This window comes from Nocardia sp. NPDC003269 (genome assembly GCF_042888005.1).
GTDB lineage: Bacteria > Actinomycetota > Actinomycetes > Mycobacteriales > Mycobacteriaceae > Nocardia.
Genome location: NZ_JBIAPA010000003.1, coordinates 1,107,232 through 1,333,301, shown reverse-complemented (window position 1 = coordinate 1,333,301; position 226,070 = coordinate 1,107,232). Strand labels below are relative to the sequence as shown.

The 226,070-nt window shown below is 70.1% G+C and carries 205 protein-coding genes (2 of these 205 only partly in view); 97 read left to right on the top strand and 108 right to left on the bottom strand.

Annotated features, from left to right (window positions below):
• A protein-coding gene (locus ACFYWJ_RS26160) for an MFS transporter (protein ID WP_355279442.1) crosses the window boundary here: on the bottom strand, positions 1–1,062 show its 5' portion. 270 nt of this gene lie to the left of the window's left edge; 1,062 of the gene's 1,332 nt are visible here — the first part of the coding sequence; its start codon is at positions 1,060–1,062; its stop codon lies off the left edge, out of view.
• Positions 1,063–1,220: 158 nt separating this feature from the next.
• Here ACFYWJ_RS26160 and ACFYWJ_RS26155 point away from each other — a divergent pair, with 158 nt between their 5' ends.
• Complete coding sequence (locus ACFYWJ_RS26155; RefSeq protein ID WP_355279439.1) at positions 1,221–2,408, top strand: helix-turn-helix domain-containing protein; 1,188 nt, start codon at positions 1,221–1,223, stop codon at positions 2,406–2,408.
• A gap of 36 nt (positions 2,409–2,444) precedes the next feature.
• Here the strand turns inward: ACFYWJ_RS26155 and ACFYWJ_RS26150 are convergent, their stop codons facing one another.
• Positions 2,445–3,605 carry a zinc-binding dehydrogenase gene (locus ACFYWJ_RS26150; RefSeq protein WP_355279437.1) on the bottom strand — a complete coding sequence of 387 codons (1,161 nt, stop codon included), beginning with the start codon at positions 3,603–3,605 and terminating at the stop codon, positions 2,445–2,447.
• A gap of 138 nt (positions 3,606–3,743) precedes the next feature.
• The gene (locus tag ACFYWJ_RS26145; protein WP_355279434.1) at positions 3,744–5,291 is read right to left on the bottom strand and encodes a long-chain-fatty-acid--CoA ligase; all 1,548 of its coding nucleotides are present in this window, start codon (positions 5,289–5,291) and stop codon (positions 3,744–3,746) included.
• Between the two features lie 124 nt (positions 5,292–5,415).
• On the opposite strand from ACFYWJ_RS26145, the gene ACFYWJ_RS26140 reads away from it, so the two are divergent.
• The 7 genes from ACFYWJ_RS26140 (at position 5,416) to ACFYWJ_RS26110 (ending at position 11,178) form a co-directional block, all read left to right on the top strand.
• On the top strand, positions 5,416–6,594 hold the full coding sequence (locus ACFYWJ_RS26140) for a lipid-transfer protein (protein ID WP_355279431.1): 1,179 nt from the start codon (positions 5,416–5,418) through the stop codon (positions 6,592–6,594).
• Complete coding sequence (locus tag ACFYWJ_RS26135; protein ID WP_355279429.1) at positions 6,594–7,052, top strand: MaoC family dehydratase N-terminal domain-containing protein; 459 nt, start codon at positions 6,594–6,596, stop codon at positions 7,050–7,052. The genes ACFYWJ_RS26140 and ACFYWJ_RS26135 overlap by 1 nt, the downstream gene beginning before the upstream one ends.
• Positions 7,049–7,456, top strand: coding sequence for a MaoC/PaaZ C-terminal domain-containing protein (locus ACFYWJ_RS26130; RefSeq protein WP_355279426.1), 408 nt, complete (start codon positions 7,049–7,051; stop codon positions 7,454–7,456). Before ACFYWJ_RS26135 ends, ACFYWJ_RS26130 begins: the two co-directional genes overlap by 4 nt.
• Positions 7,457–7,473: 17 nt before the next feature.
• On the top strand, positions 7,474–8,304 hold the full coding sequence (locus ACFYWJ_RS26125; RefSeq protein WP_355279423.1) for an SDR family oxidoreductase: 831 nt from the start codon (positions 7,474–7,476) through the stop codon (positions 8,302–8,304).
• Between the two features lie 14 nt (positions 8,305–8,318).
• Entirely contained in the window at positions 8,319–9,464 is a 1,146-nt protein-coding gene (locus tag ACFYWJ_RS26120) for an acyl-CoA dehydrogenase family protein (protein ID WP_355279420.1), read from the top strand.
• 17 nt (positions 9,465–9,481) lie between these two features.
• Entirely contained in the window at positions 9,482–10,642 is a 1,161-nt protein-coding gene (locus ACFYWJ_RS26115) for a TetR/AcrR family transcriptional regulator (protein WP_355279417.1), read from the top strand.
• Between the two features lie 149 nt (positions 10,643–10,791).
• Positions 10,792–11,178, top strand: coding sequence for a hypothetical protein (locus tag ACFYWJ_RS26110; RefSeq protein ID WP_355279415.1), 387 nt, complete (start codon positions 10,792–10,794; stop codon positions 11,176–11,178).
• A gap of 29 nt (positions 11,179–11,207) precedes the next feature.
• Here ACFYWJ_RS26110 and ACFYWJ_RS26105 read toward each other — a convergent pair whose 3' ends face one another.
• The gene (locus ACFYWJ_RS26105) at positions 11,208–11,921 is read right to left on the bottom strand and encodes a cutinase family protein (protein WP_355279412.1); all 714 of its coding nucleotides are present in this window, start codon (positions 11,919–11,921) and stop codon (positions 11,208–11,210) included.
• 210 nt (positions 11,922–12,131) lie between these two features.
• Between ACFYWJ_RS26105 and ACFYWJ_RS26100 the strand changes: the two genes are divergently transcribed.
• Together ACFYWJ_RS26100 and ACFYWJ_RS26095 are read left to right on the top strand one after the other, a co-directional pair.
• Entirely contained in the window at positions 12,132–12,362 is a 231-nt protein-coding gene (locus ACFYWJ_RS26100; protein WP_357349044.1) for a hypothetical protein, read from the top strand.
• A gap of 39 nt (positions 12,363–12,401) precedes the next feature.
• Entirely contained in the window at positions 12,402–12,665 is a 264-nt protein-coding gene (locus ACFYWJ_RS26095; protein ID WP_355279407.1) for a hypothetical protein, read from the top strand.
• Between the two features lie 73 nt (positions 12,666–12,738).
• On the opposite strand, the gene ACFYWJ_RS26090 is transcribed toward ACFYWJ_RS26095, so the two are convergent.
• Complete coding sequence (locus ACFYWJ_RS26090) at positions 12,739–13,446, bottom strand: TetR/AcrR family transcriptional regulator (protein WP_355279405.1); 708 nt, start codon at positions 13,444–13,446, stop codon at positions 12,739–12,741.
• Between the two features lie 129 nt (positions 13,447–13,575).
• Here ACFYWJ_RS26090 and ACFYWJ_RS26085 point away from each other — a divergent pair, with 129 nt between their 5' ends.
• The 7 genes from ACFYWJ_RS26085 to ACFYWJ_RS26055 all read left to right on the top strand — a co-directional run bounded on the left by ACFYWJ_RS26085 (position 13,576) and on the right by ACFYWJ_RS26055 (position 20,692).
• Positions 13,576–14,358, top strand: a complete 783-nt coding sequence (locus ACFYWJ_RS26085; protein WP_355279402.1) for a crotonase/enoyl-CoA hydratase family protein — start codon at positions 13,576–13,578, stop codon at positions 14,356–14,358.
• Position 14,359: 1 nt separating this feature from the next.
• On the top strand, positions 14,360–15,253 hold the full coding sequence (locus tag ACFYWJ_RS26080; protein WP_355279399.1) for an SDR family oxidoreductase: 894 nt from the start codon (positions 14,360–14,362) through the stop codon (positions 15,251–15,253).
• 39 nt (positions 15,254–15,292) lie between these two features.
• The gene (locus tag ACFYWJ_RS26075) at positions 15,293–16,846 is read left to right on the top strand and encodes an AMP-binding protein (protein WP_355279398.1); all 1,554 of its coding nucleotides are present in this window, start codon (positions 15,293–15,295) and stop codon (positions 16,844–16,846) included.
• Positions 16,843–17,250: an OB-fold domain-containing protein gene (locus ACFYWJ_RS26070; protein ID WP_355279395.1), complete on the top strand. Its 408-nt coding sequence runs from the start codon at positions 16,843–16,845 to the stop codon at positions 17,248–17,250. The genes ACFYWJ_RS26075 and ACFYWJ_RS26070 overlap by 4 nt, the downstream gene beginning before the upstream one ends.
• Positions 17,247–18,395, top strand: coding sequence for a thiolase family protein (locus tag ACFYWJ_RS26065; protein WP_355279393.1), 1,149 nt, complete (start codon positions 17,247–17,249; stop codon positions 18,393–18,395). The genes ACFYWJ_RS26070 and ACFYWJ_RS26065 overlap by 4 nt, the downstream gene beginning before the upstream one ends.
• A gap of 68 nt (positions 18,396–18,463) precedes the next feature.
• On the top strand, positions 18,464–19,333 hold the full coding sequence (locus ACFYWJ_RS26060) for an alpha/beta hydrolase (protein ID WP_355279390.1): 870 nt from the start codon (positions 18,464–18,466) through the stop codon (positions 19,331–19,333).
• 48 nt (positions 19,334–19,381) lie between these two features.
• Complete coding sequence (locus ACFYWJ_RS26055; protein WP_355279387.1) at positions 19,382–20,692, top strand: oxygenase MpaB family protein; 1,311 nt, start codon at positions 19,382–19,384, stop codon at positions 20,690–20,692.
• Between the two features lie 102 nt (positions 20,693–20,794).
• On the opposite strand, the gene ACFYWJ_RS26050 is transcribed toward ACFYWJ_RS26055, so the two are convergent.
• Positions 20,795–22,303, bottom strand: a complete 1,509-nt coding sequence (locus ACFYWJ_RS26050) for an FAD-dependent oxidoreductase (RefSeq protein WP_355279385.1) — start codon at positions 22,301–22,303, stop codon at positions 20,795–20,797.
• 225 nt (positions 22,304–22,528) lie between these two features.
• On the opposite strand from ACFYWJ_RS26050, the gene ACFYWJ_RS26045 reads away from it, so the two are divergent.
• The 3 genes from ACFYWJ_RS26045 to ACFYWJ_RS26035 all read left to right on the top strand — a co-directional run bounded on the left by ACFYWJ_RS26045 (position 22,529) and on the right by ACFYWJ_RS26035 (position 26,869).
• Entirely contained in the window at positions 22,529–24,766 is a 2,238-nt protein-coding gene (locus tag ACFYWJ_RS26045; RefSeq protein ID WP_355279382.1) for an MMPL family transporter, read from the top strand.
• 28 nt (positions 24,767–24,794) lie between these two features.
• The gene (locus ACFYWJ_RS26040; RefSeq protein ID WP_355279380.1) at positions 24,795–25,409 is read left to right on the top strand and encodes a TetR family transcriptional regulator; all 615 of its coding nucleotides are present in this window, start codon (positions 24,795–24,797) and stop codon (positions 25,407–25,409) included.
• Positions 25,410–25,480: 71 nt separating this feature from the next.
• A complete protein-coding gene (locus tag ACFYWJ_RS26035; RefSeq protein WP_355279377.1) occupies positions 25,481–26,869 on the top strand; it encodes a wax ester/triacylglycerol synthase family O-acyltransferase in 1,389 nt (462 codons plus the stop codon).
• A gap of 55 nt (positions 26,870–26,924) precedes the next feature.
• Here the strand turns inward: ACFYWJ_RS26035 and ACFYWJ_RS26030 are convergent, their stop codons facing one another.
• On the bottom strand, positions 26,925–27,809 hold the full coding sequence (locus ACFYWJ_RS26030) for an alpha/beta hydrolase (RefSeq protein WP_355279374.1): 885 nt from the start codon (positions 27,807–27,809) through the stop codon (positions 26,925–26,927).
• Between the two features lie 71 nt (positions 27,810–27,880).
• Positions 27,881–28,324 (bottom strand): hypothetical protein, encoded by a 444-nt coding sequence (locus tag ACFYWJ_RS26025; RefSeq protein WP_355279373.1) that lies wholly within the window; start codon positions 28,322–28,324, stop codon positions 27,881–27,883.
• 137 nt (positions 28,325–28,461) lie between these two features.
• Between ACFYWJ_RS26025 and ACFYWJ_RS26020 the strand changes: the two genes are divergently transcribed.
• Both ACFYWJ_RS26020 and ACFYWJ_RS26015 read left to right on the top strand, forming a co-directional pair.
• Positions 28,462–29,859 carry a sensor domain-containing protein gene (locus tag ACFYWJ_RS26020; protein WP_355279371.1) on the top strand — a complete coding sequence of 466 codons (1,398 nt, stop codon included), beginning with the start codon at positions 28,462–28,464 and terminating at the stop codon, positions 29,857–29,859.
• A 14-nt stretch (positions 29,860–29,873) separates the two neighbouring features.
• Positions 29,874–30,515: a response regulator transcription factor gene (locus ACFYWJ_RS26015; protein WP_355279778.1), complete on the top strand. Its 642-nt coding sequence runs from the start codon at positions 29,874–29,876 to the stop codon at positions 30,513–30,515.
• A gap of 4 nt (positions 30,516–30,519) precedes the next feature.
• Here ACFYWJ_RS26015 and ACFYWJ_RS26010 read toward each other — a convergent pair whose 3' ends face one another.
• The 7 genes from ACFYWJ_RS26010 to ACFYWJ_RS25980 all read right to left on the bottom strand — a co-directional run bounded on the left by ACFYWJ_RS26010 (position 30,520) and on the right by ACFYWJ_RS25980 (position 36,086).
• Positions 30,520–30,747, bottom strand: coding sequence for a hypothetical protein (locus ACFYWJ_RS26010; RefSeq protein ID WP_355279368.1), 228 nt, complete (start codon positions 30,745–30,747; stop codon positions 30,520–30,522).
• Positions 30,748–30,765: 18 nt separating this feature from the next.
• Positions 30,766–31,707 (bottom strand): alpha/beta fold hydrolase, encoded by a 942-nt coding sequence (locus tag ACFYWJ_RS26005; RefSeq protein WP_355279366.1) that lies wholly within the window; start codon positions 31,705–31,707, stop codon positions 30,766–30,768.
• Positions 31,708–31,738: 31 nt separating this feature from the next.
• Positions 31,739–33,535 (bottom strand): long-chain fatty acid--CoA ligase, encoded by a 1,797-nt coding sequence (locus ACFYWJ_RS26000; protein ID WP_355279364.1) that lies wholly within the window; start codon positions 33,533–33,535, stop codon positions 31,739–31,741.
• Complete coding sequence (locus ACFYWJ_RS25995) at positions 33,528–33,854, bottom strand: hypothetical protein (RefSeq protein WP_355279362.1); 327 nt, start codon at positions 33,852–33,854, stop codon at positions 33,528–33,530. Before ACFYWJ_RS25995 ends, ACFYWJ_RS26000 begins: the two co-directional genes overlap by 8 nt.
• 21 nt (positions 33,855–33,875) lie before the next feature.
• The gene (locus ACFYWJ_RS25990; protein WP_355279360.1) at positions 33,876–35,267 is read right to left on the bottom strand and encodes an AarF/ABC1/UbiB kinase family protein; all 1,392 of its coding nucleotides are present in this window, start codon (positions 35,265–35,267) and stop codon (positions 33,876–33,878) included.
• A gap of 68 nt (positions 35,268–35,335) precedes the next feature.
• Positions 35,336–35,770: an SRPBCC family protein gene (locus ACFYWJ_RS25985; RefSeq protein ID WP_355279359.1), complete on the bottom strand. Its 435-nt coding sequence runs from the start codon at positions 35,768–35,770 to the stop codon at positions 35,336–35,338.
• A complete protein-coding gene (locus ACFYWJ_RS25980; protein ID WP_355279356.1) occupies positions 35,760–36,086 on the bottom strand; it encodes a hypothetical protein in 327 nt (108 codons plus the stop codon). The genes ACFYWJ_RS25985 and ACFYWJ_RS25980 overlap by 11 nt, the downstream gene beginning before the upstream one ends.
• 151 nt (positions 36,087–36,237) lie before the next feature.
• Between ACFYWJ_RS25980 and ACFYWJ_RS25975 the strand changes: the two genes are divergently transcribed.
• On the top strand, positions 36,238–37,644 hold the full coding sequence (locus ACFYWJ_RS25975; RefSeq protein WP_355279354.1) for an acyl-CoA synthetase: 1,407 nt from the start codon (positions 36,238–36,240) through the stop codon (positions 37,642–37,644).
• 28 nt (positions 37,645–37,672) lie between these two features.
• On the opposite strand, the gene ACFYWJ_RS25970 is transcribed toward ACFYWJ_RS25975, so the two are convergent.
• The 15 genes from ACFYWJ_RS25970 to ACFYWJ_RS25900 form a co-directional block, all read right to left on the bottom strand.
• Positions 37,673–38,665 (bottom strand): AraC family transcriptional regulator, encoded by a 993-nt coding sequence (locus tag ACFYWJ_RS25970; protein ID WP_355279352.1) that lies wholly within the window; start codon positions 38,663–38,665, stop codon positions 37,673–37,675.
• 100 nt (positions 38,666–38,765) lie between these two features.
• Positions 38,766–39,734 (bottom strand): alpha/beta fold hydrolase, encoded by a 969-nt coding sequence (locus tag ACFYWJ_RS25965; RefSeq protein ID WP_355279349.1) that lies wholly within the window; start codon positions 39,732–39,734, stop codon positions 38,766–38,768.
• A 155-nt stretch (positions 39,735–39,889) separates the two neighbouring features.
• Positions 39,890–40,846, bottom strand: a complete 957-nt coding sequence (locus tag ACFYWJ_RS25960; RefSeq protein ID WP_355279348.1) for a 2-dehydropantoate 2-reductase N-terminal domain-containing protein — start codon at positions 40,844–40,846, stop codon at positions 39,890–39,892.
• The gene (locus tag ACFYWJ_RS25955; protein ID WP_355279346.1) at positions 40,843–41,862 is read right to left on the bottom strand and encodes a virginiamycin B lyase; all 1,020 of its coding nucleotides are present in this window, start codon (positions 41,860–41,862) and stop codon (positions 40,843–40,845) included. Before ACFYWJ_RS25955 ends, ACFYWJ_RS25960 begins: the two co-directional genes overlap by 4 nt.
• A 28-nt stretch (positions 41,863–41,890) precedes the next feature.
• Positions 41,891–42,775, bottom strand: a complete 885-nt coding sequence (locus ACFYWJ_RS25950; protein ID WP_355279343.1) for an SDR family NAD(P)-dependent oxidoreductase — start codon at positions 42,773–42,775, stop codon at positions 41,891–41,893.
• Between the two features lie 35 nt (positions 42,776–42,810).
• Positions 42,811–43,395: a hypothetical protein gene (locus ACFYWJ_RS25945; protein ID WP_355279341.1), complete on the bottom strand. Its 585-nt coding sequence runs from the start codon at positions 43,393–43,395 to the stop codon at positions 42,811–42,813.
• Positions 43,396–43,408: 13 nt separating this feature from the next.
• Positions 43,409–44,365 (bottom strand): MlaD family protein, encoded by a 957-nt coding sequence (locus ACFYWJ_RS25940; RefSeq protein ID WP_355279340.1) that lies wholly within the window; start codon positions 44,363–44,365, stop codon positions 43,409–43,411.
• On the bottom strand, positions 44,362–45,420 hold the full coding sequence (locus tag ACFYWJ_RS25935) for an MlaD family protein (protein ID WP_355279337.1): 1,059 nt from the start codon (positions 45,418–45,420) through the stop codon (positions 44,362–44,364). The genes ACFYWJ_RS25940 and ACFYWJ_RS25935 overlap by 4 nt, the downstream gene beginning before the upstream one ends.
• On the bottom strand, positions 45,417–46,523 hold the full coding sequence (locus ACFYWJ_RS25930; RefSeq protein WP_355279334.1) for an MlaD family protein: 1,107 nt from the start codon (positions 46,521–46,523) through the stop codon (positions 45,417–45,419). The genes ACFYWJ_RS25935 and ACFYWJ_RS25930 overlap by 4 nt, the downstream gene beginning before the upstream one ends.
• Positions 46,523–47,569, bottom strand: a complete 1,047-nt coding sequence (locus tag ACFYWJ_RS25925) for an MlaD family protein (RefSeq protein ID WP_355279332.1) — start codon at positions 47,567–47,569, stop codon at positions 46,523–46,525. The genes ACFYWJ_RS25930 and ACFYWJ_RS25925 overlap by 1 nt, the downstream gene beginning before the upstream one ends.
• A complete protein-coding gene (locus tag ACFYWJ_RS25920; RefSeq protein ID WP_355279329.1) occupies positions 47,566–48,570 on the bottom strand; it encodes an MlaD family protein in 1,005 nt (334 codons plus the stop codon). Before ACFYWJ_RS25920 ends, ACFYWJ_RS25925 begins: the two co-directional genes overlap by 4 nt.
• Positions 48,567–49,577: a mammalian cell entry protein gene (locus tag ACFYWJ_RS25915; RefSeq protein ID WP_355279776.1), complete on the bottom strand. Its 1,011-nt coding sequence runs from the start codon at positions 49,575–49,577 to the stop codon at positions 48,567–48,569. The genes ACFYWJ_RS25920 and ACFYWJ_RS25915 overlap by 4 nt, the downstream gene beginning before the upstream one ends.
• Positions 49,578–49,597: 20 nt before the next feature.
• Complete coding sequence (locus tag ACFYWJ_RS25910; protein WP_355279327.1) at positions 49,598–50,452, bottom strand: ABC transporter permease; 855 nt, start codon at positions 50,450–50,452, stop codon at positions 49,598–49,600.
• A 1-nt stretch (position 50,453) separates the two neighbouring features.
• Positions 50,454–51,311 carry an ABC transporter permease gene (locus ACFYWJ_RS25905; RefSeq protein WP_355279325.1) on the bottom strand — a complete coding sequence of 286 codons (858 nt, stop codon included), beginning with the start codon at positions 51,309–51,311 and terminating at the stop codon, positions 50,454–50,456.
• A gap of 205 nt (positions 51,312–51,516) precedes the next feature.
• Positions 51,517–52,176, bottom strand: a complete 660-nt coding sequence (locus ACFYWJ_RS25900; RefSeq protein WP_355279322.1) for a TetR/AcrR family transcriptional regulator — start codon at positions 52,174–52,176, stop codon at positions 51,517–51,519.
• 188 nt (positions 52,177–52,364) lie between these two features.
• Between ACFYWJ_RS25900 and ACFYWJ_RS25895 the strand changes: the two genes are divergently transcribed.
• Both ACFYWJ_RS25895 and ACFYWJ_RS25890 read left to right on the top strand, forming a co-directional pair.
• Positions 52,365–53,204, top strand: a complete 840-nt coding sequence (locus ACFYWJ_RS25895; RefSeq protein WP_355279319.1) for an alpha/beta fold hydrolase — start codon at positions 52,365–52,367, stop codon at positions 53,202–53,204.
• Position 53,205: 1 nt separating this feature from the next.
• Positions 53,206–54,795, top strand: a complete 1,590-nt coding sequence (locus tag ACFYWJ_RS25890) for a bifunctional 3-(3-hydroxy-phenyl)propionate/3-hydroxycinnamic acid hydroxylase (protein ID WP_355279317.1) — start codon at positions 53,206–53,208, stop codon at positions 54,793–54,795.
• A gap of 11 nt (positions 54,796–54,806) precedes the next feature.
• Here ACFYWJ_RS25890 and ACFYWJ_RS25885 read toward each other — a convergent pair whose 3' ends face one another.
• Positions 54,807–55,781 (bottom strand): IclR family transcriptional regulator, encoded by a 975-nt coding sequence (locus tag ACFYWJ_RS25885; RefSeq protein ID WP_355279314.1) that lies wholly within the window; start codon positions 55,779–55,781, stop codon positions 54,807–54,809.
• A gap of 21 nt (positions 55,782–55,802) precedes the next feature.
• Between ACFYWJ_RS25885 and ACFYWJ_RS25880 the strand changes: the two genes are divergently transcribed.
• From ACFYWJ_RS25880 to ACFYWJ_RS25865, 4 genes are read left to right on the top strand one after another with little or no spacing between them, the layout of a single operon-like run.
• Positions 55,803–56,378, top strand: coding sequence for a fumarylacetoacetate hydrolase family protein (locus ACFYWJ_RS25880; RefSeq protein ID WP_355279312.1), 576 nt, complete (start codon positions 55,803–55,805; stop codon positions 56,376–56,378).
• A 15-nt stretch (positions 56,379–56,393) separates the two neighbouring features.
• On the top strand, positions 56,394–57,557 hold the full coding sequence (locus tag ACFYWJ_RS25875; protein ID WP_355279309.1) for a DUF3500 domain-containing protein: 1,164 nt from the start codon (positions 56,394–56,396) through the stop codon (positions 57,555–57,557).
• A 32-nt stretch (positions 57,558–57,589) separates the two neighbouring features.
• A complete protein-coding gene (locus ACFYWJ_RS25870) occupies positions 57,590–58,225 on the top strand; it encodes a helix-turn-helix domain-containing protein (RefSeq protein ID WP_355279306.1) in 636 nt (211 codons plus the stop codon).
• On the top strand, positions 58,222–58,869 hold the full coding sequence (locus ACFYWJ_RS25865) for a hypothetical protein (RefSeq protein ID WP_355279303.1): 648 nt from the start codon (positions 58,222–58,224) through the stop codon (positions 58,867–58,869). The genes ACFYWJ_RS25870 and ACFYWJ_RS25865 overlap by 4 nt, the downstream gene beginning before the upstream one ends.
• Positions 58,870–58,914: 45 nt before the next feature.
• Here ACFYWJ_RS25865 and ACFYWJ_RS25860 read toward each other — a convergent pair whose 3' ends face one another.
• Positions 58,915–60,543 (bottom strand): NAD(P)/FAD-dependent oxidoreductase, encoded by a 1,629-nt coding sequence (locus ACFYWJ_RS25860; RefSeq protein WP_355279300.1) that lies wholly within the window; start codon positions 60,541–60,543, stop codon positions 58,915–58,917.
• Between the two features lie 176 nt (positions 60,544–60,719).
• On the opposite strand from ACFYWJ_RS25860, the gene ACFYWJ_RS25855 reads away from it, so the two are divergent.
• Positions 60,720–61,637: a hypothetical protein gene (locus tag ACFYWJ_RS25855; protein ID WP_355279298.1), complete on the top strand. Its 918-nt coding sequence runs from the start codon at positions 60,720–60,722 to the stop codon at positions 61,635–61,637.
• A gap of 6 nt (positions 61,638–61,643) precedes the next feature.
• Positions 61,644–62,951: a VCBS repeat-containing protein gene (locus ACFYWJ_RS25850; protein ID WP_355279296.1), complete on the top strand. Its 1,308-nt coding sequence runs from the start codon at positions 61,644–61,646 to the stop codon at positions 62,949–62,951.
• Between the two features lie 66 nt (positions 62,952–63,017).
• On the opposite strand, the gene ACFYWJ_RS25845 is transcribed toward ACFYWJ_RS25850, so the two are convergent.
• The 8 genes from ACFYWJ_RS25845 to ACFYWJ_RS25810 form a co-directional block, all read right to left on the bottom strand.
• On the bottom strand, positions 63,018–64,001 hold the full coding sequence (locus ACFYWJ_RS25845; RefSeq protein ID WP_355279295.1) for an alpha/beta hydrolase: 984 nt from the start codon (positions 63,999–64,001) through the stop codon (positions 63,018–63,020).
• Positions 64,002–64,025: 24 nt separating this feature from the next.
• Entirely contained in the window at positions 64,026–64,616 is a 591-nt protein-coding gene (locus ACFYWJ_RS25840) for a TetR/AcrR family transcriptional regulator (RefSeq protein ID WP_355279292.1), read from the bottom strand.
• A gap of 50 nt (positions 64,617–64,666) precedes the next feature.
• Positions 64,667–66,463 (bottom strand): acyl-CoA dehydrogenase, encoded by a 1,797-nt coding sequence (locus ACFYWJ_RS25835; RefSeq protein ID WP_355279290.1) that lies wholly within the window; start codon positions 66,461–66,463, stop codon positions 64,667–64,669.
• Positions 66,464–66,613: 150 nt separating this feature from the next.
• Positions 66,614–68,443 (bottom strand): acyl-CoA dehydrogenase, encoded by a 1,830-nt coding sequence (locus tag ACFYWJ_RS25830; protein ID WP_355284881.1) that lies wholly within the window; start codon positions 68,441–68,443, stop codon positions 66,614–66,616.
• 213 nt (positions 68,444–68,656) lie between these two features.
• The gene (locus ACFYWJ_RS25825; RefSeq protein ID WP_355284883.1) at positions 68,657–69,880 is read right to left on the bottom strand and encodes a helix-turn-helix domain-containing protein; all 1,224 of its coding nucleotides are present in this window, start codon (positions 69,878–69,880) and stop codon (positions 68,657–68,659) included.
• A gap of 25 nt (positions 69,881–69,905) precedes the next feature.
• Complete coding sequence (locus ACFYWJ_RS25820) at positions 69,906–71,000, bottom strand: saccharopine dehydrogenase NADP-binding domain-containing protein (protein WP_355284886.1); 1,095 nt, start codon at positions 70,998–71,000, stop codon at positions 69,906–69,908.
• The gene (locus tag ACFYWJ_RS25815) at positions 70,997–71,914 is read right to left on the bottom strand and encodes an alpha/beta fold hydrolase (protein ID WP_355284889.1); all 918 of its coding nucleotides are present in this window, start codon (positions 71,912–71,914) and stop codon (positions 70,997–70,999) included. The genes ACFYWJ_RS25820 and ACFYWJ_RS25815 overlap by 4 nt, the downstream gene beginning before the upstream one ends.
• Entirely contained in the window at positions 71,911–73,305 is a 1,395-nt protein-coding gene (locus tag ACFYWJ_RS25810) for an FAD-dependent oxidoreductase (protein ID WP_355284892.1), read from the bottom strand. Before ACFYWJ_RS25810 ends, ACFYWJ_RS25815 begins: the two co-directional genes overlap by 4 nt.
• 99 nt (positions 73,306–73,404) lie before the next feature.
• On the opposite strand from ACFYWJ_RS25810, the gene ACFYWJ_RS25805 reads away from it, so the two are divergent.
• Positions 73,405–74,061, top strand: coding sequence for a TetR/AcrR family transcriptional regulator (locus tag ACFYWJ_RS25805; RefSeq protein ID WP_355284895.1), 657 nt, complete (start codon positions 73,405–73,407; stop codon positions 74,059–74,061).
• Between the two features lie 11 nt (positions 74,062–74,072).
• Here the strand turns inward: ACFYWJ_RS25805 and ACFYWJ_RS25800 are convergent, their stop codons facing one another.
• Together ACFYWJ_RS25800 and ACFYWJ_RS25795 are read right to left on the bottom strand one after the other, a co-directional pair.
• The gene (locus tag ACFYWJ_RS25800) at positions 74,073–74,240 is read right to left on the bottom strand and encodes a hypothetical protein (protein WP_355284898.1); all 168 of its coding nucleotides are present in this window, start codon (positions 74,238–74,240) and stop codon (positions 74,073–74,075) included.
• A gap of 466 nt (positions 74,241–74,706) precedes the next feature.
• Positions 74,707–75,924, bottom strand: coding sequence for a helix-turn-helix transcriptional regulator (locus ACFYWJ_RS25795; RefSeq protein WP_355284901.1), 1,218 nt, complete (start codon positions 75,922–75,924; stop codon positions 74,707–74,709).
• Positions 75,925–76,310: 386 nt separating this feature from the next.
• Here ACFYWJ_RS25795 and ACFYWJ_RS25790 point away from each other — a divergent pair, with 386 nt between their 5' ends.
• Complete coding sequence (locus tag ACFYWJ_RS25790; RefSeq protein WP_355284904.1) at positions 76,311–76,637, top strand: hypothetical protein; 327 nt, start codon at positions 76,311–76,313, stop codon at positions 76,635–76,637.
• Between the two features lie 100 nt (positions 76,638–76,737).
• On the opposite strand, the gene ACFYWJ_RS25785 is transcribed toward ACFYWJ_RS25790, so the two are convergent.
• Together ACFYWJ_RS25785 and ACFYWJ_RS25780 are read right to left on the bottom strand one after the other, a co-directional pair.
• Complete coding sequence (locus ACFYWJ_RS25785; protein WP_355284906.1) at positions 76,738–77,502, bottom strand: SDR family oxidoreductase; 765 nt, start codon at positions 77,500–77,502, stop codon at positions 76,738–76,740.
• 183 nt (positions 77,503–77,685) lie between these two features.
• Positions 77,686–78,117, bottom strand: coding sequence for an MspA family porin (locus ACFYWJ_RS25780; protein ID WP_355284924.1), 432 nt, complete (start codon positions 78,115–78,117; stop codon positions 77,686–77,688).
• A 435-nt stretch (positions 78,118–78,552) separates the two neighbouring features.
• Here ACFYWJ_RS25780 and ACFYWJ_RS25775 point away from each other — a divergent pair, with 435 nt between their 5' ends.
• Positions 78,553–79,410 (top strand): SDR family NAD(P)-dependent oxidoreductase, encoded by an 858-nt coding sequence (locus ACFYWJ_RS25775; protein WP_355284909.1) that lies wholly within the window; start codon positions 78,553–78,555, stop codon positions 79,408–79,410.
• A gap of 97 nt (positions 79,411–79,507) precedes the next feature.
• Here the strand turns inward: ACFYWJ_RS25775 and ACFYWJ_RS25770 are convergent, their stop codons facing one another.
• Together ACFYWJ_RS25770 and ACFYWJ_RS25765 are read right to left on the bottom strand one after the other, a co-directional pair.
• Positions 79,508–79,990, bottom strand: coding sequence for a nuclear transport factor 2 family protein (locus ACFYWJ_RS25770; protein WP_355284912.1), 483 nt, complete (start codon positions 79,988–79,990; stop codon positions 79,508–79,510).
• Between the two features lie 141 nt (positions 79,991–80,131).
• Positions 80,132–80,788, bottom strand: coding sequence for a TetR/AcrR family transcriptional regulator (locus ACFYWJ_RS25765; protein WP_355284915.1), 657 nt, complete (start codon positions 80,786–80,788; stop codon positions 80,132–80,134).
• A gap of 137 nt (positions 80,789–80,925) precedes the next feature.
• Between ACFYWJ_RS25765 and ACFYWJ_RS25760 the strand changes: the two genes are divergently transcribed.
• The 4 genes from ACFYWJ_RS25760 (at position 80,926) to ACFYWJ_RS25745 (ending at position 85,519) form a co-directional block, all read left to right on the top strand.
• Complete coding sequence (locus ACFYWJ_RS25760; RefSeq protein ID WP_355284918.1) at positions 80,926–82,368, top strand: DHA2 family efflux MFS transporter permease subunit; 1,443 nt, start codon at positions 80,926–80,928, stop codon at positions 82,366–82,368.
• Between the two features lie 3 nt (positions 82,369–82,371).
• Positions 82,372–82,731, top strand: a complete 360-nt coding sequence (locus tag ACFYWJ_RS25755) for a helix-turn-helix domain-containing protein (RefSeq protein WP_355284921.1) — start codon at positions 82,372–82,374, stop codon at positions 82,729–82,731.
• A 173-nt stretch (positions 82,732–82,904) separates the two neighbouring features.
• Complete coding sequence (locus ACFYWJ_RS25750; RefSeq protein WP_387161682.1) at positions 82,905–83,495, top strand: hypothetical protein; 591 nt, start codon at positions 82,905–82,907, stop codon at positions 83,493–83,495.
• Positions 83,496–83,518: 23 nt separating this feature from the next.
• Entirely contained in the window at positions 83,519–85,519 is a 2,001-nt protein-coding gene (locus tag ACFYWJ_RS25745; protein WP_355283951.1) for a glycosyltransferase family 39 protein, read from the top strand.
• Between the two features lie 61 nt (positions 85,520–85,580).
• Here the strand turns inward: ACFYWJ_RS25745 and ACFYWJ_RS25740 are convergent, their stop codons facing one another.
• The 4 genes from ACFYWJ_RS25740 to ACFYWJ_RS25725 all read right to left on the bottom strand — a co-directional run bounded on the left by ACFYWJ_RS25740 (position 85,581) and on the right by ACFYWJ_RS25725 (position 88,920).
• On the bottom strand, positions 85,581–85,982 hold the full coding sequence (locus ACFYWJ_RS25740) for a hypothetical protein (protein ID WP_355283948.1): 402 nt from the start codon (positions 85,980–85,982) through the stop codon (positions 85,581–85,583).
• 139 nt (positions 85,983–86,121) lie between these two features.
• On the bottom strand, positions 86,122–87,195 hold the full coding sequence (locus ACFYWJ_RS25735; protein ID WP_387161685.1) for a magnesium and cobalt transport protein CorA: 1,074 nt from the start codon (positions 87,193–87,195) through the stop codon (positions 86,122–86,124).
• 29 nt (positions 87,196–87,224) lie between these two features.
• A complete protein-coding gene (locus tag ACFYWJ_RS25730; RefSeq protein WP_355283945.1) occupies positions 87,225–87,506 on the bottom strand; it encodes a hypothetical protein in 282 nt (93 codons plus the stop codon).
• A gap of 85 nt (positions 87,507–87,591) precedes the next feature.
• Positions 87,592–88,920: a cytochrome P450 gene (locus ACFYWJ_RS25725; RefSeq protein ID WP_355283942.1), complete on the bottom strand. Its 1,329-nt coding sequence runs from the start codon at positions 88,918–88,920 to the stop codon at positions 87,592–87,594.
• A gap of 173 nt (positions 88,921–89,093) precedes the next feature.
• Between ACFYWJ_RS25725 and ACFYWJ_RS25720 the strand changes: the two genes are divergently transcribed.
• From ACFYWJ_RS25720 to ACFYWJ_RS25710, 3 genes are all read left to right on the top strand, one after another.
• Positions 89,094–99,173, top strand: a complete 10,080-nt coding sequence (locus ACFYWJ_RS25720) for an HAD-IIIC family phosphatase (RefSeq protein ID WP_355283940.1) — start codon at positions 89,094–89,096, stop codon at positions 99,171–99,173.
• Positions 99,174–99,745: 572 nt separating this feature from the next.
• On the top strand, positions 99,746–101,845 hold the full coding sequence (locus ACFYWJ_RS25715; RefSeq protein ID WP_355283938.1) for a thioester reductase domain-containing protein: 2,100 nt from the start codon (positions 99,746–99,748) through the stop codon (positions 101,843–101,845).
• Positions 101,842–102,909 carry an alpha/beta fold hydrolase gene (locus ACFYWJ_RS25710; protein WP_355283935.1) on the top strand — a complete coding sequence of 356 codons (1,068 nt, stop codon included), beginning with the start codon at positions 101,842–101,844 and terminating at the stop codon, positions 102,907–102,909. Before ACFYWJ_RS25715 ends, ACFYWJ_RS25710 begins: the two co-directional genes overlap by 4 nt.
• On the opposite strand, the gene ACFYWJ_RS25705 is transcribed toward ACFYWJ_RS25710, so the two are convergent.
• Positions 102,892–103,896, bottom strand: coding sequence for a Gfo/Idh/MocA family oxidoreductase (locus ACFYWJ_RS25705; protein ID WP_355283933.1), 1,005 nt, complete (start codon positions 103,894–103,896; stop codon positions 102,892–102,894). The two genes, ACFYWJ_RS25710 and ACFYWJ_RS25705, sit on opposite strands and share 18 nt — an antisense overlap.
• 41 nt (positions 103,897–103,937) lie before the next feature.
• Between ACFYWJ_RS25705 and ACFYWJ_RS25700 the strand changes: the two genes are divergently transcribed.
• Both ACFYWJ_RS25700 and ACFYWJ_RS25695 read left to right on the top strand, forming a co-directional pair.
• Positions 103,938–105,227: a glycosyltransferase gene (locus ACFYWJ_RS25700; protein ID WP_355283931.1), complete on the top strand. Its 1,290-nt coding sequence runs from the start codon at positions 103,938–103,940 to the stop codon at positions 105,225–105,227.
• Between the two features lie 13 nt (positions 105,228–105,240).
• Positions 105,241–106,473, top strand: a complete 1,233-nt coding sequence (locus ACFYWJ_RS25695; protein WP_355283929.1) for a glycosyltransferase — start codon at positions 105,241–105,243, stop codon at positions 106,471–106,473.
• Here ACFYWJ_RS25695 and ACFYWJ_RS25690 read toward each other — a convergent pair.
• A complete protein-coding gene (locus ACFYWJ_RS25690) occupies positions 106,451–108,913 on the bottom strand; it encodes an FAD-dependent monooxygenase (RefSeq protein WP_355283927.1) in 2,463 nt (820 codons plus the stop codon). The two genes, ACFYWJ_RS25695 and ACFYWJ_RS25690, sit on opposite strands and share 23 nt — an antisense overlap.
• A gap of 120 nt (positions 108,914–109,033) precedes the next feature.
• Here ACFYWJ_RS25690 and ACFYWJ_RS25685 point away from each other — a divergent pair, with 120 nt between their 5' ends.
• The gene (locus ACFYWJ_RS25685; RefSeq protein WP_355283924.1) at positions 109,034–109,603 is read left to right on the top strand and encodes a helix-turn-helix domain-containing protein; all 570 of its coding nucleotides are present in this window, start codon (positions 109,034–109,036) and stop codon (positions 109,601–109,603) included.
• 45 nt (positions 109,604–109,648) lie between these two features.
• Here the strand turns inward: ACFYWJ_RS25685 and ACFYWJ_RS25680 are convergent, their stop codons facing one another.
• Positions 109,649–110,293 (bottom strand): dihydrofolate reductase family protein, encoded by a 645-nt coding sequence (locus ACFYWJ_RS25680; protein ID WP_355283921.1) that lies wholly within the window; start codon positions 110,291–110,293, stop codon positions 109,649–109,651.
• Between the two features lie 78 nt (positions 110,294–110,371).
• Here ACFYWJ_RS25680 and ACFYWJ_RS25675 point away from each other — a divergent pair, with 78 nt between their 5' ends.
• Positions 110,372–111,232 carry a haloalkane dehalogenase gene (locus ACFYWJ_RS25675; RefSeq protein WP_355283918.1) on the top strand — a complete coding sequence of 287 codons (861 nt, stop codon included), beginning with the start codon at positions 110,372–110,374 and terminating at the stop codon, positions 111,230–111,232.
• Here the strand turns inward: ACFYWJ_RS25675 and ACFYWJ_RS25670 are convergent.
• Together ACFYWJ_RS25670 and ACFYWJ_RS25665 are read right to left on the bottom strand one after the other, a co-directional pair.
• Positions 111,201–112,511, bottom strand: coding sequence for a HAMP domain-containing sensor histidine kinase (locus ACFYWJ_RS25670; protein WP_355283916.1), 1,311 nt, complete (start codon positions 112,509–112,511; stop codon positions 111,201–111,203). The two genes, ACFYWJ_RS25675 and ACFYWJ_RS25670, sit on opposite strands and share 32 nt — an antisense overlap.
• Positions 112,499–113,173: a response regulator transcription factor gene (locus ACFYWJ_RS25665; protein WP_355283913.1), complete on the bottom strand. Its 675-nt coding sequence runs from the start codon at positions 113,171–113,173 to the stop codon at positions 112,499–112,501. The genes ACFYWJ_RS25670 and ACFYWJ_RS25665 overlap by 13 nt, the downstream gene beginning before the upstream one ends.
• A 149-nt stretch (positions 113,174–113,322) precedes the next feature.
• On the opposite strand from ACFYWJ_RS25665, the gene ACFYWJ_RS25660 reads away from it, so the two are divergent.
• A complete protein-coding gene (locus tag ACFYWJ_RS25660) occupies positions 113,323–113,541 on the top strand; it encodes a hypothetical protein (protein ID WP_355283910.1) in 219 nt (72 codons plus the stop codon).
• Between the two features lie 78 nt (positions 113,542–113,619).
• On the opposite strand, the gene ACFYWJ_RS25655 is transcribed toward ACFYWJ_RS25660, so the two are convergent.
• Positions 113,620–114,537 (bottom strand): aminoglycoside phosphotransferase family protein, encoded by a 918-nt coding sequence (locus ACFYWJ_RS25655; protein WP_355283908.1) that lies wholly within the window; start codon positions 114,535–114,537, stop codon positions 113,620–113,622.
• 381 nt (positions 114,538–114,918) lie between these two features.
• Here ACFYWJ_RS25655 and ACFYWJ_RS25650 point away from each other — a divergent pair, with 381 nt between their 5' ends.
• The 7 genes from ACFYWJ_RS25650 to ACFYWJ_RS25620 all read left to right on the top strand — a co-directional run bounded on the left by ACFYWJ_RS25650 (position 114,919) and on the right by ACFYWJ_RS25620 (position 121,847).
• Positions 114,919–115,695 carry an MHYT domain-containing protein gene (locus tag ACFYWJ_RS25650; RefSeq protein WP_355283905.1) on the top strand — a complete coding sequence of 259 codons (777 nt, stop codon included), beginning with the start codon at positions 114,919–114,921 and terminating at the stop codon, positions 115,693–115,695.
• A 99-nt stretch (positions 115,696–115,794) separates the two neighbouring features.
• Complete coding sequence (locus tag ACFYWJ_RS25645) at positions 115,795–115,983, top strand: hypothetical protein (RefSeq protein ID WP_355283903.1); 189 nt, start codon at positions 115,795–115,797, stop codon at positions 115,981–115,983.
• A 225-nt stretch (positions 115,984–116,208) separates the two neighbouring features.
• Positions 116,209–117,399: a lipid-transfer protein gene (locus ACFYWJ_RS25640; RefSeq protein ID WP_355283901.1), complete on the top strand. Its 1,191-nt coding sequence runs from the start codon at positions 116,209–116,211 to the stop codon at positions 117,397–117,399.
• A gap of 35 nt (positions 117,400–117,434) precedes the next feature.
• Positions 117,435–117,875, top strand: a complete 441-nt coding sequence (locus ACFYWJ_RS25635; protein WP_355283898.1) for an SRPBCC family protein — start codon at positions 117,435–117,437, stop codon at positions 117,873–117,875.
• The gene (locus ACFYWJ_RS25630; RefSeq protein WP_355283895.1) at positions 117,872–118,741 is read left to right on the top strand and encodes a MaoC/PaaZ C-terminal domain-containing protein; all 870 of its coding nucleotides are present in this window, start codon (positions 117,872–117,874) and stop codon (positions 118,739–118,741) included. The genes ACFYWJ_RS25635 and ACFYWJ_RS25630 overlap by 4 nt, the downstream gene beginning before the upstream one ends.
• 11 nt (positions 118,742–118,752) lie before the next feature.
• Entirely contained in the window at positions 118,753–119,631 is an 879-nt protein-coding gene (locus ACFYWJ_RS25625) for an SDR family oxidoreductase (protein WP_355283892.1), read from the top strand.
• A 2-nt stretch (positions 119,632–119,633) separates the two neighbouring features.
• Complete coding sequence (locus ACFYWJ_RS25620) at positions 119,634–121,847, top strand: acyl-CoA dehydrogenase (RefSeq protein WP_355283889.1); 2,214 nt, start codon at positions 119,634–119,636, stop codon at positions 121,845–121,847.
• A 6-nt stretch (positions 121,848–121,853) separates the two neighbouring features.
• On the opposite strand, the gene ACFYWJ_RS25615 is transcribed toward ACFYWJ_RS25620, so the two are convergent.
• Positions 121,854–123,296 (bottom strand): amidase, encoded by a 1,443-nt coding sequence (locus tag ACFYWJ_RS25615; protein WP_355283887.1) that lies wholly within the window; start codon positions 123,294–123,296, stop codon positions 121,854–121,856.
• 54 nt (positions 123,297–123,350) lie between these two features.
• Positions 123,351–123,785: a hypothetical protein gene (locus ACFYWJ_RS25610; protein ID WP_355283884.1), complete on the bottom strand. Its 435-nt coding sequence runs from the start codon at positions 123,783–123,785 to the stop codon at positions 123,351–123,353.
• 155 nt (positions 123,786–123,940) lie between these two features.
• Here ACFYWJ_RS25610 and ACFYWJ_RS25605 point away from each other — a divergent pair, with 155 nt between their 5' ends.
• The gene (locus ACFYWJ_RS25605) at positions 123,941–124,633 is read left to right on the top strand and encodes a TetR/AcrR family transcriptional regulator (protein ID WP_355283883.1); all 693 of its coding nucleotides are present in this window, start codon (positions 123,941–123,943) and stop codon (positions 124,631–124,633) included.
• Between the two features lies 1 nt (position 124,634).
• On the opposite strand, the gene ACFYWJ_RS25600 is transcribed toward ACFYWJ_RS25605, so the two are convergent.
• The 16 genes from ACFYWJ_RS25600 to ACFYWJ_RS25525 all read right to left on the bottom strand — a co-directional run bounded on the left by ACFYWJ_RS25600 (position 124,635) and on the right by ACFYWJ_RS25525 (position 140,689).
• Positions 124,635–125,234: a TetR/AcrR family transcriptional regulator gene (locus ACFYWJ_RS25600; protein WP_355283880.1), complete on the bottom strand. Its 600-nt coding sequence runs from the start codon at positions 125,232–125,234 to the stop codon at positions 124,635–124,637.
• Complete coding sequence (locus ACFYWJ_RS25595) at positions 125,234–126,694, bottom strand: alpha-L-fucosidase (RefSeq protein WP_355283878.1); 1,461 nt, start codon at positions 126,692–126,694, stop codon at positions 125,234–125,236. The genes ACFYWJ_RS25600 and ACFYWJ_RS25595 overlap by 1 nt, the downstream gene beginning before the upstream one ends.
• Before the next feature lie 122 nt (positions 126,695–126,816).
• Positions 126,817–127,875, bottom strand: a complete 1,059-nt coding sequence (locus ACFYWJ_RS25590) for a lytic murein transglycosylase (protein ID WP_355283875.1) — start codon at positions 127,873–127,875, stop codon at positions 126,817–126,819.
• Between the two features lie 89 nt (positions 127,876–127,964).
• Positions 127,965–129,317 (bottom strand): FAD-dependent oxidoreductase, encoded by a 1,353-nt coding sequence (locus ACFYWJ_RS25585; RefSeq protein WP_355283873.1) that lies wholly within the window; start codon positions 129,315–129,317, stop codon positions 127,965–127,967.
• 378 nt (positions 129,318–129,695) lie between these two features.
• Complete coding sequence (locus tag ACFYWJ_RS25580; RefSeq protein WP_355283870.1) at positions 129,696–130,997, bottom strand: TetR family transcriptional regulator; 1,302 nt, start codon at positions 130,995–130,997, stop codon at positions 129,696–129,698.
• Positions 130,994–131,629 carry a hypothetical protein gene (locus ACFYWJ_RS25575; RefSeq protein ID WP_355283868.1) on the bottom strand — a complete coding sequence of 212 codons (636 nt, stop codon included), beginning with the start codon at positions 131,627–131,629 and terminating at the stop codon, positions 130,994–130,996. The genes ACFYWJ_RS25580 and ACFYWJ_RS25575 overlap by 4 nt, the downstream gene beginning before the upstream one ends.
• A 12-nt stretch (positions 131,630–131,641) precedes the next feature.
• Complete coding sequence (locus ACFYWJ_RS25570) at positions 131,642–132,826, bottom strand: MCE family protein (protein WP_355283866.1); 1,185 nt, start codon at positions 132,824–132,826, stop codon at positions 131,642–131,644.
• A complete protein-coding gene (locus ACFYWJ_RS25565; RefSeq protein ID WP_355283864.1) occupies positions 132,823–133,941 on the bottom strand; it encodes an MCE family protein in 1,119 nt (372 codons plus the stop codon). Before ACFYWJ_RS25565 ends, ACFYWJ_RS25570 begins: the two co-directional genes overlap by 4 nt.
• Positions 133,938–135,038 (bottom strand): MCE family protein, encoded by a 1,101-nt coding sequence (locus tag ACFYWJ_RS25560; protein WP_355283862.1) that lies wholly within the window; start codon positions 135,036–135,038, stop codon positions 133,938–133,940. The genes ACFYWJ_RS25565 and ACFYWJ_RS25560 overlap by 4 nt, the downstream gene beginning before the upstream one ends.
• The gene (locus ACFYWJ_RS25555; protein WP_355283859.1) at positions 135,038–136,051 is read right to left on the bottom strand and encodes an MCE family protein; all 1,014 of its coding nucleotides are present in this window, start codon (positions 136,049–136,051) and stop codon (positions 135,038–135,040) included. Before ACFYWJ_RS25555 ends, ACFYWJ_RS25560 begins: the two co-directional genes overlap by 1 nt.
• Entirely contained in the window at positions 136,048–137,070 is a 1,023-nt protein-coding gene (locus ACFYWJ_RS25550; protein WP_355283857.1) for an MlaD family protein, read from the bottom strand. The genes ACFYWJ_RS25555 and ACFYWJ_RS25550 overlap by 4 nt, the downstream gene beginning before the upstream one ends.
• The gene (locus ACFYWJ_RS25545) at positions 137,067–138,491 is read right to left on the bottom strand and encodes an MCE family protein (RefSeq protein ID WP_355283856.1); all 1,425 of its coding nucleotides are present in this window, start codon (positions 138,489–138,491) and stop codon (positions 137,067–137,069) included. Before ACFYWJ_RS25545 ends, ACFYWJ_RS25550 begins: the two co-directional genes overlap by 4 nt.
• 9 nt (positions 138,492–138,500) lie before the next feature.
• Complete coding sequence (locus ACFYWJ_RS25540) at positions 138,501–139,364, bottom strand: ABC transporter permease (RefSeq protein WP_355283853.1); 864 nt, start codon at positions 139,362–139,364, stop codon at positions 138,501–138,503.
• 1 nt (position 139,365) lies between these two features.
• Positions 139,366–140,238: an MlaE family ABC transporter permease gene (locus ACFYWJ_RS25535; RefSeq protein WP_387161703.1), complete on the bottom strand. Its 873-nt coding sequence runs from the start codon at positions 140,236–140,238 to the stop codon at positions 139,366–139,368.
• A 41-nt stretch (positions 140,239–140,279) separates the two neighbouring features.
• On the bottom strand, positions 140,280–140,465 hold the full coding sequence (locus ACFYWJ_RS25530; RefSeq protein WP_355283851.1) for a hypothetical protein: 186 nt from the start codon (positions 140,463–140,465) through the stop codon (positions 140,280–140,282).
• A complete protein-coding gene (locus ACFYWJ_RS25525) occupies positions 140,465–140,689 on the bottom strand; it encodes a hypothetical protein (protein ID WP_355283848.1) in 225 nt (74 codons plus the stop codon). Before ACFYWJ_RS25525 ends, ACFYWJ_RS25530 begins: the two co-directional genes overlap by 1 nt.
• A gap of 472 nt (positions 140,690–141,161) precedes the next feature.
• On the opposite strand from ACFYWJ_RS25525, the gene ACFYWJ_RS25520 reads away from it, so the two are divergent.
• Both ACFYWJ_RS25520 and ACFYWJ_RS25515 read left to right on the top strand, forming a co-directional pair.
• The gene (locus ACFYWJ_RS25520; RefSeq protein WP_355283846.1) at positions 141,162–142,328 is read left to right on the top strand and encodes a thiolase family protein; all 1,167 of its coding nucleotides are present in this window, start codon (positions 141,162–141,164) and stop codon (positions 142,326–142,328) included.
• Between the two features lie 5 nt (positions 142,329–142,333).
• Complete coding sequence (locus ACFYWJ_RS25515) at positions 142,334–143,335, top strand: oxygenase MpaB family protein (RefSeq protein ID WP_378826685.1); 1,002 nt, start codon at positions 142,334–142,336, stop codon at positions 143,333–143,335.
• A gap of 48 nt (positions 143,336–143,383) precedes the next feature.
• Here ACFYWJ_RS25515 and ACFYWJ_RS25510 read toward each other — a convergent pair whose 3' ends face one another.
• A complete protein-coding gene (locus ACFYWJ_RS25510; protein ID WP_355283843.1) occupies positions 143,384–144,121 on the bottom strand; it encodes an oxygenase MpaB family protein in 738 nt (245 codons plus the stop codon).
• A 179-nt stretch (positions 144,122–144,300) separates the two neighbouring features.
• Here ACFYWJ_RS25510 and ACFYWJ_RS25505 point away from each other — a divergent pair, with 179 nt between their 5' ends.
• The 4 genes from ACFYWJ_RS25505 to ACFYWJ_RS25490 all read left to right on the top strand — a co-directional run bounded on the left by ACFYWJ_RS25505 (position 144,301) and on the right by ACFYWJ_RS25490 (position 148,771).
• Positions 144,301–145,161: an oxygenase MpaB family protein gene (locus tag ACFYWJ_RS25505; protein WP_355283841.1), complete on the top strand. Its 861-nt coding sequence runs from the start codon at positions 144,301–144,303 to the stop codon at positions 145,159–145,161.
• A gap of 98 nt (positions 145,162–145,259) precedes the next feature.
• Positions 145,260–146,246, top strand: a complete 987-nt coding sequence (locus ACFYWJ_RS25500; protein WP_378826679.1) for a diiron oxygenase — start codon at positions 145,260–145,262, stop codon at positions 146,244–146,246.
• A gap of 73 nt (positions 146,247–146,319) precedes the next feature.
• Positions 146,320–147,669 carry a lipase family protein gene (locus ACFYWJ_RS25495; protein WP_355281858.1) on the top strand — a complete coding sequence of 450 codons (1,350 nt, stop codon included), beginning with the start codon at positions 146,320–146,322 and terminating at the stop codon, positions 147,667–147,669.
• A gap of 43 nt (positions 147,670–147,712) precedes the next feature.
• Positions 147,713–148,771, top strand: coding sequence for an alpha/beta fold hydrolase (locus ACFYWJ_RS25490; protein ID WP_355281860.1), 1,059 nt, complete (start codon positions 147,713–147,715; stop codon positions 148,769–148,771).
• A 63-nt stretch (positions 148,772–148,834) separates the two neighbouring features.
• On the opposite strand, the gene fadD5 is transcribed toward ACFYWJ_RS25490, so the two are convergent.
• The 3 genes from fadD5 to ACFYWJ_RS25475 are packed head-to-tail and all read right to left on the bottom strand — an operon-like array spanning position 148,835 to position 152,215.
• Positions 148,835–150,406, bottom strand: a complete 1,572-nt coding sequence (gene fadD5 / locus ACFYWJ_RS25485; protein ID WP_355281863.1) for a fatty-acid--CoA ligase FadD5 — start codon at positions 150,404–150,406, stop codon at positions 148,835–148,837.
• A gap of 19 nt (positions 150,407–150,425) precedes the next feature.
• The gene (locus ACFYWJ_RS25480; RefSeq protein WP_355281865.1) at positions 150,426–151,232 is read right to left on the bottom strand and encodes an enoyl-CoA hydratase-related protein; all 807 of its coding nucleotides are present in this window, start codon (positions 151,230–151,232) and stop codon (positions 150,426–150,428) included.
• Positions 151,229–152,215, bottom strand: a complete 987-nt coding sequence (locus tag ACFYWJ_RS25475; RefSeq protein WP_355281868.1) for a nitronate monooxygenase family protein — start codon at positions 152,213–152,215, stop codon at positions 151,229–151,231. The genes ACFYWJ_RS25480 and ACFYWJ_RS25475 overlap by 4 nt, the downstream gene beginning before the upstream one ends.
• A 221-nt stretch (positions 152,216–152,436) precedes the next feature.
• On the opposite strand from ACFYWJ_RS25475, the gene ACFYWJ_RS25470 reads away from it, so the two are divergent.
• Both ACFYWJ_RS25470 and ACFYWJ_RS25465 read left to right on the top strand, forming a co-directional pair.
• Entirely contained in the window at positions 152,437–153,945 is a 1,509-nt protein-coding gene (locus ACFYWJ_RS25470) for an aldehyde dehydrogenase family protein (protein WP_355281870.1), read from the top strand.
• A 38-nt stretch (positions 153,946–153,983) separates the two neighbouring features.
• A complete protein-coding gene (locus tag ACFYWJ_RS25465) occupies positions 153,984–155,129 on the top strand; it encodes an acyl-CoA dehydrogenase family protein (protein WP_355281872.1) in 1,146 nt (381 codons plus the stop codon).
• Between the two features lie 50 nt (positions 155,130–155,179).
• Here the strand turns inward: ACFYWJ_RS25465 and ACFYWJ_RS25460 are convergent, their stop codons facing one another.
• The 4 genes from ACFYWJ_RS25460 to ACFYWJ_RS25445 form a co-directional block, all read right to left on the bottom strand.
• Complete coding sequence (locus tag ACFYWJ_RS25460; protein ID WP_355281875.1) at positions 155,180–156,436, bottom strand: TetR/AcrR family transcriptional regulator; 1,257 nt, start codon at positions 156,434–156,436, stop codon at positions 155,180–155,182.
• Between the two features lie 58 nt (positions 156,437–156,494).
• Positions 156,495–157,634, bottom strand: coding sequence for a low temperature requirement protein A (locus tag ACFYWJ_RS25455; protein ID WP_355281878.1), 1,140 nt, complete (start codon positions 157,632–157,634; stop codon positions 156,495–156,497).
• A gap of 98 nt (positions 157,635–157,732) precedes the next feature.
• Positions 157,733–158,884 (bottom strand): hypothetical protein, encoded by a 1,152-nt coding sequence (locus ACFYWJ_RS25450; protein WP_355281880.1) that lies wholly within the window; start codon positions 158,882–158,884, stop codon positions 157,733–157,735.
• Positions 158,885–158,894: 10 nt separating this feature from the next.
• Complete coding sequence (locus ACFYWJ_RS25445; protein WP_355281883.1) at positions 158,895–159,821, bottom strand: metal-dependent hydrolase; 927 nt, start codon at positions 159,819–159,821, stop codon at positions 158,895–158,897.
• Between the two features lie 135 nt (positions 159,822–159,956).
• Between ACFYWJ_RS25445 and ACFYWJ_RS25440 the strand changes: the two genes are divergently transcribed.
• A complete protein-coding gene (locus ACFYWJ_RS25440; RefSeq protein ID WP_355281886.1) occupies positions 159,957–160,577 on the top strand; it encodes a TetR/AcrR family transcriptional regulator in 621 nt (206 codons plus the stop codon).
• On the opposite strand, the gene ACFYWJ_RS25435 is transcribed toward ACFYWJ_RS25440, so the two are convergent.
• Complete coding sequence (locus ACFYWJ_RS25435; protein ID WP_355281888.1) at positions 160,543–161,379, bottom strand: SDR family oxidoreductase; 837 nt, start codon at positions 161,377–161,379, stop codon at positions 160,543–160,545. The genes ACFYWJ_RS25440 and ACFYWJ_RS25435 overlap by 35 nt on opposite strands.
• Positions 161,380–161,384: 5 nt before the next feature.
• Positions 161,385–162,164: a crotonase/enoyl-CoA hydratase family protein gene (locus ACFYWJ_RS25430; protein WP_355281891.1), complete on the bottom strand. Its 780-nt coding sequence runs from the start codon at positions 162,162–162,164 to the stop codon at positions 161,385–161,387.
• A gap of 242 nt (positions 162,165–162,406) precedes the next feature.
• Here ACFYWJ_RS25430 and ACFYWJ_RS25425 point away from each other — a divergent pair, with 242 nt between their 5' ends.
• From ACFYWJ_RS25425 to ACFYWJ_RS25415, 3 genes are all read left to right on the top strand, one after another.
• Positions 162,407–162,826 (top strand): YciI family protein, encoded by a 420-nt coding sequence (locus ACFYWJ_RS25425; protein ID WP_355281893.1) that lies wholly within the window; start codon positions 162,407–162,409, stop codon positions 162,824–162,826.
• 12 nt (positions 162,827–162,838) lie between these two features.
• Positions 162,839–164,125, top strand: coding sequence for a DUF6596 domain-containing protein (locus ACFYWJ_RS25420; protein WP_355281895.1), 1,287 nt, complete (start codon positions 162,839–162,841; stop codon positions 164,123–164,125).
• A gap of 111 nt (positions 164,126–164,236) precedes the next feature.
• The gene (locus ACFYWJ_RS25415) at positions 164,237–165,592 is read left to right on the top strand and encodes an MFS transporter (protein WP_355281898.1); all 1,356 of its coding nucleotides are present in this window, start codon (positions 164,237–164,239) and stop codon (positions 165,590–165,592) included.
• Between the two features lie 39 nt (positions 165,593–165,631).
• On the opposite strand, the gene ACFYWJ_RS25410 is transcribed toward ACFYWJ_RS25415, so the two are convergent.
• From ACFYWJ_RS25410 to ACFYWJ_RS25385, 6 genes are read right to left on the bottom strand one after another with little or no spacing between them, the layout of a single operon-like run.
• Complete coding sequence (locus ACFYWJ_RS25410; RefSeq protein WP_355281900.1) at positions 165,632–166,108, bottom strand: nucleoside deaminase; 477 nt, start codon at positions 166,106–166,108, stop codon at positions 165,632–165,634.
• Positions 166,105–167,085 (bottom strand): ornithine cyclodeaminase family protein, encoded by a 981-nt coding sequence (locus ACFYWJ_RS25405; protein ID WP_355281902.1) that lies wholly within the window; start codon positions 167,083–167,085, stop codon positions 166,105–166,107. The genes ACFYWJ_RS25410 and ACFYWJ_RS25405 overlap by 4 nt, the downstream gene beginning before the upstream one ends.
• 29 nt (positions 167,086–167,114) lie before the next feature.
• On the bottom strand, positions 167,115–168,041 hold the full coding sequence (locus ACFYWJ_RS25400) for an ABC transporter permease (RefSeq protein WP_355281905.1): 927 nt from the start codon (positions 168,039–168,041) through the stop codon (positions 167,115–167,117).
• A complete protein-coding gene (locus tag ACFYWJ_RS25395; RefSeq protein ID WP_355281907.1) occupies positions 168,038–169,183 on the bottom strand; it encodes an ABC transporter permease in 1,146 nt (381 codons plus the stop codon). The genes ACFYWJ_RS25400 and ACFYWJ_RS25395 overlap by 4 nt, the downstream gene beginning before the upstream one ends.
• Entirely contained in the window at positions 169,180–170,739 is a 1,560-nt protein-coding gene (locus tag ACFYWJ_RS25390) for an ABC transporter ATP-binding protein (protein WP_355281909.1), read from the bottom strand. The genes ACFYWJ_RS25395 and ACFYWJ_RS25390 overlap by 4 nt, the downstream gene beginning before the upstream one ends.
• 7 nt (positions 170,740–170,746) lie before the next feature.
• Positions 170,747–171,739 carry a BMP family protein gene (locus tag ACFYWJ_RS25385; RefSeq protein ID WP_355281912.1) on the bottom strand — a complete coding sequence of 331 codons (993 nt, stop codon included), beginning with the start codon at positions 171,737–171,739 and terminating at the stop codon, positions 170,747–170,749.
• 160 nt (positions 171,740–171,899) lie between these two features.
• On the opposite strand from ACFYWJ_RS25385, the gene ACFYWJ_RS25380 reads away from it, so the two are divergent.
• From ACFYWJ_RS25380 to ACFYWJ_RS25365, 4 genes are all read left to right on the top strand, one after another.
• Positions 171,900–172,622 (top strand): GntR family transcriptional regulator, encoded by a 723-nt coding sequence (locus ACFYWJ_RS25380; protein ID WP_355281914.1) that lies wholly within the window; start codon positions 171,900–171,902, stop codon positions 172,620–172,622.
• Entirely contained in the window at positions 172,622–173,233 is a 612-nt protein-coding gene (locus ACFYWJ_RS25375) for a GntR family transcriptional regulator (RefSeq protein WP_355281917.1), read from the top strand. The genes ACFYWJ_RS25380 and ACFYWJ_RS25375 overlap by 1 nt, the downstream gene beginning before the upstream one ends.
• A 180-nt stretch (positions 173,234–173,413) precedes the next feature.
• Complete coding sequence (locus ACFYWJ_RS25370; RefSeq protein ID WP_355281919.1) at positions 173,414–174,853, top strand: MFS transporter; 1,440 nt, start codon at positions 173,414–173,416, stop codon at positions 174,851–174,853.
• A gap of 31 nt (positions 174,854–174,884) precedes the next feature.
• Entirely contained in the window at positions 174,885–175,802 is a 918-nt protein-coding gene (locus ACFYWJ_RS25365; RefSeq protein WP_355281922.1) for an ABC transporter substrate-binding protein, read from the top strand.
• 63 nt (positions 175,803–175,865) lie between these two features.
• Here the strand turns inward: ACFYWJ_RS25365 and ACFYWJ_RS25360 are convergent, their stop codons facing one another.
• The gene (locus tag ACFYWJ_RS25360) at positions 175,866–176,759 is read right to left on the bottom strand and encodes a LysR family transcriptional regulator (RefSeq protein WP_355281924.1); all 894 of its coding nucleotides are present in this window, start codon (positions 176,757–176,759) and stop codon (positions 175,866–175,868) included.
• Between the two features lie 70 nt (positions 176,760–176,829).
• Between ACFYWJ_RS25360 and dapA the strand changes: the two genes are divergently transcribed.
• Together dapA and ACFYWJ_RS25350 are read left to right on the top strand one after the other, a co-directional pair.
• Positions 176,830–177,723, top strand: coding sequence for a 4-hydroxy-tetrahydrodipicolinate synthase (gene dapA / locus ACFYWJ_RS25355; RefSeq protein WP_355281927.1), 894 nt, complete (start codon positions 176,830–176,832; stop codon positions 177,721–177,723).
• A 62-nt stretch (positions 177,724–177,785) separates the two neighbouring features.
• Entirely contained in the window at positions 177,786–179,312 is a 1,527-nt protein-coding gene (locus ACFYWJ_RS25350) for a DHA2 family efflux MFS transporter permease subunit (RefSeq protein ID WP_355281930.1), read from the top strand.
• A 57-nt stretch (positions 179,313–179,369) separates the two neighbouring features.
• Here the strand turns inward: ACFYWJ_RS25350 and ACFYWJ_RS25345 are convergent, their stop codons facing one another.
• The 3 genes from ACFYWJ_RS25345 to ACFYWJ_RS25335 all read right to left on the bottom strand — a co-directional run bounded on the left by ACFYWJ_RS25345 (position 179,370) and on the right by ACFYWJ_RS25335 (position 182,525).
• The gene (locus ACFYWJ_RS25345) at positions 179,370–181,067 is read right to left on the bottom strand and encodes a family 2A encapsulin nanocompartment cargo protein cysteine desulfurase (protein ID WP_355281933.1); all 1,698 of its coding nucleotides are present in this window, start codon (positions 181,065–181,067) and stop codon (positions 179,370–179,372) included.
• On the bottom strand, positions 181,039–181,971 hold the full coding sequence (locus ACFYWJ_RS25340; RefSeq protein WP_355281936.1) for a family 2A encapsulin nanocompartment shell protein: 933 nt from the start codon (positions 181,969–181,971) through the stop codon (positions 181,039–181,041). Before ACFYWJ_RS25340 ends, ACFYWJ_RS25345 begins: the two co-directional genes overlap by 29 nt.
• 122 nt (positions 181,972–182,093) lie before the next feature.
• A complete protein-coding gene (locus ACFYWJ_RS25335; RefSeq protein ID WP_355281939.1) occupies positions 182,094–182,525 on the bottom strand; it encodes an SRPBCC family protein in 432 nt (143 codons plus the stop codon).
• A 283-nt stretch (positions 182,526–182,808) separates the two neighbouring features.
• On the opposite strand from ACFYWJ_RS25335, the gene ACFYWJ_RS25330 reads away from it, so the two are divergent.
• The 5 genes from ACFYWJ_RS25330 to ACFYWJ_RS25310 are packed head-to-tail and all read left to right on the top strand — an operon-like array spanning position 182,809 to position 186,717.
• Positions 182,809–184,200 carry a sensor histidine kinase gene (locus ACFYWJ_RS25330; protein WP_355281941.1) on the top strand — a complete coding sequence of 464 codons (1,392 nt, stop codon included), beginning with the start codon at positions 182,809–182,811 and terminating at the stop codon, positions 184,198–184,200.
• Positions 184,178–184,588 (top strand): roadblock/LC7 domain-containing protein, encoded by a 411-nt coding sequence (locus ACFYWJ_RS25325; protein WP_355281944.1) that lies wholly within the window; start codon positions 184,178–184,180, stop codon positions 184,586–184,588. Before ACFYWJ_RS25330 ends, ACFYWJ_RS25325 begins: the two co-directional genes overlap by 23 nt.
• Positions 184,588–184,938, top strand: a complete 351-nt coding sequence (locus ACFYWJ_RS25320) for a DUF742 domain-containing protein (protein ID WP_218717406.1) — start codon at positions 184,588–184,590, stop codon at positions 184,936–184,938. The genes ACFYWJ_RS25325 and ACFYWJ_RS25320 overlap by 1 nt, the downstream gene beginning before the upstream one ends.
• Positions 184,913–185,515 carry an ATP/GTP-binding protein gene (locus ACFYWJ_RS25315; protein WP_355281946.1) on the top strand — a complete coding sequence of 201 codons (603 nt, stop codon included), beginning with the start codon at positions 184,913–184,915 and terminating at the stop codon, positions 185,513–185,515. Before ACFYWJ_RS25320 ends, ACFYWJ_RS25315 begins: the two co-directional genes overlap by 26 nt.
• Positions 185,512–186,717: a cytochrome P450 gene (locus ACFYWJ_RS25310; RefSeq protein ID WP_355281948.1), complete on the top strand. Its 1,206-nt coding sequence runs from the start codon at positions 185,512–185,514 to the stop codon at positions 186,715–186,717. Before ACFYWJ_RS25315 ends, ACFYWJ_RS25310 begins: the two co-directional genes overlap by 4 nt.
• 7 nt (positions 186,718–186,724) lie before the next feature.
• Here the strand turns inward: ACFYWJ_RS25310 and ACFYWJ_RS25305 are convergent, their stop codons facing one another.
• On the bottom strand, positions 186,725–187,273 hold the full coding sequence (locus ACFYWJ_RS25305) for a helix-turn-helix domain-containing protein (RefSeq protein WP_355281951.1): 549 nt from the start codon (positions 187,271–187,273) through the stop codon (positions 186,725–186,727).
• A 200-nt stretch (positions 187,274–187,473) separates the two neighbouring features.
• Here ACFYWJ_RS25305 and ACFYWJ_RS25300 point away from each other — a divergent pair, with 200 nt between their 5' ends.
• From ACFYWJ_RS25300 to ACFYWJ_RS25285, 4 genes are all read left to right on the top strand, one after another.
• Positions 187,474–188,712 (top strand): cytochrome P450, encoded by a 1,239-nt coding sequence (locus ACFYWJ_RS25300; RefSeq protein WP_355281953.1) that lies wholly within the window; start codon positions 187,474–187,476, stop codon positions 188,710–188,712.
• A 179-nt stretch (positions 188,713–188,891) separates the two neighbouring features.
• Positions 188,892–189,617: an N-acetylmuramoyl-L-alanine amidase gene (locus tag ACFYWJ_RS25295; RefSeq protein ID WP_355282114.1), complete on the top strand. Its 726-nt coding sequence runs from the start codon at positions 188,892–188,894 to the stop codon at positions 189,615–189,617.
• A gap of 279 nt (positions 189,618–189,896) precedes the next feature.
• Positions 189,897–190,835, top strand: coding sequence for a carbohydrate-binding protein (locus ACFYWJ_RS25290; protein WP_387208235.1), 939 nt, complete (start codon positions 189,897–189,899; stop codon positions 190,833–190,835).
• Positions 190,836–190,955: 120 nt separating this feature from the next.
• Positions 190,956–191,348 carry a hypothetical protein gene (locus ACFYWJ_RS25285; protein WP_355281958.1) on the top strand — a complete coding sequence of 131 codons (393 nt, stop codon included), beginning with the start codon at positions 190,956–190,958 and terminating at the stop codon, positions 191,346–191,348.
• 54 nt (positions 191,349–191,402) lie between these two features.
• Here the strand turns inward: ACFYWJ_RS25285 and ACFYWJ_RS25280 are convergent, their stop codons facing one another.
• Positions 191,403–193,985: an ATP-dependent Clp protease ATP-binding subunit gene (locus ACFYWJ_RS25280; protein WP_355281961.1), complete on the bottom strand. Its 2,583-nt coding sequence runs from the start codon at positions 193,983–193,985 to the stop codon at positions 191,403–191,405.
• A 312-nt stretch (positions 193,986–194,297) separates the two neighbouring features.
• Here ACFYWJ_RS25280 and ACFYWJ_RS25275 point away from each other — a divergent pair, with 312 nt between their 5' ends.
• Positions 194,298–196,364, top strand: coding sequence for an AMP-binding protein (locus ACFYWJ_RS25275; protein ID WP_355281963.1), 2,067 nt, complete (start codon positions 194,298–194,300; stop codon positions 196,362–196,364).
• On the opposite strand, the gene ACFYWJ_RS25270 is transcribed toward ACFYWJ_RS25275, so the two are convergent.
• From ACFYWJ_RS25270 to pruA, 4 genes are all read right to left on the bottom strand, one after another.
• Positions 196,347–196,958, bottom strand: a complete 612-nt coding sequence (locus tag ACFYWJ_RS25270) for a helix-turn-helix domain-containing protein (RefSeq protein WP_355281965.1) — start codon at positions 196,956–196,958, stop codon at positions 196,347–196,349. The genes ACFYWJ_RS25275 and ACFYWJ_RS25270 overlap by 18 nt on opposite strands.
• A gap of 34 nt (positions 196,959–196,992) precedes the next feature.
• Entirely contained in the window at positions 196,993–198,420 is a 1,428-nt protein-coding gene (locus ACFYWJ_RS25265) for an amino acid permease (protein WP_355281967.1), read from the bottom strand.
• A gap of 72 nt (positions 198,421–198,492) precedes the next feature.
• Positions 198,493–199,452, bottom strand: coding sequence for a proline dehydrogenase family protein (locus ACFYWJ_RS25260; protein ID WP_355281970.1), 960 nt, complete (start codon positions 199,450–199,452; stop codon positions 198,493–198,495).
• Positions 199,452–201,104, bottom strand: coding sequence for an L-glutamate gamma-semialdehyde dehydrogenase (gene pruA / locus ACFYWJ_RS25255; protein WP_355281972.1), 1,653 nt, complete (start codon positions 201,102–201,104; stop codon positions 199,452–199,454). The genes ACFYWJ_RS25260 and pruA overlap by 1 nt, the downstream gene beginning before the upstream one ends.
• A 132-nt stretch (positions 201,105–201,236) precedes the next feature.
• Here pruA and ACFYWJ_RS25250 point away from each other — a divergent pair, with 132 nt between their 5' ends.
• Together ACFYWJ_RS25250 and ACFYWJ_RS25245 are read left to right on the top strand one after the other, a co-directional pair.
• Positions 201,237–202,859, top strand: coding sequence for a helix-turn-helix domain-containing protein (locus ACFYWJ_RS25250; protein ID WP_355281975.1), 1,623 nt, complete (start codon positions 201,237–201,239; stop codon positions 202,857–202,859).
• A gap of 225 nt (positions 202,860–203,084) precedes the next feature.
• Positions 203,085–204,986, top strand: a complete 1,902-nt coding sequence (locus ACFYWJ_RS25245; RefSeq protein ID WP_355282117.1) for an alkyl sulfatase dimerization domain-containing protein — start codon at positions 203,085–203,087, stop codon at positions 204,984–204,986.
• A 3-nt stretch (positions 204,987–204,989) separates the two neighbouring features.
• Here ACFYWJ_RS25245 and ACFYWJ_RS25240 read toward each other — a convergent pair whose 3' ends face one another.
• A complete protein-coding gene (locus ACFYWJ_RS25240) occupies positions 204,990–205,352 on the bottom strand; it encodes a cupin domain-containing protein (RefSeq protein ID WP_355281977.1) in 363 nt (120 codons plus the stop codon).
• Positions 205,353–205,568: 216 nt separating this feature from the next.
• Here ACFYWJ_RS25240 and ACFYWJ_RS25235 point away from each other — a divergent pair, with 216 nt between their 5' ends.
• The gene (locus ACFYWJ_RS25235; protein WP_355281980.1) at positions 205,569–206,987 is read left to right on the top strand and encodes an O-antigen ligase family protein; all 1,419 of its coding nucleotides are present in this window, start codon (positions 205,569–205,571) and stop codon (positions 206,985–206,987) included.
• A gap of 33 nt (positions 206,988–207,020) precedes the next feature.
• Here ACFYWJ_RS25235 and ACFYWJ_RS25230 read toward each other — a convergent pair whose 3' ends face one another.
• A complete protein-coding gene (locus ACFYWJ_RS25230) occupies positions 207,021–207,821 on the bottom strand; it encodes a VOC family protein (protein WP_355281983.1) in 801 nt (266 codons plus the stop codon).
• Between the two features lie 254 nt (positions 207,822–208,075).
• Between ACFYWJ_RS25230 and ACFYWJ_RS25225 the strand changes: the two genes are divergently transcribed.
• Both ACFYWJ_RS25225 and ACFYWJ_RS25220 read left to right on the top strand, forming a co-directional pair.
• Complete coding sequence (locus ACFYWJ_RS25225; protein ID WP_355281985.1) at positions 208,076–210,115, top strand: CocE/NonD family hydrolase; 2,040 nt, start codon at positions 208,076–208,078, stop codon at positions 210,113–210,115.
• A gap of 122 nt (positions 210,116–210,237) precedes the next feature.
• On the top strand, positions 210,238–210,720 hold the full coding sequence (locus tag ACFYWJ_RS25220) for a gluconokinase (RefSeq protein ID WP_355282119.1): 483 nt from the start codon (positions 210,238–210,240) through the stop codon (positions 210,718–210,720).
• Here ACFYWJ_RS25220 and ACFYWJ_RS25215 read toward each other — a convergent pair.
• Complete coding sequence (locus ACFYWJ_RS25215; RefSeq protein WP_355281988.1) at positions 210,711–211,457, bottom strand: M50 family metallopeptidase; 747 nt, start codon at positions 211,455–211,457, stop codon at positions 210,711–210,713. The two genes, ACFYWJ_RS25220 and ACFYWJ_RS25215, sit on opposite strands and share 10 nt — an antisense overlap.
• 9 nt (positions 211,458–211,466) lie before the next feature.
• Complete coding sequence (locus tag ACFYWJ_RS25210; protein WP_355281991.1) at positions 211,467–212,072, bottom strand: pyridoxamine 5'-phosphate oxidase family protein; 606 nt, start codon at positions 212,070–212,072, stop codon at positions 211,467–211,469.
• Between the two features lie 133 nt (positions 212,073–212,205).
• Between ACFYWJ_RS25210 and ACFYWJ_RS25205 the strand changes: the two genes are divergently transcribed.
• A complete protein-coding gene (locus tag ACFYWJ_RS25205) occupies positions 212,206–213,033 on the top strand; it encodes an NADPH-dependent oxidoreductase (protein ID WP_355281994.1) in 828 nt (275 codons plus the stop codon).
• A gap of 12 nt (positions 213,034–213,045) precedes the next feature.
• Here ACFYWJ_RS25205 and ACFYWJ_RS25200 read toward each other — a convergent pair whose 3' ends face one another.
• Positions 213,046–214,038, bottom strand: a complete 993-nt coding sequence (locus ACFYWJ_RS25200; RefSeq protein ID WP_355281997.1) for an LLM class flavin-dependent oxidoreductase — start codon at positions 214,036–214,038, stop codon at positions 213,046–213,048.
• Positions 214,039–214,184: 146 nt separating this feature from the next.
• On the opposite strand from ACFYWJ_RS25200, the gene ACFYWJ_RS25195 reads away from it, so the two are divergent.
• The gene (locus ACFYWJ_RS25195; protein WP_355282000.1) at positions 214,185–215,600 is read left to right on the top strand and encodes an amino acid permease; all 1,416 of its coding nucleotides are present in this window, start codon (positions 214,185–214,187) and stop codon (positions 215,598–215,600) included.
• A gap of 133 nt (positions 215,601–215,733) precedes the next feature.
• Positions 215,734–216,741, top strand: coding sequence for a hypothetical protein (locus ACFYWJ_RS25190; protein ID WP_355282003.1), 1,008 nt, complete (start codon positions 215,734–215,736; stop codon positions 216,739–216,741).
• A gap of 4 nt (positions 216,742–216,745) precedes the next feature.
• Here the strand turns inward: ACFYWJ_RS25190 and ACFYWJ_RS25185 are convergent, their stop codons facing one another.
• The 3 genes from ACFYWJ_RS25185 to ACFYWJ_RS25175 all read right to left on the bottom strand — a co-directional run bounded on the left by ACFYWJ_RS25185 (position 216,746) and on the right by ACFYWJ_RS25175 (position 219,891).
• Positions 216,746–217,537: a class I SAM-dependent methyltransferase gene (locus ACFYWJ_RS25185; RefSeq protein ID WP_355282006.1), complete on the bottom strand. Its 792-nt coding sequence runs from the start codon at positions 217,535–217,537 to the stop codon at positions 216,746–216,748.
• Positions 217,538–217,594: 57 nt separating this feature from the next.
• On the bottom strand, positions 217,595–219,028 hold the full coding sequence (locus ACFYWJ_RS25180; protein ID WP_355282122.1) for an MDR family MFS transporter: 1,434 nt from the start codon (positions 219,026–219,028) through the stop codon (positions 217,595–217,597).
• A 113-nt stretch (positions 219,029–219,141) separates the two neighbouring features.
• A complete protein-coding gene (locus ACFYWJ_RS25175; protein ID WP_355282009.1) occupies positions 219,142–219,891 on the bottom strand; it encodes an IclR family transcriptional regulator in 750 nt (249 codons plus the stop codon).
• Positions 219,892–220,106: 215 nt separating this feature from the next.
• Here ACFYWJ_RS25175 and ACFYWJ_RS25170 point away from each other — a divergent pair, with 215 nt between their 5' ends.
• The 7 genes in view from ACFYWJ_RS25170 to ACFYWJ_RS25140 are tightly spaced (at most 15 nt apart) and all read left to right on the top strand, a layout consistent with a single transcriptional unit that may run on beyond the window.
• Complete coding sequence (locus ACFYWJ_RS25170; RefSeq protein WP_355282012.1) at positions 220,107–221,144, top strand: NrtA/SsuA/CpmA family ABC transporter substrate-binding protein; 1,038 nt, start codon at positions 220,107–220,109, stop codon at positions 221,142–221,144.
• A 1-nt stretch (position 221,145) separates the two neighbouring features.
• Positions 221,146–221,961: an ABC transporter permease gene (locus ACFYWJ_RS25165; RefSeq protein ID WP_355282015.1), complete on the top strand. Its 816-nt coding sequence runs from the start codon at positions 221,146–221,148 to the stop codon at positions 221,959–221,961.
• A complete protein-coding gene (locus tag ACFYWJ_RS25160) occupies positions 221,958–222,722 on the top strand; it encodes an ATP-binding cassette domain-containing protein (protein WP_355282018.1) in 765 nt (254 codons plus the stop codon). The genes ACFYWJ_RS25165 and ACFYWJ_RS25160 overlap by 4 nt, the downstream gene beginning before the upstream one ends.
• Positions 222,719–223,744, top strand: a complete 1,026-nt coding sequence (locus ACFYWJ_RS25155; protein WP_355282021.1) for an ABC transporter substrate-binding protein — start codon at positions 222,719–222,721, stop codon at positions 223,742–223,744. The genes ACFYWJ_RS25160 and ACFYWJ_RS25155 overlap by 4 nt, the downstream gene beginning before the upstream one ends.
• On the top strand, positions 223,741–224,841 hold the full coding sequence (locus ACFYWJ_RS25150) for an LLM class flavin-dependent oxidoreductase (RefSeq protein ID WP_355282024.1): 1,101 nt from the start codon (positions 223,741–223,743) through the stop codon (positions 224,839–224,841). Before ACFYWJ_RS25155 ends, ACFYWJ_RS25150 begins: the two co-directional genes overlap by 4 nt.
• Positions 224,838–226,007, top strand: a complete 1,170-nt coding sequence (locus tag ACFYWJ_RS25145) for an LLM class flavin-dependent oxidoreductase (RefSeq protein ID WP_355282027.1) — start codon at positions 224,838–224,840, stop codon at positions 226,005–226,007. Before ACFYWJ_RS25150 ends, ACFYWJ_RS25145 begins: the two co-directional genes overlap by 4 nt.
• A 15-nt stretch (positions 226,008–226,022) precedes the next feature.
• Positions 226,023–226,070, top strand: the start of a protein-coding gene (locus ACFYWJ_RS25140; protein ID WP_355282030.1) for a class II aldolase/adducin family protein. Its footprint extends 672 nt past the window's final position; 48 of the gene's 720 nt are visible here — the first part of the coding sequence; its start codon is at positions 226,023–226,025; its stop codon lies beyond the right edge, outside the window.

The window sequence follows — 226,070 nt, the reverse complement described above, 5'->3', positions numbered from 1 at the left end:
GCCGACGGCGAGCCCGGCCGTCAGCCCCAGGAAGGTCTTCGTGTCCACCAGGGTGAAGAAGGGGAAGGCCCACAGCGCGGTGAGCAGCGCGCCCGCGGTGTACAGCGGCCTGCGGCCGACGCGGTCGGACAGCGCCGCGAACAGCGGCATGCAGACGAGCAGCAATGTGGTCGCCAGGCTGAGCGGCAGCAGGACGTCGGCCATCTTCAGTTTCAGGGTGCGGGTCCCGTAGTCGAGCATGAACGTGATGTAGAGGTAGAAAGTCGCGTTCACGACGATGAAGGCGCCGCCCGCCAGCGCCACCCGTCCCCAGTGTTCGCGCAGTACGTCGAGCACCGGCGACTTGCTGATCGACTGCGCCGACGACGCCTGCTCCGCCGATGCCCGCTGCAGGTTCTGGAAGGCGGGCGTTTCCTCGAGCCGGTGATGCACGTAGAGGACGACACCGACGAACAGAATGCTGATCAGGAACGGGATGCGCCAGCCGTAGCTGCGAAAGGCCTCGGCGCCCAAGGACACCGAGAGCAGGAAGTAGGCCGACACCCCGAGCAGCACGCCGATGGGCACCCCGAGCTGGGCGAAGCTGCCGTAGAACCCGCGCTTGTGCGCCGGTGCGGATTCGGTCGCCATCAGGGCGGCGCCGCCCCACTGGCCACCGACCGCGAGACCCTGGGCGAAGCGCAGCAGGGTCAGCGCGACCGGGGCCGCGATGCCGATGGTGGCGTAGGTGGGCAGCAGCCCGATGAGCGCGCTCGCCACCGCCATCAGGGTCAGGGCGGCGATGAAGGCCTTCTTGCGGCCCACCCGGTCGCCGAAGTGGCCCCACACGACGCCGCCGACCGGTCGCGCGATGAAGCCGATGCCGAAGACGCCGAAGGAGGCCAGCACGCCGGTGACCGGGTCGGTGCTGGGGAAGAACAGCTTGGGGAACACCAGCGCCGCCGCGGTGCCGAAGAGGAAGAAGTCGAACCACTCGACACTGGCGCCGACGAGGCTGACCAAGGCCACTTTGCGGACATCGGCCTCGTTGACTGTGGGCGGGCGCCCTGAGCTCGTCGTCATCGCCGGTCTCCTTCGATTGTGCGCATCCACCAGGGCGGATGCCGTTCCACTGGTACCGCTCGAACGCTAGGTTCCGAGCCCGCGCAGGTCAGTGGTCGTGCGAACACCGAACGGCGGCACACAGTGTCGGCCGTCACACTCGACAAAGGGATTCATCAATGCTCGATTCGGTCGGTTCCGCGGATACCGCGCTGGTGCACGAAGTGGTCGGCCGGGTCCGGCGGGAGTTGCCGGCGATGGTCGACCACATCACCGGCCGGATGTTCGCCGAGATCCCGTTCTATCGCGGCGGCGGGGCGGGCACCGTGGCGGAGGTGCGGGCCCGATTGCGGGTGAACCTCGAGGCCGGACTGTCCAGCCTGCTCGGCGTCGGGCACGCGCCGGGGCCACCCGCCGAGACCGGCAGGCTCCGGGCCGGACAGGACGCGCCGCTGGCCGACGTGCTGTGCGCCTATCGCCTCGGCTATCTGGTGCTGTCGAACGCCGTCGTCCGCGCCGGTGCGCAGGCGCCGGCGGTCCCCGCGGAGATCGTCATCGAGCTGCTGCAGGCGTTGTTCCGCAACCACGGCCTCGACGCCGACGCGATGGTCGACGCCTACCGCGAGGAGGCGCACTACCTGATGTCGCAGCGCGAGCGTGAACGCGCGGCCTACATCGACGTCCTGGTCTCCGAGGATCCCGGGCTGGCCACCCTGCTCGAAGTCGCTCGCGCGCTACGCCTTCCCGTCGACGGGGCGTTTCTGGCGATCGCCACGGTGAGTGACCGCGGCCAGGATCCGATGCCGCGGGTCGTGTCGGCCCTGGCGGCGATCGACGTGACGATGGTGTGGCGGATCCGCTACGACACCGCGGTCGGGGTCCTGTCGGTGCGCAACCCGGCCCGTGCCGACCAGGCGATGGCGGTGCTGCGGAGACACACGACCGGTCCGGTGGGCGTCAGCCCGGTCTTCGGGTCACTGCGGCAGACCGCCTGGGCGCTCGGCCTCGCCGAACTGGTGCGCGACGGAATGCCGGGCGCGCCGACGGTCGAACAATTCGAGAACACCCCGCTGAACGTGCTCGTGGCCGGCGGCCGCGACGCCGCCCGCACGACCGCGCGGACGGTGCTCGGCGGCCTGCTGGACGCGCCCGGCGAGACCCAGCGGACCCTGCTCGCCACGCTGCGGGAGTGGGTCGCGGCCGCGGGCTCGGCGGACCGCACCGCGCAGCGGTTGCACTGCCATCCGAACACCGTGCGCAAGCGCCTGCGCCGGCTCGAGGAACTCACCGGGCGCAGCCTGGCCGAACCCGGCGGCATCGCGGAGCTGGTCACCGCCTGCCACGCCTGGACCCAACTCCGCCGCTGACCTCGCCCCGCTGTGGCGGTCGATTCCTCGCCGGGCTCAGGGCGTGACGTTGTCGCTGCGCGGATCGATGAGGATCTTGGCGTGGTGGTCCGGGGATCCCAGGGCGGTGAAGGCCGCGTCGACGCCGTCGAGGCCGACGGTGCCGGTGATCAGCGGGCTGGGGTCGACGGTGCCGTCGGCGATCATGTGCAGGGTGTCGCGGAATTCGCCGGGGTCGTAGCCGAGGACGAACCGCAGTTCGATCTCCTTGTTGATGGCGTTGGCGGGATGGAACGTGTCCTGCTGCATGCACACACCCACGACCACGACGCGGGTCGACGGCGGTGCGTCGGTGAGGATCTGGTCGATGATGCCGGGCACGCCGACGCATTCGAAGACGACGGGACCCGCCGGGCCGCGATCGAGAGTGTGTGCCGCGCGGAACAGGTACCACCACGGCACCTTCGGTACCCGGCGCACCCGTTCCATGACGTCGAAGGCGAGGTTCAGCAGATCCGGGGCGCCGGCGATGCGCGGCGGCTTCGGCGCTGCCGCCCAGGCGGATTCGGTGGTCGGATCGACCACCACATCGGCGCCGCAGGCACGGGCCAGCTCCCGGCGGCGCGCCGAGAAGTCGCTGGCGACCACGGTGCGCACGCCCGCCGCCTTGAGCATGGTGACGACGGCAAGTCCGATCGGTCCGCAGCCGATGACGAACGCGGTCTGGCTCTTGGTGATCCGGCTCTTGCGCACGGCATGCCAGCCCACCGCCATCGGCTCGGTGAGCGCGGCGAGGTCGGGCGAGAGGCCGTTGGGCACCTCGAAGGTCACCGACTCCTGCGTCAGCACCTGTTCGGCGTACCCGCCGGGTGCGTTCACGGACAACCCGGTGAGCTGCGGTTCGCGCTCGCTGCGCAGGATGGGCATCGCGACCACCGGCGTGCCCGGCTTCCAGCGCCGGTGGGTGCGCGGGCCGTATTCGGCGATCTCGCCGGTGAACTCGTGTCCGAGGACGATCCGCTGGTCCGAGCGCATGAAGCCGCTGTAGCCGGTGGCGACGGCCAGGTCGGCGAGCTCGTCGCAGTGTGTCCGGGCGTGCAGGTCCGAGCCGCAGATACCGCAGCGGGTCACGGTGACGAGGATCTGGCCCGGCCCTGGTTGCGGGGTCGGCATGTCCTCGACACTGAATTCGCCCTTGCTGACCACCGACGCACGCATGAGTTCCTCCTAGGCTGGTGCCGGGGCGTCCCCGGGCCCGGGTGGCTCGCGGCACTACCGAGCCGTCTCGGTCGCCATCGTAGCGCCGGCGGTCGGCCGGGGCGGATGATCGCCCCGGCCGATTCCGGGCGCCGATCCCTAGTGGACCGCGCGGTCGGCGTCCGCCCAGTGCAGCTTGCGCAGATCGCGCTTGAGCACCTTGCCCGCCCCGGAAACCGGTAGCGCGTCAAGGAATTCCACGCTGCGCGGCAGCTTGTAGTTGGCGATGTGCTCGCGACAGAACTCCCGGATGTCGGCCTCGGCCGCGGTCTGCCCCGGCGCCAGGACGATCACCGCGTGCACGCGCTCACCCCAGTCCTGATCGGGCACGCCGATGACCGCGACCTGGGCGACGGCCGGGTGCTTGGCCACCGCGTTCTCGACCTCGACCGAATAGACGTTCTCGCCGCCGGTGACGATCATGTCCTTGAGCCGGTCGACGACGAAGACGTAGCCGCGCGCGTCCATGTACCCGGCGTCGCCGGTGTGCATCCAGCCCCCGCGCAGCGCCGCCGCGGTCTCCTCGGGCCGGTTCCAGTAGCCGGACATCACGTGATCGCCCCGGACGACGATCTCGCCGATCTCACCCCGTGCCAGTTCGACGTCGTCCTCACCGACGACGCGGACCTCGGCGTGGACCGCCGCGCGCCCACACGACCTGGTCAGCGCGGGATCGTCGTGGTCCTGCGCGGTGAGCAGGGTCGCGACCGGCGCGAGTTCGGTCATCCCGTAGGCCTGGGTGAAGCGCGCGTTCGCGAGCACGGCCCGCGCCTTGGCCATCACCGTCTCGGAGATCGGTGAGGCGCCGTAGAGCACGCGGGTGAGGCTGGACAGATCCGCGTCGGCCGCGGCGGGGGAGTCGACGAGCAGCTGGATCATCGTCGGTACCAGCAGCGCGTCGGTCACCCGGTGGGTGACGATGGCGTCGACGGTGGCCGACGGGGTGAACGACGGAACGATCACGTGGGTGGCACCGGTCAGATTGCCGACGTTCCACGCCGCGATGTCGGCCAGGTGGAACATCGGCGCGACGTGCAGCAACATGCCGCCGCGGGTGAGCATGTCGGTGGTGACCAGACTGCCCATCGCCGAGGTGAGGCAGGCCCGATGCGACAGCATCACGCCCTTGGGGAAGCCCGTGGTACCGCCGGTGTAGAAGACGCCGTAGAGCGCGTCGCCGCCGCGCCGGGCGTCGGGGATCGGCGCCGTGGCGGCGAGGAGGTCTTCGTAGGCGAGCATGCCCTCGGGCGTCGGACCGTCGCCGGCGAAGACGACCGTGCGCAGGTTCGGCGCCGCGGCGCGCAGCGCGTCGACGGCGCCGGCGAAGGCGTCGTCGACCACGAGGACATCGGTGCCGCAATCGACGAGCGAGTAGGCGACCTCGGCCGCGCTCCAGCGGATGTTGACCGGGTTGACCACCGCGTCCGCCCACGGCACCGCCAGCAGCAGTTCGTGGTAGCGGTCGCTGTTGAGGGCGTAGATCCCGACGCGATCACCGGACCCGACACCGAGCGCGCGCAGTGCCCCGGCCAGCCGTGCGATGCGATCGACCGATTCGGCGACCGTGCGGCGGCGGGTGCCGTAAATCGTGGCGATCCGGTCGGGATCGCGTTGCAGCGCCGCGTGCAGTGATTGCGTGATGTGCACGGCCAACTCCTCTGTTGTGAATACCGATCTGTGTGATCTACATGACATTGTTGCGGTACTTGAGGGAAAGTCAAGGGTCGTGCAACCATGAAGTGAATATTGATTCGCCAAGATAGGTGGTGGTGTGATGCAACGGGTGCAGGTCGCCGGAGTCGGGATGGTGCCGTTCTCGACGCCGAGCAGGAGCGAGCCCTACGACGTGCTGGCCGCGGACGCGGTCCGCAACGCCCTGCGCGACGCCGGAATCGGCATCGACCAGGTGCAGCAGGCCTACGCGGGCTACGTCTACGGCGACTCGACGAGTGGTCAGCGCGCGCTCTACAGCGTTGGCATGACCGGTATCCCCGTGGTCAATGTCAACAACAACTGTTCGACCGGATCGTCGGCGCTGTGGCTGGCGCGCCAGGCCGTCGCCAGCGGCGCCGCCGACTGCGTGCTTGCCTTCGGCTTCGAGCAGATGGAACGCGGCGCCCTCGCCATGAAATGGCAGGACCGGCCCAGCCCGTTCGTCGACTTCATGGCGGCGGCGCACCAGCACCAGGATCCGAGCGACGCGCCGTTCGCCGCGCAGTTGTTCGGTGGCGCGGGCGCCGCGTACGCCGAGAAGTACGGCATCGACCCGGCGACCTTCGCGATGATCTCGGTCAAGGCGCGCGCTCACGCGAAGAACAATCCGTTCGCCGTGTTCCGCGACGCGGTGACCGTCGAGCAGGTGCTCGAATCGCCGCAGATCTTCGGTCCGCTGACCCGGTTGCAGTGCTGCCCGCCCACCTGTGGCGCGGCCGCCGCGATCATCACCAGCGAGGACTTCGCCCGGCGCCACGGCCTGCGCACCGACGTGGCGATCACCGCGCAGGCGATGACGACCGACACCCCCGACACCTTCGACGACCTGCCCAAGCTCGTCGGCTACGACATGGCCCGGCGCGCGGCCGACCAGGTCTACGAGGCCGCGGGCGTCGATCCCGCCGACATCCGGGTGGTCGAACTGCACGACTGCTTCACCGCGAACGAACTGCTCAGCTACGAAGCGCTCCGGTTGACCCCCGAGGGCACCGCGGAGAAGTTCATCCGCGACGGCGACAACACCTACGGCGGCCGCGTGGTCACCAACCCCTCGGGCGGACTGCTGTCGAAGGGCCATCCGCTCGGCGCGACCGGTCTGGCCCAATGTGCCGAGCTCACCTGGCAATTGCGCGGCCAGGCCGACGCGCGGCAGGTCGACGGTGTGACCGTGGCGCTCCAGCACAACATCGGCCTCGGCGGCGCCGCCGTGGTCACCCTGTACGAGAAGGTCGGCTGATGGCCGTCGATATCGAGCGCGCGCTGGCGCTCACCCTGCCCACCTTCACCGTCGACGTCGAGCGCGGCCGGTTGCGCCTGTTCGCGCGCGTCATCGGCGAGACCGACCCGATCTACACCGACGTCGAGGCCGCGCGGGCGGCGGGCCATCCGGATCTGCCCGTCCCGCCGACGTTCTTCTTCAGCCTGATCCTCGAAGCGCCGTCGCCCTTCGGCTATTTCGACGAGCTCGGCATCGACCTGCGCCGGGTCCTGCACGGCGAGCAGGCCTTCGAGTACGTCGCCATGGCCTACGCCGGGGACACCGTCGAGATCAGCGAGCGCGTCGTGGACGTGACCGTCAAACGCGGTGGCGCCCTCGAGTTCGTCACCAAGGAGACCGAATTCCGCCGTGGCACCGAGCTTCTCGCCAAGGCCACCAATGTGGCCGTCGTCCGCAACCCGGAGGTGACCGCGTGAGCACCGAGCTGCTGACCGTCGGCACCGAGCTGCCGCCCCTGGCCCTGCCGCCCATCTCCCGCACCACGCTGGCGTTGTTCGCCGGTGCCAGCGGCGACCACAATCCGATCCACATCGACCTCGACAACGCGCACTCCGCGGGCTTCGACGACGTCTTCGCCCACGGCATGCTCTCCATGGCCTACCTCGGCCGCCTGCTGACCGGCTGGGTGCCCCAGCGCGACATCCGGTCCTTCGCGGTGCGCTTCACCGCGATCACCCCGATCCACGCGGAGCCGACCTGCACCGCGACGGTCACCGCCGTCGCGGACGGACTCGCCACCCTCAGCCTCGCCGTCACCCTCGCCGACGGCACCTCCACCCTGCTCGGCACCGCGGTCGTCGCGGTGCCGGGAACCTACTGATCAGGAGTCACACCAGCATGGGAACACTCGACGGCAAGGTTGCCATCGTCACCGGATCCGGTCGCGGCATCGGGCGCGAGATCGCGCTGAAGTTCGCCGCCGACGGCGCGTCCGTGGTCGTCAACGACCTCGACAAGGACCCGGCCGAGCAGACCGTCGCCGATATCCGCGCCGCGGGCGGCTCGGCGGTAGCGTGCGCGGGCAGCGTCACCGACGACGACTTCGCGGACCGATTCGTGCAGACCGCGGTCGACGAGTTCGGCGGCATCGACATCATCGTCAACAACGCGGGCTACACCTGGGACACCGTCATCCAGAAGATGACCGACGAGCAGTGGGACGCCATCCTCGACGTCCACCTCAAGGCACCGTTCCGGATCCTGCGCGCGGCCCAGCCGATCATCTCCACCGAGGTCAAGCGGGCCAGGGCCGCCGGGGAGACCGTGCCGTGCCGCAAGGTCGTCAACATCTCCTCGATCGCCGGGCTCGGCGGCAACGCCGGTCAGGCCAACTACGCCGCGGCCAAGGCGGGCATCACGGGGCTGACCAAGACCCTGGCCAAGGAATGGGGCAGGCTCAACGTCACCGTCAACACGGTCGCCTTCGGCCTGATCACCACGCGCCTCACCGAAGCGCCCGCCGACGGCAGCGCCACCATCGACGTGGGCGGCCGGGAACTCGCCGTCGGCGTGAACCCGGCGCTGCTCGACGCGATGTCGCAGCAGATCCCGCTCGGCCGCGCGGGCACCCCGGCCGAGGCGGCGGGGGCCGTCTATCTGCTGTGCCGCCCCGAATCCGATTACATCAGCGCCCAGACCCTGGTCTGCGGCGGCGGATACACCATCTGAGAGGGGACGCCACGATGGACCGGGAGATCTTCGAACCCGAGCACGACGCCTACCGCGACAGCGTGCGGCAATTCCTGGCCAAGCACGTCGTGCCGGGCTATCCGGAATGGGAGAAGGCGGGCATCGTCCCACGCTCGCTGTTCACCGACATCGCCGAACTCGGCGCGTTCATGGCGGTGCCCGAGCGGTTCGGCGGCGCGGGGGTACGGGACTTCCGGTTCAACGCGATTCTGATCGAGGAGGCCGCGGCGGTCGATGTCGCCCCCGCGGTCCTCGGTCCGACACTGCAAGCCGACGTCTGCATGCCGTATCTGCTCGAGCTGACCGACGACGAGCAGAAGGCGCGCTGGCTGCCCGGCGTCGCCACCGGCGAGACGATCGTCGCGATCGCCATGACCGAGCCGGGGACCGGGTCCGACCTCTCCGGTATCCGCACCAAGGCGGTCCGCGAGGGCGAGCACTATGTGCTCGACGGCGCGAAGACCTTCATCACCAACGGCATCAACGCCGATCTGGTGATCACCGCGGTGCGCACCGGCGAGCACCCGCACCGCGGTATCAGCCTGATCGTGGTCGAGCGCGACACCGAGGGATTCACCCGCGGGCGCAACCTGGAGAAGGTCGGCCTGCACGCCCAGGACACCGCGGAGCTGTCCTTCGCCGGCGCGCGGGTTCCGGCGGCCAACCTGCTCGGCGAGGAGGGCACGGGGTTCTTCGGGCTCAGCAACAACCTGCCCCAGGAGCGGTTGTCGATCGCGGTCGCGGCCATGGCCGGTGCGACCACCGCGCTGCGCGAGACGATCGACTACGTGCGCGAGCGCCGCGCGTTCGGGCGCGCGATCGGCGATTTCCAGGCGACCCGGTTCCGGCTCGCGGACCTGGTCACCGAGGTCGAGATCACCCAGACCTACGTCGACCGCGGCATCACCGCATTGAACGCGGGCCGGTTGAGCGCGGTCGACGCGGCCAAGGCCAAGCTCTGGGCGACCGAACTCCAGAGCCGGGTGATCGACGCCTGCGTGCAATTGCACGGCGGCTACGGGTACATGCTCGAATACCCGATCGCCAGGGCCTATCTCGATTCGCGGATCGCCCGCATCTACGGCGGCACGAGCGAGATCATGCAGGAGATCATCGGCCGATCACTGCGGTTGGGCTGAGCGGTAGCATCCCCGTGGTGTCCTCACCGTCCGCCGCCGTGCGCCGCAAACGTCCGGCCAACCGTCGCGAACTGATCGTCGACGCGGCCGCGTCGCTGTTCGCCGACAGCGGTTTCGAGAACGTCGCGATGAGTGATGTCGCGGCCGCGGTCGGTGTCGGTCCCTCGGCGCTCTACCGGCACTTCACCGGCAAGGACGACCTGCTGCGCGCCGCCATCGAGCAGACGCTCGACCGGTTCGCGAGCACGCTCGACGGCCCCGACGTCCTGGACGCGGTCGCCGATTTCGCGGTCGGCAGGCGCACCGCGCCACTGCTGTGGGTGCGCGAGGCACGCCACCTCCCGCGCCCGCAGCGGCTGGACCTGGTCGCCCGGCTCGACCGGCTGTGCGAGGCGTTCGCGGTGGCGACGACCGGCGACGCTCCCGGCCTCGGCGCGCGATTGCGCGCGCGCATGGCGCTGGCCGCCCTGCTCAGCCCGGCCTTCCACGGCACCACGCTGCCCGTCGAGGAATTCCGGTCGACCCTGGTCGGCATCGCCGCGGCGGTGCTGGCCACCGAGGTGGACGTGCCTGCGCCACCGCTGGTTCCACCACCGGCGGGGTTGGCCCGCGGCAGCAAGCGCGAACAGATCCTGCGCGCGGCCCTGCGGATCTTCGCCGATCAGACCTACGCGAGCACCGGGATGGAGGAGATCGGCGAGGCCGTCGGCCTGTCCACCTCGAGTGTCTACAACCACTTCACCAGCAAGCTGGAGATCCTCGACGTCGCCCTGCACCGGGCCAACGGCTATCTCCAGGTCACCCTGGACGACACGCTGCTGGCCGCGCCCGACGAGGGCGCCGCGCTGCGCGCGCTGGCCGGGGTCTACGCCGACTTCACCCTGCGGCACCCGGCCCTGGTCGACATCCTGGTCACCGAGGTCCGCAGCCTCGGCGCCCAGGCGGAACCGCTGCTGCAGGCCCAGCGTGACTACGTCAGCGAATGGGTCACGCTCTGCCGTGCGGCGCGCCCCGCCCTGACCCGAGAGCAAGCCCTGGTCACCGTGCAGGCCACGCTCATGGCGATGAACGACATCGCCAGGGACAGCACGTTTTCCGATGTTCGCCTGCTGAGCGGTCCCTTGGCCGCGATCGCCGTCGCCGCCCTCGGCCTTCCGGAGCAGACGTCCGGGCGATGACCGCGGCGCGTTCGGCCCACGCGGCGGGCGTCCGCGATGAGCTGAATCGATCGACCGGTGGAGGACGGTCGAAAGGTGTTGCGGTCGGCTATCTTCGAGGGGGAGGAGTCCGGGACCGTCGTCCGGGCTCGGGCAACAGGGGGTAGGACATGAATCCGAGAATCGTCGCCGCCGCGGTGGCCTTGGCCACGGGCGCCGTCATCGCGACCGGGTGTTCGAGCGATGCCGATGTGGTGTCGAAGAATCTGTCCAAGGACTCGGACCAGTTCAAGATCGACCGTCGGGTGGTGTTCTTCAACGGGATCACCGACAAGTACCTGCTGTCCATCGAGGGCAAGTGCTCGATCAAGGACGAGAACAACCAGCTCGAGGTCACCTGTAAGACCGGCGACGACGAGTACAAGAAGCACTTCCTCGGACTCTCCGACAATGTGAGCTACTTCGTGGAACAGCTCGAATCCGCCGAGGTGAGCCGCTATCACTACAAGGTGATCTTCAAGCCCGAGACCATTCTTGCCGACGTCGACCGGCCCTGAGCCGAGCGGCCCGGCGCTCGACCGACAGGTCAGGCGCCGAGCCGCTCGTGCACGAAGGCCGCGGCCTGGTCGCGGTTGTCGTTGACGAAGTATGCGAAATGGCCGTAGCTCAGCGCGTTTCCGAAGCCGGCGGCCGGGTTACCGCCCTGGCAGACCCGGTCGCCCGCGTTGCAGTAGTCGCGCAGGCGGTCGGCGAATTCGGCGAGGGCGCCCACGGGGAGCGACCCGGTGCCGGACAGGGCGGGATCGTAGCTGCCGCGATCGTAGGGTTCGGCGCCGTTGAACAGCGGGCTGCCGAACAGGGCGATGGCGTCGATCCGCGCGGCGGCCTGGTCGGTCACCGCAGCGCGGGCGGCGAGGGTGTTGCCGATGACGCGGGCGCCCTGCGAGTAGCCGAGCAGGACGAGCTGCTGGTCCGGGCAGGCGGCGGCGGTCGTGTTCAGCAGCGCGGTCAGGTTCTCGACGCCGCGCACGGAGCTGTCCGGCGCCATCGAGGCCGGGTACTCCAGCTCGGTCACGGTGGTCGTGCGCCCGGATTCCTGGGCGATCCGCTTGCCGAGCGGGGTCAGGAGCAGGCTGCCGATCTGCGGTTCGAGGGTGCCCCGGACCGTGACGACGCGCACCTCCGCGCAGCCGGTGGGGCCGGTGGACGGCTCGGCCGCCGCGGTCGGGAGGGCCGTGAGCGCCAGTGTCGCCGTGACTGTCGCCGCCGAACGCAGCAGGATTCGGGATCGTCCACGCATGCCGCCCACTGTATTGCGCCGAGGGGCGATGTGGGGCCGGACAGACCGGGTTCGCGCACGTTCTCACGGCCCGCCCCGCAGTGACAGACAGTAAAATTGGGGTATTTCACAATATTGGGACTCGACTAGTGTCGGCGAGCACATTCATAGGAGGTAGCCATGACTCATCTACTGACCAGAACACTTGCCGCCACTGCTCTTTCGGGCGCCATGCTAGGCGCATCCCTGGGTCCGGCGCACGCGGCCCCGGCCCCCGTCGCTCCGATCGCGGAATCCGGATCCGCGTCGGGTTCCGGCGATTCCGGCTCCTCGCTGGCGCCACTGATCACCATCCCGCTCGGCGCGCTCTACATCCTGCTCTGCGACGCCGAACCGAACGGACCGGTCTGCGCCCTGATCTACGAGATCGGCCACGGCAGTTCCGAATCCGACCCGGCCTGATCCCCGGAACATCCCCTACCTGATCCGAGGTATTCCTTCATGGGCCGACTACTCACCACATCCCTTGTCGCGGTGGCACTCTCCGCCGGAGTGGCGCTGGCACCGGCGCAGGCCGCGCCGGCGGTGATCACGCCGGTCGCGGACTCGCCGACCGGATCGGCGTCGGGATCCGCGCGAATCCTGCTGGCCTGGCCACTGGGCTTCGTACTGTTCGGCGCCTGCTTCGCCGACGGCGACAGCCCGACGCACAACCCCCTGTGCCAGGCGCTGCTCGACCTCACCGCGGGCAGCACCGACTTCTGACCCGCCCGACCCACGGCGCCGTCGTTCCCGCACTGCGGGGCGGCGGCGTCGTTCTGTTGCGGCGAGGGCGAATTCACTTCGCGCGGGAAGGTTTTCGCTGCGTCGTGGGGGACAGGCTCTGCCGGACGAAGCGCTGACCGGCCTCGATCGCGGCCGTCAACGCGACGGCGTCCGGCGCGATGAGGTACTGCGCGCCGACGCCGCGCAGCATGCCGACGAGGGTCACCGCGGTCGCGGCCGGGTCGAGCTCGCTGTCCACGGTCGCTTCGGCCTGTCCCGCGCGCACCACGGTCTCCACGCCCAGCCGGAACAGTGCGTCGTCGGCGGCGAAGATCGACCGCAGGGTCGCCTCGTCCGGGATTGCGGAGGACCACATGACGAAGAAGGCCCGACCCGCGTCGGGTTCGGAGACCAGCGCCGACAGGTAGTCCTGGACCAGGCCGACCAGGGTCTCGACGGCGTCGTCGCCTGATTCGGTCATCTTGGTGACGACCCCGGCGACGAACCGCGCCTGGATGTCGTGGGCCAGCCGATCGATGAGCGCGGCCTTGCTGCCGAAGTGGTGGTTGACCAGACCGCGGCTGTAGCCCGCCTCCAGTCCCACATCGGCGAGCGAAGTCCGGTCGACACCGCGCCGCGCGAACAGTGCCGCCGCCGCGTCGAGCAGTGCCTGTTCGGCTTGCGCGGTCCGTTCCTGTTGGGTGCGGCGGGTCGCGGCGGTCGTCGTCGTTCCGGAGCTCGCGGGTGGCTTCTTGCTGGTCTTCCCCTGATTTCCGGTCATGCGGAGAACGGTAGCAGTCAACTTGCTGACCGTTCGACACCGAAGAAACTTGCTTGACGGTCAGTAAGTATCTATGGTTGGTTCGACTGTGACGCCGACCACGGCGCCCGACCACCGAAGGAACGACACATGACCGATGGCTCCGACAGCGTCATCCGCACCGAGCGACGATCCGACGATCAGGTGCTGCTGATCACGATCGACCGGGTACAGCGCCGCAATGCCTTCGACGGCGCGACCGCGCGAGCCATGGAAGCCGTCATCGACGACTACGAGGCCGACGACACACTCCGGGTCGCGGTCGTCACCGGCGCGGGTCCGACGTTCTCGGCCGGACAGGACCTCGTGGCCGCCGCGGTCGGCGACATGGGAGTGTCCGCGCGCCGCGGCGGGTTCGGTGTGCTGGCGAAGCCGCCGGCCAAACCGCTCATCGCCGCGGTGGAGGGCGACGCGCTCGCCGGTGGCTTCGAGCTGTGCCTGGCGTGCGACCTGATCGTCGCCACCGAGGCGACCCAGATGGGCCTGCCCGAGGCGGCCAGGGCGCTGGTCGCGGTCGGCGGCGGGCTGTTCCGGCTGCCGCGCAAGATCCCGTTCAACGTCGCCATGGAACTGGCCCTGACCGGAAGGCCGTTGCCCGCCGCGGAATTCCACCGGATGGGGCTGGTGAATCGGCTGGTGCCGGTGGGCCAGGCCGTGGCGACCGCGGTGGAGCTGGCCGAGCAGATCGTGGCGGCGGGACCGCTGGCCGTCGTGGCGAGCAAGGCGATCGTCGAGCACAGCTACGAGTGGTCCGACGACGAGGCCTGGCAGCGGCAGTGGGAGTTCGCCGGACCCGCGATTCAGTCGGAAGACACCCGAGAAGGAATTCGCGCGTTCATCGACAAGCGCGCGCCGCAATGGAAAGGCCGCTGACATGCTGACCACCCCGACTCTCACCAGCACGTTGCTCGCGGGCAGAACCGCGATCGTCACCGGCGCGGGCAACGGCATCGGCCGCGCGACCGCCGAGGCGCTGGCCGCCAGCGGCGCCCGCGTCGTCGTCGCCGACCTCGACGCCGATCTCGCGAGCGAGGTCGCCGGCGAACTCGGCAACGACGCGGTGCCGTTCGCCGGTGACCTCACCGACCCGTCGGTCCCGGACAAGCTCGTCGCCGCCGCGGCCGCCCTCGGCCAGGGCATCGACATCATCGTCAACAGCGCGGGCTACTTCTGGGACGCCCCCGTGCACCGGATGACCGACGAGCAGTTCCAGGCGATGCTCGACATCCACCTGCTGGCACCGTTCCGGATCTGCCGGGCCGCCGCGCCTTACTTCCGCGACGCCGGTCGCGCGGAGGCTGGCGGCGGCGCCGTCCGGCACCGCAAGATCGTCAATGTCACCTCCCTGGCCGCCAGTTTCGGCACGGCCGGAGCCGCCAACTACGCGGCGGCGAAGGCGGGCCTGATCGGCCTGACCAAGACGCTCGCCACCGAATGGGGCTCGGCCAACGTCAATGTCAACGCCGTCGCGTTCGGCGTGATCCAGACCCGGTTCGGCGCACCGCGATCCGCCGGACAGACCATCACCGTCGACGGGCGCGAGGTGGCACTCGGGGTGCCCGACAAGACGCTCGCGGCGATGGGTTTCGACCCCACCGAGGAGCGTGACCTGTTCGCGCCCCGCCCGATGTTCGGCGCCGCGCTGGGCCGCACCGGAACCATCCGGGAGGCCGCCGACGCCATCTTCTGGCTCGCCTCGCCCCTGTCCGATTTCGTGACCGGTCAGGTCATCCCCGTCAGCGGCGGCGCCCGCGGCGGACTGTCCTGACCTCGCTCGACCGCTCGCATCGCTCGAAGAGGAGCCATCATGTCCACACACTCGCTGACCCCGTCACCCGCGTACGCGCCCGCTGATCTCGATGCCGTCTGCGCCACCGAGGGCGACCGCACACTCACCTGGCGCGACTGGAATTCGCGCGCCGACCGGCTCGCGGACTCGCTGGCCCGGCGCGGCGTGTCCGAGGGCGACCGCGTCGCGGTGCGGATGCACACCCGCCTGGAATGGCTGATCGTCTCGCTGGCGCTGGCCAAGCTGAAAGCGGTCATCGTCGCGGTGAACTACCGGCTCTCGCCACCGGAAACGCTGTACATCGCCACCGATTGCGCGGTGACGGCCGCCGTCGTCGACGACGCGGATCCCACCACCGTCGTCGAGGCGTGGGCACCGCTGGAGCTGAAGGTCATCGTGTCGATCGACGTCGCGGCCGACGGCACCGAGCTGCTGGCCGAGCTGATCGCCGAGGGCACGGAGCGCGACCGGGTGGCGGCGTCGCTGGCGCCGCTGATCATCTATTCCTCCGGCACGACCGGCGCGCCCAAAGGCGCACCGCTGGCCAGCTTTCAGACCGATGTCGACGAGGCCGTTCTCCGGGACTACCGGACCTCGGTGCAGTTCGACTTCGCCGCGGGCGGTCCGGGCAACCGGACCCTGATCAACCTGCCGATGCATCACGGCGCCGGTCCGTCCTACACCGAGTTCGCCCTCGCGACCGGCGGCACCGTGGTCTTCCAGCGGCGCTTCGACGCCGAAGAGGTACTGGCACTGATCGCCGGACACGGGGTGACCCATTGGATCTCGGTTCCGACCATGCTGCATCGCGTCCTCAAACTGCCGACCGAGGTCCGCGCCCGCTACGACACCTCGACGCTGCGATTCCTCGGCGGCGGCGCTGCGCCGTTCAGCGCTCAGCTCAAGCGGCAGGCCATCGAGGCCTTCGGCGATGTCGTCTACGAGGTCTACGGTGCGACCGAGGCGGGCATGATCGCGGGCGCGACCCCGGAACTGTTGCGGCGCAAGCCCGCCGCGACCGGTTTCCCGTTCCGGCAGGTCCAGGTGCGCATCGTCGACGAGTCGCGGCGCCCCGTGCCCGCGGGCACCGCCGGGGAGATCATCGTGAAGACTCCCGCCGTCATCAGCGGCTACCTCGGCCGCGGACCACTGACCGAGGACGAGATCGACGCGGACGGCTTCTACTACACCGGCGACGTCGGCTATCTCGACGACGAGGGTGTGCTCTTCCTGTCCGACCGGATCACCGACATGATCATCGCCGGCGGGGTGAACATCTATCCCGCCGAGAGCGAAGCCGTGATCGTGACACACCCGCAGGTGGTCGATGTCGCGGTCATCGGGGCGCCCGACGACGACCACGGCGAACAACCGATCGCTTTCGTGCAGACCGTTCCCGGCGCGAGCCTGACCGCCGCGGAGATCCTGGCCTACTGCGACGGCAAGCTCGCCAAATACAAGTGGCCAAGGGAGATCGAGTTCATCGACGAGATTCCGGTCAACTCGATGGGCAAGAAACTCAAACGCGTCTTGCGCGCCCACTACGCGGCGAACAAGGGAGCGACGGCATGACCACCGTGTCGGCGGAGCCCGCCCTCTACGACGTCGATGCCGACGGAGTGCCCCGGCTGTTCGGCCTGCGTGACTCCAGCGGGTTCGTGTCCTACCCCTTCCAGGCGTACGGCTCCGAGAACAACGGCGACCACGGCGAACTCGTCCGGCGAGTGGCCCTGGCGGGCACCGGCACGATCACGGCCGTCACCACGGTCCATCTCGCGCCGCGTCCTTCCGCCGACGCTCCCTACACGCTGGCATCGATCGTGCTCGACGAGGGACCGATGGTGCGCGCGGTGCTGATCGATGCCGACGACGCCGGAATCGGCACGCGCGTGCGGGCGGTCACCGTGCCGATCGAACGCGGGGGCGAGCAGGTCGCCGAGGTGCGGTTCCTGCCGATCATCCAGGGGGACAGGTGAAGATCACGCTCGCCCAGCAGCGACCGGTCTACGTCGCCGGTGTCGGCAGGCATCGCTACCAGAAGCCCGGCGACACACCCTATGTCCAGCTGGGGCTGACCGCGGTCCGGGCGGCGCTCGGTGACGCGGGCGTCGCGTGGCCCGCCGTCGACAGCGTGTACACCGCGACCGCGCTGCTCGGGATGGCGGTGTCGCGGCCCTTGTTCAAACACCTCGGCGTCACCGGGGTACCGATGACGCAGGTGGAGAACGCGTCGGCGTCCGGGTCCACCGCCTTCCGGCTGGCCTGCCACGACGTGGCCGCGGGGACGAGCGATATCTCGCTGGTCCTCGGGGTCGACAAGCTCCCGGCCGCCGGTGTGGTACCCGCCCCGACCGGTGTTCCGACTCCGGCGGCCGCCTCTGTGCCGCCGATGGCGCACTTCGCGCTGCTGGCCTCGGAGTACCTCGACCGCTACGGCGCGACGCCCGATCAGCTGGCCGCGGTCGCGGTGAAGAACTACGCCAACGCGGCGCTGAACCCGGACGCGCAGCGGCCGAAGGCGCGCACCATCGAGGAGGTGCTCGCCGGTCCGCTGCTGGCCGGTCCGCTGACCCGTCTGCAATGCTGTCCGCTCGGCGAAGGCGCGGCAGCGGCGATCGTCGTCTCCGACGACGCCATCGATGCGCTCGGCCTGGACCGCTCGCGCTGTGTGCGGGTGCTGGCCTCGGTCCTGCGCAGCGAAGAACTGTACGGCGCACGGAGTTTCGATGCCGAACTCACCCGGGCGACGGTGTGCTCCGCCTACGACCAGGCGGGGATCGAGCCGGACGATCTGGACGTGGTCGAACTCCACGACGCGTTCACGATCGAAGAACTGCAGTACGTCGAAGCGATGGGGCTGGTCGAGGAAGGCAAAGCCGCGGCTGCCCTGGCACGGGGCGAGTTCGACCTCGGCGGCCGGGTGGCGGTCAGCCCGTCCGGCGGACTGCTGGGAGCGGGGCATCCGATCGGTCCCACCGGGGTCGGTCAGATCGGTGAGATCACCACCCAGCTCCGCGGCGAGGCCGGACCCCGCCAGCACCGTGGCGCGCGCACCGGGCTGGCGCACATGGTCGGCCTCGGCGCGGTCTGCGCCGTCCACATCCTGCGGGCGGGGGAGTAGCGGATGAACCGCGATTCGGCAGCTCACCACGCAACGCGCGTCTCGACTCGAGTGATCGGAGCCGCGCGATGAGCGCGACGAGGGACGCCGACACCACCGGGGTCGCCTTCACCGGTGGCGCGGGCCGCCTCGCCGGCGACCTGTGGGGCGGGTCGGGCCGCGCGGCGGTCGTGCTGGCGCACGGCGGCGGCCAGACCCGGCACTCGTGGCGGCGCACGGCCGCCGACCTGCATCGCCAAGGCCATACCGTCGCGACCTTCGACGCCAGGGGCCACGGCGACAGCGACTGGTCCACCGCCGCGGAGTACTCGTTCGACGATCTCACCGGCGACCTCGCCGATGTCGTCGCGCAGGTGCGCTGGCGCACCGGGGTGGGCCGACCGGTGCTGGTCGGTGCGTCGATGGGTGGGATCGCCGCCCTGCTGGCCCTGGCCGCCGATCCGGGACTGGCGGCGGCGCTGGTGCTGGTCGATGTCACACCGAAGGTCGAGCCGGACGGGGTCAGCCGGGTCCATCGCTTCGTGACCGGTGCGCCGAACGGATTCGGCGATCTCGACGAGGTGGCCCGTGCCGTCTCGGCCTACAACCCGCACCGTCGCACGCCCGCCACCCCGGACGGCCTGCGAAAGAACGTGCGCCGCGGCGCGGACGGCCGGTGGTACTGGCACTGGGATCCGGCGTTCTTCCAGGTCCGGAGTGATGTGACCCCCATCGAGCTGCAAGTACGGCTGGAACGGGCGGCGCGCCGTATTGCGGTGCCCACCCTGCTGATCCGCGGCACCGCCTCCGACATCGCCACCGACAGCGGTGTCGCGCTGCTGCACCGGCTGATCCCGCATGCCGTGGTCGCCGATGTCAGCGGCGCCGGGCACATGGTCGCCGGCGACGACAACGACGTCTTCGCGGTCGCGCTGCGGACATTCCTCGACGAGCTGTAGCGAGGAATGCCCGTGACGTCCACCGCCCCTTCGAAAGGCTCACTCCCAATGACCGCTCCGGCCGAGATCCGTGCACGGATCGCCCAGCAGAAACTCCTGCTGCCCGGCATGTACGGCGCCATCGATTTCACCCGGCGCCCGGAACGATTCACCGACGCACCGGACGCCGAGACCGCGATCCGCGCCGAGTTGGCGTCTCTGCGGCCACGACTGCTCGCCGACAGCGACCGCGTCGCCACCATCGAGGCGTACACGATGCTCGGCGATCTCGCCGCCGATGCCTACGCGGCGCTCATGCCCGAGTACGGCTTCCGGCGCCTGGTCGAGATGCTCGACCAGGCGTGCGCCGACGGGATCGACAGCATCGAGCATCCGCCCGCCGAGCTGATCGCGCTCCTCGCGGAGATGGAGCGGATCCCTGCCTGGCTCGACATGGCACTGGTCGAAGAGGGCGCCCGGATCGAACGGAACACGACCGCGCATCTCATGCCGTTCCTGATCCGCGGGTCGTTCGTCGGCACCTTCATGAATTCTTATGCGGCGCTGCCGATGGCGATCACCGGGTCGCTCGGCACCAGGACCGCCGGACGGCGGATGACGGAGACCGCGTCGTTCTTCGCCTGCACCACCCTGCCCGGGGCCTTGGCCCGGCACGGTGTCGGGTTCCGGGCGGCGGCCAAGGTCCGGCTCATGCATTCGATGGTCCGGTTCAATATCCTGCGTCGCGACTGGGACGCCGCGGTGTACGGAATCCCGATCCCGCAATCGGATCAGATGCCCGCCGGACTCATTCCGACCATGCTGCTGGCCCTGCGGGTCCTCGACCGGGGCCGCGACCACTTCAGCCCCGCCGAACAGGCCCAGGTCGAATTCGCCCGCTACCGTTGCTATCTGCTCGGCCTGCCCGAGGATCTGCTCCCGGCCACGCCCCGCGAGATCGTCGACGTTCTGGCGACCCGTCAGGCCACCTTGCGTAAGGCCTACGACGACACGACCTGCGGTGCGCTCGTCCGCGCAACCATGGCGGCCTACACCGAGCCGGATCGCGGTCTCGCCAGCCGGCTGCACGACCGCGTGGAACGCAGTGCCGCCAAGGTCTTCTTCGTGCAGGCGGTGCTGTCCGGCAGCACCGAACGAGCCGCTGCCATGGGGATCCAGGTGACGTCCGCCGACAGACTCCGCGCGGCGGTCGCCTTCGGCTACGCGGGCTGCCGCCTGGTCATCTATCGTCTGCTGCTGCGCATCCCCGCGACGAGGTCGATCGCGGACGCTCGCCTTGTGCGCAAGATCGATCGGTACCTGGCGCGGCTCGGCCACGCCGAATTCACCACCGACGCTTCGACCTACCGGGCACCCTAGGGGCTCGCGGCAGTCCGGGGTGGTGACCCGGACTTCTCCGCCGACCACACGCGGGTCCGGCCGCTTCGGTCCGCACCGGCGACCGCACGCGTGGCCGTTGCCTCACGCGACGCCGGTGTGCTCGTGAACGTGATCCAGTGGCCCGCACCGGACGTCGAATCGGGTGCGGATGGTGTCCAGGGACCGGCGCAAGTGCTCGCGTTCGCGGTGGTGGGTGAGTGCGAACCGGGCCATGGCCGCCATGCGACGGGGGAGGGGATACCAGCGATCGAGGTCGAGTCCGCAGTCGCGGAAGATCGCGGTCGGGACGCTGTCGTAGATGCGGCTCACGTTGTACTGGGTGAGGGTGAACAGGGCGTACGGGACAACGGTTTTGGACTTGCCGAGGAGGTCCTGCACGTCGAGTTCGTAGAGCGGGGTGTCGGTGATGCGGTCCAGGAACATCAGGTGGGTCAGGAAATACGCGATCATCGTCGTCAGGTAGAGCGTGGCCGAGCGCGGCTGGATGGACAGGACGGCACCGTCGCTCGACAGGTAGGGCTCGTAGGGATGCTCGTGGCGCATGACGTAGCCGGTACAGTTCACCACCCAGCTGCCGGGCCGGAGGGGCGCGGACGTGCCGCCGCGGAAGACGAGGCGGGTGTCGTCGCCGTCGTCGACGGCGTCCACGAGATAGTCCATGACCACCGTGCGCAATCCCGAGGCTATCGTCGCCGCTTCCGCTTCCGACAGGATGCCCAGCAGGAAGTTTCCGGCCTCGGGTGTCACCGCGGTGCCGAACGTCGTGCGATGCCAGTCCCAGACGGCGGCCTCGTTGCTGCCGTCGAATCGCCGGTTGACCTCGCGGAGCAGACCGCTGGGCAGCTCACCGCCCCACCATCGCCGGGTGCCTCCGGGGAAGAACTTCTCGCGGCTGTGGAAGAAGGTGCCCCTGCCGGCGACCAGATTCACCTCGCGACCGGGCTGTGCGGTGACCAGTTCGTAGGCGGTGTCCATGGCGGTCTTGCCGCCGCCGATGATCCAGACGGGATCGGCACTGGCGCGCAGGCCGTCGCCGCGCAGGTCGCAGTCATCGGGTGACACCGACCTGACCCGCGTGCTGGACAGGGTGAGCGGTGTGTTCGGGGCGATGCGGAAGCCGTAGGCCTTGATCAGCCGCCGCGTTTCGATCACGACCGAGCGGCCGTCCGCGGACTCGCAGGTGATCCGGACGGTGCCCGCGGTCTCGTCCTGCGCGGTCATCGTCCAGCCGAAGAGCTCGTCGACGTGCACGCGCTGCTCGATCTCGGCCAGGCAGTGTTCGAGGTGGTCGAGCACCTCGTCCTTGGTCGCCAGGTAGGAACGGTCCTGACCGAGGGTCCACGGGATGTCGCCCGCGGTGAACATGCCGTGCGGCTGATGCAAGCGCACGTACGGATAGGTGTCGGTCCACATACCGCCCACCCGTTTCCGGCTGTCGACCAGCACGACGCGGTGGTCGCGGTTCAGATAGCGACTCGCGACATACAGCGCGTTGAGCCCGGCGGCGCCCGCGCCGACGACGCACACATCGCACGTCATCGTCGCGGCGCCCGCCGTCGAATCGCCGGAGTGTTCGCTTCGGGGAGACATGCGCTGCTCCCTCCTTCGAGGTGGACGCGATTTCGTCCGATGGAGCAATTGTCCGGCAATCCGGCGCGGCCGAACAGAGTAGTGCGTTACCCGGCCGCGGGTGACAGCCGTCATAGCCGCCCCCTACCGCGGAAGCGCTATCGTGTTAGTGACTAACAAGTGGTAGTCACTAACAGATTCGTGCATGCGGTGGTCGGCGGACGGCCCGGGAGTGGAGGAAGTGCGATGGCGTCATGGTTGTACCGGCTCGGCCGGTACTCGTTCCGGCACAAATGGCAGGTGATCGCCGCCTGGCTGATCGCCGCGACGGCGGTGGCCGGGCTGGTCGGTGCGCTGAACCCGAAGTTCGCCAAGGACTTCGACCTGCCCGGAACGGACTCCGGCACGGCGACGAGCCAGGTGGAGAAGTACTTCCCCGAGGTCATGCAGCAGCAGATGAAAGCCTCGACGAGCGTCCTCGTCGCGGCCGAGGACGGGATCGCGAACCACACGGCGCAGATCGACGCGCTGGTGGCGGATCTACGGACCTTGCCCGAGCTGACCGATCCGGCCACCGTCGTCGACCCGGTCCTGGTCGCCCAGGTCGAGCCCGCGCTGGCGGCGTCGGTGGTGGGCGACAACGGCAAGGTCGGCCTCATCCAGGTCCGCCAGAACATCGACGTCATGGACCTGAAGTCGGACCAGAAACACGAACTCCAGGACATCCTCGACCGGCACAACGGTGACGGCCTGCAGGTGGAGGCCACCGGCTCGCTGATGCAGATCATGGAGGAGCCGGGCAAGGCCGAGCTGATCGGTTTCGCGCTCGCCTTCGTGGTGATGATCGTGGCCTTCGGCGCGCTGGTCGCCGCGTTCATCCCGCTGGTCACCGGCGTGGTCGGGGTGCTGATCACGATCCTGCTGGTCACCCTGAGCTCGGAGTTCATCAGCGTCAACCAGAGCGCGACCGGCATCGTCACGATGCTGGGCATCGCGGTGTCCATCGACTACGCGCTGTTCATCGTGTCGCGGTATCGCAGTGAGGTGGCGCGGGGCGGCGAACGCGCCGAGGCCGCGGGTCGCGCGGTCGGCACCGCCGGCTCTGCGGTGGTGTTCGCCGGGCTGACCGTGATCATCGCCGTCGTCGCGCTGACGGTGATCGGCATCCCGCTGATCACCCAGATGGGGATCGGCGCCGCGGTCGCGGTGGCCATCGCGGTCCTGGCCGCGTTGACGCTGATCCCAGCGATTCTCGGCGCGGTCGGGCGCTTCGCGTTCACGCCGCGGATCCCGTGGATCAAGCACGCCGAGCAGTCGGAGACCGCGGAGACCGCCGGGGTGAAGTTCGGGCGCATGGTGGTGCGCAAGCCGCTGCCGTTCATCTTCGCGGGCCTGGCCGTCCTGGTGCTGGCGGCGCTGCCGATGAGCAAGCTCGAACTGGCCATGACGATGAACACTCCCGACGAAGCGCGCGCGATGACATTGCTGCAGCGCGGTTTCGGCCAGGGCATCAACGGCCCGCTGCTCGTCGTGGTCCATCACGACGACGGCGACGTGAGCGCGGCGGCCGACGCGAGCGTGGCCTACATCAAGACATTGCCCGACGTCGCCAACGTGGACACCCTGGCGTGGACCGGCAACGGCGCCGCCCAGCCGAACCTCGACGCGGACACCGCGCTGATCATGGTCACACCGACCAGCGCGCCCTCGGACGAGGCCACCCACGCGCTGATGGAACGCATCCGCGACTACGCACCCGCCGCCGAGCGGGTGGGCGCGGAACTGCACGTCGGCGGACAGACCGCGATCATGTCGGACCTGTCGGCCAAGCTCGACCGTGCGCTGCTGCCGTATCTGGTGGTCGTCGTCGGGCTGGCATTCCTGATCATGATCGGGGTGTTCCGGTCGATCTGGGTGCCGCTGATCGGCACGCTCGGCTTCGTCTTCTCGGTCCTGGCGACCTTCGGCGCGACGGTGGCCATCTTCCAGGAGGGCGCCCTCGGCCTGATCGACAACACCCAGCCGATCGTGTCGTTCCTGCCGATCTTCCTCATCGGTGTCGTCTTCGGCCTGGCCATGGACTATCAGGTGTTCCTGATGACCCGCATGCGCGAGGAATACATCCACGGGATGACCGCGAAGGACGCCATCATCGCCGGGTATCGGCACGGGGCGCGGGTGGTGACCTCGGCGGCGATCATCATGGTCAGCGTCTTCGCGGCCTTCATGCTCGCCCCCGACACCACGATGAAGATGCTGGGCTTCGCCCTCGGTATCGCGGTGTTCTTCGACGCCTTCATCATTCGCATGATGGTGGTGCCCGCCGTCATCGCGATGCTCGGTGACCGGGCCTGGGGCCTGCCGACGTGGCTCGATAGGCTCGTGCCGAACTTCGACATCGAAGGCGGCGCCGTCCGCAACCGCGGCATTCCCGCGGACGCGGACAGCCCGGCCCCGGCCGAACTGGTCGAAGTGAGGAGCTGACCCGGGCACCGCCGATGAAGGAGCCGAGATGACGAACGCGACGACCCCGGGCGCGAGCCCGGGGCGTCGGGTCGGGCTGCGTGAGAAGCACAAGATGCGCACGCGAACCGCGATCCGCGAGGCCGCGATGCGCCTGTTCGAGCAGCAGGGCTACGCGAACACGACGGTCGAGCAGATCGCCAAGGCGGCCGACGTCTCCCACACCACCTTCTTCCGCTACTTCGCGTCCAAGGAGCAGGTGGTCATCAACGACGACCTCGCCGACCAGCGGGAAGCCGCGATCGCCGCGCTGCCCCGCGGGCTGGGTCACTTCGATCTGCTCCGCGCGATCCTGCACGAGCTCAATAGGCTCGCTCTCGAGAATCCGTGGACGGCCAATCCCGAGCGGATGAAGCTGATCCACGCCGAGCCGGCCCTGCGCACGGCGTATCAGATCGAATCCGACCGGGCCATCTCCGAGGCACTCGAGTTCTTCGCCGACTACCTCGGCGTCGAACCGGACAATCAGCGGCTGCGCGTGTTCATCGCCGCCGCGGGCGGGGTGATGTTCCACATCGCCAACAGCACCTACGAACCCGGCGACGATGTCTACCGGCTGGTACTGGAGGCGGTCGATCTGCTCGAGCAGGGGCTGCCGCTGTAATCGGTGTGAGAGTCGTCTATTTCGGCCGCGCGAGCCAGCAAAATTAGAACGTGTTCTAGTAGGGTTCGGCTATGGAACGACTTACTGGATTGGATGCCAGTTTCCTCTATCTGGAGACCGATACCCAGCATCTACACGTGTGTGCCCTGTTGATTCTCGATCCGGCCGACGGGCCGTACTCGTTCGACCACCTGCGCGATGAGCTCCGCAGGCGCCTGCCCCTCATCCCGCATATGCGCCGCCGGGTCCACCCGGTGCCGTTCAACCTCGACCATCCGCTCTGGGTCGACGACCCCGACTTCGACATCGACAACCACATCCGGCGCGTCGAGCTGCCGGAGCCGGGCGGGCAGGCGGGTCTGGCCGCGCTCATCGGCGAGGTCGCGAGTACGCCGATGGACCAGAACCGGCCGCTGTGGGAGATGTCGGTGGTGGAGGGGCTCGACGACGGCAAGGTCGCGGTGGTCTGCAAGTACCACCATTCGGCGGTCGACGGCATCACCGGCACCAACATGATGATGCACCTGTGCGATCTGGAGCCGGGGCTCAGCAGGCCGGAACCCGAACCGTGGCACCCGGAACCGGTGCCCGGCGATCTCGAGCTCATCGCGCGCGCCGCGGTCCGCTTTCCCGCCAGGGCCGGGATGCTCGGCATGGTGCCCAAGACGCTCGGCATGGTCGCGGGTTTCGCGCAACGCAGGCGGAACAACGAGGCGGGGATGGCGCTGCCGTTCTCCGCGCCGCGCACGCCGTTCAACCAGGCCGTCACCGCGACCAGGGCGGTCTCGTTCACCAAGACCGATCTCGGCGTGATCAAGGAGATCAAGGCCGCGTTCGGGGTGAAGGTGAACGATGTCGTGCTGACCGTGGTCGGTGGTGTGCTGCGCCGCTACCTGGCCGATCACGACGAGCTGCCCGATCGCTCGCTGGTCGCCTCGGTGCCGGTGTCGGTGCACGAATCCACCCGGCACACCGAGGGAATCAACAAGGTCTCGACCCTGTTCTGCCGGCTCGGCACCGATATCGCCGATCCGGTCGAGCGGCTGGAGATGCTGGCCGTCGCCAACCGGGACGCCAAAGCCGAGCACGATCTGATCGGTGCCGACTTCCTCCAGGACTGGTCGAAGTACGCCCCGCCCAACACCTTCCGCCTCGCCTCGCGCGTCTACTCGTCGCTGAAGCTGGCCGAACGGCATCCGGTGGTGCACAACCTGGTGGTCTCGAATGTGCCCGGTCCGCCGATGCCGCTGTACTTCCTCGGTGTCCGGGTCGACGGCATGTATCCGTTCGGGCCGGTCTTCCACGGCGCCGGGCTCACCGTCACCGTGCTGTCGAACTGTGGTGACCTCGATTTCGGCTTCATCGCCTGTCGTGACCTGGTGCCCGATGTCGACGCGCTGGCCGACGCGGTGCCCGCCGTGATCGACGAACTGCTGGCCGCGGCCCGCGCCAGGGGCTGATCGCCCACTCCGCATGTCCGCCCTGTTCGCCACCGGCGTCGAACAGGGTCGTCGACTACCGCCGCGCGGTCACCGCCCGGCACGCGTCGGCCAGCACCGGCACGAACCGGTCCGGCGCGACAGCGCACGCCGCATGACCCGCCGCGACCGGATGCACACTCGACCCGGGAATCGCGGCGGCGAGTTCGATCTGCCGATACACCGGGATCGCCCGGTCCTTGGTCGTGATGACCACCGCGGTCGGCACCCGCAAGTCCGGCAGCCACGGGGTGGCGTCGAAGGTTCCGATCTCGGCCAGCACCGGCGCCAGCGCCCATCCGCTCGTACTGCGGAATTCGCCCATCGCCCACTGTCGTAGGTGCCCCGGCACCAGCGCGTCCGGCAGTTCCGGCAGCGCGCGCAGGAGCCGCCGGGCCCGGCGATACGGATAGTCACCCAGCGCCTCGGCGACGCCGGCGAAGCCGCGATGGAACGCCCGCTCACGCCACTTCTCCTGGAAGCGATACGGCGTCGCGCAGAGCACCAGCCCGGCCACCCGATCCGGATGGCGGTGGGCGGTGAGCAGGGAGACGATGCCGCCCAGGGAGTAGCCGACGCAGACGAAGCGGTCCAGCCCGAGCGCGTCGGCGACCGCGACCACGTCGTCGGCGCAGTCGTCGAGCCGGAATCGGGCCGACTGGATCCCGCGTCCGTGCCAGCGCTGATCGAACAGCACCACGCGATACCGCGCGCTCAAGGTCTCCAGTGCCGGAAACCAATTCAGGGCCGCTGTGCAGGCGGTGCCATGCAGCAGGATCAGGACGGGCGCATCGGCCGGTCCCGGGATGTCCACGACGTAGGTCCGGCCGCGCCCCGGCAGGTCGAGCATCCGTCCGCCGGGGATCTCGTCGACGGCGGGGACGACGAACGGCCCCGTCCGCACTGATCGCGCAGTTCCCACGTCGACCTCCTCGGCATTTCTAGAACTCGTTCTAGTTCATGATGCCACAGCGGCGCGTGGGTGCCGGGGTCTCACCCGGCCACCCGCTCGATCGCTCGCAGCCACGCCGCGGTGTCCTCGACGAAGAAGCCGATCTCGCCCGCTCGGGTGTCGACGACCAGGTGGGTGCGGCCGCCGGTCACCGCGCCCTGGAAGACCTTCGCCTCGTGCGCGGACACGATCTCGGCCACCGGCACGTCGAAAGCCGTTCCGACGTACGGCCGGAACCGCAGCGAGGTGGCGGTGAGCGCGACGACGCCGTTGCCCTTCACGGTCGGGAATCCCGGCGCGGTCGCGCCCCGGTAGAGGGCCTTCTCCGGTCCGCGCACGACGGTGTCGTGGCGCAGCTCGCAGGTCAGCTCCTCGGTGACGCGCGCGCCGCGTCGCCGCAGCCACACGACGACCGGGATCGAGACGATCGCGAGGAGGGCGAGAATCCCGGCGACCAGGACGACGACGAACCACAGGGTGCTCATGCGGTGATCATCGTTCGCGTCGGCCGCAGCGTGAACAGACGCGCCGCCGGGCGGGTGGAAAGGTGGTGCCAGCTACACCACCGACCCGGTGGGCAGCTCCATCGAGATCGAGGCCCGCCACGACGACCATGGGAATCATGACTCACACGCCAACCGAGCCGACCCTGGTCATCGAGGATTCCGGCGAGCCGACCGCGGTCCTCGACGGCCGCCACGTGCCCGCGCGCCCCCGTGGCGGGGTGCTCGCCGCCATCGCCCGGGCGCCCTTCCAGCTCCGGACCTGGAAGGAGCTCGGCTTTCTGATCCTGTCGTTCGTGCTCGGCTGTGTGGCCGCGTGCTACCTGTTCTTCGGTTTCGGCGGCGGGCTGTACGCGTCGATCTTCCTCGTCGGCATCCCGCTGCTGGCGCTGATCCTGCTCGGCGGCCGGGTGTGGGGGCGGATCTACCGGGGACTGGGCAGTCGGCTGCTCGGTGTCCGGGTCGAGGCGCCACCGGCGTTCGTCCGCGGGCCGGGCCTGATCGGCTTCCTGAAGAGCGCGTTCACCGACCGGCTGAGCTGGCGGGCCACGCTGTTCCTGCTCGCGCAGTCCGTGCTGGGTGTGGTGGTCGGCTACGTGGTGCTCGTCGTGACCGCGATGGTGGCCTTCACCGCGATCTCGCCGATCCCGTGGCTGCTGGTCGACCCGGTCCAGGTGGACGAGAGCGGCATCGAGCGGCACAGCCTGGTGCAGTTCGGTTCCTTCTATGTCGACACCTGGCCCCGGGCACTGGCCGTGTCCGGCCTCGGCATCGCCCTGTGTTTCGCGCTGCCGTGGCTGATCCGTGGTGTCTGCTGGGTGCACGGGATGCTGATCACGCACCTGCTGGCGGCGACATCGCGAGACCGGCAGCTGGCCGAGCTGCGCGCGAGCAGGCGGGCCGCGGTCGACGACGCCGCCGCGACGCTGCGCCGGGTCGAGCGCGACCTGCACGACGGCACCCAGGCGCGGCTGGTCACCATCGCGATGGCCCTGGGCCGGGCCGAGGAACGCCTGGCCGCAGGCGGGGACCCCGGCGATCTCATCGCCGAGGCTCGCGCCGGCGCGAAGGAGGCGCTGATCGAGCTGCGCGAACTGGTCCGTGGCATCCACCCGCCCGCACTCGAACTCGGCCTCGGGCCCGCCCTGGAGACGCTCACCGCCCGCTGCGCGGTGCCGGTCGAGCTGCGCGTCCACCTGCCGCGACGGCCGAGCCCCGCCATCGAGGCCATCGCCTATTTCTCGGTCGCCGAACTGCTCACCAATGTGGTCAAACACGCCCGGGCGACGGAGGTCACCGTCACGGTGCTCCCCGGCAGTCTGCGTTCGGTCGCGATCACCGTGCGCGACAACGGGATCGGTGGCGCGCACCCGTCCGGTGCCGACGCGGCGGCAGGTAGCGGGCTGGCCGGTCTCGCGGCCCGCGCCCACGCTGTCGACGGCACACTCACCGTCGACAGTCCCGCCGGTGGGCCTACCGTGGTGACCATGGTGTTGCCGACGACGGGTCCGCGGTGAGCGCGCCGCGGCCGCTGCGGGTGGTGATCGCCGAGGACAGCGCGATCCTGCGCGACGGCCTGGCCGGCCTGCTCACCGAACGCGGCCACGAGGTGGTGGCGATGGTCGGCGACGCCACGTCGCTGTCCGAGGTGGTCGGCGCGCACCGGCCCGACGTCACGGTGGTGGACGTGCGGATGCCGCCCACCTTCACCGACGAGGGACTGCTGGCGGCGATCGACCTGCGCCGGACCCACCCGGACAGCGGTGTGCTCGTCTTCTCCCAGTGGATCGAAACCCGGTACGCGACAGAACTTCTCGCCGCGGGCGCGGGCGGTGTCGGCTACCTGCTCAAGGACCGGGTCGCCGACGTCGCTGATTTCGTCGACGCGCTGCACCGGGTCGCGACCGGCGGCACCGCGCTCGACCCGGAGGTGGTGAAACAGCTGATGGGCGCCTCCCGGCAGCAGGACAGCCTGACCCGGCTCACGCCCCGCGAGCGCGAGGTACTCGAACTGATGGCCCAGGGCCTGACCAACAACGCGATCGCCGCCGCCCTCACCGTCACCGAACGCGCGGTCGAGAAGCACATCGGCAACATCTTCACCAAACTCGACCTGCCACCCTCGGACACCCACCACCGCCGAGTCCTCGCGGTCCTGCGCCTGCGCGGGTGACGCCCTACCGCGCCGGTCGGTCCGCGATCAGATAGGAACGCAGGATCGCGCGCACGGATCGGCGGAGGGGCTCGTCGACGCTGGTGCCCCGGGTGGCCAGGATGCGGTGCACCCGGTGGCGGAAGGTGGGCTCGGTGATCCCGAAGGTGGCGAGGATCTCGTCGCTGGGCGGGCCGCCGAACGGCTGCCAGACCAGCGCGAAATCGATCAATTGTTGTTCGTCGCTGTTCATGCGTGCCGTCGGTGGCTGCTAGCCGGCCCGGGGCGCGAGCTCGCGGACCAGGAAGTCGACCTGGGCGGTCAGGGCCTGGGAGATGTAGGGCTCGGCGTAGATCTCGAAATGGCCGGCCGGGTAGGTGTGCAGTTCGGCGCGGTCGCCCAGCCTGGCCGCGGCGTCCAGCGTCGGCTGCACCGGGGTGAGATCGTCGCGGGTGCACCCGAACAGCTGCACCCGGCACGGCAGGTCCTCGAGGTATGTCAGGGCACGGAACATGGGGACGGTGGCGAAGTCACGCAGCCCGACCCGGTTCACCCAGGTGGGACCGGCGATCGGGGCCACGAAGGTCCACGATTCGTCGGAGACGTACGCCGCGGGCGCGTCATCGGGTCCGACCGCCTGGACGTAGTACGGGTCGCGACCGCGCGCCTTGCGCCAGACGTCGCGAGCGATGCAGGAGACCAGCCAGGCGGTGCGGCGCACCGGGGTGTTGCGGATGAGGAACCGCAGGGTCGCCATGTTGTCCAGGTTCGGCACCTGCGACACCACGGCGGCGACCCGGCCGTCGGTGGCGGCCGCGGCGATGGCGAGCCCGCCGGAATACGACGTGCCCCAGACGGCGACCCGGTCCGGATCCACGCCGGGCAGGCCGCGGGCGAATTCGATCGCCGCGGCGTAGTCGGCCAGCTGCGACCGCACCGACACCACCTCGCGCGGGCCGCCGCCACTGGGCCCGAACCCGGTGTAGTCGAAGACCACCACGTTCAATCCGGCCGCGGCGAAATGCTCGCCGTAGGTTTCCAGCCCGCAGTCGCGGGTCAGCCCGAAGCCGTGCGCCAGGACGATCGCGGGCGCGCCCGCCGGACCGTGCAGCTGATCGGAGGCGGGCGGAAAGTGCCAGGCGCTGAGGGTGTTTCCCGCGCGCTGGAACGTGACGTCCCTGCGGTCGACCGGCGTGGGCTTGTCGGATGTCATGCGGTGTCTCCTGTGTCTCGGAAGGGGTGGTCTAGCGGTAGATCGCGTGGATCTCGGGTGCGTGCCGGTGCAGTACCGCCGGGCGTTTGAGCGACAGCTTGGGCGTGAGTTCGCCGGTCTCCTGCGACCATTCGACGTCGAGGATCCGGATCTTCTTGATCTGCTCGGTCTTGGATACCGACGCGTTCACCCCGGCCACCGCGGCATCGAGCTCGGCGACCAGGTCCGGATGCGAGATCAGCTGCGCTGTCGCGGTATCGGCGGGCAGGCCGCGCCGTTCGCACCAGCCGGGCAGGGCGTCGCGATCGAGCGTGACGAGCGCGGCGACGAAGGGCATCGCGTCACCGACGACCATGCACTGGCTGATCAACGGGTGCGCGCGCAGCGCGTCCTCGAGCGGTGCGGGGGAGATGTTCTTGCCGCCCGCGGTGACGATGATCTCCTTCTTGCGGCCGGTGATGGTCACGTAGCCGTCGCGATCGATCGATGCGAGGTCACCCGTGCGGAACCACCCGTCCACGAAGCTGTCGGCGGTGGCTTCGCCGTTGCGCCAGTAGCCGTCGAAGACGACCGGTCCGCGCACCAGCAGTTCGTTGTCGTCGGCGAGCTGGATCTCGTGTCCGGGCAACGGCGTTCCGACGCTGCCGAGTCGCTGGTCTGCCGGACGGTGGCCGTTGAGCGTGATCGCGGCGGTGGTCTCGGTGAGGCCGTAGCCTTCGGCGATGACGATCCCGGCGCCGCGGAAGAAGTGCGCCAAGCGCTCGCCCAGCGGTGCCCCGCCGGAGAGCGCGTGCCGGCACGCGCCACCGAGCGCTTCGCGCAGACGGCTGTAGACCAAGCGGTCGTAGAGCCGGTGCTCGAGGCGCAGTGCCGCGCCGGGCCCGCCGGTGTCGACGGCCCGGCTGTAGGCGATGGCGATGCGGGCGGCGCGGTCGAACAGCCGTCCGCGTCCGGCACCGTGGGCGCGCTGCTCGGCCGTGTTGTACAGCTTCTCGAACACGCGCGGCACCGCGAAGACCCCGGTCGGCTCGATCTCGGCGAACAGCGTGGGCAGCCGGGTCCAGTCGCTGGTGTGGGCCACCACGACGCGATGTTCGAACGCCACCAGCGACACCGACAGCGCGAGGATGTGCGCCAGCGGCAGGAACAGCAGCGTGCGCGAACCCGGTTCGGTGAGCGCGGACACCCGATGCGAGGCGGCGGCCACCATGGCGGCGAGGTTGCCGTGCGTCAGCGGGACACCCTTGGGTTTGCCGGTGGTGCCGGAGGTGTAGATCAGCAGTGCGGCGGAATCGGCGCCGATCGCGCGGCGGCGCGTGTCCAGGTCGGCATCGGACACCCGCTTGCCCAGCGTGGTGAGGGTCGCGACCGCGCCCGCGTCGATCTGCAGCATCGTCGGCGCCGAATCGAGATGGGCGAAGGCCTTTTCGGCCACGGTCCGGTGCTGACCGGTCTCCACGATCAGCAGGGCCGCCGACGAATCGTGCAGGATCCACTGCACCTGGTCGGCGGAGGAGGTGGCGTACACCGAGACGGTGACCGCGCCGGCGAACCAGATCGCGAAGTCGAGCAGCATCCACTCGTAGCGGGTGGCCGACATCAGGGCCACCCGGTCACCGGGTTCGACGCCGGTGGCGATCAGGCCTTTCGCGACGGCGCGCACCTGGTCGGCGAACGCCGCGGTGGTCACCTCGGACCAGGCGCCGTCGGGGGTGGGGGTCAGGTAGCACACGGCGGCCGGGTGCTCGGCCGCGTTGCGGGTCACCATGTCGGTCATGGCGACGTCGTCGGGAACGGTGTAGGTGGCGGGAACGCCGAACTCACGCATGGGGCAGGTCTTTCGAGGTCTCGGAGCGAGTGGGGGTCTCGTGCACGGTCGCCCACAGGGAGCGCACCCGTACGGTGAGTTCGTCGAGTCGTTCTTCGGCGTCGTCGAGGCGCTGGGTGGTGGCCCTGACCCGGCCCTGCAGCACGCTGTGCTCGGCGGCGGTGGGCAGGTTCAAGCCGGTCAGGACCTGGTCCTCGACCTCGAGCACCTTCATTCGCGCGTCGTTCGCGCGCTGCGCGAGCTCGGTGGTGATCGGTGCGGCGAGCACCGTGTTGAGTGCGCCGAGCAGAGCCGACTGGATTCGGTCGAGTGGATTCACGCGGTGTCTCACTTGCCGGGGTCAGAGGGAGGGGAGGGCGTCGGCGCGGAAATCGCGGTCGAGTTCGCCGAGGGGCGTGGCAGGCGCGTCGTCGTGCAGCCATTCGCGCAGAATCGCGTGCCAGTCGGCGCGGGCGCGCAGGTGCCCGGCCGTGGCCATGACGAGCAGCATCATCCGGAGGATGACGGCCTGTTCGGCCGGCAGCGACTGGTGCCGGGTGAGCTCGAAATACTGCGAACCCGGGCTGATCGTGGCGACGAGTGCGGCGTTGATCGCGTCCGGCGCGAGCTCGTTCGGGCCCGCCTCGGCCGCCCACCAGAACAGGTCGCGGATGTAGGCGTGGGTGACCTCCGGGCTGACCAGCCCGGGGTCGGTGATCATGCCGGCGCGCTGCATCTCGGCGAAGATCTGCTCGGGTGAGTCGGTCAGGATGGCGCGCAGCAGCGCCCGCTGGGTGTCGGTGGCGCTGCGATCGAGGTGCTTGTAGAGACCGAAGTCGAGGAAGGCCACCGTGCCGTCGGCGCCGACGAGGAAGTTGCCCGGGTGCGGGTCGGGGGAGAACTGGCGGTGGACCAGCAGACCGCCGAAGTAGAACCGGAAGATGGTCTCGGCCACCCGATGTCGTTGCTCGGCGGGCCATGCGCAGACCTGCTCGAAGCGGCTGCCTTCGAAGAACTCGGTGACCAGCACCCGCTGCCCGGAGTGCTCGGCGATCACCTCGGGGACCGTGATGAACGGGTGACCCCGATAGATGCGGGCGACCGCACGCTGGTTCTGCGCCTCGAGGGTGTAGTCGAGCTCGTCTTCCAGACGCTCGCGAATCTCCTGCGACAGCGCCGACCAGTCGGTGTTGGGCGCGACGATCCGGCCCGCCCGCAGCACCATCGTCAGGTTGCGCAGGTCGGCGCGAATCGCCTTGTCGATGCCGGGGTACTGCACCTTCACCGCGACAGCCCGCCCGTCCTTCAGCCGGGCCCGGTACACCTGCCCGATCGACGCGGCGGCGAGTGGTTGTTCGTCGAACTCGGCGAACACCTCGGTGAGCCGCGCGCCCACCTCGGCTTCGATCACCGCCCGCATCTCGGCGAACGGCACCGTCGGCGCCGAGTGCAGCAGCTTGGCCATCGCCTTCTGCATGTCCTCGCGCACTTCCTCGGGGAAGATGCCCATGTCGACGACGGCCAGCATCTGACCGATCTTCATCGCGGCACCACGCATCGTGCCCAAGCCGGTCACGATCGCCCTGGCCGCTTCGGCCTGGCGCTTCTCGAGCCGGGCGGCGCGGTACTGGTCACCGCGCCCGGCGGTGGCGATCCGGGTGCCGACCTGGCGGGCGGCCTGGCCCGCGACGACCCGGCCCAGCATGGCGGTCCGGGCCGCGCGTGACGTCGGTAGTCGTTTTTCCTCAGGCAACGCGATACTCCTGCGAGGTGGGGGCGTGCGGGCATCGTGTACCGCACGCCGGCCGGAATTCGTAGTGATCAGGACCGATGGCGGCGTTCGGCCGTGCGGCGCGCGCCCTGCACCATCGTGGTGGTCATCCGCTGCAGGATCGCCCGCACCAGTCCGCCGGGAACCGGCAGCGACGGAACGGATTCCATGGTGTAGCGGACCTTGGTGCCGCGCGGATCCTCCTGGAACTCGATGGTCCCCACGTGCGACCGGACGGGCAGGCCGGAGACGACGCGGTACACCATCCGCTCACCGGGAACGAGCTCGATGATCTGCTCGCGGATACCGAGTGGGCCCAGCCGCAGGAGATGGACGGCGCCGACCCCTTGACGCTCGCGGGTGCCCGGCTGGTCCAGCGTGACGCGCAGCGGCAGGTACTCGCCGCTGCGCTCACGGTCGGCGAACACCTCGAAGACGAGCGCGCGCGGTGCCTCGACAACGGCCTCGACGGTGTTACTCGGCATCGTCGTTCCCCCGACGGAAAGCGACGAAGCTGCGGACCAGGAAGACCACCTGCGCGAGCACGGCCACGATGCCGAACGGGCGGGTGCGCTTGCGCAGGAACAGGATTCCCATCGCGGTCTCGGTGACGCCGAATCCGATCGTCCACCGGCGCAGCGGCTCGGGGAAGGCGATCGCCGTCATCCGGTCCCACCGGCTGGGAAAGATCAGGTGAGAGATCCCGATGACGGTGAGATACCAGCCGAAATAGCGCAGGGGCGACCGGTCCGCCGGTGACGCGTCGGGGGAGGTCAGTGGGTCTGGGGCTGCCGTAGCCATACGAGTCCTGTCCGTAGGGAGACCGGCGCGGTTCTGCGTCGGCCGGGCAAGTGTACATAGATGTAGGTACTAAAGTGTAGTCTCAGTTTCACGGTCGGCGGCAGCACGTTTCGCCGACCCGGACATGTGCCTCGACGACCGAAGGAATCCCGTGACCGATACCCGGATCCCGTTGCTCACCGCGCTCTGTGGCGCAGGCGCCGATCGTGCCGCGCAGGTCACCGTGGGGGACCGGTGTCTGTCGCGCGCCGAGCTGTCCGACGCGGCCCGGGCCGTCGCCGGGGCCGTCGCCGGCGCCGAGCGCGCCGCGTTCACCGCCACCGCCGACCTGGACACCGTGATCACGGTGGTCGGCTGCCTGCTGGCCGGCGTCACCGCGGTGCCGGTGCCCGCCGACGCGGGGCCGCGCGAACGACGGCACATTCTCGACGACGCCGCACCCGATCTGTGGCTGGGCGAACGGCCCGAGGACGTCGACGTGCCCGGAGCCCGCCCGGACGGCCGGGCCGGATCGACGACCGATCTCCCGGAGCCGGATCCCGCGAGCACGGCCCTGATCCTCTACACGTCAGGGACGACGGGGTCGCCGAAAGGCGTCCCGATCACCCGGGCCGCGATAGCCGCCTGCATCGACGGCCTCGCGCAGGCGTGGGAATGGACCGCCGAGGACACCCTGGTACACGGCCTGCCGCTGTTCCATGTGCACGGTCTGGTGCTGGGTGTGCTCGGCGCCCTGCGGATCGGGTCGCCGCTGGTACACACCGTGCGGCCCACCCCGGAGGCCTACGCGGCGGCCGGGGGGACGCTGTACTTCGGGGTGCCGACCGTCTGGTCCCGACTGTGCGAACAGCCGGCGTCGGCTCGCGCGCTCGCGACCGCGCGGCTGCTGGTCTCGGGCAGCGCCCCGCTGCCGACCTCGGTGCACGACCGCCTCACCGGCTTCACCGGATCGGCGCCCGTGGAGCGCTACGGCATGACCGAAACACTGATCACCGTGAGCACCCGATTCCGGGGCGAACGCAGGCCGGGGTGGGTGGGACTCCCGCTGCCCGGTGTCGGCGCTCGCCTGGTCGACAGCGCGGGTGCGGCTGTCGCCGCGGACGGGGTCACCCTCGGTGCGCTCGAGATCGCCGCCGACACCGTGTTCGGCGGCTACCTGCACCGGCCCGAGGCCACCGCCGCGTCGTTCACCGCGGACGGCTGGTTCCGCACCGGTGACATCGCGGTCGTCGACGATGCCGGCTTCCTGCGGATCGTCGGCCGCGAATCGGTGGACCTGATCAAATCCGGAGGCTATCGGATCGGCGCGCAGGAGGTGGAGCAGGCCCTGCTCGACTTCCCCGGGATCCGTGAGGCCGCGGTGGTGGGCAGTCCCGATGCCGATCTGGGGCAGTGCGTGGTCGCCTTCGTCGTCGGCTCGGTGCCGGACCGGCGTGCCGTGATCGACCATGTCGCACGCACGTTGTCGGTGCACAAGCGTCCGCGCCGGATCCATGTCGTCGACGAACTGCCGCGCAACGCGATGGGCAAGGTGGAGAAGAAGCGGTTGATCGAATAGTGGTGGCATGTGCTGCCCGCCCTGTTCGCTAGGTCGGTTGGAGCTGCCGGAAAGCGCGGGGGCCCATGCCTTTCCAGCGGCGGAAGGCTTGCGAGAAGCTCGACACCTCGAGATAGCCGAGGCGGTGGGCGATCTCGGCGACCGGCAGGCCGTGCGAGACCAGGAGCTCTTCGGCCAGCCGTTCGCGGATCTCGTCGAGCAGGGCGCGGTAGGACGTGCCCTCCTGCGCGAGATGATGCCGCAGCGTGCGTTCGCTCATGTTCAGCGTGGCCGCGATCGCGGCGGCATCCGGGAGGTCGGTGAGGTTGTCGAGCAGCGCGTCGCGGACCTGGCCGGAGATCCCGGTGCGCGCCCGCCGCCGGTCGAGCAGGTCGCGGCAGTGCTGGAGCGCGATCGCCGCGGTCTGCTCGTTCGCCTGGGGCAGCGGCTCGTCGGCGAGGCCGCCGTCGAACGCGATGATGTTCTCCGCGGCGTCGAATTCGGGTCGCAGACCGAAGATGTCCTCGTAGACCGGGAGCACCTCGGCCGGGGGCGCCGGGAACGCGAGGCTCACCCTGGCCAGGGTGGTCGGGGCCGCCAGCAGATCGCGGTGCAGGGTCTGGATGCCGGCCAGGTCGCGTTCGATGGTGAAACGCTGCAGGTGCGGCGGAATCCCGAGCGGTTCGAGGACCAGCTGGAGTTCGGTGTCGGTCTCCCTGGTGCTGGTCTCGCTGAGGGAGAAACTCAGCTCGGCGAACTGGAAGCCGACCCGGATCGCCGACCGCAGGGTGGGGCTGCTGATGAGCGCGAAGCCCCACAATCCGTACGAGGTGAGCCGGAAGCGCCGTCCCGCCGTGATCCCGAGCCCGGGCGGGCTGCCGAGTTCCCGGACGATGTTCGACACCACGGCCAGTTCCTCGGCGGCCCGCACCTCACCGGCCGGGTCGGCGAGCTGGGTCTCGCTGATCCCGCTGTCGCGCAGGCAGGCGTCCACCGAGAGGCCGTGCTCCTGACCGAGCCGCGTCATGAGCAACGCGCCCATCGGCGAACGTGCGATGTTCCAGTGAACCACGGAGCTCCCCAGCGAGTCGGGCGGATTTCGTCCGATTCTAGTAACTCCGTGGTTGCGGACACCGGCATCGCTACTGCGTGTACTTGGTGACGAACTCGGCGATCGCGTCCTCCATCTGCTGGAGGCCGGGCTCCTCGATCGGGTAGTGCCCCGCGTTGTCGAGGATCACGGTGCTGACCGGGACCTTCGTGATCGGCGACAGCACCGGGTGGCTCAGGTGCAACGGCGACCAGCGGTCCTCGGCGGGCTGGGTGAGCAGCACCGGGGCGGCGTCGAAATCCGCGGGCTCCACGGCGGGCGCGTAGCTGCCGTAGCTGGCCAGGAACTTGGCCGACACGGTGTTGCCCGCCGACGTCTTGTCCTTGAGCATCACCCGCAGCGCGGCCTTGTCGTTGACCAGTGCCGACATCTTCGACGCCAGGCTCATGGGGTACTTGAGCCCGGCGGCGGGCGTCTTGGCGATCGCCTGCATGGCGGGCACGCCGAGCCGGGAGGTCACGATGTCGTGTGCCGTCTCGTCGCGGACCTGCTGCACCCGCTGGTCGAGGAAGGTCATGCCGACGATCCCGCGCAGCGTGCCCTTCGGGGCCTTGGCCGCCACGTGGTAGGTGAGCATGCCGCCCGCGCTCAGCCCGTAGAGCACGATCGGGCGGTCGTCGCGGGACTGCTCGAAGGCGAGGAAGTCCACGACCAGATCGACCCAGTCGTCGTAGGAGGGGATCGTGCCGGGGGCGACGCGGGTCAGGCCGTAGCCGAGGTTGTCGAGCGCGACCGTTTCGAAGCCGCGCCGGGCCAGCGGCGCGCCCAGGATCATGCTCATCTGGCGGCCGTTGGTGCCGACGCCGTGGTGCAGTACGACCTTCGCGTTCGCGTTCGGATTGCGGTAGCGATCCAGGTGGACGGTGTTACCCCGCCACTCCCACAGATCCTCTTCCGGCGCGCTGTCGTCGTCGAGATGCAGGCGCTGGGGGAGGAACTGCTGGAGTTCGCGCCAGGCTTGCTGGTCGCGGTAGAACTGGGGCTTGGCCGAGCTGGTCATGGATGTGTCCTCTCGTTGAAATCCCTCCACTACCGGGGGAAATCCGGGTCGGTTCCGCTGGTCCGGCGGGAAGGTGATGACAACGACTTTATGGATTGCGGAGTATTCGCCACAGGTGGTGAGCGGCGGATGAGTTACTAGTTTCGGCAGGGTGGTCAGGCATCGGTCGGCACCTGGACCGCCAGCGCCCGCAGCGGCGTGGGATCCACGCCGGCACCCAGGGCCAGGAACTCCAGCTCGGCCAGCAGCATCGCGACCTCGCCGGGGGCCGCGCCGGAGTGGGAACTCAAGGACCGCTTGGCCATCGGTGACCAGAACACCGTCCACAGCAGCCCGGTCAGCGCGGCGGCGGGCAGCCGGTCGAGGAACCGCATGTTTCCCGGGGTCAGCCCGACTCCGGTGGCCCGGATCGCCGCGAAGGCCGTCCGCATCGCGGCGGCCAGGGCCCGGGCATCCGACCAGCGCAGCCGGGGGCCGAACCGGCCCGGCGGCGGGACGTAGCCCATGGCCATGATCGGGGCCATGTAGGCGGCGTGGGTCTTGAGCCAGGCGTCGATATCGGCGTCGACGGTGGTGGGAATTCCGGCGCCGCCGAACGCTTCTCGCACCGCGGTGAGCGTGGGTGTCTCCCGGCCGTCGAGCGTGCCGATCGTGGTGATCTGGACGAAGCGCAGTGCCGCGGGGACCACGGCGTACTCCAGGACCTGGTCCTGGAGGTCGGCCAGTACCGCGGGGAAACCCCACAGCAGCCGGTCCGCACCGAGGTCACCGGCCCACTGATCGGCGCCCGAGGCGCAGTTGAACATGAGCATGATGGCGCGGGAGTCGTTGGCGGCCAACGTCGGCACGAGCGCGTCGATGTGCGGGCGCTGCACCGCGACGAGCACCAGGTCGTAGGTGTGCCGCAGCGCGGGCTCCAGCCCGACCCGCACCGTGTCGACGCGGCCGGTGAGCCGGGATCGGGTGACGAGACCGTGCTCGCGCAGGTAGGCGCGCCTGGCTTCGTTGCGCACGATCATCGTGACATCGTGGCCCGCGCCGGCGAGCTTGGCGGCGAACAGGCTGCCGATGGATCCGGCCCCGAGGACGGCGATGGACAGGGGAGCGTTCATAGGGAGAGCCTTCCGATTCGAGAAGCGCCGGCCTGGACGAACCACAGGTGGCCGTCCGGTCCGGTGACGATGCCGTCGGGTACCGTCGCGAAGCCGACGTCGTGTACCTCGGTGATGTGTCCGTCGGTCGACACCGTGCCGATGCGACCACCGGTGTATTCGGTGAACCACAACTTGCCGTCGGGGCCCGTCGTGATGTTGACCGGCGCCGAGCCGGGAGACAGCCCCGCGCCGAATTCGTCGACGGTGCCGTCCGGGGTGATCCGGCCGATGCGCCCGCCGAAAGTCTCGGTGAACCAGATGTTTCCGTCCGGCCCGGCGGTGATGCTCACCGATCCGGCGAACGGCGTGATCCCCTCGGTGAAGACGGTGACCTGCCCCTGCGGCGTGATCCGCCCGATGCCGCCGAAGCGCTGGGTGAACCACAGGTTCCCGTCGGACCCGGTGACGATGTCGGTCGGGGCGGCCAGTGGGTCCGGGCCCGCGTCGAATTCGGTGACCACACCCTCGGGGGTGATCCGCCCGATCTTGTTCGTCGCGGATTCGGTGAACCACAGATTGCCGTCGGGCCCGGCGGTGATGCCGAAAACACTGCTGTTCGGGGTGATCCCGTGGGAGAACTCGGTGATCACGCCCGCGGGCGTGATCCGCCCGACCCGGCCACCGAACCATTCGGTGAACCAGATGTTGCCGTCGGGACCCGCGGTGATCCGGTCGGGGCCGCTCAGCGGCGTCATCCCGGTACGGAATTCGGTGATCTCGCCCTCTGGGGTGATGCGCCCGATCGCGTTACCGGTGAGTTCGGTGAACCAGAGATTGCGGTCGGCGCCGACGGTGATCGTCGCGGGCGAGGACAACGGAGCGAGGGGGTACAGCACCAGGCCCGAATCCTGTTGCGCGTGCGCGACAGTGGTTCCGGACTGGAGCAGGGCCGCCGTGGTGGCGACGGCGACGGCGAGCGCCGCGAGCGGGCGCGTCAGCGACAGCGCGCGCCGGGATGGCTGAACAGGTGGCATCGTCGGCTCCATGTTCTCGGTGGTGTGGTCACAGGCCGACGAGTTCGGCGCTGCGCTGCCAGATCTGCTGGTGCAGACGGTGATCGGCGAGGGCGGCGACCGGCGGCAGCAGCCGCAGGCCGGGGGTGGAGGTGAAGAACTGCCCGGTCACGCCGTCGAGGTCCGGATCGAGGACGAGCCGGAGCCCGGCCGCGGCACCGGCGGCCGGGCGGCGCAGGATCCGGGCTCGCGCCCCGGTCGACCAGACCCGGCTGATCCGCGAGCTGTCGCGGACCAGCCCGGTGGACACCGCGCCGGGGCAGAAGCAGTTGGCTGTCACCCGGGTGCCGTGCAGGCGACGGGCGAGTTCCTTGGTGAACAGGATGTTGAGCAGTTTGGACTCGCCGTAGACGAGTTGCCCACCGGCGAGGCCGTATTCGCGCGGCTGCCCCAGGGTGGCCGGGTCGGGGCGATGGGCGTGCCGGTGTGCCTCGGAGGCGGTGTGCACGATCCGCGCCGACGGCGCGGCCGTGAGCAGCTCGAGGATTTCGTTGGTCAGCAGGAACGGCGCCAGATGGTTGGTCGCGATCATGCGGTCGTAACCGTCGACGGTGGGTGCTTCGCTGCGGAACAGGGTGATCCCGGCGTTGTTGATCAGGACGTCGATGTGTTCCAGTCGGCGCTGCAACCGGACCGAGGCCGCGCGGACCGAGTTCAGATCGGCCAGGTCCGCCTCGACGATGTCGACGTGCGCGGCGCCGAGCCCGAGCAGTTCGTCGGCGGTGTCCTGCGCCTTGTGCGGGTTGCGGGCCACGAGCGTCAGGCGGGCGTGGCGGCCGGCCAGGTCACGTGCGATTTCCTTGCCGATGCCGTTGGTGGCGCCGGTGATCACGATCTCCGCGTTGTCGACAGCGCGGGTGCTGGATGCGGGCATGGTTTCCTTCTTCGCGGATCGGGGGGAGTGGCACATCATTTGAGGGGCAGGGCGCCGTCCATGCCGCCGACGTCGGTGATCTTCCAGTCGGCGTTGCTGTCGATCGTCACGGTGTAGGTGACGGTCATCAGGCCGCCCTCGGGTGTCTGGCTACTGGTGGAGTTCACGCTCACGAACGCGTTGACCCGGTAGACACCGGCGTTCTCGTCGGCGACCTTGGCCGTGATCGGCTTCGCCGAGGACGTCCATTTCAGCGGGACGAGGATCTGTTCGAGCTTCGGCGCGGTCGCGTCGAACTTGGTGGCCAGCTGCGGCGCGGTATTGGCTTTGAGCCGTCCGACCCAGGCGGTGAAGTCGCCGTTGTCGATGGTCGACGCGCCGACGGCGTAGTCCATCGCCACCTGTTCGGCGCGCTGGGTGTTCGCGGCGGCGGTGCGCTGGTCGGCACTGTCGGAGCGCGCGGTCAGCCACAGGGTGGTGGTGACACACAGCGCGGCCGTGAGCACGGCGAAAGCCGCACCGCGGACCACGGTGGCGACCGGAACCGACACGGTGCGCCCAGATGATGTCGAGATGTCCTCTGCGACAATCTCTTCGGTGTTCTCGATCGTGCTCGGCATGGTTTCTCCGTGGTCAGTTGACATGGATCCGCAGCCGGAGGGCGTCGTCTCCGACACCTTCCAGGGCGGCGCTGATGAGGGCGCTCAGGTCGACCCCGGGACCCTGCGCGACGGTGTGCTCGACGAGCGGGCGCAGGGCGGGCAGCAGGGTCTCGACTTCCGGTCCGGCGGTGTCCACCCACGCCGTCAGCCGGGTGAGGAACGGCACGAGACCGTTGTCGTCGAGATACATCTGGGGGCCGCTGCCACTGCGGAACAGCCGCCCCAGTGCCTGGGCGATCTCGTCGACGCGGGCGCTGAACTCCACGAACGGCGGCGCGGCGGCCGGTGCGGCGGCGGCGACCCAGCCGACGTCGCCCGCGATGGTCTGACCGTGGGTGAACGCGGTGGCGAGCTGGGGCATACGCGTGGTCAGTGCGGCGGCGAGGAGTTCGGTCGAGCGGGCCAGATCGGCCATCTCCGCCTCGTTTCCGTCGAGCGCGGTGTCGAAGGTGTCCACGATCTCGCCCATCGTGGCCGGGTCGAGTTGCCCGAGCACCTGGGTCATCAATCGCGAGATCTCCGGGATCGAGCGGGGTGCGGCGATCCGGTCCGCCGCCACCGTCTGCCCGTCGGCCAGGTACGGCCCGGCATTGGTCCGGGGAGCGAAGTTCACATAGGGCTCGCCGAGGGCGGACAGGTTCTCGATCCGTACGTCGCTGTCGAGCGGAACGCGATAGCTGTCGACGATCCGGAATCCGATCTCGACGCCGGAGCCGGCTGCGGTGACCGCGGTGATGTCACCGACCTCCACCCCGCTGAGCAGGACCGGTGACCCGACCGCGAGACTGCCGGAATCGGGCAGCCGCATGGTCGCGGTGACGTAGTCGGTGAGCGGGCGGACCCCGACCACGCCGAAGGTCAGATAGCCGGAGCCGGCGATCAGGATGGTGGCGATGCCGCCCAGTGAAACCAGGGATCCGATTTTCATCGCACCATTCCGATCATGCGCAGTGTCTCGACGATGCGGTCGACCTGGTCCTCGGTGGTGACCGGGTCGTCGAGTCCCACGCGCACGACATCGACCTTCGGGCCGTGCTCGGCGAACGGAATGACCTTGTCCCGCAGCAGCGATACCAGGGCATTGAGGTTCGACGGCGCGTCCAGATCGAGTGGCCGGGCGGTGAACGCCAGCGGCACCAGTGCCCGCGCCGCGGCGTCACCCGCGCTGACCAAGGGGGCGAGCCAGACCAGCGCGTGGGCGACGGGGCCGAGCGCGCCGATCACGCCGATCGCGCCGACGAACGAGGTGATCGCCGCCGTCACCTGGGCGACGGCGGGCGGGGTGAGCAGCTCACCGAACGGTTCGTCGCGCCGGTGGACGACGGCGGCGTCGGTGGCCAGCCCGTTCAGGAACACGTCGACCTGGTCGAGATTCGCGGCCAGGTCACGGATATCGGCGCCGATCACGCCGGAGATGCGGGCGGTGTCGCGCGGATCGTCGGGCAGGACGGCATTGAGCCGATTCACCATGTCCTGCAGCTTGTTCACCGCCCCGCCCTGGACGAAGGTGGCCATCCCGGCCATCGCGTCCTCGATCGGCACCGCGGGGCGGGTCCGGGCGAGCGGGATGGTGCCGCCGTCGGCGAGCAGCGCACCGAATCCGTCGGGCGGGGTGCGCAGGGCGACGTGGATGTCGCCCAGGACGGTGTTCTGCCGCAGTTCGGCGGCGGTGCTCGTGGGCAGCGGGACCGATTGCTGGATCTCGGCATTCACCCGGACGTGCCCGGGCCTGCCCGGCGCGGGATCGACCAGCGTCGTCGCGGTGACCGTGCCCACCTGGATTCCGTTGGCCACCACCTTCGCTCGCCGGGGCAGGTTCAGCGCGTCGGTGAACTCGATATCGATCGAATAGGTCGGACCTGGCACCCCCGTGCCGGGGACCGGGACGGCGGCCGGATCGAATCCGCAGCCCGCGGTGGTCAGTACGGCGGTCAGCACCACCGTCAGCGGGGCCCATCGAAGTGATCGTGCAGTGTGCGTCATCGCGCGCCCGCCATTCCCAGTACGAGGTGAACCAGTTGGACCTGTGCGAGGCCGTCGCCCGCGCCGGTGCAGCGCTGTGGCGCGACCGCGTTGACCGCGGCACAGAGCTGTTCGGCCGCGCCGTGCGGAATCGCCACCGCCGGTGGGGCATACACCAGCCCGGTCCGGCCGGTGCCCGGCGCGACGGCGGTGACGAAAGCCGAGGTGATCACCGGCGTCCGGGTGACGATGTCGGACAGCGAGCCCACCCGTGCGCTGAGAAAGCGCAGCAGCGGGATCGAGGAGTCCAGCACATCGAGGATCGGATCGCCGAACAGCGTGGTGATGTCGTTGAGCATCGGCAACAGCCGCTGGAAGCCGTCGATGATGATGACGGTCTCGGTGAACAATTCGTTGTTGACCTGATCGAGCACCGGCCCCATCCGCTGCAGCATCGACTTGATGTCGCCCCAGTGCGTCGCGATCGCCTCCGACAGCGAGGCCAGCGCGTCCACGAGTCCGGCCAGATGGCCGATCGCGGCGTCGGGCGAATGCAGGGCGGAGCCGAGTCTGCGCACGATCTCGTTCAGTTGCGGTCCCGTCCCGGCTGTCGCGTCGTTCAGGGCGCCGATCGCGCGAGCCAGGTCGTCGGACTGCTCGTCGCCGGCGATCTCGGCCGACAGGTCGGCCATCGCGTCGAGGGTCTCGGTGATGCTCTTGGGCGTCAGGGTCTTGGTCAGGCACTGCGACCGGTCCCATTTCTCGGCGGTCCGGCCCGCGCTGAGCAGCGCCAGATCCCGGTCCGCGACAACGGTATCGGTGAGGGTGGTGGCCGCGGCGTCGGCGAGCAGGGGATGCTCGGCGTCGACGGCGAAGTCCACCCGGACTCGGGTGCCCTGTGGCTGGACGCTCGTCACGGTGCCCACCGCGATGCCGCGCATGGTCACGTGATTGCCCGGATACAGGCCGATGCTGTCGGGCATGAGCGCGCAATAGGACTCGGTCGGGCGCAGCGCGTCGAAGGAGACCACGTAGCCGCCCGTCGCCGCGACACAGAGCACGCCGACTCCCAGCGCCGACATGAATCCGCGCGAGCCGAGGATGCGATGCGTGACCGTCCCCATCAGCACGTCCTTCCCGGCACCGGGACACAGACGTTCGGCAGCAGCGCCGGATCCAGCGGCGGTCCCGGCACGGCGGTGCCCGCTCGATCGACACCGAGGCGGCCGTCGGGCAGCACCAGCTGCTGGAACTTCCGCAGCAGTTCCTGGACCGAGGTGACCAGGGGATCGAGGCGGTCGCCGAGGTCACGCAGCTGTCCGGCCGCGAGCGACAACTGGGTCGCCATCGGTTTCAGGGTCGACTCCCAGGCCGGTTGCAGACCACCGAGCCGGTTGACCACCCGGTCGAGCGATTCGACGGCCTCGCGCAGTTCCGAGCGGTGATCCACGAGCAAGGTCTCCAACAGGTTGATCTTGTCGATCAGGCGGCGCAGCTCGCCGCGCGCGCTGTCGACGGCGGTGAGGTATTCGTCGGCCAGCGCCACGGCTTTGGACACGTCGGTGCGCTGCCGGTCGAGGACGTCGACGAAGCTCGTGACGCCGTCGAGCAGTCGGCGCACGCCGTCGGGGCTCTGTTCCAGCGAGTCGGCGAGTGCGGAGACATTGGCCCGCAACGTCTTTCCATCAACCGCCTGAAGGGGGCGGGTGGCGTCCTGGAACACCTGCATGAGGCTGTAGGGCAGCCGGACCCGGTCCATGGGGATCGGCTGATCGCCGAGCGGGACGGTGCCCGCCGGAACGACCGCGACGTAGTGCCCGCCGACCACCGTGAGCATCCGGATATCCAGGGACGTGCGGTCGCCGAGGAAGACGTCGGAGCGCACCGTGAACCGCATGACGACCCGGTCGGGCCGCAGGTCGAGCGAACGCACCTCGCCGACCGGGATACCGGCGACGCGGACATCGTCACCGACGGCGACCGACTGCGCCTCGGACAGTTCCGCGACATAGGTCCGCTCGCCGAACGGGATCGAGTGCACGACCGCGGCGGCGACCAGCGCCACGGCGAAGGCGAGCACGGCCACGATCCCGTACCGCAGCTCCCGCTGCTGTTCCGATCCGGCCGTCCGTCGGCGCCGGTGCCGCAGTGCGCGCAGTAGTGGTTTCACCGGCTGCACACCTGCACCGGCTGTCCGTCGAGCAGCACCCGCAGGACCGGCGGCACGTCGGCGTCGCCCTTGCTGCACAGCGCGCCCGGCCCGGCGGCATTGGGGACCGCCGCCGAGAGCGCGGCCAGGGCGGCGGGCAGCCTGCCGAGGGTGTCGACGGCTTCCTGCGGATCGGGGAACGCCCGGCGCACGATCTCGTTCACATCCGGGTTGTCACCGACCGTCAGTCCGGCGGTGGCCAGGAGACTGTCGAGCGGATAGAGCACCGGGGGCGCGGTCAACGCGAAGTCGAGCAGCCCGTTCATGTTGACCTGCAACGAGTCGTAGACATCGGCGAGATTGCGGAACATGCTGACCAAGCCCTGGGAGCGGCCACCGAGCCGATCCGAGATCGCGGCCAGATTGCCGACGAGCGTGGAGATCACCTGCTGACGGTTCGTGACGTAGGAGCCGAGCGCGCCGACGGCGTCCAGCGCCGAGCCGAGGCCCGACTCGTCGCCCTCGATCACCGCGACCATGCTCTCGGCGAACTTGTTGAACGCCTCGGGGGAGAGGGTGGCGAGCACCGGCTGGAGCCCGTTGAACAGTTCGGTGACATCGAAGGACGGGACCGTGTGCGTCGTCCCGACGACCGTCCCCGGCGCCAGCCGGGCACCGGGCTGAGCCGGCTGCTGGATGTCGACGTACCGCTGGCCGGTCATGTTCTGGTAGCGGATGGCGAGCACGCTGTTGTCGAAGATCGCCGCGTCGGCGCGCACCGCCAGCGCGACCGACGCCTGCGCACCGGCCAGGCCGACCTCGCGGACCTTGCCGACCGCCACGCCGCGCATCCGGATGTCGTCGCCGGCCTTCAAGCCGTTGGCATCGGTGAACATCGCACGGTAGGACCGTGTTTCGCCGTCGATGGGGCGCTGGATGGCGGTGATCACCACCACCAGCACACCCGCCATCGCGGCGGCGAAGAGGATCAGGCGCGTCAGTGGCCCGCCGACCGGTTTCATCGCACTCCTCCCAGCAGCGGCACGGCGACGCCCGGCACGCCGCGGAGTTCGATGTCGAGGTTCAGCACGGGACCGGCCGGGGTGTCCGGCATCGCGGCGCGCAGTCCGCGCAGCAGCTCGGCCAGTTCGGCACCGGAGCGCTGCGGCGTGGGCACCATCTGCGCCAACACGGTCAGCAGTGGCGCCAGCATGTCGGTGAGCTCGGCGAAGGTCGAGGCGTGGAAGAAGGTGGAGGTGAGGGTGGGAAACAGCTTGTTGATCACCAGATCCAGGCCCGTGTCGATCCGCTCCCGGTCGGTGCGCAGGTCCTCGATCCGGTAGATCCGATCGATGGCGCTGACCGTCGCGTCGACCAGATCCGCGGTGGGGCCGAGCGCGCCGCCCAGCTCGCCGAGGAACTCCGACGGTCGCATGCGCTGGTGATCGGCGACGGTGCGGGCCAGCAGCACCATCGATTGCAGAAACGGGGTGAACGCGTTGAGATCGGTGGCCAGGCGGTCGATCAGGTGCGACAGCTGTGGCGTCAGCACCGCCGTGGAGACCCCCGACATGCCGCGCAGCAGACTGCCCATCGTGGCGTCGTAGACGTCGGCGGCGCGGGCGCCGGTCAGGTGGATTTCGCTGCCCGTCCGCAACGGCGGCCCGCCGGGTCCGCGGCGCACCGCGATCTCGCTGATCCCGAACAGGTTCGCCGGCGCGTAGTCCAGGCGCAGGCTCTCGTCGAGGCCGAAGGTCCGGGAATCGGTGAGGCGCACGGTGATGCGCTGCGTCCCGGCGCCCGCGGGCGCGATCTCGTCGACCCGGCCGATGGCGATGCCGTCGAGCGAGACCCGGCTGCCGACGGCGATTCCGTCGCCGATCTGCTCGGTGACCAGCGCCACCCGGATTCCCTTCTCGGGCACGGCAGTACGCACGATGGTCGTGGTCAACCCGACGACGGCGGCGGTGACCGCGGCACCGAGCCCGATCAGCACCGACGTCCGGCGACCGGTCGACACACCTGGCATTCCGTAGTGCGGCATCGGCGTCACCCGGTGAATTCGACGGCGGAGGAGACACCCCAGAGCAACAGGGTGAGCACCATGTCGAGGGCGATGATGACGACGAAGCTCGCGCGCACCGCGCGGCCGGACGCCGTCCCGACACCTTCGGGCCCGCCGGTGGCGAAGAACCCGAAGTAACTGTGGATGAGAATCACCGAAACTCCGAAGACGAGGACCTTCGTCACGGCGGCGAGAATGTCCCAGCCGCTGACGAATTGGAAGAAGTAGTGGTCGTACACACCGGTCGCCTGCCCGTGTAGCAGGGTGACGGTGGCCGCGCAGGCGAGATAGCTCAGCACCAGCGCGATGAGGAACGTCGGGACGATCGCGACCGCGCCCGCGATCACCCGGGTGGTGACGACGAACGGGATGGACGGCAGCCCGAGTGATTCGAGGGCGTCGATCTCCTCGGAGATCCGCATGGCCCCGATCTCCGCGGTCATCCGGCAGCCCGCCTGGGCGGCGAAGCCGATGGCGGCGGCGATCGGCGCCAGTTCCCTCGTGTTGGCGAAGGCCGAGATCACCCCGGTCACCGGACCGAGCCCGATCATGTCCAGGGTGGCGGTCGACTCGATGCCCACCGAGGCGCCCATGGCCACGCCGAGCACGATCATCATCGGCACGGTGCCGCCACCGACGATGATCGAGCCGCGACCCCAGGTCATATTGTTGATCGTGCGCATCGTCTCGGCGCGGTAGCGGCGCAGCGTGAGTGGCACCGCGGCGAGCACGTGCCAGACGAAAGCCAGTGCGAAGCCGGTGTTTTCGAGCGGTCGGACGACGCCGAGGCGCGCGCGCCGGGCGATCCTGAGCGGCAGGGGCCGATAGGTCGAGGACATCTCAGGCCACCCGGGTCGGCAGGAACATCGTCACCAGCTGCGTGACGAGCACATTGACCAGGATCAGCGTCACCACCGAGAGCACCACCGCCGCGTTGACGCCGTCGGCGACTCCGCGCGGCCCGCCCTTGGCCTCGAGGCCGCGCTGACAGGAGATGATCACCACCAGGAACCCGAACAGCACCGCTTTGCCGAGCGAGACCCAGACATCGGTGACGACGGTGAAGGATCCGAAGGTGGACCAGTAGCTGCCCGGCGTCACGTTCTGCGCGCCCGTGGCGATCAGGTAGCCGGCCGTCACGCCGACGAAGATGATCAGCACGTTGAGCAGCGGCGCGACGACGATCATGGCGGCAGCCCTCGGCACCAGCAGCCGCGCGACCGGGTCGATGCCCATCGTGCGCAGGGCGTCGATCTCCTCGCGGATCGTCCGCGCCCCGAGGTCGGCCGCGATGGCAGCCGCGCCCGCGCCACCGAGCAGCAGGCCGGTGGCCAGCGGTGCGCCCTGGCGGATCACGCCGAGCCCACCGGCGGCGCCGACCAGCGCGTCGGCCCCGAGATTGTGGATGAGATTGCCGACCTGGACCGAGACGATGACCCCGAACGGAATGGCCATCAGGATCGCGGGCAACGCGGTGACGCCCACCAGATACCACGCCTGATGCACGGTCTCGCGCCACTGGAACCGCAGGCGGACGAGATCGCCGGCGCCGACCCGGATCGTGTCGGCCCCGGTGATCACCGCGCGCCCGAGGGTGGCGATCGAGGCGACGATCGTCGTCGCGAAGTTCTGCCGCACGACCTGGTAGGACGAGGGTTCGCTCGCCGAGCGTTCCTGTTCGGTCTCGATCGCGTTCACGCGGAAAACTCCTGTCGGGATTCGACATCGATGTCATTCGGGGCCCGAGCCCGCCATGAGGCTACACCTAAGTACCTACACTTATGTCCACAATGTGTGTGCCGGATCGGCAAAGTATCCGGAACGATGTTATGCGGTACCTGTGGTGTCAGTTTTGAGCACGCGGCAGCGCCGTGTCAAGGGGTGTGGGCGAAGGGGTGAAGTGTCAGGCCGTGGGGGCGGCGAGTGGCGCGTCGAAGTCGACGACGGTGCCCGCCGCGGTCGCGGCGGCCGTGATCATCGCGCGCACGACCGGCTCCACCAGGGCGACGAAATCGTCGGCGGTCCCCATCGGCTCCTCGGCGGTGGACCACCGTTCGGCCGCGTTCTCCACCGCGCCGGTGATCATCGCGGAGTAGAGCGAGGCATCGAAACGGCCGTCCGTGCCGGGGGATTCGATCAGCAGGCCGATCAGTGCGGTGACCGCCGTCCGGATCGCGTACCAGCTCTCGATCGAGCGGACCGCGTTGGCTTCCTCGCCGCGGAACAGGAACCGGGCCACATTGGGGTGTTCGACGATCAGCTGGGCGTACCCGGCGAGGGCGGCGTGGATCAAGGCGCCCGGTGTCGGGTCGGGGCGATCGCGGACGACGGTGAGTCCGTCGACGATGTCCCGTCGCGCCCGGTCCGCGATCGCGGTGGCCAGGTCGGACTTGTCGGTGAAGAACCGGTACAGCGTCGGCGTCGGCACGCCGGCTCGCGCGGTGATGGCCCGGACCGTGGCCTGTGGTCCGTCGGCTTCGATCGCCTCGATCGCGGCGTCGACCAGCTTCGCGCGCATGGCAACGCGGTGCGCGGCCCAGCGTTCGGTCCGGCCGTCGCCCACAGTCCACACCTCCGCGCGCGGTAGTCACACCCTGGTCGTTCGCCGGTTTCCGTCCGGGCAGCGATGGTAGCAGGAGTGGCGTGAGTTCCCGCCGATCACCAGTACCTTTGCGAAGGTACAAAGGTGTAGGTACGCTTCCGTAGTCGTGGTCCGGAGGGGTCGCGACTGTCGTGTAGGGAAGGACAACGATGACCACCGACACTCCGCCGACCCGATTCGCCGATGTCGAATGGGGCAGGCTCGCCTACTCCGAGCACGGGACCGGCGACGATGTCGTCGTCCTGCTGCACCAGTTCCTGGTCGACAAGCGGGCGCAATGGCCTGTCGCGGAGTACCTTGCCGCACAGGGCTATCGGGTGATCTGCGTCGATCTGCCCGGCCACGGCGAATCCGACCAGCCCCGCAGCATCGCCGCGTACGGGCTGGGGGTGTCGGCCGACGCGGTGCTGCAGTTGCTCGACGCGCTGGGGCTGGACCGGGTCTTCCTCGGGGGCGCCTCGTTCGGCTCCCAGCACGCACTGCGGATCGCGCTCCGCGCGCCGGAACGGCTGGTCGGGCTCTGGCTGGAGATGCCGTTCGCCGACCGCGGCATCCGAAACGTGTGCTACTGGGGCGGGCCCGCGCTGATCGGCTACAGCTTCTCGGTGCCGCTGCTGCGGGTGCTCGCGCCGATGATCCGGCGGCGCGGCGCCAGATCCGGTGGGCTCGGCATCCCGCTGAGCCTGCTGGCCCGCGACCCGGTCGCGACCCGGCACCTCATGATCGGCACCCTCAGTCACGGCATCCGGCCCTGGGTCGCCGACTGGCGGCAGGTGCGCACCCGCACGCTGGTGATGGGCCATCCCTACGATCCGGTCCACGTTCGCGCCGACGCGCTCACCTTGAGCAGGGAGCTGCCGGATGCCGAATACCTGCACGCGCCTTCCATTGTCGCGCTGCGCCGCAGGCCCGAACGGTTGATGCCGGAGGTCACGCGCTTCATCAGCCGGTGCTACGCCGACCGCCGCGACGCGGTGATCCCCGCCTGACATGCCGACTCAGCGAAGCGAGTTCGCCGTGGTGATCATCGGCTGCGGTCCGGTCGGCAAGGTGCTCGCGCTCCAGCTCGCCGAGGCCGGTCTCCGGATCGCCGTGGTGGACAAGAGAACCGATGCCTATCCGCTGCCCCGCGCGGTCACCCACGACGCCGAGATCGCGCGCATCCTGCAATCGATCTCCCTGCCGCCGGACACCATCGCCGATGTCACCGAGCCCTACGACGGGATCTACCGCTGGGAGAACGCCGAGCGGGAGGTCCTGCTCGAGGTCGACTGGTCGGGCGTCGGCGAATCCGGTTGGCACAATACGTATTTCTTCCATCAACCCGCACTCGAGGAACGGCTCGAGCGGCGCCTGCGCGCGCTGCCGAACGTCGCGGTGCTTCGCGGCTGGGCCTATGCCGGACACACCGAGGAAGCCGACGGGGTATCGGTGCGGTTGTGTCACGACGCGGACGGCGCCGATCTGGAACTCGGCGCGCAATTCCTGGTCGGTGCCGACGGGGCGGGAAGTGCTGTCCGGGCTGCCATGGGGGTGGAATGGCAGGACAACAAGTACTTCTCGGACTGGCTGGTCGTCGACGTGCTGCCGGGTCCGGACGCGGTGCCGATGGTGGAGGCCCGCCAGCGGTGTGATCCCGAGCGGCCGCACACCATGGTCCCCGGCGGGCCCGGCCGCCGTCGCTGGGAGTTCATGCGGCTGCCCCGGGAGCGGGTCGCCGATATCGATCGCGCCGACTTCGCCTGGCGGCTGCTGTCGGAATACGGTGTCAACCAGCAGAATTCGGTGCTCGAGCGGCATACGACCTACCGCTTCCAGGCGGGCTGGGCCTCGACCTGGCGACAGGGCCGGGTGTTCCTCGCCGGCGACGCCGCCCACCTCATGCCACCGTTCGCCGGACAGGGGATGTGTACCGGCCTGCGCGACGCCATGAACCTGGGCTGGAAGCTGCGCGCGGTACTGTCCGGCGCCGCGACCGAAGCACTGCTCGACTCCTATGCGGCCGAACGGATTCCGCACACCGCCGAGACCGTGGACTTCTCGGTGCGGCTGGGCAAACTCATCTGCGTCACCGACCGGGCGAGCGCCGGTGACCGGGACGGCCGGATGCTGCGGGCGCGGGCCCGGTGCGCGACCGCCGAACGGCCACCGCGCCCGCGGCTCGGGTCCGGGCTCCATCACGGAGCCCACGGCGGCACCCTGTCCATTCAGGCCATGGTCGGAGACGGGCGTCGGGGACCGGCGATGCTCGACGACGTCCTCGGTGGTGCGGGCGGACTCCTGGTGCGCGACGGCCGTTTGCTCGGTGGGCTCGGCCGGTCCGAGCTCTGGGAGCTGGCGGCCATCGGCATCCGGCCGTGCATCCTGGACAGCACCGGCCAGACTCCCGCGGCCCAGGGCGCGCTCCGGCTGGTCGACGTCGACCAGCGCTATCGGCGGTGGTTCGAGGAGCTGGCGGCGGACGCGGTCCTGGTCCGGCCGGACTTCTACCTCTACGACACCGCCAGGACCGACGCGGGCGTCCGGCTGATGGTGCGCCGGTTCTTGGCGGAGATGAAAGGAACGCCGGTGCCGCTGTGACCCCGGGGTCGTTATCCGACGGCCGACAGCGCGCGCAGGAAATCGGCCCGGCGCACCCGGAAGCGCGGGGCGCCCGCGACGATGGATATCGCGTGCACGGCGCCCCGCGGTCCCGCCACCGATTTCGCCGCCGCGCTGATTCCGAGATCGTGTTCCTCGTGGTCGAAAGCAATTCCGGTGATCCGGGCGGATCGAATTTCGCGGAGCAATTCTTCGATTTCGGTCACGGTGTTCGACGTGAATCGTTCCAGTGTCGTGGGAAGAAGTGCTCGAATTTCCACGTCGCTCATTTCGGCGAGCAGGATCTTGCCGATGCTGCTGGCGTGCGCCGCGAACGGGTGGCCGATACGGGTGACCGCGCGCAGCCGTCGCGGCGGCGCCACCTGATCGACGATCACCACCTCCCGGCCGGTGAAGACCGCCAGGTCGACGCACTCGTGCACGGCCTCCGACAGTGTCGTGACCAGGCCGTGCATCGGTGCGACGAGTTGCTGCTGGACGCCGAGGGCCATGGTCAGGACGCCCGGCCCGATGAGGTAGCCGTCGGGTGCGGAGGCGAGCACATAGTGGCGCGCGACCAAGCTGCGAACAATGCGGTGGACGGAGGATCGCGGTATTCCGGTCGCCGCCGAGATCTCGCGAATAGTCATCCGCCGACGGGTGCGGGTCAATACCTCCAGAACGGCCAACGACCGGTCGAGAGCTTCCATATCATCGAGCGTATCCAATTCTGACGGACAAGGATGGAAAAGGTGAAACTGATCGGATTCGAAAAGTCTCCGGGTGACCGCTGGGTGGCGAAAGTCGAGGGTGCGCTCGCGACTCCGCTGTGTCCGGTCGACGAATTCTGGACTGCCGCCCGGGCACACGTGGCGGCGGCGGCCGACCAGGTCGGCGAGCCGGTCGATGTCGGCAGCCTGCGGTGTGTGCCGATCGTTCCGGCGAGCGCGCGCGTCATCTGCGTCGGCTTGAACTATCGGGCCCACGCCGGCGAGGGCGGATTCGAGGTGCCGGAGTATCCGACGATCTTCGGTCGGTGGACGGCGTCGCTGAGCGTCGACACGGACCCGGTCGCGGTGCCCGCGGGCGAACTGGGCCTGGACTGGGAGGGGGAGGTGGCCGCCTATCTCGGGGACGAATTCGCCGGTGGCGGTGCGGATGCGGCGCGGGCGGCCGTCCTCGGCTATTCCACGTTCAACGATCTCACGGCTCGCCGCGCCCAGAAGCTCACCTCGCAGTGGACGCTGGGCAAGAACGTCGATCGCAGCGGCCCGCTCGGCCCGCTGATCACCGCCGACGAGGTCGGTGACCTTCGCGAGGGACTGCGGATCCGGACCCGCGTGAACGGCGCGGTCATGCAGGACGCGAGCACCGCCGACATGATCTTCGATGTCGGACAACTGGTGTCGTTCCTCGGTGGGGTGTTCACGCTGGCGCCGGGCGACGTGATCGCGACCGGCACGCCCGAGGGCGTCGGCTACACCCGCAAGCCGCCCCGGCTGCTCGGCGGCGGCGATGTCGTCGAGGTCGAGGTCGATCGCCTGGGTGTGCTGCGCACCCCCGTTGTCGCTGCGCGCGGCTGAGGCGGGAGACGGGACATGACCGACTGGGAGCTCTACCACGACGAACCGACGGCGACCCGGCTGTTGCTGACCGCGATGGGGTTGCTCGACACCCTCGATCCCGCGCAGCGCGCCGAGGCGGTGATCGCGGATTTCGACGACCCGCGCCGCCTGGACTGGGACATCATTCCCAAGCCCGATCGCACCGGAATTCCCCTGCACCGGCTCGATCGTCATCAGAAAGTGCTGCTGTGGGACTTGATCCGGCAGACGGTCCCGCTGTCGACCTTCACCAAGATCCTGGCCATCACCCAGCTCGAGCACGTGCTGCGTGACCACGAGCACGAGTTCCTCGGCCCCGCGCTCCAGGCCTGGCGATCCTCGGACTCCTATCACGTCACCTTCTTCGGCCGCCCCGGCTTCGAGGACACCTGGATGCTGCGGTTCCTCGGCCATCACGTGTGCGTGAACGTCACCGTCATCGACGAGTCCTGGGTGGTCGCGACGCCGATGGCGCTGGGCGCCCAGCCGACGATCGGCGCCGGCGTGCTCACCCCGCTGGCCGACGATGAGGGCCTCGGGTTCGCGGTGCTGGCGGGCCTGACCGAGGAACAGCGCGCGCGGGCGGTGATCCACCCGGTCGCCCCACCCGACTTCGTGACCAGGCAGGTGCCCGCGGTCGGGGCCTACGAGTTCCCCGACTACTACGACCTCGGCATGCCGGGCTACCGCATCACCGACGACGACCGCGTCGCGCTCGAATTCTGCCGCGCCGAACCCGCCGGCATCCGCGGCGACGAGCTGGACCCGCCGCACCAGGAGACACTGTGGCGGCTGATCGACTGCTACCTCGACCGACTGCCTCCTGCCATCGGCGCACGGCACCGGACCGCCCTGCGATCGGCCGGACCGGCGGATCTCCACTTCGCGTGGGCGGGGGCGACGAAGCCGGGCGCGCCGCACTACTTCCGAGTGCAGACCGGCCGATTCCTGATCGAGGCGGTGAACGCGGTCGGCGGCGGCAATCACCTGCACAGCGTCCTGCGCGACCTCGACAACGACTTCGGCGGCGTCCTGCTCACCGTCCCGGACCGCGCGCGGGACCGGGGCGGACGGCACCTGTTGTCCCGTCGCGTGTCCAGCGCGGCGACCTTCCCGAACCCGGACACTACGATGGAGCCCGATCACGAGAACCGGTGATCATCGCCGAACGAGATGTCAGTGGAGGGTAGGTGCCGGGACAAGCCACCAAGCGCGGCCGGAACGCACCGCGAATGGCGCCGGAGCAACGCCGGGAGCAGATCCTCGACTCGGCGCTGCGGCTGGTGCTGCGGGACGGCTACGGCGCGGCCACCATGCAGGCGATCGCGCGGGAGGCCGGGGTCACCCGGCCGGTGGTGTACGAGTTCTATCCGGATCGCGACGAACTGCTGCACGAGCTGATCGGGCGTGAAGCCGAGAAGGCGCTGTCGGTGGCCGTCGGGCTCATGCCCGCGGTCGTGGCGGGGCGCGATCTCGAGGCGTTGATCGGGCAGGCGCTGAGCAGCTTCCTCGGCGTGGTGGCCGAGTCGCCGGACACCTGGCGGCTGATCCTCATGCCACCGGCGGAGGCGCCGGAGGCATTGCGGGCGTTCCTGCACACGGGCAGGGTGGCGGTCCTCGAACAGATCCGCACCAACTTCTCGCTGCTGCCCCCGCCGCTGGGCGGCCGCGACGCCGATGCCGAGCTGCTGGCCGTCGTCGCCCTGGCGGGCAGCGAGGCCGCCGCGAGGGCGATGCTCGCCGATCCGGAACGTTTTCCCGCGCAACGGTTGTCGGCGGCGGTGACCTGGGTGATGGACCAGGTCGAGATCGAGTGGTCCGCATGAGCGCGGCACCCACCGAGAGCGGTGCGCCCCGGCTACGCTCGGCCGGGCGACGGGTGACGCCGGAACGGCTGGCCCGGATCGCCGATGTGGCGGTCGACATCGCCGTGGAATCGGGGCTCCCTGCGGTCACGATGCAGACCGTGGCCAAACGGGCCGACTACATCCGTCCGGTCGTCTACGACTGCTACGGCACGCCCGAGAACCTCCTCCTCACCGTCCTCGACCAGGAAAAGGCGCGCGTGCGAGCGCGACTCACCGAGGCGCGAGCCGACGCCGACGGCGACCCGACCCGGCGGCTGGTGGCCTACGCCGACGTCGTGGCCGCCGCGCCCCGCTCCTGGCAGCTGTTCGCCTTGCCCACCGAGGGCGTCGGCGACGCGGTCCGGCACAGCGTGGCGGAATTCCGTGAGGAACTGCGCCGGGACCTCGACGAGTGGCTGACCGACCTGACGGCGGGGCGGCCCGGAACCCCGGACACCGAGGCGCTGTCGGTGCTGGTGCTCGCCGCGATCGATGCGATCGGGGCCAAGATGGTCGCCGAGCCACAGGATTTCGCGGTCACCCGCATCGAGGCGTTCCTGAGTTCGTTGGCCCGCGCACTCGGCCCAGCCCGTCCCGGTACGCGCAAGCGCGACCCGCGCTGAGGGATCGCGGCCGGCGCATCACGCCGCGCCGGCCGCGAATCCCGGTCAGTGCAGCGGGTATTCGTAACGTCCGATCGGCGTCGTCTCGTAGGTGTAGTCGTCGAGATCGAACGTGCGGCTGGCCAGCCACAGCGCCGGACCCGACACCGGTCGCACGAACGGCGCGTCGCCACGATGATCGAAGTAGTAGCTGTTGGCGTTCACGCAGCTGGGCTGGGCGAACACCGTGTGGTGGACCTTCTTGTGCATGCTCGCCATGTAGCGGTCCATCGCCTGCTGCTTCACCACGACCCGCTGCGCGCTGCGCCTGCGTGCCTCGCCGAGGCAGCGCAGGATGTGGGCGCAGCCGGATTCGATGACGCTGAACCACGAGCTGCCCGCGACCGACCAGGCGCCGTTCATGAGCCAGAAGTTGGGCGCGAGCGGCGTCGAGATGCCCTCGTAGTTGCGGTAGCGGTTGTCGTACCAGTGCGCGCCGAGCTCGACCCCGCCGAGGCCGTGGACCGGGAAGGCCGGGATGCCACCGCGGTCGAGGGTCTTGAATCCGGTCGCCAGGATCAGGGTGTCGATCTCACGCAGCGTCTCGGTCCGCTGCCCGGTCACGGGATCGGTGGCGACGGTGACGATGCCCTCGGGCGTGATGTGATCGATCGGATCGGTGACCAGGTCCACGTTCGGCCGGTTGAAGGAGGGCAGATAGGTGCTGGAGAAGGACGGCCGCTTGCAGCCGAACGCGTAGCCGGGTGTCAGCTTCGCCCGGACCTCGGGATCATCGACCTGATTCTTCAAGTGCTGCAAGCACACTCGCTCCATGCGACGCACCAGGAACGGCAGCCGCGTGTGGTAGACCGCGCCCGCGGTCATGATCACCTCGGCGACACTCGTGGTGCTCGCGCGCAGCAGATTCTGGGTGGCGGGTACGCGCCGGAACATCGTCCGCGCCCACCGCGGAATCGTCGTGTTCGGCTTCGGGATGACCCAGATCGGCGTGCGCTGGTACACATCCAGATGCGTCGCGACCTGGGCGATCTCGGGGGTCACCTGCAGACTCGAGGCGCCGGTGCCGATGATGGCGACCCGCGCACCGTCGACAGCGACCGAGTCGTCCCAGCGCGCGGTGTGCATGATCTCGCCGGCGAACTCGTCGATGCCCTTGATGTCGGGATACTGCAGCGTGTCGAGCGGGCCGACCGCGCCGACGAGGAATCGGGTGCGGATCACGCCCTGATCGGTGCGCACCAGCCAGATGTCGGCGGACTCGTCGAACTCGGCCGACTCCACGCGCGTGCCGAACCGCAGATGGGGGCCGAGGCCGTACTTCTCGACACAGTGCTCGGCGTACCCGCGCAGCTCCGCGCCCGGCGCGAACAGCTGGGACCACTCCGGGTTCGGCTCGAACGAGTAGGAGTAGGTGGTGCTCGGAATGTCCACCGCGATACCGGGATACACATTGTGCCGCCAGACGCCACCCACGCCGTCGGAGGCCTCCAGGACGGTGAAGTCGTGGAATCCGCCGCGCTTGAGCGCGATACCGAGCCCGATCCCGGAGAATCCGGCGCCGACGACGACGATCTCGTGGTCGACCGGTGCGAGTCCGGTCGGGGAGCTCGGTGCCGGCGCGGGGTTCTTGCGCTTGCGGCGCGCGGGTGTTCTCGGTGGGTTGGTCAGCGTCATTGCTTTACATCCTCTGTCCTACGTCGGCCGGACGGCCCTGGCGACATTCAACTACATGTTAGTACCTACACACATGTACACGCCAGCGGGTTGCGCGATCTCCCAGGTGAAAGCCTGTCCCGTGGCCCGGGACGCAAACCTGGGTGATGCCGTCGCCCGGCCCTACCGTGGCACGCATGCCCGATGTAGCCCCGCCGTCCGACACCGCCCGATACCAGGCGATCGTCGACTCCTGTTTCGACCGCCTCACCACTGCGGCGAGCGAGCCGCCCGGCTCGCTCGCCGACGGCCCCGCCGTCGCGGGCCGCGAGACCGTGCACCGGCTCGGCCAGGTCTTCGCCACCCACTACCGGGTCGCCGCGGCGACCGCGAGCGCGGTGGAGGAGCTGAATCCCGATGACCGGCAACGATTCCGGGAAGCGCACTCCGCGCTGATCGTGGAGCAGCTCGGCTCGATCGACGCGGCGCAGGCCGGTCGCGCGGTCACCGATCTGTCGATCGGGACGAACGCCCTGCGCGATGCCGCCGCCGCCTTCCGGCGGGCATTCGACGAGCTGATCGCGGACTACCTCACGACCGGCCGCTACCACGAGAGCCACGAGGCGTTCGTGACCACCTCCATCCTGCTCGAGGAATGGCTGTACGCGATGGCGGACGCCACCACCGAGCAGCACGACGTGCTCGACGACGCGGTGTCCTCGAACACCCGCATCGTGGCCAATGTAGGCCGGGGGCTGGCCTACTACGGCGAACGCATTGCCCGCCTGCCGGAATCGAGCTACGACAACATCGCCCGCGTCCTGCACGAGCACGCGGAACCGCAGCAGTACGGCCGGATCGTCAACGCCCTGCTGGACATGCACAACCGGGTGGCGGCCGCTGATCCCACGGTGCTGCCCGAGGTCTACCGACGGTTCCTGTCGTCCCTCGATCCGGCGGTCGTGCATACCGCCGCCCGATCGACGGTCGCGGCCGTCGATGCCGGGCTGCGGGCCAATCCGGCGCTGCTCGGCGCGGTGCTGCGCGCCTGCGGGGCACTGTGCTGGACCGTGCTGGCCTCGATTCCGAAGCACCTGCTCCGGGGAAGGAAGTAGCCGACCATGGCGACACAGTCTCCGAGCACCGGGATGCGTGCCGCCGGGTTGTCCGGTCTGCTGACGGCGATGCTGCTGGCACCGGCCGTCGGATCGGCTCAGGCACAGGTCGATTCGTCGTTCGCCTTCGACGCACCCGCGGTATTCGCCGGCGGCACGCTTCCGTGGATGCTCGCGTCCGGGGATCTCGACGGCGACGGGCGATCCGACATCGTGGTCGCCAATGCCCTGGGCGCGGGCGGAACCGGCCTGTCCCTGTACCTCAATCGGTCCGCGCCCGGCGGCCGCGCGGAATTCGCGGGCCCGATCGGCATCGACGGTGGTCTTCTGCCCGAGGCGGTCGCGGTCGCGGACATGGACGCGGACGGCATCGACGACCTGGTGGTAGCGACGGTCGGCGCGAGCCCGCTGACCGGCCGGGTTCACGTGTTGCGGAACTCGGGCGGCGGGGAGCCGGTGTTCACCGATGCCGGTTCGTTCGCGACCGGGCCCGTTCCGCAGGCCGTGGTGGTCGCGGACATGAACACCGACGGGCGACCCGACATCGTCACCGGGAACGCGGCCACGCTCGGCGCGGCCTCGGTCACCATCGGACTCGCGACCGGCGAGCCGGGCGTCGTCGCGTTCGGCACCCCGATCGATCTCGCCGGGGGAGCGCTGACCGAAGGCCTCGCGGTCGGTGACCTGAACGCCGACGGCACACCGGATGTCGTCACGGCCGAGGTCGGGGGATTCGACCTGCGGGTGTGGATGAGCGCGGGCGCCGCCGCCGAGGTGGTCTTCCACGCGCCGGTCTCCTACTATCCCGGTCTGTCGCCGGGTGGGGTGACGATCGAGGACGTGACCGGCGACGAGGTACCCGACATCGTCTGCGGATGCGCGCTGGATCCACTGGGCATCAACGGCGTTCCGGTGATGGTGAACCACACCGCCGCCGGTGCCGCGGTGGGCGCGTTCGATGTCCGCCCGTTCGACGCGGGTGCGATGGGGACCCAGGGGGTGGTGGCGGTCGACCTCGACGGCGACGGTCGCAAGGATCTCGCGACGGCGAACTTCTTGTCGCTGCCGAATCAGGCGGTGTCGGTGCTCCGCAATGTCGGTGGTGTCGGACGCGATGTGGAATTCGCTGTCGCGCAGCGGCTCCCGGCGCCGGAGGTCGGCTTCGGCGGCCCCGCCGACCTGCCCGCAGGGCTGGGCACCCAGGCGGTGCTCGCCGACGACTTCAACGGCGACGGCATCGTCGATCTCGCCGCACCGAGTGCGCTCGGCGCCGCGCTGAGCGTGTACGTGAACCGGACTCCGCAGCGCCACTGAGCGGCGTGCGCTTCGGCCGCCGCGCATCGGGGCAACCGGTTCCCTCGATGCGCGGCGCCGCCCGGTTCAGGGTTTCGTGCCGGTGACCTCGCGGACGAAGCCGTCGATGGACTCCTCCATCTGGGTCAAGCCGGGCTCCTCCAGCGGATAGTGCCCGGCGTTCTCCAGCATCACCAGCCGCACCGGCACCTTGGTGATCGGGTCGAGGACCGGCTTGCTCAGCTCGAGCGGAGTCCAGTGGTCCTCGGCGGGCTGGGTGTGCAGGATCGGGCACACATCGAAGTCGGCGGGTTCGATATCGGGCGTGTAGGTGTGATAGTCGTCGAGGAATCTCATCGAGGCGACATTGCCCGCCGAAGTCTTGTCCGCCAGAAAGACTTTCATCGCGTCCGCGCTGTTGCACAGCGCGCTCATCCGGGAGGCCCACGCCATCGGATACTCGACACCGTGCAGCGGCGACCGGGCCAGCGCCTCGATCGCCTTCGTCGCGATCGTCGCCGCGAACTTGTCGTGGGCGGTCGCCATCCAGACCTCTTTGTGCCGCTGATCGAGGAAGGTCAGGCCGACGATCCCGGCGAGCGTGCCCCGGGGTGCGTGCGCCGCGACGTGGTAGGTCAGCATGCCGCCCGCCGACAGGCCGTAGAGCACGATCGGCCGGTCGTCCCGCGACTTCTCGTGGACCAGATAGTCGGTGGCCATCTGCACCCAGTCGGCGTAGCCGAAGGTCTCCTCCTGATTCACCCTGGTCATGCCGTAGCCGAGATTGTCGAGCGCGGTGACCTCCCAGCCGCGATCGGCGAGCGGTTTGCCGAGAATGAGATTCATCTGCCTGCCGTTGGTCCCGACGCCGTGGTGCAGGATCACTTTCGCCGGTGCGTCCGGATTCGGATAGCGGTCGAGGTGGATATCGTTGCCGTTCCACTCCCAGAATTCCTCGGTGGGCAGGTCGTATTCGCTCACGAGGCGTAATCGCTCGGGGAGGAATTGCTGTAGTTCCCGCCACGCCTGCTGATCGTGGTAGGTCGTCGCGGATTCGGTACTGCGTTTCATCGAAGCCTCCGGTGCTTCCAGCAGCTACGACGGCGGAATGTGCGCGCCGTGGTGAGTGTCCGGACAGATCAGCTCGACTGCCGTGCGGAGATATCGGTGAGCCTGGTCCGGATCCGTCAGGTCTGTTTCGAGACCGCGGGTGAGGGCGAGCAGGATCTGCGCTCGCTCCTGCGCTGCCTGTTCCGGCAGCACCTCGACCAGCGCCGCGACGACGAGTTCGGTCAGGGCTTGGAGATAGCTCTGAGCCACGTCGGCGACGAGACCCCGGTCCTCGGCCAGCAACGCGTCGGCATGATGCGGACTGTCACGATGCAACCGCACCGCCACGCCGAGCTTCACCGTGAGGATGCCGAGAACCCTCGCGGATGTGGTGCGGGTGCGGTCGGTGGCGGCCGCCCGGGCCTGCTCGAGTGCCCCGGCCAGCAGGCCACCGGCCACCTTGCGAAACGCGTCGTTCTTGTCGGTGACGAATCGGTACACGACGGGCCGGGTCCGGCCGAGTTCCGCGGCGATGTCGCCGATCGTCGTGCGCCGAACACCGTGCCGGGTGAAGCACACATAGGCCGCCGCGAGCACATCGTCCTCGTGGATCTGCGTTTGCCCGGCATTCGCCACGAATTACAGAATGGACAGAATATGTAAGTGTGTCAAGAACTGGGCAGGGGTCAGAACCAGTTCTCGTCGGTGTCTAGGGTGGTGCGGTCCAGTGCGGCCAGCAGGTCGAGCTGGGGTGCGGTCTTGGGCAGCTCGTAGCGGAAGTAGTAGCGGGCGGCCGCGCGCTTGCCGTCGTAGAAATCGCCGTCCTTGCCGACGGTCGCCAGTTCCTGTTCGAGCCAGATCCAGGCGAGGACGAGGTGCCCGAACGCCTCGAGGTAGACCGTGGCGTTGGCCATGGCCGCGGCCGGGTCGCCCGCGGCGAACATGGCGGCGGTGATGGTGAGCAGGCGTTGCCAGGCGGTGTCGAGGAGTTCGGCGTGGGCGGCGGGTTGTCCGCCTGCCGCGCGGGCGGCCGACACGGTGGCCGCGATGTGCTCGGTCAGCAGGAGCAGTGACGCGCCGTCGTGCTGGATCACCTTGCGGCCCAGCAGATCCAGGCCCTGGATGCCGTGCGTGCCCTCGTGGATGGGGTTGAGGCGGTTGTCGCGGTAGTGCTGCTCGACGTCGTATTCGCGGGTGTAGCCGTAGCCGCCGTGGACCTGGATGGCCAGGTTGTTGGCTTCCAGACACCACTGTGACGGCCAGCTCTTGGCCACGCCGGTGAGGATCTCCAGCAGCCGGGTGTGTGCGCGGGCGGTCTCGGGATCGGTGTCGGTGCGCTCGAGATCGATGAGCCGGTTGCAGTACAGCAGCAGTGCCAGCGCGCCCTCGCTGTAGGCCTTCTGCGCCAGCAGCATGCGCTTCACGTCGGGGTGTTCGATGATCGGGATCTGCGCGGTGGCCGGGTCCCTGGTGGTGAGGGCACGGCCCTGGTGGCGGGTGCGCGCGTACTCGACGGACTTGAGATAGCCGGTGTAGCCGAGCGCGGTCGCGCCCAGGCCGACGCCGAGGCGGGCCTCGTTCATCATCGTGAACATGTAGGACAGGCCGCGGTGCGGCTCGCCGACGAGATAGCCGATCGCGCCGGGCGCGCCGTCCGGCGTGTGGCGGCCCTCGCCGAAATTGAGGACGGTGTTGGTGGTGCCCCGATAGCCCATCTTGTGGTTGAGCCCGGCCAGGACGACGTCGTTGCGTTCGCCGCGCGACCCGTCCGCGGCCACCAGGAACTTCGGCACGATGAACAGCGAGATGCCCTTGGTGCCCGCCGGGCCGCCCGGGATCTTCGCCAGCACCAGGTGCACGATGTTCTCGGTCAGTTCGTGGTCACCGCCGGAGATCCACATCTTGGACCCGAACAGCCGGTAGGTGCCGTCGTCCTGCGGCTCGGCGCGGGTGACGATATCGGCCAGCGAGCTCCCGGCCTGGGGCTCGGACAGGCACATGGTGCCGGTGGCGGTGCCCTCGATCATCGGGCGGACGAACCGCGCGATCTGGTCGGCGCTGCCGTGGGCCGCGATCAGATTCGCGTTGCCGATGGTCAGGAACACGTAGGCGGTGGTGCCGACATTGGCGGCCTGGAACCAGCTCATGCCCGCGGCCTGCACGGTCGCGGGCAGTTGCAGCCCGCCGAGCTCCTCGTCCATGCTCGCGCCGACGAGGTTGGCCTTGGTAAACGCCTCGACCGCGGCGCCCACCTCGGGGATCATGGTGACCGTCGTGCCGTCGAAGGTGGGCTCGTTGCTGTCGTTGCGCTTGTTGTGCGGGGCGAAGTAGCGCGTCGCGATGTCCTCGCACAGCTCCAGGAAGCCGTCGAAGGTCTGCTTGGAGTGTTCGGCGAACCGTGGAGCCGTGGTCAACTCCTCCACGCGCAGCCACTCGTAGAGCAGGAAGTCCAGGTCCCGGCGGGAGATCAGGGTCGAGCGCACGGTCGTCCTCTCCGGGGCGGCCGTCCCGGACGGGAGCCCCTGTGCTGTCGGCACCAAGCTACCGACGATCGGTCAGTGGATCGGGGGAAACTCGCCGCGAGGAGCGGCGCCGCGGCGAGACCCGGTGTCTCGCCGCGGCGCCGGCTCGGATCAGAACGCGGCTTCGGGGATGGTCATGGCGTCGTCGGTCAGGCTCGCCACGATCGCCCGATCGGCGGTGAGCCGGGGCAGGACCTCGCGAGCGAAGAACGCGGCGACGGCCACCTTGCCCTCGTAGAAGTCCCGCTCGCCGGTCGCGCCGTCGAGAGCCGCGAGGGCGATCTCGGCGTTGACCAGCAGACGCCAGCCGATGAACAGGTCGCCGACCGCCATCAGGAAGCGGACCGAACCCAGGCCGACCTTGTACAGCTCGGTCGGCTGCTCCTGGGCGCCCAACAGGTGGCCGGTCAGGGTGGTGGCCATGGCTTGGACGTCCTCGAGCGCGGTGGCGAGCAGCTTGCGCTCACCCTTCAGGCGTTCGGTGGCGGAGTCGGCGTCGATGAACTTCTGGATCTGGCCTGCCACGTGGGCCAGGGCGACACCGCGGTCGCGGGCGATCTTGCGGAAGAAGAAGTCCTGCGCCTGGATGGCGGTGGTGCCCTCGTAGAGGGAGTCGATCTTCGCGTCGCGGATGTACTGCTCGATCGGGTAGTCCTGCAGGAAGCCGGAGCCGCCGAAGGTCTGCAGCGAGTCGGTCAGGTACTGGTAGGCGCGTTCGGAGCCGACCCCCTTGACGATCGGCAGCAGCAGGTCGTTCACCCGCGCGGCCAGTTCGCTGTCGGCACCCGAAACATGCTGTGCCACTGCGGGATCCTGGTGCGCGGCGGTGAACAGGTACACCGACCGCAGGCCCTCGGCGTAGGCCTTCTGCAGCAGCAGCGAGCGGCGCACGTCGGGGTGATGCAGGATCGTCACGCGCGGCGCGGTCTTGTCGGCCATCCGGGTCAGGTCGGCGCCCTGGACACGGGTCTTGGCGTACTCCAGCGCGTTCAGGTAACCGGTCGACAGGGTCGCGATGGCCTTGGTGCCGACCATCATGCGCGCGTTCTCGATGACCTCGAACATCTGCGCGATGCCGTTGTGCGCGTCGCCGACGAGCCAGCCCTTGGCCGGGACGCCGTGGCCGCCGAAGGTGAGCTCGCAGGTGGCCGACGCCTTCAGGCCCATCTTGTGCTCGACATTGGTGACGAACACACCGTTGCGATCACCGAGTTCGCCGGTGGCGGAATCGAAATGGAACTTCGGCACGAAGAACAGCGACAGGCCCTTGGTGCCGGGACCGGCGCCCTCCGGGCGGGCGAGGACCAGGTGCACGATATTGCCGAACAGGTCGTCGGAGTCGGCGGAGGTGATGAACCGCTTGACGCCCTCGATGTGCCAGGAGCCGTCCTCCTGCGCGATCGCCTTGGTGCGGCCCGCGCCCACGTCGGAGCCGGCGTCCGGCTCGGTCAGCACCATCGTCGCGCCCCACTCGCGCTCCACGATGATCTGGGCCCAGGCGCGCTGCTGGTCGTTGCCGACGCGGTCGAGGATGTCGGCCATCACCGGACCCATGCTGTACATGTGCGCGGCGGGCTGGGCGCCGAGCACGAACTCGGTGACCGCCCACTCCAGGATCGCGGGCGCCGGCACGCCGCCGATCGCCTCGGACTTGCCCAGGCGCCACCACTCCGCGTCGTACCAGGCGCGGACGGCGCGCTTGAACGAGTCCGGCAGCGACACCGTGTGCGTGGCCGGGTCGAACGTCGGGGGCGTGCGGTCGGCCTCGGCGTACGGTGCCGCGACCGGGCCCTCGGCGAGCCGGGCCGCCTCGCTGAGCACCGAGCGCGCGGTATCGGCGTCCATATCACCGAAAGTGCCTGCCGCGAGGACAGTTTCGAGTCCGTACACCTCGAACAGGTTGAACTCGAGGTCTCGCACGTTGCTCTTGTAATGACTCACGAACGCTGCCTTCTCGGTGGGCCGGGGACGCGACGCGTCCAGGGGGAATGGGGGAGCGGCGGTGCGGCTCCCGCGGCCACTGTGCGGCACCGCGGCGCGGCGGGCAACGCTAAGTGAACGGGGGCTAAAACGGGGTGCGCGGGGGCGGTGCGGTTCAGCGGCTGGTAACCGGCGGTCGGCGGCCACCGATGAACGCTCCGTGAGTGGCGTGAATCACTTTCCGGGTCGTGCGGGCTCGAGCGGGACGGCCTGAATCCGCTGGGCCACCGCGACCAGCGCCTCGACCAGATCCGGCCGACCGGCCAGTCGTGGGTTGCGGACCGCTTCGATGACCACGGTGGTGACCGCGCGGATGAGCATCCGCGCCACGGGCGGGGCCACCTCGGGACGGAGTGTCCGCAGCAGACGGGCCCAGCGCCCGATGCCGTCCTGGCGGACCTGCCGGTACCGGCGTTCGGCGGCCGACGGCAGATAGCGGGTCTGGCTGACCGTGATGGCGAGCAGATCCGGTTCGTCGACGCCGAAGCGGGCGAAGTTGCGGGTGAGGGTCCGGAGCGCCTCGCCGGGATCCCGGCCGTGCGCCAGCGCGTGGGACACCAGCAGGTGGACCCACTCGTCGTGCCTGCGCACGATCTCGTCGAGCAGTTGCGCCTTGCTGTCGAAGTAGTGGTAGACGGCCGGGCCGGTGATTCCGACAGCCGCGCCGATGTCGTCGATGCTCACCCCGGGGAAACCGTGGTCGGTGAACAGATGCGCGGCCGCGGCGAGAATGCGTTCGCGGCGCACCGTGCGGTCGAGCCCGGGGCGGTCGCTGGCCGCCCAGTGCGCGCGAACATGCGCGGCGCGAGCTTCGTCCGCTGGGAGATCGATCGCGAGGACCGCGCGCGCGGTCGCGACGAGCACCCGCGCCGCGACCGCCGGGGGCAGTTCGAGCCGGTGGTAGGCCGGGCTCGCCGCGACCGAGAAGGCCGCCCAGCTCAGCAGTTCCACATCGGCGGGCCGCAGCTCCGGTCGTTGCGTCCGCACGGTGCGGCGCAGGAACTCCGTCAGGCGGGCGGCGCGCAGGAGCACCGCGACCCGGTCGGTCGGATGCAGATGCCGGAATTCGAGCTGCCACAGCCGGGGCAGACCGCGGCGGTCCAGCGCCACCTGGACCAGCTCGACGACCACCGCGTCGTCATCGGGGGACCGTCGGTAGGCGGTCTCGAGTCGGGCCAGCGCGTCGTCCAATCCGGCGAGCAGGCACTGACCGAGGAGTTGCTGCTTGCTGTCGAAATGCCGGTAGAGGGCACCGGGGGAGATACCCACCTTGGCGGCGACCATCGCCATCGAGGTGTCGTGATATCCGTCGTGCGCGAAGGCGTCGAACGCGGCGTCGAGGATGATCGTGCGACGGTTGCGCGGTCGCGTGCGGCGGGTGGTCACCTCGGATCTCATCCCCCTCAGTGTGCCCGCACCCGGCTCAGACCACGACGAGACCGGTCTCGGCACAGCCCTCACGCAGTTCCTGCAGTCCGAAGGCGTCGACGGGTCCGACCACGCCCGCGGCGGACGAGGCGCCTTCGGCGAGGCGCGTCGCGGCCCAGGCGATGAGCTCGCCGGTGAGGTCGTAGATGCTCGGACCTTCGACGTGGACCTCGGTCGCTGGGCCCGCTGCCGACGACGCGACCGCGACGACATGCGTTCTGGTGCGGGCGCGTTCGGCGGCGTCGGGTCCACCGGCGGGGCCGATGACCGGTCGGGTGAGCGTGTCGATCAGGGCGCGTCCGCCGGGCACGCGCAGGGCGGCCGCGGTCGCCGCGGACAGCACCGTCGCCGGGCGGCTCAGCGCGGGGAACCAGCCGTTGTAGACGGTGACGTTCTCGAGCGACGGGAACGCCGCGGGCAGGTGGAGTACCTCGGTGCCCGAGACCAGGAAGGCGCGTTTGCGCTGCCCACGGACGGTGAAGGCCCGGGTGGACGAGGCACTGCGTTCCTCGACCAGTCGCGCGTCCCGCCAGCGGGCGGTCGGCAGCGACAGACCGTCGCGCATGGTGGTCCGGGTGCCCTGGCTCAGGCCCCGCCACAGCGGTCCGGTGGCGAAGTAGCCGATGTCGAGCGAACGCACCGGGCTCGGGTGGCCCGCGGCGGCGAGTGAGCCGGCGAGGATCCCGGGGACGTAGTCGTAGCCGAAGGCGGGGAGCATCACCGACCCGGTCCGCCGGGCCAGGTCGTCGAGGTCGCGGTGCAGGTCGCGCACGAAGCCGACCTCGCCGGTGGAGTCGATGTAGTGGGCCCCGGCCTCGGCGGCCGCACGGGCCACGGTGTGGCCGAACCGTTCGAACGGGCCGACCGTGGTGACGAGGACATCGCCCTGCCCGACCAGCGCGGCGACGCTCCCGGCATCGGTGACGTCGGCGACGGCGAGGTCGAGTCCGCCGGACCGCTCGGCCAGTCCGTGCAGCGCGGCACGGTCGCGGCCCGCGAGCACGGGTCGCACCCCGCGGCGCCGCAGTGCGCCGAGTACCAGGTCGCCGGTGTAGCCGGTGGCGCCGAGCAGGACGATGCGTCCGGTCATGGAATCGATTCTCCTTGGTCGAGGCGGGCGGTCGGCACCTGCCGCCGCAGGAAGTCGAGCTGATCGGTGACGACGCGTTCGAAGGCGTCACCGCGGTAGATGTCGAAGTGCCCGTCGGGATAGACGCGGGTCTCGCCGAACGGTGCGCGGGCGGCGTAACGCAGTGTCGGTCCGGCCGGGGCGACCGAGTCCGTCTCGCACACCGAGAACAGGACGGGGACCCGGATGTCGGCGGTGAGGCGTCCGGGCCGGTCGGTGAGGATGTCCAGCACGACCCGCGCGGCGACCTCGTTGCGGAAGTCCGCGCCGGGCGGAACGAGCGCCAGATAGCCGGATTCGGCGTCGGGGGCGGTCATCAACGCCGTGCCGCGGACGGGTCCGGCGGTGGCGATCATGTGGGGCGCGCGGCCGGCGCGGGTGCCGACGACATCGCGCAGCCAGGCGACGGTCGCCTTCACCGAACTGACCGGATGGACGGCCAGGGTGGAGGCCACGCCGTCGGTGAACGGGCACTGCGCGATCGCGGCCACCAGGCCCGCGGGACGCTGCGCGGCGGTGTAGATGACATGACCCCCGCCGAAGGACGTGCCCCACGCCACGACGCGGTCGCCGTCCACCTGGGGGAGCTGCCGCGCGAACGTGAGGGCGGCGGCCCAATCGGCCCGCTGTTCGGTGGTCGAGAGCAGGTGCCGTGGTGTGCCCTCGCTGTCACCGAAGTAGCGGTAATCGAACACCAGGCACGCGTAGCCCGCGGCCGTGAACCGTTCGGCGTAGGCGGCCAGGCCCATGGCCCGGATCGCGCCGAGGCCGTGCGCCATCACGATCACCGGCGGGCGTTCGCCCTCGGGCAGGTACAGCGTCGCGGCGCAGTGCTCGCCGCCGACGGACGGGAAGCGCAGCTGTTCGATGCTCATCGCGCCGCCACCTCGAGCTCGCGCTCGCGGCGTGCGGGCACGGACGCGGTCGGGTAGTCGGCGCCCGACAATCCGGCGGGGCGAGTGGCTCCGCGCTGCCGCTCCAGGCGCAGATCGCGCATGTAGTCGTCGAAGTCGACCTGGATGGTGTGCCGCCTCGACGCCACGTAGCGACGCTCCAGCCCCCGCCGATGCGCGGTGATCTCGCGGTCCATCGCCCGGCGGTCGGGCAGGTGGTAGACACCGTGCAGGTGGTCGGCCACCAGGTGCGCCTGGCGTTCGGCGATCGGCATGATCGCACCCAGCGGCTGCACCAGGCCGATGAAGTACAGGCCGGGGACGTCCGGATGGAAGAGCCTGCGGTACAGGCCGATTCGGTTGTCGCCGGAGGGATCGAGGAATCCGGCGTCGAAGAACGGGAAGCTGATCTTGTAGCCGGTGCAGAACACCACCAGGTCCGCGGCGACGCGGCGGCCGTCGGCGAAGACGACCTCGTCGCCGTCGAACCGGTCGATGGTGGGCACCGGGGTGATCGCGCCGTGCGCGAGCCGGTCCAGGATGCGGCTGGACATGGTGGGATGCGCCTGGGCGAACTTGTGGTCCGGCTCCGGCAGGCCGTAGCGGGACATCGGGCCGGTCGCCGCAGCCATCAGCCGCCGGGCCAGCGGCCAGCGCAGGAAGGAGGGGATCCACTCGGCCCCGCCGATCCGGTCGTAGGGGCGACCCCACACGTACTTCGGGATGACGTGGACGCCGCTGCGGGCCGAAAGATAGGTCTGCGCGGCGTGATACGAGGCGTCGACGGCGATGTCCATCGCCGAATTGCCCATGCCGAGCACGACGACGCGCTTGCCGGTCAGCTGGGCTTCGTCGGTATAGGCGTGGGAGTGCATGATCTCCCCGCGGAATTCGCTCGCGCCGGGGAACATCGGCTCGGGCAGGCGTGGATCCCAGTGGTGGCCGTTGGCGACGAGAACCGCGTCGTAGCAGACGGTCTCGCCGGTGGACAGGGTCACGTCGAAGGTGCCGTCGTTGCGCGGGGCGACATGGGTGACGCCGGTGCGGAACCGGATGCGGTCGCCGAACCGGAAGTGCGTGACGTAGTCGGCGAAGTACTGCGCGATCTGATCGTGGCGCGCGAAGTCGGGCAGGTGCGCGGGCATGGGGAAGTCGCTGAATTCCATCCGCTGCCGCGAGGTGTTGATGTGCAGCGACTTGTACGCGGCCGAGACCCCGTTGCTGTTGCCCCACACCCAGTTGCCGCCGACCCGGTCGGACAGCTCGTAACAATCCACGTCCAGGCCGCGTTCGGCCAGCACCTTCACCGCGGCGATGCCGGCCGAGCCCGCGCCGATCACGCACACTCGGGCGCCCTTGGAGGGGTCGAACATGATGCACACTCCTTTGTGACCAGTGGTCATATGACCATTGGTCACTGTACGATCGAAGAGGTCACACCGTCAAGGGCCCGCGGGCAGAGGAGAGCAGTGATGCCGACAGGGACATGGGACCGGCTCGCGCCCGCCCGCCGCGCCGCCGTGGTGGCCGCCGCCGAGGCCGAGTTCGCCGCGCGGGGGTTCAGCGGCGGCAGTCTCAACACGATCTGCCGGGAGGCGGGCGTCGCCAAGGGCAGCCTGTTCCAATACTTCGCCGACAAGGCGGATATGTATGTCTACCTGGCCGAACAGTCCAGCGAACGAATCCACGCGACCATCGACGCGGCTGCGGCGGAACTGCCGTGGGACACCGACTTCGTCGGCGCGTTCGAGAGTCTGGTGACGACCTGGGTGCGGTACTTCTACGACCACCCGCTCGAACGCGCGATGACCGCCGCGGCCAATCTCGAGCCCGATCCGGTCGCCCGCACGGCGGTCCGGGAGGCTGTCAACAAGCATTACCTCGCGGTGCTGCGCCCCCTGCTCGAACGCGCGGTCGTCACCGGCGTGATCCGTCGCGACGCCGACCTCGACGCCCTGCTGGCCCTGCTCCTGCTGATGCTCCCGCATCTGGCGCTGGCGCCGCACGTCCAGGGATTGGACCCGCTGCTCGGGCTGGCCGACGGCGATGCCGATCACGCGGTGCGCGTCGCGCTGAACCTGGTCACCACGGTGCTCGCACCGTTCCGGGTCACCGACACGGTCGCCTGAGGGTCGACCGCCTACGGGTGGCGGTGGATCGGGTCGATCCAGTGCACGGTTTCCGGCTTCTCGATCGGCTCGATATCCAGATTGGCGACCACCGCCTCGCTGTCGCTGCGCACCAGCACGCACTCCAGGGGTTCATCGCTGCTCGCGTTGATCTCCTGGTGCGGGACATACGGCGGCACGAAGATGAAATCCCCGGCCCGGCCTCGGCGACGAACTCCAACTGCTCACCCCAGCGCATCCGCGCCCGCCCCCGCACCACATAGATGACACTCTCCAGCGCACCGTGATGATGCGCCCCGGTCTTGGCATCCGGATGTATCGTGACGGTCCCCGCCCAGATCTGCCGCGCCCCCACCCGCGCCGCATCGATCGCCGCGGCCCGATCCATCCCCGGTGTCTGCGCCGTGTTCGGATCGAGCCGATCCGCCTTGATCACCCGAACCCCGTTGTGCCGCCAGTCTTCTGCTGTCATGCGTGCGCTCCTCCACATCGGTCGGATTCGAGCTGTCGCGCCGACGGCCGGTCGGAGCATGCTCGGATGAGGCTACGCAATCACGGTTTTGCCGCCCGACGGACGTTTTGACTCGATGGGATCACAAGGTGCCGCCGCTGTCGCGTACTCGCTGCGCTTATGAGGTAGCGATGTCAGGCCGCCACGCCGACGCGTTCGCACACCTCGCGAACATCGCGCGCCAATCCAGTCGGCGGGGATTTCCGCAGAGACAGCAGCATGTCGCGGGCATACCCGTTGTAGCTGATCGTCTCGGGCGCAGTGCGCTGCGACTTGTCGAGCAGGGCGAGCACGGCGGCCCATTCCTCTCGCTGCTCGTAGACGCGAGCCAACTCGATCAGATGGCGGCTGCGGCGCGGCACCGATGCGATCGCCTCGGCATGGAAGGATCTCGCTGCGCGCAGCGCTTCGCCGGACCGACGCAGCTCCACCCCGAGGGTGACCGCGTTCGCTCCCTGGACGGCCTGCGAGAACGACGTCTGAACGTGTCGGTAGTCCGGGCCCAGCGCCTTCGCCCAGCGATCAGCCCGATCCCAGGCCGCCCATGCTTCGCCATGCCGACCGCGGCGTCCCTGCACGAGGGCGGCCTCGGCTTGTAGCGCGCCGGTGATTCCCCGCCAGTCGTCCGGCGTCTCGTCACGCTCGACGAAGGGAGCGAGGAGCGCCGTGCCCGAGTCGATCAGGCTGAGCGCTTCGTCCCAGCGACCGGAGTCGCGGAGCGCCTGCACCATCCCCCACGTCGAGCAGGCGATCACGTAGGGGTCGTCGGCCTCGTATGCCTGCTCGAGTGCGCGGTCGGCGACCAGCCATACCAGCGCGGCATCGCGCTGGTAGGCGACGAAGAAGTCCGCCAACTGGTAGACGCCGGCGAGTACGGCGCGAGCTGGACGGCGGTCCGTGCGCGGCGTGCGTGCGGCCAGTTGGGCATCGCGGATCAAATCGGGTAACAGCTCGCCGAGCGCGGTCCGATGGTCCGGAGTGGAGTGCCGTACCGCCCACGCGAGGCGCAGTCGCTCGGCGAGATGCTCGACCGACTGCGCGCCATCGGGCGCCGGTAGTCGGAATTCGGTGAGGGCGGTCTGTACCTGGCGCAGCGCAGGATGCTCGGTCCCTGCATAGAGTTGCACCGACACGGCGTGCCCATTGCCTGTGAGCTCGGCGAGATCCGTCAGGCCGAGCGCGTCGGCGATCTTCAACAGCATCGGCAGCTTCGGCGTCTGGAGCTTGCATGTCTCAACGGCCTTGACCCACTCGGTGGAGCGGTCGACCAAGCCGCCCAGCACGGGACGGGACATGCCGCGGCGCTCTCGCAATCTCTTGATTCGCAGCCCGACGGGCGGAGCGTCTTCCATTCCTCTACCCCTTCGCGGCGGGTGGAGATCAGTGCATGTCAGAGTACGGGGACCAGGGGTACATTTCGTACCCTTTCCGCCCCGCGGCCGACCTTAGCGTCAGTGGACTACACACGCCGGACCACCTGCAGGTGGTCCCTGCCGCCGCGAAGGAACCCGATGATTTCTGTGCGATATGCACGCGAAAACCGAGTCGCGATGGATCGCGGACTCGGTTTTCGCCCGCTCCTGGTCGGTGGGCAGCACACCGCAGACTTATGGTCCGCCGCTGCGGAATCAGGGGTGCGGCGCACTGTCGAGGCGGCGGCGGTATGACACCAGACGAGGTTCCGGTGACGAACACGGACCCGCGTGAGCTGGCGAAGTCGGCCGGCGTCGTCGAGGCGATGCGCATCGCCATCACGGCGCAGCGGGCCGTCACTCGCGGCGCGGCAGCGGGATGGCTGCAGCGCGAGGATGGTTCATGGTCGGTGATCGACGAGCACGGCCGCGAGCACCCGGAGCCGTGCCGGGTGATAGCCGACGACGATCTCGCTGCTGATGTGGCCGCCGCGCTCGCCGCGGTGGCCGGGCCGGTCGTGATCGATGTCGATCCGCTGTATTCGCCCGCGGTGCGTGCGGCCCTCGAACACGCTGAGCGCATCGCGCGCACTGCGCGGAGACCTCAGGTAGAGATCGCCGATCTGCGAACCGCGCTCGACCACCCACACTGAGATCACGCGCATGTGGCCCGGCTGGTTGTTTGCTCGAATCCCGACACAGCGAAATATGCGTCCCCAGCGACAAATTCGGGAGATCCGCCGCCGATCAGAGTCACCGGCCCGGCAGCGGGAGGATGCCGAGGTCGGCGTCGAGCCCGCCGTCGACCACCAGGGTGGTGCCGGTGATGTAGCTCGCGGCGGGGGAGGCGAGGAACCAGATCGCCTCGGCCTGTTCGCGGGGTTCGGCGAGACGGCCTAGAGGAATGCGACGCTCCAGGGCGGTCAGCAGGGCGGGGTCCTGGTGTACGCCGACGGTGATGCCGGTGCGGGTGAGGCCCGGTGCGATCGCGTTGATCCGGATCCCTTGTGCGGCATAGTCGAGCGCCAGCGCGCGGACGAGGTTGATCACCGCGCCCTTGGATGCGTTGTACGCCCAGTTTCCGGTATCGCCGCGCAGACCGGCGACCGAGGCGGTGAACACCGCCGAACCGCGGGAGTCGCGCAGGGCAGGTAGTGCGGCCCGGAGGCCGTGAACCGGGCCGAGCAGATTCACGTCGAGTATGCGATCGGCCCTGCCCACCGCGTCCGGGGATTCCAGCGGTGGCGTACCCCCGATCCCGGCATTGAGCACGATCGTGTCGAGCCGTCCGAACCGGCTGAGCGCGGTGTCGACCGCGGCCTGATTGACCGCCGCCGTGGCGACGTCACCGGCGAGCGTCACGATGCCGTCGCCGAGATCGGCGAGCCCGCGCTCGGTGACATCCACCGCCACCACGCCATGTCCACGTTCGGCGAAGAGTTCGACTGTGGCGCGGCCTATTCCGGATGCGGCGCCGGTCACGATCGCGACGCGGTGGACGCCGGCGGGGGCGGTCACCCGATGCCATTCTGCGGACGCGAGGGGAAACCACCCGCGTCGGAGCGGCTGACAGTGATCGCCGGCCGTGCCGGACCGCATCGATCGAGGAGCGCGCTGGTCATGAGACCGAAATCTAGGTGGTTGCCTGCGTTCCGTGAACGGTTGCGATCACCCGGAACCGGAGGTGTGCGGATGTGCGGGTCAGAGGGTGATCGGATCGGCGAAGACCGCGCCGGTGCCGGTCACATCGAGAGAGCGGGTGGTGATACTGGTGTAGGGCCGGACAGTCAGTGGCCCAGCGCAATTGGTGACAACCAGGTGGAAGTCGCGGCCGTGGACGTAGCCGGTCGCGTCCGGACGCAGGGCCTGCTCGCCGACCGGGATCTTGACGATCTTGCCCGGTGCGACCGACAGCTCGACGCCGAGCCCACCGGAGACATTCGGCCCGACGCCGAGCTCGATGCCCGGGTCCAGGGAGGTCAGGCCGACGTCGAGCGTGGCGTCGGCGCCCGCGTCGAAGCCGAGTCGTCCCTCCAGCTTCACCTCGACATCGATATCGGCCGCACACGCCACGAGATACCCCGCCTCGACCGTGCCCGTCCCCGGCCCGGTGACCCGCCCGTACCCGGTGATATCGAGGCCTCCCGATTGGTGGGCATCCCGTTGAGCGCCCCGACCGGCCGAGCGGCGATATCACCGTGCCCCACGGTGTATTCGAGCCCACCCGGCGCGTCATAGGTCTTCTCGTGCGCGGATGCCGTAGCCGTCGCCGGAACCAACACGAGCAGATGACCGACGCTGAGCGCGGCACCGACCGCCACGCGCTTCCTGTACATGTTTCTCCCGCTCTGTCTCGATCAGCCGGACGGCCGACGGCCATCGTTTCCGCTGAACCTCCAGAAACCCTGGACGCTCACTGGGAGAACTCTGGGAGTGAAGCGAGGGGCGTCGAGTGTGGACAGAGCACCGATCGCCGTGAAGGCGATCAGGTCCTCGAACTGAACTCACTGTTCCAATTCACTGGACGGTCGGGATGATGTCGATGAACCTTCCCGTTAGCATCAATGTATGAAGCACATTGTTGTCGCCGGCGGGACCGACGGCCTCGGGCGGGCGGCCGCTCTCGACCGCCTGGCCAAAGGCGACACCGTCGTGGTCATCGGGCGGAACCCGGTGCGCGGCGCCGAGTTCCTGGCCGCGGCCGAGGCGCTCGGTGGCGGAGACCGTGCGCATTTCGTCGCCGCCGACCTCAGTTCGATCGCGGCCACGCGTGCGGCGATCGCGGCGGTTCGGGCGCGCATCACCCGGCTCGACGCCCTGGTGCTGTGCGCGCGGCACTACCGGTCCGAACGGCTGGTGACCGCGGAAGGATTCGAGTACACCCTCGCCCTGTTCTATCTGAGCCGCTTCGTGCTCGGCTACGAGATGCTCGACCTGCTCGCGGCCGCACCACGGCCGCTGATCCTCAATGTGGCGGGCCCCGGCAGCGGCACCGGCCAGATCCGCTGGGGTGACCTGGGTTTCGCGCAGGGCTATCACGGCCTGCGCGCGCTGTCGCAGGGCGGTCAGCTCAACGACCTGCTGGGGATCGAGTTCGCGCGCCGTGCCCCTGCCCCGGTGCGATACGTGCTCCTGCACCCGGGTGTGGTCGATACCGGACTGTCCGGCGACTACGACCCGGAGATGGCAGCGCGGGTCCAGGCGATGCGGGTGGGCGCGCAGTCGGTGGCACAGGCGGTCGGTCCCATCCTCGACGTGCTGAACAATCCGCCTGCCGAGCCGTTGACCGCGATCGTGCTGGGCAGGCCGCTCGATGTGCGGGGGCCCGCCTTCGACTCGGTCGCGGCGGCCCGGCTGTTCGGCGAGACGACACGCCTGCTCGCGGACTTCGGTGTGCCATCGCCCGTGGGTGCCGGCGAGTCCTGAGCCGGGAACTGCGCGCGAACCTCGACCGGTCGAATACGATGATCGGCCGAACTCGACTGCGAGCCCGGCCCGATCGCGCGGTGCTGACCGGCCTTCTTCAGACCGGTCCGTGTCCCGCGGCGACCCGCCCCGCGACATGGCGCACGTCGCGATGCGAGATCAGCCATTCGCCCTCGTGCTGCTCGAACTCGTCCCGGACCAGCCCGATGACGGACCAGTCGGCCGGCCTGCCGACATCGGTGGCCGGGGTGCTCGAGAACCAGTGCCAGACCGTGACATAGGCCGTGAGCAGGGGTTTGCCACCGTCCCATTCGATACCGGCCTGCCCGACCACATGGGCCACCAGGGACCGCTGCGACTTCGGCACGCGGCTCATGTGCGCGGTGAACTCGTCGCGGCCGTGGAACAGCACCGGCGGGCCAGGCATGATCCGGTACTCGATCAGCGCGTTCGGGGTGAAGCACTCGCTGAACCGCTCGCTCTCCTGGGTGTCGGCGATCCGGAAGAATTTGTTGAACGTTCGGAAGATCGCCCGCTCCGCCTCGATTGTGGCGAGCAGATCGTCGTGTACAGCGGTCACGTCGGTCCTTTCTCTGCCGGCGAGCGCACATCGCACGGCGCGTAATTCAGGCCGGTGTTCCCAGCCCGGCACGTAGTCGATTGCAGGCTGTCGCGTCGGCGGGGGAGACGGTGACAAGGCCGAAGCGGAAAGGGCGGTGGCTCAAGGGTTCTCCGTGGTGCCGTAGGCGCGCAGGAAGGTGTCGACGGCCGCCGTGGCGACGGCGTGCATCTCGGCGGTGGCGACCTTGCGGGTGCCCAGCCGGGTCCGGCCCTCCATGGGACCGGTGATCAGGACGAGGAACTGCTCGGCGGCGGTCGCCGGATCGCTCGCGCGCAGCCGGCCCGCCAGTGCCAGCCGTGCCAGCCGATCGGCGAGCGCGTCGCCGAGCTGGTCGGACGTGCGGCTCACCACGACATCGATCAGATCGGGGAACTGGGCGACCTGGCCGTAGGTGAGCCAGCGCAGGGATCGGGACTGCTCCGAACAACACGACCGGATCAGCCGGTAGGCCACATCTTCCAGGGTGGCGCGCAGGTCCTCGCCCGGGGTGCGCAACCGTTCGACCACTGCCAGGTTCTCGGCCAGGACGGCGTCGCTCACGGCGGCCAGCGCGTGCCGGAACAGCGTTTCCTTGTCGTTGAGGTGGTTGTAGATGGTCGGCTTGGCGACCCCGGCCACCTCGGCGATCTCCTGCACGCCCGCCTGCGCGTACCCCCGCCGGGCGAACACCACGAACGCCGCGTCCAGGATCGCCTGGCGCTTGTCGATCCGCCCGCGCGAAGTGGTCTGACCGGCCGGTGTCGTCGCTGAAGTCACGACCGCAGTCTATCCCATCCGCATCGGAAAGTTGCCTCACCGGTTCAGTTCCATGTACTCCGGTTGATATGTTCCAGAGTGAACATTAGAGTGAACCAGCGAGTTCAATTCATGCTGCTCCAGTTCGGGAGAAATCGATGACGCAACCCCTGGAAGACCGGCTCGACCCGGCCCTGCGCCGGATGATCGCCGTGATCCTGCTCGGCGGGATCATGGGCATCCTCGACGGTTCGATGGCCGCGGTCGCGGTCGACACGTTGTCCGCCCGATTCGACACCTCGCTCGCCACTGTGGGCTGGGTGTCCACCGGATACCTGCTGGCCCTGACCCTCACGATCCCGGTCGGCGCGTGGGCGGTCGACCGGTTCGGCGGCCGCACGCTGTGGCTGTCCGGGCTGGTGGTCTTCCTGCTCGGCTCGATCGGTTCCGGCCTGGCCTGGTCCATCGACAGCCTGATCGTGTTCCGGGTGATCCAGGGCATCGGCGCTGGCATCCTCGACCCGCTCATGCTCACCCTGCTGGCGCGGGCGGCGGGCCCGAGCCGGATGGGCCGGGTGATGGGCGTGATGGGCATCGTCGGGTCGACCGGTCCGATTCTCGGCCCGATCGTCGGCGGCCTGATCCTGAGCAGCTTCGACTGGCGCTGGATGTTCCTGATCAATGTGCCGATCGCGATCGTCGCGTTCGTGCTGTCGCGCCGGATCCTGCCCGCCGACCCGCCCGAGCCGTCCACCACCAAGCTCGACGTGCTCGGTGTGGCATTGATCGGTCCCGGTGTCGCCGCCGGTGTGCTCGCGCTGTCGGCGGTCGGCGAGCACGGGACCGCCGCGAGCTGGTCGGTGCTGCTGCCGCTGGGGGTCGCCGTCGTCCTGCTGGCCGGCTACGCCGTGCACGCATTGCGCCCCAGGCTCACTCCGCCGCTGATCGACCTGCGGCTGTTCGCGCGGCGCAGCTTCACCGCCAGTGTGATCGCGGCCGCGCTGCTCGGTCTGGTCAGCTTCGCCAGCATCTTCGCGATCCCGCTGTACTACCAGCAGGTGCGCGGCTTCGACGCCTTCGAAGCCGGTCTGCTGCTCGCGCCCTTCGGTCTCGGTTCGGCGTTCGCGATGCCGTTGGCGGGCAGGCTGTCCGACACACTCGGCTCCCGCAGGCTCGCGCTGATCGGCGCGACCATCGCGCTGCTGAGCTCGCTGGTGTTCACCCGCTTCGACGCGGACACCCACCTGTGGTGGACGGCGCTGGCGGCGGTCGCCCTCGGCATCGGCACCGGGTCGGCGGGCGCGCCGGTCATCGGATCGGTGTATCGCACGCTGCCGCCGGAGCTGGTGCCCCAGGGCAGTTCGGTGCTGTACATGCTCAACCAGCTCGGCGCGTCGATCGGTATCGCGACGGTCGCCCTGGTCATGGAGACCACGGTCGGCGCGCAGCTGGGCTTCCAGCACGCCTACCTCTGGATCGCGGGCGGTGCGGTGATCATGATCGCCGCGGCCTCGTTCATCCCCGGCAAGCCAACGGCCGCGCCCACCGAGGACGCCGTCCCGCCGGCCACGCCGGTGGCCGACCGGGCCGATGCGGTGTGATCGATGAGCATTCCCACCGGACAGTGGCTCGAGATCCTGCAGGCCCCCGAACGGGACCGGCTGACGGTGACCGAGGTGTGCCGCCGCTACGAGATCTCCCGCAAGACGTACTACAGCTATCTCGCGCGCTACCGGGCACACGGTGAGGACGGGCTCGCCCCGCGCTCCCGTCGCCCGAAAACCGTGCCCGGCCGCTCACCCGCGGACCTCGAGGCGGCCGTGGTGCGGATCCGGCTGACCCGCCCCGGCTGGGGCGCCCGCCGGATCCGCGCCGAGCTGCTCCGCGCCACCACCGACCACGTCCCCGCCGTCTCCACGGTGCACGCGATCCTGCGCCGCCACGACCTGGTCGGCCGGCCCTGATGCCGACCACCGGGACCACGCCCACCGACCTCCTCACCCAGATCGACGCGTGCTCGGTAGTCGTCATCAGGCGCGCCGGCCCCACCTGGGGATCTCCCCTGCGCCCGGCGTGGCGAACCCCTCCTCGGAATCCGTCGGCAGCAGGTGGCCTCGCGCGAGAATAATGGCTCGCCGTGGACAACCCGGGCACGCGAGAGAGCAGACGGTTCGCCTTCGAATGGGGCGAACTCGAGGTGTTCGGCACCGGCGACCCGGTGCCGAACACCCTGAATCCGATCGTGGCAGTTACCTCGCAGCTGGAGACCCGATTTCGTCCCGCGCTGCTTCGCGTTCGCCGATGGTTGCCCGGCGCCTACATCGCGGTGTGGCCTGAGAATGTGCCGATGCCGGACGATGGCGGGGCGGGGGAACGTGCCCTTCGGCTGGTGAAAGACGTCGTGTTGGCCGAGGTCCATGCGCTGAGCTGCCTCATGTGCGCGGCACGGTTCCAGGGAATCTACCCGGACCTGGGTGTCCCGTTGTTCGGCCGACACTGGCAGCGCATCGACTGGTCAGCGGATGCCCTTGCTGTGGAAACGATTTCACCGCCTCTCGAATTCAGGCTCTTGCTCTCCTTCCTGCTGCACGAGCATGACCCCGGTCAGCACAACCCGTCCGTGTCTGACGGGATGTGCTGGTTGGCGAGCCGACCGCGCGCGGAGCGATGGTGTTGTCGGCGTCGCGGTTCACAGTGGGCTCCCAGCCGGTACCCAGCTGGGCTGTAGCGGGCGGGGACAAGGTGGTGGCTATGTCAGCTACCGCCATCGTGCCTTCCGGGCACCTCGATACCCGCGCCGAACTCGGCGAGCCGGGCACGGCTCGCCGTGACGGACGTGTGCAGTGGATCGGCCTGGTCCTGCTGCTGGTGGAGACCGCGGGGGCCTACCTGTGGAACCTGTCGGCCAACGGGTGGGCCAACACCTACTACGCGGCTGCCGTCGAAGCGGGGGCGACGTCGTGGAAGGCGTTCTTCTTCGGGTCGCTCGACGCGTCCAACGCCATCACCGTCGACAAGACCCCGGCCTCGTTGTGGCCGATGGAACTGTCGGTGCGGCTGTTCGGGATGAACAGCTGGAGCATGCTGGTGCCGCAGGTGCTGCTCGGTGTCGCGTCGGTGGCCCTGCTGTGGGCGATCGTGCGGCGGCACTACGGAGCGAATGCCGGACTGCTGGCGGGTCTGCTGCTGGCGGTGACCCCCGTCGCGGCGTTGATGTTCCGGTTCGACAATCCCGACGCGCTGCTGGTGCTGTTGATGCTGGCCGCGGTGTGGGCGATGAGCCGGGCGCTGAGTGACGGCCGGTGGCGCTGGCTGGTGTGGTGCGGCTTGTTCGTCGGGCTGGGGTTCCTGGCCAAGCAGTTGCAGGTCCTGCTGGTCCTGCCCGCGCTCGCCCTGACCTACCTGCTGTTCGGGCCACCCGCGCTGGGCAAGCGGATCGCGCAGTTGTTCGCGGCCGGGGCGGCGATGGTCGCCGGTGCGGGCTGGTGGATTCTGATCGCCCAGTTCTGGCCCGCCGATCAGCGACCGTATTTCGGTGGCTCGGAGAACAATTCGATCATCGAACTCACCCTCGGCTACAACGGGCTGGACCGGCTCAGCGGCGGTGAAGGCGCCGGCGGCGGATTCGGTGGCGGGAACCTGCCCGACATCTCCGGTGACGTGCCCGGCGGCTCCGGAGGTGGAAGTCCGTTCTCGCAGAGCGGGATCGGGCGGATGTTCAATGCCGCGGTCGGCGGACAGATCGCCTGGCTGATCCCCGCGGCACTGATCCTGCTGGTCGCCGGCATCGTGGTGTGCGGGCGTGCGCGCCGCAGCGATCCGCGCCGGGCCGTGCTCGTGCTGTTCGGTGTGTGGGGCGTGGTCACCGGTGTGGTGTTCAGCCTGATGAGCGGCATCTTCCACGAGTACTACACCGTCGCCCTGGCACCGGCCCTGGCCGGGACCGTCGCCGCGGGGCTCGGCCTGCTGTGGCCGCGGCGGGACCGCTGGTGGATCCGGCTGACCCTGGCCGCCACTGTCGCGGCGACCGCGATCACGGCGTGGATTCTGCTCACTCGCACACCGGATTTCGTGCCGTGGCTGAAGTGGGTAGTCGCCGCTGCCGCAGTGCTCGCGGTGGGCGGGCTGCTGGCCGGGAAGCGCACGAACCTCGCCGTGGTGACGGTGCTGGCCGCGCTGTTCGTCGGCGTCGCCGGACCTGTGGCCTACACCGTCGACACGATCGGCACCGCGCACACCGGGTCGATCCCGACCGCGGGCCCGCAGACCGAGCGGAGCGCGGGCGGACCCGGCGGATTCCCGGGCGCTGTCGGCGACGATCCGAGCACGGACGGTGGCATGCCCGGCGCCGATCGAACCCCCGGATCCGGCGCCACGACGATCCCCGGATTCGGCGGCGGTGACGTCAGCGACGAGGTGGTGGCCTTGCTCGACGCCGATCACGATTCCTACCGATGGGTCGCGGCGACAGTCGGCTCGATGTCGCAGGGTGGGTATCAGCTCGCCAGCGATGGCGAGGTCATGGCCATCGGCGGGTTCAGCGGCGGCGACCCGTCGCCGACCCTGGAGCAGTTCCAGCGCTACGTCGCCGACGGTGACATCCACTACTTCATCGCCGGCGGATCCGGCGGTGGACCGGGCTCGTCGAACACCAGCGCAGGATCCAGGATCACCGCCTGGGTGACGGAACACTACGACGCCATCGAGATCGACGGCGTCACGCTCTACGACCTCACCCAACCGAAGACCTGACACGAACGCAGCGCCCGCCGGGAACCTGTCCGGCGGGCGCTGCGGCTGTTCTGCGAACCCGTCAGGCGGCGTCGAGGGCCGCGGTGATCTTGCGCAGCATCGCGGTCACCGCGGGGCTGGGCACACCCTGGGCGAACTGGGCGGCGGATTCGGTGGCGGTCAGGACGGTGTCGCGGAAGTTGGCCGCCTCGGCCGGGTGCTGCTCGCCCAGCAGGAGCATGGCCGCGGTGAGGCTCGGCAACACCTGGTCGGCGAGCTCGGCGACCGACTTACCGTGCAGGTGAATGTCGTTGGACTTGGTGGCCAGCACGTGACCGACCAGACCGGTCGCCGACATCAGCGCGATCGAGCCGTGCGAGATCGCCTTGTGCGGCGCGCCCGCGGCCGCCATCAGCGAGACGGCGCCGTAGGCGGCGGTGCGCAGGGTGCCGGCATCCTGGGCGGTCAGGGTGGTGACAGACATGGTGTTCTCCTCGAAATCCGTTGTGGCGCCGACGGTGTCGGTGCCGGTTGTCTTCTTCGATGAACACACTGTGCCGGGGCGTCCTGATACCGCCCTGACGCACACCTGACACCACCACTGACACGCGATCGGCCGATACTCAGAGCCACCTGATCCGGCGGAACACCACCACCAGCGCCAGGCAGATGACCACCATCGTCGCCAGCACCACCGGATAACCCCACGTCTGCTTCAGTTCCGGCATGTAGTCGAAGTTCATCCCGTAGATGCCGGCGATCATCGTCGGCACCGCCAGGATCGCCACGAACGCCGAGATCCGGCGCATATCGGCGCTCTGCTGGATCGCGATCTTGGCCACCGCCGCGCTCACCAGCGCGGTCAGCGACTCGTCGAGGTCGCTGATCCGCTCGGCGACACCGGTGTGATGATCGGCCACATCACGCAGGTAGCGGCGGATCTCCTTGGGCAGCGGTGTCTCCGGGCGGGTCAGCAGCTGCAACGGCTGTGCCAACGGGCTCACCGCTCGCCGCAACTCCACGATCTCGCGCTTGAGCTGATAGATCGATTCGATCGGCAAGCGGCTGCGCGGGGTGAACAGTTCCTCTTCGATCTGCTCGACGTCGTATTCCACCGATCCGGCGACCTCGAGATAGGAATCGACGACGTGATCGGTGATCGCGTGCAGCACCGCCCCCGATCCCCGCGCGAGGCGCTGCGGATCCGCTTCCAGCCGGTGCCGGACCTCGGCCAGCCCGGAATGCTCACCGTGCCGGACCGCGACCACGAAATCGGGCGCGGTGAACACCATGATCTCGCCGGTCTGGACGATCTCGCTCACGGTCGCCATGTCGTGCTCGACATAGGCGACCGTGCGCATCACCGTGACCAGGGTGTCGTCGTAGCGCTCCAGTTTCGGCCGCTGGTTGCCCTTCACCGCGTCCTCGACCGCCAGCGAATGCAGGTCGAAGGTCCGGGCGATCTCACCCATCTGCCGGGCATCGGGCTCGAACAACCCCACCCAGACGAACCCCTCGCACCGGCGCCGCACCTCCGCCAGCGCGGCGGCCGGGGTGAACCGGCCGGGCAGACGCCGCCCGGCCACGTAGACACCGCAGTCGACGATCGCCCGCGCCGTCGGAACCGCCGGTTTCGGCACGTCCTGCGCGGGGAGGAGGCGGGAACGTCGAAACCGGAACTGCGGAGCTGATGACACCGCACCGATCCTACGGAGCCCCCGGTCCGTTATCCGTGCGGCTGACTCGGGTCGTAGCCGGGACAGCCCGCGTACGGGCGGGGGAGTTCGGGCTTGGCGCCGAAGCAGACGCTGTTCGGGTCGGTCGGATCGTAGGAGTCGCCTTCCCTGCGGTGGGTGCCGGACGGGACCGGAACGGGGGTGGTGGAGTCGGTGGGGGTGGTGGGCGGCGGCGTCGTCGGGGTGGGCGGCACCGGGTCGGCGGCGCGCGAGCAACCGGTTCCGAGAAGCGCCAAAGCGAGCACGGAAGTGACGAGCAGGGTGCGGTTCACAACTGTCCCTTCATCGGAGATCGCCGCCGCCGACGGACGGCCAGCACACTTTCGGCAACACTAATGTGCTGGGCCGTCGCCGCCGTCAGCGGGGGAGCAGGGTGATGCGCGCGTTCGCGGCGGGACTCAAGCCGGTGTGGAAGCGCCGCGGCGGCTCGATCGGGCCGTCGATCGGCGCGATGCGGCGATGCTCGAGCACCGTGCGGAACAGGATCCGCGCCTCGGCCAGGGCGAACTGCGCGCCGAGGCAGCGGTGCGCGCCCGCGCCGAAGGTGAGCCAGGTGTTGGTGCTCGGGCGGTGGTCGAGGAACCGCTCGGGACGGAAGGTCATCGGGTCGGGGTAGTGGTGCTCGGATTCGTGGATCAGCAGGATCGGCACGATGACGATCGCGCCCTTCGGGATGGTGATGCCGTTGATCTCGGTGTCGCGCAACGCCCGTCGGCCGGTGAACGGCGAGACCGGGCGCAGCCGCATGACTTCGGCGACCACCGCGTCGAGATAGTCGTCCAGACGCGCGCTGTCGCCGGTGTCGACGGCGGCGTCGACCTCGGCCATGGCGGCGGGATGGGCGGCCAGCATGGCGGCGATCCAGCCGAGGGTGATGGCGGTGGTCTCGTAGGCGCCGAGCAGGACCCCGCGCATATTGCGGGCCAGGGCGGGGTCGTCGTGCTGGTCGAGATCGGTGCCGATGTAGCGCGACAGTACGTCGCGGCGGCCGCTCGCGTGCTCGGGCGCGGCGCGGCGGGCGGTGATCTCCTCGACGATGACGGCGTCGACCTCGCGCTGGGCGCGGCGCAGCGGCGGGTAGGGGATGGTCAGGCCGCCGATGAACGGGGTGATCAGGGTGACGGCGAGGAAGCCGCGGCTCTCGATCTCGCCGAACCACGCGCCGACCGCGTTCCGCAGGCGGTCGCGGCGCTCGGGGGCGACCTCGCCGAAGACGACGCCGAGCAGCACGCCGATGGCGAGGTCGTAGCCCGCCGTCAGGAATTCGAAGGACTCACCCACCGGCCAGTTCGGCAGTTCGCGCTCGACCACGTCGACCATCAGGTCCTCGTAGGAACGCAGTGCGGCGGTTTGGAACGGCGGCGCGAAATGCTTGCGTTCGCGCCGGTGCTCTTCGCCGTCGAGGAAGATCATCGTCTGCTTGCCGAACATCACGTCGTGACTCGAGAACCGGCTCAGCACCTGGCCGATGGAGAAGTCGTCGTGATTGGCGAACAGCGCGCGCACATCACCGGGTTCGTGGGTGACCAGCATCGTGGGAAATCCGGGGGGATCGACGACGAATCGCTCGCCGAATTCCCGCAGCGGGGAACTGTGCGTGCCGGGGCGCAGCAATCCGCCCAGCTCGCCGAGCCGGCGCAGGGGTAGTCGGGGCAGGTCGCGCAGCGCGAGGGAGGTCTGTGACACCCCGCCATCCTCACCGCGAAAATGCCGTTGTGCCAAGCGGTGTCGAAAATTCGATGCCCCCAACTATCGGGGCTCACCATGACGCGGTCGATGGTTCACGACGCCCGCTGAGCGCTCGTGTGGCCGCTATTGTGGGCGCAGTCAGTGGGTTCCACGGTCAGAGGAAGTAGTTCGTGCTCAACACTTTCGTCGAAACATTGTTCGCCCAGGTCGAGAATCGGCCGGCCGAGGTGGTGTATCGGTTCTTGGACAATGGTGACGTCGATGGTGTCGTGCACGAATTGTCCTATGCCGAACTGGGGCGGCGGGCCCGCGCGATCGGCGCCGTGCTCCAGGATTCCGCGCCGCGGCGGGCGCTGTTGCTGTATCCGGCCGGGCCCGAGTTCGCCGAGGCGTTCTTCGGGTGTCTGGTCGCCGGGGTGGTCGCGGTGCCTGCGCCGCTGCCGGAGTGGGAGAACCGGTCACTGCGGCGGTTGCGGCGGATGGTGGCCCACGCCGAGGTCGACATCGTGCTGGCGCCGCGCCGGATCCTCGCCGAAGCGGCGGCGCTGGGAGCCGAGATCCCGGAATTGGCCGGGGTGCCGTGGCTGTCGACCGACGACCTGCCCAGCGCGGCAGCCCTGCGCTGGCGCGAACCGGAGCTGCGACCGGACTCGGTGGCTTTCCTGCAGTACACCTCCGGCTCGACCAGCGCGCCGCGCGGCGTGGTCCTCACCCACGCCAACCTGCTGCACAACCAGGCGGCGCTGACCGCGGGCCTGGGCCACGACCGGATCGCCGACCACGACGGCGCGCTGTTCGCCAGCTGGCTGCCGATGTACCACGACATGGGACTCATCGCGCCGCTGCTGCACACGGTGTATCGCGGCGCGCACTCGGTGCTGATGTCGCCGCTGCACTTTCTGCAGCGGCCCGAGCGGTGGCTGCGCGCCATCTCCACCTATCGCGCGCACACCAGCGGTGGACCCAATTTCGCCTACGAACTGTGTCTGCGCCGGATCGCGCCCGAGCAGCTCGACGAGCTGGACCTGAGCTCGTGGCGGTGCGCGTTCAACGGCGCCGAGCCCGTGCGGGCGGGCACGGTGCGCCGCTTCAGCGACACCTTCGCTCGTGCCGGGTTCCGCGCGACGGCCCAGCAACCGGTCTACGGCCTGGCCGAGGCCACGCTGATCGTCACCGCCCCGTCCACGATCGCCGCGCCGACGATCATGCCCGCCGCGGAAAGTCCCACGCGCGGTGGCGAACTCGTCGGCGTCGGTCGCGCGGTGCCGGGGATCTCGCTGTCGATCGTCGATCCGGACGGCGGGACCGAGCGCGCGGAGGGGGAGGAGGGCGAGATCTGGGTGGCCGGTGACAGCGTCGCGGCGGGCTACTTCCGCGACGAGGCGGCCACCGCCGAGGTCTTCGGCGCCGAGCTACCCGGGCACGACCGTACGTTCCTGCGCACCGGCGATCTCGGATTCCTCTCCGGTGGTGAACTTTTCGTCACCGGCAGGCGCAAGGATCTGGTGATCGTGGACGGGCGCAATCACTATCCGCAGGACATCGAGGTCACCGTCGAGGCGGCTCACAGCGGGGTCCGGGCGGGGTGTGTGGCGGCGTTCTCCGTCGATCTGGACGGGGAGCAGCCGGTCGTCGTCGCGGAGGTCCGCGGGACCGACCCCGCCGAGTTGTCGGCGATCGAAGGTGCTGTGCGGGCCGCGGTGGCGACCGAGCACGGCCTGACCCTGGCCGCGGTTCTGCTGATCCGGCCGGGCACGATCTTCAAGACCAGCAGCGGGAAGATCCAGCGCTCGGCGTGCCGGGCGGCCTACCTGTCCGGAGAACTGCTGACCCTGCTGGCCGGTCCCGTGCGCGCGCCGGAGGACGAGATCGCCGACGTCGAGGCGGACATCGCCGCGGAGCCCGAGGTCGATGAGCCCGCGTCGGCTCTTTCGGCGGAGGCGGTGCGGGACTGGCTGGTGACCGCGATCGCCCGCCAGGCCCTGCTGGATCCCGAGCGGGTCGACGTGCACCGCCCGCTGGTCGAATTCGGCCTGGGCTCAGCGGATCTGGTGGAATTGGTCGTCGACCTGTCCGACTTCGCCGGCCGCTTCATCGACACGAACCTCTTCTTCGACCACCCCACAATCGACGGTGTCGCGACCGTCCTGGCCGCACCGGCCGAGGACGTGGCGGCGCAGGCTCCGGCCGTCGACGCGGTCGCGACCACGGACACCGACGACGACGGCATCGCGATCATCGCCATGTCGTGCCGGTTCCCCGGCGCCGCCGATTCCCCCGAGGCGCTGTGGCGGCTGCTGGACGGCGGGGCCGACGGGCTGGGCGAGGTGCCGCCGGGGCGCTGGGACATCGACGGCCTGTACAACCCCGACACGACCGCGACCGGCACCGCCTATACGTTCCGCGGCGGATACGTCGACGGGATCGACCGTTTCGACGCCGCGTTCTTCGGCATCGGCCCCCGCGAAGCGGCGGTCATGGACCCTCAGCAGCGGATGATGCTGCACCTGGCCTGGGAAGCCATCGAACGCTCGGGACGTGATCCCCGGACCCTGCACGGCAGCGCCACCGGCGTCTACCTGGGCGTCTACAGCACCGGGTATCTGGCCGACCCGGCACCCGAGCAGCTGAACGGACAAGTGGGAACGGGCCTTTCGCCGAGCGTCGCCTCGGGCCGGATCTCCTACACACTGGGCCTGCACGGCCCGGCCGTCACCCTGGATACCGCGTGCTCCTCCTCGATCGTGGCGATGCACCTGGCGATGCAGGCGCTGCGGGCGGGAGAGTGCGATCTCGCGCTGGCGGGTGGCGCCACTCTGCTCATGTCGCCGGTCGCTCATATCGAGCTGTGCCGGTTGGGCGTGCTGTCCCCGACCGGCCGGTGCGCCCCGTTCTCCGCCGACGCGGATGGGACGGTGTGGGCCGAAGGCGCGGGCATGGTGCTGCTCAAGCGGCTGGGCGACGCCCGCCGCGACGGTGACCGGGTGCTCGCGGTCGTGCGCGGGTCCGCGGTCAATCAGGACGGCCGCAGCCAGGGCCTGAGCGCGCCCAATGGTGCCGCGCAGGAACAGGTTCTGCGCTCGGCGCTGCGGGTGTCGGGGCTGACCCCGCACGACATCGACTACGTGGAAGCGCACGGCACGGGCACCGCGCTGGGCGACCCGATCGAGGCGCGGGCACTGGCCCGGGTCTACGGGCCGGGCCGGGATCCGGGGCGGCCGCTGGGGATCGGCTCGCTCAAGTCGAACCTGGGCCACACGCAGGCGGCGGCGGGCGTGGCGAGTGTCATCAAGCTCGTGCTCGCGCTCGAGCACGAGCGCATTCCGGCCACCCTGAACGTGAATGCCGCCTCGCCCCATGTCGATTGGGAGCGCAGCGGGGTCGCGGTCCACGGGCAGACCTCCCCGTGGCGACGCGGCGACCGGCCGCGCCGGGCCGGGGTGAGTGCGTTCGGGCTGAGCGGTACGAACGCGCACCTGATTCTCGAGGAACCCGCACCGAGCCCCGCGCCGGTCGCGTCCGGCGGCGAGACCGCGGTCGCGCTGCTGCCGATCTCGGCGCGCAGCGAACGATCGCTGCACGGGCAGGCCGAGCGGCTGCTCGACCTCGTGCTCGCCGATCCCGGCGCCGAGCCGTGGTCGGTGTCGCGGGCGCTGAGCACCGAACGCAGCCAGTTCGAGCGCCGCGCCGTGCTGGTCGCCGCCGATCGGGACGAGATGATCGGCGCGCTGCGCGACCTGGTCGACGGCCGGACCGCGGCGAATGTCGTGGTGGGCGACGGTCCGGTGCTGACCACCGCGAAGACGGCCTTCGTCTTCCCGGGGCAGGGTATGCAGTGGGTCGGCATGGCGCGGGACCTGCTCGACGAATCGGCGGCGTTCCGTGCCGAATTCGAGCTGTGCGACAAGGTATTCGGTACGTATCTCGGCTGGTCGCTGACCGCCCGGCTGGCCACGCTGACCACCGCCGATCTGGTCGATTTCCCGGTCGTGCAGCCGGTGCTGTTCGCGACCATGGCCGCCTTGGCCGCCACCTGGCGAGCGGCGGGTGTGGCCCCGGACGCGGTGCTCGGGCACAGCCAGGGTGAGATCGCCGCCGCGTACTGCGCGGGTGCGCTCGACCTCGACGATGCCGCCCGGATCGTCGTCACCCGCAGCCGCCTGATGCAGGCCATCGACGCCCCGGCGGCGATGGCGATGATCGGGTTGCCCGAGGCCGAGGTGGCCGCGCGGCTGCTCGCCTACGACGGCCGGATCTCGATCGCCGCGGTGAATATCCGGCGATCGACCATCGTGGCCGGTGAACAGGCTGCCGTCACCGCGCTGCTCGCCGAACTAGACGATGCGGGCGTCTACACCCGGCTCGGTGCGTCGGGGCCGGGCCTCGCCGGGCACTGCCGGATCATCGAGGAGATCCGCGACGACCTGACCGCGCAGCTGGCAGACCTGACCGCGAACGTGCCCACCATTCCGTGGTATTCGACGGTGACCGGCGAGCCGATGACGCTCGCGCCGGCGGGACCGGACTACTGGTACCGCAATGCGCGCGAGACGGTGCGCTTCGCCGCCACCGTCGAGCGGATGATCGGCGACGGTGTCCGCTACTTCGTGGAGCTGGGCGCGCATCCGTCGTTGACCGCCGCCGTCCGGACCGTCGCGGAGGAACTCGGGCGGGACGTGATCGCCGTCGGGTCGCTGGTGCGAGCTCAGGACGGGCCGACGGCGCTGGCGCGGTCCCAGGCGGCGCTCTACGCCGCTGGACACGACCTCGACTGGAGCCGCCTCGCTCCCGGTCCGGGCCGGATCGACCTGCCCACCTATGCCTTCGACGAGCGGCGGTTCTGGACCGACAGCGGTCACCGTGACACGGGCGCGATCGGTCTCGACGACATCGCCCACCCGGTCCTCGGTGCCGTTGTCGCGCAGCCGGATTCGGGTGGCGTCACCCTGACCGGGCGGCTGTCCCGCGCGCTGCACCCGTGGGTCGCCGACCATGCGGGACCCACCGCGGTGCTGGTGCCCGGTGCCGCGCTGGTCGAGTGGGCGGTGCGCGCCGGGGACGAGGTGGACTGCCCGGTCGTCCGCGAACTGGTGCTGCGCGCGCCACTGCTGGTGCCCGAGCGTGCCGCGATCCAGCTCCAGGTGGTCGTCGGCGGCGCGGACGTCGAGCAGCGGCGGACGGTGCGCGTCTACGCCCGCGACGAGCACGATCCGGACGCGCAGTGGACGCTGCACGCCGACGGGCAGCTCGGCGAGGACCCGGGAGTCGCACCGGCGCAGACGGATTCGGCTGTTTGGCCACCGACCGGTGCGGAGCCGGTCGATATCGGCGGGCTCTACGATCGGCTGTTCGATCGAGGTCATCGGTACGGTCCGGTGTTCCGGGCGGTGCGTGCGGCGTGGCGACGCGACGACGACCTGTTCGTCGAAGTCGAACTGCCCGAGCAGGCGCACGAGGACGCGGCCGGATTCGGTATCCACCCGGCACTGCTAGACGCCGCCCTGCACGCCACCGCGCTGTTCGCGGGCGACGGCGAGCACGCGCTGCTGCCCTTCGTCTGGTCCGACGTGGTGCTGTCGGCGACCGGCGCGACCGCGCTGCGGGTGCGGCTGAGCCGGTCGGGGCCCGACACCGTCACCGTGTCCGCGACGGATCGGTCCGGCCGTCCGGTCGTGTCGGTGGGGTCGCTGCTGTCGCGTCCGATCGACGTCACCCAGTGGCAGGGTGCGTCACCGGCGGCGGCCGTGCGTCGGCTGTTCCGCCTGACGTGGACACCGTTCGCGCTGCCCACCGCGACGGGCGGGTCGGCAGCGGTCGCATGGCCTGGTGTCGGCGACACGGTCGTCCTCGCCGTTCCCGAGGGACAGTCGATCGCCGAGGTCCACACCGTTGCCCAGGGAGTCCTGGCCGAGCTCCAGACGTTCCTCGGCGACCGTCGATTCGAGCGGTCCACTCTGGTGGTTCGCACCCGCAACGCTGTGGTCGAGAACGCGCTCGGGAGCAACCCCGATACCTCGGCAGCCCTCGGTTCCCCGATCAGCCCGGATCCGGCCGGTGCGGTGGTCTGGGGTCTGGTCCGCTCGGCGCAATCGGAGAACCCCGGGCGGATCGTCCTGGTCGACTCGGCCGACCCGGAGATCGACTACCCGGCGCTGCTCGCCGGCGGCGAACAGCAGGTCGTCGTCCGCGATGGTCGCGCGTTCGTGCCGAGGCTGACCCGGCTGCCGGAACCCGCCGGGGCCACGCCGCCGCCCCGGATCACCCTGGGCGACGGCGCGGTGCTGATCACCGGTGCGCCGGGACGCCTCGGCTCGGCACTCGCGCGCCACCTGGCCGACGCCTACGGCGCGCGCGACCTGGTCCTGGTCAGCCGCCGCGGCATCGACGGCCCCGGCGGCGCGGACCTGCGCGACGACCTCGAACAGCGGGGTGTGCGGGTGCGATTCGCCGCCTGCGACATCACCGACCGATCCGCGCTGGCCGATCTGCTCGACGGGCTGCCGCTGGCCGGTGTCGTGCACGCGGCGTGTGTCCTCGACGACGCCACCATCGGCTCGCTCACCCCGGCCCAGCTGACCGCGGTGCTGCGCCCGAAAGTCGATGCGGCGCACCACCTGCACGAACTCACCGCCGATCGCCCGCTGTCGATGTTCGTCCTGTTCTCCGCCGCGGGTGGCCTGTTCGGGACACCCGGCCAGGCCGACTACGCGGCCGCGAACGCCTATCTCGACGCGCTCGCGCTGCACCGCCGAGCGCTGGGCCTGCCCGCGCAGGCCCTGGCCTGGGGCGCCTGGGAAGTCGACATGCACGACCATTTGGCCCGTGCCGACATCGCCCGCATCGCCCGCGCCGGGGTCCGCGCGTTCGCCGTCCCCGACGGCATGGCGTGCTTCGATGCCGCTCTCGCACACGGCGATCCGCTGCTGGTGCCGCTGCTCCTGGACACCGCGGTCCTGCGCCGCTCACCGGCGGTGCCACCATTGCTGCACGGGCTGGTGCGGCGAGCGCCCCGCCGCGCGGTTGCCGATCGCGCGGCGGTCGACGCCGGGGTGAGTTCGCGCTTCGCCGACGAGCTGCGCACCGCGCCCCGCGCCGACGCGGTCGCCACCGCCCTGGCCGCGCTGGCCGGGTGGACGGGCGACGTGCTCGGACACGGCGGCACCGAGACGGTCGACGCCGGGATGTCGCTGCACGGTCTCGGCCTGGATTCGCTGATGGCGGTGGAACTGCGGAACAAGGTGCGTGAGCACACCGGGATCGCGGTGCCGCTGGGCACCATCCTCGCCGAGCAGAGCCTCACCGACCTCGCGGGCTATCTCGTGGACGAGATCGGCCGCCGGGCCGGCGACGACACCGCCGCCGTGGTGGTCGAGGTCCCCGAGGTCGAGGTGCTGCCGGTGACCCGGGACATGATGCGGCTGCTGCGCACCGAACAGCTCGGTATCCCGAGTGCCGCGCAGACCGGTGGCGTCGCGGTCCGGGTGCCGGTACCGGTCACCCGGACACAACTGAGCGCGGCCGTGGCCCGGCTCGCTGGCCGACATGCCGCCTTGCGCACCACCATCCGGCCCAGCGAGGTTCACGGCCGGGAACTGGCCATCTCCCGTGACGCCGAGGTACCGGTCGGGTGGCGCATGCTGGACCACCTCGACGACAGTGTCGTGGAGCGGCATTTCCGCGCTCTGATGACACCGCCGTTCGATCCGGCGACCGGTCCGCTGTGGCGCTTCGAACTGCTCGACGCCGGTGCGGCGGGCCAGGTGCTGGTCTTCGGGGCGCACCACGGGATGAGCGATGTGCAGTCGATGCTGCTGGTCGCGGGCGAACTCGCGACCGACCTGTCCGGTGCCCCACTCGACGACGCCGTCACCAACCGGGACCTGCACCAGCTGCTCGCCGCGCAACCGAGCCGACGCGACGACACCGCGGTGACGCGCTGGGGCGCCGCCTTCGCCGGGGCGCGGCGGCTCGACCTGACCCTCGCCCGCCCCCGCCCGGCCGAACGCACCTACGGCGCGGGCGCCTCGGCACTGGACCTGCCGCGGGGACTGCACGACCGGGTCGCCGACCGGGCACGCGAGCTCGGGATCACCCCGGCCGCCCTGTTCCTGGGTGCGCTGACCGTCGCGCTGGCCCGGCGGCAGCGGGTCGATCGGTTCGCGCTCGCGGTACCGGTCGACACCCGCATGCACGCGGACGCGACCGACGCCGTCGGCTACTTCGGTGTGCCCGTGCCGTTTCCCGCGGAGGTGGCCGAGGGCGATCGGGTCGCCGATGTGCTGCGGCGCACCGGTGATCGGCTCCGCACGCTCCTCGCGCCCGGGGCCGGGTTCGCCGAGGTCCTGGCCGCACTGGCCGGGGAGGGGCTGTACCGGGACAACGCGCCGATGGTGGAGGTCTACTTCAACTATCTGCGCGCCAACTCCGCGGTGGCCAGCGCCGAGATCGTCCCGGTGAGTACCGGGTTCTCCGATCTCGATCTGATGATCGCGGTGCTGCCGGACACCGACCAGGTGTGGTTCACCTACAACACCGACATCATCGACGCGGCGGCCTGCGCCGATTTCGGCAGGTACTACCTCGAGGTCGTCGCGGCGGCGGTCGCCGATCCCGGTGCGCCCGCCGTGCCCGAAAGCGGTGGGCGGCAGTCGAAGTCGGGCCTGCGGGTCGCGGTCGGTGCGACATTCGCGCTGGGGCGGCTCCCCGAGCTGCTGGCGGCCGCGGCTACCGAGGTGCCACTCACCGTCGCCGAAGCGCCGTACCACCAGGTGCTGTCGTGCCTGCGTGACCCGTCGGGCGTGTTCGCGCAGCCGTCGACCGAGGTCGGTGTCGTGCTGATCCGCGCCGCGGATCTGGAGCGCTTCGGTGACCTCACCGACGATGTGCTCGCCGAACTGGCGATCGAATTCCCCACGGCGGTCGGCGATGTCGTCGCGCGGACCGGACGGCCGATCATCGTCGGCCTGCTCCCGTCGCTGCGGCCGACGCCGCGGTTCGCGGACTGGGAGCGGACCGTCGCCGATCGGCTGCGCGACGTTCCCGGCGTCGCGCTGCTCGAGCACACCGAGTGGCACCGATTCCACGTCGTGGACGCCCCGTTCGACGAGCGCACCGAGGTTCTGGCGCATCTGCCGTTCACCCCGGAATTCCAGGCGGCGGTGGCGCTGACCCTGGTCGCGACCGTCACCGCGGTCGGCGAGCCGGCGCCGAAGGTCATCGCCGTGGACGGTGACGACACACTGTGGAGCGGGACCGCGGGCGAAACCGGCGCCGCCGGTGTGCGTTTCGATACGCCACGGCTGGCGCTGGCCGCCCGGCTGCGGCAGTGGCGCGACGCGGGCACCCTGCTGGTGCTGCTGACCAACAACGACGACGACATCGTGCACGAGATTCTGGCACGTCCGGACAGTCCCTTGCGCCGTGCGGATTTCGCCGCCGTGGCCACCGGGTGGGCGGCCAAGCCGGGCCGCCTGGCCGCCGTCGCCGACACGCTGCGCCTGGGACTCGACACCTTCTGCTACCTCGACGACAACCCCGTCGAGATCGCGCGGATGCGCGCCGAGCTCCCCGAAGTCCTCGCGGTGACCTGCCCGCCCGCCGACGAACTCCCGTCCTTCCTCACCCGGCTGTGGCCGCTCGTTCCGCTCGCCACGACCGCCGAGGACCGGGGCCGGGCCGAGTTCTACCGCCAGGAGTCCGCACGCGACACCGTCCGGGCCACTGTCGAATTCGAGCAGTTCCTCGATCAGCTCGGCCTCGAGGTGGAGATCGAGGCGCTCACCGACGACTCCGCCACCCGGGCACGGCAGCTCGTGCGGCGGACCACCCAGTTCACCCTCGCCGCCGTCACCGGCGACGACCTGGACCGCTGGCGCACCGAAGGTGAGGTCTGGACCGCCACCGCGCGCGACCGCTTCGGCGACTACGGCCTGATCTCCGTGCTGGCCCTGCGCGTGGACGGCGACAGCCTGCGCGTCACCGGCTGGCAGCTCAGCTGCCGGGCCCTCGGCCGCGGCGTCGAGGAACGGCTGCTGCGCTGGGTCGCCGATCGGGCGGAGGCCCTCGGCTGCTCGACGGTGCGCATGACGGTCGACAACACCGCCCGCAACACCCCCGCGCGCCGCTTGGCCGCCCGCCTGCACGGCCACGACGCCCACGACGACGCACAGAAGGTGTCGACGACACCGGACCGATTGCGCGAGTTCCGTTCCTGGCACACCCCCGTGCCCGCGGGAGAGGTGACCCAGTGACGAACCAGGACGAAGTGACCACGGCCCGCAACCCCACCGTCGACCGGCGCGCCCGCGGCGAGTCCATCGACAGTGGCGCTGCGGGAATGGATGTCGCCGCACTGCTGGCCCGCGTCGGCGTGCACACCGGCGAGCCACTCGGTGGTGCTGACCACCCAGATGCCGCTGCGCCGCGCCGCGCAGACTCGGCTGAGGCCATTGAGTACTCGCGTGACACCATGGACGCCGTCGGGCCGCGGCGTACCGACTCGGCTGAGGCCATCGAGCACTCGCGGGACACCACGGACACTGCCGCGCCGCGGCGTACCGACGTGGCCGCAGCTATCGGGCACTCGACTGACATCACGGAAGCCGCCGCGTCTGGCCGCATCGGCGGGAACGAGGCTGTCGGGCCGTCGGCTGACACCGCGCGCACCGCCGGGCCCGGTCGCATCGGCGGGGCCGAGGCTGTCGGGTTGTCGGTTGGCCCCTCGGGCACCGCTGACCCGAGCCGTCTCGGCGAAACCGAGGCCGACGGGCAGTCGGACACCTCGGACGCCGCCGGGCGAACCACATCGAGCCCGAACGTCCACATGCGAGCCGCCGATGTCGACAAGGTGGCCGAGGCAATCGCGGCCCTGGCCGATCGGTTCGCCGCATCGGCGGTCGGCGTCGACACCGACTTCTTCGACGCGGGTGGCACTTCCATCGCCGCCGTCGAATTCGTCGCGGCGCTGGCGCGTGAGCTGGATATCCACCTCGACCTCGACACGGTGTTCTTCGATGCGCGTCCACGGCGACTGGCGCAGCGCTGGTTGGCCGAAAAGGCCGACGGGTCTGTGGCTTTGCTGGAGCCCGTCGAGTCGAGCGCGGAATCGCCCGCGCCCGCGGATACCGACGACCTCGCCCTGCTCTTCGCCGATCTGGCCGGAGCGGACCGACTGCCGGTAGTGGCCGCGCCGGAACCGGTGGTGCCCCGCCGGATCCTGCTGACCGGCGCGACCGGATTCCTCGGCAGTCACCTGCTGCTCGACCTGTTGCGGCACAGCGACGCCCACGTCGTCTGCCTGGTCCGCGCCGACGACGATATCGCCGCGGCCCATCGGCTCGAGCACGCCCTCCGGGGCTACGCCCTGCCGTGGTCGCGGGAGATCCTGCGCCGGGTCACCCCGCTGGCCGGCGACCTGCGCAGGCCGCGGCTCGGTCTCACCGCCGCGCGGTGGGACACCCTGGCCACCGAGATCGACGCGATCGTCAACGCGGGCGCCGCGGTCGACTTCCTGCGCGGGTACCCCTCGCTGCGCGGCACGAACGTGCACGGTCCGCTCACCCTGGCCGAGCTGGCCTGCGCCACGCGATCCAAACCGCTGCACCACATCTCGTCGCTGGCGGTGTTCAACGGCTCGACCGCCACCACCCTCGCCGAGGACGCGCCGACCGCGAACGTCGCCGCCCTGCCCATCGGCTACGACCGGTCGAAATGGGCGGCCGAGGCCCTGCTGCGGCGGGCGGGCGAGCACGGTGTCACGGTGACCGTGCTGCGTCCCGGCGGCATCGGCGGCCACCCCGAGACGGGGGCGCACAATCCGCGCGACCTCAACACCGGCATCACCGCGGCCCTGCTGCGGTTCCGCACCGTGCCCGGATTCCGGTATCTGAACGCGGCGCCGGTGGACTGGGTCAGCCGCGTGGCGGCGCAGATCGTCCTCACCCCGGACGCGTGGGGCCAGACCTATCACCTCACCGGACCGCCCACCTCGCTCGATCAGATCATGGCCGAAACCACGCTGGGTGGCCTGGGCGTCCGCGTCCAGGACTGGGCGCGGTGGTGTGCCGACGTGGTCCGGGCGATCGAGGACGAAGCGATCACGGAACTGGAGCCGCTGGCCCAGGTGCTGCGGAGCCCGGTCGCCCGGCGGCAGCTGGCCGCGATGGTGGACACCCCACCCGCGACGGCGACCCGCACCGAAGCCTTCGCCGCCGCCCACGGCCTGCCCGCGCCCGGCCGCGCTGGTCCGGCCCGCGCCCGGATGCTCGCCGCCATGGCCGAGGTGGCCCCGGCGGGCGACCACCCGTACCTGCGATTCCACGAGACACTCAGCGGAACCGTCACCCGGACAGGGGAATCCGTGCCGTTCCCGTGCGAACTACGGTTGACCCTGTCGGTGGCCAACAGCGCCCAGGTCTTCGCGGCGCGCACCCTCGACGTCACCGGGGAGCTCACCTGTCCCGCCCTGCACGACGAACCACTGCGTGTCGACGGCACCGCCACGGTCCGACCGCACGAGGGAATCCCGCTGCCCGACGAATTGCGACACCCGATCATGCGCTACCAGCTGACCCTGCGTGATCCGGCCGGCGGCACCTGGTGGTGGACCGGCCACAAGTTCGCCGCCGCCCGCCGCCGCTTCGTCCGCCAGCTGGGTACCCAGGTGATCGAACTCGGCCGCGTCGGCGAACCCGGCTCCCACACCGGCGAGGTCGCCGTGCCGATGCACACCTACCTGCCCGATCAGATCGACGGCATCGAGATCGATCCACGACTACCCGAACGGCAACGGCGGCTGGCGAAGATGCTGTGGCTCAGCTGGTTCGGCGGGCAGCTCGGCAAGAGCCTGATGGAGCCCATGCTGCGCGTCGGCATCGACCTGCTCGACCTGCGCCGCGCCCTGCGGAAGGAATACCGCCGATGAGCGAGACCCGGGTGTCCGGCACCGAATCCGAGACGATCACGGTCCGCACCGCCGACGGACTCGACCTGCGGCTGCGCCGTGTCGGCCCCGCGGGCGCGCCCGCGGTGCTGCTGGTGCACGGGCACGGGGTGTCCTCGGAGATGTTCGCGCTGGCCGAGATCCGCAATCTGGTCGACGTGCTCGCCGACGCGGGCTACCAGTCGTGGCTGCTCGACTGGCGCGGCAGCAGCCGCCTGCCCTACAACGTGTCCGGTCCGCCCTACACCCTCGACGATGTCGCGCTCTACGACCTGCCCGCCGCGGTCGCCCGCGTCCGGGAGTCGATCGGGGACCGTCCGTTGTTCGCGGTGGCGCATTGCGTCGGCGCGCTGGCGCTGGCGCAGAGCCTGACGGCGGGTCTGCTGCCCGGGCTGGCCGGTGTCGTCGCCCAGGGTGTGTTCCTCACCCCGAAGGTCAGCACCTCGACGCGGGTGCGGGTGCTGGTCGGCAGCGAACTGCTCGGCTCCCGTGTCGGCCACCTCGAATCCGACTTCCGCAAGGTGGGACTGTGGTCGCGGCGCACCCTGCTCTACGCGGCCCTCTCGCGCAAGGGCGACTGCCCGGACCCGACCTGCCGGATGGTCCACCACGGCTGGGGGATGGGCGCCGAACTGTTCGCCCACGACCACCTCGACCCGCGCACCCACGACCGGCTGGCCGAGCTGTTCGGCGCGATCCCGCTCTCGGTGCTGCCGCACCTGCGCCAGATGGAGCTGGCCCACGCCGTCGTGCGCTGGAACCTCGACGACGACCGCTACCTGGCCCTGCCCGAGAACGCGCTCGACCACGCCGACCGCATCGACTGCCCGGTGCTGCTGCTGGCGGGCAGCCGCAACGCGGCCTGGGTCGATTCCAACCGGCTCTGCCACGAGGTGCTCGCGGTGCGCAACCCCGGTCTCGACGTGCGCTACACCGAGATCCCGTCGTACGGGCACCTGGACGCGTTCATCGGCCGTGGCGCGGCGCTGGACGTGTTCGGGCACCTCGTCGACTTCCTCGACGAGCACTCAGCTGGGCAGGCGTAGTGGCAGCCCGGCGCGGCGGTAGACGGCATCGATGACGGACATGGTGACGATCGCGTCGTCCGGGGTGGTGGCCACCGGCGCCCCGCGCAGCACGGCATCGGCGAAGGCGTCGAGTTGGTAGTCGTAGGACGGGCGGCGGGGAAAGCGGCGCACCCGCCTGCCGCGGTCGGAGCGGACGGCGAGCAGATGCCCATAGTGCGGCAGCACCGGATTCAGCAGGCGCATCCGGCCGCGGTCGCCGACGACGGTCGCGCTGATCCGCAGCACGTCCGAGGACCACATCGAGCAGCTGACGCGCCCGGTGTGCCCGGCCGGGAACCGCAACTCGGCCGTCATCGCGCGGTCGATCCGGGGATCGGTGTGCGGTTTCGCCTGCGCGGTAACGACTTCCGGGTCCTGGCCGCCGAGCACACGGGCCATGTGCACGGCGTAGCAGCCCGCGTCCATGAGCGCGCCGCCGGCGAGGTCGTAGTCGTAGCGGATGTCGGAGAACTTCGGCAGCGGGAACGACAGCGCGGTCTCCACCCGCCGCAGCGTGCCGAGTTCGCCGGAGGCGATGATGTCCTCGGCGGCCCGGATCAGCGGGTGGTAGCGGTAGTGGAACGCCTCCATCACCACGCGACCGGAATCCCGTGCCAGCGAGGCGATCTCGCGCGCCTCGTCGGCGTTCGCGGTGAACGGCTTCTCGCACAGGACGTGCTTGCCCGCCGCCACCGCGGCCCGCGTCCAGCGTCCGTGCAGGCCGTTCGGCAGCGGAATGTAGACGGCGTCGATCTCCGGCGCGTCGACCAGTTCCTGATAGTCGTCGAAGACCCGCGCGATCCGGTGCTTGTCCGCGAAACGCGCGGCCCGCGTGCGATCGCGCGCGGCCACCGCCGCGACGGTGACCTCCGGATGGCGCCGGGCCGGACCCACGATCGCCGCGGGCGCGATGGCGGCGGCACCGAGAATGCCGATACGGAGCGTGGGGCGTGGGTCTTCGGTCACGAGCAGACGGTAACAACAGATCACGAACGAAAGTCGAGAGTATGCGTATCGCCTTGCTGACCGCCGGAACCCGGGGCGATCACCAGCCCTATCTCGCCCTGGCCGACGAATTCGCTGCCCGCGGCCACGCGGTGACGATCACCGCCACCGAGAACTACGCCGAGGTGGTGCGGCGGTCGGGTTTCGAACCGCATGTCATCCCGTTCAATTCGGCCGAACTGCTGGAGTCGCCCGCGGCCAAACGGGCGCTGTCCTCGGGCAAGACCCTGCCGTTCGTGCGGATCATGCTCGATACCGTCAAGATCATGACCGGTGCGCGCGGTGAGCGGATGCACCAGGTGCTCACCGAGGCGTGCGAGGGGGCCGACGTGATCGTCTCGTGCGCGTCCACGCTGCCGTGGGCGATGGAGCGCGGCGAGAAGACGGGCCAGCGGGTGGTCGGCTGCCTGCCGTATCCGCTGGAGCGGACGCGGGAGTTCCCGTCCTCGTTCATGGTCAAGAAGATGGTCGCGTCGCGGTGGCTGCGGCTGGCCAGCTACTCGGGGTTCGAGTTCGCCTACGGGGTGGCCTATCGGCGGGTGGACCGCCGGGTCAGGGAACTCATGGAACTGCCCGGCGCGCCGCGCAATCCGTTCCGCCGGATCCGGGAGGACGGGATTCCGCTGGTGCACATGGTCAGTCCGGTCCTGCTGCCCAAGCCCGCCGACTGGCCCGAGCGGTCGACCGTCGTCGGTGCGCCGATCCTGCCGCCCCGGCTGCGCGGCGCCTGGGGCGAAGCCGAGCTGGACCCGACGCTGACCGAGTGGCTCGACGAGGGCGAGCCACCGGTCTACTTCTGCCTGACCGGCATGCCGATCCTCGACCCGGTCGGCAGTTGCGATCTGATCGCCGACGTGTGCCGCCGCCTCGGCGTCCGGGCACTGGTGACGGTGAAGGGCGAGGGGTACCCGCGCGGCATCGGCTACGACCGGAACCTGTTCGTGCTGGACTCCTTCGACTACGACCGGGTGCTGCCGCGCTGCCGCGCGGTCGTCCACCACGGCGGCAGCGGCAATACCCACGACGTGCTGCGCGCCGGTCTGCCCGCGGTGGTCATCGGCGTGCACAGCGACCAGTTCTTCTACGGCTGGCGCATCGCCGACCTCGGCATCGGCGCGGACTTCCCGTATCCCGCGCTCACCGCCGATCGGTTGCACGACGCCCTGGCCCGCACCTTGACGCCCGGAGCCCGCGACCGGGCGGCGGAACTGGGGCGCGCGGTCGCCGCCGAGAACGGGGTCGGCGCGGCCGCGGACGCGGTGGAACGCCTCGTCGTCGCGGCGACGGCCTGAGCCGGGCGGCCGCGTGCACATCGCGCTGTTCACCGACTTCCACCCGGACACCCTCGGCGGTGTCCAGACCGCCCAGCGCGCCCTGTGCGACGGACTCAGAGGCCGCGGCCACCGGGTGAGCGTCTTCACCGCGCCCGCACCGGGTTCCGGGGACAGCGACGACACGATCCCGCTCCGCACGGTGCCGCTGTCGATGAACAACGGCCTGCCCGTCGTCCTGCCGACCCGGGCCAACCGGCGCCTGCTCGACGCGGCGTTCGCCGAGCGCGGGCCGGTCGATGTCGTGCACACGCTGACCACCTACGGCGTCGGCATCGCCGGCGTGCGCGCCGCCCGCCGCCACGGCGTCCCGGTCGTCCAGAGCATGCAGAGCCGCGACGACACGATGATCGAGAAGTACTCGCCGTCACCGTATTTCGCGGCCCTGACCATGCGGATGCTGCACGGCTGGTTCGTGCCGCTGCGGGGCGACCAACGCCACGACGGCGACGGCCGGACCGCACGGCTCGCCTGGCGGCCGCTGCTCGCCCAGGCGCAATCGGCCGATCGGGTGGTGGTGCCGACCGAGCACTTCGCCCGCAGGCTGGCCGCCCGCGGTGTCGACCGCCCGATCCACGTGGTGTCCAACGGCATCGACGACGCGCTGCTCGATCGCGTCCGGCGGGCCGAGCGCGCGGCACCCGCCACCGGAGCTCCGCTGCGGGTGCTGTGGTGTGGCCGGTTCTCGGCGGAGAAGCGCCCGCTCGAGGCGATCGAGGCCGTCCGGCTGACCGAGCACTGCACGCTCGACGTCTACGGCAACGGCCCCCTCGCCGACCAGGTCGGCGCGGCGGCCGACGCGGCGGGGGAGCGAGTGCGCCTGCACGGTGCGGTCACGCAGGCCGAGATCCTGGCCGCCATGCGCGCGCACGATGTCCTGCTGCTCACCTCCGACTGCGACACCCAGGGCATGGTGCTGCTGGAAGCGGTCGCGACGGGACTGCCGATCGTGTTCTGTGATCCCGAACTGTCCGAAACCGTGCCCGAGGGCGGCGGTGTCCGCACCGGTGATCCGACCGTGCGCGCGTTCGCCGATGTCCTCGGGGCGCTCGCCACGGACCGCGCGCGCCTGGGCGCGATGCGGGAGGTCCTGGCCGCGTCCGGGGACGAGCCACGCCAATCCCGTCATCTCGACCGCCTGCTGTCGGTCTACCAGGATGCCGTCGCGGTGACCGGGCGGGGTGTCAGTCGCCGAACCGGAGGGTGACCGCGTCGTCGTCGGCGTAGGCCCGGCAGGCCAGCACCTTGCCCGCGGCCAGGTCGGCGGCGCCGATCGCCAGCAGCGGATCGGGGTCCATCACGACTCGGCCCGACCGCACCGAGGCCAGGCAGGTGCCGCAGGAGCCGCCCAGACAGGAATAGGGGAGGTCGTCGCGATGTCGAACGGCGTCGCCGAGGATCGGGCGGCCCTGCGGCATGGTGAACACCAGATTGTCTCCGTAGCCGGTGAGCGTTACCTCGCACGGCGGTGTGTCCGGCTGGGCCACGGTGGGTTCCGGCGCGGCGGTCGCAAACATCTCGAGGTGCACCCGCTCGGCATCGATCCCTCGGGCCGACAGCGCGGTCACGATCGAGCGGGTGAGTTCTCCTGGCCCGCAGACGAACCAGTGGTCCGCGTCGACGGCATCCAGATCCGTGGCGGCGAGACGACCGTGCCGGTAGTGGACATTTCCGGTGCCGGTCGGTGGGTGCTGACGCGACAGGTGGTGGACGATACGCAGCCGATCGGGGAAACGGGCGCTCAAGGCGGTCAACGGGTCGGCCAGCATGGTGCTGCCCTGGTCACGGCTGCCGTAATGCAGGGTGACCGTGCTGGCGGGCTCCTCGGCCAGCACGGTCGCGATGATCGAGACGATCGGGGTGATGCCGCTGCCCGCCGCGACCGCCGCGTAGTGGTCGGCCCGATCGGAACACGGTGTGGCGGTAAAGGTTCCGGTCGGCTCGGAGACGTGCAGCAGCGTGCCCGCGGTCAACTGGTCGCGGGTGAAGGCCGAAAAGGCGCCGCCGTCCTGGTGTTTGACAGCGACCCGGAGACGCCCCTGGCCCGGCGCATCGCACAGCGAATAGCTACGGCGGATCGGTCGGCCCCGATGGAGACCACGGATCACGACGTGCTGTCCGGCCAGATAGGAGTACCGGTCCGCGAGCGAGTCGGGAACCGCGAATTCGATCAGCGTGCTGTCCGGCGTATCCCGGTGCACGGCCGCGACGGGCAGCAGATGGAATCCGGGCGCGGGGCCGGTCGGCAGCGGATCGAAGGCACTCGGCCGTGACGATGTTGCGTCGACCGAGCGGGTGGACCGGAGCCGGTCGGTACCCAGGGCGACGGCGGCTCGGGCCGCACCGGCGAGAACACGCGGCGACAGGACGGTCGCCGGGCCGTCCAGGAGCCCCGCGATGCGGGAGATCTGCTGTCCCAGTGTCGCGTCGCGGGCACCGAGGGCGACGGCGACCTGGGTCAGTGAGCCGATCGCCCGCAGCCGTGGCTCACCCTGCGCGTCCACGTGCGGCATGGCCAGATCGAACAGCCTGGTGATCGTCCACGCGTCGTCGACGACGCCGGCCGCGGCGCGGAAGAAACGGGACGCCAGCTCGTGGTCGCCCGCGGCGAGCACCTCGCGCAGTTCCAGCGCCTGGAGCGAGGACACCGTCATGCCCTGGCCGAACGCGGGGCTGAAACTGCACACCGCGTCACCCAGCACGAGCAGGCCGTCCGGGAATCGGCGCAGGCGCTCGTAGCGTCGGCGCTGATTGGCCAGGTAGCGGTAGGTGCTGATCTCGCCGAGTGGCTCCGCGTCCACCAGTGCCCGGCGCACGTCCGGCGGCGCGACCGAGGCGGCGAAGCGCCAGAACCCATCGGAATCGGTCGGCGGATGGTCCCCGCCGTAACCGATGAGGGTGAGGATGTGCAGGCCGTCCTCGATCGCGAACAGGGCCAGCCCCCGGGCGGGATCCCGGCCCGCGATCACGATCTCCTTGTCGCCGACGCTGCCGCCGGGCAGGCGCAGGTAGCGGCTGGCGTACATCATGTCGATCCGCAGGCCCTCCTCGGCGGGGCGGTTGTAGCCGAGCTCGGCGAGCCAGTCGGTGATCGGGCCGTGGCGGCCGAGGCAGCTGACCACCAGGTCGGCGGAGAGGTCGCGGCGGCCGCTGTCGTCTTCGACATCGACTCCGGTGACCCGCCTGTTCGCTGTGTCGGTGGTCAGGGCGCGGGCATTCGTGCGGTCGAGGATCCGGACATTGGCGAGCGCGCGGACGCGCTGCCGCACCCGCCACTCCAGAAACGGCCTACTCGCCTGCAGGAGCGAGTATCCGCCGTCGGACCGGTGCAGGGTGTGCCCGGAGATGGTCATCCGCATCTCGGTCAGGGAACGGCAGTCGACCGCGCCGTCGGCGAGCAGTTCGGCGGTGATGCCGGGGAAGAGCGCCTCGACATTCTGCTTGCCCCTGGCCAGCAGCGCGTGCACGTGCCTGCCCTGTGGGACACCCCGCCGGTCGCCCGGCGTCGAGAGATCGTCGCGCTCGACCACGGTGACGGTGTCGAACGTCTCGCTCAGCACCCGGGCTGTCAGGAGCCCCGCCATGCTCGCGCCCAACACCACGGCATGGCCGCGCCGTCCCCGTTCGAGGCCTGCCCTGGGATTCATCTGTCCTCCGACTCCGTTGTCAGATCAGTCCACGCCGCCGTCTGCGCCGCCCGAACTGATACGAATAGGAAGATTAGTCTCAGCGGTCGAGACCTGGCAACCGTCGGTGTAGAAAGAGACATGGCTTCGACGACCCGATCATCGGACGCGCTGCGGGCGGCGGCTCTCGCGCTGATCGCCGAGAGCGGTCTCGATTCGCTGACCCTGCTCGCGGTCGCCGAGCGGGCCGGGGTCTCGCGCGCGACCGCCTACCGGGAGTTCGGTGACAAGGACGGGCTCGTGGCGGCGGTCGGGCGCGGTGAGATCGCGGCGATGGTCGCGGCCGCCTACGGCGCGATCGATCTCTTCGCGCCACTGCCCGAGGTCGTGCGGTCGGCCACCCTGTTCGCGCTGGCCTACCTGCGAAAGCATCCGGCGTTCGGCTATATCCGGAGCAACGAGCCCGGCTGGCTGCTCGGCGTCGCCGTCCAGCACGGCGACGCCGAACTCAACCTGGTCGAGATGGTCGCCGCGCTCGCCGCGCCGCTCATCGCGGCCAGGGCGGGCGACGGTCTCGCGCTGCCGCCCGCGGCGGCGGCCGAGGTCGTGGTGCGCATCGTGCTCTCCCACGCGCTGATCGAGCACAGCGCGCTCACCGACGAACAGATCGCGGACACGGCGACGAGGGCCGTCGTCGCGGGTAGCGCGTAGTCACGCGACCCACTGATATGGATAGTTGAATTAGTCTCAGTGCATTCAGCGCCGCCAGAAGAAGTGGTGCACCACGCCGCTCGGACTCGGCACCTGCTCGTGGTGGAAACGGTCGGCGTAGTCGTCGGGGCCGTTCCAGAATCGTTCACCGCGACCGAGTTCCACCGGGGCGACGACCACGTGCATCATGTCGATCAGGTCGGCCGCGAGGAAGGCCCGGACGGTCGCGACACCACCGCCGATCCGGACGTCCTTGCCGTCGGCGGCCGCCTTGGCCTGCGCGAGGGCGTCCTCCGGCGCCGCGTCGACGAAGTGGAACGTGGTGTCGGACAGGGTGAACGACGGCCGCGCGTGGTGGGTGAGGACGAAGACCGGGGTGTGGAACGGTGGTTCGTCGCCCCACCAGCCCTGCCAGTCGTGGTTCTCCCACGGGCCGCGCTGCGGGCCGAACTTGTTGCGCCCCATGATCTCCGCGCCGATATTGTTCGCGAAGTCGCGGGTGATGTAGTCGTCGAGACCGTAGGTGCCACCGGGGTCGGTCCGGTTGACCCAGTGGGCGGTGGCACCGGCCCAGGACATGAAGTCCGCGGGGTCGGCGTGGCCGAACGGGTGCTCGAGGCTCTGCCCTTCGCCCGCCCCGTAGCCGTCGCGGGAGATCGAGAAGTTCTGAACGCGAACGAACTGTGTCATCGGACGAACCTAGCGCTCGGTACCGACACCACGTAGGTTGCCACTCAGACGATCTGGTGTCCGAGGGGGAGACTGCACGTGCTCATCGATTTCGTTCCCGACAAGTCGCTGTACCCGTTCGAGTCGCGGTGGTTCGACTCGTCCGCCGGGCGGGTGCACTACCTCGACGAGGGGTCCGGTCCGGTGATCCTGTTCTGTCACGGGGCGCCGGCGTGGAGTTTCCTGTACCGCCACCTCGTGGCCGGCCTGCGCGATCGGTACCGCTGTATCGCCGTCGACAACCCGGGCTTCGGATTGTCGGAGCGCCCTGCGGGATACGGCTACACCGTCGCCGAGCACACCGCGGTCCTCGGCGAGCTGATCGATCACCTCCAGCTCGACGGCTTCGTGGTGATGGGCCACGACTGGGGCGGCCCGATCGGCCTGGGCGCGGCCGTCACCCGCGCGGACCGGGTGCGCGGGATCGTGCTGGGCAACACCCTGTTCTGGCCGACCGAGGCGCTGGTCAACCGGGCGTTCAGCGTGATCATGAACAGCCGTCCGATGCAGCGCCGGATCCTGGAACAGAACTTCCTCGTCGAACGCGTCCTGCTCGCCGAACTGGGGCGCGTCCTCACGCCCCTCGAAGCCGAGCACTACCGCGCGGTGCAGCCCACCGCGCAGGCCCGGTGCGGTCTGGCCGCGACACCCAAGGAGATTCGCGCCGCGCGGCCGCTCCTGGAGCGGCTGGGCCGGGAGGTGCCGGAACTGCTCGGCGACAAGCCGACCCTGGCGGTGTGGGGCATGCGGGACATGGCCTTTCGTCCGAAGGCGTATCTGCCGCGCATCCGGGCCACCTTCAGCGACCTCGAGGTGATCGAACTCGCGGGCGCCGGGCACTTCATCCAGGAACACGATCCGGAGACGATCACGGCCGCGATCGCGAAGCGGTTCCCGTAGGCACGGCGGTGGGTGGCGGCAGCAGCAGCGTCGCGATCGTCCCGCCACCCGCCACCGGCTCGATCGTGGCGGTACCACCGTGCAATTCGGCGATCCACGCCACCAGCGCCAGACCGATACCGCTGCCGCGCCCCGCGGTGACACCACGGTCGAACGGGTTCGACGACAGCCGCGGCGCCAGACCGGTGCCGTGGTCGCGGACGCAGACCCGGCCCTCGCCGACGTAGATCTCCACCGGCGCGCGCGGATTGACCGCGCCGTGGGTGAGCGCGTTCTCCACCAGGTTGCGGATCGCCAGCGCGAGCAGGTGCGGATCACCCATCACGACGGTCGGATTCGGCTGGAGGACGAGGCGCGGGTTGTCGAACTCGTCGACCACCGACTCGGTCAGCTGGTCGAGCAGCAGCTGCACCCGCTCCATCGTGGTGACCCCGGACTGCATGCGCGCCCGGGCGAGCAGCCCGGTCACCACCCGTTCCATCTTCGCGCCGAGCGCGTGCACATCGGCCAGCACCTGTTCGGCCTCGGCCTGCGTGCGCCTGCCCGGCGCGGTCGCCAGGCGATGGGTGGCGAGCGGGGTGCGCAGTTCGTGCGCGGCGTCGGACAGGAAGCGCTCCTGATCGTCGAGCAGCACCAGCGCCTGGCGCATGCTGCGCCCCGACAGCAGATGCCCGCCGACCGCCGACGCCGCCACCATCACCGTGCCGCCGACGATCAGCGCCCACCACAGCAGTGCGCGTCCCCGGTCCCAGCCGTCCGGGTCCGCGCCGGTGATCAGCACGACTTCCCGATCGGAGTCCTCCCAGCCGAACACCGCCGTCGCCAAGCGCACCCGGCGGCCCGCGCTGTCGATCGAGTCCCGGTACACCGTGTCGCCCGCCGCGCGCGTCGCGGCGTCGGCGGTGGCCGCGATCCCCGACTCGGCGGGCATATGCGAGCGCAGATGGCCGTAGTGGACGGTCCACCCGCCGGTACCGTCCGGGGTCAGTACCAGGATGGCGATCTCACCGCCGACGAGCTGATCGCTGGGCAGGTCGGAGGCGTCGACCGAATCGTCGTCGTTCAGATACACCCGCGGCGCCAGTCCGGTCAGCACCCGGTCGAGGGCGCCGTCGAGAGCCTGGTCCCGAGAACGCGCGTCGATCACCGCGGCCACCAGGCCGAGCACGATCATGCACAGCGTCGTGATCGCGGTGATCAAGACCGTGAGCTGCACCCGGGTGCGGTGCAGCCGGGCCACCGCGGGACGCGCGTCGGAGGTGGAGATCAGGACACGCACGCGACGCCACCGAGGACGAAGCCCGCGCCGCGGACGGTGTCGATCACCTGCGGCGGTCCGAGTTTGCGGCGCAATCCGGCCATCACCGCGTCGACCACATTCGAATTCGGTTCGGCCATCTCGTCCCAGCACGCCTCGATCAGCTCCGAGCGCGACACCACCGTGCCTGCCCGGGTCGCCAGCAGTTCCAGCACCGCGAACTCCTTGGGCGTCAGCGAACGCAGGATGCCCGCCCGCTGCACCCGGCGACGCGGCAGATCGATCTCGATATCGCCCAGCCGCAGCAGCGCCGGGAGCGGGTGGTCGCGGCGGCGGCACAGCGCCCGCACCCGCGCGGCCAGTTCGGCGAGCGCGAAGGGCTTGCTGAGATAGTCGTCGGCGCCGTGCTCGAAACCGGCGATCCGGTCGGACAATCCGTCGCGTGCGGTGAGGACCAGCGCCGGGATCCGGCAGCCGCGCGAGCGCAGCGCGCCGAGCAACTGGAGGCCGTCGCCGTCGGGCATGCCACGGTCGACGACGAGCACGTCGTAGCTGTTCACCGAGATGTTCACATCGGCGTCGACGAGCAGATGCACCAGATCGACCGCGAATCCGGCGGCCCGCAGCCCCGTCGCGATCTCCCGGCCCAGTCCCTCGTCGTCCTCCACCACCAGCACACGCACGAGAAGCGAGCGTAAGGCAACCCCCGGCAGGCCCGGCGTCATCGCGGCATCACGAAAAGCTCATCACCGCGCCTCATGAAATCCTCACGCGCGCTTTGGTTCTCTGATCCCGGCCCGGAAACGACCGGGCCGGTACGAAAGGAACACCCATGAGCATCAAGTCCGTGATCGCCGCCACCGCGATCGCCGCCGCCTCCGTCGCGGGCGCCGGCCTGGCCTCGGCCGCCCCCGCTCCGATGCTGAGCGGCTACGTCGGCACCTACGCCACCTACGAAGCCTGCGCCGCCGACGGCAACTCGCCGAGCACCGGTGGTGCGCAGTGGGAGTGCGTCGAGGTCATCGGCGGCTGGGACCTCTACACCTACTGACCCCGGTCAGCCCGCGCGCGGCGGCCCTCGATGTCGACTCCCCGAGACATCGAGGGCCGACCTGTTTCGCGAAGACGCTCAGGTGAGCGCTTCGGCGAGCTGATCGGTCGCGAACACCAGCCACCCTGGATCGCCGTCGACCCGCCCCCACAGTGCCTCCCGCACCGCGCCCGCCTGCGTCCAGCGGCGCACCCGCACCGGGTCGAGCTCGGCCGCGTCACAATAGATATCGAGCAGGCGCAGAATTCTCGCCTTCGGGTTCGCCGCCCGGAGTTCGCGGTCGAATCGGGGACTCCGGATGACATCGAGCGCGTCGCGGGCGGGATCGCCGACCACGCACTTGGGGTCGATCGCCAGCCATGGTTCCCGCTCGGACGCCAGCACATTGGCATCGTGCAGGTCACCGTGCACCAGCAGGTTCGGCTGGTCGGGCCCGAGGTCGCGGAGCGTGGCCAGCGCCGCGTCGACGACTCGGCCGGGCAGCGGGTCACCCAGGGTCGCCGTGGTGGCCCGGATCGAGCGCGCCCAGTCCCTCGCCTGATCGCTGAGCCGGGGGAGTCCGGCGGGAGCTTCGACAGCCAGCCGCCGGGTGAGCGCGCCCTGGATCGCGATGGCCTTCTCGGGGTCGGTCACGGTGGCGAGCGTGGCGCCCGCGCGCTCGAGCAGCATCGCGCACCGGTCGTCGTCGCGCTCGTGGAGGTGGACGGCGCCGCGGCCGTTCCACACCGTGAAGGCATCGGGTTCGTGGCGGATGTCGGGACGCGGGTACGAGATCTTGATGACCGCGGGCGGCAGCGCGCGCGGCCGGACCGGCACCACGATCCCGACCTCGCCGTGCATCGTCGGGCCGTCGGGGACGCACGACCAGAGGTCGAGCAGGTCCTCGACCATGCCCGGCAGGGCCGCGAGCCAGGCGCGTCCCTGGCCGTCGACGTGCTTGCCCGCGAACGCCGCGGGTACCGCGATCATCCGGCGATGCCGCTCGGCGCTGCGCACTGTGCCACGGTCCTCCGATGAACGTGTCGATTCGATTGTCGGCAATCTATCGCACGGCGGCGTGAAACATGTTCCGCAACAGTGGAATATGTGGGGCACCTGCGTAATCGAGCGGTTGTTACAGTGAATTGCTGATCGAATGCCGGTAGGTTTCCATGCGATGGATTTCTGGCGAATCGCGGACGAAATCCCGGCAGTAGTTAGCCCGAGCAAGGATGCATGCCGTCACATATTCACTGATCAAAGCCGTATGTGACGAAAGCAACTGCCTGGACGAACGTCCAAGTGCTGGAAATTTGCCAGAAGTCCAGTACTCTCACCGCAGGTCGGATTTCGTTGTGCCGCAGCAGGGCTGCGACACCGATGCGAGGGTTTCACGGCGTGCTCGACATCTATCACTTCTCCTATGGCTGGATCACCCCCGTTCTCGCCTACTTCATGTCCTTTCTCGGCTGCCTGCTCGGCCTGCAGTGCGCGGCCCGTGGACGCAATGCGGGCAGGGGGCGCGCCGGCTGGTTGATCAGCGCCGCGGTCGCCATCGGTGGAACCGGTATCTGGGTCATGCATTTCATCGCCATGCTCGGCTTCTCCATCGCGGGCTCGGAGATCCGCTACGACGTTCCGCTCACGCTGTTCAGCGCGGTGACGGCGATGATCGTCGTCGGGATCGGGCTGTTCATGGTGAACAAGCCGCAACCAACGCTCGCGTCGCTGATCGGCGGCGGCACCATCGCCGGGCTCGGGGTCGGTGCCATGCACTACGCCGGCATGTACGCGATGAAGTCCCATGCGGTCATCTCCTACGATCCGTGGCTGGTCGCGGCGTCGATGGTGATCGCGGTGGTCGCCTCCATCGTGGCGCTGTGGTTCACCCTGCGCGTCAAGGGATTCCTGGCGACGGTCGGCGCGGCGATGATCATGGGTGTCGCGGTCTGCGGGATGCACTACACCGGCATGGCCGCGATGCGCGCGCACGAGGGGCATCACACCTTGGCGCCGCCGCCGGGCGTGCAGGCGATGCAGTTGCTCGGGCCGCTGATCGGGATCATCAGCATGGTGACCATGCTCGTGCTGATCAGCGTGAGCCTGTCCGAGATCGAGAACGAGGACGCGCTGCCGAAGATGCGGTGGAATACGACACCGCGATCTCGCCGCTGAGGTATCCGCAAACGCTCAGCTATGTTAGTTTTCCTTCGGCTCGATCGCCGGGGCAGCAGGCGGTCGGGTGAGGTTCGCTGCTGCGCCCAGGGAGTGCGGATGTCGTCGAGTGTTCCGATCGGTGCTCGGGTCGTCGTCGGCCGGCGCAGACCGTTCTCCGATCCCTGCTTCGATCGCTTCATCGCCTTGGTCGACGGCCTCTCGACCGAGTCGCACGAGATCCTGATCGGATTCGCCGAGCGGCTGCGTGCCGTCGAAGGCATCCCCGTCGACCCGCTGGTCGACTAGTTCACTTCCGGTCCCTCTCGGGGACTTGTCATCCCGCGCCCATCTATCCGGGACTCCTGACTCACTAAATCCGCGCAGGTCATCGCCATTTCCGGCAGGCCTGCCGTTCTGCCGTGCCCAGATCTGGTTCCGTTCGAGGTATTGACCTGGACGCGATGTCCAACCTAAATTGCAGGGACACCGTGTCCCACATACCGGGGACGCGCGGCACACAGGAGTGCGTACATGACACAGAAGGTGTTCGTCGTCGGCGTCGGCATGACGAAGTTCGAGAAGCCGGGCGAACGGGAGTGGGACTACCCCGACATGGCCAGGGAGGCGGGCACGAAGGCGCTCGCCGACGCCGGGATCGAGTACCGGCTGGTCGAGCAGGCCTATGTCGGCTATGTCTACGGCGAGTCCACCTCGGGTCAGCGCGCGGTCTACGAGCTCGGCCTCACCGGCATCCCGGTGGTGAACGTCAACAACAACTGTTCGACCGGGTCGACCGCGCTGTACCTGGCGGCGCAGGCGATTCGCGGTGGGCTGGCCGAATGCACGCTCGCCCTCGGCTTCGAGAAGATGCAGAAGGGCTCGCTCGGTTCGACTTTCGACGACCGCGAGCAGCCGATGATGCGGCATCTGCTGGCGCTGGCCGAGCTGCAGGAGTTCGCGATGCCGCCCGCGCCCTACATGTTCGGCGCCGCGGGCAAGGAGCACATGGAGCGCTACGGCACCACTGCCGAGCAGTTCGCCAAGATCGGCGTGAAGAACCACAAGCATTCGGTGAACAACCCGTACGCGCAGTTCCAGAAGGAATACAGCCTCGACGAAGTGCTCGCGGCCAAGCAGATCTACGGCCCGCTCACCAAGCTGCAGTGCTCGCCGACCTCCGACGGCTCCGGCGCGGTGATCCTCGCCAACGAGGCCTTCGTCGATCGCCACGGGCTGGCCGATCGCGCGGTGGAGATGGTCGGGCAGTCCATGGTCACCGATCTCCAGTCCACCTTCACCGATCCGACCGCGATCAATCTGGTCGGCTCCGACATGTCGCGGACCGCGGCGCTGAAGGTGTACGAGCAGGCCGGGATCGGTCCCGAGGACGTCGATGTCATCGAGCTGCACGACTGCTTCTCCACCAACGAACTGCTGACCTACGAGGCGCTGGGCCTGTGCGCGCCGGGCGAGGGCGGCCGCCTCGTCGACGACGCCGCCACCACCTACGGCGGCACCTGGGTCGTCAACCCGTCCGGCGGCCTGATCTCGAAGGGTCACCCGCTGGGCGCGACCGGTCTGGCCCAGTGCAGCGAGCTCACCTGGCAGTTGCGCGGCACCGCCGACGCCCGCCAGGTCGACGGCGCGCGCGTCGCCCTGCAGCACAACATCGGTCTCGGCGGCGCGGTAGTGGTGACCGCCTACCGCCCGGCTGTCCGCTGATCCCACCCCCCACAAATCATCGAGGAGTAAACCCCATGGCGTCTGTGAGCGTTTCCACCGATCTTCCCGTCACCCCCGAGCAGGCGTGGGCGCGCCTGAGCGATCTGGCGAACTGGGCGGACTGGCTGACCATCCACCAGGGCTGGCGCAGCGAGCTGCCCGCCGAGCTGACCGCGGGCGCGCGGTTCATCGAGGTCGTGTCGGTGATGAACATGGCCAACAAGATCGAGTGGACCGTGGCCGAGGTCGACCCGAACACCTACCTCAAGATCACCGGCACCGGCATGGCCGGCGTCACGGTCGAATTCGCGTTGAAGGTGGAGCCGACGGCCACCGGCTCGAGCGCGGTCTTCGACGCGAGCTTCAAGGGCACGATGATCGTCGGCCCGATCGGCAAGGCCGTCGCCAAGCACGCCGAGGCCGACCTGAAGGAGTCGATGGCCAAGTTCACCGAGCTCGTCGGCTCGGCCGCGTGACCACCTCGGAATCGGCCGGAGTCGTCTTCGACGGCTCCGGCCTGGGGGAGTGGACCGACCCCGAGCGCTTCACGGTCACCGCCGAACGGATCGCGGAATACGCGGCGGCGACCAATGATCCGATCGAGGCGCACCGCGGCGGCGAGATCGCGCCGCCGGTGTTCGCGGTGGTCCCGGTGTTCACCTCGATGGCGCCCGCCGCCCTGTCGGTGGCGCCGGTGGAGCTGCTGATGAAGCTGGTCCACGGCGAGCAGGACTTCCGGTTCCATCGCCCGATCCGGGCCGGTGACGACCTGGTGGTGCGGGCCAAACCGATCGGCTACGTGGGCAGGCCCAACGGCTCGACCGTGGTGGTCTACGCCGAAACACGCGACGCAGCAGGCGAACTCGTCAACGAACAGTGGATGACCGCCTTCTTCCGCAAGGTCGACGCCGGGCCCGGTGAAGGGGAGCCCGCTCCCGATCATCGGATCACCGACGCCGATCGGGCCGGGGAGCCGGTCGCGCGGGTCACCGCCCGCATCGACCAGGACCAGACCTTCCGCTACTCGCCCGCCTCCGGCGATCCCATGCCGATCCACCTCGACGACGAGATCGCCCGTATGACCGGGCTTCCCGGCATCATCAACCACGGCCTGTGCACCATGGCGTTCACGTCCTGGGCGGCACTGACCGAACTCGCCGAGGGGGACACCGCGCGCCTGCGCCGGCTCGCCGTGCGCTTCGCCAAGCCGGTGCTGCCGGGCCAGGACATCACCACGACCCTGTGGCGCACCGACTCCGCGCCGGGTGTCACCGCCTACGCCTTCGAGACCGAAGCCGCCGGGCAGATCGCCATCACCGACGGCCGCGTCGAATTCAACTAGGAGACAGACTCATGGGAAAACTTGACGGTCGCGTCGCCGTCGTCACCGGCGCCGGACGCGGTATCGGCCGCGAACACGCGCTGCTGTTCGCACGCGAGGGCGCGCAGGTCGTGGTCAACGATCTCGGCGGCGCCAACGACGGTTCCGGCAGCGACGCCGGTCCCGCCCAGCAGGTGGTCGACGAGATCGTCGCCGCCGGCGGCCGGGCGGTCGCCAACACCGACAACATCGCTACGTGGGACGGCGCGAAAGCCCTTGTCGACCAGGCGATCAGCGAGTACGGCTCGCTCGATGTGCTGGTCAACAACGCCGGCATCCTGCGCGACGCGTTCATCGCGGGGATGGCGGAGTCCCAGTGGGACGCCGTCATCGCCGTGCACCTCAAGGGTCACGCCGCCACCCTGCACCACGCCGCGGCGTACTGGAAGGCGCAGGCCAAGGCGGGCACTCCGGTCGCGGCCTCGGTGATCAACACCGCCTCGGCCTCGGGGACGTTCATGCCCAACGCGGGCCAGGGCAACTACGGCGCGGCGAAAGCGGGCATCGCCGCGCTGACGCTGGTGGCCGCCGACGAACTCGAGCGCTACGGCGTGCGGGTCAACGCGATCGCCCCGATCGCCCGCACCCGGCTGACGCTGGCGACCCCGGGCATGGGGGCGCTGTTCGCCGCCGAGGTCCCCGAGGGTGAGTTCGACGCGTTCGCCCCCGCCAATATCTCACCGCTGGTCGCGCACCTGGCCGAGGCCGACTGCCCGCTCACCGGCAAGGTGTTCGCGGTGCAGGGCGGCGCGATCGTCGAACTGGCCGGGTGGCACGACGTGCGCACGGTCGAGACCGACGGCCCGTGGACCATCGACGAGGTCGCCGCCCGGCTGAAGGAGACCAGCTAGTCATGGCACGCAACAGCTACGAGCTCGGCGTCGGCGTCAGCGAGGACCACCTGGCCCTCGCCGACGCGGTCGGCGGATTCGTCGAGCGCACCGTCACCGCCGAGATCGTCCGCGCGGCCGTCGAATCCACCGAGGCGGGCAAGCAGCTGCCGTACTGGGACGCGCTCGTCGCCCAGGATCTGCTGAGTCTGCATGTGCCCGAGGATCTGGGCGGACAGGGGGCGGGTCTGCTCACCCTGGCCGTCGCGCTCGAACCGCTCGGCCGCGGTCTGCACACCGGTCCGTTCGTGCCGACCGTGCTGGCCGGCGCGGTGCTCGCCCAGGACGGCGGGGCGTGGGCGCGGGCCCAGCTGCCCGGGCTGGCCGACGGCTCGCGCACCGGCGCGGTCGCCCTGTCGTCGGGGCTGACGGGTGTGCTGCGTGACGGCGCGCTGATCGTCGACGGGACGGCCGACGGCGTGACCGGGGCGGTGTCGGCGGATGTCGTCCTCGCGCCGGTCACCGTGGACGGTGACCTGCGGTGGGTGGCGTTCGAGAACGTCGAACTGGCCGTGAGCGCACAGGATTCCGTCGACGTGCTGCGCGGCGCGGCCCGGCTGCACGCGGATGCGGTCGAGGTCCCCGCCGAGCGGGTGCTCGCGGTGTCCGCGGCGCGGGTGCGCTCGGTGGCGGCGGTGGTGCTGGGCGCCGAGGCGGTCGGGGCGATGTCGTGGTGTGTCTCCACCGCGGCGGAGTACGCCAAGACCCGCGTGCAGTTCGGCAGGCCGATCGGGCAGTTCCAGGGTGTCAAGCACAAGTGCGCGCACATGGGCATCGCGCTGGAGAAGGCGCGGGCGGTCCTGTGGGACGCCGCGTTCGCGCTCGATCGCGACGACGAGAACGCCGACTACGCGGCCGCGGTCGCCGCGCTGATCATTCCCGACGCCGCGGTTCAGGTGGCCCAGGACTGCATCCAGGTCCACGGCGGCATCGGCTTCACCTGGGAGCACGACGCGCACCTGTACTACCGGCGCGCACTCGCGCTGCGGGGACAGCTCGGGGCACGGGACGAACGGGCCGAGACGGTCGCGGGCTACGCGCTGTCGGGCGCGACGCTGTCGAGCGAGCTGGAACTGCCCGCCGAGGCCGAACAGATCCGGGCCGGGATCCGCGCGGAACTCGCGGTGATCGCCGCGATCGACGACGAGGACGAGCAGCTGGTCGCCCTCGGTGACGGCGGCTGGAACCTGCCGCACCTGCCGCGTCCTTACGGCCGGTCGGCGTCGCCGCTCGAGCAGGTGGTGATCTCGCAGGAGATCAGGGCCTCGGGGATTCCGATGCCGCAGCTGCTGATGGGCACCTGGGCGGTCGGCGCGATCGTCCCGCACGGTGACGAACGGCAGAAGCGGGAACTGGTCGTGCCGACCCTGCGCGGGGAACTGGTGTGGTGCCAGCTGTTCAGCGAGCCGGGCGCGGGGTCGGACCTGGCGAGCCTGACCACCAAGGCCACCAAGGTCGACGGTGGCTGGCGGATCTCCGGCCAGAAGATCTGGACCACGGTCGCGCAGTTCGCCGACTGGGCGATGCTGATCGCCCGCACCAGCCCGGACAAACCCAAGCACGAGGGCATCACCTACTTCGTGCTGGACATGTCGACCCCGGGGATCACCGTGCGGCCGCTCCGGGAGATGACCGGATCGGCGCTGTTCAACGAGGTGTTCCTGGACGATGTGTTCATCCCCGACGCGAACGTGGTCGGGGCGGTCGACGACGGCTGGCACGTGGCCCGTACGACGCTGGCCGGTGAGCGGGTGGCGCTGAGCCAGAAGATGGAGGCCTACGCGACCGACACCGATCTGCTGCGGTTCGCGATGGGCCGGGAGCTCTCGCCGGTGGCGCGGTATCACGTCGGCGAGCTGATGGCCGAGAGCCGGGCGGTGGACGTGATCGGGTCGCGGGTGGTGCTCAAGCAGCTCTCGGGCATCGATGTGTCGACCACGTCCAGCGTCGGCAAGCTGCTGGGAATGGGTCTGGGACAGGCGATCTCGGAGTTCGTCGTCGCCGAGCTCGGGGTCGCGGGGGTGGTCTCGGTGCCGGGCGAGCGCAGCGATCACGCGATGGAACAGCTGATCGCCGGTCGCGCCACCACCATCTACGGTGGCACCACCGAGGTGCAGCTCAATGTCATCGGTGAGCGGATGCTCGGCCTGCCGAGGGACGCCTCGGTGACCGCCTGAGCGCGGTCACGGCCGTGGCCGCACCCACCCGCCGAAGGCGTCCTGGAGGGTGAGGGCCGCGGCGATCGACAGGTGGTCGCGGCCCGCACCCGCGACCACCTGCACACCCAGCGGCAGCCCGTGCGTGCCCCGGCCCAGCGGAACCTGGGTCACCGGCAGCCCGGCGAGGCTGAACGGGGCGACCGCGTCGGTACGCCACGGCTGCCCGGTGGTGCGACCGTGGCGCGGCGCGACGGAGGTGAGTGTGGGATGCAGGAGCAGACCGTCGCCGATGGTGTCGGCGATCTCGGCGGCGGCCGCATGAGCGGCGCCGGTGATCCGCCGGGCCGGTCCGGCGGGCACGCGAGCGGCGAGCAGTTCGCCGAGCGCGAGCAGCCGGGTGGGCAGGGTATGGTCGCCGGGCAGGCCCGCGAGCTGCCGTGGGGCCAGGATGTCGGCGCCCTCGCCGCGCATGATCTCGGCGAAGCTGATGCCGGTCTCCTTGGCGAGCACCATGGTGGTGAACAGCCCGATCATCCGCAGCGATTCCGTCCTGACTCGGACGATCTCGGCGCCCGCGCTCGCCAGCGCGGCGGCCGCGCGATCACGCGCGGCGAGCACCTCCCGGCCGACGCCGGGGGCGAATGCGCCGTCGAGCAGCACGACCCGCACCCCACCCAGCGAGGTGGTCGCCGGATCGCCGAGGGTCATCTCCCGCGCGAGCGGGTCGACGCCGTCCGGACCGGCCATGATCCGCAGCAGGGGCATCAGATCCTCGGCGCGGCGGGCGATCAGGCCGTTCGCGCAGAGGGCGGCGACGCCGTAGGGCGGCGGCCACGCGCCGGTGGTCGGCAGCAGGCCGGTCGACGGGCGGTGGCCGAAGACGCCGTTGCAGAACGCCGGAATGCGGATGGACCCGAGTGTGTCGGTGGCCAGGCCCAGCGGGGACCCGCCGCTGCCCACCGCCGCGCCCTCACCGCCGGAAGATCCACCCGCCGTGCGGGTCCGGTCGTGGACATTGCTGGTGCGGCCGTAGACCCGATTGTCGGACTCGATCCACATGCAGCCCTCGGAGGTGTTGGTCAGCCCGAGCAGGATGGCCCCGGCGTCGAGCACCCGCTGCACCACCGTCGCGTTCGCGGACGGGCGCAGGTGCCTGCGGGCCAGGACGCCCGCCGTGTGGGGCAGGCCGGCCACGGCCAGCGATTCCTTGACGGTGATCGGCACGCCGAACAGCGGCGGCAGCGTCGCGGGTCCGGTCGCCAGCTGCGCGTCGGCCGCGTCGGCCTGGGCGCGCGCGGCCGCGTAGCGCTCGACGACGACGGCGTTCGTCGCCGGGGCGAAGCGTTCGAGCACGGCGATGTGGGCATCGACCACCGCGCGGGCACTCACCTCACCCGCGCGCAGGGCGGCAGCCAGGCCGATCGCGGACTCGTCGGTGATCGTCGTCCCGATCCGGCCAGAGCTCATGCGTTACATTATTACGCACGATGTCAACCCGATCGACGGACGTGGCGCGGCCGGTCAGGGCATGCTGTGCGCCAGCACGAGGATGCCGCCGACCAGCAGGGCGAGCACCTTCACGACCTCGAGGGCGATATAGGCGAGATGACTGTGCGATCGTGGCACGTCGGCACCGGCGAGCACGGCGTCGCTGCGGCGGGTCAGGCGCGGGCGCACGACCGCGACCTGCGCGGCGAACACGACCATCGCCACCGTGAGGGTCCGGGTGGCCGCGGTGCCGGGGGAGTCGACCAGGATCGCGGCGAGAATCGTTGCGGCGAGGACGAGTTCGGCGATATTGAGGGCCCGGAAGACCAGCCTGCCGATGCCGAGCCCGATCGGCACGGTGACCCCGGGCGCGCGGAATTTCAGCGGCGCCTCCAGGAACGAGATGGCCAGCACCATGCCCAGCCAGCAGAATGTCGCCGCGGCGATCACGGCCAACGCGGTCGTCATATCGATCGGTTCCTCTCCGTCGGTGATCCTCGCCGACCAGACCAGGATCGCCGATCGGCGGTGATCTGTCCCGAGTCCGCGTCGGCCGGGTGCCGGACCCGGCTGGGATACTGTCCGGGCCGGATCGCCCCGTTCCGGTGCCCGATGGGAGGAACGTGACCGCACAGCGCGCCGATGGCCGGGCCAGCCGGTGGGACCGGCATCGCGCCGAGCGCCGGGACCGGATCCTCACGGCGGCGCTGACGGCCGTGCAGGCCCAGGGTGCCTCGGTGGGGGTGCAGGAGATCGCCGATCTCGCGGAGGTGCCGCGGTCGGTGCTGTACCGGCTGTTCAAGGACCGCCAGGACCTCGACGAGCAACTGCGGGCCCGCATCGTCGACGACCTGATGGCCGTGCTCGCCCCGACCCTGAACCCGGAAGGCACCGTCGCCGAGGCCATCGAGCGCTCGGTGGACGCCTACGTGGGCTGGATCGCCGCCAACCCGCGACTGCACTATTTCCTCGGTGCCGGGTCGGCGGCGGAGAAGCGGCCCAATTCGCCGATCGTGTCCGGCACCAAGATCGCCATCGCGGGCACCGTCCGGGAGGTGTTCGAGAACGCGCTGCGCGCCCAGTCCGCCCCGGTGACGATCGCCGAGCCGATGGCCTTCGGTCTGGTCGGCTTCGTCGACGGCAGTGTGAACCGCTGGCTGAGCCGCGCCATGCAGCCGATGGACGCCGCCGAGCTGTCGTCCTATCTCCAGGAAGCGATCTGGGCGATCGTGGACAGCAGTCTGCGCAAGGTCGGCGTGATGCTCAATCCGCTGACACCGATGGCGGATCTGGTCGCGCCGCCTGCCGAGGACTGACTCACCGTTCGGTGGCGGCCCGGACCGTGGCGAGCAGTTCGCGCGTGCACGCCGCCAGGTCGAAATCGGGTTCGGCGGCGACCCGGGTGATCACCCCGTTGCGCAGCGACAGGACGAACCCGGCCAGCAGATCGGTGTCGAACTCCCGGAACTCGCCGTCGCGCTGCCCGCGGGCCAGCAGTTCGGCCAGCTTCGCCCGGTCCGCGGCCGCCAGTCCGCCCAGGTCCGCGCTGTCGGGCGCGGCGGCCTGGATGCGCAGCATCGCCACCAGGTGAGGCCGGTGCTCGCGCAGGAATTCGCTGTTCGCGCGGAGGAACCCGGCCAGTTCCTCGGCGGCGGTACCCGGCGCCGTGCGCGCCACCACGAAGGCGGCGAAATCGCCCAGGACCGTGCGCATCACTTCGGTGATCAGGTCCTGTTTGCCCTGGAAGTGGTACGAGATCATCCCGGTGCTGCTGAGACCGGCCCGGCGCGCGATGGCCGCGAAAGAGGCACGGGCGTAATCCGTCTCGGCGATGGTGTCGATGGCGGCGCGCACGATCTGGGCGCGGCGGGCCTGTTCGGTGATCGTGAGCACCGCACGCCGCTGCTGTCCGGCCATCACCACCCCGTGATCGCGAGTGCGAAGGCGTGCCGCTGCGGTGCGGCCCGGGCCGGTAGCTCGACGAGCAGGTCGGGGCCGTGCTGTTGCCAGGTCGGTGCGGGTGGCCCGCCCACCAGGGCGACCGTGGCGCTGTCGGGGATCGTCAGGTCGCGCAGGGTGATCGCGCCCGCGGGCTGATCGGCGAGCACGATCGCGTGCACGGTGTCGCCACGACGGGTGAAGCGCACCGCGTGACCGTCCGTCGTGGTGGTGGCGGACCGCTCCCACGGGACCGTGTCGTAGATCGCCTCCGCATTGCGCCCGAGCCAGGTACCGAGCGCGCGCAACGGCGCCCGCTGGAGGTCGGGGATCCGCCCGTCGCCGTCGGGGCCGACATTGAGCAGGAGATTGCCGCCCCCGGCCACCACGTCCACGAGCAGGTGGATCACCTCGGCCCCGGTGAGGGTGTCCGCGGCGGTCTCCTCGGCGTTGTATCCGAACGACCTGCCCAACCCCCTGGTCAGTTCCCACGCGCCGGACGGCGGGTCGGTGGGTGGGGCGTACTCGTAGGTGGTGAAGTCGTGGTGGAAGTCCTTGGGCGGGTCGGGAATCGGCTTGCCGAGCGCGCCCATCACCCGCAGCGCCCCGCCCAGGAAGCGCAGATAGGCGGCCCGGGCGACCCGGTTCGCCGGCAGCTTCGGTTGCATCCAGCGATCGTTCACCAGCCCCTCGGGGACGGTGTCGTAGTAGTGCGCCACGATCTCGTGCGGATCCACTTCCGCGGGCCAGCCCATGTCGTTCCAGAGGATCGACGGCGCGTAGGTGTCGATGAGTTCACGCCACTGCGCGGTGGCGTAGCGGGCGTATTCGGGTCCCAGCGCCTGATGCCGGATCAGATCGGTCATGGTCCGCAGCGGCGTGGTCCGGAAGGTCCAGTTCATGCCGCCGCAGTAGTACAGGCCCATCCGCGCGCCCCGCTGCCGCACGGCGGCCGACAGGTCGCCGACGAGATCGCGGGACGCGCGATAGTCCGCGGGCATATGCGGATTGCCGATATCCGTGGGCCACAGGGGATATCCGTCGAGATGCCGGGTCACCAGGACGACATACCTGGCGCCCGCCCCGGTGAACAGCTCCGCCCACTCGTCGAAGTCCACCGCCCGCGCGGCCGCGTCGAAGCGGGGCCGGAAGCCGGTGTAGTCGATACCGTCGCCGTAGGTGGCGGCATGGTGGATCGCGGTGGGGGAACCGGGAACCCGCAGTGAATTGAGGTACCACTCCGCGTACGGGATCCGGTCGGCGGTCGTCGCGCCGGTGGTGAGGTCACGCATGAACGCGGTGTAGTCCGCGGTGCCGCGTGCGGCGAAGGCGGGCACCGAGTACGGGCCCCAGTGCACGAAGATGCCGAGCTTGGCCCCGCGGTACCAGTCCGGGACCGGCCGCTGGGCCAGGGCCTGCCGGTTCGGCGGGTAACTCATCGGCACTCCTCGGTGTCGTGCGGGGCGAGCGGCGATCCGCGGATTTGCTCGGGTGAGCAAAAATAAGCATACATGAGCAATTCGGCGGGTTTCGCACAGGTCAGGGCCGCGCTAGATCCCGTTCAGCCCTGTGGCATCGGCAGGGGAATCACCACGCCGAGCGGCAGCGTGAGCTGCGGACCCGGTGTGGGGTCGGGGTCGGCCGGTGGCCGTTCGGTGTCGGTGGGTTGCTCGCCGCACAGGATCCCGCACTCGATGGCACCGATCACCGGGAGCGACACGAGGATCACCGGTTCACGCGGCGGGGCCGGGGTCGGTGCCATGGGTTCGAGTGCGAGTGGGGATTCGTCGGCGGGGGAGGGGGTCTCGGGTGCCGTGTCGACCGGTGGCCGGGTGGGTGCCGCCGGGTCGAGGACGACGTCGACGCGCACCTGGGCCCCGCCGGTGCGGTAGCGCTCCGACCAGCCGAGGACGTCGGCCGCGTAGGCCGCCGAGTAGTTGTAGCGCAGCACCGCACGCTGCCGCGCCGCGGCGTCCCGCAGATCGGTGCCGTCGGCACACAGGTAGCGGCCCGCGGCCAGCGCGGCGTCGAACACATTGTGCGGGTCCGTCGTTCCGTCGCCGTTGCCGTCGGTGGCGTAGCGGCTCCAGGTGCTCGGCAGGAATTGCATCGGGCCGACCGCGCGCACGAATCCGCCGTCGGCGGCGGGGATCACCTCGTTGCCCGGCAGCGTGCCGTCGAGGGCCGGACCGAAGATGGGGCGCAGCGTGGTGCCCTCCGCGTCGGTGTTGCCCCGGTCGGCGTGATCGGACTCGATCTTGCCGATGCCCGCCAGCAGGTGCCAGCTCACGCCGCATCCCGGCGCCGAGGATTGCAGGGACAGCTCGGCATTGCGATAGGCGGCGAGGACGATCTCGGGGATGCCGAGGCCGCCGGTGGTACCGGTCGACGTGACCGCGACCGCGATCGGCTCGATCGGCGGCGTCGCGGTCCGCAGCTTGCGCGGCGTCGGCGGCGTGGGCGCGAGCAGTCCGACGACGGTCGACTCGGTCGGCAGCGATTCGACAGTGGCCGGCGCGGCGAAGAATTCGGGCACGGCCGGTGCGGTGACACGGGCCGAACCGGTGACGAGCAGCCCGGCCGCGAGGATCGTGGTCGCGGCGAGAGGAGCGGAGCGCATGGGGTGAACACCTTCCGCGGCCCCGGTGCGGGCCGCCTGGAATCGGGTAGTGCGGACGGGTGGCCGTGTCCGGCCTGGTGGCGACGTGATCAGCGCACCGGATACCTGCGGTCGGTCAGATCGAAGGCGTGGGGCTGACCCGCGTGATAGAGCGCGCTGTCGGCGAGCATCAACGGCTCCCACAGCGGCATCCGGAATCGGGGCGTGATCGGGACGCGGCCCGCCGCCGAACCGCTGACGTGCAGAACCGCGTTCGCCGCCCGCCGTCCGCTCTCGTTGGCACCTTCCAGACACGCGACGTTCGTCCGCGTCCGGATCCAGTCGCCCGCGAGGAACAGGTTGTCGATGGCGGTGGTCGTGTCCGGTCGGTCGGCCCACGAGCCAGGGTTCGGGAGGAAGCCCGCGCCGTCGTCGGAGACATCCGGGGTGCCGGGATCGCTGACCGGGGTCCGCCAGAACTGTGCGGTGAACACCGCGGTCGCCTTGTCCGGCGGGATCGCGCAGACGTAGTAGTCGGCCTCGACGCTGTGCCCGGCGCCGGTGTGGTCGGTCACCGTGGCGGCCCGGATGTGCGCGCCGTCGGTCTCGAAGCCCGACAGCTGCGCGCCGAACGCGAAGGTGACACCGAGCGAGCGCAGGTGGGCGACCCACGGATGGATGAAGGTCGCCGAGGTCGGCCCGTTGAGCACCCGGTCGTCGCGGTCGTCGTCCGGGTTCAGCAGTGACCGGACGAAGTCCTCGCCGGTCAGGCCGATCGAATGCGCGCTGCAGGCGCGGGCGTGCGTCGCCATCAGCGTGCGGAGGAAACCGTCGCCGAGGAAGCGGTGGTATTCGGCCGACGCGTTGTCCAGGCCCGCGAATTCGCTCCAGCTCATCCGTTCCCACTGGCCGAGTCGGCGTTCCTCGCAGCTCGAGATGTAGACCGCCAGCCGTTCGGCGGCGAACAGCGCCTCGTGCGGGAGCAGACGGAACAGCGTCTCGAACACCGAGGCGAAGGAATCGGCGAACTGCCGTGGCGTCCGCGGGCTCTGGCGCGACGGCAACGGAAACGGCAGCGCGACAGTCGAGTTGACGCGTCCCCTCCCCGCGATCGTCGCCGCGTCGACCCGGACCAGATTGTCGTACACGCCGTTCCGGTTGCGGCGGAACGGAATGCGGCGCAGCGTGTCGGGCAGGTCGCGGTGGCAGCCGAAGAAGGTGGGGAAGCCGTGTTCGCCGGGCAGGGCCCGATCGCTGACGATGCTGCGGCACTTCCCGCCCGCCACGCCGCGCCGTTCGTAGACGGTGACCGCGAAGCCGCGTTCGGCGAGTTCGTGCGCGGTGGTCAGTCCGGCGAGCCCGGCGCCGAATACGGCGACGGTGCGCCCGCCCGGCGCGGCCGCCGCCCGGCGGTTGGTCGATCGCAGGAAGCCACGTCGCGCGGACTGCCAGTTGATTCCCATGTCTCGTCCAGTCGTCTGCCCGGCCGTCCTCGACGTGTGCGCGCCGTTGCCGGGTGTCGATACCCCGCGTCTTATGTTACTGACGATTCTGAACAAGTAGTGCGAAACAGCGATACACAGTCGGCTTAGAGTCGGTCGACGACGTCCCTAAGTTGATGACAATTCTGTGAACTCGAGGTACTGTTCGAAGTGCCCGGCGACGACGTGTGTGGCGGAAGTGCCCCTCGCCACAGCGTGATCGCGCGTCGTGCCTCCTCACGCGTTCCGTGCGGCAGCCCAGCGAACTCACTGTCGCGGGGAACGGGTGATCGAGAAGCGCGGCGGCCGGAGTCGATGTGCCGGTTCCGGCCGCCGCGCGCCGGGCAGGCGCGGCGGGGCCTAGTGCGGCAGCGGACGGCCGAGCAGAACGGTCTCCAGCAGCCCGATCACGGTGTCCTGCGGGCAGATTCCGTCGTCACCGAAGGTGCGTCCGAGGTCGACGACCAGGCTGAAGGCGGCGTGCACCAGGATGCGGGCCTCGCCGAGCGACAGCTCCGGCCGGGTCGCGACCACCAGCCGGGCCCACTCGGTGACGATCAGCTGCTGGAGATGGCGCAGCGTCACCTGGTCGGTGTGGTCCACGTGCCGGAATTCCGCGTAGTAGACGAAGGTCAGCGCGCGTTCGTCGAACGACCCCGACACGTACAGCTCGATCAGCGTGCCCAGCGCCGCGGCCGGTGTGCGCGCGGCGGCGGTCGCGGGCCGGATCGCCGCCGACACCCGGTCGGCCGCCCGGCGGAACGCCGCGACCAGCAGATCGCTCTTGCTGCGGTGATAGCGGTAGACCGCCGACGCCGAGGACAGCTCGGCGGCCGCGGCGATGTCCTCCACGCTGACATTCGGATATCCGCGCTCGTGGAACAGCTCGACCGCCCGATGCAGCAGCAACTCGTGCTTGAACAGGGGCGCGCGGCCGGCGGTGCGGCGAACCCGGGGCGCGGTGCGCGGGCCGGACAGATCGGCGTCGACCACGGCCCAGCTCAGCGAACCGAGCAGGGCGGCCAGGGTTTTCGCGGGCACCGTCGCGTGATGGTCGCCGATGCTGCTGATCACGGCGTAGATGGACACCGCGCGCACGGCGCGATCGTGCCCGTCCAGCTCCGGCCTGACCTCGCCGATGCGCGCGCGCAGGCTCGCGATCGCCGCGGCGAACTGATCGCTGAACGCCCGGAGGTCCTCGGGTTCCAGATAGCGGCGTTCCCAGCGGGCCAGGGCGGCGGTGGGCCGGTTGGCGATGGTCGCGGCGACGATGGCGGCGAGCACGTGCTCGAGGCGCTGCCGTGGCGTCCAGCCCGCCGCCTCCTCGGGGAGTTCGACCGCCCGCAGCGCCAGGCCCGACAACCGGAGCAGCTCGGCGCGGAACAGCGCGTACTTGCTCGGGAAATGCCGGTACAGGGCGGTCGAACTGATATCGAGCCTGCGGGCGATGTCGTCCATGCTCACGCCGTGGTAGCCGTGCGCGCCGAACGCCGCCGCCGATTCCGCGGCGATCTGCGCCCTGCGGTTCTTGGGCCTGCGCCGGACCGTGCGCGCTGGTGCGTCCGAGGACGGCGCGTCGGCGTGCGTGCCCGGCGATCTGCCCTCGGCCGCGCGCGCGGAACCGCCGCGGTGCCGGGGGGATAGCGCGCCGGGTTCGGTCACTGGGCGGGTGCCGTCGTCAGCGGGGAGTTCACCTTCTCGACCAGCCAGCGGCCGTTGTCGTTGTGCAGGCGCAGCACCATGGACAGCTGCCCCGGCTTGGGCTTGTGCTCGGTGCCCAGACTGGAGATGGTCTGGCCGATCACCACGATCGCCTCGGCGGACTCCTCGTCGCCGGTGCGGATCGCGCACTGGGTGTCGGTGACCTTCGAGGTGACCTCGCCCTGGGTGAGGACCTCACGCAGTTCCCCGCTGGTGGCTTCGAACTGCTTCTTCCAGTCGCCGGTCGAGCCGTCGAGGACCGCGGCGAAGTACGCGTCGAGTTTCTTGCTGTCGTAGTCGGCCAGCACCGGACCGTAGTGGCAGGCGGCCTCGCGCGCCTGCTGCTGGGCCGCCAGCAGGTCCTTGGTGTTCTGGTTCTCGAAGAACAGGAACACCGAGGCCGCCAGCGAGGCGCCGAGCAGGACGGCCGCCGCGCCCCGCAGGCCGAGCCGCCTGCGGTCCATCGCCCGCAGGCGCGACGCCCACCCCACCGTCGGGGCCGTGGATGGTGTTTCGGCAGTGGGCGTTTCGGCGTCGGCTACGGTCGGCTCGGCGACGGGGGACTCGTCGGTGGTGGTCGGTTCGTTGCTCATCGTGAGGACTCCTTATCGAGGTGCCGGGACCGCGGGCTGGGACAGCTCGTTGCCGGTGGCGCCGGGCGGGGGACCGGAGCCGTTGTCGGGACCGGCGGGCCGCGGGGCATTGGCCGAGCCGCGGATCTGCAGCGCCGGATTGTTGGTCACGCAGTAGTTGTAGAGGCGCACCCTGGTGTCGGTGGTCGGCGTGGTGGCCACCACGGGCACGGTGTCGTAGTCGCAGGTCGGGCGCGGCCAGGGATCGACCATCGTGAAATACATGTTGTCGTGGGCGGGGACGCCGACCGCCTCGGCGAAGCGGCTCAGCGACGGGAAGAGGGCTTCGATGGCGGGCTGGCGCAGTTTGGCCGCCCGGGTGATGGCGACCAGGTTCGTCACCAGATCGGTCATCGGGTTCTGGGTGCGGGAGACGAACCCGCCGAGGGTGGCGAGCTGTCCCGGACCCTGTTCGAGCAGATGCCGCAGTTCCGCGTCGGCGGCGGTGAACTGGCGGAACAGCGCGCTGCCCGCGGTGGTCAGCGTGCCGAGATCCGGCTGCGCGTGCGAGGTCGTCGCGGCGATCACCTCGAGATTGCGGATCAGCTGTTCGGTCTGCGGGAGCAGATCGGTGAGGCCCGCCATGGCGCGGCTGAGCCCGGAGATCATGTTGCGCAATCCGTCCGGGCCGCCGGCCAGCGCCTTGTCGAGTTCGTCGACGATGACATTGAGCCGTTCGGGATTCATCCCGCCGACCAGCCCGCTCAGATTGCCCAGCACCGACTGCATCTGGACCGGGACCGCGGTGTCGGCCCGGCGCACGACGGCGCCGTCGGCCAGGAACGGCCCGGACTCACCGGCGGGCCGGAAGTCCAGGTACTGCTCACCGGCGGCGGACAACCGGGCGACGGCCACGGTGCCGCCCACCGGAATCCGGGTGTTCCCGTCGATCTCGGCGACCGCGGCGATGCCGTCGCCGGCGACGCGCACATCACCGACCCGGCCGACGCGCACGCCGCGGAAGGTCACGTCGCTGCCCGCCGTGAGACCGCCCGACGTGGCCAGTTCCACGGTGACCTCGTACTGGCTGCGGGTCGGGTCGAACCGCAGGACCGCGCCGCCCAGATAGAGGCTGCCCAGGACCAGCACCACGACCAGTCCGACATTGGCGACCGCGACACGATGGCGGACCAGCCACTGCCACAGGGGTGGATTCATCGGGGTCCCTCCTGCTGCGGCTGCGGCGCCTGCGGGGTACTGGTGACGCGGCCGATCACCTTGGCGATGACCTCCGCGAGGCTGCCGAGGAACGCGGGCACGTCCCCGCCTTCGGGCCAGCGGCTGCCGGTGGGATCGGTGAGCGCGCCGACGTCGAGATAGGACAGGGTGGCCGCCACGGCCAGGTTCGGGCCGCGCAGGCTGTCGACCAGCGACGGGTACAGCGCGTGGAAGCCGTCGAGCGTGCCGGTGAGGTCGTCACCCATCTGGGAGAAGCCGTTCATGAGGTTCTGGATGCTCTGGAACAGGCTGACGAACTGCGGCCCGTTGGTCGCGCTGAAGTCGCCGAGCGCGTCCATGGTGACCGCGACCCGGTTGATCAGGTCGACGATGGCCTGGTTGTTCTCCGCGAACAGGCCGATCAGCTGCGGGAAACTGTCCGCCGCGGCCCCGAGTTCGGTTTTGCGCCTGGCCAATTCGCCGGTCAGCACCGACAGCCCGCCGAGCGTGGCGTCGAGATCGCCGGTGCGCTGGTTGAGCGCGGCGATGACCGAGGTCATCTCCCCGACCAGGTGCCGCAGCTGGGGCGCCTTGCCTGCGAAGATCGAGTCGAGCTCGGCGGTGACCCGCGCGGCCTGATTGAGCCCACCGCCGTTGAGCAGCATCGAGATCGAGATCATCAACTGCTCCACCGAGGCCGCCGACGCGGTGTGCTCGGCGCCGATGGTCGCGCCCGCGGCCAGGGGCGGTCCGGCCGTCTCGGCGCTGGGCAGAGTCATGGCGACGAAGATGTCGCCCAGCGGCGTCGCCTGGCGCAGCTCCGCGGTGGTGCCCTGCGGCAGCTGGATGTCGGCGCGGATCTGCATTTCCACATCGGCCAGGAACGAGGTCGTCGAAATGCCGGTGACGACACCGATATCGGTGCCGCCGATCTTGACGTGGGCCCGATCGGGCAGGTTCAGCGCGTCACGGAAGGTGGCGTGCAGGGTGTAGCCGGGCCCGCCGATGCCGGGTTCCGGCATGGGCAGGTCGGCCACGGTCATCGAGCACGCGGTGCTCGTCGAGGCGACGGCGGCGGCGCACACGGTGGCCGCCAGGGCCGAGCGGAGATTCATTTCGTCAGTCCCAACAGCGCGGCGGTGAGCCCGAAATCCGGTCCCATATCGGCGATCTTTCCGGTGCGGCAGCCGTCGAGGCGCATCTGGACGCGCTCGCAGAACAGCGACAGCGCCTCGCTGTCGAGCACGATCTTGTCGAGCAGACCGTGCAGGCGCAGCGCCTGGCGCTCCCGGCTGACCGCGTTGTCGACGTTCTGGAACAGCAGCGGCGCCACGTCGACGACCTCGGTGAGATTGCGGGCATTGGCCCGCATCTGGGCCGCGATCGCCACGAACTTGGTGAGCGCGCCCGCGAGCTGGTCCTGGTTCTGGCCCAGCACCGAGGAGGTGTTGGTGATGAAGTCGTCGAGCTGGGTGAGCACCGCCTGCAGGCCGGGGGACTGCTGGCCGAACAGGGCGATCAGTTCGGTGATCCGGCCGCTGAAATCCCGGACGGTCTGGTCGTTCTCGGCGATGATCTGGGTGATCTCGCTCAGCTTCACGATCGTGTTGGCGATCTGGTCCTTGTTGGCGAAGGTCACCTCGAACGCGGCGGAGAGCTCGTCGAGGGTCTCGCGCAGGCGGTCGCCGTTGCCGTCGAGCAGCGGGAACAGGACCCGGCTCGCCATCGGCCCGGTCTCGCTGCCACCTTTGAGCGCCTCGCCGAGCTGATCGAAGTTGGCCAGGATGCGGTCGAGTTCGACCGGTGTCCTGGTGCGCGCCAGCGGCAGATGCGCGCCGTCGGCGAGTTCGGGACCCGACCCGGTGTAGGCGGGCGCGAGTTCGACATGCCGGTTGGTGATCAGCTGCGGCGACACCAGCGCCGCCATCGCCTCGGCCGGGATCCGGACGTCCCGGTCGACCGACATGACCACCTCCACGTAGCTGCCGCGCGGGGTCACCGAATCGACGACGCCGACCGGAACGCCGAGCACCGAGACCTCGTTGCCCGGGTACAGCCCGGCGACGTTCTCGAAGTCGGCGCTGATCCGCTTCTGTTGGCTCACCATCCGGTCGCCCAGCCCGGTCACGCTCTCGGGCAGCAGCGCGCAGCCCGAGGCGAGCAGCGCGGTCAGGCACACCGCCGCCAGCTTGCTCGTGTGTCGTGTGTTCATCAGTTGCACCCCTGTACGGCTTGTGCGAAGCACAGCCAGTTGTCCGGGAAGATCCACGGCGCCCAGATCTCGCCGTAGGGCCCGTTGCCGACCACGTTGTTGAACTGGCGCAACGCGACCGGGGAGATCTCGTAGAGCCGGTCCAGGTTCTCCTTGTTCTTGGTCAACCCGTCGGCCATGGTGTTGAGGTTCTGGATCAGCGGACCCAGCTCGCCGTTGTTCTCGATGCCCATGTCCTGCAGCAGCTTCGACATGGCGGCGACATTGTCGAGCAGCTGGGTGAGCAGGGTCTGGCGCTGCTGGACGGCGGCACCGATGGCCTCGCCCCTGGTCAGCAGCAGGAGCACACTGTTGCGGTTGTCCGAGACCAGCTGGGAGACCTGGTCCATGCTCTTCAACAGCGTGTCGACCTCGTCGCGCCTGCTGTTGATCACCTGGGCCAGCGCGCCGATGCTGTCGAGGGCCTGCACCGCCAGCGCGGGCGAGTCGCCGAGCTGGGTGTTGAGCACATCGAGCGCGTCGCGCAGCTTGGCCGCGTCGATGCGTTCGATGCGCTCGAACGAGGAGGTGTACTTCGGGTCCTGCACGACCTTGCTCAGGTTGTACGGCACCGAGGTGCGGTCGAGCGCGATCCGGTTGCCGGGCAAGCCCTTTCCGTTACCGGGCGTCAGCTCGATGTGCAGACGGCCCAGGATCGTCGACATCTTGATCGCGGCCCGCGCGTCGGGACCGAGCCGGATGTCGCCGCGGATCCGCAGCGCCACCTCCACCCGATCGTTCACCAGCCGCACCGACTGGACGGCGCCGACCTCGATGCCGGCGATGTCGACCGTCGCGCCCGGCCGCAGCCCCGCCGCCTGGGCGAACTCCGCGTCGATCGTCTTGTCGCCCAGGCGGACCTGGGCCAGCAGGCTGGACCCACCGAGCAGCACGACCACCGCGAGCGCCGCGGACAGGCCAAGACGCAGGTACCTGTTGCGCCGCCAGAACTCCGGAACCCGTACCCGCATCATCGGCACACTCCCGACTGCGAGTTGCCGCCGACCTGGGAGAACAGGCCTTCGGGGAGCACCACGCCCCACAGCGAGACGTCGAGCCGGCAGATGTAGGCGTTGCCGTAGGTGCCGTAGCTGGTGAAGCGGGCGACGCCGTTGAGGAAGTCGGGCAGTTCGACCGCGCCGCGGTCCAGGGCCGCGCCGTTGTAGAGCAGCATCATCACGCCGGTGGTGGCGTCGCGCTGGGCGGCGCCGAGGCCCGGCTTGACCTGGCCGATCAGCGAGACCAGCGAGTCCGTCGCGCCCGCGACCCGTTCCACGGAGCTCTTCAACGACTCCCCTTCGGCATACAACCCGTCCATCAGGGCGCGGGTCTGGGTGATCAGGGTTTCCAGCTCGCCGCTGCGATTGGCCAGGCCCGCGAGGACCGAGCTCAGATTGCTGAGCACGTCGCCGAGGATCTGGTCGCGCTCCCCGAAAGTGCTCGCCAGCTCGGCGGCCTGGGTGATCAACGCCGCCAGCGACACCTCGTTGCCCTGCAACGCCTGGATCAGCGTTTCCGACAGCGAGTTGATCTGGTCGGGTTGCAGCACACTGAACAGCGGCTCGAAGCCGGACAGCAGCGTCGAGACGTCGAACGAGGGCTCGGTGCGGTGCAGCGGAATCTGCGCGCCGACCGGGACGACCGCGCCCGCGCCGTCGCCCGGTGCCAGCGCGAGGTAGCGCTGGCCGATCAGATTCTGGTAGCGGACAAGGGCTTTCGTCGTCTCGGTCAGGTGCTGCCTCGCCTCGATCCGGAAGTCGACCCTGGCGGTGTACTCGGGGGTGAAGTCGATCTTGTCGACCCGGCCGACCCGGACCCCGGCCATGCGGACGTCGTCACCCACCCGCAGTCCGAGGACATCGGTGAACACCGCGGAATACGAACTCGTCTCGCCCGCGACGCCACGTTGCAGCGTGGACCAGATGGTGTAGGTGAGCACGGTCGTCAGCACCACGAAGAAGCTGAAGCCGACCAGTGGTTTGGTGTATTTCACTGGCGCAGGCCGCCTTCGGTATCGGGGACGAGGGGGACGGTGCCGATGATCGACCCGAGCAGCAGCAGCTGGGTGAAGTTCGGCCGCCCGCCGACCAGTGCCGACACCGCGGAGACGCCGGTCAGCCTGCGCGGCGGTGTCGCCTGCGGCTGATCGGTCGCCGCGGCCGGCGCGGTGATGCCAGGGATGGCGGGCAGGCCGGGAATCGTCGGCAGCCCGGGCAGCGTGGGCACCGAGATGCTCGGCAGGGCGGGCAGTCCCGGGATCGGCACCGAGGGCACCACCGGCGCCGGACCCGCGGCCTCCAGCCGCTGCGGCAGGAGCTGCGCCGGGTATTCCTGCGGCGGTGCGACCGTGGGGACGGACGGTCCGCCGCAGCGCGGCCCGGTCATCTCGCCGTAGCGCGGGCAGTCCTCGGCGGTGTACTGCTGGAACGGGGTGAACGACACGTCCATCCGCCACGCCATCTGCTTGCGCGGGCCGAAGGTGAAGGTCTGCTGCAGTTTGGCCAGCGAGACATTGAGATTGGCCGCCGCGGACTGCAGCGCCCCCGGGTCCTTGGCGATGCCGCCGAGCAGTCCGTCCAGGCCCGACACCAGCTCCTTGCCGGAATCGGGATTGGCGGCGAAGAGACTGTTGACGGCCTCGACCGCGGAATTGCCCTGGGTGAGCAGCTCGACCAGCTGGGTGCGGTGCTCGTTGAGGGTGCGCGCCGAGGTCACCGAGTCGGCCAGCACGCCGACCAGCTCGGGCGCCGACTGGCTCAGCGCGGTGGCCGCCTGCCCGAAATCGCCGAGCAGGTTGCCGATCTCGGGAATCTGGTGGATCGAGGTGAGCCAGGTGTCGAGCCGCTCGATGGTGGAGCCAGGGACCCGGGAACCCGGGTCGAGCGCCGCGGACAGCGTCGCCAGCACCCGGCCGAGCTTCTCGGGCTGGATGGTGGCCAGGACATCGCGCAGCGTGTTGAGGGTGGACTGCAGCTGGATCGTCTCCGCGCTGGTGTCCTCGTGGATGGTGTGACCGCTGCGCAGCGTGCCGGTGGCGGCGCCGTTGTCGACCAGCTGGATCGAGGAGACGCCGAAGATGTTGTCGGGGACCACCCGGGCCGTCACCGTGTCCGGGATCGTCTCGGCGATACCGGGTTTCAGTTCGAAGGTGGCGTGCTGGCGTTCGCCCTTGGCGACCATCGCCACGTCGCCGACCATGCCGACGACCATGCCGCGATACTTCACGTCGGCGCGCTGCGGCAGCCCGTCACCGGTGCTGGTCAGCTCGGCGCCGACCACCACCGTGCTTTCGAACTCGCCGTTGTAGCGCAGTCCGAGCAGATACAGCGCGGCCGCGACCGCGGACACCATGGCCAGGCCCGCGACGGTCAACTGACGACCGGTCGGCCCGCGTCCACTGGGATCGAGAATCATCCGATCGACCTATCCCGAGATCCGGAATCCGGGGTCGATGCCCCAGATAGCAAGGGTGAGAAACAGATTGGTGAAGACCATCACGACGATGACCATCTTGATCGCCCGTCCCGCCGCGACCCCGACACCTTCGGGGCCCCCGGCGGCGACGAAGCCGTAGTAGCACTGGATGAAGGCGGCGATCAGGACGAACACCACCACCTTGAACAGCGAGAAGAACACGTCGCCGCCGATGAGGAACTGGAAGAAGTAGTGGTCGTAGGTGCCTGCGGTGGTACCGCCGAGGAACAGCACCGACAGCTTGGTCGCCAGGTAGGCCACCGCCAGGCCGAGGGTGTAGAGCGGGACGATGGTGACCGTGGCCGCGATCATCCGGGTGGTCACCAGGTAGGGCAGCGGCCGGATCGCGATGGATTCCAGCGCGTCGATCTCCTCGGAGATCCGCATCGAGCCGAGCTGGGCGGTGAACCGGCAGCCGGACTGGATGGCGAAGGCGAGGGTGGCCAGGATGGGCGCGATCTCGCGGGTGGTGGCGAAACCGGAGATGGCCCCGGTCAGCGGGCCCATGGTCAGCAGGTTCAGCGCGGAGTAGGACTCCATGCCGACGGTGATGCCGCCGAACGCGCACAGCACGATGACGACACCGACGGTGCCACCGCCCACGATCAGCGAACCGTTGCCCCAGCCGACGTCGGCGACCAGGCGCGCGACCTCCTTGCGGTAGTGCCGCAGCGTGAACGGAATCGCGATCAGCGCCTGGAAGAAGACGATGGCCTGGTGCCCGAGCCGCTGATTGGCCTGGACGGGGATCTTGGCGGCCGCGCCGACGGCACGCACCGGGCGCAGCGCGGGCGGGATGTACTCGGCGGCCATCTCACACCACCTTCGCCGGGAAGAGGGTGTTGTAGAGCTGGGTGACGATGATGTTGGTGGCGAACAGCATCAGCGCCGAGGAGACCACCGCCGAGTTGACCGAGTTGGCCACCCCGCCGGGCCCGCCCTTGGTGTGCAGACCGATGTCGCAGGCGATGATCGAGGTGAGCGCCCCGAAGATCGCCGCCTTCACCAGCGCGACGAGCAGGTCGTTGGCGACCGCGAAGGACGCGAAGGAGCTGATGAACGACCCCGGGGTGCCGTGCTGGGCGTAGACGTTGAACAGGTAGGCGGTGGCGAAGCCGACGAACACGATGAATCCGCACAGCAGCATGCTGACCAGTACCGCGGCCGCCAGCCGCGGCGCGACCAGCCGGCGCACCGGATCGACGCCCATCACCTTCATGGCGTCGATCTCCTCGCGGATGGTGCGCGAGCCCAGGTCGGCGCAGATGGCCGAACCGACCGCGCCCGCGATCATCAGCGAGGTGACCAGCGGCGCCCCCTGCCGGATGATGCCGAGCCCGGCCACCGCGCCGATGAAGGTGGTCGCGCCGACCTGGTTGACCAGCGCGCCGACCTGGATGGAGACGACGACCGCGACCGGGATCGCGACGAACACCGTCGGCACGGCGGAGACATTGGCCATGAAGGCGCACTGCCGGATGAACTCCTGGAACGGGAATCGCCGCTGCACCAGGGAGAGGAACAGCTGGGCGATCGCGGCCCGGCCGAGGAGGACCTGCCTGCCCAGGGTCTCGACCGACTGCTGGGGGTGGCGTCGCCACAGGCCGGTGACGCTGTCGGCGATCCGGCCGACCTCGGAGGGTTGCGGCGGCGCGGTGCCCGCCGGGGAATGCTCGGTGGAGGTCACGCCGCACCGAATCCTTTCTTGTCGCGCCGGAGCGCGGCGGTTCAGAGCGTGCTCAGCCAGCGTTCGAGCAGGACGAGGAAGCCTGCGCCCGCGGCGAGACCGGCCGCGACGACGCACAGCAGCGAGATCCACATGCCTACGCGGAGAACGGGATTGACCTGCGTTCGGCCACCCAGGATCTTGACGATGGTCACCACGATGTCGATGACCCAGACCAGCGCCATCATCAGGTCATCGTCACATTCGCGAAGGTGAGCACCGGCCAGCAGACGATCGATCCGAGGAACGAGATGACCAGGTCGACGCTGTAGAGGTTGCGCAGATGCGCGGTGTGGGTGAGCGTCCAGACGACGCCGACGATTCCGTACGGGATGCCGATGATGATCAGGGTGCCGAGGAACTCGGAGACCTTCATCTCGTAGCTCAAGAGCCTGTCGAGCCGTCGCAACATGGTGTACCGGTGTTCCTTTCCGCGGGACCGGTGGCATCGACGGCTGGTGGCCGACGTCGCTGACGGTCCGATGATGTTGCCGAGCATTCTGTCGTCGGCGGGTGCTTCTTCGGCTGATCTCCCAGTGAATACACAGCAGATCCGCAGAGTTGGCGGCGATTCGCGTTGATCGCCTGAGCTAAGTTACTACGGATTCTGGGAAATGTGAGCAAAATCGCCGGTAACGTTTCCGGGGTTCGGCGGCTGCTCGTCCGGTGGCCACATCGGCGCCGCGGCGGCGTTGCCCGACGCCGATGCGGCCCCCGCATCGCGCCCCCGACCCCAACCGCACGATGCGGAATTGACGGTAACATGGTCCGTTGATTGCCGTCTACGGCGCATGAAGCAGTGGAAATATCGATGAAATCGGCCGGAATCGTGATTAACTTATGGCGTTGAGGCCGCCGACGGTCGGCGGTTGCGCAGGAGGATCATGATGTCCGCGGTCATCGTCGATGTTGTCCGAACACCGTCCGGGCGGGGAAAACCCGGTGGTGGCCTGTCGTCGGTCCACCCGGCGACCCTGCTGGCCGGGGTGCTGGCCGAACTGGTCGACCGGACCGGGATCGACCCCGCCCTGGTCGACGATGTGATCGGCGGATGCGTCACCCAGAGCGGTGAGCAGTCGAGCAACATCACCCGCACGGCCGTGCTGGCGGCGGACTTCCCGGAGTCCGTGCCCGCCACCACGGTCGACCGGCAGTGCGGCTCGAGCCAGCAGGCGGTGCACTTCGCGGCCCAGGGCGTGCTCGCGGGCGCGTACGACGTGGCGATCGCCTGTGGCGTGGAGTCGATGAGCCGGGCGCCGATGTTCTCCAACGCGCAGGGTAAGGACGCGCTGCGCGGTCCGCTCGCGGTGCGCTACCCGGCCGGCCTGATCGGCCAGGGCATCGCCGCCGAAATCCTCGCCGCCCGATGGAAACTGGATCGCACCACGCTCGACGAGTTCGCGGCCCGCTCGCATCGGCTGGCGGCGGCCACCGCGGCCGCGGGCGGTTTCGACGCGGAGCTGACCTCGGCCGGTGTCCTCGACGCGGACGAGACGATCCGGCCTGGCACGACCGTCGAGGGTCTGGCGAACCTGCGTCCGGCGTTCACCGATCCCGCCGCGCTGGAACGGTTTCCGGAGATCTCCTGGTCGGTGACCCCGGGCAACTCCTCGCCGCTGACCGACGGTGCGTCGGCGGCGCTGATCATGAGTGAGCGGATGGCGGCGAAGCTGGGACTGGCCCCCCGCGCGCGGTTCCATTCCTTCGCGGTGGCCGGCGACGACCCGACGCTCATGCTGACCGCGGTCGTCCCGGCGACCCGCAAGGCGCTCGAGCGGGTCTCGCTCACCGTCGACGACATCGATACCTTCGAGGTCAACGAGGCGTTCGCGCCGGTTCCGCTGGTGTGGCAGCACGAGCTCGGCGCCGATCCGGAGCGGGTGAACCCGCGCGGCGGAGCGATCGCGCTGGGCCATCCGCTCGGCGGTTCGGGTACCCGGCTGCTCGCCACCATGGTCAACCATCTCGAGCAGACCGGCGGTCGCTACGGGTTGCAGACGATGTGCGAGGCCGGTGGCATGGCCAACGCGACGATCATCGAACGGGTGTGACGGCGATGACCACCGCGGCGAAGTCCGGCGAGCCCGACTACGACGACCCGACCAGCGCGATGTACGTGGCCGAGGGGCCGGGTCATGTCCCCATGCCGGGGACGAGCGCGGCACCCGCGCCGGACCCGGCCTCGCACGCGCCGTTGACGCTGGCGCAGGTGCGAATCCCGTTGCCCGACAGTCATCGTTCGCCGCGGAAGCGGCCCGCGCAACTGGCGGACGCGCTGGACTTCTGGGCGTTCGCGGGCGCGGCGGCGAATGTCGCGATGCAGTTCGCGCATCGCGGGGTCGCGGCGGGCGTGATGGAGAGCCCGGTCGAGTCGGGGGCACTGATGGTGCACCCGTGGAAGCGGTTGCGGACCACCGCGGCCTATCTGGCGGTGGCGGTGCTCGGCTCCGACGAGGAGAAGCGGGCGATGCGCGAGGCGGTGAACGTCGCCCACCGGCAGGTGCGGTCGGGGCCGAACTCGAAGGTGAAGTACAACGCCTTCGACCGGAACCTGCAGCTGTACGTGGCGGCGGCGATCTACATCGGCTACGAGGACACCCACCAGCTGCTGTGCGGCAAGATGACCGAGGCCGAGCTCGAGCAGTTCTATCAGGGCGCAGACACCTTCGGTACCACCCTGCAGGTGCACCCCGACATGTGGCCCAAGACCCACGCCGAGTTCGACGCGTACTGGGTGCAGGCGTGCCGGGACGTGGTGTGCGACGACGATTTCCGCGCCTACATCGACGACCTGCTGCACCTGCGGATGATCCACTGGTCGCTGCGCCTGCTGCTGGGCGGGCTGCTGCGGTTCCTGACGGCGGGCTTCCTGCCGCCGCACTTCCAGGAGCAGATGGGTGTCGAGTGGAGTGCGGCCGATCAGCGGCGGTTCGAGAATCTGTTCCTCTTCGTCGGCTTCGTCAACCGGTTCATTCCGCGGTTCATCCGGTTCTCCGGCACCAACGCGATGATGGCGGACGTGCGGCGCCGGATCCGCAAGCACAAGGCGATCATCTGACCCGTCCAGGGGGAGGGGGCCGCCGGTTCGTCGAGCCGGCGGCCCCGGTCAGCGCGCGATCCGGGCCTGTGACACGTAGCGAAGTCGCCGGGGCGCCATCGTGAATCCGGTGCGCGCGGTGAGCGCGACGGCGCGCAGTGCCGCGGTGTCGGTCGCGGTGGGGGCGACGTCGAACAGCGCTAGCGACCGCGGATGCTGCATCGCCCTGGCGGCTCCGGCAGGCAGGTGGCGGACGATCCAGGCGTCGGGGCGCAGCACCTGATCGCGGAATTCGCGCGCGGCGGGTCCGACGCGCAGCTGGGTCGCGCAGGCGTCGGCGAAGTACTCGGTGAACTCCGGGCGGGTCCGGGGGAGCAGGCGATCGCTGACGCCGTAGGTCCGGTACCAGGCCAGCGTCTCCCGGTAGAGCTGGTCGCGGTCGTCCGGGGAGAGTGTGGGGCCGAACAGGTCGGCGGCGGTCAGCAGCGTTTCCACATAGGTGGCGTGCTGGAAGAGGAAGACCTCGGGATGCAGCGCGTGGTAGCGGTGTCCCCGGTCGTCGACGCCCTTCACGTGCTCGTGGGCGAAGCGGATCACCGAATCCGCGGCCCGGCCCGTGTGCGCCAGATAGATCATCTGTGAAACGGTGCGCTTCTTGTGTTCCCACAGGCGATTCGGCGCGTGCTCGCACAGCGCGGTCGCGATGACGGGGTGCAGGACCTGCAACCCGATTGCGCGCGGCAGCGTCAACAGGAATCGCCGGTCGCCGAGGTGGCGCCGCAACAGCGGCCCAGCCTGCTCGGTCATGGATACCCCCTCCGTCATGATCCGAGCAGTAAGTTACTCTGTATTCTGTCTGGGCGATAGCCATATGACGAGTGAATCGGCTCGCATGTGATGGCGGATTCCGCACACTAGTCTTGCGTCGGCGGGCGGGTGGATGAGAGTCTGAATGAGTAAGTCTCTCACTCTCTTGGAGGTTGGTCGTGTCTCAGCCCCGCGCGGCAGCGCAGCCGCAGCATCCCGTCGACGACAACGCCGAGCGCAGGCATCGCTACCTCACCGGCGCCGGGGCGATCCTCGGTGGACCCGCCAATGTCGTGATGCAGCTGAGCCTGCTGCCGGTCGGGCGTGGCGTGGTGGAGAGTACGGTCGAATCCGGGAGCTACGCGCGGAATCCGGGCAAGCGCGCCAAGACGACCCTGACCTATCTCGCGGTGGCGATGCTCGGCACCGAGGAGGATCGGGCGGTGTTCCGGGAGGCGGTCGGTACCTCCCATCGACAGGTGCGCAACCGGCCCGGCGGGCCGGTGAAGTACAACGCCTTCGATCCGCGGCTGCAGCTGTGGGTGGCCGCGTGCATCTACCGCGGGACCCGCGACAGTCTCGAGCTGCTGTTCGGTGCGCTGGACGAGACCTTCGCCGACGAGCTGTACCAGGACTCGGCGCGGTTCGGCACAACCCTGCAGATGCCCGCGGAGCTGTGGCCCGCCGACCGGGTGGCCTTCGACCGCTACTGGGACTCGATGCTCGACGAACTCGCCCTCGATGCCGAGGTGCGCGGGTATCTGCTCGAGCACGTCGTCGACCTCGGTCCGCAGCCCTGGCCCATCCGGATCGCGGGCCGCCGGATCAATCGGTTCTTCGTCACGGGATATCTCCCGCAGCGGTTCCGGGACGGCCTGGGGCTGGCGTGGAGTCCGCGTCGGCAGCGCGCGTTCGAGCTGGTCATGCGCGGTTTCGGGCGCGTGCTCACGGTGCTGCCGCAGGGTGCGCGGCACCAGCCGTTCCCGCGCCTGCTCGTCGATATGCGCAAGCGCGACGCGGCGGGGAAATCGCTCGTCTAGCGGGGTGGCAAGGTAGGTGTAACGCGAAGTAGCGCCAACCCTTGTATGGTACTGCCGGTACCACTAAACTGGAGGCAGCACCTACTGAGGAGACATCGATGACGCTGTCCACCGCCGCCACGCGTCCGGGGGAACCCGGGTACCACGAGATCCTGCGCAGTCTGTCCGAGGGATCTGTGACCAAGCACTTCGACCCCTACGTCGATATCGACTGGGAGTCACCGGAGTTCGCCGTGCACTCCGACGACCCGCGCTGGATCATGCCCGACGAGGACCCGCTGGGCCGCCATCCCTGGTACAAGGCCCAGCCCGTCGACAAGCAGATCGCGATGGGGATGTGGCGCCAGGCCGGGATCGCCAAGGTCGGCCTGGATTTCGAGCAGCTGCTGATCCGCGGGCTGATGCAGTACCTGATCTCGGTGCCCAACGGTGACCCGGAGTTCCGCTACGTCACCCACGAGGCGGCCGAAGAGTGCAACCACACGATGATGTTCCAGGAGATGATCAACCGCATCGGCTACCGCGATGTGGTCGGCATGGGCACCATCGACCGCAAGCTGACCATGATCATCTGGCCCGCGGTCAAGTACTTCCCCGAACTGTTCTTCACGATGATCCTCGGCGGCGAGGAACCGATCGACCACCTGCAGAAATCGCTGCTGCGCGGTGGCGTGGACATGCATCCGATGGTCCATCGGGTCATGCAGATCCATGTGGCGGAAGAAGCGCGGCACATCTCGTTCGCGCACGAGTACCTGCGCAAGAACGTGCCGTCGATGCATCCGATCACGAAAACCGTGCTGTCGGTGGCCTTCCCGATCGCCATGCGGGTGATGCTGTCGATGATCGCGACGCCGCCGAAGCAGTTCGTCGACAAGTTCGGCATCCCGGACGAGGTGATGCGCGAGGCGTACTGGGGCAGCCCCGAGTCGCAGGCCACCAAGCGCGACGTCTTCGGTGACGTGCGCGCGCTGGCGGTCGGCACCGGCCTGATGAACCCGGTCGCCAGGCTCACCTGGCGCCTGCTCGGGATCGATGGCGCCGCGTCGCGCTATCGCAGCGAGCCCGCCCGCAGGGCCGCCTGACCACGATGATCCGCCCCGACGGGCCGGTCGCCGCGACCGGCCCGTCGTCCGCACCTTCCCCTGGAGTACACCGTTGACTGCCGACCCCACCCGATCGCGCGCCGAGACCTGGACGGCGCCCGCCTGGGCCGTCCTGCCCGACGCCGACCCGTTCTATCAGCCGCGGGCCGGGTTCGAGCAGCTCGCCGAGGGCACGATCCTGCGGTCGCGGCCGATCGAACTCGCCGCCTTCGGGCTGATCCCGCTGAAGGTGTCCGCGTGGCAGTTGCTGTACCGCACCACCGACCTGAACGGGCGGCCCGAGGCCGCGGTGACGACGGTGATCGCCCCGGCGGGCGGTGCCGGACCGGCGACGCCGCTGCTGTCGTTCCAGTGCGCGATCGACGCGGTGTCCTCGCGCGGCTTCCCGTCCTACGCCTTGCAGCGCGGCTCCCGCGCGATCGGCACGTTCGCCCACGTCGAGCTGCTGTGCTTCGCCGACGCGCTGAGCCGGGGCTGGGCCGTGTCCATCCCCGATCACGAAGGCATGCTCGGCGCCTGGGGCGCGCCGCGCGAGCCCGGCTACCGTGCGCTCGACGGCGTTCGGGCCGCGCTGGCCTTCGCGCCGCTCGGCCTGGACCCGCGGGCCCAGGTGGGGCTGTGGGGATACTCCGGCGGTGGCCTGGCGACGTCGTGGGCCGCCGAGATGGCGCCCACCTACGCACCGGAACTCGACATCGTCGGCGCGGTCCTCGGCTCGCCGGTGGGTGATCTGCTCTCGACCTTCCACCGGCTCAACGGCAGCCTGCACGCGGGCCTGCCGACGCTGGTCGTCGCCGCCCTGCGCCGGGTGTATCCGGCGTTCGACGCCGTCCTCGGCGAGCATGTCAGCGAGGCCGGTCACGCCGTGCTCGAGCGGGCGGCCCGCTCGACCACCGGCGCGTCGGTGGTGCGCCTGGCGCGCTACGACGTCGACCGGCACACGACCATGCCGATCGCCGAACTGCTCGCGCTCGAGGACCTGGTGGCGGTGTTCACCGATGCCGAACTGGGGACCAGGGCGCCCGCGGTACCGCTGCTGGTCGTGCAGGCGGTGCACGACCAGATCATCGCGACCGCCGATATCGACGCCCTGGTGGACCGCTATCGCGCCCACGGCGCGCACGTCACCTACCTGCGCGACCGGCTCAGCGAGCACATCACGCTGCTGGCGTTGTCGACACCGCTGAGCCTGAACTGGCTCGCGGACCGGTTCGCCGGCGCGCCCGCGACACCGTCGCAGACCCGCACGGTGTGGAGCGTGCTCGGACTGCCCGCGGGCCGCCACGGCCTGGCGGGGTTCGTCCGGGCCGCCGCGCAGGTGCTGTTCGGCCGACCGCTGACCGGCGCGGCGAGCGGGCCCGCCAGCGGCGCGCGGCCGGGCGCGGACCGCCACGCGGCGTGACGATTCGATCGGTGACGACTGCCGTCCGGCAGGACAAGGTGAAGTGAGGGGTTCTGTGGTGCTGGGGATCGTGGCGGACGCGCGGCGCGCGGCGCGCAATGTGTGGTCGGTGTCGTTCGGCGATGGGCTCGAGCCGGCGCGGCCCGCACCGTCGACCACGGTGTACGAGGGGCAGCACCGGCAGCTGAAGCGCTACGACCGGACGACACCGGCGACCGGCAACCCCGTGCTGCTGGTGCCGCCGCTGGCGGTGACGCCCGCCTGCTTCGACCTGCGCCCAGGCCAGAGCCTGGTGCGCTTCCTGCTCGACCAGGGCAGACAGCCGTACGTCATCGACTACGGCCGATTCGGTTACGCCGACCGCGATCTCGGGCTCGAGGACTGGACCCACGACATTCTGCCCGAGGCGATCCTGCGGGTCGCGCACGAGCACGACGGCCCGGTCGACGTCGTCGGCTGGTCGCTGGGCGGGGCGATGGCCCTGCTCACCGCGGCCGCCCACCCCGACCTGCCGATCGCCTCGATCACCGGTCTGGCCACCCCGATCGACCAGGCGCGCACACCGATGCTGCAACCGCTGCGCTGGGCGGGCCGGGTCACCGGAGGTCGCGAGATGGCCGTGGCCACCCGCCTGATGGGCGGTATTCCGCAGGAGTTCGTCCAACTCGGCTTCCGGCTCCAGGCGTTCGATCGCGAACTCGCCCGGCCGATGTTCCTGCTGCGCAACGCCCTCGACACCGAGGCGCTGGCGCGGATGGAGGCCACCGACCGGTTCATGTCCAGCATGCCCGGCTATCCGGGGCGGTCGTACTGGCAGATCTATCGCAGCCTGGTGCTGCGCAACGAACTGGCGAGCGGGTCGATCCGGCTGCGCTCGGACCTGGTCGTCGAACTGGCCAAGGTCACCTGCCGGGTCCTGCTGGTCGGCAGCCGCGCCGACCTCGTTGTACCCGCGCGCGCCGTGCGGCGCGGACTCGAGATCCTCCCGAACGCGGCCGAGACCCGCTTCGTCGAGGTCCCCGGCGGCCACCTCGGCCTGCTCGCCGGTCCGGCCGCCGCCGAGACCACCTGGCCCGCGATCGAGGAATTCCTCCGCGGCTGACCGGTTCCACCACGCGACAGGGCCCGGTGACGTGGCGTCACCGGGCCCTGTCGCATCGGCTCGTCAGCCGGCGACCGGCGCCGAACCGTGCAGCTTGCGCAGTTCGTGCTTGACCACCTTGCCGCCGGCATTGCGCGGCAGCGTGTCCACCACGACGAGATCCTTCGGATGCTTGTAGCGGGCCAGGTGGGCGTTGAGGTGCGCTTCGAGATCGGCGAGGGTGATCGCGTCGGCGTCCTCGACGGCGACGATCGCCACCGGTACCTCGCCCCACCTGTCGTCGGCCCGGCCGATCACCGCGGCCTCGCGGATGCGGGGATGACTGAAGAGCACGTTCTCGACCTCGGCGCAGTAGATGTTCTCACCGCCGGAGATGATCATGTCCTTCTTGCGGTCGACGACGTAGACGAACCCCTCCTCGTCCCGGCGGACCAGATCCCCGGAGTGGAACCAGCCACCCGCGAACGCGTCGGCGGTGGCGCGCGGGTTGTTCCAGTACTCGCGCATCAACGTCGGTCCGCGATAGACGATTTCGCCGATCTCGCCGGGGGCGACATCGTTCATCTCGTCGTCCACGATCCGGGTGGCGATGGTCGGGATCGGCTTGCCGACCGACCCGAGCTTGCGAATCGCGTCCTCGCCGTCGAGCACGCAGGTGATCGGCGACATCTCGGTCTGGCCGAAGACCGCCACATTGAGCGCGTCCGGGAAGGTCGCGGCCATGGCGCGCAGCACCGTGTCCGAGGCGGGCGCGGCGCCCCAGCTGATCACCCGCAGGCGCAGATCACGCTGCGGCACCGAGGGATCGGCGCAGACGATCTGCCACTGCGCCGGGACCAGGAACACCGAGGTGGCGCGCTCGCGCTCCCACGCGTCGAGGACCTCGGTCGCGTCGAAGGCCTTGAGCGGATGGATCACCGTCAGCGAGCCGAGCACGAAACAGGAAGCGATCGAGCCCAATCCGGCGATGTGGAACAGCGGTGAGGCGCAGAAGGCGATGTCGTCGGGGCCGTAGCGCATGGCCCGGATACAGGTCAGCGCCTGCGCGTTCATGTTGAGGTGGGTCAGCACCGCGCCCTTGGGATTGCCGGTGGTGCCGGAGGTGTACATGATCAGCGCGGCGGTGTCCTCGGGCACGTCGATCGGCTCGTGCTGGTCACCCTCCTCGGCGAGCAGGTCGTCGTAGCCGAGCATGCCCTCGCAGGTGCCGACGCCGACCACGATGCGGGTGTCCAGGCCGCCGGTCTGGGCGGCGACCGCGGTGACCAGCGGGGCGAACATCGCCTCGGTGATGATCGTCGTGGCGCCGCTGTCGGTGACCAGGTAGGCGATCTCGGGCGGGGTGAGGCGGAAGTTCACCGGCACCGCGATGGCGCCGAGCGTATTGACGGCGAACACCGATTCGATGTACTCGGTGTTGTTGAGCATCAGGATCAGCACCCGGTCGCCGGCGCCGACACCGCGCCGGGACAGGGCGTCGGCCAGCTTCTGCACCCGCTCGTGCAGTTCGCGCCAGGTGGTGGTCTCGCCGAGGTAGCGCAGCGCGGGCGCGTCCGGGATGGCGGTGGCGTGCATCGCGATCTGGTTCATCCAGTGATTGCGTCGCGAGCGCATCGGTTCTGCGGCAGTGGACATCGTCGTCTCCTCGAGAGGGCTAGGCCGGGTCGGCGATCGGGCGGGGAGCGCCGGCGAAATTCGGGGCGCGACGGGTGAGCATCGCGGTCATCCCCTCCAGGAAGTCGGCGGAGGTGAGCAGTTCGGTCTGGCCGTGCTTCTCCCGCGCGAGCGCCCCGTCGAGTTCGGACAGGGTGGCGGCGTTGATCGCGGCCTTGGTCAGCTCGAGCGCCCGCCGGGGGCCCGTCGCGAGCTTCGCGGCGACGGTGTCGACGTGCTCGGTGAGGTCGGCGGCGGGCACGCTGCCGGTGATCAGGCCGGCCGCGGCGGCCTCGGCCGCGGGCAGGCGGGCGCCGAGCAGCGCCATCTCCGCGGCCCGCGCCCGTCCCATCGCCGCCGCGACCAGCGCCGTCGCGCCTCCGTCGGGCATCAGGCCGATGGAGGTGAAGGGCAGCAGCAGGTAGGTGTCCTCGGCGGCGTAGATGAGATCGGCGGCCAGCGCGATCGAGGTGCCCACCCCGGCGGCGGGGCCGTTGACCTGCGCGATCACCGGGAGTGGCGAGTCGACGATCGCGCGGATCACGCCGTTGGCGGTGTCCATCACCAGCTCCGGCGACGCCTCGTTGCCGCCCGCGGCGGCCGCCGCGGCGAGATCGGCGCCGGTGCAGAACGCCTTGCCCGCGCCGGTCAGCACGATCACCCGGGTGGTCGGGTCGTCGGCGGCCGCCCTGATCGCCTGGGACAGTTCGGCCATGGTGGCGAGGTCGACCGCGTTCATCCTGGCCTGGCGATCGATGGTGATGCGCAGGACGCCGTGTTCGGCGTCGACGTGCAGGCTATCGCTCATCGGGCGACCGCCTCGACGATGCTGCCCGACAGCCGGCCCGCGATGAGGTCCTCGGCCTCGCGCACGATGCGCGCGACCAGATCACCGCAGGTGGGGATGTCGTGGATCAGGCCCTGACACTGGCCGACGCTCCAGATGCCCGCGTCCACATCGCCCTCCTCGTAGACCTTGCGGCCCCGCGCGCCCGCGACGAGATCGCGCACGTCGGCGAAGGTGCCGCCGCCGCGCTCGATCTCGACGACCTGGCGGCTGACGGCGTTGTCGGCGACCCGGGCGGTGTTGTTCATGGTCCGGAAGATCAGTTTGGTGTCGAGCTCGGTATTGGCGACGATCTGCTCCTTGACCGCGTGCGCGATCGGCGACTCGACCGTGCACAGGAACCGGGTGCCCATGTTGACGCCGTCGGCGCCCAGCGCCATCGCGGCGACCAGGCCGCGCGCGTCGGCGATGCCGCCGGAGGCGATCATCGGGATCTCGAGTTCCCGTGCGGCGGCGGGGATCAGCACCAGGCCCGGGGTGTCGTTCTCGCCGGGGTGACCGGCGCATTCGAAGCCGTCGATGCTCACGCCGTCGACGCCGACCTGCTGCGCCTTGAGCGCGTGCTTGACGCTGGTGCACTTGTGCAGCACCTTGATCCCGGCGTCCTTGAGGAAGGGCAGGTGGGTGGCCGGGTTGCCGCCCGCGATCTCCACGATGGGCACGCCGCCGTCGATGATCGCCTGCCGGTACTCCTCGTACGGCGGCGGCGTGATCGACGGCAGGATCGTCAGATTCACCCCGAACGGCTTGTCGGTGAGGTCTCTGGTGCGGGCGATCTCCTCGCGCAGCGCCTGTGGCGTCGGCTGGGTCAGCCCGGTGACGATGCCGAGGCCGCCCGCGTTGGACACGGCCGCGGCGAGCTCGGCTCGGCCGACCCACATCATGCCGCCCTGCACGATCGGGTGCTCGACACCGAAAGCCTCGGTGAATCGGGTGCGCAACATCGCGCCCTCCCTCCGGATTCGACGTTCCCGTCGGCCGCAGTCCGCTGGGAATGCTTTGCAACCGACGAGAACCATGATTAACTTAACGAGAATTGTGATTAACTTAACGGCGGTCGGCGCGACCTGTCAACAGTCCGCGCCGCCCTGTTGGATCCCAGGAGCGTCCCGCTCGGCCGTCCGGCCGCGGGATGATCACCGAGTTGGCCGAAGGATGGTCGAGGATGACCGAAACCCCCACTACCGCACCTATTTCTGCGACAATGATCGCCACCTCGAACCCGGCGACGGGCGAGCCGGTCGGCAGCTGGCCGGTCGACGACGCCGCCGCGGTTGCCGCGGCGGTCGAGCGTGCCCGCGTGGCGGCGCAGACCTGGCGTGAACTCGGGTTCACGGAGCGGAAGCGGGCCTTACAACGATGGGCCGCCCACCTCGTCGTCAATGTCGACGAGTTCGTGGCGCTGATCAGCGCCGAGAACGGCAAGACCGCCGACGACGCCTACCTCGAGGTGGTCACCGCCGTCGAGCACCTGAACTGGGCCGCCGTGAACGCCCGCAAGATCCTGGGGCCGAAGAAGGTGTGGCCCGGAATGATGATGGCCAACCACGAGGCCGTGATCGAGCAGCGCCCGCACGGCGTCGTCGGCGTGATCGGGCCGTGGAACTACCCGGTGTACACGCCGAACGGGTCGATCGCCTACGCGCTGGCCGCGGGCAACACCGTCGTCTTCAAGCCCAGTGAGCTGACCACCGGCGTCGGCCACTGGTACGCCGACGCCTTCGCCGCGGCGAATCCCGCGCTGCCCGAGGGCATTCTGAGCGTGGTGAGCGGTCCGGGGGAGACCGGCCGGGCGCTGGTCGAGTCGGGCGTCGACATGATCGCGTTCACCGGGTCGACCGCGACGGGCAAGCGGATCATGGCCGCGGCCGCCGCGCGCCTGACCCCGGTCGTACTGGAATGCGGTGGCAAGGACGCCGCGATCGTGGCCGAGGACGCCGACATCGCGGCCGCCGCCGACGCGATCGCCTGGTCGGCGATGGCCAACTCCGGGCAGACCTGCGTGGGCACCGAGCGCTGCTACGTCGTCGCCTCCGTGCTCGACGAGTTCCTGGCCGAGCTGACCGAGCGGGTCACCGACCTGCGGCCGGGCTCCGGCACGGACGCCTCCTACGGTCCGATGACGCTGCCGAGCCAGGTCGACGTGATCACCAAGCATGTCGAGGACGCGCTGGCCAAGGGCGGCACCGCCGTGGTGGGCGGGCCCGCATCGATCGAGGCGCCGTTCGTCGGGCCGATCGTGCTGCTCGATGTGCCGGAGGACTCGATCGCGGTCCGCGAGGAGACCTTCGGGCCCACGCTCACCGTGCGCTCGGTGCGCAATGTCGAGGAGGCGATCGAACTGGCCAACGCCTCCGAATACGGGCTGGCCTCCTCGGTGTTCTCGCGCAAGCGCGGCATGGCGATCGCCCGGCAGCTGCGGGCGGGCGCGACCTCGGTGAACAGCCCGGCCGCCTACGCGGCGATCCCGGCGCTGCCCTTCGGCGGTGTCGGCGAGTCCGGGATCGGCCGCATCCACGGTGCCGCCGGCCTGCTCGGGTTCACCCGGCCGCATTCGATCGCGCGGCAGCGCTTCGTGATTCCCGGCATGGCGTTGCTCTCGTTCGCCCGCACCGAGTCGACGCTGTCGACGGTGCGCAAGCTCACCGCTCGCCGCTTCGGGCGAGCCAAGTAGACCCATCCATCGATCGGTACGGAAAGAAGAGGGACAGTATGGGCGTCGAATTCAGCCCGGAACAGAAGGATTTCGCCGCGGCCGTGGCCGCGTTCGCCAAGCGCGAGGCGGGGACGCGGGAGCAGCGCGACGCGCTGACCGAGCACGACAGGGAACAGCACAACCCCGGCGTGTACGCGAAGATGGCCGAGCTCGGCTGGCTGGGGCTGACGGTGCCCGAGGAGTACGGCGGCTCGGACGCCTCGATGGTCGACATGTGCATCCTGCTCGAGGAGTCGCTGCGCGGCATGCTGCCGATCGGCGCGATCGGCCCGACGCTGATCACCGGTGGCGCCTACGCCAAGTTCGGCACCGAGGCGCAGAAGGACAACGTGCTGCGCGGCATCGTGCGCGGTGCGTCGCAGTCGATCTCGATGTCGGAGCCCGAGGCGGGCTCGGATGTGGGCAACCTGTCGACCAAGGCGGTCAAGACCGCCGACGGCTGGCTGATCAACGGCCAGAAGACCTGGTGTTCCAACGCGCACATCTCCGAGAACATCCTGCTTGTCGCGCGGACCTCGAAGGAGGGCGGCAAGCACGAGGGCATGACGATGTTCCACGTGCCCGCCGATACGCCCGGTCTGCAGATCTCGCCGATCGAGCTGATGGGCAATCAGAAGGAGACCAACGACCTGTACTTCACCGACTGCGTGCTCCCCGAGGACGCGGTGGTCGGTGAGGAGGGCAACGGCTGGCGTCAGCTGATGACCGGGCTGAACTTCGAGCGGCTCATCCTGGCCGCCATGAGCCTGGGCGCCGCCGAGCGCGCGTTCGAGGACACGATCGCCTTCGTCACCCAGCGCAAGCAGTTCGGCCGCCCGGTCGGCTCGTTCCAGTCGCTGCGGCACCGCCTCGCCGATCTGGCCACCGAGATCGAGTGCACCAAGCTGCTGATCTACAGCGTGGCCAAGGAGGCCGACGCCAACCCGACCAAGGTGCTGGCCAGGGAGGCGTCGATGGCGAAGCTGAAGGCCACCGAGGTCAGCAAGCGGGTGGCGCTGGAAGGCATGCAGATGATGGGTGGCTACGGCTACGCCCGCGAGTTCGACATGGAGAAGCACGTCCGCGGCGCGCTCGTGTCGACCATTTTCGGTGGTACCAGCGAGATCCAGCGCGACATCATCGGTCGCACCCTGGGTCTGTAGCGGCCCACCGACCCCTCGTCGCCGCACCCTCTCCCGGCGGCGGCGAGGGGTCAGGCGTGGCCGAACAGCGTGGTGCGGTGCAGCGTGGTGACGCGGTTGCGTGGCGCGATGCCGTCGTCGCCGAACGCGCGGCCGAGGTCGACGACCAGCGCGAACCCGGCATGGACGAGGATGCGGGCCTCGGCGTCGGAGAGCTCGGGGCGGACCTGGACCAGGAGCTTGGTCCACTCGGCGATGACCAGCTGCTGGATGTGGTGCAGCGTCACCCGGTCCTCGGCCGCGACATTGCCGAATTCGGCGTAGTAGACGTAGGTCAGCGCCCGCTCGGCGAACGAGCCGTCGACATACAGGTCGATCAGGCCCGACAGCGCGTCGGCGGGGGTGGCCGACGCGGTCACCATCGGGCCGATCGCGCCCGAGACGATATCGGCCGCGCGCCGGAAGGCGGCGGCGAGCAGGTCGCTCTTGCTGCGGTAGTAGCGGTACACGGCCGAGGCGGTGGCCAGCTCGGCGGCGGTGGCGATGTCCTCCACGCTGACGTTCTGGTAGCCGCGCTCGTGGAACAGCTCGACCGACTTCGTCAGCAGTACTTCGTGCATGAACGGCGATCCCGGCTCCGGCTCGGGTGGGGCCGGCGTCGGCTCCGGTGCGGGCAGCTCGACGTCGATCAGGGCCCGGCAGGTCGCCGCGAGCAGGGGCGTGAGCAGCCGGGTCGGCAGCGTCGCGTGGTGATCGCCGATGCTGCTGACCACGCTGAACACCGCGACCGAGCGGACCGCGACATCGTCGCGGGCGAATTCGGGGTGCAGCTCGCGGACGATGGCGCCGAGCAGGCGCACGGCCTCGGCGAACTTGTCGTCGAGGGCCTGGCGGTCCTCGTCGTCGAGGTAGCGGCGTTCCCAGCGGACCAGCGCCGTGGTGGACCGGTTGCCGATGGTCTTGGCGATGATGGCGTCGATGACATGATCGAGGCGCTCCCGCGGGGTCCAGCTCGCGGCGTCGTCGGGCAGGGTCACCGCCTGCACGGTCACCTCGGCCAGCCGGAACAGCTCCTCGCGGAAGAGGGCGTACTTGCTGCGATAGTGCCGGTACAGCGCCGCAGAGCTGATGCCGAGCCGACCGGCGATGTCCTCCATGCTCACACCGTGATACCCGTGCGCGCCGAACGCGCTGGCCGCTTCCGCCGCGATCTGGGCGCGCCGGTTCTTCGGCCGCCGCCGCACCACCCGCTCCGGCGCCGCCGTCTGCGGACCGGCCTCGGGCGTCTTCGTCTCGGCCCGCTGCTCGGTATGGTCGGTGACGCTCATGGATCGATCGTACGGAGCCGCGCGGCCCGCCCCGATTCGTGGGCGGCGCACCGCGTGTCTATTCGGCGGTGGCGCGGCTGGTGTCGCGGGAGAACTGGACGGCGAGGGCACCGAGAATGAGCACCAGCGTCAGGACGACGAGCCACGCCGGGAGCCAGTAGGCGGCGATCGCGGCCAGACAGAGCACGACGGCGCCGACGACCCGGGGGATCCAGCCGGTGCCGGTCTCGCGGCGGAAGTAGAAGGCCTGGGACAGCAGGTAGACGGCGGGCCCGACCAGGACGAGGACGCCCGCGGTCCGCGCGGCGGGCGCGTGGGCGTCGGCCAGCAGGGTCTCGGCGCCCGCGGCGAACACGACCAGGCCCGCGACCACGCCGTAGATCGCGCTCAGGCCGCGATGGACGGCGGCGATCGGGTCGGAGCTGCCGGTCAGCTGGTCGACCACCTGCTGTTCGGCGCGGGCGAAGTACATCTGCCACAGGCAGACCAGGGCGAGGAAGAAGCCGAGGGCCAGGGTCAGGGTGAGCGCGTCGTCGTGGTGGTCGGTGATCACCCGGCCCAGCGTCAGTACCGTCTCGCCGAGCATGATGATCAGGAACAGGCGCATCCGCTCGACGATGTGCTCGGCATCGAAAGTCAGTGCGCCGCTGCGCATCCGGTGACCGGGCAGCGGATGCGCCAGCCAGGTGCCGATCAGGTCGATCGCCGCCGCCACCGCCCAGCACCCGAGCCGGGCATCCGGGGGCAGCGCGGCGCCGACCAGCCAGAACGGCGTCGACACCACGAACCAGAGCAGGACCCGGCCGAAGTGCGCGCGCAGCGGCGGATTCGGCGCGGTGAGCGTCGCGTAGGCCGACGGCCCGATCAGCGCCGCCAGCATCGGGACGACGAACAGCCAGGGACTGTCGTCGAAGGCGTGCGCGATCCCCGCGTTCGCGAACAGGCCCAGCCCCATCACGACCACCGTGACCACCTGGGTGCCCCGCCGCTCGATGTCGAGCATCGTGACCTCGAAGGTGGTGAAGGTCCAGATCCCGACCACCGCGATCAGCGCCACCAGGGTCTCGGCCGCGCCGCGCCAGGTGAGGTGGGCGACGAAATGGTGGGTGAGCTGACCGAGCGCCAGTACGAACACCAGGTCGAAGAACAGTTCGAGAGGGGAGACCGCGCGGGCGCCGGGTGTGCTGTGCGCGTTCATCGGCGCCCTCCTCCGGTCCGGCCCCCGCGCCGGTGATGCTAACGCGCGAAGGCCCGCCCGCGGTGCCGACACCGCGGGCGGGCCTTCGTCGAGTGGAGTCAGCCGGTCACCGCGGTGTTCTCGACCGCGGGTTCGGGGGCGTCGGCGGTGGCGCGCGGCAGGGTGAACGTCGCGGCGACCGCGAGGATCGCGATGACGAAGCAGGCCAGCGTGTACCAGAGATTGCCGATCGGATCGCCGTTGGCGGTCTCGCCGTTCACCGCGTCGAAGAAGTCGGGCAGCGCGGCGAGCCAGAGGCCGGCGAACACCACCAGGTACACCACGGCGTAGCGCTGGACGAACGGGTTCGTGTAGCGCGGTTCCGCCGACTCGCCCCGGCGCAGGTCCCGCCACCGGCGGACCAGCACGACCGCCGCCACCACCGACAGCGTGATCAGCTCCAGCGCGTAGACCACGCCGCGCACCGTCGTACTGCCCGCGCCCAGCACCGTCGCGGGCAGCGGCAGCAGGAAGGTGCCGACCGAGGCCAGCAGGCCGATCACGACGGTGCGCCAGACCAATTCGACGCCGGAGAAGTCGCGGCCCTGGTCGACCTGGCGTCCGACGAAGTACTGCACGCAGAACGCCAGCGACATCGGCCACAGCGCCGCGAACACCACGACACTGCCCACCGGGACCGAGTCGAACATCGGCTGGTTGATGGGATTGTCGATCGACCACTCCCACCACCGCAGCTGCGGCCCGAGATGGTCGAAGATCTCGTAGAACGCGTGGTGCACGAAACCCACGCAGGTCGCGCCGACGAGGACGCCGTAGCGGCGGAAGACGCCGAGCATCCGGACGATCCCGAAGGCCAGCGTGGCCATCAGCGGATAGATCGCGACGATGTAGATCGGCAGCCTGCCCCACAGGAAGTCGACGGTGAACACGTTGTGCGCGAACATCGTGTCGACGTGGTCCTCGATGCCGAACGCGGCCGGGAAGTACAGCGGCGGCTCGATGACGAACAGGTAGGCGGTCGCGCCGAACCACAGCACGAGATCGGTGGGGTCGCCGTGGCGGCGCAGGCGCACGATCGCGTAGACGAGCGCGAGCACCGCGCCGACCACGATGGTGAGTTCGAGAACGGGCAGCGTCCAGTTCTCCAGGGCGAACGGATTGCGGAACTCGACGAGCCCGCCTGCCTCCGCGCAGGAGAACCCGAGCTGGGTGGCGAGATCGGCGAAGGTGGGGGAGCAGTGCTCGGCCATCGGGGTGCTCCTAGGAACTCACGGAATCGGCGGTGTACCAGCGGGTCACGTCGTAGCCCTCGTCGTAGCGGCGGAACCACTCGTCGGCGAGCGCGGGCAGGTTCTCGTGCGCGGGATTGTGCCGGGGCATCTGGCTGCGGATGATGCCGCCCAGTGCGACGAGCTGTTCGCCCAGGCCCAGATCGTCGAACGCGCGCGGCATGGTGCCGTTGTCGGCGGGCCGCAGCCCGGGCAGCAGCCGGCGCAGGGTCTGTCCGCGCCGGTAGTTGGCGAACATCGACAGCGCGTCGACCTGCCGATCCGCCAGTGGCACATGCTCGTTGAAGCCCTCGCAGGCCACCCGGATCACCTGCAGCACGTGCCGGAAGATCGAGGGCGCCACCCGCATCCGGTACAGCTCGCTGTTCACCACCGAGTTGAAGATGATCAGCGCCGAACTGCGGTGCTCGACCTCCTCGACGAAGTGCCAGATGAACAGCGAGGCCACCCGGTCGTCGCCGGGGGCGAACAGGCTCGCGTCGTTGTCGAGCATCAGCTTGAACACCGGGGTGAAGGTGGCCTCGAGGTCGGCGGTGTAGGCGAGGCGGTACTTGACCGGGGTGCTCGCGGTGAGCTTGTCGAACTCGGCGATCACCGCGTCGAGGGTCTGCTGCAGGCCGGGGTAGCGGCGGATCAGCGCCTTCACGTGCTGGCGGTGCGCGGTCGAGTGCTGACCCTCCTGCCGCATGAACGCGTCGGCCTCTTCGGCCACCTCGGGGTCGGTGATCTGCGGCTTCGCCTGCGTGATCAGCTGCACGATCATCTTCTCGAAGCCGATCGCCAGGAACGAGACGGCATTGGCCATGGAGGAGAAGGCCGGGTTCTGCGGGTTCCACAGGAACGGCACATCGTAGTCGGCGAAGGCGAAGTCCATTTTGCGGACGTGGAGATCGGTCACGGTGGAGTACCTCGTTGTTCTCGGGCGTGCGCGAGCCGCTCGGCTGGAGTGACGTAATCATACGAATGTATATCCGAGTGTATGATCACTTTCGCGGAATTCGCGCTGACCTGGGGTTGTGCTAGCGTCCACCCGGTGGCGCGCAGACGTGGATGGGGTGGCAGTCCACCGGCGGACGACGCGGAAGCGTCGCGCCGGATCATCGCCGCCGCAGTGGATCTCATCGGCCGGACCGGGGCGGAGATCAGCATCGCCGACGTGGCGGAGTCGCTCGGCGTCATCCGCCAGACCGTCTACCGGTATTTCCCCAGCGCCGACGCGCTGATGACGGCCGCGGCCATCGCCTCGGTGGACGGCTTCCTCGACCGGCTGACCGCGCACGTCACCGGCCTCGGCGACCCGGCCGACGCGATGATCGAGGCCGTCGTCTACACCCTCACCGAGGTCCGCCGGACCCCGCACCTGGGCATCCTGCTCTCGGGCTCGTACTCGAGCCAGCACGCCGACCGCATGACCTCCGACGAGGCGCAGGCCTTCGGCATGACGATGATCCGGCGCTTCGATGTCGACTGGGCCGCACACGGATACGACGACGCGGCCCTGCGCGACCTCGTCGAATACGCGCTGCGCACCATGCAGTCGTTCTTCCTCTCGCCGGGCGATCCACCGCGGACCGACGACGAACTCCGGCGCTACCTGCGCCGGTGGATGGGGATCGCGATCAGCGCCCAGACGGCGGCGACGCCGGGTCGATGAGATCGGCCAGGGCGGTGTCGACATCGGGCCCGGTGAGCGGGTGCCGGACGCTGCGCAGAACCAGTCGGCGCGGTCGCGGGCAGTCCGGCGGTCCGGAATCGGCATCGGTGGGCACGATGCGCGCCGGGGCACCGAGGCGGTCGCGCACCCGGGTCAGCAGGTCGTAGCGGCTCACCGCCTCCGGGCCGGCGAGGTGGACCACGCCGGTCTCGTCGAGCAGTTGCTCGAGCAGGGGCGCCAGGCTGGGCAGATACAGCGGGGTGCCCACGATGTCGGTGCGCGCCTCGAGTGCGGGCGCGGCGAAGCGGGCGAGGAACTTGTCCGAGCGGGGGCTGCGGCCGTAGACGAGCGGGAGCCGGACGACGAGGTGCCCGGTGCGGGCCAGCACCCGGTGTTCGGCGGCGGCCTTGGTGCAGCCGTAGACGTTGATCGGGGTGCGCAGCGCGGTCTCGTCGTAGGTGTCGCGGGTGCCGTCGAAGACGTTGTCGGTCGACAGGTAGACGAGCTTGGCGCCCGCGTCCTCGACCGCGTCGAGCAGGGCGGCCATCGGCGCCACGTTGATCGCGAAGGCGGCGTCCGGATCCCGTTGGGCGGCAGCCAGATCCACGATGCCCGCGGTGTGGATCACCACGTCGACGCGGTCCGCGACGAGCGCGCGGACCGCGCCGGCGTCGGCGAGATCGAGCGGGACCAGCCCGGATCCGCCGCGGCGGCTGGTCCCGACGACCTCGTGGCGCGTGCCGAGTTGCGCGAACAGTGCGCCGCCGACGAAGCCAGAGGCGCCGAGAACCAGGATCCGCATCGTGGTCAGCGGGCCTGCCAGTTGGGCTTGCGCTTCTCGGCGAAGGCGAGGGTGCCCTCGCGCACGTCCGCCGTGCGGGCGACGCCCATGATCTCGCGGTTGGTGAGGTCCCAGGCGGCGTCGTCGTCGATCTTGCCGTCGACCAGCCCCAGCGCGACCCGCTTGCTCGCCTGCACCGCCAGCGGCGCGTTCTCGGCGATCCGGCCCGCCAGCTCGAGCGCGGCGTCGAGGACCAGGTCGGCCGGGACCACCCGATTGATCAGCCCGAGCTCGAGCGCCCGGGCTGCGGTGATCGGTTCGCCGGTCAGGATCATCTCCATGGCGACCTTGCGCGGCAGCTGCTCGGGCAGCCGGAACGCGCCACCGGCGGCCGCGAACAGGCCGCGGGCGACCTCGGGCAGGCCGAAGGTGGCCGTCTCGGCGGCGACGGCGAGGTCGCTGGCCAGGACGAGTTCGGTGCCGCCGCCGAGGGCGAAGCCGTTGACCGCGGCGATGGTCGGCTTGCTGATCGGGTGGCGGACGTAGCCGGCCAGGCCCCACTGCTCGTTGCCCGGCGCCAGGATGTTCTCGCCGCGACCGAGCGCCTTCAGGTCGGCGCCGGCGCAGAAGGCGCGTTCGCCGGCACCGGTGAGCACGACCGCGCGGACCTGCGGATCGGCCTCGGCCTGTTCGAGCGCCGCGCCCACACCCGTGCTGACCTCGGCGTCGACCGCGTTCATGGCCTGCGGCCGGTTGATGACGACGACGAGCACGTGCTCGCGTTGCTCGACGAGGACTGCGCTCACGAGGAACTCCTTGACTCTCCGCCTGTCCGCCGTGTCGCGTGACAGGTCACCCCGAGATGTATCACGCCGGGGCGCGGTGGGTCCCGGGATCGCGCTACTCACCGGTTCTCGCGCGGTCGCCGGACACTGTGGAAAACTCGGGGAGGAAATTTTCGGTCGGTTGTCGATCGGTGTCGTCGCCCGTTCGACCTAGGGATGAACAGGGACCCACCCGGGTCCACACCTACCCGAGGAGACAGACCATGAAGTACATGCTGATCATGCGCGCGACCGACGACGCCTGGGCCAAGGCCGCCGAGCTCGACTTCGACGAGATGCTGGAAACCATGGGCAAGTTCAACGACGAGCTGATCCGGGCCGGCGTGCTGGTCGCCGCCGAGGGCCTCGACGACCCCGCCGAGACGGTGGTCGTCGACTACGCCTCGGAACCGCCGATCGTCACCGACGGCCCCTACGGCGAGACCAAGGAACTGTTCGGCGGGTACTACATCCTCGATGTCACCTCCAAGGAGGAGGCGGTGGAGTGGGCCAAGCGGATGCCGATGACCGGTCCCGGCGTCAAGACCGAGATCCGCCGCGTCCCCAGCATCGAGGAGTTCCCGCAGGACAACAAGTGGATCGTGAAGGAGCGGGCCTGGCGCGAGGACACCGGCCAGCTCTGAACCGGACGAACGATGACCCAGGACACCGGCCGCGAGGCGGTCGCCGCGGTCTGGCGGATCGAATCGGCCCGCATCGTCGGTGCGCTCGCCCGCTACACCGGCGACTTCGCGATGGCCGAGGATCTCGCGCAGGAGGCGCTCGCCGAGGCGCTGGTGACCTGGCCGCGCGACGGAGTCCCGCGGCAACCGGCCGGCTGGCTGCTCACCGTCGGCCGCCGTCGCGCGATCGACGCCTACCGGCGGCGCGCCGCGCTCGACGACCGCTACGCCACCCTCGCCGGACATCTCGGCGAGGGTGGCGTGCTGACCGGCGGCGCGGCGGCCGACCCGATGCGCACGGCCGACGCCGTGCTCTGGGATCCCGACCAGATCGACGACGACGTGCTGGCGCTGATGTTCATCTCGTGTCACCCGGTGCTCTCCCGGGAGGCGCGGCTGGCCCTGACGTTGCGCGTGGTCGGCGGTCTGACCAGCGACGAGATCGCCAAGGCGTGCCTGGTGCCGACCGCGACCGTGCAGGCCAGGATCACCAGGGCGAAGAAGACCCTCGGTGCGGCGGAGGTCGCGTTCGCGGTGCCACCCGCCGCCGAACGCGGCGCGCGCCTGGGCTCGGTGCTCGGGGTGATCTACCTGATCTTCACCGAGGGGTCGTCGGCCAGCGCGGGCGACGATCTCATCCGCTTCGACCTGGCGGGCGAGGCGCAGCGGCTGGCCCGGGTGCTCGCGCGGCTGATGCCCGGCGAGCCCGAGGTGTACGGGCTGCTCGCGCTGCTCGAGCTGACGGCGGCGCGCTTTCCCGCCCGGACCGGACCCGACGGCGAGCCGGTGCTGCTCGAGCAGCAGGACCGCCGCCGCTGGGACCCGTCCGCGATCCGGCGCGGCCGGGCGGCGCTGGCCAAAGCGGCGCAGGCCGGTCGCGGCCTCGGGGCCTACGGCCTGCAGGCCGCGATCGCCGAATGTCACGCCGTCGCGCCGTCGGTCCAGGCGACCGACTGGGAGCGGGTCGTCCTGCTCTACGAGGCGCTGGGCAGGCTCGCGCCCTCGCCGGTGGTGGACCTGAACCGGGCGGTGGCGGTGTCGATGGCCGACGGGCCCGCGGCCGCGCTGCCGATCGTCGACGAGCTGGCCGCCGGGGGAGCGCTGGCGCGGTCGCACCTGCTGCCGAGTGTGCGCGGCGAACTCCTCACCCGGCTCGGGCGGGTCGCCGAAGCGCGCGAAGCGTTCACCGAGGCGATCCGGCTGTGCGGCAACGAACGCGAAAAGACCGTTCTCACAGGCAAACTCACCGCTCTCGGGTGAGGTGCGACGTTTCCGGCCGCCGGGGTCGCGCGGGAATCGTCGCACAGTCGTAAAGTTTGCTCAGCTAATTGTCGGGTAGCCCGTAGAGGCGACGACGAGAGGTTTGTGTAGATGTCACAGGAATCGAAATCGGTGCTGCATCGCGCGATCGGTGCTTCGGCGATCGGCAATGCGGTCGAATGGTTCGACTACGGCGTCTACGCCTATCTGGCGACGTATATCGCGGCATCGCTCTTTCCCGGTGAAGGTGAGGGGTCGAGCGTCGTCTACACGCTGCTCGGATTCGCCGTTTCCTTTTTGATCCGCCCGATCGGCGGCATGATCTGGGGCCCGCTCGGTGACCGGATCGGGCGTAAGCGCGTGCTCGCGACGACGATCGTGCTGATGGCCGCGTCGACGCTGGCCGTCGGCCTGATCCCGAGCTACGAGGTCATCGGGATCGGCGCGCCGATCCTGCTCTACCTGCTGCGGATGGTGCAGGGCCTGTCGGCGGGCGGCGAATACGGCGGTGCCGCGACATTCATGGCCGAATACGCGCCCGACCGTAAACGCGGATTCTATGGCAGTTTCCTGGAGGTCGGCACGCTGGCCGGATTCACGCTCGGCAATCTGGTGGCCCTGCTGCTGGTGAATATTCTCGACGATCCGGCCATGGAATCGTGGGGCTGGCGAATTCCGTTCCTCATCGCCGCACCGCTGGGTTTGGTCGGGATGTATCTGCGGAGCCGGGTGGAGGATACGCCGGTCTTCCGCGAGGTCGAACGCAACGACGAGACCGAGGAAACCATCGGCGTCTATCGCGACCTGGTGACCAAATATCTGCGCCCGGTACTGACCCTGTTCGGTTTGGTGATCGCGCTCAATGTGGTGAATTACTCGCTGCTCAGCTACACGCCGACCTATCTCGGCAACACTCTCGGCATGGCGGAATCCGACGCGCTGCTGGTCCCGCTGATCGGCCAGATCGCCATGCTGGTGACCCTGCCGTTCCTCGGCGCGCTCTCGGACCGGGTGGGCCGCAGGCCCCTGTGGCTGTTCTCGTGCGCGGCGCTGATGATCATGGTCATCCCGGTGTACAAGCTGATCGGCAGCTCACTGACCGGTGCCATCGTCGGCTTCGCCATCCTGGGCCTGCTCTACGCGCCGCAGCTGGCGACCATCTCGGCGACCTTCCCCGCCATGTTCCCGACGATCGTGCGCTTCGCGGGCGTGGCGATCGGCTACAACGTGGCCACCTCGCTGTTCGGCGGTACCGCTCCGGTGATCAACCAGGCGTTCATCGACGCCACCGGCGATCACCTGTTCCCCGCGTACTACATGTTCGGCGCCTGCCTGGTCGGGCTGGTGGCCGCCTGGTTCCTCATCGAGACCAAGGGTGTCTCGCTGCGTGGCACCCAGGTGCCGGGCACCCCGGAAGCGATCGAGGAACAGCGCGACCTGGGCGACGATCCCGTCCCGGTGCGCTGAGGCGGATGCCGGTCGCCGTGGTGGCGACCGGCATCCCGGTCAGCCCGCGACCGCGGCGCGGAAGACCGCGAGCGCTTCCTCGCCCAGATGCGGCCCGCTGACCTGCACCGGCACATTCGACGTGGCGACCAGGTCGGCGCAGGTCAGCGCGAAACTCGGGCCGCCGGTCAGGATCTTGCCGAACTCGGCGGACGCGGCGGCGAACACGATCCGCCCGACCTGCGCCCACACCATCGCGGCCGCGCACATCGGGCACGGTTCGCCGCTGGCGTACACCGTGGCTCCACGCAACGCCTCGGCCTTCCCGGCGGCGGTGGCCGTGGTGATGGCGACCAGTTCGGCGTGCGTGGTGACGTCGCCGCTGCTGCTCACCGCGTTCTCGCCCTCGGCGACGACCCGGCCGTCGCGGTCGACGGCGACCGCGCCGAACGGGCGGTCACCGCGCGCGGAGGCCTGGCCGGCGAGCTCGATGGCGCGACGCAGATGCGTGATGTCGTTCTCGGTGAGTGTGGTCATGCGCTGAGGTCCACTTCCGTTCCGATGCCGTTGGCGCGAGCCTTGTCGATGAGCAGCCGGGCGGCGGCCAGGTCCTGCAGGCCGATGCCGACCGAGTTGAACAGGGTGATGTCGCGATCGCCGGTGCGGCCCGGTGTCCGCCCCGCGACGACCTCACCCAGCTCGGTGCCCACCGCCGCCTCGGTGATCGAGCCCTCGGCGATGGCCAGCAGCGTGTCACCGGACTTGGTGAGCGTGGTACCGACCGAGTCTACGACGACCCGCGCGCGGCGCATGGCCGCGCCGTCGACCTCCCGGTGATCGGCCCGTGGTGGCGCGCCGACCGCGTTGACGTGCAGCCCGTCGCCGAACCAGGCGCCGTGCACGATCGGCTCCCGCGAGGGCGTGAGCGTGCACAGGATGTCGGCGGCCCGGGTGACCGCCTCCGGCGACGGCTGCGCCCGCACCTCGAGGCCGAGGTCGGCGATGGCCGCGCGAAACCGTTCCACGGTCGCGCTCGACCGCGACCAGACCAGCACCATGTCCAGGGCGCGCACCCGGGCGATCGCGCGGGTGTGCTCGACGGCCAGCCCGCCGGCTCCGATCAGGCCGAGAACCGAACTGTCCTGGCGCGCGAGATATTTCGTCGCCACCGCGCTGGCGGCGGCCGTGCGGACGGCGGTCACGAGCCGCCCGTCGATGAGTGCCTCGCAGCCGCCGTCGGTGGCCGAGGTCACCAGGATGGCCGAGCGCTGCACCGGCAGCCCGCGCTCGCGGTTGGCGGGCAGGTCGGCGAGCAGTTTCACCACGGCGGCGCCGGCGGCCTCGGCGGCGGCGACCATCGGCACGAAGGCCGCGCCGCCGAGGGCGACGGCGGGCGGCGCGGGGACCAGCGCCGTGCCGAGCGCGAGGTCGGCATGCGCGCGTTCGACCGCGGCCAGCACCTCGGCCCGGTCGAGGACGGCGGCCACATCGGAATGCGACAGGATCAGAGTCAACGCGGGTACTCCTCGAAAGCGGGGACGGGTCAGGAAGTTCGGGCGAAGGCGACGGTCAGGTCGCGCGGCGAGCGGCTGTTGCCGACCAGGCCGCTGACGGCGACGATCGCGATCAGATAGGGCAGCATCACCAGCAGCGCGAACGGCACGTCGACGCCCAGCGCGGGCAGCGCGAACTGCAGCGCCTGCGCGATGCCGAAGAACACCGACGCCCAGATCACGCCGAGCGCGCGCCAGCGGCCCGCGATCACCGCGACCACGGCGAGATAGCCGATGCCGCCGGTCATGTTGTCGCTGAACGAATGCACCTCCGACAGCGCCAGTTGCGCACCACCGAGACCGGCGGCGACCGCGGCCAGCAGCACGCAGCCGTAGCGGACGGCCCGCACGGACAGGCCGGTGCGATCGGCGGCGACGGCGTCCTCGCCGATGGCGTCGATCACCAGGCCGAGCTTGGTGCGGCGGGAGAACACGATCGCGAGCGCGGCCACGAGGGCGATGCACAGGTAGCCGAGCGCGGTCTGGCCGAACAGGGCCGGACCGATCACCGGGATCCGGTGCAGCAGCGGAATCCGCAGCGGGTCGAAGCCCGGCACGGAGTGACCCTTGCCGTCGGCCAGCAGCAGCCGCGCGCCGTAGGTGGTCGCGCCGAGGGCCAGGGCGTTGCTCGCGATGCCGACGACGATCTGGTCGGCGCGCAGACCGATGCTCCAGATCGCCTGCGCCACACCGAAGATCAGCGCGGCGACGACGGCGGTGAGCGCGCCGAGCACCGGCGATCCGGTGGTGACGGCGCCGAGCACACCGGCGAACGCGCCGGTGAGCATCATCGCCTCCAGGCTCAGGTTGAGCACGCCCGCGCGCTCGCTGACCAGCTCGCCACTGGCGGCGACCAGGATGGGCAGGGTGAAACCGATACCGCTGGTTGCGATGTCGGTGACCGTGTCGAGGCTCATCGCTGCGCTCCTGCCAGGTCGGGGGAATCGGTCGTATCGATCGCGGAAACCGGTGGGGGCGTGGCGGGTTCGGCGGTGCGGGCCGATCGGGTCCACAGGGCCGCACCCGCGATGAACACGATCATCAGCGACTCCACCACCGAGATGGTCGAGGCGGGCACGTTCGCCGCGAGCTGCAGATTGATCCCGCCGGAGACGAGGAAGCCGAGCAGCAGCGACACGGCGACGACGGCGGACAGCGAGCCACGGGCCAGCAGACCGACCACCAGGCCGGAGAAGCCGAACCCGGAGGAGAAGCCCTCGGCCAGCACGAACGGTGCGGTGGCGACGAGCAATCCGCCCGCGACACCGGCGAACGCGCCCGCCGCCGACAGGCTCAGGAAGCGCAGCCGGGGCACCGGCAACCCGAGCCTGGCCGCCGCGTCGGGATTGAGCCCGACCGCCCGCAGCCGGGTGCCGAGCGCGGTGTGGCGCACCAGGATCGCCGTGCCGACCGCCGCCACCACCGCGATCCACAGGGCGATCGTCGCGGGGGAGCGCTCGATGCCGAGCAGCGGCAGATGCGCGGCCGGTGTGAGCGGCTCGGATTGCGGCAACGTCTCCGAGGACGTCACCGGCTGCCGCAGCAGCGCGGGCTCGTGCACCACCAGCAGCACCATCGCCAGGCCGACGAAGTTGAGCAGCAGCGTGGTGATGATCTCGCTGGTCCCACGCCGCACCCGCAGGTAGGCCGCGATGGCGGCCCACAGCCAGCCCGCCGCGCCCGCGCCGACGATGACCGCGGGCAGGGTGACGGCGGCGGGCGCGCCGGTGAGAGTGGTGCCGATGGCGGTGGCGGCGATGCCGCCCGCGCAGATCTGGCCCTCCCCACCCACATTCACCAGTCCGGCCCGGTGCGCGATGGTGAAGCCGACCGCCACCAGCATCAGGGTCGCCGCGACATTGAGCGAGGCGCCGATCGCGTAGTCGCTGCCGAACATGCCCTCCCACAGGGCGGTCATGGTCGCCGCGGGGGCGGCGCCGGCCGCGGCGGCCAGGATCAGCCCGATCACCCCGGCGGCGAGCATGGCCGCCACGGCCACGACGACCGGCTGATGCGCCCACCGGCGCAGGGGGATTCGGTGCGCGAGCGAGGTGGTCATGCCGCGACTCCCATCATGAGTTCACTGATCCGCTGGGCCGCGGTGGGATCGGACGTCTCGACCGGGCCGGTGAGGGCGCCGCGATAGGCGACGAACACCCGGTCGCACAGGGCGAGCAGTTCGGGGACCTCGCTGGACACCACGAGCACTCCGCAGCCGTCGGCGGCGGCCGCGCGCAACTGGGTCAGCACGAAATCGACCGCGCCGATGTCCAATCCGCGCGTGGGCTGGGCGGCCACCAGACAGCGCAGGTTCGCGGTGGACAGCTCGCGGGCCAGCACCACCTTCTGCTGATTGCCGCCCGAGAGCGCGCCCATCCGGACCCACGGTCCCGCCGCGCGCACGTCGAACCGCTCGAGCTCGGCCTGCGCGGCCCGGCCCATCGCGCGCTTGTCGAGCAGGCCGAACCGGCGGAACCGGCCCAGCTGTCCGAGGAAGAGGTTCTCGGCGATCGTCATGTCGGCCACCATCGCGTCGCGGTGGCGGTCCTCGGGGACGATCCCGAGTCCGAGCCCGGTGCGGGTGGCCGGACGCGCGGCGGTGATATCGGTGCCGTCGAGGGTGACCGTGCCGCCGGTGGCCGCGACACCGCCGGCCAGCACGGCGACGAGTTCGCTCTGGCCGTTGCCCTCGACCCCGGCGATCCCGACGATCTCGCCCGGCCGCACCGCGAGCCGGACCTCGTCCAGCGCCACACTGCCGTCCGGGCGCTGCGCGCTGACCCCGTCGACGGCGAGCACCGGCGCGACCTCGCCGAGGTCGGGTGCCGCCGCGCGCACCACGGGTTCGGCCGCCGGGTCGAGGCCGAGCGTGGCGGCCACGGTCGGGTCGAGATCGGCGGCGGTGCGCCCGACCATGGCCGTGAGCAGGTGCGCGATGCTGGTGTTCGACATCCGCCCACCTCCGGCGACCGTGCCGCGGCGCAGCACGGTCGCGGCGTCGGCGACCCGGGCGACCTCGCCGAGCTTGTGCGTCACCAGCACCACCGCCTTGCCGTCGGCGGCGACGGCGCGGCAGGTGTCGATCAGCGCGTCGATCTCGGCCGGATCGAGCACGCCGGTCGGTTCGTCGAGCAGGATCAGCGACGGATCGCGCAGCAGCGCCTTGACGATCTCGACCTTCTGGCGCGCGCCGACCGGCATGGTCGCCACCCGCTGGTCGAGATCGATCCGCAGCCGGTAGCGCCGCGCGATCTCGTCGAGCCGGTCGGTCAGCTCCGCCCGGCGCATCCGCACGCCCCGCTGGGTGAGCAGCAGGTTCTCCGCGACGGTCATCGTGGTGACCAGGCTGAAGTGCTGGTGCACCATGGCCACGCCCGCGGCCATCGCGGCGGCGGGGGAGTCGGGCCGGAACTCGGTGCCGCCCAGCGTCATCCGGCCGGTGTCGGGCCGGTAGCCGCCGAAGACCAGGTTGCACAGCGTCGACTTGCCAGCGCCGTTCTCGCCGAGAACGCAATGGACGGTGCCGGATTCGACGGTGACGTCCACATCGTGCAGGGCCTGCACGTCACCGAAGCTCTTACCCAATCCCTGCAGGGTCAGTGCGGAAGCGCTCATGCCGGCCTCAGTACGGCTTGACCGCGCCGGTGGACAGGGCTGTCGTCGCCTTGGCCAGCGCGTCGGCGACCGCGGGGTCCTTGCTGCACAACACGAAATCGGTGCCGTGGTTGGGTGATGTGAGCCCGAAGCGCACGTTCTCGGCCTTCCAGGAGTTGTCGAGCGCGGCGTTCACGGCGTACTCCACCTCGGCGCCGATGTCGGTGTGCACGTAGCCCAGGTAGACCGGGTTGGTGCAGTCACCGGGGATCGGGCCGCCGACCATGGCCGCGCCGGACTGGGTCGCGGCCTGTTCCATGCCCGCCTTGCCGAGGTTGACGATCTGGCCGAGCGCGCCCGCGCCGGCGCCGTAGTCGGCCAGGGCGGCCTGCTTGGCCTTGGCCGGGTCGTTGAAGTCGCCGACGTACTGCGGGGTGAGCACCTTCACGTCCGGCTTCGCGAACCGGGCGCCGTTGCCGAAGGCGTTGGCGGCGTTGACGATCGCGGGCAGTTCGACCCCGCCGACGAAGGCCACCGCGCCGGTCTTCGCGCCCGCCGCCGACACCGCGCCGCTGAGGAACTCGGCCTCGGCCTGCTGCGGGTCGTAATAGGCGAGATTGGCCATCGGCTTCGCGTCGGCGGGCCCGCCGATCTCGACGAACTTCACGTTCGGGAACTGCGGGGCGACCTTGCGCACGTCGGCGTCGGTCTGGCCGCCGAGGGAGATCACCAGGTCGTTGGTGGAGGCGAAACGGACCAGGGCCTGCTGGTAGTCGCTGGCGGCGACCTGTTCGACCTTGCTCAGTTCCACCTTGTCGCCGAGGGTGTCGGCGATGCGCTGGTAGCCGAGGTACCCCGACTGCATGAAGCCGGTGTCCGACAGCGAGCCGGGGAAGAACACGCCGACCTTCAGCTTGCCGCCCGACGCGGCGGAATCGGAGGACCCGCAGGCCGACAGCAGGGCGGCGGCGGCGAGAGCGGCCGAGCCGACGGCGATCGCGCGCCGAGTGGACTTGTGCACGGGGTACTCCTTGATCGAACGAACCGCTCACTTAGCGGTATACCGTTAAGTGTCAGCCTGGTGCCCGCAGATGACGGGCGGATTACCGAAACGTAAGAAACGGTCGCTCCCGGTCCGCGGTACTACCGTGGGGGCTGTGCAGGCGCGGAAGGATGGTGCGGTGACGGAGGAACCGGCGAAGAAGTCGCTGCGGGATCGGGCCTATGAGGAGCTCCGCGACCGGATCATCGACCTGCGGCTGAGCCCCGGCCAGCGGCTGGTGGAACGCGATCTCGCGACCGAGCTGGCGATCTCCCGGATCCCGCTGCGTGAGGCGTTACAGATGCTCGAGCGCGAGGGCCTGGTCGTCATCGTGCCGCGGCAGGGGGCGATCGTCGCGCCGTTCACGGTCACCGATGTGCGCGACCTGTTCGACGTCCGCGAGAGCCTGGAGGTGCTCGCGGCGCGGCTGGCCGCCGAGCGCGCCGAACCCGCCGACCTCACGGCGCTGCGCGACCAGCTCGATTCCGCGCGCCGCGCCACCGCCGCCGGTGACCAGGCCGCGATCGCCGCCGCCAACGCCGGTTTCCACACCCTCATCGTCGAGGTCTCCGGCAACCCACTGCTGCACTCGCTGCTGCGCCCCTTGGAATCCCGGGTCCGCTGGCTGTTCCACCTCACCAAGGAGCGCGACCCCGGCACCCAGTGCGAGGAACACGAAGCCCTCTACGCCGCCATCGCCGCGGGCGACCCGGACGCCGCCGCCGAGATCGCCTACCGCCACGTGGCCTCGGGCCGCGAACCCAGCCTCGCGCTCTCGGCCCAGTGGTCCATGCCCGCCATCGACCCGGTCTCGGCCACCCGCACCCGCCAGCGGACCTCGCAGCGCGAGAAGAGCGCGTGATGATTGCGGAGTCGGCGCAGGATTCGTCGGGGGAGACGATCGCGCGGGCGGTGCGCGCGGAGATCCTGTCGGGCCGATTGCCCGCGGGGGAGCGGCTGGTCGCCGAAGCGCTGGCCCAGCGGTTCGGGGTGTCGCGCATTCCCGTGCGGGAGGCGCTGGCGCGGTTGCAGTCCGAGGGCTTCGTGACGATCGTCCGGCATCGTGGTGCCACGGTCGCGGAGCCGCCGGTGTCGGTCGCGCGGCAATTGCTCCAGGTGCGGCGGGGAATGGAAGTGCTGGCGGCGCAGCTGGCCGCGGAGAATCGCGGGGGCGCGGTGGCCGGCGAGCTGTCCGGCTACGTGGACGGCGAGCGCGCCGAATCCGGCGGCGCCGGATCGCCGTTCCATGATCTGGTCGCCCGTGCCTCCGGCAACGACGAGTTGCGCAGGCTGCTCGGTGATGTGAACGCGCGGGTGCGCTGGGCACTCGGCCACAATCCGGAAGTGTCGGCGAGCGACCACCGCGCGGTGGCGATCGCTGTCCTCAACGGCGCTGTCGTGCAGGCGGGTTACCTCATGGACGAGCACCTGCGCCGCGACGACGTGTACTTCGCGGGCACGTTCTCCTCCTGACCCTCGATCGCGATTGCATTCAATCTGGCGGGATATATCGATCAGTTAACGTGATTAGATGTGGTCGAAACGTGTAGGTCAACGGGATTGCATACAAAGTAGGCAGCTTGCCTCCAGTGCCGCTGAGGCAGCTCGCCGATGCGAACGTTGTCGGTGTCGCTCCCGTCCCCGGAGTCCGCGATGTCCCTCACCTCCTCTGACACTCCGTCCACCACCTCCTCGCCCGCCGCGTCCCCCGGCCTGGCCGCCGCGCTCGATCGCATCGGCTTCGGCCGGGTGCAGGTCGTCGTCATCGCCCTGCTGATGGCCGGGCTGTTCTTCGACTCGCTCGAACAGAATTCGACCGGCGCCATGGGCCCGCTGCTGAAAGACGCCTTCGGCATCGGCAATGCCGAGCTCACCCTGATCAATACGGTGACCGTGATCGGCGGCCTGGTCGGCCGGCTCGTCGGCGGCTATCTCGCCGACCGCTGGGGCCGCCGCACCGCGCTGAGCCTCAACCTGCTCGTCTACACCCTCGGCGGTCTGATCAGTGCCGTCGCCGTCGACTACGAGATGCTGCTGGCCAGCCGGTTCGTCGTCGGCGTCGGTCTGGGCGGTGAGTTCACCGTCGGCTTGGCGATCCTGGCCGAACTGGTGGCCACCCGGCACCGCGGGTCGCTGCTGGCGACGCTCAACATCTCCTCCGGCGGCATCGGCAATATCGCGTCCTTCGGCTTCTTCGCCCTGGTGCTCGGTCCGCTCGGTGGCGTCCTCGGCGGTGACGACACCTCGTGGCGCTGGACGTATGTGATCCTGGCCGTTCCCGCGGTCCTGGTCGTCTACTTCCGCAGGTATCTGCCCGAATCGCCGCGCTTCCTGCTGTCGAAGGGGCGGATCGACGAGGCCAATCTGAGCCTCACCCGGCTCGGGAGCGGCAGCATCGCGGGGCTGCGGCACCCGGGCGCCACGGTTCGCTATGTCACCGAGGCCGATATCCCGCGGAAGACCAAGTCCTCGTACGCCGAAGTCTTCAAGGGCCGCAATCTGCGCCGGGTCGCCGCGGTCGGCGCCGCCTCGTGGATGTCGTTCGGTGCGCAGGTCACCCTGCTGTTCCTGATGCCGATCCTGCTGGTGTCGCGGGGCTACTCGCTCACCGATTCGCTGGCCTTCACCATGATCATGAACATCGGCAGCCTGTTCGGTGCCTGCGCCGCCTGCTATCTCGCGGGACGCGCGCCCCGCCGGGTGACCGTCATGGCGGCGGCCGTGCTCGGCTGCGTCTCGGCGATCGCCTTCGCCCTGTTCGCGAACTCGACGCTGCTCCTGCTGACCCTGGGCATGATCTTCCAGTTCTTCACGATGCTGCTCAACACCATGCTCTCGGTGTGGTCGCCGGAGCTGTTCCCGACCTCGGTCCGCGCGATGGGCGCCTCGGTGGTCAACGGGATCGGCAATGTCGCGGGCGCCGTGATGCCCTTTCCCGCCCTGTTCTTCTTCGACATCGCCGGTGTCCCCGGTGTTTTCGCGATGATCGCCGCGATGTACGCCCTGCTGGTGATCGCCGCCCGCTTCGGCCCCGAAACCTTCGGAAAGCCCCTGGAGGTCGTCAGCGGGGAAACCGCTGCGGCCCCCGCCTAGTCCCCGACCGTTCGAGCAGAGGAGCCCGATCATGGACGAACTGAAGATCTCCGCCACCGCGCACGGACTGAACTATCTGCCGGAGTATGTCGCCGCCGATACCGGTCTGTTCGCCGCGCACGACCTGGCCGTGACCGCCACCGCCAAGGATCCCTGGACCGGCGTCCTCGACGACCTGGACAGCGGCGCCGCCGACATCGCCCTCGGCGGCCTGTGGGTTCCCGGAATGTACTGGGGCACACCACGGGAACTGACCGTCTTCGCTCAGCTGAACCACCAGTTCCCCAAGGCGCTGGTGGTCCGCGAATCCCACGCCGGATTCGGCTGGGCGGACCTGGTGGGCCGGACCGTGCTGGCGCCGGGCATCGGTGGCAGCGCGCCGTACGCCTTCACCGCGGGGCTCATCCGCGAGGCCGGCGTCGATCCGGCCGACATCGAATTCCTGCGCGATCTGTCGACGCCGATGTTCGTCGAACTGTTCGAGGCGGGTCTGGGTGACGCGATCATCCTCGACCTGACGACCGCGCAGATCCTGCAGGACAGGGGAACCGGTGTCATCGCGATCGACTACACCGACGCCGGGGGACTGGGTCCGAACAGTGTGTACTACCTGCGCACCGATCGGTTCGAGGAACTGTCGGATCGTCTGGTGCGGTTCACCTCGGCCCTCGACCTGGCCATGCGGCGTCTGCGCACAACGGCGGTCGCCGAGCTCGAACCGCTGCTCGCCGCCCACTGGCCGAACGTGGCGACGTCGACGCTGCTGCGTTCCTGCGAGCGCATCAGGGCATCGCGCACCTGGGAGACGGTCCGCATCGACACCGCCGCCAGCGATCGGTGGATGCGGATGCTGGCCGAAGCGGGGATGGTGCGCACGGCACCGCCCTTCGCCGACCTGATCGAGACCGGCATCGTGGACAGCATCGAGCTGACCGGCTCGCCCCGCTGAACCCACCCGGCGGGGGCCGGCGCCTGGTCCGGCGACGGCCCCCGCCGGGTGGCAACCCCGTGCTCAGCCGCCCGGGTCGGTGCGATCCGCGGCGGCGCGCAATGCCGTTCGCGCGGCCTGGACCGCCGGGTGGGCATCGGTGCCGTTGCGGTGGGCCAGATAGGTGTGGCGCCGGATCGGCAAGGGGGTCAGCGTGACCGCGGCGGGCGGGGAGTGCAGGGCCATCGCGGGGACGATCGCGGCACCCGCGCCCGCCGCGACCAGTGCCAGCACGGTGGTGAAATCGTCGGCGTGATGGCGGATGCGCGGGGTGAAGCCCGCGGCCTGACAGACGCGCAGCGTGACGGTATGACACAGCGTGCCGGGAGTGCCCGCGATCCACGGGGATTCGACTTGGGCGCGGAGCGGATCCGATGTGCCAGCCGGGGTGCGCGTGGCGAGGTGGACCGTCTCGGAGTGCAGGGGCTCGGTGCGCAGGGCCGCGTCGGGAGTGGCGGGCACCAGGTCGTAGTCGTGGGTGAGGGCGATGTCGAGGATGCCGGCGCGCAGGGCGTCGGGGACCTCGGCGGGGTCGATCTCGGTCACCGTGAGTTCCAGGCGCGGATGGTCGGTGCTCAGGGTGACCAGGGCGGGCGAGAGCAGGGTGCGGGCGGCCGTGGGGAAGGCGCCGATGCGCAGGGTGCCGACGAGTTCGTCACGGGCGCAGGCCAATTCGGCATCGGCGCGTTCGAGGGCGGCCAGCACCGTCTCGGTGTGGCCGACGAGCAGATGCGCCGCGGGAGTGAGCAGGACGCGTCGCCCCGTGCGTTCGAGCAGGGGGACGCCCGCCTCGCGTTCGAGCGCGGTGAGCTGCTGGGACACCGCCGACGGCGTGTAGCTGAGCGCGTCGGCGACCGCGGCGATGGTGCCGCGATGAGCGAGTTCGCGCAGGAGGCGCAGTTTGCGGACATCCAGCATCAGTTCAGCTTACGTTTGTCGTCAGGAACGTGAACTGGACCTGATGTATTCGTGGCTCGACGATGGACCCATGACATCGCTGCAGGGACTGTTCGTCCCCATGATCACCCCGTTCACCGCCGACGGCGAGCTCGCGCTCACCGCCCTGGAACAGCACGCCCACCGGGTGCTCGACGCCGGCGCGACCGGGCTCGTCGCCCTGGGCACCACCGCCGAGCCGTCGGCCCTCACGGCCGAGGAACGGGCGCTGGTCCTGGACCGCTGCGCCGGCGTCTGCGCCGAGCGGGACGCACCGCTGATCGTCTGCGCGGGCGGCAACGCCACCGCCGACTCGGTCCGGGCGGTGGGTGCGCTGCGGCAGCCGATCGCGGGCGTGCTCGCGGTGGTGCCGTACTACGTGCGGCCCAGCGAGGAGGGCGTGATCGCGCACTTCACGGCGCTGGCGGCCGCCAGCCCGGCGCCGCTCTACGTCTACGACGTGCCCTATCGCACCGCGCGCCCGCTCGGCGGTGACACACTCGTGCGGCTCGCCGGCATTCCGAACATCGCCGGGTTCAAGCACTCCGTCGGCGGTGTCGACGCGGCCAGCGTCGAATTGCTGGCGCGGGCCGGGGAGACGACGACGGTGCTGTGCGGCGACGACCGCTTCGCCTCGGCCCTGCTCGCGCTCGGCGCGCGCGGCGGCATCCTCGCGGCGGCCAATATCGCGCCCGCCGCCTACGCGGAGCTGATCGCCGCGTGGCTCGCCGGTGATGTCGCCCGGGGCCGCGCGCTCGGGCATCGCCTCGACGCGCTCGGCGCCGCGCTGTTCGCCGAACCCAATCCGACGGTGATCAAAGCGGTGCTCGCCGAGCGTGGCCTGATCCCCAGCGCGGCTGTCCGGCTGCCGCTGTTGTCCGCTTCGTCCGAGTCCACGATCGCGGCGCTGCGGGCGGCGGAGGCGGCGGCGGTGACGCCGGTGTGACCCGAGATCACGAACAGTAAATTTCACTGGTCTTCGGGGGCGAAAGGTGCCAGGCTCAAGCGGTGACGAAACCTCCGGATATCGGCGCCGCCGATCCCACCTCCGACAAGCTGGACGCCGCCGTACTCAAAGTGGCGGGCGTGGTCGTACTCGGCGCGGTGATGTCGATTCTCGACATCACCGTGGTCACCGTGGCGATTCCGACGTTCATGGCGGATTTCAACGCCTCCGTCGAGGTCGTCGCCTGGACCATGACCGGCTACACCCTGGCCCTGGCCTCGGTCATCCCGATGACGGGCTGGGCCGCCGACCGCTTCGGCACCAAACGCCTCTATATGGCGGCGCTGTCCTTCTTCATCATCGGGTCGGTGCTGTGCTCGATGGCGTGGAGTATCGAATCGCTGGTGGCCTTCCGCGTCATCCAGGGCATCGGCGGCGGCATGCTCATGCCGCTGGGCATGACGATCATGACCCACGCCGCAGGCCCGCAGCGGATCGGCCGGGTGATGGCGGTCCTTGGTGTGCCCATGCTGCTCGGCCCGATCTGCGGCCCCATCCTCGGCGGCTGGCTGATCGACTCCTTCAGCTGGCACTGGATCTTCCTGATCAACCTGCCGCTGGGCCTGGTCGCGCTGGTCCTGGCCTACATCGTGTTCGCGCCCGACAAGCCCAAGCCCTCGGAATCGTTCGACTTCCTCGGCATGCTGCTGGCCTCGCCCGGCCTGGCCCTGTTCCTGTTCGGCGTCTCCTCCATCCCGGAGAAGGGCACGGTGCTCGCCGCGCGCGTGCTCGTCCCCGCGATCGTCGGCGCGGTCCTGCTGGTGGCGTTCGTGTTCCACGCGCTGCGCACCGAGCATCCGCTGATCGACCTGCGCCTGTTCCGCAACCCGTCGCTGCGCTTCTCGGTGCTGACCATGTCGCTGTTCGCGACAGCGTTCTTCGGCGCGGGCTTCCTGCTGCCCAACTACCTGCAGCAGGTGCGCGGTGAGACGGCGTTCGACTCCGGTCTGCTCATGGCCCCGCAGGGCATCGGCGCCATGCTGACGATGCCGATCGCCGGTTTCCTGGTCGACAAGATCGGGCCCGGCAAGATCGTGCTGTTCGGCATCACCTTCATCACCATCGGGCTGGCCGGCTTCACCCAGCTCGAGGCCGACACGTCCTACCTGATGATCGGCGGCGCGCTGTTCGTGATGGGTCTGGGCATGGGCTGCACCATGATGCCGGTGATGACGGCCGCCATCCAGACGCTCACGCACGCCCAGGTGGCGCGCGGCTCGACGTTGATGAACATCATCAACCAGACCGCGGCCTCGATCGGCACCGCGGTGATGTCGGTCGTGCTGGCCGCCCAGCTCAACGACCACCCGGCGACCAAGATCGGCATCGCCTCCAACGCCAAGCCCGAACTCGCGGCGCAGTTCCCGCCCGAGCTGATCCAGCAGGGCCTGGACCTGGCCGCCGAGGCGTTCAGCCACACCTATTGGGTCGCGGTGATCCTCGCCGGCCTGACCCTGATCCCGGCGTTCTTCCTGCCGCGCACCAAACCGGACGCCCCGGTCGACGCCGAAGCGTCGATCATGGTCTGATCCGATTCGCGAAAGCCCGGGTGGAACACGGTGTTCCCCCCGGGCTTTCGCGGTATCTCAGCGCCGACCGGCGATCTCGTGCAGGACCCGCACCATCCGATCGATCTCGTCGACGGTGTTGTAGAAGGCGAACGACGGCCGCACCGTCGCCTCCACCCCGAGCCTGCGCAGGATCGGCTGCGCGCAGTGATGCCCGGCCCGCACCGCGATGCCGCGTTCGTTGAGCGCCCTGCCGATGTCGACGGGATCGCATCCCTCGATCACGAACGAGAGCACGCTCGCCTTCTCCGCCGCGGTCCCGATGAGCCGGGCGCCCGGCACCGCGGCCACCAGCGGGGTCGCGTAGGCGAGCAACTCGTGTTCGTAGCGGCCGATGACGTCCATGCCGATGCGCGAGACGTAATCGATGGCCGTGGCGAGGCCGACCGCGTCGGCGATATTGCCCGTACCCGCCTCGAACCGGCCCGGTGGTGGCTGGAACGTGGAGCGTTCCAGCGTGACATCGGCGATCATATTGCCGCCGCCCTGCCACGGCGGCATGTCCTCGAGCACCGCGGACTTGCCGTAGACGGCGCCGATTCCGGTGGGCCCGAACAGCTTGTGCCCGGAGAACACGAAGAAATCGGCGTCGATGTCGCGCACATCGATCGGGGTGTGCGGCACCGACTGCGCGCCGTCGATCAGCACCGTGGCCCCGACCCGCCGGGCCTGGGCGGTCAGCTCGCGCACCGGGGTGATGGTGCCCAGCGCGTTGGACACCTGGGTCACCGACACCAGTTTCGTGCGGTCGGAGAGCAATCGGGTGTACTCGTCGAGCAGCAGTTGACCGCGATCGTCGACCGGGATCACCTGGATCCGCGCGCCCGTCTCCGCGGCCAGCAACTGCCACGGCACGATGTTCGCGTGGTGCTCGAGGTGCGAGATCAGGATCTCGTCGCCCGCGCGCAGGTTCTTGCGACCCCAGGTCTGGGCGATCAGGTTGATGCCCTCGGTCGCGCCGCGCACGAACACGATCTCCGACGGCGACCCCGCGCCGAGGAAGCGGGCGACGGTCTCGCGCGCCTGCTCGTAGGCATCGGTCGACCGGGCCGCCAATTCGTGTGCCGCCCGGTGGATGTTGGAGTTCTCGTGCGCGTAGAACGTCGCCAGCCGATCGATGACCGCGCGTGGCTTCTGCGTGGTGGCGGCATTGTCGAACCACACCAGCTGATGCCCGTTGACCCGCTCGGCCAGGATCGGGAAGTCGGCGCGCACGGCGTGCACGTCGAAGGCCGGATGCGGATCGGCCGCGACCGGCGGGACCGGCCCGCCGTCGAGGAAATAGAACGACGGCGCGCCGGGCGGGGCCGGTGCCACCGGAGCACGCGGCGGCGACAGGATGTCGCGCAACGACGGCAGCACCGCGAGGAACGGATCGACATGCACGGCGTCGGCCCGGACCGGCGGGCTCGACGGGACGTGCTCGGCACCCCAGCCCGGCACCGCGGGCGCGGTGGTCGGACCACCGGGCACCGAACTTCCCGAGGCCCCCACCGGGGGTGCGGGCTGGAAGACCGGCGGTGCCTTCGTGGCGGGCGCGGGTGGCGTGACCGGCGCGGACGGGGCGTCCGGTTGCAGCAGCGACACCCCCGGTGTGCCCGCCGCTCCGGTCGGCAGCGCGGCGAAGAGCTCGCCGGCGAGGCGCGCGAGCGTCGCCTCGTCCGGGAGTCCGTCGCCGCCGCCCGCCTCAGGCCCGGTAGGACGGGGCGTAGTCATGGAACTTGTCCACGTCGGCACCCTCGAGCAGGGCCACCGCGTCGTCGGTCAGGATGGTCAGCGAGCAGTACAGCGACACCAGGTACGAGGCGATGGCGCTGCGATCGATGCCCATGAACTTCACCGACAGGCCCGGCCCCTGCTCCCCGGCCAGCCCCGGCTGGTACAGCCCCACCACACCCTGGCGGGATTCGCCGGTGCGGATCAGCAGGAACGACGTCTTGCCGTCCACCACGGGCACCTTGTCCGACGGAATGATCGGAATCCCGCGCCACGTGATGAATTGGGAGCCGAACAGACTGACCGTCGGCGGCGGCACCCCGCGCCGGGTGCATTCCCGGCCGAAGGCGGCGACACCCTGCGGATGCGTGAGGAAGAAGCCGGGTTCCTTCCAGACCTTGGTGATCAGATTGTCCAGGTCGTCGGGGGTCGGCGGCCCGGCCAGGGTCGTGATGCGCTGGCGCTCCACGGTATTGGCGATCAGCCCGTAGTCGGGGCTGTTGATCAGCTCGCCTTCCTGGTGCTCCTTGATCGCCTCGATGGTCAGCCGCAACTGCTGAGCGATCTGATCGTGCGGGCTCGAATACAGGTCCGAGACCCGGGTGTGCACGTCGAGAATCGTGTTGACGGCCTTGAGGCGGTACTCGCGCGGTTCCTTCTCGTAGTCGATGAAGGTCTCCGGCAGGGGCGACTCGTCGAAGTTGTCGCACTGGATATCGACGGTCTGTTCGTGCGTGACGCGGTTGCGTCGGTAGATACCGGCCTCGACCGGTACCCAGTTGAGGAGATGGACCAGCCACCGTGGAGTGATCGACTCCATCTGGGGGACGGTCTTGGTCGCGTTGGCCAGTGTCCGGGCGGCGACATCGCCGAGGGCAACCGGGCGCGGTACAGCGTTGGTCATCGAACCACCTTGCGTATAGGCAAATCGACGGTTAACCGGCGGAGTCAGCCTAACTCCGCCGGGATCGCCTGTCGCGCCGGAACGCCCGTGTCCGACCGCTGTTCACACGCGGAAACGCGATCTCAACCGTAAAGCTTCACAAATGCCTCGAGCGAGCGTTCGATGTCGCCGCGCAGCGCCTTGGCCACGGCCGAGCCGATCGGGCCGAACAGCGGCGCGCCGCCGAGGTCGATGTCGACGCTCACCTTCGAGCCGCTGCCCTTCGGCTCGACCAGCATGGCCAGCCCGAACTTGGTGCCGCCGATGCCCGCACCGGTGAGCGCGAGCCGGCGCGGGGGCTCGGCGGTGCGCACGGTCCAGGTGACCTTGTTGCGGAATCCCTTCACCCGCGCGATGCCGATGAGCACGGTGCCCGGGGTGAGATCGTCGGGCAGGGTGCCGCGCCACGCCTCGTGGATGGTCAGCCAGTCGCCGAGCGCGGGGAGGTCGGAAGCGTGCGCCCACGCCTGGTCCGGCGGGACGGGGACATCGACGGAGAGCTTCAGTTTCGCCACGCCCGGATGGTATCCGGTACCCGAGGTTCCGCCTCGACCGGATCGCGGCATAGCAAACCAGAATAGATCAAGTGCCCAGGTGGACGTGCGGGAATTCTGATGCCGGACAGGACGATCCGCGCCGGAGTCGATCATGGTGCTGCTACTGTGTGCGGGTCGCTGGAAGCGGGGCGTGTCGATCGGATATCCGAAGCCACCGCGCTCCCGGGCGAATGCCTCCCGGGCGGGCCGGTGAGGGCCCACCGGCCAGGGCGTGGTGTGGTCGACGACGACGAAAGATCTGATGAACTCAGGAATCGCGGTGCTGTTACTCGTCATCGGAGCGCCGCTGTTACTGCTCGCGCTGGCCGTGACGGTCTTCGCCATGCGCAACGAGCGCCAGCAGCGACTACGGGCCGACGCCGCCATCCGCGAGCGGGTCGCGTGTGAGAACGCGCTGATCCAGCTGGCGCAGACGACACTCCCGGGGATCACCGCGGCCGTGCGCAGGCACGAGATCCCCGCGGTCGCCATCGAGCTGCCCGCCGAACTGCAGGAGACGCAGGTCGGCCAGGTGCTGCAGATGATCGCCACCGGTCACGCGGAGGACCTGCGGGTGGTCACCGAGGAGACCAGGGCGATGGTCGAGCGCTACGGCGAGCAGCGGCGCACCAGCGAGGTGCAGGCCGCGCAGGAATCCGCGCGCGCGGACCTGTCGGCCACCTCGCGGGCCGCGACCAGCGCGGCGGTGCGCTCGTTCGGTACCTCCGTGGTGAGCCTGGGCACCGACCTCGGCCAGGTGGTGAGCGCGGCGCTGCGCGAGCACCGCGACGACGCGATCTACGAGACGCTGACCAGGATCGACCACACCGTGCAGCAGATGATCCGGCAGGCGCAGTCCTACGTGATCGTCTCCGGTGGTCTGCCCGGCAGGCGCTGGCCGCAGCAGTCGCTGACCGATGTGGCCGGTGGCGCCACCGGACGCGTGCGGGAATACCTGCGGGTGCGTTCGGGGCAGTCCGACCGGGTGGTGATCAGCCGCGCGGTCGAACCGCTGGTGCACACCCTGGCCACGCTGCTGGACAACGCGCTGCGGTACTCGCCGCCGTCGTCGTTCGTCGAGGTCGGGTTCCAGGAGGGGCATCACGGCGTCACCGTCATCATCGACGACGCGGGCATGCGGATGAGCCCGGAGCAGCTCGAGGACGCGCGACAGGTGCTCAGCGGCGAACGTGCCGTCGACATCCACGATCTCGGTCCGGCGCCGAAGGTCGGTTTCCCCGGTATCGCGGCGCTCGCGCGGCGCTACGGGTTCTCCGTCCACGTCGACGGGCCGAACATCTTCGGTGGTATGCGGGCGATGGTCTACGTGCCGTCGGCGCTGCTGGTCAGCGGCGCCGCGCCGCGGCTGCCGGAGCCGGAACTCGCCGCGCCCGCGCATCTTCCGGTGCCCGTGCCGACGCTGGTCGAGGTCGACGCGCCGCACGCGGAGGTACACGAGATCACCAGTGGGGGACTACCCAAGCGCCGCCGCAGGCCGGTCGCGCCGGATTCGGCGGGAGTGCCCGCCGACGACGCGGGGCAGGCTCGCCCCGACCTCGCCGCTGCCTGGCACAGCGGCTCCCGCAGCGGTCGCCTCGCTGCGGCCGAGCGAACCACGGAAGGAACCGCCGATGAGCACACCGGTAGCCGATAGCACGAACCGATTGGCATGGCTGCTCGAGGACCTGGAGATCCCCGGCGTCCGCTTCGCGGTGCTGCTCTCCGACGACGGCCTGCGGATCGCGCACTCCCGGGGCGTGGCCAAGGACGACGCCGAGCGCTTCGCCGCGGCCGCCTCGGGCCTGCGCTCGCTCGGCAAGGCGCTCGGTGAGTTCTGCGGAGGTCCCGCGAACACCGTGCGCCAGAACATGACCGAGTACGACGAGGGCATGATCATGATCACCGCCGCCGGCGCGGGCGCGCTGCTAGGCGTCGCCACCACCGCGGATGTGGACGTCGCGCTGGTGGCGCACCGGATGAACGAGCTCGCCTCGCGCGTCGGCCACGAGATCGGCAGCGCGCCGCGGCACGGTGGCAGGTAATGAGCCGGGGCAGGCGCGATCCCGACCTGGTCAGATCGTATGTGCGCACCGGCGGCCGGGTTCGGGCCGCCCATGAGCTGGACCTGGTGACCCTGGTCCGTTCGGTCGCCGACGCGCGACCCGATCACCGTCCCGACGAGCGCCGGGTTCTCGCGCTCACCAGCCGCCGCGGTGCGCTCTCGATCGCGGAGCTGTCGGCGTATCTGGATCTGCCCGCGTCGGTCGTGAAGATCATCGTGTCCGATCTGCTCGACAGCGGTCATCTACAGTGCCCGACTCCGGCCGAGGTGAAGCCGGAACTCGCGTTGATCAAGGAGGTGCTGCATGGTCTCCGTGCCATCGCGGGGTGAGGTCGACTACGTCGCCGAGACGGTGACCCGATCGGTGAAGATCCTGGTCGCGGGCAACTTCGGCGTCGGCAAGACGACTTTCGTGTGCGGGGTGTCGGAGATCCGGCCGCTGCGCACCGAGGAGACCATCACCGAGGCCAGCATCGGCGTCGACGACATGGCCGGGCTCGGCAGCAAGGTGCAGACCACCGTCGCCCTGGATTTCGGCAGGCTCACCCTGAATCCGCAACTGGCGCTGTACCTGTTCGGCACGCCGGGCCAGGAGCGCTTCGCCCCGCTGTGGGAGGAACTGGCCCGCGGTGCGCTCGGCGCGCTGGTGCTCGTCGACACCCGCCGCATCGAGAAGGCCGACGACGTGCTCTCGGCGCTGGAACAGCGCGGGGTGCCGTACGCGGTGGCGGTCAACGAGTTCGAGGGCTTCCGCCGCTACCCGCTCGAGGAAGTGCGTGAGGCGCTCGACCTGTCGCCGGAGACGCCGGTCGTCGCGGTCGACGCCCGGCGCCGTGACCACGGTCTGCGCGCGCTGATCACGCTGGCGGAGTATCTGTTCCAGCGACAGGAAGCAACAGCGTCATGACGGTCGACCTCGCGGCGGCCGAGCGGGTCCCGATGTACGCCCCCGAGTTCGCCGCCGATCCCCAGGCGGCCTACCGGGAGATGCGGCGCCGGTTCGGGTCGGTGGTGCCGGTGGAGTTGTCGCCGGGGATCCACGCCACCCTGGTCATCGGCTATCACACGGCGGTGCGGATCCTCAACGATCCCGAGCACTTCCCGGCCGACCCGCGGATGTGGCAGCGCAACATCCCACAGGACTGCCCGGTGCTGCCGATGCTGCAGTTCCGCCCGGCCGCGCTGCGCACCACCGGTGCCGAACACGTCCGGTACCGGCAGGCCAATGTCGCCGGGATCGCGGGCGTCGACCTGTACGCGATGCACGCCACGATCGAGCAGTTCGCGATCCCGCTGATCAACAGCTTCTGCTCGACCGGCTCGGCGGACCTGTTGAGCCAGTACGCGTTTCCGCTGGTGTTCCAGGCGCTGAACTCGATGCTGGGGTGTACGCCCGAGATCGGTCAGCAGGTGGCCACCGGCATGGCGCAGATCTTCGAGGGCGACGACGCCGAGGCGGGCAACAACCTGCTCGCGTCCGCGCTGACCGACCTCGTCGCACTGCGGCAGCGCGAGCCGGGCGACGACGTCGCCACCCGGCTGCTGCACCACCCGGCCGCGCTCACCGACGAGGAGATGGTGCACCAGCTGCTGGTGCTCTACGGCGCCGGTATCGAGCCGATGCTGAACCTGGTGGTCAACACCCTGCGGCTGATGCTCACCGACGATCGCTTCGCGGGCAACGTCCTGGGCGGGAGCCTGTCCACCCGCGACGCGCTCGACGAGGTGCTGTTCACCGACCCGCCGCTGGCGAACTTCTGCATGACCTATCCGCGCCAGCCGATCCTGGTCGACGAGATGTGGCTGCCCGCCGACGAACCGGTCGTGATCAGCATGTCGGCCTGCAACAACGACCCGGCCATCGCCGGGCGCGATGTGGTCGACAACCGCGCGCATCTGGCATGGAGCGCCGGTCCGCACGGGTGCCCGGCCAGGTCGGTGGCGTACCTGATCGTGCAGGACGCGATCGACCAATTGCTCGACGCCCTGCCGGAATTGCGCCTGGCCGTGCCCGCCGAGGACCTGGTGTGGCGGCCGGGCCCGTTCCACCGTTCACTGGCGGCCCTGCCGGTCGAGTTCCCGCAGACGCCGCCGCTGCCGCTGCCCTGATCCGCGTTCAGCGCGGGCGCAGGGCCGGGCCGACGAACCGCTCGACCAGCTGCCGTTCGGCCGCGGCGTCGGGCAGCGGCCAGGTGAGCAGGGAGAGAACCACCCGCACGATCCAGCCCGCGGCCGCGTCGTCGGGGGCGATGTGGGTGAGCGCGGTCGCGATCCGGCCCAGTTCCGGTGCGTCGGCGAGGACTTCGTCGGTGTCGGGGGAGCGGTGCCGGACCAGCCACTGCCGCAGCACGGGGTCGGCGCGGATAGCCGCGACCGCGGCCAGGATCGCCTCGACCGGGCGTCGGCCTGCCGGCACCTGAGCGACCGCGGCCTCGACGCGGGCGGCGACGGTGCCCGCCGCCCGGACCATGACCGCGCGGACCAGGCGTGGCTTCCCGCCGACGTGGCGGTACATCGTGGCGCGCGAGCAGCCCGCCGCCGCGGCGATGTCGTCGGCGGTGACCGCGTCGATGCCGCGGTCGAGGAACAGGGCGAGCGCGGCCCGTTCGATCCGGTCGATCGCGACCGCGCGGCGGTCGCCGCCTGCCAGCCAGTCGGTGCTCATCCCGGTCTCCTTCGGTGTCTCGGTGTGAGACGGTTTCGACAATCTGTCTACCTCATTCGCCGCAGGCATAACCTCATTTTCGGGAATCGTTTGCTGCACAGCTCTCGGGACCTTCTGTCTCATCACGAGACGGTTGTTGACTCTCTCGTCACCCCGGGGGACCGTGAGCGCCGACAATCCGATCAGGAAAGGCGGCGACGATGACCACGGACCTCGGGGCGATCGATCTCTTCGACGCGGCAGTACTCGACGACCCCTACCCGCTCTACGCGGCGCTGCGCGAGCACGCGCCGGTGTATCGGGTGCCCGGTACCGACTTCTTCCTCGTCGCGTCGTGGGCCGCCGTCACCGAGGCGACCGCGCGGACCCAGGACTTCTCCTCGCATCTGACCGCCGTGCTCGTCGCCCAGCCGGGCGCGGCGCCGGTCACCTTCGACCTCGACGCCACCGGGCAGGCCGTGCACGTGCTCGCGACCGCGGACGGCGCGGTGCATGCCGCGCATCGCGGCGTCGTCGGCCCCGCCCTGGCCAAGCGGGTCCGGACGCTGGGTCCCGTGGTCACCGAGCTCACCGAACAGCTGTGGGCGGAGGAACTCGACGGTGACCGGATCGACTGGGCGAGCGGCATGGCCGACCGGCTGCCACTGGCGCTGATCGCCGAACTCGTCGGATTCCCCCGCGCCGACGTGCCGCGATTGCTGGCCTTGGCCTACGACTCCACCGAGATGCTGGGCGGCGTCGTCGCCGACGGCCGGATGACCGACCTCGTCACCTCGGCCGCCGAACTGGCCCACTACGCCTACCTCGCGGTGAACGCGGCGCTCGCACGGGCCGACGCGCAGGAGGTTCCGGAGGCGCTGATCGATGTGCTCGCCGCGGCCGTGGCGGCGGGCCGGATCGACGAACAGCAGGCCGTGCTGATCGTGGTCCAGCTGATCGGTGCGGGCGGTGAGTCGACCGCAGGCCTGATCGCCTCGGCAGCCCGCCTGCTGGCCACCGACCTGGACCTGCAGGACACCCTGCGCGACCGCCCCGAACTGATCCCCGCGTTCCTGGACGAGGCGCTGCGGGTGGAATCGCCCTTCCGCGGACACCATCGGCACGTCGTCGCCGACACGGAACTGGCGGGAGTGGCCCTGCCCGCGGGCAGTCACCTGCTCCTGCTCTGGGGTGCGGCCAATCGCGATCCGGCCATGTTCGCGACGCCGGACGTCGTCGACCCGGCCCGCCCACGCGGCCGGGCGCACGCGGCCTTCGGCGCGGGCGCACACTTCTGCATCGGCTCCGCCCTGGCCCGGCTCGAAGCCACCGCCGCGATCACCCTGCTGCTCGAGCGCACCGCACGATTCACCCTCGTCGAGGACGCGCCACCACGCTGGGTCCCGAGCCTGTTCGTCCGCCGCCACGCGAGCCTGCCGCTGCGGGTGGTCCTCCGCTGATCGACCGGTCGCCTGTCGCGCCGGACGATACGACGAGTGTCCGGCGACCGGCGGCATCGCGGGTGTGGCACCGTGGTGGGGTGCGCACCACGCTGCTCCTGCCTGTCTGTCTGCTCCCGGCCACCGTGCTGTTCGCCGGGTGCACCACCACCCCGGGGCCCACGGCTGCTCCGGCGACAATGGAGTCGGTGACGAAATCCGCCTCCGCCCAGGCAATTCCGTCTGCCTCGCCGGTGTCGTCGGTGGTGCCGCCGGTGGCGGGTCGGACGGTCGTCCTCGATCCCGGGCACAACGGCGGCAATGCCACGCACCTCGCGCAGATCGACGCGCGGGTGCCCGATGGTCGGGGTGGAGTCAAGGCGTGCAACACCACCGGGACCGCCGCGGCGAGTGGGTACACCGAGCACGAGTTCACCTGGGATGTCACCCAGCGGGTGCGCGACGCGCTCGTCGCCCGGGGCGTGCGGGTGATCCTGACCCGCGACGACGACACCGGCGTCGGACCGTGTGTCGACCGGCGCGCGGCGATCGGCAACGACGCGGCGGCCGACGCGGTGGTCTCCATTCACGCCGACGGCAATACGGGCGCGGGCGCGCACGGTTTCCACATCGCCTACTCGGACCCGCCGTTGAATCCGGTGCAGGCCGACGCGGGCGTGCGACTGGCGACTGCCCTGCGGGACGCGATGGTGCGCGGCGGCGCGGTGCCGTCCACCTATGTCGGCGCGGCCGGGCTCGACCCGCGCGCCGACCTCGCCGGTCTCAACCTCGCGCAGCGTCCGTCCGCCCTGGTCGAATGCGGCAACATGCGCTCCGATATCGATGCCGAACTCATCGAGACACCGGCGGGGCGGGCCCGCTACGCCGAACTCATCACCACCGGAATCCTGGCCTTCCTCGGCTGAGCCGGACGAATTTCGAGGAAGTCGCGCAACGTTCGCCGGTCCTGTTCGGCGGCGCCGCGTGCCGCTCTCGGTAAGCGTCCTTGTTGTCAACTGGACGTCATTCCAGCAACATTCGGCAAACATCTGGAAACCCCAGAGCTGGACTGTTAGCCGATTGCTTGCCGCTGATTCGAACCGGTTGGTTCGAAACTCGGAACACTCGCCGCATTCGCACCATGTGAACAACGGTGTCGAATACCGGTGAGTAGTCGTATTTTTCGCTATTCCGATGCTTGACGGGTGATCTTCGCCGCCCTACTGTCCCTGTCACAGTTCGATATCGAAGTGTTCGTGACATCGCTCGAAATGTTTCCCCCGGATGGCACGCCAGCCCCTGCCGTCCTCCGTGTGCGTTTCCTAGGAGTATTGATAGTGCGAAGCCGAATTCTGTCCGTCGCCGGAGCCATGGCCCTGACGCCCCTCGTCACCCTGCTGGTCCCCGCCGTGAACGCCGAAGCCCACGGCTGGGTCGCCGGACCGGCCAGCAGGCAGGAACAATGTGCCCGCGGCCTCGTTTCCTGCGGTGCGGTGAAATACGAACCACAGAGTGTCGAAGGTCCGAAAGGGCTGAAGAATTGCAGCGCGAACAAATATCCGGAACTCGACGACGACAGTCTCGGCTGGGTTCCCCAGAAAGTCTCCGGGCGCACCACCTTCACCTGGAAGAACACCGCCAATCATCGCACCCTGAATTGGGAATACTTCCTCGGTGACACCCGGATCGCGGTGATCGACGGCCGCAACGAGCAGCCGCCCATGGAGGTCAGCCACACCCTCGACCTGTCGCAGTATTCCGGCCGCCAGAAATTGCGCGCGGTCTGGAATATCGGTGATACCGCGGCCGCCTTCTACAGCTGCGTCGACCTCGAGATCGGCGGCGGTGGTGGCGGAACGCCGACCACGACCACCCCGAAACCGACCACGACCACGCCGCCCGCCACCACGACGAAACCCCCGACGACCACACCCCCGGCCACCACGAGACCGCCCGCCACGACCACCCATCAGCACCCGACCACCACGGCCCCGGTCGCGTCGGCGTGGCGACAGGGCGCCACCTACGCGATCGGCGACAAGGTCACCTACCAGGGCGCCACCTACAGCTGCAGGCAGGCGCACACCGTGCACGACCCGAACTGGACGCCGCCGAACACTCCCGCGCTCTGGTCGCGCATATAGCGCGTCTGGCCGGGAAACGTTTCGTGTGTTCTCCCACCATCGGTCGCGCGATGGGGTGAGGATTGACCTCGACTCGCCGGCCTCGCGTTCGGCCGGCCCCGCAGCACAAGGACGTGAGATATGAGTGACAGGAAATTCGCCCTCGCCATCGCGGCCACCGGGACGGCGTTGCTGGCCATGACCGTCGGTACCCCGTCCGCATCCGCGGTGGTCTCGCAATTGACGGTCGATCCCGGACTCAGCTTCGGGCTGGCAACCAATTACGGCACCGGCTGCACCCATCATCTGGTGGCCCGGCTCAGCGTCGACCTCGAACCTGTCTCCTTCTACGACAACGGCGTGCTGCTGGCCGAGGTCGTCCCGCTCGACGGCACCGCCAGCATCGACTGGATCCCGTCCAGCGGCGGTCCGCACAGCCTGGCGGCCCTGCAGGGCGGGGTCGGCCGCGGCGCCGACGTGCACGTCGGCAAGGGCTACCGCTTCGGGGAATCCTGCGTGGTCACCGGCGGCTGACCCGCGACACCGACGATGGCCCGGTCCGCACGGACCGGGCCATCGACGTCTGCGCTACTTCTTCGACGAGGCGAGCTTCTTGTCCTCGCCCTTCTTCGCCGACTTCTTGGCGGGCTTCTTCGCCTGCGGCTTCGGCGCCGATCCGTTGGTGTCGGCGGTGTTCGCCGGGGCCTGGGCGGTGACGACCAGATCGTCGTCGGCAGTGTCGACCAGCACCGTCGCCCCCGGATCCAGCCCGCCGTCGAGCAGCAGCCGCGAGATCCGGTTGTCGAGCTCCTTCTGCACCGTGCGCCGCAGCGGCCGGGCGCCGAACTCGGGCTGGAACCCACGATCGCCCAGCCAGTCCACCGCCGAGTCGCTGATCTCGAGCCCGATGTCCTGGGCCGCGAGCATGCGCCGGGTCTTGTCCAGGATCAGGTTCACGATCCGTTCCAGCTGTGTCTTGTCCAGCCGATGGAACACGATCTGCTCGTCGATGCGGTTGAGGAACTCGGGCCGGAAGTGCCCGCGCAGCCGCTCTTCGAGCTCGGGCACGATCGAATCCAGATCGCCCTCGGGCGCCTTCAGGATCAGATCGGAGCCGATGTTGGAGGTCATGATCACGATGGTGTTCTTGAAATCGACGGTGCGGCCCTTGGAATCGGTGACCCGGCCGTCGTCGAGCAGTTGCAGCAGCACATTGAACACATCGGGGTGCGCCTTCTCGACCTCGTCGAACAGGATCACCGAGTACGGCTGCCTGCGCACCTTGTCGGTGAGCTGGGCGGCGTCGTCGTAGCCGACGTATCCGGGCGGCGCGCCGACGAGCCGGGAGACCGTGTGCTTCTCCTGGAACTCGCTCATGTCGAACCGGATCAGCCGGTCCTCGTCGCCGAAGACGGCCTCCGCCAGGGCTTTCGCGAGTTCGGTCTTGCCGACACCGGTCGGGCCGAGGAACAGGAACGAGCCGATCGGCCGGTTCGGATCCTTGAGCCCGGCCCTGGCCCGGCGCACCGCCTCGGCCACCGCGACGATCGCCTCGTCCTGCCCGATCACCCGCTTGTGCAGGACGTCCTCGAGCTGGAGCAGGCGCTGCTTCTCCTCGGCGGTCAGGTCGGCGACAGGGATGCCGGTCTGCCGGGAGATCACCTCGGCGATGTCGACGACCGCCACCTCGGGCTCGCCGGAGCGGACCCCGGATTCCTCGAGCTCCTCCTCCTTGGCCGCGATATCGGCCTTGATGGCGTTGGCCTTCTCGTAGTCCTCGTTGTCGACGGCGGCGTCCTTCTCCCGGTACAGCCGCGCGATCTCCTCGTCCCTGGCCTTCACCTCCGGATCGGGGGTGCCCGAGCGCAGCCGGACCCGCGCGCCCGCCTGGTCGATCAGATCGATCGCCTTGTCGGGCATGAACCGATCGGTGATGTAGCGGTCGGAGAGCTGGGCCGCCGCGACCAGCGACTCGTCGGAGTAGCGCACCTGGTGGTGCTCCTCGTAGACGTCGGCCAGCCCGCGCAGGATCTCGATGGTGTCCTCGACCGAGGGCTCCGACACCATCACCGGCTGGAACCGGCGCTCCAGCGCCGCGTCCTTCTCGATGTACTTGCGGTACTCGTCGATGGTGGTCGCGCCGACGACGTGCAGTTCCCCGCGGGCCAGCGCGGGCTTGAGCAGATTGCCCGCGTCCATCGAGCCCTCGCCGCCGCCACCGGCGCCGACGATGGTGTGCAGTTCGTCGATGAAGACGATCAGTTCGTCCTTGTGCGCGCGGACCTCGTCGAGGATCTTGGTGAGCCGCTCCTCGAACTCACCGCGATACTTGCTGCCCGCCACCAGCGTCCCGACGTCGAGCGCGATGACCCGGCGGTCGGCGAGCGTGGACGGCACATCGTTGTTGACGATCCGCTGCGCCAGCCCCTCCACGATGGCGGTCTTGCCGACACCGGGATCACCGATCAGCACCGGATTGTTCTTGCGCCGCCGCGAGAGGATCTCGATCGTCTGCTCGATCTCCTCGGCCCGCCCGACCACCGGGTCGACGAGACCTTCGCGGGCCTCGGCGGTGAGATCGCGGCCGTACTCGTCCAGCGTCGGCGTGTCGGTCTGCTGCTGCCGCTTGGTGGGCGCGCCCGTGGTGGCCGGACCGGAGGAGTTGCCGCTCTGGGTGGCGGCGATGCCCGCCATCAGGGCCTGCGCGGCGACCGAGTCGGGGAGCGAGGCGATGCCGAGCAGGATGTGCTCGGGGCCGATGTAGCTGCTACCGGACTGGGCGGCCTGGCGCTGGGCGGCGCGCAGCGCCATCTTGGTGCCGGGGCTCAGGGTGATGTCGGCGAGGTCGTTCTCGCTGGGCGAACCGGTGTCGAGGAAGTCCTGCATCTGCTCGGCAACCTGGTCGGGGTCGAGGCTGAGCTCGGCGACGATGCTGCGGCCCGGCTCGGATTCGGTGGCGGCGTAGAGCAGATGCTCGGGCGTGATCTCCGGATTGCCCCATTCCTGGGCCGCCTCGCGCGCCGAACCGATGAGCAACTTGGCGTTGTCGGTCATCAGTCTGCCCAGGTCGATGCGCTGCACGGGGGGCTTGGCCGACATCCCGGGGCCGAAGAATCGCTGGAAGATGTCATCGAACGAGTTCATCGAACTACCTGGCCAGCTGGCTGTCATGTCCACACCTCTTCGCTCGTCGTGCCGCTCGCGCGGCGACTCATGCAGATCGGGTCGGTACTGCTAGCAATACTTCGGCATCCTCCGATGGGGTGCAAGCAATTGGACAGTTTCACATCTGCAACGTCGTGGGGTGTGGCGCGCAAACCAAAGTCCGGCCGAAGCGGCCCGAAACCACCGGTTTTGTCTGATTCTTGATCGAGGAACGGCACGGGCGGGTAGCGTGACGACCCGCGCGGCGGTATCGACCGTGGCGCCCATTTTTGCCCGCCGACCGACTGGTCGAACAGGCCGACGGGAAGAGCACGGAGTTTGGTCACCGACGTCATCGATGTCACCGCGGATTTCACGATCTCGCGTCAATCACTGTGGGACGTCCTGCTGGACCCCCAGAGCTATCCGCGGATGTTCACCGGCATCGGCAGCTGCGAACGGGTCGAGCGCCCCGACGGTTCGGTGGTCTGGCAGGTCCGGGTCGGCTCGGCCAGCGCGGGGATCGAGACCCACGAGTTCGTGCTCGAGATCGGGCGCTGGTACGAGAGTTTCGAGCTGCGCAGCTCCGCGCTGGGCAGCTTCGCCGCGATCCGCCTGCGCGGTGACGAGCAGCGCACCCGCCTCGACATCACCCTGTTCGCCGCGGCCAGGGTGCACCCGATGCTCGGCGCACGCAGCAACTCCGCGGTCACCGACTGGGTGAAGGCCGGACTGCGCCGCACCGCCGACATCATCGCGGGCACCCGATCCTCGATCGTGATCAACGCCGAGCGCTCGGTGGTGCGCCGCAATACCGGGGTGGTGCGCAGCATCGCGGCCACCGGGCTGATGCGCCCGGAACCCGTCTCGATCGTGAAACAGCTTCGCTCCCTGGCGAAATGGGGCTTCAACCTGGCCGGCGGCTACGCCGCGGGCGCCGCGCACACGCCGACCCGTCTCGCGGTGATCGATCCGCACGGCACGCGCACCTTCGCCGAGGTCGACGAAAGGTCCACCGCGCTGGCCGGGGCGATGTACTCCCTCGGCCTGCGCGCGGGTGACGCGATCGGCCTGCTCGCGCGCAATCACGCGGGCATGGTCGAAACCATGGTCGCGGCGGGCAAACTCGGCGTCGACGTGGCCCTGCTCAACGCCGGGCTGTCGGGGCGGCGGATCGAGGAGATCGTGCAGCGGCACCGCCTCAGCGCGGTCTACGTCGACGGACAGCTGGAGACCCTGATCCGCTACCTGCACAGCGACGTGCCCCGGTTCACCACCGACGACCAGCCGCCGGACCCGGAACGCACCACCATCGACGGCCTGATCGCCTTGGCACAGAACGATTTTCCGGTGCCCGCTCACCCCGGCAGGCTGATCGTGCTCACCTCCGGCACCAGCGGCTCACCGAAGGGCGCGCGCCGCCCGCACCCCAAGGGCTTCGGCACCATCGCGGCACTGCTCTCGCGGATTCCGATGCGGGTCGAGGAGGTCGTGCTCATCCCGGCGCCGCTGTTCCACACGTGGGGCCTGGCCGGGTTGCAGCTGAGCACGGCCCTGCGCGCGACCGTGGTGCTGACCGACGGCTTCGACGCGCTCGCCTGCCTGCGCGCGATCGTCGAGCACCGGATCACCACGCTGATCGTCGTCCCGACGATGGTCGAGCGACTGCTCGACGTGCCCGACGAGGTGCGCGCGAGCTTCGATCTGTCCAGCCTGCGCCACGTCGTCAGCTGCGGCGCGCCGCTGGCCGGGGCCACCGTGCTGCGCTTCCTCGACACCTTCGGCGACGTGCTGTACAACGTGTACGGCTCGACCGAGGTGTCCTGGGCCAGCGTCGCCACGCCCGCCGACCTGCGGGTCTCGCCGACCACGGCGGGCCGCCCGCCGCTGGGCACCCGGGTGGCCGTGCTCGGTCCCGACCTGCGCCCGGTGCCGGTCGGCGCGACCGGGCACATCTTCGTCGCCAACCACATGCTCTTCGACGGCTACGTCAACGCCGCGCCGCCGGAGGAGGCCGACGGCATGCTCGACACCGGCGATCTCGGCTATCTCGACGCCGCGGGCCGGTTGTTCGTCGCGGGCCGCGACGACGAGATGATCATCTCCGGCGGCGAGAACGTCTTCCCGCGCCCGGTCGAGGAGGCGCTGGCCCATCTGCCGCAGATCACCGAGGTGGCCGTGGTCGGCGTGCCCGATCGGGAGTTCGGCCAGCGGCTGGCCGCGTTCGTGGTGAAACGCGAAGGGGCGGGCCTGGATTCGGACATGGTCCGGACCTACATCCGCAACCGGCTCAGCCGCTTCTCGGTCCCGCGCGATGTCACCTTCCTGTCCGCGCTGCCGCGGGGGGAGACCGGCAAGATCCTCAAGCGGGTGCTGGTGCGCCCGGAGTCAGCCCTGAGCGAGTAACCGCCGCAGCGCTCGCTCGATCGCGGCCGCGGCCTGCTCGCGCGAGCGGCCGCGCCGATCCCGCAGGTGGTGGTGGGCGGGCCAGGCCAGCGCGCCATCGACCAGGTCGAGCAGTTCGTCGTCACCGGCCAGTTCGGGAGCGAACAGGGCCGCCAGGGTGTCGCGGATACGGTCGTCGGTGCGCCGCATCCGCGCGTCGATCGCGGCGACCGAGCGGGATTCCTGCAGGCCGGGCAGGCGCGGGGACCGCTGGAGGTCGAAGATGGCCGAGCTCTGCCGGACCGCCAGCGCGATCCGCTCCGCCAGCGGCAGGGTGGGATCGGGGGTGATCAGGCAGGCCTCGACCGTCGCCGACTGGCGCTCGACCGCGGCGACGAGCAGGGCCTCCCGATCGGCGAAGTGCACGAAGATACTGCGCTCGGAGGTGCCTGCCCTGGCGGCGATCGTGCGCGTGGTCGGCGCGAAATCGCCGTCGGTGAGCGCGGCGAGCAGCCCGTCGATGATGGCCTCGCGGGTCTTCTCCGGATCGCGGCGCCGTCGCGGCGGGCGCGCCGGGTCCTCGCCCGCCGCCGCGGCCTCGTGCCCTGAACTCATCGGCCCATCACAGCACAGACCGCCCGGCCCCGGGTCACTCGCTCGGCGGCACCGCCGTCCGGTTCATCACCGAATGCGTGCGCGAGTAGCCGAAGTAGACGATCAGACCCACCACCAGCCACGCCAGGAACCGCAGCCAGGTCTCCCACGGCAGCGAGTAGATCAGGTACGCCGAGAACCCGATGCCGACCAGCGGGATCACCGGCATGAACGGCAGCCGGAACGAGCGTGGCGCGTCGGGCCTGGTGCGACGCAACACGATCACCGCGACGCACACCACGATGAAGGCCATCAGGATGCCGATGTTGGTGAGCTCGGCGACGGTGTTGATCGGCAGCACGCCGGCCAGGATCGCCGCGCCGACGCCGACGATCCAGGTCACCCTGGTCGGCACCTTGCGGGTCGGGTGGGTCTTGGCGAACCACGCGGGCAGCAGCCCGTCGCGGCTCATCGCGAACCACACCCGGGTGACGCCGAGCATGAACGTCAGCACCACGGTGACGATGCCGACGATCGCGCCGACGGCGATGATGTTGGCGACGCCCGGCATCCCGACCGCCTCGAACGCGGTGGAGAACCCGCTGGTCGGGCTGATCTCGGTGTACTTCTGCATCCCGGTGAGCACCAGCGTGGCCAGCACGTAGAGCACCATGGCGATGGCCAGGGAGTAGATGATCGCCTTGGGCAGGTGCTTGCGCCCGTCGACGGATTCCTCGGCCGCGGTGCTCATGGCGTCGTAGCCGAACACGGCGAAGAACACCGTCGCGGCGCCCGTCCACACCGCGCCGACGCCGAACGGGAAGTACGGGTCGTAGTTGGCGCTGTCGATGTGGAACACGCCGAGCACGACGATGAGCACGACCAGCGCGACCTTGATCCCGACCGCGACGGTCTCGAACCGGCCGACGCTGCCGATCCCGCGCGAGAGCACCCACGCGGTGCCCAGGCAGAACAGCACGGCGAACAGGTCGACGACCCGCCCGTCGCCGGTGTCTGGCGCGCCGAGCATCCACTCGGGCAGGGTCAGGCCGATCTGGTCGAGCAGGAACCCGAAGTAGCCGGACACGCCGATCGCGACCACCGCCGCCACGGCGATGTACTCGAGCAGCAGGTCCCAGCCGATGAACCAGCCCGCCAGCTCACCGAGCGAGACGTAGCCGTAGGTGTAGGCCGACCCCGCCTTGGGCACCATGCCCGCGAACTCGGCGTAACACAACGCCGCCGCCGCGCTGGCCACACCGGCGATCAGGAACGAGATCAAGACCGCCGGGCCGGTGACCGAGTGGGCGACCGACCCGGCCAGGGTGAAGATGCCCGCGCCGATGATGCCGCCGACGCCGATCGCGGTCAGCTGCCACAGCCCGAGCGACTTGGCGAGCCGCTCGTCGCTCGGGATCTCGTCCTCGATCTCGACGAGGGGTTTGCGGCGCAGCATCTGGGCGCGCAACTCTGCGAAAGACATTCGCGTTCCTTCCGTCGACGCACACCAGTACACCGCCACGTCGGGGCCGCGGGCGCCGAGAGTGAATATTGTTCAGCGCCCGCCGACCAGCGCGCGCAGGAAGAACCCCAGGTTGGCGGGCCGTTCGGCCAGCCTGCGCATGAAATATCCGTACCACTGGTCACCGTAGGGGACATAGACCCGAACGTGGTTGCCCGCGTCGGCGAGTCGCTGCTGTTCGTCGGCCCGGATGCCGAACAGCATCTGGAACTCGTACTCCTCGGTCTTACGTTGCGCCGACTGCACCGCGACCCCGGCGGCGGCGAGCACCGCCGGGTCGTGCGAGGCGATCATCGGATACCCCGCGCCCGCGGTCAGGATCGCCAGGCAGCGCAGATAGGACGCGTCGACCTCGGCGCGGTCGCGGAAGGCCACCGACTCGGGTTCGTCGTAGGCGCCCTTGCACAACCGGATCCGCGAGCCGGGACCGGCCAGCGCGCGGCAGTCGTCCTCGGTGCGGCGCAGGTAGGCCTGCAGGACGGTGCCCAGCCACGGGTAGTCGGCGCGCAGCTCGCGCACGATCTCGAGGGTCGAGTCGGTGGTGGTGTGGTCCTCGGCGTCGACGGTGACCCACAGGCCCGCGGCCTCGGCGGCCGCGCAGATCCGGTGCGCGTGCTCGCGGGCGATCGCGTGTCCGTCGCGGGGCAGGGCCTGGCCCAGCGCCGACAGTTTCACCGAGACCTCCAGCGGCCGCACCGCGCCCGCCGCCACCTCGGCCTGGGGGAGCCGGCCGAGCGCGGCGATGAGTGCGCGGTACTGGGCGACGGTCGATTCCGCGCTCGCCAGATCGGTGGTGTCCTCGCCGAGATAGTCGACGCTGACGAAACGGCCGGAGCGCAGCAGGGTTTCGGCCGCGCGCACCGCCTGGTCGACGGTGGTGCCCGCCACGAAGCGGGCCACCACGTCCCGGCTGACCGGCAGCCGGGTGACGGCGCGTTCCAGCCGCGGCGAGCGGGCGGCGGCGAGCAGGGTCGAGCGCAGGACGGCGGACATCAGCGGACCTCCGGGTCGGGTGCCTGATGGGGATAGCGGTGCTCGGTCGGCGGGGTGAAGGTTTCCTTGATCGTGCGGGCGGAGGTCCAGCGCAGCAGGTTCTGCGCCGAGCCCGCCTTGTCGTTGGTGCCCGAGGCGCGCCCGCCGCCGAACGGCTGCTGGCCGACGACGGCGCCGGACGGTTTGTCGTTGATGTAGAAGTTGCCCGCGGCGAAGGTGAGCCGGTCGGTGGCGGCGGTGATCGCGGCCCGGTCCTCGGCGATGATCGAGCCGGTCAGCCCGTAGGCGCTGCCCCGGTCGACGAGATCCATGGCGGCGGTGAAGCCGTCGGGGAGGCGGTCGTCGTAGACGTGCACGGCCAGGATCGGGCCGAAGTACTCGGTGTGGAAGATCTCGTCGGCGGGATCGTCACCGACGACGACGGTCGGTTCGACGAACCAGCCGACGCTGTCGTCGCTGTGGCCCCCGGCCACCACGGTCAGCCCCGGCGTCGCCTTGGCCCGCTCCAGCGCCGCGGTATTGCGGTCGAAGGCGCGTCGATCGATCAGTGCCCCACCGAAATTGGTGAAGTCGGTGACGTCGCCGTAGCGCAGCGCGGCGGTCCGCTCGATCAGGTCCTCCGACATCGCCGCCCACACCGAGCGCGGGACGAACGCGCGCGAGGCGGCCGAGCATTTCTGCCCCTGGTAGTCGAACGCGCCGCGCAGCAGGGCGGTGGTGAGGACCGCGGGGTCGGCCGAGGGGTGGGCCAGTACGAAGTCCTTGCCGCCGGTCTCACCGACGAGTCGCGGGTAGGTGCGGTACCGGTCGATCCGCTGCGCCACCTCGCGCCACAGGTGCTGGAAGGTGGCCGTCGAGCCGGTGAAGTGCACGCCCGCCAGCCGGGGATCGGCGAGGACGACCTCCGAGATCGCCGGTCCCGCACCGTGGACGAGGTTGATCACCCCGGCGGGCAGTCCCGCCGCCTCGAGCAGCCGCATCGTCAGGTAGGCGGCGACCGCCTGGGTGCGGGCCGGTTTCCACACCACGGTGTTGCCCATCAGCGCGGGCGCGGTCGGCAGGTTGCCCGCGATGGCGGTGAAGTTGAACGGCGTGACCGCGTAGACGAAACCCTCCAGCGACCGGTACTGCATCCGGTTCCACACGCCGGGCGCGGAGATCGGCTGTTCGGCCAGGATGCGGCGGGCGAAGGAGACATTGAAGCGCCAGAAGTCGACCAGCTCGCACGGCGCGTCGATCTCGGCCTGGTAGGCGGACTTGGACTGGCCGAGCATGGTCGCGGCCGCGATCGTCTCGCGCCAGGGTCCCGCCAGCAGATCCGCGGCGCGCAGGAAGATCGCGGCGCGATCGTCGAACGACATCGCCTGCCAGGCCGGCGCCGCCGCGGTGGCCGCCTCCACCGCGGCGGCGGCCTCGGCGGCGGTCGCGTCGTGCAGGGTGCCGAGGACGGCGGCGTGCCGGTGCGGCTGGACGACGTCGACGGCCGGGCCGTCACCGGTCAGGTGGCGGCCGCCGATGACGTGCCGGATGTCGGTGGGTGTCGCGGACAGATCGGCGAGGGCGGTGCGCAGCCGGGCACGCTCCGGGGTCCCCGGGGCGAAGCTGCCGACCGGTTCGTTGACCGGCGGCGGAGTGGTCGCGATGGCGTCCATGAGGGCGGCTCCTGCGTCGAGTGGTGGCGGGATGTGACGTAGTCAACACCGGCGGTGACGCGGCATAATCGGCTGATCGGACGAAGAACAGCGCAAGGGTTCATCCGATCGGACAAAGCCGGGAGGTCTGCGATGCCGGAGGACGCCACGACGCTGGGCGAGCTGATCGCCGCCCTCGACCACACCGTCGCCACGCTGGTCGACGCGCCGGCGGGGGAGTCGGTGCCGCTGCGCTCGGTCGCGCTCGCCGAGCCCGCCGATCTGCCCGACCAGCTCGAGACCGAGGGGGCGCTGCCGACGGTGTATCTGCTGGTCGGTGTCGATGCCGAGGCGACCGTGCGCTGGCTGCGGGGCGTGGGCGCCCGCGATCCCGGCCAGCGCCCCCGCGTGCTGATGACCAAGAGCGCCAACGACTCGCCCGCCGTGCGGGCCGCGGCGTCGGCGGCCGGGCTGGCGCTGGTGCACGTGCACCGGCAGGCCCGCTGGGACCAGGTGTTCGCGCTGGTGCGCCGGATGCTGGCACGCTCGCCCGGCCAGCGCGCCGCGGCCGACGAGCACGACCTGCTCGCCCCCGACACCGACCTGTTCGGCCTCGCGCAGGTGGTCGCCAAGGAGACCGGCGGCATGGTGTCCATCGAGGACCCGCAGTCGCACGTGCTGGCCTACTCCGCCTCCGACGCCTCCGCCGACCAGTTGCGCATCCGGTCCATCCTCGGTCGCGAAGGGCCGGGCGACTACCTGCGGATCCTGCGTGACTGGGGGGTCTTCGACCGGGTGTGGCGCAGCGACGAGGTCGTCGACGTGCCCGAACATCCCGAACTCGACATCCGGCGCAGGCTGGTGGTCGGCATCCGGCGCGGTACCCCCGAGCGGGTGCTCGGCACCATCTGGCTCCAGCAGGGCGACCGCCCGCTGCGGCCGGACGCGGCGCAGGTGTTGCGTGGCGCGTCGGCGGTCGCGGCGCGGATCATCGCGCGCGGGCTGGACGCGCCGTCGACCGAGGCCCTGCTGGTGCGCCGGTTGTTCGGCGTGCACGGCGACGGTGTCGACGTCCCGTCCGTCGCCGCCGCGCTGCACCTGCCGACCGCGGGTCCCGCCGCGGTGATCGGCTTCGCCCCGGTCGGCCCGGTCGCCGATCTGACCGCCTCCAGCGGCCTGATCCGCTTGCACGCCAGCGCCTTTCGCGACGACTCGGTGACCGAGGCGATCGGCGACCGGGTGTATGTGCTGCTGCCGTCCTATCACTCCGAGCGCGGTGTCGGCTCCTGGCTGCGCAAGCTCGTCGCACAGCTGGAACAGGCGCGCGGGCTGGTGGTGCGCGCGGCCGTCGCGGCGCCGGTGGCAGGGCTGACGGCCGTCGCGGGCGCTCGCGCGGAAGTCGATCGCGTGCTGGACAGCCCGGCGGCCGCGGCGTCGGGCAGCCGGGTCGCCACGCTGGCCGAGGCCAGGACGGCTGTGCTGCTGGCCGAGATCGTCGAGCTGGTCCGGGACCGGCCGCACCTGCACGATCCCCGGCTGGCCGCGCTCGACGCCTACGATCGCGAACACGCCGCCGAGCTACGCGGGTCGGTGCTGGCCTATCTGCGGGCGCACGGTGAGGTGAGCGCCGCGGCGGCCGCGCTGCGCGTGCATCCGAACACGCTGCGTTACCGGCTGCGGCGGGCCGAGGCCGTGCTCGGGATCGACCTTGCCGACCCGGCCGACCGGCTGCTGCTCGAGATCCAGCTGGCCGCTGTGCCGATTGCTCAGCCGTAACTCAGTTATTGCAGTTATGCTGCAATAGCGGCGCCGGTCGCACCGCTCGTGCGGCGGGGAAGTGATCACCTGAGTGAGGATGTAGTGGTGGACGGGACGAACACGGATCGGTTCGAGGTGTCGCGCCGCGGCATGCTCGGCGTCGGAGCCGGGGCGGCCGCCGCGCTGGCCGTCGGCCTCACCGTCACCGGCTGCGGCGACGACGGCGGCGAGGTCAGCCCGTCGATGACGCAGACCGACCCGACGAAGGCCGTCGCCGACGCCAATCGCGCGCTGACCGATACCCTGCCCTTCGGCGACACCGCCGATTTCGCCGACGCCGATCGCGGCTGGATCGCCTCGCTCGAGCCGGGCAAGATCACCGACGCGGCGGGAAAGGTGGTGTGGGACACCGACTCCTACGAGTTCCTCGCCGGTGCCTGTCCGCAATCGGTGAACCCGAGCCTGTGGCGGCAGTCCCAGCTCACCGTCAAGCAGGGGCTCTACGAGATAGCGCCCGGCTACTACCAGATCCGCGGCCTCGACCTGTCGAACATGACCCTGATCGAGGGCGACACCGGCGTCGTGGTGATCGACCCGCTCGTCTCCGCCGAAACCGCGGCGGCGGGCCTGGCGCTGTATCGCAAGCACCGCGGTGACCGGCCGGTGACCGGCCTGATCTACACGCACTCCCACATCGACCACTTCGGCGGCAGTTACGGCGTCCTGGCCCCACAGGACGTGGCGGCGGGGCGCTGCCCGGTGCTCGCGCCGGCCGGCTTCCTGGAACACGCGGTCGCCGAGAACATCTACACCGGCACCGCGATGGCCCGCCGCGCCGCCTACATGTACGGCGCCGCCCTGCCCCGCGGACCGAAGGGCCAGGTCGGTTCGGGTCTGGGGCAGACCACCTCGACCGGAACGGTCAGCCTCATCCCGCCCACCCGCGACATCACCCACACCGACCAGACCGAGACGGTCGACGGCGTGCGGATGGTCTTCCAGCTCACGCCGGGCACCGAGGCGCCCGCGGAGATGAACATCTACTTCCCCGACCGCCGCATCCTGTGCATGGCCGAGAACGCCACGCACACCATGCACAACATCGTCACCCTGCGCGGCGCGCTGGTCCGTGACCCGCACGTCTGGGCGAAGTACCTCACCGATTCGATCAACCGGTACGGCCGCCGCAGCGAGCTGGTGTTCTCCTCGCACCACTGGCCGATCTGGGGCACCGACCGGATCGTGGAATTCCTGTCCCTGCAACGCGATCTGTACGCCTACCTCAACGATCAGACACTGCGGCTGCTGAACAAGGGCTACGTCGGCGCCGAGATCGCCGAGATGATGACGATGCCGCCCGCGCTCACCGCCGCCTGGTCGACGCACGGCTACTACGGCTCGGTCAGCCACAACGTGAAGGCCGTCTACCAGCGCTACATGGGCTGGTTCGACGGCAACCCGGCCCACCTCTGGGAGCATCCGCCGGTGGAGAACGCCCGCCGTCACGTCGACGCCATGGGCGGCACCGCCGCGGTGCTCCAGCAGGCACAGCGGGCCTACGACGCCGCGGACTTCCGCTGGGCGGTGCAGCTGCTGAACTACGCGATCTTCGCCGATCCCGACAACGGCACCGCGAAAGCCCTGCAGGCGAGCGCGTTCGAACAGCTGGCCTACGGCGCCGAGAACGCCACCTGGCGCAACTTCTACCTCAGCGGCGCCTACGAGCTGCGCAACGGCTCCTTCGGCACCCCGACCGCGGCGAATTCGGCGGCGCTGGCGGCGGCACTGAGCGTGGAGCAGGTCTTCGACGCGATGGCGCTGCGCATCGACGGGCCCAAGGCCTGGGACGTCCGGACCACCAGCGACTGGCGGATCAGCGACGAGGGCAACCGGATCCACCGCGTGGAACTGCGCAACGGCGTGCTCGTGCACTACGACCGGTTCCCCGGCGACGACCTGCCCGCGCCGGACGCCACCCTCACCCTGACCAGGCCCGTGCTGATCCGCAGCCTGGCCGGCGGCGGCGATCTGAAGAAGGAAGTGCTCAGCGGCGACATCGTCATCGAGGGCGACATCACCGCGCTGACGAAGCTGCCCGGCCTGATCGACAAGCCGGACCCGAACTTCGCCATCGTGACGCCGTAGCGGTTACCGCTTGGCGTAGTCGGCGACGCCCTGCCAATCGAGCATCACGCAGGCTTCGTCGCCGACCACCCAGGCGTCGTGACCGGGCGGCACCACCATCAGGTCGCCCGGCCCGAACTCCTGCTGCTCGCCGTCGTCCATCACCACCACCATCCGCCCCGACAGGCAGTAGCCCATGTGCGGTGCCTGGCAGCTCTCGGTCCCGGCGATCGGCTTGACGTGCAGCGACCAGCGCCAGCCCGGTTCGAACACGGCCCGGCCCACCGGTCCGCTGTCGAGATTCACGAGATCGAGCTTGCCCTTGTCCTGCTCGAAGGGCCGGGTTTCCTCGGGTGCGTCGAAATTCTTGCGCGTCAGGGCGGACATCATCGGCTCCTGGGTCGTCGGAGGTGGCCGACGGGTCGGGTCCACCGGGCGCGTGTGCGCGCTCGGCCCACGACGGCAGCCACCGCACAGTCAATGGTTCGCCGGTGGGGGACCGTTCGCAAGCGAAACGTCGGTTCAGCTGACCCGGCGTCAACTGTCATCCGGACAACGCCTGTCCGTGGCCGTCCCGAAACTCCGGTGCGGGACACCTGACGGATGAGTTATCCCCGCGCCGCGGCCGACGTCGCGCGGCCCGCCCCGCGCGCGGCCCCGCACGTCGTCGCCGCGCGCGCGACCGCGCTGCTGTGCCTGGCGGCGATCGCACTCGAATGCGTCGCCGACATCCTGCCCGACGAGCCGATCACCTGGATCGTGACCCCGACCCGGCTGGTCGTCCTCGTCGGGCTGCTGGCGGTGGCGCTGACCGGCGAATCCCGGTTCCGCACCGCGTTCGACCTGCCGATCGCGCTGCTGCTCATCGCTTCGGCGGTGGCCAATCAGCTGGCGGGACAACCGTGGTCGTCGTGGCGCGGCCTGCTCACCGTGGTGGCGGTCTACTACCTGGCGGTCGGTGTGCGCCGGGTGGTGCCCGATTCCTGGCCCGCGATCGCCCTGCTGGCGCTGGCCTGCACCACGATCGCGAGCATCGTCGCGTTGCAGCAGATCGTGCAGGAGACCCCGACCGGCTTCTGCCGTGGCGCGATCGACGGATCCGCCGACGTCTGCGGTCCCGACACCATGATCCGCGCGGTCGGCACCTTCGCGAACCCGAATCTGCTGGCCGCCTACCTGGTGCTGCTGCTGCCGGTGGCCGCCGCGGGCGCCGCCTCGCTGGCGGACATGCGGTCGCGGCTGGTCGCGGGCGGATTGGTCGTGCTGGGGTACCTGGGGGTGCTGCTCACCGGATCGCGTGGCGGGGTGATCGCGGCGATCGCGGGCCTGGCGGTGTACGTCTTCCTGCGGCGGCTGCGCCCCGGCAGGCACGCTACGACCGATCGCTGGGTGCCCTGGATGATCCCGCTCGGCGCCGCGCTCGTCGCCGGGCCGGTCCTGGTCGCCCTCGTGACCCGCGGGAAGGTCGGCGTGCGGGCGGACGTGTGGACGGCCGCCGCGCGGCTGGCCGCCGACCGTCCCCAGGGTGTCGGACCGGCCCGCGCCGGCGCCCACCTCACCGCGGCGGTCGACAGCACGGAGCAGTTCCAGCACGCCCACAACCTGTGGCTGAACTTCGCGGTCGAGGCCGGCGTCGGCGGGTTGCTGGCGATGCTGGCGATCACCGTCGTCGGTACCTGGACGGCCGTGACGGCGAGCGCCGCCGGATCGATGACGGCGCCCGCCACGGCGGCCGGACTGTGCGGTTTCCTGGTGATCAGCCTCGGCGACCATCCCGCCAACACCCAGCGGATCGCGTTCGCGGCGGCCGCGATCGCCGCCGTCCTCGTCACCGACGAGACCCGGCGACGACAGGCGCAACCGGCGATCGACGCGCAGCCCTGGCGCGCGGTGTCGCTGTTCGACGAGACGATGCCGCTGCCCCGCGATATCGCCCGGACCCTGCCGAGAGCCCGTGCGCCCGAACGGGATCGGGGCCGCGCGGGCCCGGGGTTCGTGCCCACTCCACGCGGCACCTGGTGACCACGGCGGGCGACACGGTCCCGGTCTCCGGCCTCAGGAACCGGTGGGGACCTCACCCACGGCCTCGGCGGGATCGATGACGCCGAACACCTCGCCCTGGGGTGCCTGCACGATGCCCATCCGCCCGAACGGGCTGTCGTCGGGGCCCATGATCACCTTCGCACCCAGCTCGGTGGCCTTGGCCAGGGCCGCGTCGGCACCGTCGACCTGGATCCAGGTGAGCCAGTAGGTGGGGGTGCCCAGCGCGGACGCGTCCATCACCCCGCCGATGGTGTGCGTCTCACCGGGCAGCGCGAAGGTGGAGTAGACGAAGTTCTCACCGTCACCGATCTCGGTGTAGTGCCAGCCGAACACCGTGTTGTAGAAGTCGTGCGCCTGGTCGTAGCCGCCGGTGTGCAGTTCGTTCCAGCAGTAGGCGCCGTGTTGGTTGTAGACCCCGGCGCCGGTGTGCGCCTTGGCTTCCCAGACACCGAACACTCCGCCGGTCGGGTCGGCGCCGATGAACATGCGGCCCACGTCGAGCACGTCGAACGGCGGCATGAACACCTGGCCGCCCGCCTTGCTCACCTTCTCGGCGATCTCGTCGGCGCGCTCGGCCGCGAAGTAGGTGGTCCAGGCCGAGGGCATCGGCATGCCGTCGGGTTTCGGTCCGATCCCGGCGGCGGGCCTGCCGTCGAGCATGGCCATCAGATACCCGCCCGCCTCGGCCGGGCTGTCCTGGATGTCCCAGCCGAACAGCGCGCTGTAGAAGTCACGGGCGGCGGTGGTGTCGTCGACCTGACAGTCGATCCAGCAGGGCGTGCCCTGCGGCCAAGCTTCGTCACGTGTGGGCATGTCGAACGTCCTCCTCGGCGATGGATGGAAGCCGGCCGGATCCGCGCCGGCGGGTGCCAGTCAACCACCGGCCACCGACAGTCGCGTGGACCCCGCGGCGCGCTGAACTGGAACAACACGTCTTCACTGCGACAGCCCGAGCGGGCCGACGCTGGCCGCCTCGGGTCGTTACCCCTGTTACAGTTTCCGCGCTCGATCGTGCGGCGGCTAGGTCAACAGTGGAGACGAACGAACCGGTCGGGGAGCGACACACAATGGCAGTGAGAGGTTCCGAACGCGGGCTCGTCCGGATGCTGGTGACGATCCTCGCGGTGACGGTCGTGCTCGGATGTGGCGGCGGACCGGCGGCGGGTGAGCCGGCCGAACCGCCCGCGGCGCGCTGGACGGCCCTGCACGACGGGCCTGCCGCCTACCCCGAGGTGCGGGTGGAGCGCGGCACGCAGATCACCATGAGCGACGGCGTCGTGCTCAAGGCCGACATCTACCGGCCCGCGAACGCGGCGGGCGAGATCGAGCAGCGGCCGCTGCCGACGATCGTCAGCCTGACGCCCTACTCGAAGTTGATGACCGGCCTGATCGAATCCGCCGCCGCCATCCCCGGTCTGCAGGCCACCGCCGTCGACATCGTGCGCAGGCTGAACCTGTCGGCCACCCCGATCAGCGGGTTCGGCGACCTCATGCAGGCGCTCGACGGCGGCATGATCCAGACCATGCTCGGTGTCGACCGCAAGCTGATCAGCAGCGGATACACCGTCGTCGTCGCCGACGTGCGCGGAACCGGGCTGTCGCAAGGCAAATGGGACACCCTCGGCGCGCGCGAACAACTCGACACCCGCGAGGTGATCGACTGGGCGGCGCACCAGCCGTGGTCGAACGGGCGGATCGGGATGAGCGGCGGCTCCTACTCCGGCATCAACCAGCTGCGCGCGGCCGAGAACGCGCCCGCCGCGCTGCAGGCCATCTTCCCCGTGGAACCGGGCAGCGACCTGATGCGCGATGTGGTCGCGCCCGGTGGCGGCGTCGGCACCACCTTCCTGCCGCTGTGGCTGAACTCGGTGAACCAGCTCAAGCTCGTGCCCGATGTGGCCTCGATGGCAGACGGCACCTTCGACTGGACCTGGTTCCACGATCGCCTCGCCGACCCGACCACCAATTTCGACCTGCTCGCCCAGTCGCTGCTCACCCCGTCGCTGTCGAACATGCCGCCCGCGCTCGACGGTGCCCTCGACGACACCTCCGCGTTCCGCGAGGCGATCATGGGGCGTCCGGAGCAGGTCACCGTGCCGACGTTCGTCTACGGCGGCTGGCACGACATCTTCGCCAACAGCGCGACCAAACTCTACGAGCAGATCCCGCTGCCCGCGGGCCGCAAGCAGCTCGTCGTCGGCGACACCTATCACGCCAATCCCGGTGCGGGCACCGGTGTTCCGGGTGCGCCGCCGCGCTTGGACGTGCTGCAGCGGGCATGGTTCGACAAGTGGCTCAAGGACATCGACAGCGGCGTGGACGGTTTCGGCCCGGTGACGGTGAAACAGCAGGGCGGTAGCTGGATCACGCTGCCGGAGTTCCCGATGCCGGGCGTCACGCACCGCCGCGTCTATTTCTCGGCGGCGCCCAGCGGCAGCACCGAGGACAGCCTGCACGACGGATCGCTCAGTGCCACCGGGCCGTCGGCCACCGAGAACCTCACCGTCGCACCGGGTCTGAGCACGATGTGCTCCCGCGACGCGGCCCAGGGCTCGGCCGGGATGGCCGCGGCACTGGACACCTGCGCGAAGGACTCCCGGATCGCCGAACGCAACGCGCTCACCTTCACCAGTGCCCCGCTCACCGAGCAGACGGTGATCTCGGGCCCGATCAACGTGCGGCTCAACACCGTGCACGACAGCACCGACGGGTTCTGGAACGTCACCGTCAACGATGTGGCGCCCGACGGCACCTCGACCGTGCTGACCACCGGCCAGCTCACCACGTCGATGCGCGCCATCGACGAACGGCGCAGCGCCCGCTCGGTCAACGGCGACCTCACCGCACCGTTCAATCCGCTCACCGTCGACCATCTGCTGCCCGTGGTGCCGGGCGCGCCCACCGATCTCGACGTCGCCGTCATCCCGACCCAGGCGGTCCTGGCGCCCGGACACCGCCTGCGCATCGATGTCTACGCGGGCAACGCGCCCAAGGCGCTGCCGTTCCGGCCGATGCTGAACGCCAGCGGGATGGAACCCCAGCACCTGCGGCTGGACCCGGCCGCGCCGAGCTTCGTCAACCTGCCCACCGACCGTCCCATTCCCTGAGCCCGCGACGGAATCGATCACCGGTACGGCGTTTCCCCGACCCGGTTCCGGACCGGTGTGTGAGCCTGGAGGGCAGTGGCTCGGACGAGGAGGTCGGTGTGGTGCAACCCGTCATCGTGGTGATGGGCGTGTCCGGGTGCGGCAAGACGACCGTCGGCGCGCTCACGGCCGAACGGCTGGGGGTGCCCTATGCCGAGGGCGACGACTTCCACCCCATCGCCAATATCGAGAAGATGGCGGCGGGGATCCCGCTGACCGACGAGGACCGCGCCCCGTGGCTCGATCTCGTCGCTGGCTGGCTGGGCGAGCATCAGGAATCCGGCGGGGTCGCCGCGTGCTCGGCGCTGCGTCGCGCCTATCGGGACCGGCTGCGCCGCGGCGCGCCGAACACCTACTTCGTGCACCTGGCCGCGGGCCGCGCGGAGCTACTGCGCCGGATGACCGGCAGGCTCGGCCACTTCATGCCGACGGCCCTGCTCGACTCCCAGCTGGACACGCTGGAACCGCTACAGCCCGACGAAGCGGGCATCACCCTGAACGCGCTCGAGCCGCCGACCCTCCTCGTCACCGAGGCCGTCGCGGCCTGGCACGCCGCTCACCGCTGAAGCAGCGGGTGTAGCTGCTGCACCGGCGCCAGCAGCAGCGCCCCACCGACGACCAGCGCGGCCAGACACAGCACGGTGAAGATCCCCACCCACAGGAGGGCGGGCAGATGGGTGAGCCGGGCCAGCTGGTCGGCGTCGGAGGCGGTCTGGCCGGGCTGCCTGCGGCGGCTGCGCTGCAGTTCGATCACCGGGCGGACCGCCGCGGCCAGCAGGAACCAGGCGGCCAGATATGCGAACGCGGCCTGCATCTGGTCGGTGCCGAACCAGGACACCCCGAACACCAGCGCGCCGAGCACGGCGACGGTCAGCAGTCCGTAGATGTTGCGGACCTTGATCAGGACGGCGGCCAGCATCAGCAGGGTCGCCCACAGCATCAGCGTCACCCGGCCCGAGCCGAGCAGCGCCGCGTAGCCGAGCCCGAGCAGCGCGGGCGCCGGGTAGCCCGCGGCCGCGGTGAGGATCATGCCCGGACCGGTCGGCTTCCCGCTGGACACGGTCAGGCCGGAGGTGTCGGTGTGCAGGGTGATCGCGTGCAGCCTGCGGCCGGTGAGCAGGGCGACCAGCGCGTGCCCGCCCTCGTGCGCCACGGTGACCGCGGCCCTGGTGAGCCGCCACAGCGGCCGGTACCCGACCAGGACGAGCGCGACGGCGGCGGTGGCCAGCACCAGCCACCAGGCGGGCGCGGGTTGGGTGGCGAGGAGACGGTCGAGCAGCGAGCTGGCGGATCCGGTGTTCACCGCCGCACTTTAGCCGTCCACGGCGTGCGGCGTGCGTTCCCGCGTGACCTGGGACGGCAGCGGGTGATCCGGTTCCAGCGCGGGCAGTCCGTCGATGCTGGTGGCGTTGTCGCCGGCGATCCGCCGGGCGAAATCGGCGTCGGTGCGGCGCGCGTGCGCCTCGTCCAGGATGGACCGTTCCTCGACCAGTTCGAGATAGGGCACCGACCACCCGCACGAGTCGGCGATCCGGTCCACCGAAATCGCGACGATCGCCCGGATACCCGGGTGCTCGGTACCGAATCGCGCACGCAGCGTGTCGAATTCGGCCGAGTCGGGCCGGACGATCCGGCCGGTGCCGAACAGCCGCAGGATGCGGGCGGTGCGAGCGAAAGAACAGAACATGACGGTGATCCGCCCGTTGTCGCGCAGGTGCGCGATCGTCTCCGCGCCGCTGCCGAACAGATCCAGGTAGGCGACGGTGTGCTCGTCGAGCACGGCGAAGGTGTCGCGATAACCCTTGGGGGAGACGTTGACGTGGCCGCCGTCGGAGGGCGCGGTGCCGACGAAGAAGATCGGCTGCTCGCCGATGAAGGCCCGTAACTTGTCGTCGATCCGGTCGAAGATCTTGCCCATGACGCGCTCCCTCGTCCCACCCGTCGGCGGGCTCCCCCTCCCCACTGTATCGATCGGCCGTCCCGGGACCTCCGTTCGGTTCACGGTGAGGGTTACCGCAGACGCGCCGGGCCGGTGCGGCGACGATGGCGGGATGACGCAGACCGCCCCCAGCCCCGTCCACCTCGTGCAGCAGCGCTACGCCGATCCGGCGACCGAGGTTCCCGAACAGTGGAACCCGGTGCTGGAGGTGCTGCACAGCCACAAATCGGTGCGCCGGTACCTGCCCGATCCGGTGTCGCCCGCGACGATCCGGCTGCTGGTCTCGGCCGCGCAGTCCGCGGCGACCTCGTCGAACCTGCAGGTGTGGAGCGTCGTGGAGGTGCGTGATCCGGCGCGCAAGGCCCGTCTCGCCGAGATCGCGGGCGGTCAGGAGCACATCGTGCAGGCCCCGGTGCTGCTGGTGTGGACCGCGGACTTCGCCCGGCTGCGTCAGCTGGCCGACGATCGCGGGGTGCCGCTGGAGGGCGCGGACTACCTCGAATCCAGCTACGTCGGTTTCGTCGACGCGGCGCTCGCGGCACAGAACGCGGTGGTCGCCGCCGAATCCCTCGGGCTCGGCACCGTCTACATCGGCGCGCTGCGCAACGATCCCGAGCGGGTGGCCGCCGAACTGGGGCTGCCCGACCACGTCTTCGCGGTGTTCGGCCTGGTCGTCGGCCATCCCGACCCGGCCGAGGGCACCCGGGTGAAGCCGCGCCTGCCGCAGGCCGCCGTGCTGCACCAGGAGACCTACGACCTGGCCGGTCAGCGCGCGGCGATCGACGCCTACGAGGAGCGCATCGGCGAGATCTACTCCGAGCAGGGCCTGCCGTTCTCGTGGACCGAGCGGGTGCTGGCCCGGCTCGCCACGGTGGCCTCGCTCAACGGCCGCCACCGGCTCCGGGAGTCGTTGCGCACCAGGGGATTCCGGCTGCTCTGAGCCGATCCGGGCTCAGCCGTTGATCGCCTTGCTGCTGAGCTCGAGCGAGCGGATCCTGGCGTCGATGTCGTAGACCAGGGTGTTGAGCATGAGCTCGTCGGGCGCGGTGGCGGCGAGCAGCTCGGCGGCCTGCGCGCGCACCGTGTCCGGCGAGCCCTGGAGCTGACCGGCCTTGCGCTGCTCGGCGAAGCGGCGCTCCGCGTCGCTGCCGGGGAAGGCCGCGGCCTGCTCCGGGGTCGCCAAGGCCTGCGGGCGGCCCGCGCGCAGCTGGGCGAAGGCGAGATCGCGGGGCGCGGCGAGCCGGTCGGCCTCGGCATCGGTGTCGGCGCAGATCGCCGAGGCGGCCACGATCGTGTAGGGCTCGCGCAACGTGTCCGAGGGCCGGAAGTTGTCGCGATAGAGCGCGAGCGCCGGGGCCGTGTTCTCCGGGGCGATGTGATGGGCGAACGCGAACGGCAGCCCGAGCATCGCGGCGACCTGGGCGCTGTAGCCGCTCGAGCCGAGCAGCCACACCGCCGGTTCGATGCCGCGGCCGGGGCTGGCGACGATGCCCTCGGCGTCGGCGCCGCGGAAGAACCCGATCAGCGCGGTGAGCTCGCGCGGGAACGATTCGCCCCCGAGTCCCTCGGCGCTGCGACGCAGAGCGCGCGCGGTCACCGGATCGGTGCCGGGCGCGCGGCCGATGCCGAGATCGATCCGGCCGGGATGCAGCGCCTCGAGCGTGCCGAACTGCTCGGCCACCACCAGCGGCGGATGGTTGGGCAGCATCACCCCGCCCGAACCGACCCGGATCCGCGAGGTCGAGGCGGCCAGATGGGCCAGCACCACCGCGGGCGCCGAACTGGCGATGCCGGGCATGTTGTGGTGCTCGGCCACCCAGAATCGGCGAAAGCCCAGTTCCTCCGCGTGCTGGGCCAGCCGCGTCGTCGCGTGCAGTGCCTCGCCCGCGCTCACGTCGGCTTGTACCGGCGCCAGATCCAGAACCGACAGCGTGACCGCGCTCATGAGCCTCCTCGACAGTGATCCAACCCCCGCAAGGGGCAACCCGGGCGGGACGGCCGGTATTTCCGCGCCCCGGTGGGGGTGACCGGTGCCACGGTTGCCGGGCGGTAGCGTGCAGGACTGATCGACGCGACGGAAGGACACGATCCATGTCAGCTGACGGCCCCGGGCTATCCACCGCAGCCGTGCAGGCGCCCACTCCGACGACCGAATCGGAGGGCTACGCGCGCGGCCTGAGCCCGCGCACCATCCAGATGATCGCCATCGGCGGCGCGATCGGCACCGGCCTGTTCTACGGCTCCGGCGCCGCGATCGAGCAGGCCGGGCCGTCGTTGATCCTGGCCTACCTGGCCGCGGGCCTGGCGATCTTCGTCATCATGCGCGCGCTCGGTGAGTTGCTGACCTATCGGCCGGTGTCGGGCAGCTTCGCCGAATACGCGCACGAATTCCTCGGCCGCTTCGCCGGTTTCGCGACCGGCTGGTCGTACTGGGCGGTGTGGGTGTCGACCTGCATGGCCGAGATCACCGTCGCGGGCAAATACGTGCAGTACTGGTTCGCCATCCCGCAGTGGGTGACCGCGCTGGTGGTGCTGGCGGTGCTGTTCGCCGCGAACCTGATCTCGGTGCGGATCTTCGGTGAGGGCGAGTTCTGGTTCTCGGCCATCAAGGTCACCGCGATCCTGGCGATGATCTTGATCGGCATCGGTGTGCTCGTGTTCGGCTTCGGCCACGCCACGAACCCGACCGTGACCAACCTGTGGGCCGACGGCGGCGTGTTCCCGAACGGCTTCGGGCAGACCCTGCTGGTGCTGCAGATCGTCGTGTTCGCCTACGTCGGTGTCGAACTGGTGGGCGTGACGGCGGGGGAGGCCCGCGATCCGAAGGCCACACTGCGCAAGGCGATCAACACCCTGCCGTTCCGCATCGGCCTGTTCTATGTCGGCGCGCTCGTGGTGATCATGTCGGTGGCGAGCTGGCGTACCTTCCACGCCGGCCGGAGTCCGTTCGTCGAGGTGTTCGAGCAGATCGGCATTCCCGCCGCCGCGGGCATCATCAACTTCGTGCTGCTCACCGCGGCACTGTCGTCGTGCAACTCCGGCATCTACTCCACCGGTCGGATGCTGCGCAGCCTCGCGCTGCGGGACGAGGCGCCGGGCGGTTTCGCGAAGCTGAGCAAGCAGTCGGTGCCGTTCACCGGCATCTGCGCCTCGGCGGCGGCGATGGTGATCGGTGTCGTGGTCAACCTGGTCTCGCCGGACAAGGCGTTCGCCTACATCACCTCGGTCAGTACCGTCGGCATCATCGTGGTGTGGGGCGTGATCCTGGTGTGCCACCTGAAGTATCGCGCCAAGGTGCGGGCCGGTGAGCTGCCCGCCAGTGACTACCGGCTGCCCGGCGCGCCTGTGACCACCTGGGCCGCACTGGGCTTCCTCGGTCTGGTCGTGGTGCTGCTGCTGTGGACCGACGGCGGGCGCACCGCGCTGGTGGTCGGGGCGGTCTGGGCGGCGCTGGTGTGCCTGGGCTACTACGCCTTCGGCCGCCGCGGCGTCGCGCACACCGGCTGACCGCGACCCCCGTTTGCTGGAAAGCCGCTGGCAGACAAGCGTTTTCTGTCATACCCCACCGGTATCGTCGAAGGGTCACACAAACGAGCCCGGGGCGAGTGTGGCCGGGCGGTGCGAGAACGGGGGCACGGGGATGAGTGACGACGACCGGGGCGATCTGCAGCCACCGAGCAGGCATGGGACCACCTGGCGGGAATCGGAATACCGGGTCCTGGCCGACGATCTGCGCGCGGGGGCCGACCTGGCGCGCACCGCGAAGACGGTGGGGCGCACCGAATCCGCGGTGCGCGCCGCCCTGCGCAACTTCGTGCCACCCGAGGACCGGGTGCCGACGGCCGAGCGGGAACGCTGGATTCGCGGTCGGCTGGTGGCCGAGCCGGAATGGGATTGGTGGGCGGTGGTGGTCGATCAGCACCGGCGCACCCGCAGCGGACTGTGGTTCACCCGGCACGAACACTGCGCCCGGATCGGCTGGCGCCGGCGCACGCCGATGACGGCGCTGGCGCAGGAACTGGGCACCTCGGAGCTGTCGGCCGCCGAGCTGCTGCGCTCGCTCGGGCTGGTCGGGAGTATCGAGGAGGCGGCCGACCAGCTGGGCGCGACACCGGGACTGGCCCTGGCCAAACGGGTCTCGGCCCGCCGCGACGACGCCGTGGGCGCGCGCTGGATCCTGGTGGTCGACGGCGCGGCGGGCACCACCCGCTCCCGCAACGCCCCGGTCCGCAGGCAGGTCTCCCTGCACGAGACCCGCGCGGCCGCCGAGGCCGAACGCGACCGGGTCCTGGCCTGGCACACGCGCGTCGGCGCGGGCGAACCGGAAGCGCCGGTGTGGTGGACGATCGCCGAACGCGGGCTCGGCGCGACCACCGGGCACACCCGCTGCGGCACGTTCGACCCCGCGGCGGCGGCCGGTGGCCCGGTCCGGGCCGAGGCGCTCGCGGTCGGCGACGTCATCCGCGTCGGCGTCCCCGACGGTGGCTTCTTACAGGACCGGATCACCGCGATCGCTCAGGCGGGCGCGGGCGCTCCGATCGTCGTCGACCTCGCGCCCGTGGCGAATTCGCGGGTGCGGCGGGTCGTCGAGTTCGCCCCGGGCGAGGTCGTCGATGTGGTGCGCGGCCTGGCGGAACGCGCGAGCTGACCGCTCAGCGCCGAGGTGATTCGCGCAGCACGGCCCGGATCACCTCGGTGCGCAACGGGAAGTCGAACTCGCCCTCGGCGGTCTCCGGAGTCGCGCGCAGGTAGGCCCGGATGCGGTCGAGTAGAGCCGTTCGCTGCTCCGCCGGGATCACCACGGTGTGCGAATGGGTGCCGATGGTGGTCACCAGCGATTCCGCGGTGCGCCGCTGGCTGTGTGGGAACTCGGACTTCTCGAACGTCGCGAACAACTGGTGCGCGGGCAGCTTCTCCTCCTCGTCGGAGGGGGTGAACGACACCTCCGAGCGGGAGACGCGCTGGAGTCCGGCCACCCACTCGGCGCTGGTGTCGTCGGTGTTCCAGAACGCCGCGAACACGCCGCCGGGCCGCAGGACCCGGGCGATCTCGGGGAACGCGCGGTCTTGATCGAACCAGTGGAACGCCTGCCCGGCGACCACCGCGTCCACCGAGCAGTCAGGGAGCGGAATCGCTTCTGCCGCACCGGACAGCGCGGTGACCGAGGGATACCGTCGCACCAGTTCGGCGAGCATCGCCGCATCGGGTTCGACGGCGATCACCTCGGCCCCGGCCGCCAACAGGCCGTCGGTGAGCTTGCCGGTGCCCGCGCCCAGGTCGAGGACGGTCACGTCGGTCCGCCCGACCGGCTGCAACGCCCATCGGATCGCGGCTGCCGGATAGTCCGGCCGATGTTCGGCGTACACCGCGGCCTGTGCCCCGAACGAACTCGCCCGGCTCGTGCGCCGCGTTGCCGGATCCGCCGAATCCCCTATTCCCCACACGATCTCGACCCTACCGGTACTTTCTCCCGGCGATGCCGCACAGATCCGGCGGATCGATCAGTCGATCCGATCGGCCGTGGCGGGCGCGGGTCGTGCTCCGGGCATGGTGGCCGCGGCGGCCAGCAGCACGATCGACATCGCCAGCAGCGTCACGAACACCAGGTGGATGGCGTCGGCGAGTTCGCCGGGATCCGGGCGGTCGACCGCACTCACCTGGGCGTTCACGATCGCGCCGAACACGGCGACGCCGACCGCGCTGCCGATCGAGCGGGCGAACATGGTCGCCGAGGTGACGACGCCGCGTTCGGACCAGGCCGCGTCGGTCTGGGCGGCGATCAGGGTCGGATTGGCCACCAGGCCCATGCCCGCGCCGATGAGGAAACAGGCGCAGGCCAGCTGCCACGGACTGGCCTGATCGCCGATCGGCAACAGCGCCACGCAGCCGACGACCGCGATCGCGCTGCCGATCAGTGCCGTCGTCCGGAAGCCGAGGCGCAGGTAGAACCGGCCCGCCTGGGACGCGGTGATCGGCCAGCCGATGGTCAAGGCGCCGACGGTGAGTCCGGCGAGGGTGGCGGTGGTGCCGAGCACGCCCTGGGCGAAGGTCGGCACGTACGAGGTGAGGCCGAGCACGATCGCGCCGATCAGCATCGACACCGCGCTCGCCGCGACCACCACCCGGCGGGTGAAGATCCACAGCGGCAGAATCGGATTCGCGGTGCGGTGCTCGGCGAAGGCGAAGACGACCAGCACCACGGCGCTGCCGACGAACAGGGTCAGGCTCGTGGGGGAGTTCCACGCCCACGCTTGACCGCCCTCGAGCAGCGCGAGGATCAGCGCGCCCGCACCGAGGGTGAGCAGGGCCGCGCCGAGGTAGTCGACCTGCCCGCGCGCCCGGCGCGGGGTGGTCTCGGTGAAGTTGCGCAGCAGCATCACTCCGGCCAGCGCCGCCAGCGGCAGATTGACCAGGAAGATCCAGCGCCAGCTGGCGAAATCGGCGAAGGCGCCACCGACCAGCGGACCGAGCACCGCCGATCCGGCCCACACCCCGGCCAGATAGCCCTGCACCTTGGCTCGCTCGGGCAGCGTGTACAGATCCGACGCGATGACCATCGTCATCGGCTGGATCGCGCCCGCGCCGATGCCCTGGATCGCCCGGAACACGATCAGCGCCACCATGCTCGTCGCGAGTCCGCACAGCAGCGAGCCCAGCGCGAACACCGCGATCCCGAACAGGATCACCGGCTTGCGCCCGACGGTATCGGCGATCTTGCCGTAGATCGGCACCGTCACCGCCTGGGTGAGCAGATAGATCGAGAACAACCAGGGGAACAGCGCGAAGCCACCCAGATCGGCGGTGATGGTCAGCACGCCGGTGGCGATGATCGTCGAATCCAGCGCGACCAGGCTCGTCGACATCATCAGCGAGGCCAGGATCGCGCCGCGGTCGGAGCGCAGCCCGACCGCGGGACGTGCGGTATCGGTCGCCACCAGGGCTCCCTTCATGAGCTCAACTAAACAAATACAAAGTATCGTCCCAGGAATTCGGACGGACCCGAACGGGTGCGGGTGCGGGTGCGGGTGCGGGGGGGGGGGGGGGGGGGTCAGTCCGCGGCGGCGAAGGTGGCGGCGATGTCGGCCGCGGTGACCTTGGCGAGTTCGACGAAGAACGGCACGCGCTCGTCGATCATCAGCGTGACCGGGCCGCGCAGACCGAGCGCGAAGCGGCACCGGCCCTGCGGGTCGAGGATCGGCAGACCGATGGTGCGGAATCCCGGATCGAGCTCCCGATCGTTGAACGCGTATCCCCGTGCCCGGGTCGCGACCAGTTCCGCACGCATCTCCGCGGCGTTCGACACGGATCGCTCGGTGCCCTCTTCGTAAGGGAGGGAACGCAATTCGTCGTCGTCGACCTCGGACCACGCCAGCAGCGCCTTGCCGAGGGCGCTCGCGTGCAGCGGCAGCCGAACGCCCTGCAATTCGTGCCCGTCGCTCTCGCGCCAGCGGCTGGTGCCGAGCAGGACGGCGTGGATGCCGTGGCGGGTGGCGACGGAACCGGTGGCGCCGGTGGTCGCCGCCAGCTGCTCGAGATACGGCTCGGCGAGATAGATCTTGTGCTGGCGGTAGGCGATCTGCCCGTACTCGGCCAGCGCGCCGCCCATCCGGTAGCGGCTGGATTCGGCGTCCTTCTCCAGGAATCCGGCCTGCACCAGGGCGCCGAGCAGCCGGTGGGTGGTGCTCACCGCCAGGCCCTGGGCGCGCGCGACCTCGGAGACGCCCCGTTCCTCGCCCCCGCGGAAGCAATCGAGTACCGACAGGGCCCGGGTCACGGTCTGCACGCTGGAGGTCTCCACGGAGCCGACGGTAACACAGCGTGACGCGCGGGAACCGTGCCCATTTTCCGTTATTCGGAAAGAGCGGGCGGGTTTGTCGCGGAAAGCGGCCATAGATTGCGGGATCGGCGGCTGTCAAGCTTTCCGATCCCTGGAAAGACATACCTCGTTCGGTGCCCTGTCCACTCCTACGCTGCGAAAGCACCACCCGCCCTTCCCCGAACACAGGAGCCCCGATGTCCCGCAGGCTGCCGGCCTTCTCGAGGATCGCGCTCGCGATCGTCCCCGTCGTCGCCCTCGTCGCGGCGTGTGGCTCCGGCTCCACGCCCGAACCGGGCGCGCAGGCCTCGTTCGTTCTCAAGGTCACCGATCCGGGCAACACCGGACCGCTCGCGGTCGGCAAGCGCGACGGCACCTTCGACGCGGCGCTGGCTCCGCTCGGCGCGAAGATCCAATGGGTCAACACCACACCGGGTTTCAGCTCGATGCTGAAGCTGTTCAACACCGAGGAGCTCGACGTCTCGGGTGCCGCCTTCAGCCCCGTGGTCGGTGCGCTGTCCAAGGACGTCGGCGTGAAGATCGTCGCCGTGGCCGACCCCGCCGGTCAGGATCAGAGCGGCATCGTCGTGACGCCCGAGTCCGGGGTGACCTCGGTGGCCGGGCTGGTGGGCAAGCGGATCGCGGTGAATCCCGCCGGCAAGGGCGAGTACATCACCCTGAAAGCCCTCGCCCAGGCGGGAATTCCGGCCGACAAGGTGACCAGGGTCCCGCTGCAGCAGAAGGACGCCGCCTCGGCCTTCGCCACCGGCAAGGTCGACGCCTGGGCCTCGTTCCTGGTGCCCTACCAGGAGGCCAAGGCCGCGGGCGCGCGCGAGATCGTCACCGAGAAGGCGATCGGCTCGCACGACAACACCGTCGTCGTGTTCCGCACCGAGGTCCTCGACCAGCGGCCCGACGTCGCCGCCAAGTACCTGGAAGTCCTGCAGGGACTCACCGCGAAGCAGAAGGCCGCACCCGCCGACTTCGAGAACGTCTTCGAGAAGACCGGTCCGCGCGCGCTGACCGGTGATCGCCTCGCCGACGCCATCCGGGTCGGCGGTGAGGTCACCGTGCCGCGCCTGCCGGCCGAATCCGACGCCACCGACCTCGCCGACGTCGTGAACACCTTCGCCGACAACGGCGTGATCAGCCGCCGCATCGCCGCCACCGACATCTTCTACGACCTGCGCTCCAAGCTCAGCCCGGAGCAGCTGGCCGCACTGAAGGACAAGTGACATGACCACCCTCGAACTGGCGCCGCCGCGCGCCCGGGTCACCGGACAGCGGCCCCGCTGGCTGTCGCTCGGCCTGCGCGCCGCGCTGCCCGCGGCCATCGTGGCGGCCTGGTGGGGTGGCTCGGCGAGCGGCGCGATCTCACCCCGGGTGATCGCCAGCCCCGGCGCGGTCTGGGCGGCGTTCCTGGAACTGCTCGACAGCGGGCAGCTGGTCGACTTCGCGCTGGCCTCCTTCGGCCGGGCCGCCGCGGGTGTCGCCATCGGCGTCTCGGTGGGCCTGGTGCTCGGGCTGCTGTCGGGGCTGTCCAGCCTCGGCGAGGAACTCGTCGACTCGACCATGCAGATCGTGCGGGCGGTGCCGTTCCTCGCGCTGGTGCCGCTGTTCATCTCCTGGTTCGGCATCGACGAGCTGTACAAGGTGCTGCTCATCGCGGTGGCGACCACGGCGCCGATGTACGCCTACACCTATCTCGGGGTGCGCAATGTCGACCGCAAGATGGTCGAGGCCGCCCGCAGTTTCGGGCTCACCGGCACCCGGCTGATCGCCGAGGTGATCGTGCCCGCCGCGCTGCCCGGCATCCTGATGGCGCTGCGGATCTGCCTGTCGATCAGCATCACCGGCCTCATCGCCGCCGAACAGGTCGGCACGCAGCAGGGCGTCGGCTATCTGGTGACGCTGGCCCAGGAATACAACCGCACCGACTACATGGTGCTGTGCGTCGTGCTCTACGCCCTGCTCGGCCTGGTGTTCGATGCGCTCGTACGGCTCGCGGAACGCTACGCGATGCCCTGGCGGAAGCAGGTGGCGATCCGATGACCACGACAGCGGCCGCGCCCGTCGAGACGACGGTCGAACCGCAGGCACCGGTGGCGGTCTCGATCACCGGACTGCGCAAGGCCTTCGGCGACAAGACGGTGCTCGACGGCGTCGACCTGACCATCCGGCGCGGCGAGTTCGTCGTGCTGCTCGGCCCGAGCGGCACCGGCAAGACCACGCTGCTGCGCCTGCTCACCGGCCTGGAAGTGCCCGATGCCGGCGAGGTGCTGGTCCCGCCCCGGCGCACCACGGTCTATCAGGAACCCCGGCTGATCCCGTCGAAGCGGGTGCTGGCCAATGTGCTCGTCGGGTTGCGCCGGGGCAAGGCTCGGCGCGAGGCCGGGCTGCGCGCCCTGAGCGAGGTCAACCTCGATGGCAAGGCCGGACAGTGGCCCGCCACCCTGTCCGGTGGCGAAGCCCAGCGGGCAGCCCTGGCCAGGGCCCTGGTCCGGGAGCCGGAACTGCTGCTGCTCGACGAGCCGTTCGCGGCGCTGGACGCGCTGACCCGGCTCCAGATGCAGGACCTGGTCGGCGATCTCGTCGCCCGGCACCGGCCCGCGGTCCTCATGGTCACCCACGATGTCGACGAGGCGATCCGGCTCGCCGACCGGGTGCTCATCCTCGACCACGGCCGCTTCGCCGTCGACGAGGTCATCGACCTGCCCCAGCCGCGTGACCACGCGGCCCCCGAAACCCTCGGTTACCGAACGCAATTCCTCGCCCACCTCGGCGTCGGACCACACACCAGGAGCCTGTCATGACCGAAACCCTGTGGTACACCCGCTGCCCCGTGCCGACCGCGAGCGGTCTCGCGCACAGCTTGGGCTGGCTCGGCGAGACCGCGGCGAGCGCGGGCCTCGACTTCGGTGTCCTGCAGGACGCGGGCCCCGAACTCGCCGGCCACCACTTCCTGCACGACCTGTCCGGCCTGATCCGCGAGGGCGGCAACGTGCCCGCGCTGGCGGCCCGCGCGCAGGGCTCACCGACCCGGCTGATCGGCCTGACCTGGATCGACGAGTCCCAGGCGATCCTCGTCGGCGCGGATTCGCCGGTTACCGACGCGGCGGGACTGGCCGGGCTGCGGGTCGGTGTGCCGGCGTGGGCGCAGGACCAGGCCCGCAGCTTCCCGCGGGCGATGGCGCTGCACGGGTTCGCCAACGCGCTGCGCCCGGCCGGGCTGACCCTGGCCGACGTGCGGGTCACCGAACTCGACGTCGAGCGGGATCCGCAGGTGCGCACCGCGATCCAGTCGGCCCGCCGGTCGACCACCTGGGGTGTCGAGGAACTGCTGGCAGGCAAGGTCGACGCCATCTATGTCAAGGGCGCTCGCGCGCAGGAGGTCGCTCGCGAGCACGGGCTGCGCGTCGCGGTCGACCTGGACGCCTCGGCCACCAAGCACCTGCGCGTCAACAACGGCACCCCGCGCCCGATCACGGTGCACGCGGACCTGCTCGACGCCCGGCCCGAGGTCGTCGTCGGCTTCCTCGCGCAGAGCCTGCGCGCCGCCGACTGGGCGGCCGGTGACCTCGACGGTGTCCGCGCGGTGCTGCAGCGCGAAACACTGTCCGGCCCGGAGGGTGTCGTCGCCGCCTACGGCGACGAGTTCCATCGCGGGCTGCACCCGTCGCTGAGCGAGGAACGCGTCGAGCTGCTCGGCGTGCAGAAGCAGTTCCTCTACACCCACGGCTTCCTGGCCGCGGACTTCGACCTCGAATCCTGGGTCGCCGCCGAGCCGTTGGCCCGGGCGCAGGAGCTCGTCGCCGCCGAGCGGGTGCCCGCATGACCGAGTTCGTGTGGAAGCTGCCCAGCCGTGGCGACGGTCGCCGCGGCGCACCCGCCCTGCGCGGCCGCGGCGGATTCGGACCGCGGGCGCCGCGCACCGAGGCCACCGATGTGCGTCCCGGCCGGTTCGGCCCGTTCGACGAGCTCGCCCAGATCGTCGACGCCGCGGAGCTGAACGGCTTCGACGGTGTGCTCGCGCCCTACGATCCGCTCGGCGAGGAATCCTGGATCGTCGCGGGCGCGGCCCTGCGTGCCACCCGGTATGCGCAGGTCATCGTCGAATTCCAGCCCGCCTTCGGCACGCCGGTGTACGCCGCCAAGATCTCGGCCACCCTGCAGCGGCATGCACGGGGCCGGTTGAACTGGCAGCTCGCGGTCGATACCGACCAGGCGGAGGCCCATTCGCGTGGTGACCACATCGGCGGCGACGACCGCTACCGGCGCGCCGCCGAATTCCTCACCGTCGCGCGCGGCGTCTGGAACGAAACCGAGGTCGGCGCGGCCGGATTCGCGGGCACCGGGTTCGAATACGCGGGGCAGTACTACGACGTGGTCGACGGCGGGTTCCGCGGCATCCTGTCCGGCCTGCCGTTCCCGACGGTCCACCTGAGCGGCACCTCGGCGGCGGCGCTCGAGCTGTCGGCCGCGCACGGCGACGTCCACGTCTTCGGCGAGGAACCCGACGGGATCTCCCGGGTCGCCGCCGAACTGGGCGAGCGCACCGCCGCGGCGGGCCGCCGGGTCCGGATCGCACTGGACCTGCCGATCATCGCCAGGGAGACCGAGGACGAGGCCTGGGCGCGCGTGCACCGCCAGTGGGACGAGCTGGGCCGCACCGATTCCGCGGCCGAGCACGCCCTCGGCGACGGCCGCTGGGCCGGCTTCGACGCGCTCGGCTACGACCGGCGGATCGGCCTGGTCGGCAGCTACGAGCAGGTGGCTCGCCAGCTCTCGGTGTACGAGATCGCCGGCGTGCAGACCTTCGTGCTGTCCGGGCATCCGCAGATCGAGGAGATCCACCGGGCGGGCGAACACCTGCTGTTCCTCGCCGATCCGGCAGGCCGCACCCTCACCACCGCGCAGGAGCTCACCGCATGACCATCGACGTCTACTGGCGCATCGGGATGGAAGGCGACCACGCCTCCCTGCGCACCCCGCGCCGCTACAACCGCGGCAACGCGGGCGGCTACGGTCCCGGCAATCTCGCCCCCGCCATCCGCGGCGGCGCGCTGGACGAGTACAGCTACCTCGACCACGTCGCCGCCGTGGCCAAGGCCTCCGAATCGGCGGGCTTCCTCGGCGGGCTGCTCCCGTCGTTCCCGGTGACCGACGATCCGTGGGCGGTGGCTGCCGCGCTGGCCGCCGAGACCACCACCTACCGCTTCATGGTCGCCTTCCAGCCCGGTTTCCTGCACCCGGTGCAGGCCGCCAGGATGTCGGCGAGCCTGCAGCGCGCCACCGGCGGCAGGCTGGTCTACAACATCATCAGCGGCGGCGGGGGACCGGCCCAATTGTGGTGGGGCGACAAGGTCGCCCACGACGACCGCTACGCCCGCACGAGCGAGTTCCTCGACGTCCTGCGCGGGGTGTGGGACGGCGAACCGTTCGACCACGACGGCCGCTTCTTCCGCACCGAGGGCGCCGCGCTGCCGCCCGGCCTGGCCGGTCAGCCGTTCCCCGAGGTGTACTTCTCGGGGTCCTCCGGCGCCGCGGTGGCCGCCGCGGGCCGCCATGCCGACTACTACCTGTCCTGGCTCGAGCCGTTCGCCGACCTGCGCGCCAAGTTCGACGGTGTCCGGCGCAACGCCGAAACCCTCGGTCGCACACCGAAGTTCGCGGTCCGCATCGACATCGTCGCCCGGCACACCGAGGAAGCGGCCTGGGCCGAGATCGAGAAGGGCTGGGCCTTCGTCGACCGCGACGCCGCCAACCGGGCCGCCCAGGGCGACTCGGTCGGCGCGGCCAGGATCGGCGGCTGGGTGCCCGAAACCATCACCGGCTACCGCGATCTGGAAGTCCAGCCCAATGTCTGGTGCGGCTTCAGCCTGATCCGCGGCGGCCCCGCCTTCGGCCTCGTCGGCAGCTACGAACAGGTCGCCGAGCGACTCGACGAACTCGTCGACCTCGGCGTCGACGCCTTCATCCTCGCGGGCAACCCGCACCTGGAGGAGGCCTACCGGGTGGGCGAGGAAGTCCTGCCCCTGCTCGGCCGCTCCCGGCTCACCACCCCGTCCACCGACACCGTCCTCGCGACGGCCCGATAACCCAGGAGTCCTTCGATGACCACCACCGAAACCCGTCTGCCGGAGGCCGTCACGGCCTTCGTC

What these genes read in the sequence shown, in the direction of transcription:
- ACFYWJ_RS26155 (WP_355279439.1), top strand. Translation starts at nt 1,221, where the DNA reads ATGCTCGATTCGGTCGGTTCCGCGGATACCGCGCTGGTGCACGAAGTG.
- ACFYWJ_RS26150 (WP_355279437.1), bottom strand. Translation starts at nt 3,605, where the DNA reads ATGCGTGCGTCGGTGGTCAGCAAGGGCGAATTCAGTGTCGAGGACATG.
- ACFYWJ_RS26135 (WP_355279429.1), top strand. Translation starts at nt 6,594, where the DNA reads ATGGCCGTCGATATCGAGCGCGCGCTGGCGCTCACCCTGCCCACCTTC.
- ACFYWJ_RS26125 (WP_355279423.1), top strand. Translation starts at nt 7,474, where the DNA reads ATGGGAACACTCGACGGCAAGGTTGCCATCGTCACCGGATCCGGTCGC.
- ACFYWJ_RS26120 (WP_355279420.1), top strand. Translation starts at nt 8,319, where the DNA reads ATGGACCGGGAGATCTTCGAACCCGAGCACGACGCCTACCGCGACAGC.
- ACFYWJ_RS26110 (WP_355279415.1), top strand. Translation starts at nt 10,792, where the DNA reads ATGAATCCGAGAATCGTCGCCGCCGCGGTGGCCTTGGCCACGGGCGCC.
- ACFYWJ_RS26105 (WP_355279412.1), bottom strand. Translation starts at nt 11,921, where the DNA reads ATGCGTGGACGATCCCGAATCCTGCTGCGTTCGGCGGCGACAGTCACG.
- ACFYWJ_RS26100 (WP_357349044.1), top strand. Translation starts at nt 12,132, where the DNA reads ATGCTAGGCGCATCCCTGGGTCCGGCGCACGCGGCCCCGGCCCCCGTC.
- ACFYWJ_RS26095 (WP_355279407.1), top strand. Translation starts at nt 12,402, where the DNA reads ATGGGCCGACTACTCACCACATCCCTTGTCGCGGTGGCACTCTCCGCC.
- ACFYWJ_RS26090 (WP_355279405.1), bottom strand. Translation starts at nt 13,446, where the DNA reads ATGACCGGAAATCAGGGGAAGACCAGCAAGAAGCCACCCGCGAGCTCC.
- ACFYWJ_RS26085 (WP_355279402.1), top strand. Translation starts at nt 13,576, where the DNA reads ATGACCGATGGCTCCGACAGCGTCATCCGCACCGAGCGACGATCCGAC.
- ACFYWJ_RS26080 (WP_355279399.1), top strand. Translation starts at nt 14,360, where the DNA reads ATGCTGACCACCCCGACTCTCACCAGCACGTTGCTCGCGGGCAGAACC.
- ACFYWJ_RS26075 (WP_355279398.1), top strand. Translation starts at nt 15,293, where the DNA reads ATGTCCACACACTCGCTGACCCCGTCACCCGCGTACGCGCCCGCTGAT.
- ACFYWJ_RS26070 (WP_355279395.1), top strand. Translation starts at nt 16,843, where the DNA reads ATGACCACCGTGTCGGCGGAGCCCGCCCTCTACGACGTCGATGCCGAC.
- ACFYWJ_RS26060 (WP_355279390.1), top strand. Translation starts at nt 18,464, where the DNA reads ATGAGCGCGACGAGGGACGCCGACACCACCGGGGTCGCCTTCACCGGT.
- ACFYWJ_RS26055 (WP_355279387.1), top strand. Translation starts at nt 19,382, where the DNA reads ATGACCGCTCCGGCCGAGATCCGTGCACGGATCGCCCAGCAGAAACTC.
- ACFYWJ_RS26050 (WP_355279385.1), bottom strand. Translation starts at nt 22,303, where the DNA reads ATGTCTCCCCGAAGCGAACACTCCGGCGATTCGACGGCGGGCGCCGCG.
- ACFYWJ_RS26045 (WP_355279382.1), top strand. Translation starts at nt 22,529, where the DNA reads ATGGCGTCATGGTTGTACCGGCTCGGCCGGTACTCGTTCCGGCACAAA.
- ACFYWJ_RS26040 (WP_355279380.1), top strand. Translation starts at nt 24,795, where the DNA reads ATGACGAACGCGACGACCCCGGGCGCGAGCCCGGGGCGTCGGGTCGGG.
- ACFYWJ_RS26035 (WP_355279377.1), top strand. Translation starts at nt 25,481, where the DNA reads ATGGAACGACTTACTGGATTGGATGCCAGTTTCCTCTATCTGGAGACC.
- ACFYWJ_RS26025 (WP_355279373.1), bottom strand. Translation starts at nt 28,324, where the DNA reads ATGAGCACCCTGTGGTTCGTCGTCGTCCTGGTCGCCGGGATTCTCGCC.
- ACFYWJ_RS26020 (WP_355279371.1), top strand. Translation starts at nt 28,462, where the DNA reads ATGACTCACACGCCAACCGAGCCGACCCTGGTCATCGAGGATTCCGGC.
- ACFYWJ_RS26010 (WP_355279368.1), bottom strand. Translation starts at nt 30,747, where the DNA reads ATGAACAGCGACGAACAACAATTGATCGATTTCGCGCTGGTCTGGCAG.
- ACFYWJ_RS26005 (WP_355279366.1), bottom strand. Translation starts at nt 31,707, where the DNA reads ATGACATCCGACAAGCCCACGCCGGTCGACCGCAGGGACGTCACGTTC.
- ACFYWJ_RS26000 (WP_355279364.1), bottom strand. Translation starts at nt 33,535, where the DNA reads ATGCGTGAGTTCGGCGTTCCCGCCACCTACACCGTTCCCGACGACGTC.
- ACFYWJ_RS25985 (WP_355279359.1), bottom strand. Translation starts at nt 35,770, where the DNA reads ATGCCGAGTAACACCGTCGAGGCCGTTGTCGAGGCACCGCGCGCGCTC.
- ACFYWJ_RS25980 (WP_355279356.1), bottom strand. Translation starts at nt 36,086, where the DNA reads ATGGCTACGGCAGCCCCAGACCCACTGACCTCCCCCGACGCGTCACCG.
- ACFYWJ_RS25970 (WP_355279352.1), bottom strand. Translation starts at nt 38,665, where the DNA reads ATGGGCGCGTTGCTCATGACGCGGCTCGGTCAGGAGCACGGCCTCTCG.
- ACFYWJ_RS25965 (WP_355279349.1), bottom strand. Translation starts at nt 39,734, where the DNA reads ATGACCAGCTCGGCCAAGCCCCAGTTCTACCGCGACCAGCAAGCCTGG.
- ACFYWJ_RS25960 (WP_355279348.1), bottom strand. Translation starts at nt 40,846, where the DNA reads ATGAACGCTCCCCTGTCCATCGCCGTCCTCGGGGCCGGATCCATCGGC.
- ACFYWJ_RS25955 (WP_355279346.1), bottom strand. Translation starts at nt 41,862, where the DNA reads ATGCCACCTGTTCAGCCATCCCGGCGCGCGCTGTCGCTGACGCGCCCG.
- ACFYWJ_RS25950 (WP_355279343.1), bottom strand. Translation starts at nt 42,775, where the DNA reads ATGCCCGCATCCAGCACCCGCGCTGTCGACAACGCGGAGATCGTGATC.
- ACFYWJ_RS25945 (WP_355279341.1), bottom strand. Translation starts at nt 43,395, where the DNA reads ATGCCGAGCACGATCGAGAACACCGAAGAGATTGTCGCAGAGGACATC.
- ACFYWJ_RS25940 (WP_355279340.1), bottom strand. Translation starts at nt 44,365, where the DNA reads ATGAAAATCGGATCCCTGGTTTCACTGGGCGGCATCGCCACCATCCTG.
- ACFYWJ_RS25935 (WP_355279337.1), bottom strand. Translation starts at nt 45,420, where the DNA reads ATGACGCACACTGCACGATCACTTCGATGGGCCCCGCTGACGGTGGTG.
- ACFYWJ_RS25930 (WP_355279334.1), bottom strand. Translation starts at nt 46,523, where the DNA reads ATGGGGACGGTCACGCATCGCATCCTCGGCTCGCGCGGATTCATGTCG.
- ACFYWJ_RS25920 (WP_355279329.1), bottom strand. Translation starts at nt 48,570, where the DNA reads ATGAAACCGGTCGGCGGGCCACTGACGCGCCTGATCCTCTTCGCCGCC.
- ACFYWJ_RS25915 (WP_355279776.1), bottom strand. Translation starts at nt 49,577, where the DNA reads ATGCCAGGTGTGTCGACCGGTCGCCGGACGTCGGTGCTGATCGGGCTC.
- ACFYWJ_RS25910 (WP_355279327.1), bottom strand. Translation starts at nt 50,452, where the DNA reads ATGTCCTCGACCTATCGGCCCCTGCCGCTCAGGATCGCCCGGCGCGCG.
- ACFYWJ_RS25895 (WP_355279319.1), top strand. Translation starts at nt 52,365, where the DNA reads ATGACCACCGACACTCCGCCGACCCGATTCGCCGATGTCGAATGGGGC.
- ACFYWJ_RS25890 (WP_355279317.1), top strand. Translation starts at nt 53,206, where the DNA reads ATGCCGACTCAGCGAAGCGAGTTCGCCGTGGTGATCATCGGCTGCGGT.
- ACFYWJ_RS25875 (WP_355279309.1), top strand. Translation starts at nt 56,394, where the DNA reads ATGACCGACTGGGAGCTCTACCACGACGAACCGACGGCGACCCGGCTG.
- ACFYWJ_RS25865 (WP_355279303.1), top strand. Translation starts at nt 58,222, where the DNA reads ATGAGCGCGGCACCCACCGAGAGCGGTGCGCCCCGGCTACGCTCGGCC.
- ACFYWJ_RS25860 (WP_355279300.1), bottom strand. Translation starts at nt 60,543, where the DNA reads ATGACGCTGACCAACCCACCGAGAACACCCGCGCGCCGCAAGCGCAAG.
- ACFYWJ_RS25855 (WP_355279298.1), top strand. Translation starts at nt 60,720, where the DNA reads ATGCCCGATGTAGCCCCGCCGTCCGACACCGCCCGATACCAGGCGATC.
- ACFYWJ_RS25850 (WP_355279296.1), top strand. Translation starts at nt 61,644, where the DNA reads ATGGCGACACAGTCTCCGAGCACCGGGATGCGTGCCGCCGGGTTGTCC.
- ACFYWJ_RS25845 (WP_355279295.1), bottom strand. Translation starts at nt 64,001, where the DNA reads ATGAAACGCAGTACCGAATCCGCGACGACCTACCACGATCAGCAGGCG.
- ACFYWJ_RS25825 (WP_355284883.1), bottom strand. Translation starts at nt 69,880, where the DNA reads ATGAGATCCGAGGTGACCACCCGCCGCACGCGACCGCGCAACCGTCGC.
- ACFYWJ_RS25820 (WP_355284886.1), bottom strand. Translation starts at nt 71,000, where the DNA reads ATGACCGGACGCATCGTCCTGCTCGGCGCCACCGGCTACACCGGCGAC.
- ACFYWJ_RS25815 (WP_355284889.1), bottom strand. Translation starts at nt 71,914, where the DNA reads ATGAGCATCGAACAGCTGCGCTTCCCGTCCGTCGGCGGCGAGCACTGC.
- ACFYWJ_RS25810 (WP_355284892.1), bottom strand. Translation starts at nt 73,305, where the DNA reads ATGTTCGACCCCTCCAAGGGCGCCCGAGTGTGCGTGATCGGCGCGGGC.
- ACFYWJ_RS25805 (WP_355284895.1), top strand. Translation starts at nt 73,405, where the DNA reads ATGCCGACAGGGACATGGGACCGGCTCGCGCCCGCCCGCCGCGCCGCC.
- ACFYWJ_RS25795 (WP_355284901.1), bottom strand. Translation starts at nt 75,924, where the DNA reads ATGGAAGACGCTCCGCCCGTCGGGCTGCGAATCAAGAGATTGCGAGAG.
- ACFYWJ_RS25790 (WP_355284904.1), top strand. Translation starts at nt 76,311, where the DNA reads ATGCGCATCGCCATCACGGCGCAGCGGGCCGTCACTCGCGGCGCGGCA.
- ACFYWJ_RS25775 (WP_355284909.1), top strand. Translation starts at nt 78,553, where the DNA reads ATGAAGCACATTGTTGTCGCCGGCGGGACCGACGGCCTCGGGCGGGCG.
- ACFYWJ_RS25760 (WP_355284918.1), top strand. Translation starts at nt 80,926, where the DNA reads ATGACGCAACCCCTGGAAGACCGGCTCGACCCGGCCCTGCGCCGGATG.
- ACFYWJ_RS25755 (WP_355284921.1), top strand. Translation starts at nt 82,372, where the DNA reads ATGAGCATTCCCACCGGACAGTGGCTCGAGATCCTGCAGGCCCCCGAA.
- ACFYWJ_RS25745 (WP_355283951.1), top strand. Translation starts at nt 83,519, where the DNA reads ATGTCAGCTACCGCCATCGTGCCTTCCGGGCACCTCGATACCCGCGCC.
- ACFYWJ_RS25740 (WP_355283948.1), bottom strand. Translation starts at nt 85,982, where the DNA reads ATGTCTGTCACCACCCTGACCGCCCAGGATGCCGGCACCCTGCGCACC.
- ACFYWJ_RS25715 (WP_355283938.1), top strand. Translation starts at nt 99,746, where the DNA reads ATGCGAGCCGCCGATGTCGACAAGGTGGCCGAGGCAATCGCGGCCCTG.
- ACFYWJ_RS25710 (WP_355283935.1), top strand. Translation starts at nt 101,842, where the DNA reads ATGAGCGAGACCCGGGTGTCCGGCACCGAATCCGAGACGATCACGGTC.
- ACFYWJ_RS25700 (WP_355283931.1), top strand. Translation starts at nt 103,938, where the DNA reads ATGCGTATCGCCTTGCTGACCGCCGGAACCCGGGGCGATCACCAGCCC.
- ACFYWJ_RS25690 (WP_355283927.1), bottom strand. Translation starts at nt 108,913, where the DNA reads ATGAATCCCAGGGCAGGCCTCGAACGGGGACGGCGCGGCCATGCCGTG.
- ACFYWJ_RS25685 (WP_355283924.1), top strand. Translation starts at nt 109,034, where the DNA reads ATGGCTTCGACGACCCGATCATCGGACGCGCTGCGGGCGGCGGCTCTC.
- ACFYWJ_RS25680 (WP_355283921.1), bottom strand. Translation starts at nt 110,293, where the DNA reads ATGACACAGTTCGTTCGCGTTCAGAACTTCTCGATCTCCCGCGACGGC.
- ACFYWJ_RS25660 (WP_355283910.1), top strand. Translation starts at nt 113,323, where the DNA reads ATGAGCATCAAGTCCGTGATCGCCGCCACCGCGATCGCCGCCGCCTCC.
- ACFYWJ_RS25645 (WP_355283903.1), top strand. Translation starts at nt 115,795, where the DNA reads ATGTCGTCGAGTGTTCCGATCGGTGCTCGGGTCGTCGTCGGCCGGCGC.
- ACFYWJ_RS25640 (WP_355283901.1), top strand. Translation starts at nt 116,209, where the DNA reads ATGACACAGAAGGTGTTCGTCGTCGGCGTCGGCATGACGAAGTTCGAG.
- ACFYWJ_RS25635 (WP_355283898.1), top strand. Translation starts at nt 117,435, where the DNA reads ATGGCGTCTGTGAGCGTTTCCACCGATCTTCCCGTCACCCCCGAGCAG.
- ACFYWJ_RS25625 (WP_355283892.1), top strand. Translation starts at nt 118,753, where the DNA reads ATGGGAAAACTTGACGGTCGCGTCGCCGTCGTCACCGGCGCCGGACGC.
- ACFYWJ_RS25620 (WP_355283889.1), top strand. Translation starts at nt 119,634, where the DNA reads ATGGCACGCAACAGCTACGAGCTCGGCGTCGGCGTCAGCGAGGACCAC.
- ACFYWJ_RS25615 (WP_355283887.1), bottom strand. Translation starts at nt 123,296, where the DNA reads ATGAGCTCTGGCCGGATCGGGACGACGATCACCGACGAGTCCGCGATC.
- ACFYWJ_RS25610 (WP_355283884.1), bottom strand. Translation starts at nt 123,785, where the DNA reads ATGACGACCGCGTTGGCCGTGATCGCCGCGGCGACATTCTGCTGGCTG.
- ACFYWJ_RS25600 (WP_355283880.1), bottom strand. Translation starts at nt 125,234, where the DNA reads ATGGCCGGACAGCAGCGGCGTGCGGTGCTCACGATCACCGAACAGGCC.
- ACFYWJ_RS25595 (WP_355283878.1), bottom strand. Translation starts at nt 126,694, where the DNA reads ATGAGTTACCCGCCGAACCGGCAGGCCCTGGCCCAGCGGCCGGTCCCG.
- ACFYWJ_RS25590 (WP_355283875.1), bottom strand. Translation starts at nt 127,875, where the DNA reads ATGCGCTCCGCTCCTCTCGCCGCGACCACGATCCTCGCGGCCGGGCTG.
- ACFYWJ_RS25585 (WP_355283873.1), bottom strand. Translation starts at nt 129,317, where the DNA reads ATGGGAATCAACTGGCAGTCCGCGCGACGTGGCTTCCTGCGATCGACC.
- ACFYWJ_RS25575 (WP_355283868.1), bottom strand. Translation starts at nt 131,629, where the DNA reads ATGAGCAACGAACCGACCACCACCGACGAGTCCCCCGTCGCCGAGCCG.
- ACFYWJ_RS25570 (WP_355283866.1), bottom strand. Translation starts at nt 132,826, where the DNA reads ATGAATCCACCCCTGTGGCAGTGGCTGGTCCGCCATCGTGTCGCGGTC.
- ACFYWJ_RS25565 (WP_355283864.1), bottom strand. Translation starts at nt 133,941, where the DNA reads ATGAATCTCCGCTCGGCCCTGGCGGCCACCGTGTGCGCCGCCGCCGTC.
- ACFYWJ_RS25560 (WP_355283862.1), bottom strand. Translation starts at nt 135,038, where the DNA reads ATGAACACACGACACACGAGCAAGCTGGCGGCGGTGTGCCTGACCGCG.
- ACFYWJ_RS25555 (WP_355283859.1), bottom strand. Translation starts at nt 136,051, where the DNA reads ATGATGCGGGTACGGGTTCCGGAGTTCTGGCGGCGCAACAGGTACCTG.
- ACFYWJ_RS25545 (WP_355283856.1), bottom strand. Translation starts at nt 138,491, where the DNA reads ATGATTCTCGATCCCAGTGGACGCGGGCCGACCGGTCGTCAGTTGACC.
- ACFYWJ_RS25540 (WP_355283853.1), bottom strand. Translation starts at nt 139,364, where the DNA reads ATGGCCGCCGAGTACATCCCGCCCGCGCTGCGCCCGGTGCGTGCCGTC.
- ACFYWJ_RS25530 (WP_355283851.1), bottom strand. Translation starts at nt 140,465, where the DNA reads ATGATGGCGCTGGTCTGGGTCATCGACATCGTGGTGACCATCGTCAAG.
- ACFYWJ_RS25525 (WP_355283848.1), bottom strand. Translation starts at nt 140,689, where the DNA reads ATGTTGCGACGGCTCGACAGGCTCTTGAGCTACGAGATGAAGGTCTCC.
- ACFYWJ_RS25520 (WP_355283846.1), top strand. Translation starts at nt 141,162, where the DNA reads ATGATGTCCGCGGTCATCGTCGATGTTGTCCGAACACCGTCCGGGCGG.
- ACFYWJ_RS25515 (WP_378826685.1), top strand. Translation starts at nt 142,334, where the DNA reads ATGACCACCGCGGCGAAGTCCGGCGAGCCCGACTACGACGACCCGACC.
- ACFYWJ_RS25510 (WP_355283843.1), bottom strand. Translation starts at nt 144,121, where the DNA reads ATGACCGAGCAGGCTGGGCCGCTGTTGCGGCGCCACCTCGGCGACCGG.
- ACFYWJ_RS25500 (WP_378826679.1), top strand. Translation starts at nt 145,260, where the DNA reads ATGACGCTGTCCACCGCCGCCACGCGTCCGGGGGAACCCGGGTACCAC.
- fadD5 (WP_355281863.1), bottom strand. Translation starts at nt 150,406, where the DNA reads ATGTCCACTGCCGCAGAACCGATGCGCTCGCGACGCAATCACTGGATG.
- ACFYWJ_RS25480 (WP_355281865.1), bottom strand. Translation starts at nt 151,232, where the DNA reads ATGAGCGATAGCCTGCACGTCGACGCCGAACACGGCGTCCTGCGCATC.
- ACFYWJ_RS25475 (WP_355281868.1), bottom strand. Translation starts at nt 152,215, where the DNA reads ATGTTGCGCACCCGATTCACCGAGGCTTTCGGTGTCGAGCACCCGATC.
- ACFYWJ_RS25470 (WP_355281870.1), top strand. Translation starts at nt 152,437, where the DNA reads ATGACCGAAACCCCCACTACCGCACCTATTTCTGCGACAATGATCGCC.
- ACFYWJ_RS25465 (WP_355281872.1), top strand. Translation starts at nt 153,984, where the DNA reads ATGGGCGTCGAATTCAGCCCGGAACAGAAGGATTTCGCCGCGGCCGTG.
- ACFYWJ_RS25460 (WP_355281875.1), bottom strand. Translation starts at nt 156,436, where the DNA reads ATGAGCGTCACCGACCATACCGAGCAGCGGGCCGAGACGAAGACGCCC.
- ACFYWJ_RS25455 (WP_355281878.1), bottom strand. Translation starts at nt 157,634, where the DNA reads ATGAACGCGCACAGCACACCCGGCGCCCGCGCGGTCTCCCCTCTCGAA.
- ACFYWJ_RS25450 (WP_355281880.1), bottom strand. Translation starts at nt 158,884, where the DNA reads ATGGCCGAGCACTGCTCCCCCACCTTCGCCGATCTCGCCACCCAGCTC.
- ACFYWJ_RS25435 (WP_355281888.1), bottom strand. Translation starts at nt 161,379, where the DNA reads ATGCGGATCCTGGTTCTCGGCGCCTCTGGCTTCGTCGGCGGCGCACTG.
- ACFYWJ_RS25425 (WP_355281893.1), top strand. Translation starts at nt 162,407, where the DNA reads ATGAAGTACATGCTGATCATGCGCGCGACCGACGACGCCTGGGCCAAG.
- ACFYWJ_RS25420 (WP_355281895.1), top strand. Translation starts at nt 162,839, where the DNA reads ATGACCCAGGACACCGGCCGCGAGGCGGTCGCCGCGGTCTGGCGGATC.
- ACFYWJ_RS25415 (WP_355281898.1), top strand. Translation starts at nt 164,237, where the DNA reads ATGTCACAGGAATCGAAATCGGTGCTGCATCGCGCGATCGGTGCTTCG.
- ACFYWJ_RS25410 (WP_355281900.1), bottom strand. Translation starts at nt 166,108, where the DNA reads ATGACCACACTCACCGAGAACGACATCACGCATCTGCGTCGCGCCATC.
- ACFYWJ_RS25400 (WP_355281905.1), bottom strand. Translation starts at nt 168,041, where the DNA reads ATGAGCCTCGACACGGTCACCGACATCGCAACCAGCGGTATCGGTTTC.
- ACFYWJ_RS25395 (WP_355281907.1), bottom strand. Translation starts at nt 169,183, where the DNA reads ATGACCACCTCGCTCGCGCACCGAATCCCCCTGCGCCGGTGGGCGCAT.
- ACFYWJ_RS25390 (WP_355281909.1), bottom strand. Translation starts at nt 170,739, where the DNA reads ATGAGCGCTTCCGCACTGACCCTGCAGGGATTGGGTAAGAGCTTCGGT.
- ACFYWJ_RS25375 (WP_355281917.1), top strand. Translation starts at nt 172,622, where the DNA reads ATGATTGCGGAGTCGGCGCAGGATTCGTCGGGGGAGACGATCGCGCGG.
- ACFYWJ_RS25370 (WP_355281919.1), top strand. Translation starts at nt 173,414, where the DNA reads ATGTCCCTCACCTCCTCTGACACTCCGTCCACCACCTCCTCGCCCGCC.
- ACFYWJ_RS25365 (WP_355281922.1), top strand. Translation starts at nt 174,885, where the DNA reads ATGGACGAACTGAAGATCTCCGCCACCGCGCACGGACTGAACTATCTG.
- ACFYWJ_RS25360 (WP_355281924.1), bottom strand. Translation starts at nt 176,759, where the DNA reads ATGCTGGATGTCCGCAAACTGCGCCTCCTGCGCGAACTCGCTCATCGC.
- dapA (WP_355281927.1), top strand. Translation starts at nt 176,830, where the DNA reads ATGACATCGCTGCAGGGACTGTTCGTCCCCATGATCACCCCGTTCACC.
- ACFYWJ_RS25345 (WP_355281933.1), bottom strand. Translation starts at nt 181,067, where the DNA reads ATGACTACGCCCCGTCCTACCGGGCCTGAGGCGGGCGGCGGCGACGGA.
- ACFYWJ_RS25340 (WP_355281936.1), bottom strand. Translation starts at nt 181,971, where the DNA reads ATGACCAACGCTGTACCGCGCCCGGTTGCCCTCGGCGATGTCGCCGCC.
- ACFYWJ_RS25330 (WP_355281941.1), top strand. Translation starts at nt 182,809, where the DNA reads ATGAACTCAGGAATCGCGGTGCTGTTACTCGTCATCGGAGCGCCGCTG.
- ACFYWJ_RS25325 (WP_355281944.1), top strand. Translation starts at nt 184,178, where the DNA reads ATGAGCACACCGGTAGCCGATAGCACGAACCGATTGGCATGGCTGCTC.
- ACFYWJ_RS25320 (WP_218717406.1), top strand. Translation starts at nt 184,588, where the DNA reads ATGAGCCGGGGCAGGCGCGATCCCGACCTGGTCAGATCGTATGTGCGC.
- ACFYWJ_RS25315 (WP_355281946.1), top strand. Translation starts at nt 184,913, where the DNA reads ATGGTCTCCGTGCCATCGCGGGGTGAGGTCGACTACGTCGCCGAGACG.
- ACFYWJ_RS25310 (WP_355281948.1), top strand. Translation starts at nt 185,512, where the DNA reads ATGACGGTCGACCTCGCGGCGGCCGAGCGGGTCCCGATGTACGCCCCC.
- ACFYWJ_RS25305 (WP_355281951.1), bottom strand. Translation starts at nt 187,273, where the DNA reads ATGAGCACCGACTGGCTGGCAGGCGGCGACCGCCGCGCGGTCGCGATC.
- ACFYWJ_RS25300 (WP_355281953.1), top strand. Translation starts at nt 187,474, where the DNA reads ATGACCACGGACCTCGGGGCGATCGATCTCTTCGACGCGGCAGTACTC.
- ACFYWJ_RS25295 (WP_355282114.1), top strand. Translation starts at nt 188,892, where the DNA reads ATGGAGTCGGTGACGAAATCCGCCTCCGCCCAGGCAATTCCGTCTGCC.
- ACFYWJ_RS25285 (WP_355281958.1), top strand. Translation starts at nt 190,956, where the DNA reads ATGAGTGACAGGAAATTCGCCCTCGCCATCGCGGCCACCGGGACGGCG.
- ACFYWJ_RS25280 (WP_355281961.1), bottom strand. Translation starts at nt 193,985, where the DNA reads ATGACAGCCAGCTGGCCAGGTAGTTCGATGAACTCGTTCGATGACATC.
- ACFYWJ_RS25270 (WP_355281965.1), bottom strand. Translation starts at nt 196,958, where the DNA reads ATGAGTTCAGGGCACGAGGCCGCGGCGGCGGGCGAGGACCCGGCGCGC.
- ACFYWJ_RS25265 (WP_355281967.1), bottom strand. Translation starts at nt 198,420, where the DNA reads ATGTCTTTCGCAGAGTTGCGCGCCCAGATGCTGCGCCGCAAACCCCTC.
- ACFYWJ_RS25260 (WP_355281970.1), bottom strand. Translation starts at nt 199,452, where the DNA reads ATGTCCGCCGTCCTGCGCTCGACCCTGCTCGCCGCCGCCCGCTCGCCG.
- pruA (WP_355281972.1), bottom strand. Translation starts at nt 201,104, where the DNA reads ATGGACGCCATCGCGACCACTCCGCCGCCGGTCAACGAACCGGTCGGC.
- ACFYWJ_RS25250 (WP_355281975.1), top strand. Translation starts at nt 201,237, where the DNA reads ATGCCGGAGGACGCCACGACGCTGGGCGAGCTGATCGCCGCCCTCGAC.
- ACFYWJ_RS25245 (WP_355282117.1), top strand. Translation starts at nt 203,085, where the DNA reads ATGACGCAGACCGACCCGACGAAGGCCGTCGCCGACGCCAATCGCGCG.
- ACFYWJ_RS25240 (WP_355281977.1), bottom strand. Translation starts at nt 205,352, where the DNA reads ATGTCCGCCCTGACGCGCAAGAATTTCGACGCACCCGAGGAAACCCGG.
- ACFYWJ_RS25235 (WP_355281980.1), top strand. Translation starts at nt 205,569, where the DNA reads ATGAGTTATCCCCGCGCCGCGGCCGACGTCGCGCGGCCCGCCCCGCGC.
- ACFYWJ_RS25230 (WP_355281983.1), bottom strand. Translation starts at nt 207,821, where the DNA reads ATGCCCACACGTGACGAAGCTTGGCCGCAGGGCACGCCCTGCTGGATC.
- ACFYWJ_RS25225 (WP_355281985.1), top strand. Translation starts at nt 208,076, where the DNA reads ATGGCAGTGAGAGGTTCCGAACGCGGGCTCGTCCGGATGCTGGTGACG.
- ACFYWJ_RS25220 (WP_355282119.1), top strand. Translation starts at nt 210,238, where the DNA reads ATGGGCGTGTCCGGGTGCGGCAAGACGACCGTCGGCGCGCTCACGGCC.
- ACFYWJ_RS25210 (WP_355281991.1), bottom strand. Translation starts at nt 212,072, where the DNA reads ATGGGCAAGATCTTCGACCGGATCGACGACAAGTTACGGGCCTTCATC.
- ACFYWJ_RS25205 (WP_355281994.1), top strand. Translation starts at nt 212,206, where the DNA reads ATGACGCAGACCGCCCCCAGCCCCGTCCACCTCGTGCAGCAGCGCTAC.
- ACFYWJ_RS25200 (WP_355281997.1), bottom strand. Translation starts at nt 214,038, where the DNA reads ATGAGCGCGGTCACGCTGTCGGTTCTGGATCTGGCGCCGGTACAAGCC.
- ACFYWJ_RS25195 (WP_355282000.1), top strand. Translation starts at nt 214,185, where the DNA reads ATGTCAGCTGACGGCCCCGGGCTATCCACCGCAGCCGTGCAGGCGCCC.
- ACFYWJ_RS25190 (WP_355282003.1), top strand. Translation starts at nt 215,734, where the DNA reads ATGAGTGACGACGACCGGGGCGATCTGCAGCCACCGAGCAGGCATGGG.
- ACFYWJ_RS25170 (WP_355282012.1), top strand. Translation starts at nt 220,107, where the DNA reads ATGTCCCGCAGGCTGCCGGCCTTCTCGAGGATCGCGCTCGCGATCGTC.
- ACFYWJ_RS25165 (WP_355282015.1), top strand. Translation starts at nt 221,146, where the DNA reads ATGACCACCCTCGAACTGGCGCCGCCGCGCGCCCGGGTCACCGGACAG.
- ACFYWJ_RS25160 (WP_355282018.1), top strand. Translation starts at nt 221,958, where the DNA reads ATGACCACGACAGCGGCCGCGCCCGTCGAGACGACGGTCGAACCGCAG.
- ACFYWJ_RS25155 (WP_355282021.1), top strand. Translation starts at nt 222,719, where the DNA reads ATGACCGAAACCCTGTGGTACACCCGCTGCCCCGTGCCGACCGCGAGC.
- ACFYWJ_RS25150 (WP_355282024.1), top strand. Translation starts at nt 223,741, where the DNA reads ATGACCGAGTTCGTGTGGAAGCTGCCCAGCCGTGGCGACGGTCGCCGC.
- ACFYWJ_RS25145 (WP_355282027.1), top strand. Translation starts at nt 224,838, where the DNA reads ATGACCATCGACGTCTACTGGCGCATCGGGATGGAAGGCGACCACGCC.